We start from the raw sequence: 188,026 nt of genomic DNA, 5'->3' as shown, positions 1-188,026 counted from the left end.
CGTGAGCTGATCAGTAGTTTAAGTCACGAACCCAAGAAGTTCAAAGGCTATGCTCCGATCGCCCGAAGGCGACCATCGCAAAAGCCGTTCTCGCGCCAAGGCGCTCGTGACGTCTTTTGTTGACGTTTTGCTGTTCAGTTTTCAAGGTTCAGTTTGTCGCGCTCATTGGCGACTTTATTAATATATCCTGTTTCAATCTCGCTGTCAATACTATTTCAAAATATTTTTTTCGAGTTGTCTTAAGGACATATATAAATATAAACCGCCACGCGCAATAAATCAAGCCTTTATTTTAAAAAAGTGCATTTTAATTTTTTGGTAGTCGGCAATAAATAGCGTAATGCCCGCCAACACTATACTTCCACCCACTATTTGCGACAGGCTCAAATACTCTCCAAGTATAAAATATGCAAGGATAGCAGCACCTATGGGTTCAAAAAGGATCGCAATTGATATGACATTGGTACTCACCCACTTCAAAGCCCAATTGAAAAGAGTGTGGCCCAGCAAGTTTGGAATCAACGCCAACAATAAGAACCACATCCATTCGGACGCCGGATACGGACCAAATGATTCTCCTTTAAATATGATATAGAAGAATAATGTTATGGTGCTGATTCCGTATACCACGAATGTATAGGTCACTAAAGACAATCTTTTCCGCACGTCTTGACCAAACAATAAGTAAGCAGTTATCAATGCACAAGCAATCAAGGCCAACAAATCTCCAAATAACGCACTTCCGCTCAATTTGAAATCCCCATAGCCAATCAGCACACTGCCAGAAATCGCAATGGCTCCAGCCACCAATGTTTTTAAAGAGAGCTTCTCCTTGAAGAAAAAATATGTACCCGCAAAAGCGAACAACGGCTGCAGCGTAACAAGCACTGTTGAACTGGCCACCGATGTATAATTCAGCGATTCAAACCACAAAATAAAATGAAACGCTAAAAATACGCCAGCTATTGTTGTGAAGGTCCAGTCCCTTTTGCTTAGCTTTTTGATTTCATGGGTATATTTGAGGAAGAAGACCGGACTCATGATCACTATAGAGAACAACATACGATAAAAAGCAGTGACTCCTGAATCCGCAGATGTCATTTTAACAAAAATAGCTGACAATGCCACTGAGAAAACACCTATTATGATCGGGATGTACGGGTGGATAGTCGGTTTCTCCATATAAACACCTCTTCTGCCAATTTAATTTGCCGACAACGCACGTACTAAGTTTGCCACTTTGTCTAGGCAGAATCAATAAAAGAAGAAAAAATGGAGGAGATCTCAATGGAGTTTTTCAGCGCTATGCAAATTTCTTCATTTGAAACTTTCTTTAAACTCGTGATAGCCGCTCTTTTAAGTTTAGTCATCGGGCTAGAAAGGGAATTAAAAAGAAAGCCTGTCGGATTAAAGACAAGTGTCGTCATCTCTACTTTCAGTTGTCTGTTGACCATCATCTCGATTGAATCCGCTTATATAGCCCAAGGCAGCGAGTATGATAACGTGAACATTACAATGGACCCGCTTCGTCTTGCCGCCCAGATTGTATCCGGCATTGGTTTTCTGGGTGCAGGCGTGATTTTGAAGCGCGGCAACGATTCTATCTCAGGGCTGACGACCGCCGCGATGATTTGGGGAGCCGGCGGAATCGGTATAGCAGTGGCGGCAGGCTTCTATATAGAAGCTTTGACTGCTGTGCTGCTTGTCTTGATCGGCATAGAAGCTTTGCCTCCCTTACTTTTCAAGTATGGACCGAAGCGCTTAAATATGGTCGAAGCCAACTTGAAAGTAATCGTATCCGATCGGTCATCAATCCGGCAGGTGTTGGATGAATTAAAGGCTGGAGGGTCACTTATCGAAAGCATATCCATTACGCATTCCGATAAGGAGAGCAATGTCCCCTTCCACCAGCTGACAATCCGTATGTCTTTTTCTCAGGAAAAAGATACAATTGATCTGTATCAGGAAATATCTGATATGGAAAAAGTAAAACAAGTTGAAATTGAACTGATTTAACGAAGGAGGAATTTGGATGAAAGAGTTTTTCGGATTATTGAAACAAGGTAACAAGCCGTCCCTGACAGCCGCAATCATTAATACATTTATCGCCATCATGAAAGGTGTTGCATTCTTCTTTACCGGGAATGTCGCGATGTTCGCCGAGACGATGCACTCCATCGGGGATGCAGCCAACCAATATTTTGTCTTTATCGGTTCGGCGCTTTCAAAGAAAGCACCCACTAAGCGATTCCCGAACGGTTTTGGGCGCCTGTTAAACATCGTCCTTCTCGGCGCTGTACTGATTGTCGGAATCATGGCTTATGAAACAGTTGTCGAAGGCTGGCATCAAATGACAGCGCCTGTAGAAGCGGAAGGTTTTATCATCAGTGTTGTGGTCTTATCTATTGCTATCCTTCTTGAATTTTTCGTTCTATATAAAGCAGGTAAAGAAGTTCTGCATGAAGCAGGCGTCAAAGGAGGAGCTATGGCTCCACTTACCACGAGCTTTGCCCATTTGAATCGTGCCAAGCCTGCAACTAAGTTGGTATTCCTAGAGGACTTAGTGGCAACTTCAGGCGGCGTATTGGCATTAGTTGCGGTATTGATCGCACACTACACAGGATTTCTGCAAATCGAAGGAGCAGCTTCCATCGCGATCGGATTTATGATGCTTTACGTGGTAGCCAAAGTCTTTATGGATAATGCACGTGGAGTTATCGGGGAAACTGATGAGCAGATGGTTAACCACATCGCCCATATCCTAACCGATCATCCTGACGTTCGCGACATTAAAGAATTGGAAGTTGTTAAAGAAGGGGAATTTCTTCATGTGGAAACCAAGATCGAAGTCGATCCACAGTTGACTGTCCCTGAAGCAGATGCGCTGCAGGAACGTCTAGCGGAAATCATCCTCAGCCAGCCGAGTGTTGATGACGTCATTGTCTCACTCGATGCAGATGACGGCGAAACACATTGGACACACCTTAGCAGCCGACCAGAATCTCTTAATAAAAAATAAACAAAGAAAAAAGGCTCAGCGTAAATGCTGAGCCTTTTCTTATAGAGACGCCTGAAGAATTTCTTTAACGTCTTCGTCTTTCAATTTTGCAAAGTTACCGAATTCACCATAGACCATAGCCTTTTCTACCATTACATCAATTTTCGAATCATCGATGTCGTAGTAGTCCAAACGTGTCGGCGCTCCCAGAGAAGTCCAGAACGCTACCAAGCGGTCGATTCCTTCATAGGCAATATCCGTTTCCGATTTGCCAGTTGCATCCACATCAAAGACACGGACTGCCATTTGAGCAAAACGGCCAGGATTCACTTTAACGTTATGGCGCATCCATTGCGGGAAAAGAATCGCCAATCCGCCCGCATGGGGAATATCATAGACAGCTGATACGGCGTGTTCAATATTGTGTGAACCCCAGTCGCCTCTATAACCCATTTCAAGGAATTTATTTAAAGCCATTGTTCCGGCAAACAAGATCGTTTCGCGGTGTTCATAGCTTTGCAAGTCTTCCATTAACTTCGGTGCAGTTTCGATAACCGCTTTCAGTACCCCTTCACACATCCGGTCTTGAACAGGTGTATTGGTGGCGTCATTAAAGTATTGCTCAAAAATATGGGACATCATATCCACAATTCCATATACCGTATGATTTTCCGGTACCGACAATGTGTAAGACGGATCCAAGATCGAGAATTGCGGGAATGACAACGGGCTTCCCCATCCGTATTTTTCTTGTGTTTCTTCATTCGTGATAACCGAACCGGCATTCATTTCAGAACCCGTTGCCGCAATCGTTAAAACTGTACCAAAAGGCAAGGCTTCCTTCGGCTGAGCTTTCCGGGAAACGAAGTCCCAAGCATCTCCGTCATACTTAGCCCCACAGGCAATCAGTTTCGTGCAATCAATAACTGAACCGCCACCGACAGCCAAAATCATCTCAATGCCTTCTTTTTTACAGATTTCAATGCCTTTGCGGGCAGTTGAGATCCGCGGATTCGGCTCTACTCCAGACAACTCGAAAACTTCAAGATCTGCATCTGACAACATTTGAATGACTTCATCGTAAAGGCCGTTTTTCTTGATGCTGCCACCGCCGTATACCAATAACACTTTTTTGCCGAATTTCGGCAATTCTTTTTTAGCCGCTTGAAGCTGGCCTTTACCGAAAATAAGTTTTACCGGGTTGTAAAATGAAAATGCGTTCATCCAATCATCCTCCTCTATTCAGGTTATATTATGTAGTTTCTCAAATAAAAAAGCAAAAGATTGAGACAGAAAAACCGTCAGGATGAGAATCCCGACGGTTTTTCCTATGCATTAAACCCAGCCACGGAAGCGTGAAGCTTCTGCAGTTCTGCGTGCACCTACCATATAAGCGGCTAGACGCATATCAATATTGCGTGTAGTTGCTACATTATAGACATTTTCAAAAGCATCAACCAATTTTTTGTTGAGTTTTTCGTCCACTTCTTCTTGCGTCCAATAATAACCTTGGTTATTTTGCACCCATTCAAAGTAAGATACGGTAACTCCACCAGAACTTGCCAGGACGTCAGGAACCAAAAGGATTCCCCGATCTGTCAGCATTTTCGTAGCTTCAGCTGTAGTTGGGCCGTTTGCGGCTTCGACGACAATGGAAGCTTTGATGTCATTGGCGTTTTCTTCTGTGATTTGATTGGCAATCGCTGCCGGAACCAGGATATCGCAGTCCAATTCAAACAATTCTTTGTTGGTGATGGTATTATCGAATAACGTGGTAACCGTTCCGAAACTATCGCGGCGGTCCAATAGGTAATCGATATCCAAACCATCCGGGTCATGAAGGGCGCCATAAGCGTCGGAAATACCGACCACTTTTGCTCCCGCATCATGAAGGAATTTTGCCAGGAAGCTACCCGCGTTACCGAAACCTTGAATGACAACACGAGCACCTTTCATATCAAGACCCCGTTTTTTTGCAGCTTCGTTAATACAGATAGTCACTCCTTGAGCCGTTGCTTTGTCGCGGCCTTGAGATCCACCAAGAACAATTGGTTTACCCGTAATAAAGCCAGGAGAGTTGAATTCATCGATTTTGCTGTATTCATCGTACATCCACGCCATAATCTGCGAGTTGGTAAACACATCAGGTGCCGGGATGTCTTTGTTAGGTCCTACAATCTGACTGATCGCACGGACATATCCACGACTCAATTTTTCGATTTCGTGCATGGACATTTCGCGCGGGTCACAGATGATTCCACCTTTTGCTCCACCATATGGCAATTCTACAATCCCACATTTTAATGTCATCCACATGGATAAAGCAATGACTTCGTCACGATTTACATCCGGATGAAAACGGACTCCACCTTTTGTCGGTCCTACCGCGTCGCTGTGTTGTGCACGGTAACCCGTAAAGACTTTTGTTTTGCCATCATCCATACGCACCGGAATGCGCACTTCCATAAGCCGCATTGGTTCTTTTAGAAGTTCGTACATCGCATCTTCGTATCCAAGCTTATCCAATGCAGTTTTAATAACATTCTGCGTTGACGTCAACAAGTTCAAGTTTTCAGACATTGTATTAGTTCGCCTCTTTATATTTTAGTAATTACTCAGCATCTAGTGTAACACATGTCAATATTTATGTGCCATCTGAATGCTATTTAGAGAACACTTTTTGAATGCGCTCAATTGCCCAGTCCAACTCTTCTTTTGAAATGATCAACGGAGGAGCAAAACGGATGACCGTATCATGCGTTTCCTTGCATAAAAGGCCCAACTCTTTTAATTGTTCACAGTAAGGTCTTGCAGCTTCAGTCAATTCCATACCGATGAACAATCCACGGCCTCTGACTTCTTTCACTGAAGGGTGGTCGATTTCACGCAATTTCTCCATGAAGTATTCACCCAGCTCTTGGGAGCGCTCAGAAAGTTTCTCATCAAGCAACACTTCCATAGAAGCGACTGAGACAGCACAAGCAAGCGGGTTCCCGCCGAATGTTGAACCGTGTGATCCCGGATTGAATACACCCAAGATGGATTTGTCGGCTACGACACATGAAATCGGGAAGACTCCCCCGCCAAGCGCTTTGCCTAGAATATACATATCAGGATTTACATCTTCCCATTCACAGGCGAACATTTTTCCAGTACGTGCAAGTCCACATTGGATTTCATCAGCGATGAAAAGAACATTGTTTTCGCGGCAAAGTTCTCTTGCTGCTTTCAGGAATCCTTGTGGAGGCATAATGATCCCCGCTTCTCCTTGAATCGGTTCGATCAAGAATGCTGCAGTATTTGGCGTAATGGCATTTTTCAATGCTTCCAAATCTCCAAAAGGAATCAAGTTGATTCCCGGAAGCATCGGGCCAAAGCCTTTGCGGTATTCAGGATCGGATGATAATGAAACAGCGGTCATTGTACGGCCATGGAAGTTTCCGTCGCATGCAATAATCTCTGCCTGGTTATCCGCAACACCTTTAACATCGTATGCCCAACGGCGCGCAGCTTTGAATGCCGTTTCTACAGCTTCAGCACCTGTATTCATCGGCAATGCCATTTCCTTGCCGGAAATATCGCAGATCATTTGGTACCATGGAGCCAATTTGTCATTATGGAAAGCACGCGAAGTCAAGGTAACGCGGTCCGCTTGATCTTTTAGTGCCTGAATGATTTTCGGGTGGCGATGCCCTTGGTTGACAGCCGAATAAGCTGACAGCATATCCATGAACTTGTTGCCTTCTGGATCTTTTACCCAAACACCTTCTGCTTCAGTAATAACGATCGGCAGTGGGTGGTAGTTATTCGCCCCGTACTTTTCTGTCTGTTCAATGATGGCCTGTGTCTGTGTCATGTAAATTCCTCCTTTTTTAAAAAAGGCAGACCTTCGTCTGCCTCCTTAATGAATTATTATACCATTTGTTGTTTGTTAATACATTCAAAAAATGAATCAATACATTTCAGAAGTTGTTTTTGCTTGCATGTGAAGACCAATGTAATCTGGTCCGCCAGCTTTTGAATCAGTACCGGACATATTGAAGCCACCGAACGACTGGTATCCGACGATTGCGCCTGTACAGCCGCGGTTGAAGTAAAGGTTTCCTACATGGAAATCTTCACGGGCTTTTTCAAGATTTTCACGGTTGTTGGTAATTACTCCACCAGTCAAACCATATTCCGTGTTATTGGCGATTTCGATTGCATGGTCAAAATCTTTTGCTTTCATCAAGCCGACAACCGGGCCAAAAATTTCTTCCTGCATAATGCGGGCTTGAGGATCAAGATCAGCAAAGACTGTCGGGTTAACGAAAAAGCCTTTAGAATCATCTCCATCTCCACCAGCGACCAAACGGCCTTCTTCTTTACCGATTTCAATGTAGCTCATGATTTTCTTGTATGAATTGCCGTCGATTACCGGCCCCATGTAGTTTGACTGATCTGTCGGATCTCCGATGGTCAATTCTTTCGTCAACTCAATAACACGTTCTAAAACAGTATCGTATACATCTTCTACGATAACTGCGCGTGATCCGGCTGAACATTTCTGTCCACTGAAGCCGAAAGCGGATTTTACAATCGATTGTGCAGCAAGCTCAAGGTCAGCTTCTTTATCCACAACCATTGTATTTTTTCCACCCATTTCAGCAATCAGGCGTTTCATCCAAACTTGCCCTTCATTCACTTTTGCAGAACGTTCTGCAATGCGCAGGCCGACTTCCTTAGATCCCGTGAATGAGATGAAGCGTGTGTTCGCATGATCCACTAAATAATCTCCGACTTCAGATCCTGGTCCTGGAATATAGTTGACTACACCCGGTGGCATGCCCGCTTCTTCTAGAACTTCAATGAATTTATAAGCAACGACTGGAGTAGTTGAAGCAGGTTTCAATAGAACAGTGTTTCCAGCTACCATTGCTGCAACTGTTGTTCCGGCCATAATCGCGAAAGCGAAGTTCCAAGGAGAAATAACAACACCTACTCCTAAAGGAATATAGTCATAGCGGTTGTCTTCGCCTGGGCGGCTTTCCACTGGCATGCCGTCTTTCAGGCGCAGCATTTGGCGAGCGTAGTATTCCATAAAGTCGATTGCTTCTGCTGTATCTGCATCTGCTTCGTTCCAAGGCTTGCCTGCTTCTTTTGTCAAAAGTGCCGAGAATTCATGTTTGCGGCGACGGACGATTGCAGCTGCTCTCATCAGTACATCAGCGCGGACTTCAGGTTTTACTTTTTTCCACGTTTTAAAAGCTTCGTCAGCTGCTTGCATTGCTTTTTCAGCCAACTCTTTAGATGATTTCGAAACGTTTCCAATTAGTTCTTCTTTATTTGACGGGTTAAATGACACGATTTTATCTTCGGTAGTGATGCGTTCGCCACCAATAATTAACGGATAGTCCTGACCTAGGTAAGCTTCAACTGTCTTCAAGCCTTCCAGGTAGTCTGTACGGTTTTTTTCAATCGAGAAATCTGTGAACGGTTCGTGTTTGTAGGGAATCATGTAAATCCTCCTTGAGTTTTAAGTAAGCGCAAAAAAAATTTGCACTTTTAAACTGCTTCCATATATAATAATGCAAAAGATTGTTGCATAATTCAAGTGTTTTTGTTTAAAAAGTCAAAATAATTTTGGAGTGAGCATTTTGAAGTCCGATCATATCGATTTATCCCCTTTCTATAAGTTTGCCGGAGAACATGTGGCAATAGGGATCCATGCCATAGATACCAAGGGAAAAACCATTCTTTATAATAAAAAGATGCGTGAAATAGAGGGATTTGATTTTGAGGAGCTGGCAGATCGGTCTCTTTTGGAGATGTTCCGTTTCGATCAGCATGAAAGTACATTATTGAAGGTTCTTCAAAGCGGAACACCTGTCTTCAATGTTAAGCAGACCTATTGGAACCGCAAAGGCCAGGAAATTACGACGATCAATGACACGTACCCGGTGTTTGAAGAACGAAAACTGATCGGTGCCATTGAATTGTCGCGTGATGTAACGACGCTTGAAAAAGTGATTTACCAGCCCCTGAAAAAATACGGGGAGCCCATTACTTTCTCAGCGATTACGGCCGTTTCCAAAAGCATGAAAAAAGTCATTGCCACCGCCGAAAAAGCTGCAATGGCGAAATTGCCCGTTCTGCTGGTAGGAGAATCAGGAACCGGCAAAGAATTGATTGCCGAAGCTATCCACTGGGCCCATACTTCCGAAAGGCAGATGTACACCCTCTATTGCCATGGAACAGACGGTACCCTGCTCGATCAATTAGGGGAAGAAATCGAGCAAATGGGAGATGGCACCATTTACTGCGAACGGATTGACTTATTGCCTTTGCCGATGCAGGAGCAACTGCTGAAGATGGCAGAAGAGCGGTCGCGCGGCAATACGTATTTCATCGCCAGTGTCGGCGATGATCCTGTCGAATTGATCGCCTCCCATAAGTTATTGAAAGACCTGTACTATTTCTTTTCTTCCATGACCATCAAATTGGATCCGCTGCGCCACCGAAAAGAAGATATACTTCCGTTCGTCGAAGATTATTTTTCCCGACATCGGATGATGGTCGGTTCAGTCGTACACGGCTTAGACAAGGAAGTAAGTGCCCTATTCCATGCCTATGACTGGCCAGGCAACTTAAAGGAACTGGAATTGCTGCTTGATGAAATTACTTCGTTGCTGACAACACAGGAAGTTGTCACCGCGGACATGCTGCCCCATCACTTTAAGCTGAAGACCGATTTAAAGGGTGCACACCAGCCTGAAGATTTCATTGTCCAGTCCAATACAGAACTGCTGCCTTTAGAGGATTATTTATTTGAAGCGGAAATGTATTACCTGCAGAAGGCGATGGACCTGCATGGAAATAATGTCACAAAAGCGGCGGCTGCACTTGGCATGAGCCGCCAAAATCTACAATACCGATTACGGAAAATCAAAAAAAACGAAGCGCAGACATGATGTCTGCGCTTCGTTTTTTATCGTTTTTCTTATTGCCCAGACTCTAGCGCCCAGCTCCTCGAGTCATAAGTCTGTCAGAGCTTAACGGGCGCTTTTGCTTTTCTTACTGTCCAGAACGTTTGATCCACTCTTGCATTTTGTCTTTCAAAGAGTTGAATCCTTCAGAGTCACTTTCGTTTACATGTGACTGAAGAGATTGTTTTGGTTTTTCAGTCTTTTGAGCTGCTGGTGGCTGCTCTTGAAGTGCGCGGATTGAAAGGCTGATTTTTTTAGATTTCTCATCAACTTCCAATACTTTTACGTCAACTTCTTGTCCTACTGCCAAATACTCACTTACTTCTTTCACGTAACCGTGAGTGATTTCTGAAATGTGGACCAATCCTTGAGTTTGATCGTCTAAAGCTACGAATGCGCCGTATGGCTGGATTCCTGTAACTTTACCTGAAACCGTATCGCCTGTTTGGTATGTTTTTGTCATGTTTACCCGCTCCTAGTCATATCTAATTGTCCTGTACACCTATTGGCATCTGTATATTATAGCACAACTATATGCTGATAGTAAAATCAGTAACTATTTAACTCCGACATACGCCAGCCATCTGCGGTTTTCTTCATGAATAAGACTTCTTCATACAGGTTATCCTGTGCCCCGGCTTCATATTGAATTTCAGCCCTGCCAGTTGGTATTCCGGAATGGGCACCATCAAAAAAGGTCTTGAACGTCAATTGATGGAATTCGGAAAACGGGCGGAAACTGCGCAGCTCCAAAAAAGCCTCGAATCTTTCATCTGGAAGGTCCTTTTCAGCTACAAGCTTTCTCATGGCCGGGATATCTTCGCTTTCAATTGCTTTAAAGAATACGCCTGCCACTTCTCCAGGGTCGGTATCGCTAGGCAGCTGTTTTCCGGAATCCCCTGAAATCATTCCATAAAGCGAGTCGACTGTCCGCTTGAACTGCTGATCTTGCCCCTGCAATTCGTAACTTTCATATCGCTGGTAATCGACTTGCCAAATTCGGTCTTTCTCAGTGACCAGCATCAGTTCCAGGCGTTCATCATACTGCTCCGCTTGTATATGGGGATAAATAAAGATTTTTTCTTTTACCCGCTGCTTGTAGGTGTCTTTGGAAAGTTCTACCCAGGCCACATTTTCCGTCAGCTTCGGAATATTTTGCCACTGCTCCTTAAATGCTGCAAGCGGCGGCTTTAATGGGCTGTCTGCCAAAAGGTGCCATAACGTGTCCCTGTCATTGATTTCATTGGCATAATGGTACATGAACAGCACATCCAGGGGCGGAACACCCGCCAGAATCTGCAGATCGTAGGATGCCCGGAAAGATTCGTACAATGGATTAATGCGGCTGTAATCAAAATCTTGCAGGTCGACAAACTCTTCTTCAAGCTCCAGATCGCCATTCGGCAAACGGCCGGCAAGGCTTCCCGCCTTCTCCATTTCCAGCGCATCCAAAATATCATGGAACTGCAGTTCATCATAATGTGCGGAAGCAGTCCATCCGCTCGCTTCCATTTCATCCAGGATCGGCAGCAGAAGAAAAGCCATGGGATTGGATGAAGCGGCATTGTTCCAAGCGGCTCTATATTCATTCTTCACCTTGCCTTGGTCATCAAAAACAGGCGAATTGTCATTGCCTTTCATCATTTGCCAAAAAACTTGCTGGTAAGCGACTTCCGTTCCGTCAAATAGAGATGTTTCTCCCCACTCATCCAATAATGCCATTTCCATAAAAATCAGTTTCTGTGGAACATTTTCAAGAGGAACCAAAAATCCATTGTCGTTAAAATAAGGTTCTTCACTCCACATCTGCAAATACTGCCCCGCATAGGGATGGCCAATGAATGGCTGTTGCTGCTGCAAATAATTAACGTCCCGAACGGTCCGGAAATGTTCTCGTTCCATATCGACAAAAGGAAAAAGTGCATACTCGGGCAAAGCTTCGACAAGCAACCTCAACTCTTCAGGAAATACATCAGGCTGGGCCCTAAGCTTTTCCGGAGATAGCTCGCCCATAACGGCGGTAGTTTCCAATTCTTCTTGATAATTCAGCAGTATGTTGTCTGCAAAATGCTGCAGTTCGGTCGCTTTTGCTGTGTAATTCCGAAGAAACTCATTCACTTCTTCAGAAGGCAGTGGATGAGAGGCACCTAACGAAAGAGCCATGCCCCGCGGTGTTTCAATCTGCCAAAGGATCTGTTCAACAGCAAGCTGCATAGCCTCGGGGTCGCCTTCTAATGAATCCACCGCTCTGTCACTAAAAACACGCTCCATTTCAGCATCCGCTTGTTTGACATAATCAAGCTTTCCATATTGTTCAGGAGACATCCCCAATCGCTCAGGAGAAGAAGCTTTAACGCTTTCGTATTGTCTTTTCCAGTCTGCCATCATGTCCTCTGTCACTGTTTCGACTTGCTGCCATTCTGTCGTACCGGCGGTTTTTGTCTGTTGGTCGTCCATCATAAAACTGATGCCGATGATAGACGCTATAAACAGTCCTGCACCCCCCAGCAGAACCGCCGTTTTTCTTCTGAACGGCCGAGGAACAACCGTTTTTGCGGAAGCATCATCAGCGAGAGGAACTCCGATTTCAATAGGTTTTTGTAAGCCAGCAGGCTTCGGGGGCTCAAAACGCCGGTAAGATTTCTGGAGCATCTCCAAACGCAGCAGAAGCTGCTGCTTACTATAATGAAAAGTTTGCTCTAAAGTTGCTAACCCCTGTTCCACTGATCGGGTTGCCTGCGATTCCGGCATGCCCATCACCGTGGCGATATCCGTTTTTGTGCAGTTGTGAAAAACAGCCAATACTAAAGGGATTTTCTGGTCCGATTCTAATTTCTGCAGCTCACTGTGCAGTTCATTGTCTTCTGGAAAGCCGAGTATGGCCTGATTGGAATCTGTTTGAAGTGGAGCGGTATATGTTGAATAATGCTTAACCATAATTTTAAAGAGTTGCAATTGCGCCTGTTCTTGCGCCAAGCCACCGATTTCCTCAAACAATAGCTGCAGGCACTGGCGTTGAAAGTCAGGCAGTACTTCTATAGAAACACCTAATTGGTAAGCAAAGCGGCCACTGTCCGGTTGGATAGTCTCTGCCCATTCATAAAAAGCAGCTGAATTTCCTTTTTGGGCCTTCCCGTAAAGATTTTTTTCAGAAGCCATAGCTCCACTCTCCGATTCGTTTGAATAATCAATTTTTTATCGTTTTGATTATTATACGGCCAAAATGCCTCAGCGTTTCAAATACTGCTATTTTTTTTACTGCCTGTCGTGTAAAATGAGTGAATCTATATGAGATAGGAGTGACATGATGAAAAAACGTGATCAATGGAGTTCTAAGCTAGGCTTTGTTCTTGCAGCTGCAGGCAGTGCCATCGGCTTAGGCGCCATTTGGAAATTCCCATACGAAACCGGTGCAAACGGAGGCAGTGTCTTTATCCTGCTGTTCATTATCAGCACCGTGGCAATCGGATTGCCGATTCTTCTTGCAGAATTCGTTATCGGCCGTCGAGGCCAGGCGGATGCTGTCAGCGGATTGAAAAAACAAGCTCCCGGTAAACCATGGTATTTGATCGGATGGTCTGGATTTATCTTTTCGTTTCTTATATTGTCGTTTTACAGTGTTGTGGGAGGATGGGTCCTATCTTATTTGGGACGCTCCATTCTGTTCCAGCTCTCGGATTTAGGAGATGCCGAGTTTGCCAACTTGTTTAATGGCATCATCACTAATCCATGGGAAGTCCTTCTTGCCCAAGCCGCTTTCCTGGGCTTGACCATCTGGATTGTCCAAGGAGGGATTAAAGGCGGAATCGAACGTGCCAGCAAAATCATGATGCCGGCTTTGTTGATTTTCTTCCTGATTCTGATGATCCGGTCACTGACGTTGGACGGCGCCATGGAAGGCGTACGCTTCATGTTTATTCCGGACTGGTCTTTCTTTAATTTCGAGACCGCATTGGTTGCACTTGGACAAGCGTTCTTCTCTTTGAGTGTCGGTGTTGCAGGAATGATCACTTATGCGTCGTACCTGTCCAAGTCGGAAAATCTCACACGCTCTTCTGTCAGCGTCGTCTCGTTGAACATCGTGATTTCCATCATGGCTGGGCTGATCATCTTCCCGGCCGTCTTCGCTTTAGGCTATACGCCAGATCAGGGTCCGGGGTTAGTGTTCATCATTTTGCCAGCGATATTCGACCAATTGTTCATGGGTGAGTTCCTGATGATTATCTTCTTTATCTTGTTGTTGTTCGCTACGTTGACTTCGTCTATTTCTATGCTTGAAATCACGGTATCGATCGGTGTCAAAAACAAATATGACCGCCGCCGCCGAGTCGCGTTGATTTTTGGCTTAATGATTTTCATCGTCGGTATTCCGAGTGCCTTGTCTTTCGGTGTTATGCCGCAGGAAATATTCTTCGGCTTTACGTTCTTTGATTTCATTGATACTTTGACCAGCAGAGTCGGCTTGCCGCTTGGGGCTTTATTTACATCCTTGTTTGCAGGCTATGTTTTGACAAAGCAAGACGCCCACAACGAGCTTTCCCAACAGAAAGTCTGGGTTGATGTATGGCGGGTACTGGTGCGTTATGTCGCACCGATTGCCATCATTGTCGTCTTTATCCAAGGAATCATCGCTATTTTCCAATGAGTGGAAACTGTTCAAAAAAAGCCACAACTTGTTCTATCGAAAAAATTCTGTGCATGATACTATATAAATAGAAGAAAGTTCCATATAGAAGGAGTGGATAAATGTGAAAAACGATTTACACGCCCAATTAAAAGCGCTTCGTGAAGAGCGTAACCTTTCATTAGATGAATTGTCACTAAAAACAAGAATCGGTGTCGCTAAGCTACAAGCCTATGAAAGCGGCGCAGAAGTCCCATCAAACCAAACCATTTTGATCCTTTCAAATGCGTTGGAAGTTCCTGCTTCGAACTTAGTAGACGGATTAGGGTCAAAATAAAGAGAAACTTCAATCAGTGGGGGTTTTCTTCATCCCCCACTGATAAAAAGCAGAACATAGGCTAAACGCGCCGCGTCCTGCGGCAACGCCTATGTAACCGGCATCCTGTCGGCCCGATCCAATCGGACTTTTACGGTCAGTTGATCTCCCGCTTGTAGAAGCGGGAATCTTACTGCCCGTTAAAGCGGGATAAACCATCAACAAAAAAGAGCTTTCGACGAAAATTCGTCGATAGCTCTTTTTTTTGTTAAATAATGTGCTTCGCCTCATACTTAAGGGCAATCAATTTGTAGGAAATGTCCACACAGCGCTCCAGTGGAATCCACTTTTCAAAAGACGTTTTGTAAATACTTTGTATTTCTTTTGCAAGATCTGATGGATGGTCTATAACGCCCAATTGTGTAATAACGTCTGCAATTTGCGTTTCATAACCTTCAGAACCGATGGTGAAAGGATCCCATTCTTCCAGGACCAAAACAGCTTTTCTGTTCATTTCCCTTATTTCCATTAGTTTTTCACCTAACATTTCTCTAGCGTTAAGGGCTATAATAGCACATACTCAAAAAAAGAAAAGCAGAAAATCCCGTTACAAGGATTTTCTGCAGTGAACTACTGTTTTAAAATTTCTATAGATTCGATGGTTACGTCTTCGACAGGTTTTTCCTGTTCCGTTTCAACCGCAGCAATGGCGTCGACCACGTCCATGCCTTCGATTACCTGGCCGAATACGCTGTGTTTGCCGTCAAGCCAAGGTGTTCCTCCTTGTTCCAGGTAAGCTTTCCGAATTTCTTCCGGATAATCGCCAGCCAAATCTCCTTCCGCTACCGGAGGAGCCTGAACAATGAAGAACTGGCTTCCATTAGTCCCGGGTCCGGCATTGGCCATCGACAATGCACCACGGATGTTGTAGAGGTGGTCATGAAATTCATCTTCAAATGGAGCACCGTAGATGCTTTCGCCACCGCCCCCTGTACCGGTCGGATCTCCGGTCTGAAGCATGAAGTCTTCAATGACCCGGTGGAAAGTCACCCCGTCATAATAGCCTTCCTCTGCATGTGTTAAAAAGTTCTCCACGGTTTTTGGTGCAATTTCCGGGAATAGTTTGATTTGCATGGTTCCCATGGAAGTCGTCAGTTCGACTAGTGCTTCGTTGTCTGCCACTTCAGTGGATAACTGCGGATAACCGTCCACTTCAACAGCTGCGGTTTCTGTCGCTTCTGTTGGTTCCTCAGTCTTCGGAGCCGCTTCTTCTGAGCATGCGCCAAGAAATAATGCTAATAAAATTGGCGTTATCATTGTTTTTTTCATCGTTTTCACCCCGCTCTATTTTAGCATAGAAGTTTTTTGAATTCATTGGTAAGTTTCAACACTTTCTTCGTGAAGCGAAATATCATATAATAGGAACAGATGCTCCGTTCAGAAAGAAGGGGTCCATATGGATACTCAAAAAAAGAATTTCTTTATTATCATGTTCACCAATTTCCTGGTTGCCGGCAGCACCACGATGATTATGCCATTCTTATCTCTTTACATCGAATCGCTCGGCAATTTCACGGACGAATACGTCCAGCGCTGGTCGGGCCTGGTATTCGGCGTTACGTTTGTCGCCGCCTTGATCATGTCTCCAATCTGGGGGCGCATTGCTGACAAATACGGCTTTAAGCCGATATTAATCATCAACGGCTTTGGGATTGCCATCAGCATTTTCATGATGGGCACCGCCGACTCCGTTACCGAACTGTTTTTAATCCGTCTGTTCATGGGTGTGGTGACCGGGTTCATCCCTACTTCCCTGGCATTTGTCAGTTCGCAGACTTCTAAAGAAACGGCTGGGAAAACACTCGGAACATTGCAAATGGGCAGTGTTTCCGGGACGCTGTTTGGCCCTGTCCTCGGTGGCTTGATGGCAGATGCATTCGGCTTCCAGTATACGTTCCTCATTACAGCAAGTGTAATTGCCATTGCCGCTTTGTTTGTGGTTTTCGGTCTCCATGAAATCAGACGCGTTAAACAAAAAGGCGCCCATGTCTATGCACCGAAGACCATTGTCAACGGTATTTTAAGCCATCGCCTGATTTTAAATGTCATGATCATTACCGCGTTGATTCAAATCGGGAATTTCAGCATCCAACCGCTATTGTCTCTCTACGTTGCGCATCTGACAGAAGGCAGTGGGCAAGTGGCGTTTCTTGCAGGGATCACGTTCAGTGCAACGGGTGTCGGCAACTTGCTATTTGCGCGGCGCTGGGGCCGTTTGGGTGATTCCATCGGCTATGAGAAAGTTCTCGGATTTCTGCTGTTGTTGGCATTCATTTTTATCATTCCGCAGGCATTCGTCACCGAGCTTTGGCAATTGATCATTTTGCGCCTGCTATTCGGCATTGCAGTCGGCGGAATGATTCCAACGACCACCGCTTTGATGCGCCGGGAAGCACCGATTGAAATCCAGGGCGAAATCATGGGCTATAATACCAGTTTCCGTTTCCTCGGCAATATCATCGGTCCAATGTTCGGGGGCATCGTCAGCGGCTTTATCGGCATCTCTTCCGTCTTTATCGTAACAGGTGTGCTGTTCGTCCTTGCTTTCGGCTTCCTGCGCTATACGTTAGCAAAACCTGAACAGGATTTTGAAGACGTATTGTTGGAACAGGAATTAAAGAATATGTAAGCTCAGCTGGTTTTCATCGGAAAACCGGCTTTTTGCTGCTCTTTTTTTCAAATTCACAAAATTAACATAATCGGGTTTCTTCCTATTACAAAAGCTCAGAGAAAGCCATAGGAATTCAGCTGTGCTAATTGATGAACGGTGCAAATCCACCTGATTTGCGTTATAATTTCTAATTAGAAACTCTTCACGTTTATCCCGCTTTAACGGAAAGCCATGCTCCCACTTTTATGCCAGGAGATATGCTGTCCACAGAAGCCCAATTGGATCAACAAACAATTCTTGAGGGATGAAGCACCCGCTGATTGAAGTTTCTCTTTATGCTGGAAGGAGGATTCATTTGTCATTTGTATTTTTAATCTTTTTACCATTGCTTGCAGCTTTGTTTATTCCGCTGCTATTTAAGAAAGTCGGAAAAATCCATACTGGCTGGTTTGTACTGGTTGTCCCTGTCGCGCTATTCATTTACTATCTCTCATTGCTTCCTACTACCATCGACGGCGGCAATTTAGTTTCTGAATTTCAATGGATCCCTTCGCTTGATATCGCATTCGTTGCATATATCGATGGGTTAAGCCTACTGTTCACTTTGCTGATTACCGGCATTGGGGCGCTAGTGGTGTTGTATTCCATTTTTTATTTGGACAAACACCGTGAACAATTACATAACTTCTACGTTTATTTATTGATGTTCATGACGGCAATGCTCGGCATTGTCCAAAGTGACCATTTAATCACCCTTTACTTGTTCTGGGAATTGACATCGATTTCATCTTTCCTTTTGATCGGTTACTGGTATACTCGCGACCGGTCGAGATTTGGCGCATTGAAATCAATGATGATTACTGTTTTTGGCGGATTGATGATGCTCGGGGGATTTGTGCTATTGAGCATTATGGGCGATACATATTCCATCCGCGAATTAATTCCGCAGGCAGCTGAGTTGGCAACACATGACTTCTTCATCTGTGCACTCGTTTTGGTGCTGTTCGGTGCATTCACGAAGTCTGCACAGTTTCCGTTCTATATCTGGCTTCCGGATGCAATGGAAGCGCCTACTCCAGTCAGTGCATACTTGCACTCAGCGACGATGGTTAAAGCGGGCCTTTACCTGGTGGCTCGCCTGACTCCTATTTTCGCACTATCCGGCACCTGGATGTGGCTGGTCGCCGGAGTCGGCTTGTTTACTATGTTCTGGGGTTCTTTCTTCGCCTTGAAACAAAAAGACCTGAAAGGGATTCTGGCTTTCTCGACCGTTTCCCAGCTGGGCTTGATCATGTCGTTACTGGGAGCTTCTGCTGCCGGCTATCATATCGACAATATAGCGGAAACCACATTCAAGTATGCAGGGTTCGCAGCTATTTTCCATTTGATCAACCATGCGGTCTTTAAAGGCAGCCTGTTCATGATTGCCGGTATCGTTGATCATGAGACCGGTACACGGGATATCCGAAAACTCGGCGGCCTCATGGGCTTAATGCCGATCAGTTTCACCGTCGCCATGATCGGCGCCTTTTCTATGGCAGGACTGCCTCCATTCGGCGGTTTCCTGAGCAAGGAAATGTTCCTGACAGCCATGCTGTCTTTAACTGAATTCGATTTATTCTCCATGGACGTTTGGGGCGTTTTGTTCCCGATTGTGGCATGGCTTGGTTCTGTTTTCACATTCATCTACAGTTTCTATTTTGTGTTTCATACTTTTGCAGGCAAGCACAAGCCGGAGGAATTGCCGAAACCAGCGCACGAAGCGCCGATCGGTATGCTGATTTCACCTATATTCCTTGCTTTACTTGTTATCGTGATTTTCTTTATTCCGAATCGCGTTGGCGACTGGCTTGTGAAACCAGCTGTAATGGCTATCCAGCCATTCTTGTATAACTCACCGTCAGAAGTGGATGTCCATGTATCAGCTTGGCATGGTTTCAATACTGAGCTCTTTATGACACTCGGCATTTTTGCTGTCGGCGGCCTGATGTTCTGGACGCTGCACAAGTGGCAAAAGAGCTACGACCGCTTCCCTGATTCTGTTTCATTGAATGCGTTATATGACAACCTGATGTTTATGAGCGATACCGGAGCGAACCGTTTTTCCAAGCTTTACATGACCGGATTTATCCGCTCTTATTTGGTGTATATGTTCAGCTTTGTTGTCATCATTGTTCTTGGAACGCTGTTCTTGACTGAATCTTTCGCTTTTGATGTGACTAACCTGGCACCAATCGGTTTTTATGAAATCGTTATTCTGCTGGCTTTGGTCGGCTCGACATTAACGATTTTGTTTTCAAAATCAAGGTTGACGGCGATTATCGCTCTCGGTGCAGTCGGCTATTCAGTTGCGCTGTTTTTCGTCATTTTCCGTGCGCCGGATTTGGCGTTGACACAACTGGTGATCGAGACCATTTCCGTTGCCCTGTTCCTGCTGGCTTTCTATCACTTGCCGCAGATCAGCCGCAAAGAAGAGCGCATGCGTTTCCGCCTTGGTAACGCATTGATTGCATTGGGTGTTGGGGTCACTATGACATTGGTCGCGCTGTCCGCTCACTCCCAGAAGTTCTTGCCTTCGATTTCTGAGTTCTACAAGGAAACGGTTTACTCCGAAGCAGGCGGCGGAAACATCGTCAACGTTATTTTAGTTGATTATCGCGGGTTTGATACATTGTTTGAGATTGCAGTGCTGGGCATTGCCGGTATTGGCATCATTACCATGATTAAACTGCGTATGACCAAAAAGGAGGGTCAGCATGAGAACAAATGATGTCATGCTTCAAACGGCTACAAAAGTAGTGACTTTCATCATCCTGATGTTTGCCGTCCATATATTTTTTGCTGGACATTACACACCGGGCGGCGGCTTTGTCGGCGGCTTGTTGACTACTAGTGCAATCGTGCTGCTGATGCTTGCGTTTGATATTGAAACCGTTAAAAAAATACTGCCGCTCAATTATGTGACGATGACAGCGATCGGCTTGCTGTTGGCACTTGCCACTGCTGCCGCCTCCATCATCTTTGATGTTCCATTTTTTACACACGCTTATGATTATTTTGATTTACCGCTTTTCGGTAAAACTTCTCTGCATTCAGCGATGCTGTTCGATGCAGGTGTTTACCTGGTTGTTGTCGGTGTAACGATGACCATTATTCAAACGATTGGAGAGGATGAATAATGGAGATAATAATGTCGGTTGTCATCGGATTTCTCTTTATGGCAGCTGTTTACTTAATGCTTTCAAAAAGCTTGATACGCATCATCATCGGGACTGGGCTATTGAGCCATGGCGCCCATTTGCTGTTATTGACGATGGGTGGCCTTGGAGGAATCTCCCCTCCTGTCGTGGCAGACGGAGTCAGTGTCAGCGATTACGCTGATCCGCTTCCACAGGCATTGATTTTGACAGCAATTGTCATTTCATTTGCTGTTACTTCATTTTTCCTAGTGCTTGCTTACCGGTCTTATCAGGAGCTCGGTACCGACAATATGGATTTGCTGAGAGGAACTGAAGACCATGAGTAATTTACTGCTATTTCCAATCATCATTCCTTTGTTTTTTGCTACTGTCCTGATGATTTTCCCGAAGCGCCTGAAAATTCAGCGATTTCTTGCTGCAACCGGCGCTGCCGCAACGTTGATTGCTGCTTTGGTGCTATTGGCTAAAGTAAATGCAGAGGGTGTCCAAGCTGTGACACTTGGCAGCTGGCCGGCACCGTTCGGCATATCCATGGTATCGGATCCATTGTCCGCTTTACTGGTGGTCACAACTTCGATCATCACCTTATTTGTTGTGTTTTACAGTTTTCCGACAATTGGTGTGAAACGTGAGCAGTCCTTTTATTATCCGGCTGTCCTATTTTTGATGGTCGGTGTCAATGGCGCCTTTACGACAGGCGATATTTTCAACTTGTTCGTATTTGTCGAAGTGCTGCTAATGGCTTCTTATACCTTAATCGTCCATGGTGGAGAAAAACCGCAACTGCGCGAATCCATCAAATATCTGTTGGTGAACATCATTTCATCCGCTTTATTTGTAGCAGCTGTCGCTTTCCTCTATTCTGTTACCGGAACGTTGAACATGGCGGATTTGGCAGTGAAGATTCCACAAATTGAAGAAACCGGGATCCTGACTGTCATAGCTGTCATGTTCCTAGTAGTCTTCGGTTTTAAAGCCGCAATCTTCCCACTGTACTTCTGGCTACCGGGGTCGTATTACTCGCCTCCTGTTCCAATATTGGCTCTGTTTGGCGCTTTGCTGACAAAAGTCGGCGTCTATGCAATCATGCGTACATACACGCTGTTCTTTACCATGAATATCACCTTTACCCATGAATTGCTTGGAATCATTGCAATATTGACCATCCTAGCCGGATGTGTCGGTGCCCTTGCCTATTTTGACGTTAAAAAGATCATCATCTATAACATCATCATTGCTGTCGGTGTGATTCTATTCGGGATTGCGCAATTAAACCAGCCTGGAGTTGATGGCTCCATCTTTTATCTGCTACATGATATGCTGATCAAAGCAGCCTTGTTCTTCTTAGTCGGCATTGTAGCGGTCTTGTTCGGTACGACCGACCTCCGGAAAATGGGTGGATTGATCAAAACCTACCCGTTTCTCGGCTGGACCTATCTGGTTGCAGCATTCGGCCTTGCCGGCATACCTCCGCTTAGCGGATTTCCAGGCAAGCTGCTGATTGTCCAAGGCGGCTTTGAAGGTCCGCAATTCTGGGGCAGCATTGTCATCCTGGCAACTAGCCTGATTGTGCTATTGAGTGCTGTACGCATTTTCATCTATGCATTCTGGGGCGAACCGGTTGAAACCGTTCCTCTAAAGAAATCCGTTTTTAATCAAATGTTTATCCCGACGGTCATCCTCGTTGCCATTACAGTGGTATTTGGGGTCGGTGCGGAACTCTTCATGCCGTTCATTTCAGGCGCGGGTGAAGTGCTGCTGAATCCATCCATCTATATAGATGCGGTATTAAAGGAGTAGGTGACATATGGCTTTGCAAATCTTATTGAATTTCTTCCTGGCCTTTGTCTGGATGTTCATGACCGTTTCCTTTAGCCCTGCAGGATTCGCCATCGGCTTCCTTGTGGGCCTCGGCATCATCATTTTAATGCGCCGGTTCTTTTCCTACCGGCTATATACTTCCCGGGTGTGGGCCGTCATCTTTCTGATCCTGTTGTTTCTTAAAGAACTGCTCATGTCGAGCATCCAGGTACTGCGGATTGTCCTTAAACCCAATATGAACTTAAAACCAGCTATTTTCGAACTGGAAACTGAGTTGAAAGAGGATTGGGAAATCACCCTTTTGTCTGCTTTAATCACATTGACGCCTGGAACACTGGTTGTCGGTATTTCAAACGATCAGAAAAGGCTCTTTATCCACGCACTCGATTTTGAAGACATCGATGATGCTGTCAATTCAATCAAGGATACATTCGAACGTGCCATTCTGGAGGTGAGCCGCCCATGATGATGTTTTACTGGATTTCACTTATCATTGTCAGCATAGGATTTACAGGGTTGCTTTACCGGCTTGTTAAAGGTCCGACAATCGCTGACCGTGTAGTGGCACTGGATGCCATCGGAATTTCACTGGTGTCAATTGTTGCTTTGCTGTCCTTGATAAATGAAACGGAATTCTTCCTGGAAATCATCTTGTTGTTGAGTATTCTGTCCTTTATTGGAACTACTGCCTTCGCGAAATTCCTTGAGAGAGGAGAGATTTTCGATCGAAACGACCATCGTTAATATCCTCATCATTGTATTAATGAGCACAGGAGTCCTTTTCAGCGTAGTTACAGCGTTAGGGCTTATCCGTTTGCCGGATGTCTATACACGCACACACGCCGCCTCCAAGAGCTCTACGCTTGGCGTTCTCTGCGTATTGATGGCCACCTTCATCCATTTTTGGATGATTGAAGGCATCTTCAATACACAGATGGTCATCGCCATTGTCTTCCTCTTTATCACGGCTCCTGTAGGCGGCCATTTGATTGGACGCGCTTCCTATATGTCCGGCATCAAAGTGGCTGAAGAAACGGTCCGTGACGATATGAAAGACGCTTTGAAAGAAGAAAAGAAAGAAATAGACGAAAACAAAAGTATCGAACATTGAAAAGCAGCCTGCAGAAAAAATTCTGCAGGCTGCTTTCTATTTGATTCTTCTTTTATTTTCTAAAGCTTCTGTTGTGTTTCAGTCTTCGTCTGCCATCTTTTCAATTAGCATCGCTAAAGTTCTGACCATTGCACCGGTTCCGCCTTTTGGCCCCAAATCATGTGGGCCGTCTGCATCAGAGGTACCTGCAATATCCAAATGAATCCAAGGAGTATCGCCGGCGAATTCACCGACAAACCCCCCGCCGAAAATCATATGGCCATCGCGGCCAGGCGAATTATTCAAATCGGCCACGTTGCTTTTCCGGATGCGCTTCTTATCGCTTTCTGTTAAAGGCAAACGCCAGACAAACTCGCCACTTTCCATAGAGGCCTCCAGGAAAGTTTCGAAAAATGCTTCGTCATTCGTCAAAGCACCTGTTTTGTCTTTTCCTAACGCTACAATAACGCCGCCTGTCAGCGTCGCTACATCGACAATACGAGTGGCACCAAGTTGCTTCGCATAGCTCACGGAATCTGCCAGCACCAATCGCCCTTCAGCATCGGTGTTAAGGATTTCAATGGTTTTACCACTCATGGATGTAATGACATCATCTGGTTTGAAAGCATTTCCTGAAATCATGTTATCAGTTGAGGCAATAACCGCTATGACATTTTGCTTCGGCTGCAGCTCTCCAATGATCCGCATTGCTCCTAGCACTGCAGCGGCACCGCCCATATCGCCTTTCATGCCGACAATGCCGTCCTTCGGCTTGATCGAATAGCCGCCAGTGTCAAAGGTGATCCCCTTGCCGACAAGCGCCAATGGGTTTTCAAAGCCTTCTGTCGCTTTGTATTTCAAAACGATCAGGCGAGGCTCTTCAATCGATCCTTGGTTAACTGCAAGAATTGCACCCATGCCCAATTCTTCAAGCTCGGCTTTGCCTAATATATCCGTTTCAAAGCCGTAGGTTTCGCCAAGCTCCCGTGCATACTCTCCCATCGCTGTTGCCGTTAAGATGTTCGCCGGCATATTGACAAGGGTCCGGGCTTCATTAACAGACTGGCCGAAAACAGAACCGATGATTGCAGCCGATTCAATATCCTCAGAACCGTCATTGGATAGGAAAGTCAAAGCTTCCAATTTTACTTGTGTTTCATTGGAAGTCGTCTTGTAATCATCAAAACTATAGCCTCCCATGGTAATCGCTTCTGCAGCCAAAAAGGCAACATCTTCTGATGTGACTTTGTCATTCTCAAACGATTCCAGGTAGACTGCTGCATGCTTAATTTTTTTCTTGGCTAATTCTTTGCCTGCCAATCCAAAGCATGAACGCAGGTCTTCTTCCGTCAATTTCTTGCGGTCATTCAACCCAATAAATAAGACGCGTGGAACATCTCCAGACATTGCCGGATAGGTGATCAACGATTTTAAATCGAATGACAGATCATCTTTGACCCAGCCTTCTAATTTGCCATCAAAACGCTTTGCAAATTCATCCCATCCTCTGCTGTTTTCCGGATGTCGGCTTAAGCCGACAATAAGGATTTCGGCACCGCTATTCTGTGAATGCTGCTGTAAGTTGATTTGCATAAAATTCCTCCTTTATCTGTTCTCTTTAAGTGTAGCATTTAATTCGAAATTCGAGTAGTTCGTGTGACGAAGGAATAATCAGCGTTCGCAAATTCCACTTTTCTGATGTACGATAAAACCATAGTCAGACAGAAAGGTTGTGGTCCCACATGGAAATTTTTTCTAACTTGCCTTTAATGATTGCCTTATTCGCAATTCTGTTCGCTCAATTTATAAAAATCCCTATTCAGTACGCTGTAACGCGTGAACTTGATTGGAAGCTGTTTTCTTCAACCGGCGGAATGCCCAGTTCCCATTCAGCTGCAGTAACGTCTTTAACGACGGCAGTGGCTTTCGAGCATGGCGTCTCTTCCACAATATTTGCTGTTTCAACGATGTTCGCAGTCATTACCATGTACGATGCTACCGGCGTTCGGTTTCAGGCAGGCCAGCAAGCTTTGACAATCAACAAAATGCGGCAGGATATCTACCTTTTCATGGATGAAACCAGAAAATGGCCGCAGAAAAAAGAAGAAGAAAAGATTGAAGAACTGAAAACTCTTCTAGGCCACAAACCAAGTGAAGTTTTCATGGGCGCTTTGACAGGTATAGCGATTTCATTCGTTTTCTATGGCATACTGCGCTAACCAATAGAATCATTAAAAAATCGCCGATCCGGATAACCGGAAAGGCGATTTTTTTAAAACATTTGATATCCCATTTTACGAAGGATCTTCATCACAAATCCTGCTGTGATGGCGCCAGCCCAACCGGCTAATAATACGGCAATATCACTGCCAGTCATGGAAGTGATCGTGTCTCCAAGCATTGAAAAAGATTCACCCGGATTCGTAAAGTAATCGAATACGCCTACGTCATCCACCACCAGCAAAATGACAATCGGATAAACGATAGCCATCAGCCAAGTCATGCGCAGCAACATATTCAACAAAAACCCGATCCCAAAAAACATTACATAAAAAAGCAACATAGATATAATCAATTGCACAATCGTAAATGAACTGTTCATGAATTCTAACCTCCGTTATTCCCTTCATCAGTTTACCCGAAAAAACAGAGGCTTTCAATCTAGGAGAACAGAGTTCATCGCTTTGTCACTTATGATAGAAAAGCGGAGGCAGCCGTTCAACTTCGACAGGCATAAGACGCTCTGGCTGTTCAGCATTTTTTCAGCTGCACAGCTGGAGTGGCTTGTGTTCCGAGGTGTTGGCTGCTGGAGCCTAGACACCGAAAAGTGGGGCAACCGAAGTAGCAGTAGGACACCGGCAAAAGCGTGGAGACCCTTATACAGAAATTCTCCATAAAAAAAGAAACGAACGGTGTTAAGTGATCCGTTCGTTTCTTTTTGTTATTTTTTACCGGAACCGGAACAGCAGGAGCAAGTTTCTGAACCGCCCAGCCGCAATTGAAAATATCCTTGTCCAGCACAATAAGGGCATTGGTTGACGTTTTTAGTCTTTTTGAAGATCGTCATTCGAAACACCTCCTTCTGTTCTTGTTTGTAATATTCTGATAATATAGCATGGAATTCAAATAAAGTGCAACTAAAAAGAAAAAAAATAACGCATCTCGCGTTATTTTTGTCTCTTTTGTGTATGAATTTTCATTTTCTGAAAAATAACCTATAATCCGAATATCCGAATACTTTGCCCGGATCTACGTTTTCAATTAACCCCAATCCTTCTTCTAATACGAAAGAAGCCATTTCATGAAGCATAACAGATGCTTCTGCATCATTGGATAAATCAGCAGGCGATTGCCAACCTGCTTCGTAAAGCTCAGACAATTGCGCTTGGATAGGCTGTCCTTCATCGATAGCATCCAGTAAAAAAATCGCCATATTGTCGCTGATTTCTTCCCGAATGACCCCTGAACGAAACCCGATCATTCCAACCAGTCTACAATTGATGCCAGTTTCTTCTTTCACTTCCCTAACTGCCGCTTGATCAATAGTTTCATCGCCTTGTACAAATCCTGCCGGAAGTGACCATTTTCCGTGAAGTCCCCCGTATCTTTTTTTAACGACCAGCCATTGGCCACTGGAATTCACGACCAGCCCTGCGGCCCCAAGCCAGACATTGCCGCGTTTTGAACGTGCCACCAACAATCTCCCCCTTTACTTGAAATTCAGAATGAGCCATTAAGCACTGAATGCCTGTAGTCAATATTTTCGAATCTACAAAAAAAGCTCCCCGCGAAGGGAGCTTGGATCGAATCTTTACAGAACGTTGAATTTACCTTTTTTCATTACCAGCTTTGGTCCACCAATCATGAACAACGCACGGTTATCAATCATTTTCTTCATAAATGAAGCTCTTTTGCCTGTCACTTTTTTGCCGAATACAACACCGATAGCATCATCTTCACCAAGCGAACAAACAGTTCCTTTTAGATCTGGAACGAATTCAACAGTAGTATCACCGCTGATCAAAGCTTTCAAGTTTTTCGCAACATTTTCACCTTGTTGCATAGCGATTTGTGCAGTTGGAGGATATGGACGGTTTGTCTCTTCGTTGATCATCAATGCGCAATCTCCGATGATGAAGACATCGTCGAATCCTGGAGCACGCAAATCTTTGTCAACTTTCACACGAGCACGCATATTTTCGATTGGAGTCGCCTCAATCAAACGGTTTCCGCGAACGCCTGCAGCCCATACAACAGTACCAGCTTTGATGAATTCAAACTCATCGTCGCCTTTTTTGATTTTAACGCCTTCTGGAGTTGCTTCTACAACCGGCGTACCAATTGAGAATTCAATTCCTTTGGACTCTAAATGGCCTACTGCATAATTGACCAATTCCGGATCGAAACCTGGCAATACCATTGGTGCAGCTTCTACACAGACGACACGAACTTTTTCGCGCGGGACATCGTATTCTTTGCACAATTCAGGTACACGGTTAGCCAATTCCCCTAGGAATTCGATTCCAGTGAATCCAGCTCCACCTACAATAATCGTTAGGCGGCTGTCATCTTTAACCGGTTCTGCAGACCATGTAGCGAATTGGAATTCAATGTGCTCACGGATATAACGTGCAGCTTTAACGTTAGCAATTGAAAGTGCATATTTATCAAGGCCTTCGATTCCGAAAGTTTCTCCTTCAAAACCAAGTGCAATAACGATATAGTCGTATGTAAACTCGCCGTTATCTGTAGAAACTTTTTTGCCAACTACATCAATAGCTTCGACAGTAGCTTGGACGAACTTCACTTTCACACCATCGATCACGTCTTTGATATCGTAACGCACCTGCTCTGGAAGCAATGTTCCTGCAGCTGCCTCATGAAGCCATGTGCTTTCATAATGGTATTCGTTTTTGTTGATCAAAGTAATATCTACAGCATCTGTGCCAAACTCTTTTTGCAGGTTTACTACAGTAGTCAATCCACCGTAACCTGCTCCTAATACTAATATTGACGGTCTTTTCAACACAATCGCAACCACCTTCAAGTCATTTTTTCATCGTATATTCACTAAGAGTCCTACTCCTGTTATACCGATAAACACCTATACACTATACTAGACCTTTTACAGCATGATTTCAACTGGTGACTGTAATTTATCGCTGTTTTTCCACAACAAAAAAGCCGGTTTGTGACCGACTTTCAACAGTTTTCCGGTGTACCCGCTTTTTTGGCTGTCCGGAACGAAGTTCCGCAGCCGCATGAAGCGATGGCATTCGGATTTTCAATTGTAAATCCTCCACCCATCAAGGACTGTTTGTAATCAACAACCGTACCTTGGAGAATAGGTGCATCTTCTTTTGCAACCAAAATCGGGATTCCAAATTGCTCATACAGATCATCAGCGTCACTCTGAGTTTTTTCAAACCCCATACCGTATGTCAGTCCGCTGCATCCGCCGCCTTTGACTGCAACACGCAAAAAGGATCCTTCTTCTTCGTTATGGCGCATCATTTCTTTTACTTGAAATGAGGCCGCTTCTGTAATTTCTACTACTTCTGTCAATGAAATCACCTTCCTATATGGGTTATCATAGCAATTGTTTCCATTACTATTCAAGCTGTCCGCCTTGAAACGCTTGAACAAGTCGAAAATCGATAAAAGACTGCCTAGAGAGATTATATAATACAGAAAAAGGGACCCATTAAGGTCCCTTGGCATTAAAATACTTGTTCTACTTCTACGATGCCAGGAACTTCTTCCACTAACGCGCGTTCAATCCCTGCTTTTAATGTAATTGTCGAACTTGGGCAGCTGCCGCATGCACCGAGCAGACGAAGTTTTACGATACCATCTTCTACATCAACAAGTTCGCAGTCTCCCCCGTCACGCAAAAGGAATGGACGTAATTTATCTAAGACTTCCATTACTTGATCTTCAATCAAAGCTTCAGTCATTTATATCGACTCCTTTCATTATAATCATTATAATGTGATTAGAGAGAAAAAGCCACTAATGAATTCATAGGAGGTTCAAAATTATGCAGAAAGAAATATCCATCGAAGTATACGGAACCGAAGTTATTTGTGCCAGCTGTGTTAATGCACCGTCTTCAATCGATACGTACGAATGGCTGGAAGCCGCCATCTCAAGAAAATACAAGGATCAGCCATTTTCAATTACCTACATTGATATTGAGAAACCCATTGAACTCGACCACCAGAAAGATTATGCCCAGCGCATATTGGATGACGAATTCTTTTATCCATTGGTATTGGTTGAAGGGGAAGTTGTCGGGGAAGGCTATGTTCAGTTGAAGCCTGTCTACCGTGAACTTGAAAAACATGGATTTACTGAAGCCAATGAAAAAAGCGCTCAATCATGAGCGCTTTTTTTCATTATCCATTATGCCATTTATACATCCACAATACGCCGGACTTCATTAATCGGGCGATGCGGCCTGTAACTGTGCGATCAGCCAAATAAGCGAAGCCTTGTTTTTTGCCCAAAGAGCCAAGGAATCCTTTAAGTTTGATTTCAGGCATGGTTTCAGGCAATGGTTCACCTTTCCAAGTCGCTTTCAAGATCTTCACAATTTGTTCAGCCTGTTCTTCCGCCAATTGGGCTGAAGGTGCCATTGGCAATGCGGCACAATCCCCGACAACATAGACATGTTCATCATTCGGCAGCTGATGATATTGGTTGATGACGATCCGTCCGCTATTGTCGCTCTCAAGACCAAGGTCACGGACCGGCTTGACTGGTTGGATTCCCGCTGTCCAAACAACAGCATCAACTGGAATCGTCTCTTCATGGTTATAAAGAAGGTTCGGTTCAACTTTTGTGATGTTGGAGTTTGATACTACATCAACGTTGTGGTTCTCGAACCATTTTTTCACAAAGTTACTCAAGCGTTCAGGGAAATCACGCAAGATCCGAGGACTGCGGTCGAACAACTTAATCTTCAAATCGCTTCGGCTTTCACGCAATTCGCTGGCAAGCTCGATTCCGCTGAGCCCCGCTCCAACAACACCGACTACAGCGCCTGATGGAAGACCAAGCAATGCTTGGTAAGTGGCACGGGATTTGCCGATCGTCTGAATGCTGAAAGTGAACTCATCCGCTCCCGGCACGCTATGGTATTTGTCCTCGCAACCGAGTCCGATCACCAAATCGTCATAGGCAACGCGTTCGCCGCTTTCCATGAAAATGCATTTTTCCTGCAGGCCAATTTCCAGGATTTCGCCATTTACCACTGTCAGCCGCTCATGTTCCGGGAAAGGAACACGGACTTCATGGTCTGCTTCTGTTCCAGCAGCCAATGCATAAAACTCGGTCTTCATGCTATGGAATGGTGTCCGGTCAATTAAAATGATTTCTGTATCCTGAGGAAGGTTGGTTGGCAATAAACGAAGCAAAATCCGCATATTGCCGTAACCGCCTCCAAGTAAGACTAGTTTTCGCATAAAAATCTCCTTTAATTTTCGTCTGTCGCATCAATTTCTCAAATATGAGTATAGCTGATTGTGATAACTTTCACAATGCTTTTACTAGAAATCAATTAATTGACTCCAGCTGCGAAAAAAGGTAGGATTTCGTTGTAGTGAGGTGACTTAGAATGAAACCGATTGTAGAATTTTGCATCAGCAATATTGCCAATGGCGCACAAGATTCTTTTGAAAAACTCGAACGGGATCCCAATCTCGACGTTTTGGAATACGGCTGTTTAAGCTATTGCACAAAATGTTCCGAGTCTCTTTATGCCCTGGTTAACGGAGAGATTGTTGAAGCGGACTCTCCAGATGAACTGACGAAAAAAGTCTATGAATTCATAGAGGAGAACCCTTTGTTTTAAGCCGTTGAAAAACGGCTTTTTTGCTGCCTTGAAAGCTGTCAAAGCCAGCGGCATCCATAGCAGGAAGTTCGGGAAAATATAAGACTGCCTTAATTTATATCTCCCAAAATCCAAGATTTTCAATCGCAAAGTTTGGAGGCTGTTCTTTTCTCAGCACTTCCTCCATCCGGCTGACACCGGTATTGACATGGACCGTGTCGATCCCAAAACGAATACCTGCCTGGATATCCGTATCGTAGTTATCGCCGACCATCACCATATCCTGTTTGTCGAAACCGAACTCCAGCTGAATGGCTTCCAGCATATGCATCTCCGGTTTTCCGATATAAACGGGATCTACTCCAGTCGAAGCGGCTACCAAAGTTGTGAATGCCCCATTTCCGGGCAGTAACCCTTTTTCAGAAGGAAAAGCCAAATCCTGATTGGTCGATAAAAAGACTGCCCCATTCCGAATTTGCAGGCAGGCTGTTGCCAGCTTGTCGTACGTAATATTGCGGTCAATCCCCATCAGCACGATTCCCGCCTGATCGCCTACCCGCGTCAAACCTTCCTGGCGCAATGCTTGATCCAAACCATCTGAACCGATCATATAGACTGTATCTCCGGCATACCAGCGTTTGATGTATTTTGCTGCAGCAATCGCAGAGGAAATGATCTGTTCTTTTTTTGCCCGGATTCCGAAGCCAGCCATTTTGTCTTTTAGCTGCTGTTGCGTCATGGATGCATTATTTGTAACAAAAAAAGGCTCTACACCTTTTTCCTGCAGCCGTTCGACAAAACCTGCCGCTTCTTCAACCGCTTCCGATCCACGAAAAATTGTCCCATCCAAATCAAGGCAATAAGCTTGATACGTTTTAATTGCCATCCTTCGTCTCCGGTATAAATGCTGAAACAGGCCCCAGTTCATGAACCAGGTAATGTTCGACTTTCGGGCCAAATGCTTTCAACGATTCCATGTTTTCATCGATTGCATTCGTAATGGCCTGGTGATCAACTTTCATAAATTGCCGCACCAGCATTTTCCGCAATGTAATAACCTGCTTCAGCGGTTGATCCATTTCTTCTGTAATCACTTTTTCGTCCACCAATATATCGATAATATCATCGTAGCTTCCAGGGTCGCGCATGATAAATCCATCAATCATGGAGTTGCCGACATCAATAATCGACTCGATGAGGTTCGCTCCAATCCGTTCCAATGCCAGCTGGTCGCCGAACGAAGTCCACTGTTCTTGGCTTTCGTAATGCTTCAATAAAGAATTCATATACTGAATCGTTTCAGTGATATTGTTGCGGTCAATAAAATACATAAAAAACCCTCCAATAGGCGTTTAAAAATCTTTCATTTCTACTTTAATCATATCATATTGCATGAAAAAACCCCCGGCGGATTATATGTCCGCTTCGGGAGCCTGCTGTTCTGATTCTTCAATCGGCATTACCGCTTTACCGGTTTTCCGGATAACGAAATAGGCGCAGCCAAAATTGCAGTATTCATAGAGATAATCCTGCAGTGTACTGATTTTCGTATCATAGGTTGCTTTGTGGTTAGTGTCTTCGAAAAAGCCCTTTAACCGCAATTGGCCGTAACCCCAATCCCCCAGGATATAATCGTATTTCGAAAGAATTTCGCTATAGCGGGCAGTTAATGCCTCTTCTTTGAAACCTTCCCGGTAATCGATCAGTATTTCATAGTTCAACTGTTCCAGTGTAATCATTTTCCTCACCATCCATTAGCTGTTTATAGCAGCTGCTTGCTCTTCTCCGAGTCGCTGACGCTCTTTAGCAGCTGCATTGACTTGCTCATCCGCATGATAGCTGCTTCGCACCAGAGGGCCTGCCTGGCAATGCGAGAACCCTTTGGCCATCGCAATTTCCCAAAATTCCTTGAATTCCTTCGGCGAATAATATTTCTGTACATTCAAATGTTTTTTTGTGGGCTGTAAGTATTGGCCAATCGTCATGATATCCACATCGTTAGCACGGAGATCGTCCATGACTTCAATGATCTCTTCCTTGGTCTCCCCTAAACCGATCATCAAAGATGATTTTGTTGGAATATCCGGATGCAATTCTTTCGAACGCTTCAGCAATTCCAGTGACCGGTCATATTTGGCTCGTGCTCTGACTCTTGGCGTCAAACGGCGCACAGTTTCTATATTGTGGTTCAAAATATCCGGTTTAGCATCCATCAGCCGTTCCAGATTTTCATAGATTCCACCCATATCAGATGGCAGGACTTCAACAGTTGTAAATGGGTTGGCTCGTTTAATCGCACGTATTGTCTCTGCAAACACAGCAGAGCCGCCATCTTTCAAATCGTCACGTGCGACTGCCGTGATGACCGCATGTTTCAGGTTCATCATTTTTACAGAAGCGGCTACCCGTTCCGGCTCCTGAAGATCCAACTCATTCGGCAACCCGGTTTTCACTGCACAAAAACGGCATGCTCTTGTACAGACGGCACCGAGGATCATGAACGTAGCGGTTCTCCGCGTTCCCCAGCATTCATGGATATTCGGACACCTTGCTTCTTCACAGACTGTGTTCAAGTTATTTTCTCGCATCATTTTCTTCAAATCGGTATAGTTTTCATTGGTATTGAGTTTAATCTTTAACCAATCGGGCTTTCTAAGATGTTCCTGCTTTGTTGACACGCACATCGTCCCCTATCTATCTGATTTATGGATGGAATCCGGTTCTATTCCAAATGTATCATAAAGGCATGTTCCTCACAAGCTCACCTACTGCCATGAAAGCATAAAGAAACCCGGAAACTAGGAGTTTCCGGGCCTTTAAATTAAACGTTATTTGCAGCATCTCTTGCTTTATTCTTTTTGCTGCTTCTAACTGCATGAATGATGCTAGCAGCTAAGCCACCCCAAATGATGACCATCCCAATAATCATGACGACAATCGAACTTACTGTCATATGAAGCTCCCCCTTTTAATTGCGCTCGTCATATTCGCCTTGTTCTTTATGCCATTTACCGATAGAGAAGAGGATTCCAAAGATCAATGCAGCTGCAGCAACAGCCACACCACCTGCTAAGGTGAACATATCGGAATATCCTTCGTAATTTCCGGTTTCCGTTTCAAACTCTTTCAGGATATTCAGTTTCAAAAGTCCAAACATCATATAACCCAGAACGATTGGCGTAATGATTCCTAAGCTGAATTTCCACCAGGCGCCAAGTCGGATATCCGAGATTTCGTTGGCATGGCCTTTGAGAAGATCCGCTTTGCGGAAGACCCAAACAACCAGCACAACTTCCACTAATCCGATTGCTGCAACCCCAAATTGGTTAATGAAGTAATCTGCCAGATCCAGGAAGTACAATCCACCTTGTGTCGCAAACAGAATCGAAATCAAAGCAGCAAGTCCGCCTCCGAATAACACCGCTTTGTTACGGGAAATTCCAAATTTCTCAGAGAATCCAGCGACATAAGTTTCAGTAATTGATATTAATGAAGTCAAACCCGCAAGTGTCAGAGACAAGAAGAACAGAGTCCCGAACAAGCCATTGAATCCTGGAAACTCATTGATGATCTGTGGAAAAACCACAAAAGCAAGACCGACGCCTGCAGTTGCGACATCACCTACAGCGACGCCCTGCTGAGCAGCCATAAATCCAAGAGCTGCAAATATTCCAATCCCTGCTAATAATTCAAAAGCAGAGTTGGCGAATCCTGTGATAAATGCATTATTTGTGATATCTGATTTTTTCGGAAGATAACTTGAGTATGTGATCATGATAGCGAATGCTACTGATAAACTGAAGAAAATATGCCCATAGGCCGCTACCCAAACCGTCGGATTCAGTATGGCATCAAAATCTGGTTGGAAGAAGGCTTCCAATCCTGTCAATGCGCCATCCAATGTGACCGCTCGAATTACAACAGCAAGGAAAATGACCACCAATGTCGGAATGAAAATCCGGTTGGCCAGTTCAATTCCTTTTTTAACACCTGCCAGCAGAATCCCCAATGTAATGATCCACACCAATGCCAATGGAATGAATACACCCCAGACAATTCCGCCGGTCTGTCCCGGTTGAACTGTCAGCTGTAAAAAATCATTGAACAGGAAATCTTGTGTATCCGTACCCCATGCCTGATTGAAAGAAAATATAGTATAGCGCATTGCCCAGGCGATGATTACAGCATAATATACAGATATGATAAAGGACACAAAGACAGCCCACCATCCCATCCATTCCAACTTCTTGCCGCCCATTCTAAAGAATGACAACGGTGCTGACCCGCGATACTTATGGCCAATGGTAAATTCAAGTATAAGAATCGGTATCCCTGCAGTCAACAATGCAAATAGATACGGTATGAAAAATGCACCCCCGCCATTTTCATACGCAACATACGGAAAACGCCATATGTTCCCAAGACCTACTGCAGAGCCGACGGCAGCCATGATAAAGCCGGCACGTGTACCCCATTGCGAACGTTCCATCTCTCTTCCCCCTTTGTTTTCTCCCATTTTATTTACATAAAAATAGGAATTTTGATTATTTTCAGATTATTAGTTAATCTAGAAATAGTATACCGAGAGGCTCCTTTAATGTAAAGATGAAATCAAAATATTTTCTAAAAAAACTATTGCAGCAAAAGTAAAAAGGCAGAGAATAAGCTTCTCTGCCTTCTTTTACTTAAGCATTTTGTTGTTTTTCAATAATAGTTGTCCGTCGTGACCAGACAATGAATAACACTGCCAGCACCAAAGCCACTGTTCCTAATGACAGCAGCAAAGAACCGGTCAAACCTATGACAATATACCCTATTGCAGCAATGACTGCAGCTGTTAATGCATACGGTATCTGCGTTAAGACATGGTCCATGTGATTGCTCCCCGCTCCAGTTGAAGACAAAATCGTCGTATCGGAAATAGGTGAACAATGATCTCCAAACACAGCTCCCGCCAAGACTGCGGATAGCGCCGGCAGCAGCAGCGAAGGTTCCGCTTCAATCATAATGGTTCCAGCAATCGGCAACAGGATGCCGAATGAACCCCATGAAGTTCCTGTTGAGAAAGCCATGATTCCTGCGAGAACAAATAATAAGACTGGCAGAATTGAAGTTGGAATATTGCCATCAGAAACCACACCCGCTAGATAAGCGCCAGTTTCAAGAGAACCGATCAAAGAAGTCAAAGACCAGGCAAAGACTAAAATGAGTACGGCTCCTATCATTGATTTAAGGCCAGCCCAGATGCCTTTTCCAATCCATCCAACAGTAGCTGTTTCGTTCTTTTTCATCTGCAGAACATATAGAATGATCGACGTCAATGCACCCAAAATTCCGCCTGCTAACAGGGAAGCGGGAACATCGGTATTTTCAAAAATCAACCAAATATCGAAAACATGTCCAGCATTCTGATAACCCGTCCAGATCATCGCGCCTACAGTACCGACAATCAACAATAGAATTGGAAGCAATAGGTCTCTTACATGTCCATAAGAATGCGAAGGGAACTCTTCTTTCATTTCACCCGGTATGGTTTTCTTAGGGTCAAAAAGCTGTCCCTTTGTAATTGCCAGCACTTCGTGTTTCTTCATTTCCCCGAAATCCACATCCCGGATAGCTACAAAGAAAACAATCGCCAACGAAGCAACTACATAGAAATTCATCGGTGCCATCCACAGGAAGGCTTCTAAAGCGGAATATTCCACAAAAGTCTGGCCAGCCAAGATCGTAGCAACAATCCCTATGATTGCAGCTCCCCAACTTGAAACTGGCGAGATTACACAAACTGGCGCTGCAGTCGAATCGATGAAATAGGCAAGTTTCGCACGTGAAACTTTGTAGCGGTCGGTGATTGGGCGTGCAACCTGTCCGACAGCCAAAGCATTGAAATAATCATCGATAAAGATGACGATGCCTAAAACCACTGTAAGGACTTTTGCGCCTCTTCTTGACTTGATGCGTGTCGAAGCCCACTCAGCAAAGGCATGGCTGCCGCCGGATAAGCTGACGAACGCGGTGATGATGCCAAGCAATAAAAGAAAAAGAATGATAAAGACATTATAAGCGTTAAAGCCTTCGTCCCAAAAAATGATCGTAAATGATTTGACAAGCTCCTGTAAAGCATCAATTGGTGCAAACCAAGTCAAAATTACGGCTGCCGCGACAATACCTGTCCCCAGTGACAACAGGACACGGCGTGTCAATAACACCATAACGATTGCAATAATCGGCGGCAAAATCGAAAAAATCGTATTCTCCATGAAAACTCCTCCTTATTTTTTGATGGGTGAAAAATGAGACAAAAAAGGCCGACCTCTCCAGTTGGATCAGTCAGCCTTCTACAATTCGTCTGTGCGATACACATCAAACAACCCTGTAGCCCTCCATTTACGCTTCCGCCTAAATGACAGTATCATTCTTGTTCAGAATGATCCCAATCCAATTTCCGGAGACCCCAGAAAATCGATTTCGGCAAAACTTCCTTTCAGATGCGGTCAACGCGGTCAAACTCGCACATCCTACTGATCAGCTCTGCAGCCTCTACCCACCAATATATATTTCTTTGTTAGCATAGCCCAAAATACTGACAAAATCAAATGCCTTTTTAGTCTGAACATTCCTTCTACTTAAGGGCTTTGCTGTGAAAATACTGACTGAAAACATCCCGCAGGAACTCAGGCATGAAATACGTTTTAGGCGCTCTCTTTAAACTCGGGAAAAAATAACCGAATGTCAACATATCCAACGTCACCAGTTTATAGATTTGGTCATGCATCGCCAGCTGTCCATTGATATAAAAATGGTGATCAGTTATCTCCATATTCATATGAAGCATCTTCCCAAAAACCACACCACGGAATCCCATTCCTTTTAATTCAAGCTGTGGCCATTCCGCATTCAGCGATTGCAGGTAGATTTCTTTCAACTCCGCTCCACTCAGTTCGACAAGACACGGATTGATCGGATGTGGCAGCATTTTATGGAAATCATAGCGAGTCAGAGCACCTTTCGGCATATCTTGCATAAAAATTCCAGCATTAAAAAGCGCACAGTCTGCTTCCGTAAATTCGATCAATGCCTGTCCGAATAATAGACCCATCTCGGAGTCTTTAAACCACTCTGCTTTTAAGCTTTTCGTGCTGTGGAAGACCAGTTCCCCCAATTGCAGTTTTCCCTGCTCGACCAGGAATTCATCAAATCCTTCCTCCACTTTTCTTAGTTGGGAAGTCTCGATCAGTTGTGCAGAAGATTTCTCAAACTGCTCCTCTACAGTGACATGGCCGATATAAAAACCAAACTTACCAGCAGCCCCCATCAGCGTATTTCCTTGCCACTTCCCGTCATGAAAAATATGATGGGTATGAGCACCTAAAATAAGGTGGATCTGTGGACAAAGCTCGGCTAATAATTCATCTTCCTTAACACCAAGATGAGACAGGCAGACGATTAGATCCACTTCGTTTTCAATTTCCTTTACTGCTTCTATAATCGATTGTTTTGCATCGGTGATCTTCCAGCCAAGTTTCTGATAAAAGGGGGTGAATTCTGCAGTCGCTCCCACCAGTCCGATGCGTGTGCCATTTTTTGTATGAATAACGTGGAAAGGCTTTGCCCAATCCGGCCGGCGCCCTTGCAAGTCAAATAAATTCGATACCACTACCTCAAAATCCGCTTCAACATATAAATTATTGAGTTCGTCCTTGGACAAGGTGATGCCTTCATTATTGCCGATAGTAACGGCATCGTAATGCACTTCGTTAAGCAAAAGCACATTACCCTGGCCAGCTGTTCCTTCCGTATACGGATGCGAGCGATCAACGTGGTCACCAATATCCAGAATCAAACAAACATCGCCAGCCTCTTCATGCCAGCTTTTCCGCTCAGCGAGAAAAGACTTGATGCGCGGCCAATTCTTGAAATGGCTATGCAAATCATTGGTATGGTAAATATGAATGGTTTCGCTCATGAAAACACCTCTTTAAGAACTAAATATTCCTTCGTAAATCGATCGAAGCCCCAGAACCAGGAGCACTAGACGTAAAATAATGACCAACGTTTCGGAGTTAAGGTGTTTGTTTAGCCGAGCTCCGAGTTTCGCACCAATGTATGCACCTGGGACTACTGCCGCTGTGTAGATCCATGGCACATGCCCCAATGAGATGTGAGTGATGGAATTGATGATGGCTGATAAAAAGACCATGAACATCGATGTTCCGATCGCCACATGAGGCGGAAACAAAAACAATAGAATCATGGCAGGGACAATGATGGATCCTCCACCGATTCCGAAAAGCCCTGAAGCAAACCCCACAAAAAAGGTCAGCAGCAAAGCAAACCAAATAGGGTAACCATATATATATTCTTTCTGCTGCTTATCTATAAAAGTCGTCTGGCGGCCGTTATCAACAAACCAATGGACTTCCTTTAAATGATCTCTAATCAATAAAAGCAAAGAGAGCAGGACCAAAAGAATGCCGAAATAAAGATTGAATGAAGGAAGATCCAGGTTTTTATTGACAAAAGCACCGATTACCGTTCCCGGCGCACTGCCCGCAAAGAAAATGATACCACTTTTGTAATCGACCGTTCCGACTTTCATATAAGCCAAGGTTGAAGACAGACCAGTGAAAATCATCATAATAACGGATAAGCCAACAATTTGTTGAGGAGATAATTCAGGGAAAAAAGCAAAGCCTGTTCCAAGAAATAATAGTGCCGGAACCAGAATGACGCCTCCCCCTAAACCAATCAAAGCGCCTACGATACCGGAAACGATTCCGACAAGCGCCATGACGATAAAAACCATCAAAATTCACCTTCAAACAGATCCATTTGTTTCGGCGAAAGGCCTTCAAATGCCAAACCATTCATTTCCTGAAACTGTTTGGCGTCGCCTGCCGCATGACCTCCCGAATTATTATTGAAGATGACATAAACATTTTCTGTGGTGTCGGATAAAGCCTTTACGGCGCGGCTTATTTCTTCTAATTCTTTTTGATTGTAATCATAGAGATAGCGTACTTCACGCCATTTTTGGCCGTGCCCCGGATTGAGCCAGCCGTGCACATTACGGCCGTGAAGACGCAGCAAGACTTTGTCTTTACGTGTAGACACCGGAACAAGGGGAATGGAACCATCCCCTGCCTGTGGTTCATCACAGACTGAATGGATCAGATGGTTTTCTCGCAGAAACTCCAATGTCTTTTCGCTCATCCCTTCAGCATACCAGGATTGGTGGCGGAACTCGATAGCCATATCAAATTCCTTCAGTCGCTCCGTTATTTCACGAAGCTGGTCGACATTTTCTTTTTGGCAGTCAAACCATGGCGGAAACTGCAACAGCACCATCGCCAGTTTACCGGCTTCTTTCAATGGACGAATGGATTTGCTGAATGCATCAAACATCTCATCGCGCGTTTCAAATGGATTCTCTCCCCGCTGGTGGCCGGTCATGCCCTGATAAGCTTTTACCACAAACTGAAATTGATCAGGAGTTTCCTCAATCCACTTGCGGATATTCCGCTCGGGCTGTACAGCATAGAAAGAGGAATCCAATTCAACGATTGGAAAATGTGCACTGTAATCAATCAATTTTTCTGTTTTCTTTGAGCCTGGGCTATAGACATCCGGATGGTCTCCCCAACCCGTCAAACCTACATAGATCATTGTCCCGCCTCCATTTTTTCGTTATTATTTTATGATAGCATAGAAAAAAACCAGCGTCTTTATAATAGATTTCTGCCGATAGATTAAGCAGAACTGAGGGAATCTATTCTTATTATTCAGTTCCCTGCTTTTGGGTATGCTACACTTTCACAAAAGACTTGGGAGGTTGATCTGATGGAAAAACAGCCTTGGGACTCCAAAGGAATTATAAATAAGTTTGAAGCTCACCGCAACATGGAAATGGCCGCACCAATGGCTGCTTATATGCGCAAACAATTTGCTTTTTTAGGCATTAAAACACCTTTGCGAAAAGCTTTATTGAATCAGCAGTTCCGCGAGTTCCATTTGCCCGAACGCAGGCATTTAACCGAAGAGGTATGGAAACTTTATGAGTTGCCGGAGCGCGAGTACCAATACGCTGCCATTGCTGTGCTTGAAAAAATGAAAACGCAGCTGACTTTGGAGGACCTGCCGTTTTTACAGCAAGTGATTGAAAGCAAATCCTGGTGGGACAGCGTCGACGCCATTGCACCGCGAACTTTGGGGCATGTTATTCAAACAGAACGCGCTGCCGGAACTCTTCATATGCTTAAATGGTCACAAGCAGAAAATATGTGGACAAATCGCGCTGCCATTCTCCATCAATTGAAATATAAGCAAGATACCGATCCTGCAGCACTCAGCCAAATCATTTTGAAGCACGCTGGTTCTTCTGAATTTTTCATTCAAAAAGCCATTGGCTGGGCATTGCGCGAGTATGCTAAAACAGATGCGGAGTGGGTTCGGACTTTCGTTTTCGAGCACTCCCTAATGCCGCTCAGTAAACGTGAAGCGTTGAAAAATATTAAATACTAAAAGCCTTCGTTTCACAGGAAATCCGTTTCTGCTGTGTCTCTTCTCTTTTTAAAAAAATCCCATTGATCATGCAGAAACGCTGTTTTCGTAATGACTGAAAATATCCGAATAAGATAACTAGGCAAAAGGCCTTGCCGCTTCGATGATCGTCTCTCCTCTTTCCATCAACGGGTACTTTGATGCTTTCTGGCCGTTCGCCGGAATTGGCAATCGTTCATATGGATTTTCCATCGTTGTGCCAAAGTTTCTGATAGAACACGAGCTGTAGTGCGATCCGAAAAAGTTGGCAATGGCTTTCGGCAATCCGAAAAAACCCGGCACCAATGCGCCGGGTTTTTTCCTATTCACTATTTTCATCGGTTAAGAAGTTTTATCTTAATGACTTAAAATAATCCGCCTAGCCCTTTTCCGCCAATTACGGATTTAGCCGATTCGAAAAGCTCTTTCTTTTCGTTTTCATCGATTTTCCCGTCTTCATATGCTTGTTTGGCTTGTTCCATGACTTCTTTCGCCTGTCCTAAATCTGCATTGCTTAGTTTTTCTTTCAATGCATCGAATGTTTGACTCATGTCCTACATTCCTCCTTTTAAATTTAAGCTCTTAGTTCCTATACCCATTCTGTAGACCCTAAAACTGAAGAATCCAGCAATCGCCTCTTATTCCCCTGAAAGAAATAAAAATAACCCTTGGCATGAACAATGTCATGCCAAGGGTTTTGGATTAATCTATTAACCGATCGAGCCTTCCATTTCGAACTTGATCAAACGGTTCATTTCAACCGCATATTCCATTGGAAGTTCTTTCGTGAATGGTTCGATAAAGCCCATTACGATCATTTCTGTTGCTTCCTGTTCAGAAACGCCACGGCTCATCAAGTAGAACAATTGCTCTTCAGATACTTTCGAAACTTTCGCTTCGTGCTCCAAAGATACGTTGTCGTTCAGGATTTCATTGTATGGAATAGTATCAGAAGTAGACTGATTATCCATAATCAATGTATCACACTCGATGTTTGAACGAGCGCCATCGGCTTTGCGGCCGAAGTGCACGATTCCGCGATACGAAACTTTACCTCCTTGTTTCGAGATTGACTTCGAAACAATAGAAGAAGATGTATTAGGAGCCAAATGGATCATTTTCGCTCCAGCATCCTGATGTTGTCCTTTGCCGGCGATTGCAATCGACAACGTCATGCCGCGTGCGCCTTCGCCTTTCAAGTAAACAGCTGGGTATTTCATTGTCAATTTCGATCCGATGTTGCCATCGATCCATTCCATTGTACCGTTAGCGTCAACAAATGCACGCTTGGTCACTAGGTTATAGACGTTGTTCGCCCAGTTCTGGATGGTCGTGTAACGGCAATATGCATCTTTCTTCACAATGATTTCAACTACCGCTGAGTGAAGTGAATTCGTTGTGTAGACTGGAGCTGTACAGCCTTCCACGTAATGTACGCTTGCGCCTTCATCGACAATGATCAATGTACGTTCGAATTGACCCATGTTTTCAGAGTTGATACGGAAGTAAGCCTGTAGAGGAGATTCCACTTTGATGCCTTTAGGCACGTAGATGAAAGATCCACCAGACCATACTGCAGTATTCAATGCAGCGAATTTATTGTCAGCTGCCGGGATGACCGACTGCCAGTATTCTTTGAACAGGTCTTCGTTTTCACGAAGAGCGGCACCGGTGTCTTTAAAGACGATCCCCATATCTTCCAATTCAACTTTCATGTTGTGGTAAACCACTTCAGATTCATACTGAGCCGATACACCAGCCAAATATTTTTGCTCTGCTTCTGGAATGCCCAACTTGTCGAATGTGCGTTTGATTTCTTCAGGAACTTCATCCCAAGAAGTCTGGCTTGCTTCAGATGGTTTTACGTAATACGTAATTTCATCAAAGTTCAACGAACCCAGATCTCCACCCCATTGTGGCATCGGCATTGAGTAAAACAATTTCAATGCTTTCAGACGGGATTTCAACATCCATTCCGGTTCTTCTTTGATCTTCGAAATTTCTCTTACAATATCTTCAGTAAGTCCACGTTTGGATCTAAAAACTGAAACATCCTTATCGTGGAACCCATATTTATAATCACCGATTTCCGGCATTTTTTTCGCCATCGTCGTTCCTCCGTTCTGTGTTACGATTTTTCTTCGTTTTGCACGCCTTTTTCCATGGCTTTCCAAGCTAAAGTCGCACATTTAATACGGGCCGGGAACTGAGAGACGCCTTGCAATGCTTCAATATCACCAAGGTCAATCGAATCATCGTACTCTTTGCCAAGCATCATATCAGAAAAGATGCCGGAAAGCCGTAATGCCGTATCAATTTCCTGCCCCTTAACTGCCTGCGTCATCATCGAAGCTGAAGCCATAGAAATCGAACATCCTTCACCGTCAAACTTCGCATCTTTGACGATGCCGTCTTCGACCTGCAAAGTCAGATGGATGCGATCTCCACAGGTCGGATTGTTCATCTCGATATTGACGCTGTTGTTTTCAATTGTGCCCTTATTGCGGGGCGTTTTGTAATGGTCCATAATGACGCGTCGGTATAATTGATCTAAATTAGAAGACATCGTTGAAATACTCCTTTGCTGAACGCAGACCTTCCACTAAGCGGTCAACATCTGACTCGCTATTGTATAAGTAGAAGCTTGCGCGTGCTGTAGCTGTAACTTCCAGCCATTTCATCAAAGGCTGCGCACAGTGATGGCCTGCACGAACCGCAATACCGCTCATGTCAAGGACAGTGGCAACATCATGCGGATGGACATCGTTCAAGTTGAAGGTGACGATGCCTGCCCGATGCTGGGGATCAGCTGGACCGTAGATTTCCAGTCCTTCGATGCCGCCCATTTTATCCATCGCATAAGCAGCCATTTGGTGCTCATGTTTCTCAATTTCATTTAAGCCGATTTCGTTGAGAAAATCAATCGCTGCGCCTAATCCGACAGCACCTGCAATAATAGGTGTACCGCCTTCAAACTTCCAGGGCAGCTCTTTCCAAGTCGAATCGTACAATCCGACAAAATCAATCATTTCTCCACCAAACTCCACCGGTTCCATGTTGTTCAATAATTCTTTTTTGCCATAAAGAACGCCGATCCCTGTAGGGCCGCACATTTTATGGCCGGAAAAAGCAAAGAAATCACAGTCAAGCTGCTGTACATCTATTTTCAGATGCGGTGCTGCTTGAGCGCCATCGACAACCATAACCGCTCCATTTTCATGGGCGATCTGAGCGACTTCTTTGACCGGGTTCATAGTGCCGAGAACATTCGAGACATAGACCATCGAAACAATCTTCGTCCGTTCGGTTACAGCAGCGCGAACCTGCTCCAAGGAAATCGTGCCATCTTTTTCAAGTTCAACATATTTCAAAATGGCTCCACGTTCTTTCGCCAATTGTTGCCACGGAATAATATTGGAATGGTGTTCCATGTAGGTGATGACAATTTCATCGCCTTCATTCACATTGGCTCGGCCGTAGCTTTGCGCAACAAGGTTAATGGCTGTTGTCGTTCCCCGCAGGAAAATGATTTCTTCCGTTGAATTGGCGTTGATGAATTTCCGGACTTTGTCGCGCGCGCCTTCGTACTTTTCAGTTGCACGGTTCCCGAGCGTATGGACGCCCCGATGTACGTTGGCATTGTCGAACTCATAGTAGTTCTTCATGGCTTCGATCACTTGAACCGGCTTCTGTGAAGTGGCTGCGCTGTCCAGATAAACAAGCGGATGCCCATTTATTTCTTGGTTGAGTATCGGAAAATAGCTTTTTATCTCTTGGTTGATCATTAGCGGACTTTCCTTTCGATAACCTCCGTCAATTGCTTTTTAACGCCTTCGATTGGCAATACACGGACAACCGGTGCCAGGAAGCCGTGAATAACAAGACGTTCAGCTTCTTGTTTTGTAATGCCTCGGCTCATCAAATAATACAATTGAAGCGGATCAACACGTCCGACTGATGCAGCGTGTCCTGCAGTTACGTCATCTTCATCGATTAGAAGAATCGGGTTAGCGTCTCCACGTGCTTTTTCACTCAACATCAGCACACGCGATTCCTGTTCGGCATTGGCTTTTGATGCACCGTGTTCGATTTTACCGATCCCGTTGAAAATAGCAGATGCGGCTTCTTTCATCACGCCGTGAGTCAAGATCTGGCCTTCTGAATTTTTGCCCCAATGCCTTACAGTTGTTGTAAAGTTCTGTTTCTGGGACCCTCTTCCAACTACCACTGTTTTTGTATCGCCTGTTGAGTTATCGCCAATCAGGTAAGTTGTATTTTCAGAGATGGTATCGCTGTCGTTCATCATGCCAAGTGCCCATTCAATCGTCGCATCGCGTTTTGCCACTCCGCGGCGGTTGATGTAAGCAGTAAATCCTTCAGCCAATACATCTACTGCGCCGTAAGTGATTTTTGCATTATCTTCCGCAATGACTTCAGAAACGATATTCGCCAATCCGTTCGCGTGCGGAACAGTGGAGATATAGGTTTCAACGTAAGTCACCTGGCTGCTTGTGTCTGCTACCACCAACACGTGGTTGAACAGCGAAGCATCTTCATTGTCATGAATGAATACCACTTGTACAGGTTCTTCAACTATGACGTTTTTAGGAACATAAAGAAATACTCCGCCGTTTAATAAAGCTGCATGAAGTGATGTCAATTTATGTTCTTCAGCTTTTACTGCCTCATTCATAAAGTATTTCCCAACAAGATCTGCATGGTCACGAATCGCTGTGAAGATATCTGTCAAGATAACTCCCTGTGCTTTCAGCTCTTCAGGCAATGCTAAATAGGCTGGTGTATTGTTATGCTGGATATACAAGCTTTTCTGTTTCAAGTCAACAAGAGACTGAACCTCTTCAGGCAGCTCTGTAAGCGATGAGTAAGTTGAACTCTCTGTTGAATGAACCGGAAATTCTGTAAAGTTCCAGGCAGTGATTTTTGTTTTATCAGGTTTTGGCAACGGCAATGTTTCTGCAGCTGCAAGCGCCTGAACACGCAAGTTTGTAAACTCTTCAGGTTCTGATTTAGAAGCCGAGAAGGAACGTACTTCCTGCTCGGTTATTGATAGATTTGTTTCAACCGTCACGTTAGTTGCCCCTTCCAATTAAGCTTGTTGTCCTACAGTCTCATCTTCGATGCCAAGTTCAGCTTTGATCCAGTCATAGCCTTCAGCTTCAAGTTTGTGAGAAAGTTCTTCTCCACCTGATTTGACTACGCGTCCTTGCATCATTACATGGACATGGTCAGGAGTGATGTAGTTCAGCAAACGCTGATAATGAGTGATGATCAAGCAGCCAAAGCTTTCGCTTCTCATTTGGTTAATGCCTTCTGAAACAACTTTCAATGCATCGATATCCAAACCAGAGTCAATCTCATCCAGAATCGCGAATTTCGGTTTGATCATCATCAATTGAAGAATCTCATTGCGTTTCTTTTCCCCGCCTGAGAAGCCTTCGTTCAAGTAACGCTGTGCCATATCTTCCTGCATATCAAGCACTTCCATTTTGCTGTCCAACTCGCGGATGAATTTCATCAATGAAATTTCATCGCCTTCTTCGCGGCGTGCGTTCATTGCTGAACGCATAAAGTCAGCATTAGTCACTCCAGAAATTTCGCTTGGATATTGCATACCTAGGAAAAGGCCAGCGCGTGCGCGTTCGTCAACTTCCATCTCGAGAACGTCTTCGCCGTCCAAAGTGATAGATCCTTGAGTAATTTCATATTTTGGATGCCCCATGATAGCCGATGCTAAAGTAGATTTCCCTGTGCCGTTAGGCCCCATGATTGCATGTATTTCACCTGTATTAATTGTTAAGTCTACACCCTTTAAAATCTCTTTGTCTTCGATTTTAACGTGTAAATCTTTAATGACCAAAGTTGACATGTAAATACCTCCATAAAGTTAATTTTGAATGGCAAAGCATTCTTAATTAGTATCATTCTAATCTTAACCCATATTCACCTTACTGGCAAATCATTAAACTGCTTCAAAAGTTTAAGCAAAACATTTTAGAATACTGTATTTCCTAGTATTTTCTAAAAGCGCTGTATGACAACTGTCATGCTTCTATATTTTCAATAAAAGGTATCTAAATGAGAATCCGTATCAATAAAAAACCAGCATCCGAGGATGCTGGTTCCGTTTTTATATGTTTAGTCTCGATGTACCTGCCGTTCGATTTGGCTGGCTACTTTTTGGCCTAGCTGATAATCCTGTTCACGGCGCTGTTCTACTTCGATGATTTTGTCAGGGTCATTTTGGTACTCGTCAATTCCGAAACCATGTGCGTTTCTGAATGCCTGTTCCATTTTCTCCGTCTTTTCAATTCCTTGCGATTCGATAATGAACCATTCCTTTCAATCTTTTGGGATTTAGGATTACGTTTGTAAGTATACCCCATCAACAACCATATAAACACGGCTATTGTCTAATTAATCTGAAAATAGAACTATTTCCTTATTAATCTACCAATATCAGAAAACCCCAGACAAGTGAATGTCTGGGGTTCAATCTATTTACTGTGAAACTTCATTGTAGACGCTCGAAGGGGCTAAATCCTGCTCCACCAACAATTCATTTAACAAAGCATCCGCTTCACCAAACTTTTTGTCAGCTGCTTCAAAAGAAGCGTCTTTCGCCAATGCTTCGGCTTTCATCTCATAAGATTCCATTATCGCTGTAAATGCTGTTTCGATTTGTTCTTGCTGACCTTCCAATGCTGTTGGAATTTCTAAGGTTTCTACAGCATCTGCCGCATTTTCAGCAGATAGGATAGCTGCATCCTTCATTGTCTGCAGTTCCTCACCCTCTGGCAATGTACCTTCAGCTTGGCCCATTTCAAACAAATTCAAATCGCCGTCAACTGCATTGATCGTATTTGGAATGGCCATATAAAACTTCATCAATTCTTGCTTTACATCTTTGTCCGTTTCAGAAACGCCTGAGTCTGCAGTCGCTTCTTTCGTATCGGATGTTTCATCTGTTCCACATGCCGCCAAAAAAACGGTGGCAGTTAACGCGATTGCTGCAAATTTCTTCATGATGTTTCCCCCTATTGTGTAATATCTCCGTTATAATAGCACAGAAATTACCAATAGAATAGACTAGATGAAATAGCCGCAATCTCCAGAATCGCTTAATTATTGCAAACTTTTCTTGCCATTTGTAAAACGATCTACAATATGTGCCAAAGCGCCGTCACCCGTGACGTTGGCAGCTGTTCCAAAGCTGTCCTGGGCCATGTAAAGGGCGATCATCAACGCCACCATAGTAGGGTCAAATCCAAGCATGACTTCCAGCAATCCGATTGCTGCCATAACAGCGCCTCCCGGAACTCCTGGAGCTGCTATCATCGTAACGCCCAACATTAAAATGAATGGAAAGAAATCGCTGAACACTGGGGTTCCGCCCGTCAACAATAAGACACCGATGGCACAGGACACCAAAGTAATGGTACTGCCTGACAAATGAATCGTCGCAAACAAAGGAACTGTAAAGTCCGCTACCCGTTCATTGGCACCCGATTTGCGTGCCTGGCGAAGCGTCACCGGGATAGTCGCTGCTGAAGACTGCGTTCCTAGAGCTGTAAAATAAGCCGGCATCATGGTTTTTAGTAGGATAAATGGATTTCTTCCTTTCAATGCTCCTGCTGTTGAATACTGCAGCAATAGCATTACCCAATGCAGAATGATGATCATGACAAAGACAATCGCAAACAATGACAGAATTTCAAATACGGCTCCGCCATACGCCATGTTCGCAAAAATACCAAAGATATGAAATGGCAAAAGAGGAATGATGACATAAGAAATTGTCTTTTCAATAATCGCCTGGAATTCATCAAAAAACGAAACCATAACTTTGCTGCCCGTTGACGCCATGCCGATACCGAGCAAGAACGCGAGAATCAGTGCAGACATCACACCAAAGACAGGGGGCATGTCTAATGTAATGAACGTCGCTGCTAATGCCTTTTCCGGATCTTCCATGCCACTTAAAGAACCTTCTTGCATAAAATTAGGCAAGACTGTAACTGCCACAAAAAAAGCTAACACGCCTGCTATGATGGTAGACGCATATGCTGCACCAGTAGCCATCCCCAGTAATTTGCCTGAACCTTTTCCTAATTTCGCAATACCTGGAGCAATGAACCCAAGAATGATCAACGGCACCACAAAGTTTAGGAAATTTCCGAAAAGCGATGTAAAGGTAGCGAAAACCCGCACCATACTTTCCGGTGCAACTAATCCAATAAGGACACCTAAAACGATTGCCACAATGATTCTCGGCAATAAACCAAAATTGAATTTCACGAAATTGTCCTCCTCATATGAACAAATGCTTCTTTTTTATTATTCAAAAGTAGCACAGACTAAGACAAAATGTAAGTTATACATTAATTTACGGAATATTTTTATTATTTCACCAAAAATAAAAAAGCATCCCGAAAGATGCTTTTTAAAATCAATCTACTGGTACGACCGCTCCGCCCCACTCTTCCAGAATGAAATCCTGGATTTCCTGAGATGTCAAAACTTCTACCAATGCTTTTACATTTTCATTCTCTTCATCGCCAGCGCGAACAGCAATAATGTTTACATAAGGCGACTCTGATGATTCAAGTGCAATTGAATCTTCCAACGGGCTAATTCCTGCATCAATGGCATAGTTGGAATTGATCAAGACAGCATCGCCTTCACCGGATTCATACATTTGAACCAGCAGGGCTGCCTCATAGTTCGCGTCAAACTGAAGATTTTTAGGATTTTCAACAACATCGCTTACTTCAGCAGCTGTTTTATCAACGCCTTCAGCCAATTTGATCAAACCTTCAGCTTCAAGCAGTGACAGAATACGCCCATGATCCGCTACCGAGTTGCTCATCAAAATCGTACCGCCTTCTGGAAGTTCATCAAGAGATGCGTAATCCTGTGAGTAGACTCCGATTGGTTCGATGTGGATTCCGCCAGCATTTTCGAATTCATAGCCATGATCCGCTAGCTGTGATTCTAAATACGGAATATGCTGGAAGTAGTTGGCATCAATTTCACCAGACTCCAAGTCTTCGTTAGGGAGGACATAATCCTGATATGTTTCAATTTCCAATTCGATTCCTTGTTCTTCAAGAAGTGGCTGTGCTTGCTCTAGAATTTCAGCATGGGGTACATTGGAAGCACCAACACGCAAAGTCTTAGATTCTTCTTCACCCGCTCCGCCATTTCCGCATCCTGCAAGTACTAAAGCTGTCAACGCTGTTCCTACTACAAATTTCTTCATCTTTATCTCTCCCTTTTGCTGTGTTTTAGTTTATGGAACGGAAAATCCGCAATTACCGTTTATCTGCTTTTGTTGTTACCAAATCACCAATATATTGAATGACGAACACAATGATCAAGATTAGGATCGTCGCCATCAATGTGACGTCTTCACGGCTGCGCTGAAAACCATCCAGGAAAGCCAATGTCCCAAGGCCGCCTGCACCGATGATGCCTGCCATAGCCGTATAGCCGACCAATGCGATGGCTGTTACCGTAATTCCGGAAATCAATGCCGGTTTCGATTCAGGCAGCAGCACTTTCCAAATGATTGTGCCGGTCGTCGCGCCCATAGAGCGTGCTGCTTCGATGACTCCTTTGTCGATTTCCTTTAATGCAATCAACACCATGCGTGCATAAAATGGAGCTGAGCCGATGATCAATGCGGGCAAAGCTGCGTTTGGCCCCCGAATGGAACCCATCAGGAATAACGTAAAAGGAATCAATAAAATAATCAAAATGATAAATGGAATGGAGCGGAATATATTAACGAATGCACCTGTCAGCCAATTGACCACTTTATTTGCCCATAATTGCTTCGGAGCTGTCAAAAATAACAGGATTCCAAGAGCCAAACCGATGATGAATGTAAACAACGTTGATAAAGCTGTCATATAAAGAGTTTCAAGTGTGGCTTCCCACATACTGTCCCAATCTACATTGGGGAATAACGAATCAATCATTGTGCATTACCTCCGTTTGAACATCTTCTGAGTGGAGAAATGCCAAAGCTTCTTCCATTTCACCAGGAGAGCCTTTCAACTGAAGAATCAATGTTCCATAAGCTCCACGTTGCGTATGCGAAATATTGCCTTGGACGATATTGACTTCCACCGAATGGCTGCGAATCAGTTTTGTCAGAATTGGCTGTTCGGTTTGTTCTCCGACAAAAACCAATTTCACCAGTTCGCCTGTCGGATACAACTCACGAAGGTTTTTGATGGTTTCCTGTGAATCTCCACTATCAGTGACCTGGGCCACAAAGCGTTTGGTGATTTCTTCTTTTGGTGATTGGAAAACATTCAGAACATCCCCGAGCTCCACGACACGCCCGCCTTCCATTACAGCAACACGATGACAGATTTTTCGGATGACGTGCATTTCATGAGTAATCAATACGATGGTCAAGCCTAATCGCTTGTTGATATCGACCAATAAATCTAGGATTGCGTCTGTCGTTTCCGGATCAAGTGCAGAAGTTGCTTCATCACATAATAGGACTTCCGGATCGTTCGCCAGCGCACGGGCAATACCGACACGCTGCTTCTGTCCGCCAGACAGTTCCGATGGATAAGCATTTTCGCGGCCCGATAATCCAACCAGCTCAATCAGTTCCTGCACCCGTTTTCCACGCTGCGCTTTTGAGACTCCCGCAATTTCCAAAGGGAATTCGATGTTCTCTTTAACCGTCCTCGACCATAATAAGTTGAAATGCTGGAAAATCATGCTGACTTTTTGGCGCGCTTTCCGCAATTCCCCGCCTTTAATGGACGTAATTACCTTTCCGTTGATTTCCACAGTGCCGGAAGTCGGTTTTTCCAATCCATTCAACAAGCGGATTAATGTACTTTTACCGGCTCCACTATATCCGATAATCCCAAATATTTCTCCATCAGCAATAGATAAATCAACTTGGTCGACAGCCGTAAGAACCGCCTTGCCTGTATCAAATTTTTTCGTCACTTTCTTTAACTCGATCATTCGTTGAACACCCCTGAATCCTAAAAATAAAAAACCCTTCCGCGCATAACTGAGCAGAAGGGCAAACGTATATTATACGGAAACCAATCTCTCATCTTCCAAAGCTTTCGCTTCGTGTGATTTGGCACCATTTCATTTTCATGACGGTTGCCGGGCTTCATAGGGCACTTCCCTCCACCACTCTTAATAAGAGTTCGATATGAAATTAGTAAAACAGAATAGATTTTAATTGGTGGTAAATCTTACGCTTCGCCTATTTCAAATAGAGTCCCGCGCTTTTCTTACCAGAAATTCAATTTACCATGACCGGCTATATTCGTCAACAGATTTCAACTTGCCATATAAATAAGGTACCGATTGGAAAGCGTAAATCTTTTCCTTGAGCTTCCCATTCTCTGTAATCAGCAGGCAAGGAACACTTTCCACTTCATACATTCCTGCAATTTCCTGTACATAGTTCAAGTTCGCTTTGCCAATCGGAAGATCCGGCAATAGTTCTGTGACAACCGACAGCATTTTGGAAGCTACCTGACAAGTCCCGCACATCGGTGTGTATAAGTAATACGCGGTAGTGCGATTGGTATTCTTTTCTTTGATCCATTCTTTATGAGTCCATTCCTGCATCGTCTTCATCCCTCTGTTAATAGCTTATTGACCTGGACATTCGCTGAGATGAGCACATCCATCAGGATCCGGAGCGGCGTTGCTGCGACTTCCTTGTAGCTCCGGTTCACATAAAAATGCCGGGCTTCAGGGAACTCACGCTTGACCAGCTTCCGCAATTTTTCTCCTGAAGAGTCTGCATCCACTAATATAATGATGTCCTGGCCTTCATATGGCAGCAGCAATTCTTCAAGTCTCGTTGGACTTACTGTACCATTTGTGCAAAGAATCGTCACGGGTTCTGCAATGAGCGGTGCAATTCTCGTCTTATCACTGAGCCCTTCCACAACAATCACCTTTCCCATAACACTCACCCCATCGAATATAGAATAAGTTCAAAAGCTGTTTCTATATAAGTTGAAATATACCCCTTTATATTGAGTTATTCCACAAATAAGCTTTTCAAAAACCAGTTGGTGCACGGTTAGTTCAAGAGATTGGACTCGATACCTAGTGAATAGGGGTTCTTCACAACTCTCTCCGTCTTTGGCGCAAATAAAAAAAGCGCCAAATTAAAGGCGCTTTCCGGGAATTATTCGTTGGTCATTTCTTTGTATTGATCAGCATTCATCAGATCACTGATTTCTTCTTCAGAAGGGGCTTCAATAACCACCATCCATGCCTGCTCGTAAGGTGACTCGTTGACGAATTCCGGGCTGTCTTCAAGCTCGGAGTTGACTTCGATCACTTTGCCGCTGATTGGTGCATATAATTCCGAAACTGTTTTAACGGATTCAACGCTGCCGAAAGGCTGGTCTTTTTTCAGTTCATCGCCAACTTGTGGAAGTTCAACAAATACGATATCCCCCAATTCAGCCTGTGCGAAATGAGTAATTCCGATACGCGCATTGCCATCTTCGATCTTAACCCATTCATGTTCTTTAGAATAACGAAGTTCTGCTGGTGTGCTCATCTTGACCCCTCCAAATTATGTAGTTGATTCAATTTCAGTTTGACATAAACATCTGTGAAATACAAGATGATGCCGTTTCTTAAAGCCAGTTATTCTGGTAATCGGCTTCTTTAAAACCTAGTGTCACCTTTTTTCCATCCCAAGCCAACGGACGCTTGATCAACATGCCATCTGAAGCCAAAAGCTCTAATTGCTGTTCTTCGGTCATGGTCGATAATTTGTCTTTCAAGCCAAGCGAACGATAGATTAAACCGCTTGTATTGAAAAACTTCTTCAATTCCACACCGCTAGCCTGATAGATTTCAGCCAATTGTTCTTTTGTCGGCGGGTTTTCTGCGATATGTATTTCATTATATTCCACATTATTTTTGTCCAGCCAGCTTTTCGCTTTCCGGCAAGTTGTGCATTTCGGGTACGCATAATAAGTAATCAAGTTAGAACCTCCCTTTTTTCTAAGCTTACCAAAAAGAAGGCTTTCGGTCGACGCAAAAAAAAACAGGCAAATCCGATAAGTTCGGATCTGCCTGTTACCGTTATCACTTAAACGATGTATTTCTCAACGTCAATCAACTTAACAGCCGCTTCGCGTTTTTTCGCAATGACGTTGTAAGGCGTTGAACGGGTCAATTTACGCAATGCTGAAAGCATCATGCGCTGGTTGTCGCCTTCGATGGCTGCAATCAACGTTTCTTTGGCATCCTTTTCAATCTGGTCGAATGCTTCCTGGCAATAAATCTGCGTATACAGAAGTTTTTGCTTGGCTTTTTCTTCACCTGAAGCAGCAATCGCTTTTTCTGTACGCAACACTACTGATTCCATCGCAAAGACGTTGCTCACGATGTCTGCGATGTTGACAAGCACTTCCTGCTCCGCTTCCAACTTCGTGCCGTATGTCTGAGCCGCTAGGCCTGCAGCAAGCAAAGCAATTTTCTTGGCATTTTTCACCAAGTACTTCTCTTGAGCCAAAGCTTCTGTGCCAACTTCTTCCGGCATCATCATCATCAGTTCTTCCTGAAGCTTCTGTGCATGCTGCAATAATGGCAATTCACCTTTCATTGCTTTGCGCAATAGCGTTCCTGGCACCAATAGACGGTTGATTTCATTTGTTCCTTCAAAAATACGGTTGATGCGTGAATCACGGTAAATGCGTTCAATTTCGTATTCCTGCATAAAGCCGTAGCCTCCGTGCAACTGAACGCCTTCATCTACGATATAATCCAATGTTTCCGTACCGAAGAATTTATTAAGTGAGCATTCTACTGCAAACTCAGCAATCGAATCAGCCACTAATTTGCCATCAGCATGCTGCTCATCCGTAAAGCTGCTCATGCGGTCTTCGAACAATCCAACAGTACGATATACAGAGCTTTCAACTGCGTATAATTTAGATGCCATTGTCGCCAATTTCTCACGCGTCAAGTTGAATGAGGAAATTGGTGTCTTGAATTGCTGCCGCTGGTTCGTGTAAGGGATCGTCAATTCCATTGCGCGCTTAGAAGCCCCGATAGTGCCGACTCCCAATTTGTAGCGGCCGATGTTCAAGATGTTGAACGCAATGATATGTCCGCGCCCAGCTTCGCCCAATAGGTTTTCGACGGGAACTTCAGCGTCCTGCAGAATCAACGTCCGTGTAGAAGACGATTTGATGCCCATTTTCTTTTCTTCCGGTCCAACAGAAACGCCAGGGAATTCGCGCTCTACAATAAATGCAGAGAATTTGTCTCCATCGATTTTTGCATAGACTACGAATACATCCGCAAATCCAGCGTTGGTGATCCATTGCTTTTCACCGTTCAATACGTAATGTGTGCCTGCTTCGTTCAGCTTGGCAACTGTTTTCGCTCCTAATGCATCTGACCCTGAGCTTGGCTCAGTCAAAGCGTAAGCTGCAATCATTTCACCTGTCGCAAGGCGCGGCAAGTAGCTTTGTTTTTGTTCTTCATTACCGAAAAGAACGATTGGCAGTGAACCGATACCGACGTGTGCTCCGTGAGTGATTGAGAAGCCGCCCGCTTTCGACATTTTTTCAGCGATTAAAGCTGATGCGATTTTGTCTAATCCTAAACCGCCATATTGTTCCGGAACATCAGCACCAAGAAGGCCAAGGTCGCCTGCCGTTTTCAACAGACGGACAGAATGCTCAAATTCGTGGTTTTCCAGTTTTTCAACTACTGGCATTACTTCTGTGTTGACGTAATCCTCAGTCGTTTTCGCGATCATTTTTTGTTCTTCTGTGAAATCTTCCGGTGTGAATACCCGTGACAGATCCGCATCTTCAATTAAGAAACTGCCGCCTTTGATCAATGTTTTTGATTGTTCCATTTTGTATTCCTCCTATTTTGTAATTGCTTATTATGTTCTATTTTAAAGAAATCGCTCCAGGCGGACGCTTTCCGCTGGAGTTTCCGCTGATATGCTCCATATCCTTACAAAATATTTATCAAATTCAGTTCTACAGCATTTCAAAGACGCCTGCTGCGCCCATTCCTCCACCGATACACATTGTGACGACACCGAACTGCTTGCCTTGGCGCTTCAATTCACTCATCATACGGATCGTCAGGATCGAGCCCGTCGCCCCCAGTGGATGGCCAAGTGCAATGGCTCCCCCGTTGAAGTTGACTTTGTCGATATCCAATCCAAGCTCCCGAATGACGCCAAGCGATTGGGAAGCGAATGCTTCGTTCAATTCCCATACATCGATGTCATCAATCGTCAATCCAGCCAATTTCAAGGCTTTTGGAATGGCTACAACAGGACCGATGCCCATTACTTCCGGCGGTACGCCGCCAGTTGCAAACGAACGGAATTTCGCAATCGGTTTCAAGCCTAGAGCTTCTGCCTTTTCACGGTCCATCACCAGCAATGCGCCGGCGCCGTCAGAAGTCTGTGAAGAGTTTCCAGCGGTAACCGTGCCACGGGCTGAGAAAGCAGAGCGCAATTTGTTCAAGGTTTGGATGCTGGTGCCATGGCGGACACCTTCATCCATTTCGAACATAGATGTTTTCTCCTGGTATTTATTGTTTTCATCAACATATCGTTTCGTCACTTCGACAGGCACAACTTCTTCATCAAAGTGCCCGGCTGCAATGGCTGCTGCCGCTTTTTCATGGGAACGGACAGAAAATGCATCCTGGTCTTCACGGCTGATGCCGTATTGTGTGGCTACTTGTTCTGCCGTATGCCCCATGCTCATATAGTATTGCGGTGCTGTTTCTGCCAATTTCGCGTTTGGACGGATGACATTGCCCATCATCGGCACCATGCTCATCGATTCTACGCCGCCTGCAATGATTGCTTCAGCTGAACCAACCATGATGCGTTCTGCTGCATAGGCGATCGACTGAAGGCCAGAAGAACAGAAACGGTTGACGGTAACGGCTGAGACCGTATCCGGTAAACCTGCAAGTGCTCCGATATTGCGTGCGATGTTCATGCCTTGCTCTGCTTCCGGCATGGCACATCCCATGATCAAATCATCTATCGGCCCGTCGTACCCGCCAGCCCGCTGTAGCGTTTCTCTAACAACCAATGCGCCGAAATCGTCCGGACGCACCGTGGCTAAAGAACCTTTTGCCGCTTTTCCGACCGGTGTTCGAGCACTGGCCACAATTACTGCTTCACGCATGTGTAGTTCCTCCTTTTATAATCAACGATTAATTACGTAATGGTTTTCCTTTAACCAGCATATGCTGCATGCGCTGCTGGGTTTTCGGTTCTGCTACAAGACTCAAGAACGCTTGGCGCTCAAGATCAAGCAAGTATTGCTCGTCCACTTTTGTGCCATAGGGAACTTTTCCGCCTGACAGTACAAACGCCAGTTTTTTGGCGATTTTTAAATCGTATTCACTGATATAGCCGGAAATGAACATGCCTTCTGCGCCCAATAACAATGTCGCGTAGCCAGGTTCACCGGTTACCGGTACTTTTTCACGCTGCGGTGCCTGATAGCCCGTTTCGTAGAGTGCAAGAGCCGCTTGTTTCGCATCGTAGATCAAATGGTCGCTGTTGACGCTGATGCCGTCCACGAAATTCAAGAAGTTGTTTTCCCGTGCTTCTTCTGCTGACGTGGAGACTTTCGCCATCGCAATCGATTCGAATACTTTGCTGGCGACGTTTTGATAATCTACGGTCACGCCATTTGGCAAACCTTTCAACTGCTTCATATAAAGCTCTTTGTTTCCGCCGCCGCCCGGAATCAGCCCGACGCCTGCCTCCACCAAGCCCATATAGGTCTCCATCGAAGCCTGGATGTGTGCAGCCGGCAATGCCACTTCTGCGCCGCCGCCAAGAGACATGCCGAATGGTGCTGCTACTACCGGTTTATTGCTGTATTTGATTTTCATCATGGCATTTTGGAATGTCTTGATGGTGAAATCAAGTTCAAAAATATTGTCATCCTGTGCTTCCATCAGAATCATGGCGAGGTTCGCGCCTACACAGAAATTCTTGCCCTGATTGCCTATGACTAGCCCTTTGAAGTTTTTCTCCACTTCATCGACTGCGTAATTGATCATTTGCATGATATCCAAGCCAATGGCATTCGAGCGTGAATGAAATTCAAGCAATGCAATCCCGTCGCCTAAGTCAATCAAGCTTGCACCTGAATTTGATTTGATGACGCCGTGCTTTTTCTTGTAGCGTTTCAAGTCAATCACTTTTTCATTCACTGGAACTGGCTGATAGCTTGTGCCGTTGAAGAAATGAAGGTCGTTATTTTCTTCTTTATAGAAGGTTTCGTTTCCGCTGTCGAGCAAGGCCTGCACGAATGCTGGAACCGGATGCCCTTCCTGTTTCATTTTTTCAACTGATTTTTGGACACCGATGGCATCCCAGGTTTCAAACGGACCTTGTTCCCAACCAAAGCCCCATTTCATGGCATTGTCGATCGCAACGATGTCGTCTGCAATTTCCCCGTTCAATTCCGCTGAATAACGCAACGTTGGAGCCAGTATGCTCCAAAGCAGCTCGCCAGTGCGGTCTTCTGCATAAACAAGCGTTTTCATTTTAGCTGAGAGGCCTTTTTGCTGTTTCGCCATTTCCTGTGAAGGCGTTTTCAATTTTCCGGCTGCGCGGTAGTCAAGCGTCTCCGGATCAAGCTCCAGGATTTCTTTGTCTTTTTTCAAGAAAAACCCTTGGCCAGATTTTGCGCCAAGCCAACCGTTCTCTACCATCTTCTTCATAAATACGGGTGCTTCGAACACTTTCTGTTCTTCACCTGAAGTTTGGTCATAGACATTTTTAGCTACGTGCATAAAGGTATCCAGCCCTACAACATCCAATGTACGGAATGTCGCTGATTTCGGACGGCCGATTAATGGCCCCGTTACAGAATCCACTTCCCCGATTGAATAGCCACGTGCCATCATTTCACGCAAAGTGACAAGCAATCCGTATGTCCCAATGCGGTTAGCGATAAAGTTCGGTGTGTCTTTTGCAATTACTACACCCTTGCCTAAAACGTCTTCTCCGAATGTTGTCATAAACTCCACGACTTCAGGAGCTGTAGTTTTCGCAGGAATTACTTCCAACAGTTTCAAATAGCGAGGCGGGTTGAAAAAGTGGGTCCCAAGGAAATGTTTGCCGAAATCTTCCGAACGCCCTTCCACCATCGCATTAATGCTGATGCCTGATGTATTTGAAGAAATGATGGTGCCGTCTTTTCTGACGCCATCAATTTTTTCGTATAATGATTTTTTCACGTCAAGATTTTCAACAATGACTTCAATGATCCAATCGACTTCCTGTAATTTTTCAAGATCGTCTTCCAGATTTCCTGGTGTGATCAATTGAAGATTCTTTTTAGCTGTCAATGGAGCCGGTTTCTGCTTAAGCAGTTTCTGGATAGAACCAGTTGCAATGCGATTGCGTACTGCCTTGTCTTCTAAAGTTAACCCTTTTGCCTGTTCTTCCTTTGATAATTCACGCGGAACAATATCAAGCAATAATACAGGGATTCCTATATTTGCAAGGTGCGCTGCAATTCCTGAACCCATTACACCTGAACCGAGTACAGCCGCTTTTCTAATTTGGTAAGCCACTAGCAAACCCTCCTTGATTTTTTGAATGAACACTCATTCATTTTTTAAGTAAAAAAATAGAACGTTCTCTATGTCTCTTAGTGTAAGTTATATTTCCTTTTTTCGCAATATTTAATCGTTAAAAAATTCCCATAAATTTTCATAAACAGATTCTTTGCGATTTAAGAAAAGCACTGTAAACTTAAAGAGAACCTAGAAGGAGGCAACATGATGAAATCACTTACAACAAACGAACAATTTAACGAAGTCATAAAAGGCAGTGAACCGGTTATCGTGAAATTCCAAGCAGGCTGGTGCCCAGATTGCACGCGCATGGACATGTTCATCGATCCAATCATTGAAGAATTTAACCAGTATCAATGGTTTGACGTCAACCGCGACGAACTTCCAGACCTTGCTGAAAAGTATGATGTCATGGGCATTCCAAGCCTGTTAATTTTCAAAGACGGTGAGAAGACCGCACATCTTCACAGTGCAAACGCTAAATCACCTGAATCGGTTACGGAATTTTTGAATGATCAAAAAGAGTAGGCTCCCGCCTGCTCCTTTTTTTCGCTATAATATAGAACGTATTAATTTTCCATCTACTGATGTAAACTCTATCTATAGTATACAAAGAGGCTGATCAAACTTTTTTTCACATTTACGAATTGATTCAAGCATCTTATAAAAATCCCGGAGGTATTGGAATGGATCCACAACAGGAAATTAAAGAACTAAAAGAACAACTGGTCTATTATGAAAAGCTGATCAAAAACATGTCAGCCCCCATCATCCCATCGATTGTCCCAAAAACTATTTTGGTGCCGATAGCGGGTTTCATTTTTACAGACCGTTTTGATATGATCCGCACAAAAGTCTTGAAGTATGCAGAAAAGCATCGCGAAACAGAACGCGTCATTTTCGATTTCACCGGCGTAACGACGGATGATTTTGCCGAATTCGACTACGACGGGCTGGGCAGTGAATTGAGCCAGTTAAATTCTGCACTTGGACTTATGGGTCTGCGTGCCATTTACGCAGGGTTTAATCCATTATTTGTTCGCGAGATTGTCCATGCCGGCATCCAGGTAGAGCTGGAAGTGTACACAACTTTCAGAGTCGCCTTGGAACAGTTGCTTACGGAAAATAAAAACTAGCCTTTAAGAATATGACAAGCTGTGCAATCAAAATGATTCGGAGGTATTCGCTGTGAAAAAGCTGATCGCTTTTCAAGGACTGTCTCAGCATGATGAATCCGTTTCTGAGAAATACCGTTCTTCTGCATGTGGCCCTGTCACTGCCGCCTCGATTCTTCAACACCATGAAGGGCTAAAAATTGGAGTCGACCAGCTTTACCGCATGCTTGGCTCAACCCCTATCGGACTGTTCACTTGGCGGTTGATTAAGAATTTCCATAAAGTCGGCGGGAAACGTTACGAAGTGAAAAAAATTCGAAGCCTCGATGAGGTCAAGGAAGAATTGTTGGCAGGACGGCCGCTTGCAATGAAGTTCGACCGCTATTTTACATTCCAATGGTTTTCAAAACCGCTTTTCAGCTATCATTGGGTACCGCTGATCGGCTTTAAAGAGGAAGCCGATGATCTGGTTTTGTATATCCACGACAACGGACAAAAAAACCGCCCCAGTAAAATGCGGACGGTTTCTTATCTGGAAAATCGTAAGGTGTTGACTTTTGTAAAGATTATGCCCAGGGATCGGCAGTAACACCCACATCTTTTTCGAGTTGTTTGGCAAGCAACAGCAATTGCTGGTCGCGGCATAATTGAATATGTTCATTGGTGTAGGCAGGAACAGTGAGTTCCTCCAGTGCCACTTCCAACTGGATGTCACATTTGATGACAGCCAGTTTTTTTGATAGCAAAAGCATTTCCTTATGCTCATCGATTTTCTTCTTCTGAGCAGGCTTTAATTCGTCGATGGCTTCAAGCACTCCATCCGTTGAACCGTAGTTCTGGATCAACTGAAGCGCTGTTTTCGGGCCAATGCCTTTGACTCCTGGATAACCGTCGCTCGGATCTCCCATAAACGCTTTGACATCCGCAAATTGTGAAGGCTGAATGCCATACTCTTCGATGAACCTGGCTTCCGTGTAAACATCATAAACATGGTAGCCTTTTTTCATAAAAGCGACAGTGACCGAAGGCGTCAGCAATTGCAGCATGTCTTTATCACCCGTAATGATGGTGAAATCCACTTGATCCTGCCACTGCTTTGTGAACGAACCGATAAAATCATCCGCTTCAATTCCCTTTTCCCCGTAATTCTTCCAGCCAAGCTGTTCGGAAATCGCCTGTGCCAAATCAAACTGGTGAACCATATCTTCAGGAGGCGCCGGACGGTTGGCTTTGTAGCCCTCGAATAAATCCGTGCGGAATGTTTTCGCTCCCATATCCCAGCAAACAGCCATATGCGTCGGCTTCATCATTGTTTTAGCCGCCAGCACGTGGCGAGCAAATCCCTGTACTCCGTTTGTTGCCAATCCGTCAGTGGTGCGGAAATATTGGCCTACTGCTGAGGTTGCGAAAAATGAGCGGAAGAGCAGCGCCATTCCATCCACTAATAATACATGCGGTTTTTCCATAGTTAAAAATCCTCCATCTTGTTGTTTCCTGACTCCCATTATACCTGTTCTCCAATGAAAAAACCGCCGAAGCGGCGGTTTTAACGTTTTCGTTTTATGGCTTTGTATTCAATATTCAATGCTTTGTAGAAAGACGCCATCATCAGCAGCATGATGATCGAGAACGGGAATGCCGCTATGATCAACACCGTTTGCAAGGTATCGAGTCCGCCTGTTGATAACAAAATTACAGCGATTGCTGATTGGGCAATTCCCCATGTCAGTTTTACCGTATTTTGAGGATGCAATGATCCGCCTGTCGTCTGCATTCCCAGTACAAATGTTGCTGAATCGGCAGAAGTGACGAAAAACGTCGTAATCAGGAAAATCGCAATAACCGACAGCAAGACACCTAATGGCAATTCATTAAACACTGCGAACAAAGTTTCCTCCGTCAACAAGCCTGTCAGATCCACTCCACTGCTTTGTACATCAATTGCAGTTGTCCCAAACGCTGAGAACCAAAGGAAACTGATGAAAGTTGGAATCATCAGGACACCTAACAAGAACTGGCGAATTGTCCGGCCTTTGGATACACGTGCAATGAAAATACCGACAAACGGAGCCCAGGAAATCCACCATGCCCAGTAGAAAATCGTCCAGCCATCAATCCAGGCCCGGTTTTCTCCATCTATCGGCGCCGAGCGGAAACTCATCTCAATCAGATTTTGGAAATATGTACCGACCGTATCCGTAAACATATTCATGATCAATAAAGTTGGTCCAAGTATGATGACTGCGATAAGCAATACGACTGCCAACACCATATTTGTATTGGACAGGTATTTAATTCCTTTGCTTAATCCGCTCCATGCAGAAAACATAAACAATACCGTTACAATAGCAATGATGATCAATTGAACAGCAAAGCTGTCTCCTGCTATTCCATCAAATAAGAACGCAAGGCCGCCATTGATTTGAATAGCACCAAAGCCCAGAGTTGTTGCGACACCCACAACTGTTGCAAAAACAGCGATGACGTCTACTAATGTTCCCCATGGACCTTTCATCTTATCTCCAAACAACGGCTTCAAAGTAGCGGAAATCAATCCCGGCTCCCCTTTTCTAAACTGGGCATATGCAAGTGCCAATGCCACTACGGCATATATCGCCCACGCATGAATTCCCCAGTGGAAAAAGCTGAATCTCATTGATTCGCGCATAGCTTCTGCGGTTCCGGGTTCAGCTGTAGCCGAATCGATTGCAAAATGCGACAGCGGCTCTGCGGCTCCCCAGAATACCAGACCAATTCCCATTCCTGCTGAAAACAGCATGGCAATCCATGTTCCGAATGAAAACTCGGGTTTGTCTGTATCTTTGCCCAGTTTAATTTGCCCCATCGGACTGATGAGGAAAAACAAACAGAACAAAACCATGATGGAAACTACCAATAAATAATACCATCCGAACGAAGTTGTCAGGAATGATTCTATATTCCCTGTAACTTCTGCGAAATTATCGGGTGCAATTGCTCCGTAGCCAATGGCCAATAATACGAGCGCAAGTGCAATCCAAAAAACATTGGTTACTTTCTTCATATAGTACCCCCTCCTTAATTTTTATTCCGCTTTAACGGCCAGCAATACTCCTACTGCTCTAAGTAGGAGTCCACTGACCGCCAAAGCACGAATTGAGCAACTTAAAATCAGCGGTGAATGAAGAACCTCCGCTGCCTCAAGTTTCTCATTATCACAAGTTTAAAGCATACGGAAGATTTCTATTCCTGTCAAACCCGCTGTTTTAGTTAGAAAATGATACGGACGATATGTTATATGACTGATAATTGCACCTATTTTCAATACCCTTATCTTCAATCTATAAACCGTTTTCTTATAAATAGGAAATAAAATGAAAGAACTTACATGTAGAATAGGCATAGAAAAACCAGATCCACACGGGATCTGGCTGCTGTTTTATAAGTTAATTGTGACGTCTGCCGATTCGCGGAGTTTAGCGATCAATCCTTGGACAGCTTCACTTTCTTTTTGCATTTTAACCTGTTCTTCAAGTTGCGGCTTCACTTCTTCGAATGCTGGAAGCTCTTCATCACTTCCAGCCTCTTTTTGCTGGGCTTGGGCTTGCTCATAAACTTTCTTGAGCTCTTCTTCAGTCGGCTTTATTTCGCCGGCCTCCTGTGCAACCAATTGATCCACTTTTACTTGTGTTTGTACTTGCTTTCTCACTTCTTCTTCAGAAAGCCCCTGCTCTTCAAGTGCGGCCAAGAACTCTTCAGAAGATGCCAGTCCGTTTTGCTCAGCCAATTCTTTCAACGAGGCATCGGTCTGCTCATCTGTCACTTCGATTTTCTGTTTCTCCGTTTCTTGAACCAACAGCTCTTGTGCAACTAAACTTTCAGCAATTTGCTCTTTCAGCTGAGCCTGGTCTACCTCTTGTCCAGACATTTGGGCCTGCATGGCCATCTGCTGGAATTGGCCTGTATAAGCCGATTCAAATTCTTTTTTATCGATTTCTTCTCCATTTACTTCTGCAACGACATCAGGGATGTCTTTTAAATCAGGTTCCGGCATTTCCGGCTGTTCACCGGTTGCTTCATCTGCTGCTGCAGTTTCTTCTTGTGGCGCTGCTTCCTCGTTTGTTTTCTCTTCAGCATCGCCACCGCAAGCTGCCATTGCCGCCATTGATCCACCAAGTACAATTGTCAATAAAACTTTTTTAATCATTAAAATTCCCCTCTCAAACATCATGTCCGTTAGTGTAGCACATTGAGTCCAGCTGTGAAAACATAAACCATTGCTGAAGACTTGCGCAGATAACTACTGGATAGAAATATGGCGATTTGTTCCCTATTTCATCTCACCTATATTCTTTCAACTTATAAAATCTTTGCGAGTAACAAATATGTTGTTTCTTGCTTCCAGCTCCATCAACCAGCAAATATCATTATGTACTTTTTTCACTTTCTTAAAACCGCATTTCTCATAACATCGAACCGCTCTTGTATTGAAAACTTAAGGATCCAACACAATTAAATCCACGTTTTTCAAATGAAAAAGTGTATTTGTGAATTTTGTAACCATGGTCGTCCCGATTCCTTGGTTAAAGTATTCGGGTACCCCGATAAATTAGTCGATGCCGCATACATTCAACGTTGGAGGATAGCCGAATCCTGCCTGGATTTCTTCAGCCAATTTATAATATTGCATAAATCCGATTGGCATTGTGTCCAACTCCACAATAAACGGGTACACATGAACTTCTCCATTTACTCTCGGTTTATATTTTGCCTTTACCTGATCTAACAAATATGGGGAATCCACCTCTCCGTAGAATTCCAGAACTTCCGGTGTACTTAACCACCGAGCCATAATGTCATAATCGGCATGAACCATTTTGCGAATGGAAACTTTGTGAGAAATCATAAAAAAATCCCTCCAGTGCTTATATAGTCGAGGCAGTGGCTTCACAGTAAAATAAGGTTGGCTTTTGTAAGGAGAGATGGGTTCATCTTCTTCATTCTTGGATCAATAATTGTGAAATGATTTCAGCACTTCCTGGTGAAAACATAAACAGTGAAAAAGCAATACTTGCTGCTCCTATGCAGATTACTGCTGTTCGAATCAGCAAGGAAAATCGACTTTTCGAAAAGATTCCTTTCAACAGCAAATACATTCCGATGCCTAAAATTAAAAAATACCAAAATCCCATTGTGTCACCTCTTTCAAAGCCCTTTTATAAGAGGACGTCATCTATCATTAAAAGTTCGTAAAAACCCATTTCGCTCTGTATTCCCTTGTAAATCAGTGCTAAGGACACTAATAAACCTTCTAATATAAATTGTTGATGGAAGACTCTGCTAGAAATAGAAAGGAGCAGCAACAGAACAACAAAAAAACGCCAAAACCTGTAAGGGTTTTGACGTTTTTTATCTCACTATGGAGACGGCGGGAGTCGAACCCGCGTCCAGAAACTCCGCTACTTGAGCGTCTACGCGTGTAGCTTATTCATTGAGGTTTCATGCACCATTCTGCCAATAAGCAGGCGTCCTGGGCACTAATCTGAAAATCTCTCCCGTTTGCCTCAGATGGCAGCAAACGTTGTATCCCACTAAAGTTGAGCTTTACCCAGCCACATGGGCGATGGATAGATAAAGCAGATCCGAGCTTACGCTGCGAATGCTAGGTTTTGGTTTGTTTTGCCAGTTGTTATAAATACGTTGGTGACGGAGCCGACCCTCCGACGCGCGACCCAAGCCCAGATCATCCCTGTCGAATCCGTAACGTCCCCTTATTAAAAAGAGACACGGAAGATGAATAAACAGCTTCATGTGCTATATCTCTAGTATAAGGCAACATTGGTCTGACATCAAGTCTTAGCGGTTGTGTTCTTTTATGGCACGGTCGATTTGACGTTTTGCGTCTTTCTTCTTCAAATCTTCCCGTTTGTCGTAGTTCTTCTTCCCTTTACCGACGCCAAGCAAAATTTTCGCAAAGCCGTCTTTCAAATACATTTTCAGTGGAATGATTGCAGAACCCTGGATTTTCGAATGTGCCTGCAAGTCAGCGATCTGTTTCTTATGCAACAATAATTTACGTGAACGTGTCGGGTCATGGTTAAACTGGTTGCCCTGCTCGTAAGGGTTGATGTGCATATTTGAAATCCAGGCTTCCCCATTACGGATCCGGACAAACGAATCCTTCAATTGGACTTTGCCGTTTCGTGCAGATTTAATCTCAGTACCCTGCAAGACAATCCCTGCCTCGATCGTTTCTTCGATGAAAAAATCGAAACCGGCTTTCTTGTTTTGGGCAATTACTTTGCCTTCTCCTTTGGCCATGTGGTTTCACCTCAGCTAGATTCAAAAAAGCGGCTCTGAAGCCGCTATTTTATTTTTTCTTGTTGCGTCCTTGTTTTGCGGCGCCTTCATAAAACTTTTTCTTTTTGTTTTTTGGCTTGCGTGTAGGACCGCCGCCTTCTGGCTTCTTGCCGTCGCGTCCCGGTTTTCCGCCACCGTCTTTTTTCGTGGCACGGATTACTTTCGGCTGTTCTCTTCTCGACTGGCGAGTGTTTTGCACCATACCGACAATTTCAAAATCAATGGACGACTCTTCCGGTTTTACGCCGATGACTTTGATTTCAATTTCATCACCAATCCGGAATTGGCGTTTATTTCGTTCGCCGATCATCATCATGCTGCGATCGTCGAAACGGTAATAATCATCTGTCATATTGGAAACGTGAACCAAACCTTCAATGGTGTTCGCGAGTTCGATGAACAAACCGAAATTCGTTACAGAAGAAATGATGCCGGTAAATTGCTCGCCGATTTTATCAGCCATAAACTGTGACTTCTTCAAAGCGTCTGTATCTCGTTCAGCTTCCACTGCGCGGCGTTCGCGTTCCGACGTATGTGTCGCAATATCATCCATATTGGCTTCCCAATAGGCAATTGTTTTTTTCGACAGGTCCTTCTCGATCAAGTAAGTTCGAATTAGGCGGTGTACAACCAAATCAGGGTAACGGCGAATCGGCGACGTGAAATGCGTGTAGAATTCCGTAGACAAACCAAAATGCCCCAGGCTTTCATTCGAGTATTTCGCCTGTTGCATCGAACGAAGCATCATAGTTGAAATGACCGGTTCTTCCGGAGTCCCTGCAATCGACTCAACAATTTCCTGCAAAGCTTTTGGATGAATTTGTGTTCCTGAACCTTTCACCACGATGCCGAAATTCGTAACGAATTCGAAAAAGCGCTGCAGTTTTTCAGGCTTTGGATCTTCGTGGATACGGTAAATAGCGGGCACATTCATGTGATGGAAATGTTCAGCTACTGTTTCATTGGCAGCCAGCATAAACTCTTCAATCAGACGTTCAGCTACTGTGCGTTCACGAACCACAACGTCCACCGGGTAGCCATTTTCATCCACCAGCACTTTGGATTCCTTGAAATCGAAATCGATGGCACCACGGCGCATCCGCTTCGTACGAAGTACTTCAGCAAGTTCTTTCATCAATTCGAACATCGGTACCAATTCGCTGTACTTTTCTTTCAGCTCTTGGTTGTCCTGTTCGAGAATTTCATAGACATCTGTATAAGTCATACGTGCCGAGGTCTTGATGACACTCTGGAAGATTTCATGGGACAGCACTTCGCCCTGATCATTGAAAATCATTTCACAAGACAAAGTCAGACGATCCACCTGCGGATTCAATGAACAAATGCCATTTGACAGACGGTGCGGGATCATCGGAATGACACGATCAGTCAAATAGATGCTTGTTGCACGGTCATAGGCTTCCCGGTCAATAGCCGAGCCTTCCGTCACGTAATGGCTGACGTCAGCGATATGTACGCCTAATTTATACGTGCCATCTTCATACTTCACTACTTGAACGGCATCATCCAAGTCTTTGGCGTCAGCCCCATCAATCGTCACAATCTGTTCGTTGCGCAAATCGGTGCGGTCGTTCAAATCGGCCGGATCAATTTCATCCGGTACATTATTCGCCTGTTCCAGAACATCCGGCGGAAATTCCGTTTCAATGCCGTATTTATGGATAATGGAAAGAATATCGACACCCGGGTCATTTTTATGGCCAAGAATCTGCGTGACCATGCCTGTTGCAGATTTTCTGCCTTCCGGCCAGCCGGTAATCTCAACGACCACTTTGTGGCCATCTACAGCCCCTAATGTATCGTCTTTAGCAATAAAGATGTCCATGTTCATTTTTTTATCATCTGTTACAACAAAACCGAAACCTTTATTGTCCTGGAATGTTCCGACAGCTCTTGTGGTGCCGCGTTCGATGATCCGGATAATCGCGCCTTCGCGACGGTCCCCAGAAGACCCTTCAGATACACGGATCAGCACGGTATCACCATTTATTGCACCATTTGTTTCAGTCGGCGGAATAAAGACATCATCCAATCCTGCTTCTTCAGGAGCGACAAAGCCGAAGCCTTTTGGATGCCCGATGAATTTTCCGCGCATCAGGTTCATGCGTTCCGGCACACCGTAACGGTTTGATCTTGAACGGACAAGTGCACCCGTTTCTTCAAGACGCACCAATGTTTTCACCAATTCCTTAAATTCATCGGCATCTTCAAAACCGAATTGCTCTTCTATTTCCTGTACAGTCAGCGGCTTGTATGCTTCTTCACGCATGAAGACCAGCAATCGCTGTTCCAATGAACGTTCGTTAGTACTCAAATCTAACTCCTCCTTTGTGACGGTTCACACACTCCAATCAAGCGATTCGAGAAATGCAAAAATGTCTTCGTGCAATTGTTTTTTCTCTTTATCAAGCGTAATAACATGGCCCGAATTTTCGTACCACTTGATGTGTTTGTCGGTCGATTCAGCGGTGTCATAAATGACGTTGGCTGAATCCGTATTGATGACATCATCCAGCCTGCCCTGAACAACGAACAGCGGCGCATAAACATGATCCACTTGTTCTTTGACTTCTGCGATCAAGGCACGCAAATCGGCCAGCGATTCCATTGGCCGTTCTTGGAAAGCCTTCATTTCTTTTTCGATATCTTCATCGCTTTTTCCTTCATATTTCTTGTATTCACGCGCATATTTTAAGACACCCTCATACATGAGGTCAGTGGTTTTCATATACATCGGAGCGCACATGGTGACAATTCCCTTGATAGGTTTTGTATACCCTAATTTCAGGCTGAATACGCCGCCCAATGACAGTCCAGCCACCGCAATTTCAGTATATCCCTCTTCCAGCAATGTCTCATATGCTTTTTCCACGTCTTTCCACCAGTCGGCTGGACCGGTGCCCACTAACTCTTCAGGCGCTACACCATGACCTGCATAATGCGGGGCGATGCTTGTGTAGCCTTTGGTCTCCAAAAAACGGCCCAGCATGCGGACGTCTGCGGAATTTCCTGTAAAGCCGTGTAATAGAAGCACTGCCCGAGGGCCTGTTTTAAAGAAAAATGGCTTTGGTTGCGAAATCCGCATTATAATCCCTCCAATTCCAATACTAAAAGAAAACGCCCAACCATGTATGGTCAGGCGATTTAATCATCTACATTAAACTTTCGTTACGGCAACAGCCAGAATAAAGAATAAGGCAGCAAGTACAATCGTAACCCGGTGCAGGACCAAGTCCAAACCACGAGCTTTTTGCTTGCCGAAAAGTTGCTCTGCTCCACCGGAGATGGCTCCTGAAAGACCTGCACTTTTTCCAGATTGCAATAAAACGACAACGATTAATGCGAGCGATACGATGACGAGTAATGTCATTAACAACGTATGCATAAATTCCACCTCCTGAAAAGAACGTTCACAACAAAACTAAGTTTACCAAAAATTGTGACCTGTGACAATAGCAATAGAAAATAGAGGCAAATGCCTCTATTTTCTTTAGCTAATGCATTTACTTTTCTAAAGTTCAAAAACTAGTAGCAGATTGGAAGAAATCGCTTCAGGCGTACGCTTTCCGCAGGCGGTCCGTCAGGCTCCTCAGGCTTTCGCCTTGCGGAGTCTCACCTGGACACGCTATCCCGCAGGAGTCGCCGCCTTGCACTCTTTCTTCAAAGCATCAACTAACAACTCATAGTAAATTAAAAAAGAATCACAGTTACAAATAGGATATGTAGCAAATCAGCGGAGACTCCCGCGATAGCGAAGTGCCGAAATCCACTCGGGCATCCAGCCCGAGTTAGTTCGGCGCAAGCACGCAGGAAAGCGGAGCTTATTTGCGAAATATCCACTGCAACCCATATGATTTAAAAAGCACTTGAACTCATGGGTTATTTTTTCAAGTTGTAAAAAGTTTTTAGACCCAAATATTGACCTGTTTCAAATAACTGATCTTCGATGCGCAACAACTGGTTGTATTTCGCAACACGGTCCGTACGTGATGGAGCACCCGTTTTGATTTGTCCAGCATTTGTTGCTACTGCGATATCTGCAATTGTAACATCTTCAGACTCACCAGAACGGTGGCTGATTACTGCTGTGTAGCCGGCACGTTTCGCCATTTCAATCGCATCGAAAGTTTCTGTCAATGTACCGATTTGGTTAACTTTGATCAGGATTGAGTTGCCGATGCCTTCTTCGATTCCTTGAGCCAATTTTTTCGTGTTGGTAACGAATAGATCGTCTCCAACCAATTGCACTCTGTCACCGATTCGTTCAGTCAATAATTTATGTCCAGCCCAGTCGTTTTCATCCAATCCATCTTCAATCGAAATGATCGGGTATTTATTGCAAAGCTCTTCGTACCAGTCAACCATCTCTGCAGATGTTTTCACTGTGTTATCGCCTGGCAGGTTGTATACGCCTTTTTCTTTGTCATAGATTTCAGAAGAAGCGACATCCATTGCCAATAGTACATCAGTTCCGGGCTTGTAGCCGGCTTTTTCAATTGCTTCCATGATTGTTGTCAATGCTTCTTCGTTTGAACCTAAGTTCGGTGCAAACCCGCCTTCGTCTCCAACAGAAGTGTTATAGCCTTTTTCTTTTAGTACCGCTTTCAAGTTATGGAAGATTTCTGCACCCATTTGAACGGCTTCCCGGAATGATTTCGCTCCAACTGGCATAACCATGAATTCCTGGATGTCCACATTGTTGTCGGCATGTTCGCCGCCGTTCAAGATGTTCATCATCGGTACCGGCAATTGTTTCGCGTTGAAACCGCCCAAGTACTGATAAAGCGGAAGATCTAAATAGTTGGCTGCAGCATGTGCAACAGCTAAAGAAACCCCAAGAATCGCATTGGCGCCTAAGCGCCCTTTGTTTTCTGTGCCGTCCAATTCGATCAATGCTTTGTCGATTGACACTTGGTCAAGGACTGAATATTTTTCTTCCAAAGCTTCAGCAATTTCAGTGTCGACATGCTCAACAGCTTTTAAAACACCTTTGCCAAGGTAGCGGCTCTTATCGCCATCACGCAATTCCACTGCTTCGTGTTCGCCTGTAGAGGCACCTGAAGGTACGATAGCGCGGCCGAATGCGCCGCTTTCTGTGAATACCTCAACTTCGATTGTCGGGTTCCCTCTTGAATCTAAAATCTCACGTGCTTGAATGTTTGTAATAATTGGCAATTAAAACAGCTCCCTTTTAATATAATGGTTTTCCAGTCATTTCGATCGGTTGTTCGATGTCCAGCATTTTTAAAATGGTGGGTGCCAAGTCGGCCAGAATGCCGCCTTCACGTAAAACATATCCGGATTTCGTCAAGATCACCGGTACTTTATTGGTCGTGTGTGCCGTCATCGGCATGCCTTCAATCGTCCGTACTTCGTCAGCGTTGCCATGGTCTGCAGTAATCAATGCCGAACCGCCTTGGGCATGCAAAGCATCAACTATGCGGCCTAAGCATTCGTCGACCACTTCGATGGCACGGATTGTCGGTTCCAGCAAGCCGCTATGGCCAACCATATCCGGATTTGCAAAATTCAGGATGATGGCATCGTGCGCACCAGCCTCGATTTGTTCCACCAGGCGGTCGGTCACTTCGTATGCACTCATTTCAGGCTGCAGGTCATAAGTTGCCACTTTTGGAGACGCCACCAGAATACGGTCCTCTCCAGGAAAGACGCCTTCACGTCCTCCGCTCATAAAGAAAGTCACATGCGGGTATTTTTCGGTTTCTGCAATCCGCAGCTGAGTCAATCCGTTCGCTGAAACCACTTCCCCGATTGTATTTTCCAGGTTCAGTGTTTCAAACGCCACACGAGTCGGCAAGTCCTCACTATAAGAAGTGAACGTGATATAAACCAAGTCTCTCGGGTGCTTCGCACTTAACGGGAACCCGGTAAAATCTTCACGAATAAATGCCGATGTCAATTGGATCGAACGATCCGGGCGGAAGTTGAAGAAAATCAGCGAATCTCCAGAATCGATGGTCGCAACCGGCTTGCCGTCTTCGACAATGGCGAACGGCACGATAAACTCATCTGAAATGTCCTGATCATAGGAATGGGTGATTCCAGCATTTGCCGATGGCGCTGTCTTACCGATTCCGTCAACCAGAACCCGATATGCCAAATCAGCACGTTCCCAGCGTTGATCGCGGTCCATTGCGTAATAGCGCCCACTGATTGATGCAAATTTCCCGACACCAATTTCTTTCATTTGTTGTTCAGCTTGTTCAACATATTTGAGTGCTGTACGAGGCCCTACATCACGGCCGTCTAGGAAACCGTGAACATACACTTCTGTTAGTCCTTGCTGTTTCGCCAGTTTCAATAATGCAAAAAGGTGTTCGTAGTGGCTGTGTACGCCCCCATCGGACAATAAGCCCAAAATGTGCAGGGCTTTCCCGTTGTTTTTAGCATTGCTGACTGCTTCCAGAAAAGCAGCATTTTCATAAAAATCGCCATCGCGAATCGACTTGTTGATGCGCGTCAAATTCTGGTAGACAATCCGCCCAGCCCCAATATTCAAATGGCCTACTTCAGAATTGCCCATTTGGCCATCCGGCAAACCGACAGCTTCTCCAGAAGCCGTCAGCAGTTCATGCGGATAACTTTTCCATAAGCGATCGAAATTCGGTTTGTTCGCTTGCGCTACTGCATTGCCAAAAGTCTCTTCACGGCAGCCGAATCCATCTAAGATGATAAGAGCTGCTGGATGTTCGGTTTTACGCATGTGAACCAGCCTCCAGCAATTTGACGAACGACTCGGTTTCCAGGCTTGCGCCGCCAACCAATGCTCCGTCAATATGCTCCATACCCATCAATTCAACAATATTAGCCGGTTTCACACTTCCGCCATACTGAATGCGCAACTCTTCAGCAGCCTCTTCATTGTACAAAGCTGCTACTTTTTTGCGGACAATTCCACAAACTTCGTTGGCATCTTCAGCTGTAGCTGTTTTGCCTGTGCCAATAGCCCAAATTGGTTCGTAGGCAATGACAAGACGAGAAATTTGCTCTTCAGTCAACCCAGCAATGCCTTTTTCCACTTGTGCTTCGACTACAGATCCTGTTTCGCCATTTTCACGCTGTTCCAAAGTTTCACCGACACAAAGTATCGGAATCAAGCCATGGTTGAAAGCGGCTTTTACTTTTTTGTTGGCAGACTCATCAGTTTCATTGAAATACTGGCGGCGCTCAGAATGGCCGATAATGACGTATTTCACACCGATGTCCGTTAATTGAACTGGGCTGATTTCCCCAGTGAACGCGCCTTCGTCTTCTTCCGACATGGTTTGTGCACCGATTTGAAGTGCACTATCTTGTGAAGAGATGACCAGCTGTGACAAAAATAATGCGGGTGCGCAAATAACTGCATCCACTTTGTCAGAATCCGGAACCAAACCGTTTACTTCTTCAATAAATTGTTTGGCTTCTCCAGCTGTTTTGTACATTTTCCAGTTTCCTGCAATAATTGGTTTTCTCACAAAAGCACTCCCTTTCCAGTCATTCGCCTTACTTGTCGGTCAATGCACTGACGCCCGGCAAGTCCTTGCCTTCCATAAATTCCAGTGAAGCTCCGCCGCCTGTCGAAATGTGGTCCATCTGATCAGCTACGTGGAATTTTTCCACAGCTGCAGCAGAATCCCCACCACCGATGACAGTGTAGCCTGATGTCTCGGCCATAGCTTGAGCTACAGATTTCGTCCCATTTTCAAATGCCGGCATTTCAAATACCCCCATCGGTCCGTTCCAGATGATCAATTTTGAATTCTTGATAACATCTGCATACAACGCCGCTGTTTCAGGTCCGATATCAAGACCCATCCAATCAGCCGGTATTTCTTCGATTTTCACACTTTTCGTGTCTGCATCTTTGGAAAACTCGCTGGCAACTGTTGCATCCACCGGCAAATAAAACTTGACGCCTTTTTGTTTTGCTTTTTCGATAAAGGATTTTGCCAATTCCAATTTGTCTTCTTCCACTAAGGAGTTCCCAATTTCATATCCTTGAGCTTTGATGAAGGTATAGGAAAGCCCTCCGCCAATCAATAGATTGTCCACTTTATCCAGTAGATGATCGATTACACCAATTTTATCTTTTACTTTTGCGCCACCGATGATGGCTGTAAATGGACGATCCGGTTCGGACAACGCTTTGCCCAAAACTTCAAGCTCTTTTTCCAGCAGCAAGCCCGATACGGACGGCAAATGGCTGGCAATGCCTGCTGTTGAAGCATGTGCGCGGTGCGCTGCACCAAATGCATCATTGACGAAGACGTCTGCCAGTGCAGCAAATGCTTTAGCGAGTCCTTCGTCATTCTTTTCTTCACCCGGATGGAACCGGACATTTTCAAGCAGGACGATATCGCCTTCTTGCATAGCTGAAATCTCCTGTTCAACTTTTTCGCCGATTGATTCGTCCAGGCTTTTTACTTCTTTATGTAACAATTCACTTAACCGGACGCCTGTTGCAGCAAGTCTCATATCTTCATTGACTTCACCTTTAGGACGGCCAAGATGGCTGGCCAAAATCACTTTTGCGCCTTGCTCAATCAAGTATTCGATGGTCGGTACAGCTGCACGGATTCTTGTATCATCCGTCACTTTGCCATCTTCCATCGGCACGTTGAAATCGACACGGCAAAATACACGTTTTCCTTTCAAATCCAAATCTTTCATGGTCATTTTCTGCTGCATGAAAATACCTCCTATTTGTATTCAAAAAAATAAGGGGCGGGGTAAGTCCCCGCCCCTTTTACCCTCTTTTATTATAGAGGTTCATTGGTAATTAAGCTATGATTTTGGGATTACAAGCCCTTTTTGTACATGTGCAATGCAAGGTCGATACAACGTCCTGAGTAGCCGGATTCGTTATCGTACCAAGCAAGGACTTTGACCATGTTATCCCCGATGACCATAGTTGAAAGGCCATCAACAGTAGATGATGCAGTGTTGCCATTGTAGTCTCTAGAAACAAGTGGTAATTCGCTGTATTCCAGGAAACCTTTCAATTCGTTTTCAGATGCTTCTTTCAATGCATTGTTGACCTCTTCAACAGTTACATCTTTTTCAAGATGTGCAACCAAGTCGATCAATGAAACGTTTGGTGTCGGAACGCGGATTGCCATCCCATCAATTTTGCCTTCCAATTCAGGCAATACTTTAGCCACTGCAGTAGCTGCACCAGTAGTTGTTGGAATCATGGATTCAGCTGCTGCACGTGCACGGCGGAAATCTTTGTGCGGAGAATCCAATAGGATCTGGTCATTTGTGTATGAATGGATTGTTGTCATCATTGCATGCTTGATGCCGAAACGATCGTTCAACACTTTTGACATTCCAGCAAGGCCGTTTGTTGTACAAGATGCATTCGATACAACATCATGCTCTTCAGGGTTGTACGTTTCATGGTTAACACCCATAACAAGTGTCTTCATGCCGTTTTTGCCTGGTGCTGAAACAATAACTTTTTTCGCGCCGGCTTCGATGTGTTTTGAAGCAGAAGCTGTATCTGTGAAGAATCCAGTAGATTCAACAACGATATCTACGCCAAGCTCTCCCCATGGAAGGTTTGAAGGATCTTTTTCAGAGAATACGCGGATTGTTTTGCCGTTTACGACAATGTTATCGCCTTCTGCTGAAACTTCAGCATCCAATGTTCCGTGGATTGAATCATATTTTAGAAGGTGAGCCAGCATTTTTGCGTCAGTCAAGTCATTTACTGCGACAACTTCCACTTCTTCGTTTGCCATTGCCCCACGAAATACGATGCGTCCAATACGTCCAAATCCGTTAATTGCTAATTTTAAAGTCATTTACTATTCCTCCAATTTTTTAGTCAATTCAAGTATTTTTCGTGCTGCTCCTTCGTCAGTGATCAACACTGTCGGGGTCGGTGCATTGTTGAAATAAGATAAGATTGCCCTTGCCTTGGAACCTCCACCAGCAACTGCCAAAATTGTTGAAGCTTTTTGTACCTGCTCCAATTGAATCCCCGCTGTGCGGATCCGATAAACAATTTTTCCATCTTTATCGAAATAATAGCCAAAAGCCTCACTGACTGCTCCGCCAGACCGTATCTTTTCTACTTCTTCCAAAGAAGAGTGCCGGCGTACCGCCATCTCTTCCGCATTGCCTATGCCATGGACCACTACATCCGTCTGATCATACAAGTCCATCATTTCCTTGATCACTGGCTCTTTCATCATCATTGCAAATGCTTCAGCGCTTAAGTGATCAGGCAAGTAAAGAGTTTTGAACGAACCGCCTGTTTTTTCCGCAAAAGCGGCGGCAATGGTGTTTGCCTGATGCAGGACATCTTCTCCAAGCCCACCGCGGGCTGCGATAAATTGAAGTGTCCGATCCGGCTTGCCGATGGATAATTCTTTCGAAATGGCTGCCATCGTGCTGCCCCCGGTAACGGCTATTTTCTTACAGCGCCCGAATAATGCTTCCAAAAGCCGGGCGGCTTCTTTGCCGATATGGGATTTTACTGCTGGAATTTCATCACTGTCTTGTGGCAAAATCACCACTTTTGAAATTCCTAATATCGACTGCAGCTGAATTTCCATATCAGTCAGCCCGGACAGTTCACGCACGAAAACTTTCAGCTCTTCCAGTACTTCCAATCCTTGCGAAGTAACCGTCATGCCCGCCGTTTTCATTTCAATCAACTGCTGATTGCGCAGCAGATCGGTTTCTTTCCTAATTTCACGCTCTGTAGCTCCGGCAACTTCACTTAACGTTCGCCTGCCGATCGGTTGTTCCAAATTGATGGTCTGTAAAATCTGGTACCGTTTTTTCAGGAGTTCGGACATTTCTGGCATCAGCTTTTGCTGAGCAGCAGATAAAGCATCCATTTGTTCACTCCATTCCAGTTGGACGTTTTTTGTCCCATTAAATAATTTTGTGTCCCACTAAATTCATTCTACCGAATCTTTCTATCAATTGCAAACAAAAAGAAGCGTTAACTTTCTAACGCTTCCAATAAATCTACATAACCGATATTGCCGTACAGCAAAACCTCATTGTCTTTTTCCAAAACCGGAATCATCAGCATGTATTTTTCATGCAATTCATCATCACTTTCGATATCGATTTCTTTGTACGACAATGGAAAGTCTTCATTTACCAATTGAATCATCAACTTAGCTTCATCACAAAGTGGACAATTGGCGCGCGTATACAGGGTAAACATTGGATTCCTTCTTTCTCTAAAAAGCATTAGCTTATACTTTTAGAAGCCTCGCCCGGCACCGCCGCCTCCAGACATGCCGCCTCCGCCTCCACGGAAACCACCGCCGCCGAAACCGCCGCCAAAGTTTCCTGGACCCATGTAAATTGTTCTGCGGCCCATACGCCTGCCACGGCCGCCGCCTTTGCCTCCGCCTCCTCCGGTAATAAGGATGAGAATAGCAGAAACAATCAGGATGGTCATGAATGGCGGAAGTCCTTCCTGCTGCTGTTGGGTAGCCGCTGCCTGCGGTTCTACAGGTTCACCATTCCATTGATATTCAGCGGCAACTTCCTGATACAGGACTTCATACAAATTGATGACGCCTTCACTGTAATTGCCCTGGCTCAAATAAGGAATAGCGTATTCATCCAAAATCCGGCCGACTTTCCCATCCGGCAATGCGCCTTCCAGACCGTAACCGATTTCCACATAAATTTCCCGGTCATTCGGTTCATCCAGTGACAGAACTACCAGAATTCCGTTGTTTTCTTCTTCCGAACCGACGCCATAATGGCGGAACGCCTGATTGGCGTAACTTTCAATCGGTTCACCTTCAAGCGTGGGAATTACCAGTACCATGATCTGGGCACTAGTCGCATCTTCCAGACCACGACCTAATTGGCGCAGCTCCTCTTTTTGCTGTTCTGACAAAATACCGACTTCATCCTGAACGTAAATATCATTCGTCAATTCCGGAAAGTCAGCTGCAACACCTTGCCCGCTGACCATCAGCAGCAGGAAGCATAGGAGCGCTATTCTGCGTCTCATTGTTCATCCTCATCTGTTCCAAAATCGACTTCAGGTGCTTCGGATGCATCCGGATCTGCTTCGAAGTATTCTTTTTCATCAAATCCGAAAATACCAGCAATCATGTTCCCCGGAAAACTTCTGGCTTTACGGTTAAATTCCGAAACGGTTGCATTATAATCTTGGCGGGCTACCGCGATGCGATTTTCCGTACCGGCCAGTTCATCCGACAGCTGCTGGAAATTTTCGCTGGAGCGGATCTCCGGGTAATTTTCCACTACGACAAGCAAGCGGCTCAACGCCCCGCTCAATTCAGCATCTGCTTCCGCCTGTTCACTGACGCCTTCCGCACCGGCCAAGTTCGAACGGGCTTCCGTTACACTGTCGATGACATCCTGTTCTTGATCAGCGAAGCCTTTCACTGTTTCCACCAGGTTCGGGATCAGATCCAACCTGCGCTGCAGCTGGTTTTCAATCTGGGCATACGACTGGTTGACGTCCTCTTCAAGCTGGACAAAACCATTGTAGCTTGGCACAAGAATGGCTGCCACAATGGCAATTAATGCAATTACAATAATAATAGGAATCAACAATTTCCTCAAATGCTCCACCTCTTTAACTAGTATGTACTAGTAATCATTTCCCTTACCACACGACTTTTTAAACGTTTCTTTTTGGAAAAGGCCTGAAAAGAAGGAGTAGACAGATGCCAGCTGCGCCATTCCTTTAGAAGGCAATTTCTCTAAATTGAAAAATAAGACTCGCCCTCTAATCTATTCAGGCAGAATGAACTGGAAAATCCCTAGCATTTCAAATCATTTCATCTGGCCAACTTTCAATTTATCACATCATCATTAGTTAAAATTTCCGTTTTGCACCGCCGCCCCCACCAGAACCTCCTCCACCTCTGCGGGGTCTGCTGCCTCCAGAGCTTTTTCTGGCACTGCCGCTCCGTGATTGGCCTCTCAACCGGCCACTTCTGGATTTTTTGCCATTGCCTCTTCCTGCACCATCTCCAAATAAGGCCACAACAATCCAAATGCCAATGACGATGGCTATAATGACACGATGAAGCGGCCATTTTTCACGGGGCTCATAAGCAGGAACTTGGGATGCTCCAGTCTGGGTAGCGGCAGCTCCAACATTTTGGCTATATTCTGCTGTCACTTCATGATAAAGCGCTGTATAGGTATTCCTAATGCCTTGGTCGAATTGATCTTTATTCAAATACGGCACGGCGTAATCATCCAATATCCGCCCCACCTTAGCATCCGGCAAAACACCTTCAAGACCGTAGCCCGTAGCGATATAGATTTCACGGTCGCCTGTCGAAACTACCATCAGAACACCGTTATTTTCTTCTTCAGAACCAATTTCGTAATGGCGCAGAGCTTCTAAAGCATAGCTTTCAATAGCCTCTCCTTCCAGCGAAGGAATGGCCATCACAGCAATCTGGGCAGTCGTCGCATCTTCTAAGTTTTTACCTAAAAGGCGCAATTCTTCTTCAGCTTCATCGGATAGAACATCAGAAATATCCTGTACATAAATATCATTGGTTAGTTCCGGGAAATCGATTGCGTTGACAGGAACAGCCACCAGGAAAATCCCTAATGCACTCAGAAAGATAATTTTTTTCTTCATTTTTCATTATCCATTCCGAAATTGATGGCCAACACTTCAGAAGCACCTGGATTTTCTTCAAAATACTTTTCTCTATTCAAATCGAATCCACCTTTAATCCATAAGGTTACACTTAGATTGGAAATCACTAATTTCTTCATCCAGCTTCCCTCTTTTCGATACTACGTAATAATATTTCGTTATAATTATGCATGTAAACTTTTTACATATCTTTCGTAGTATAGCTCATTTAACCTCTTAACAGAAGATTCCATCCATAAGCGATTTTTCGCATCTTTGCATATGGCAACCAAAAAAAAGCCCGCATCGCCGATTAAACGGCAAAACGGACTTTCCTGTTTATTGATGCCCTCGGAGGGAATCGAACCCCCATCTCAAGAACCGGAATCTTACGTGTGATCCATTACACTACGAGGGCGTATTCGCTATTAGCGACTTTTCTATTATACAAAACCATTCTGACTTAATCAAGTCCATTTTTTTAATTCGTTAGATTTGACCTTCATTGACCATCATGTGTATGATAATAGTACAGCTGAGAGAACTTTCAGCATTGTTTGCACACCACTTAATCGAGGAGGAACTATTCTATGAACTTAATTCCTACAGTAATCGAACAAACAAGCCGAGGCGAACGTGCTTATGACATTTATTCACGTTTGTTGAAAGACCGTGTTATTATGCTGGGCAGCGGAATTGATGATAATGTTGCGAATTCAATCGTCGCGCAGCTTCTGTTCCTTGAAGCGGAAGATCCGGACAAAGACATTTCCATTTACATCAACAGCCCAGGCGGCAGCATCACAGCCGGTATGGCGATTTACGATACAATGCAGTTTATCCGTCCAGACGTACAGACAATTTGTATCGGTATGGCAGCTTCAATGGGTGCATTCCTATTGGCAGCTGGCACAAAAGGCAAACGCCTTGCATTGCCGAATGCCGAAGTCATGATTCACCAGCCTCTTGGTGGTGCTCAAGGCCAAGCGACTGAAATTGAAATTGCAGCGAAACGCATTCTTCATCTTCGCGAGAAATTGAACCAGATCTTGTCTGAACGCACAGGACAACCAATCGAAGTCATTTCCAAAGATACGGACCGCGATAACTTCATGACAGCAGAACGCGCGCTTGAATATGGCTTGATCGACCAAGTCATCACACGCAGCAAATTGCCTGAAAACCACAAAAAAGATATCTAAAACAAAAACCTCACAGCCCAATGGCTGTGAGGTTTTTATTTGCTCTAATCAGAGGTGATCAAGCTTCCTGCTCGATAATTCCAGAAAGCGACTGAACCGCTTTTTCCTCGTCCAAGCCGTCTGCTGAAATCGTGATGAGTGTGCCTTTGCTGATGGCTAGGCTCATGATTCCCATGATGCTTTTAGCGTTTACTTTTTTATTGTCTTTTTCCAAGTAGATATCCGCTGTGTATCTGTTCGCTTCTTGAACAAATAAAGCAGCCTGTCTTGCTTGAAGACCTGATTTCAATAATACTTTCACCTGTTTTTCAACCATACTTATCCTCCTCTAAAACTTCACTCTCTTATATATGAAAGAACAGCCGGCATTTAGCGGCCGATCATTTCTCCATTTCTCAACGATGCAGCGATTTCATCGATTTTCCGCAGCCGGTGATTGACACCTGACTTACTGACTGTTCCACCAGACACCATTTCACCCAACTCTTTCAAGGTGACGTCTTGATACTCTACCCGAAGTCGGGCAATTTCACGCAATCGTTCAGGCAATTGATCGATTCCAATTGCTTCATCGATAAAACGGATGTTCTCCACTTGACGCAATGCGGCGTCGATGGTTTTGTTCAAGTTGGCCGTCTCACAATTCACGAGACGGTTCACGCTGTTGCGCATGTCCCGAATGATTCGGACATCTTCAAATTTCAATAAAGCGGAATGCGCGCCAGTGATGCTCAGGAAATCCGAGATTTTTTCGGCTTCTTTCAAGTACGTCACAAACCCTTTTTTCCGTTCGATCATTTTGCTGTTCAAATGGAATTCGTTCATTAGATCAACCAAAGAATCTGCATGGTCTTTATAAAGAGAGTAGATTTCCAAATGGTAGGAGGATGTTTCAGGATTGTTGACAGATCCGCCAGCCAAGAAGGCCCCCCGCAAGTAAGAGCGTTTGCAGCAGTTTTTTTCAATCAATGTTTTAACGATTTGGTGCTGGAATTGAAACCCTTCTGTCAATATCTCCAGGTCTTCCAGGATATGCTTGGCACCTTCCCGAATTCTGCAAATATAGATATTGTTCTTTTTTAAACGCATCTTTTTTCTGACGAGCAATTCGACAGGATACGGCTTGTAGAAACGTTTCAATAAGGTATAGATACGGCGGGCAATTGCCGCATTTTCAGTCTGGATATCCAGGCTTAATTGCCGATTGGAAAACGACAATGTGCCGTTCATCCGGATCATAGCGGAAAGTTCTGCCTTTCCACAACAATCATCCACTTCTATCTGTGTCATTTCTTTTTTTGTTTCCGATGCAAAAGACAAAATTCGTTCCCCCTTTCAAAGCACTAGAAGTAAAGCTGCTTTGAATCTTCACTGGCACGGCCCCCAGCATATTCAAATAACCATTCTGCCACTTTCATCGGCTCATGCCGCACTATTTCCCCAAAGATATTGGCGATGTCTTTTCGGTGGACTTCGAGGCCCATCTCTTTCAGCTTCTCTTCGTCATATTCCACCGGCCATGCTTTTTCTTTTTTGTAGCGTTCGGCAACAACCGGCGGCACTTGGACTTTATCTAGCAGAATCGCATCCAAAAATCTTTCGCCGACATGGTCATAAAGTGCCTGTACGTGGTCAGAGGCTGTATATTCATAGGTTTCGCCCGCTTGTGTCATTAAATTACAGATATAAATCTTCTTCGCTTTTGCCGCAAGAACTGCTTTTTTAATATCTTTCACGAGTAGATTCGGCAAAATACTGGTGTACAAAGAACCCGGTCCGACCACGATTACATCGGCGTTTTCAATGGCCGCTATCGCAGCAGGCAGTGCTTTTACATCACGGGGTTCGATGAACACCCGTTTAATCGGCTGCAAATATGCAGGAATCTTGGATTCGCCTTTGATGATCGTGCCGTCTTCCAACTCTGCATTGAGCGTTACAATTTGATTGGCCGCAGGCAAAACGGTGCCATTGACACTCAATACACGGCTCATTTCATGGACGGCATGAGAAAAATCACCGGTAATATCCGTCAAAGCCGCAAGCATCAAATTACCCAAGGAATGGCCATCCAAATCCAAGGAATGTTTGAAGCGGTACTGGAACATTTCCGCTACCAATGGTTCTGTATCCGATAATGCAGCCAGCACATTTCGGATATCTCCTGGTGGCGGGATGTCCAAGTCATTTCGCAAACGCCCTGAACTTCCCCCGTCATCTGCCACAGTAACGATAGCCGTCAAATCCAGCGGATACAGCTTCAATCCCCGCAAAAGTGTGGAAAGGCCAGTGCCACCGCCTAAAATAACAATGCGTTTCCGGTGTTGGTTGCGTTCCATGCACTCAATCCTTTCTTATTTTGACGTCTCTGTGGGTGATGATGACTTTATTGTTCTCAGCGAGAAGTTTTCCGTAGTACTCAGCCAAGGTCACAGAACGGTGCTGTCCGCCTGTACAGCCAAAGGCAATGACCAATTGGGCTTTTCCTTCATTTTTGTATTGCGGAATCATAAACTGCAGAAGATCCGTCAATTTCTCGATTAGCGTCTGTGTTTCCTGCCATTTCAGCACGTAGCTGGAAACCCGTTCATCCAATCCCGACAAAGGATTCAGCTCTTCAATATAGTAAGGATTCGGCAAAAAGCGGACATCGAAGACCAGGTCGGCATCGATCGGCATGCCGTGCTTAAACCCGAAAGACATCACATTCACTGTGAACACATTGCTGGTCTTAGAAGAAAAGTCCGCGATGATTTTCTCCTTCAGCTCACGTGGCGACATATTGGATGTATTGTATTTAAACTGCGCTCTTCCCTGAAGATCACTTAACATGTCACGTTCTTTTTTAATGCCGCCCAAAACCAGTCCGCCTGGCGATAACGGGTGAGATCTTCTGGTTTCTTTGTATCGGCTCACCAATGTTTGGTTTTCCGCATCCAGAAACAGAACTGTGATGGAGACATTCGGTTCCTGCGATAAATGGTCGATCGATTCTACAAGGCTGTCAAAAAAGTCGCCGCCTCGTAAATCCATGACTGCTGCCACACGTTTCATCGATTTCCCTGAATCTCTCATCAACTTGATAAAAGTAGGCAAAAGGGCAGGAGGCAAATTATCAATCGTAAAAAAGCCCAAATCTTCAAAACTTTGGATTGCCACAGTTTTTCCTGCTCCTGACATGCCTGTAATGATGATTAACTCTGTTTCTTCTTGGCGGTTATCCATTTTGGTGGTTCACCTCTTCTATTGATGTTTGGATGGTTTCTTTGATTAACTGGAAGTCCGGTGTGTAATGGAATGTCCCATACTGGATTCCTTGCTGGCTGGCCGCAAATTGCAGGTTGGTCCGGTCGCCTTCTGCCATCGGCAAAAACGCCAGATCCTCAACCGGATGCCATTCCAATAAGCCTTCTCGTGTTTCTTCAAACACTTTTCCGGTCAGTCCACGGGCTGCAAATGTGAAGAGCATCCACTCGTCCACATTTTGTCCATTTTCCTGGATCATCATCGTGTATATGCCTTTTAAATGAGTTCCAACCGGAGTCGCATTCGTTTCTTCTTTAAACTCCCGAACGGCCGCTTCGAAAATCGACTCACCGGGCTCCATCTTTCCGCCAGGTGCCACATACCAGTCACGGCGCGGTTTCTTCAATAATAATACTTGTCCATTTTGGATAACTAATAAATTCGCGATTCGCTGCACATTCGACACTCCGCATCTATTGTAAACTTACTTCATTATACATGTATCCTGGTGTGTCATGCAAAAGAATGCAAAAAAAGAGGCCGTTTACCGGGTTGCCCGGAAAACGGCCTATCCAAATTCTTTATAAAAAGGGGGTCAATTTACTTTCTTAACTATACCTCTTATACATGACAAAGCTGTTACAAACAGATTAAGAAAAAATTAAGCTTGAGTTTTCATTGCCATTTTCTCGATAAGCTCTTCAATAAAATGTTGAGCTGCCTGTGCTGCAATGCTGCCATCTCCTGTTGCCGTAACTACTTGGCGCAAAGTTTTTTCACGAACATCTCCGGCTGCAAAGATTCCTGGAACTTTGGTTTCCATCTTCTCATTGGTCACCACATATCCTTCATCATTTAAAATCCCCAGTTCAGTAAATGGCTTTGTCAAAGGCAACATGCCGATGTAGATGAAGACGCCGTCTGCTTTAAATTCTTTTTCAGTCCCATCATCCGTCGATACCAATGTTATGCCTCCAACTTTGCCGTTTCCATCGTCGTGGATTTCTTTGACCGTGTTGCTCCAGATAAAGTCGATCTTGTCATTGGCGAATGCACGGTCTTGAAGGATTTTTTGGGCACGAAGTTCGTCGCGTCTGTGGACGATGGTTACTTTATCCGCAAAACGAGTCAAATAAACGCCTTCCTCGACTGCTGAATCTCCGCCGCCGACAACCACTAATTCCTTTTGTTTAAAGAAAGCTCCATCACAAACCGCACAATAGCTCACGCCGCGGCCGCCAAGTTCAGTTTCTCCTGGAATGCCCATTTTCTTGTACTCGGCTCCCGTTGTTACGATAATCGCACGTGTTTTGTACTCTTTTGATCCAGCTTTGATGGTTTTGTATTCCTCGCCGTCAATAATTTCGGTAACATCGCCATAAGCGTATTCAGCACCGAATTTCTTCGCATGTTCAAACATTTTTGTAGATAAATCCGGTCCAAGGATATGGTCAAACCCTGGATAGTTTTCAATTTCTTCCGTATTGGCCATTTGGCCACCCGGAATGCCGCGTTCAAGCATCAATGTCGATAGATTCGCACGGGAAGTGTAAACAGCGGCAGTCATGCCTGCTGGTCCTGCTCCAATAATAATTACATCATAGATTGTATTCGTTTCAGTCATAACAATAGACCTCCTATTTCTCAGTAGCTAAATCGTATAAGATTCCGGGAAAACCTTCAACTTTTATGCCTATGCTCCTATTTCGGGAGGTAAGCAATGAGTTCTTTCATGTATTTCGTCAATGTAGCGACCGAAACACTGAACTGGTCAGCCACTTCTTTTTTTGTCAGCTTTTCATTTTTGGATGTACTGACCATATAGTCAACAGCTGCCGCCAATGCTGCCGGATTCTTAAACGCATAGTTGCGCGGGAATGCTTTTTCAACTAACAAGAACCACATTTGAAAAAGGTCTTCCTTCTGCTTCGTGACCATTTCTTGATTTGCGTAGAGGAGCTCTGCAGTTTCCATTGCACGCATGAATGCCCGTTCTTCAGGAACAGACTCTTTGAACGGATGGCCAAGCGCATATCCGAGCACAAACGTTTCCAATGCCGATGGCTGAGTGGATTCCAGCCAATTTGGATGTGAAATAATTTCCTGTTTATGGGACGATTTGCCGAGCAGGAACAACCCTAAGAGCCGCTCACTTTTTTTGGCATGATCCAACTTCTTCGTCAAGTAATCACGGTCATGCTCCAGTGCGTCTGCATGCGGCATCGCGGCATGCTCATTCCATGGCTCATAGCCATCTTTGCCTGGATCCATTTTCTTCAATTGCTCCCATGCTTGGCGGGATGCTTCTTCATGCCCCGAATGGTAGGCAGCATGCGATAACCAGAAATAGAAAGCAGGGTCTCCGTCAAAGCCGCGTTTCTGCAAGCTTTTCAGCCAACGATAAGCTTCCTTGTATTTGCCGACCAGTGCAAACGTCGCTCCCAGTTTGTAGCGATGCTCGAATACGTAAGGCTGGATTTTTTTCAACAGCTCAAGGACATCATCCAACTCCGCATTTTTTTCGTAGTAGTGGAAGACTGCCAAGTTACAGAGGGCGTGGAGATTCCCTGTGTTTCTGCGCAGTACATCATGGAGCAGCGCTTTCGCCATTTCGGCTTCCCCGATATAAAAGTAAGCCAAAGCAAGGTTGTTATAGGCGCCCCAAAAGTCAGCCTTTTCCTCAACAAGCTTTTCCAACAGCTCAATGGCTCCAGTAAAATCGCCTTGCTCCATCATCCGGCGGGCTTTCTCCTGACGGTAATAATATTCGCTGTCCTGCGCTTCCCCGTCATCGTCAAACAGCTGCCAGTCTTCCTGTTCTGCGAAATCCACAATTTCCATGGCTTCGGCTGTATATTTCCCTTGCGTCTCATAGACCAGGTATTTTTTGGCGTATTTTCGCGCATCCCAAAACAAGCCCATATGCGCATGGACTTCTGCAAGAAAGAATAGGATTTCGGGTTCTTTCGGATCCAGTTCATGCGCAGCATGCAGCATATCCATAGCCTGTTCAAACTCCTGCATTTCCATCAGCACAATACCGTATTGCGACAAGATGAGCGGATCTTTCGGGCTCAGCTCTGAAGCACGGCGCAAATATTTATGGGCTTTTGGATAATTTTCACGCTGAAGCTCTTTCAACCCTTTTTTGTAGTAGAATTCTCCTGTCGGTATAAAAGACAGCACGTTTTTATAGTTTGTTTTTTTATTCTCCAAAATATGCCTCCGAAAAAGTAAAAGGAACGATCAGAATCGTCCCTATACTCAAATGTGCTGTAATTATAGCATATTTCCGTGTTATTTACTTGTCGTTTTTACAGCGTGGCGCTCTTTTAGTACGTCAACCACCTGGCTGATTCCTACTTTTTGCTCTTGCAGCAGAACCAATACATGATAGAACAAATCAGCGGTTTCCATCGACAGCTCCTGTGCATCACGATTCTTGGCTGCAATGATTACTTCAGCCGCTTCTTCGCCCACTTTTTTACAGATTTTGTCTACCCCTTCTTCAAACAGATAGGTGGTATAGGCGCCTTCAGGCATTTCTTCTTCACGCGTTTTAATTAACAATGTCAATTGGGCGAACATATCCCCTGGAGATTCATTGCGTTCTCCGTGGATTGTTTCAAAGAAACAGCTGTCTTTGCCTGTATGGCAAGCAGGACCATTGGGAATCACTTCATAGATCAGTGAATCGCCGTCGCAGTCCAAACGCACCGCTGTCACTTGTTGTGTGTTTCCGCTGGTAGCGCCTTTGTTCCACAATTCCTTGCGGCTTCTTGAATAAAGCCACGTTTCATTGGTATCCATGGTTTTTTGGACCGCTTCTTCATTGGCATATGCCAAAGTCAGTACTTCTTTTGTTTCTGCGTTCTGGATAATAACGGGAATCAGCCCGTCTTGGTCATATTGAATCGTTGTCATCGGACATTCACTCCCTCTTTCCGTAGATATTCTTTTACTTCAGCCACGCTGGTTTCTTTGTAATGGAAAATGGATGCAGCCAATGCGGCATCGGCATCCACCGCTTTAAATACTTCGCTGAAATGCTCTTTATTTCCTGCACCGCCGCTCGCAATAACCGGCACTTCGACCGCTTCGCGCACAGCCTGCGTCAATTCCAGGTCAAAACCGTCTTTCGATCCGTCTTTGTCCATGCTCGTCAACAGCAGTTCGCCGGCTCCGAGTTCCACGCTCTTTTTTGCCCATTCAATGGCATTCCATTCGGTTTTATTGCGGCCGCCATGTGTATAGACGTCCCAGCTGTCGCCGTTTTTCTTGGCATCAATGGCGACGACGATGCACTGGGAACCGAAGAAATCAGCACCTTCTTTGATTAACTCCGGACGGTCCAGAGCCGCTGTGTTCAAGGATACTTTGTCAGCACCTGCACGCAGCATACGTTTCATGTCCTCAAGGCTGCGGATGCCGCCGCCTACCGTAAACGGAATGGAAAGCTCGGTCGCAACAATTTTGACTACTTCCACCATAGTTTCTTTCCCCTCATGAGAAGCAGAGATATCAAGAAACACCAGTTCGTCCGCTCCTTGCTTATCGTAGAAACGTGCCAGTTCAACAGGATCTCCTGCGTCACGCAATGAAACGAAGCTGACGCCTTTGACGACGCGCCCTTCTTTGACATCCAGGCACGGAATAATGCGTTTTGTCAGCATGACAAAGCCTCCTCCAATGTAAAACGGTTTTCATATAAGGCTTTTCCGATAATCACACCTGCGATGTTGCTGTCACTAGATGCTTGCTTGACGTTGCGGATATCTTCCAGTGAACCGATGCCGCCGGAGACAATCACTTGTGCGTCTTCAGCTTCAACCAACGCTTGATTGGCTTTGATATTCGGTCCGGCCAGCGTGCCGTCTGTTGCAATATCCGTGTAGATGAAATGCTTAGCGCCTTTTGAAGCGAAATAATTCGCCACTTCCGTCGCAGCCTGTCCGGATGTTTCAATCCAGCCTTCTGTAGCAGCCATGCCATTTTTAGCATCAATGCCGATGACGATGCGGTCAGCACCGAACTCCTCGATGAACGACACTGCAAGTTCCGGGTTGCGGATGGCAAGGCTTCCGATAATGACACGCGCTACCCCATTCGATAAATAATGCTGGATGTCTTCACGTGTCCGGATACCTCCGCCCACCTGCACTTTAGCTCCCAGTTTGGCTGCTTCGATCACGACTTGGTCGTTGATCCGGACGCCGTCTTTGGCTCCGTCCAAATCGACCATATGTATCCACTGTGCGCCTGCTTCTACGAATTTTTTCGCCATATCCACAGGCGAATCGCCGTAGATGGTTTCCTGGGCATAATCCCCCTGGAAAAGACGTACACATTTGCCATCCCGCAAATCGATTGCAGGATAGATTTGAAAGTTAGTCATTTAGGTTCCTCCTGACATTTGCGATCCACTGTTCCAATAAATAATGGCCGAAGTCGCCGGATTTTTCCGGATGAAACTGCATGCCTGTAATCAACCCATTGCCGACCACTCCCGGCACGTCATGGTTCCCGTAACTTGCAGTTGCCCAAATTTCCTGTTCATCTGTATTGACCGCCAAAAAAGAATGGACAAAATAGACATGGGTATCGCTCAAGACTTCATCCAGCCAATAAGGTACACGTGAAAATTCGAGGCGGTTCCAGCCCATATGCGGAATCCGGTAGGTGCCTTTTTCAAAACGGCGGATTTGTCCCGTCAGCAAGCCCAGTCCTTTGGTCGGTTTTACTTCAGAACTGTCTTCATATAATAATTGCATGCCGAGGCAGATTCCAAGTAGCGGAATGTTTTTCTCCGGCAGCGATTGGATGAATGCTGAAAGGCCTTTTTGGTTCAGAAGCTCCATTGCATCCGGAAATGCACCGACTCCCGGCAGCAGAATCCCTTCCGCTTCCAGCAGTACAGCCGGATCATCCGAAACGATCACCGTGCAATCCAGTTTTTTCAAAGCCTGTTCGACGCTGAACAAATTGCCCATGCCGTAATCGATGATGCCGATGATCATGTCAACAGCCCCTTTGTGGACGGAACTCCTTTGACACGCGGGTCAATGCTTGTCGCTTCATCCAGTGCCCGTGCCAATGCCTTGAACACTGCTTCGATGATGTGGTGTGTATTTTTTCCGTAGTGGACGATGACATGGACATTCATACGTGATTCCAGCGCGAATTTCCACAGGAATTCCTGCACCAGCTCCGTATCGAATGTCCCCACTTTTTCATTTGGAAGTTCGCAGCGGAACTCCAGATGCGGCCGGTTGGAACAGTCGATGACCACTTGTGCCAGCGCGTCATCCATCGGCACAAATGCATTGCCGTAACGGCGAATGCCTTTTTTATCGCCAAGAGCTTCTTTAACAGCCTGGCCAAGCACGATTCCGATGTCTTCTGTTGTGTGGTGATCATCGATATGGGTGTCCCCATCCGCTTTAATATCGCCATTGAACAAGCCGTGCTTGATGAACAGGTCCAGCATATGGTCCATGAATGGAACGCCTGTATCGATGGTTGATTTGCCTTCTCCATCCAATGAAAAGTTGATGGCTACTTTGGTTTCATTGGTATTGCGTTTGATTTCAGCTTGTCTCATTGTTCATTCCCCTTTTCCCACGACCGCGATTCGACTGCACGCGCATGGCCTTCCAATCCTTCAAGGCGCGCCAGACGGGCGATTTTATCTTTATTTGTTTGCCAAGCTTGCTCGCTGTAGCGGACAATGCTGGTTCGTTTAATAAAATCATAAACAGATAATGCGCTCGAGAAACGAGCCGTGCTGTTGGTCGGCAATACATGGTTGGTTCCCGCAAAATAATCGCCGATCGGCTCGGATGAATAGCGTCCGATAAAAATGGCACCGGCGTGGTGGATTTTGTCTGCCACCGCTTCTGCATCCTCCGTCATGATTTCCAAGTGTTCAGGAGCCAATTGATTCGCAGCTGCAACCAGCTCTTCCATCGTCTCTCCCAGGTAAATCATGCCATGATCTGCAATCGCAGGGCTGGCGATGGCTTCACGCGGCAAAAGAGCCAGTTGCCGGTCCACTTCTTTGGAAACCGCATCGGCTAAGCTTTCGCTTATCGTCAACAGCACCGCACTGGCCATCGGATCGTGTTCTGCCTGTGACAATAGATCCGCTGCGACTTCATCGGCATAAGCCGTGTCGTCAGCGATTACAGCAATTTCACTCGGCCCTGCAATCATATCGATGGCGACATCGCCGTTGACTTCCCGTTTCGCCAACGCGACAAAGATATTGCCGGGACCGGTAATTTTATCGACGGGGGCAATGGACTGTGTGCCGTAAGCCAATGCCGCAATGGCTTGGGCACCGCCTGACTTATAGACTTCCGAAATTCCCAGGATATAGGCCGCTGCCAACACTCCGTCGGACAAGGTGCCGTCTTTGCCTGGAGGCGAAATCAAAACGATGCGGGAAACGCCCGCTACCTGTGCAGGAATGACGTTCATCAACACGGATGAAGGATAAGCAGCAGTTCCGCCTGGCACATAAAGCCCCGCAGATTCGATGGCGGTGACACGCTGGGCAACATACGAACCGTCCTCGTTGTCCAGCCGGTATCCCTGCTGTTGCTGGCTTTCATGGTAATTGCGGATATTCGCCGCTGCTTCTGTCAGATCCCCCAGCAGTTGGCGGTCAAAACGCGCGACCGCTTGTTCAATTTCTTCTTCTGTTACACGCAAGGATGATAGTTTGGCACCGTCCCATTTTTCAGCGTAACGGAACATCGCCTGATCACCATTTTCCCGAACGTCCTGGATAATATCTTTTACTGCCGCAACCTGCTGGCCGGTTCCTTCTGCAATTGTTCTTCTGATGGAAATTCCTGCTGACAAACGAGTTATTTTCATAAGCTTGCCTGCTTTCTCAAGTTCTCCACAAGTTCGGTAATGCGCTTCTGCTTCAAACGGTAACTGACCGGATTGGCAATTAAACGCGATGTGATGTCGACGATTTTCTCGTATTCGACCAACCCGTTTTCCTTCAAGGTTTTGCCGGTCGAGACGATATCCACAATGCGGTCTGCCAAGCCGATCATCGGCGCCAATTCAATTGAACCGTTCAATTCGATGATTTCGACTTGTTCGCCTTTGCCTCTATAATATTGTGAAGCCACTTTCGGATATTTGGTCGCTACCCGCGGCGTCACTTCATTCATCGGTGTATCGGGCATACCGGCAGTCGCGATATAGCAACGGCTGATGCCAAGATCCAATAATTCATAGACATCCCGGTCATGCTCGAGCATGACGTCTTTCCCGGCAATGCCGATATCCGCGACTCCGTGTTCCACATAGGCAGGAACGTCCATCGGCTTGGAAAGGATAAAGCGGATGTTCTCATTGGGCGCTTCAACAATCAATTTCCGCGAATCGTCGAGTTCTTTCGGCAAATCATAGCCTGCCTTCACCAATAATTCGTATGCTTCTTCAAATATACGGCCTTTGGGCATTGCAATCGTTAATGCATCCATCAATTGGCACCTTCCATTCGTAGGACATCACTGAACAAAGCGCTGAATTCATCTATAGCCAGAACCGCTGGCGCGAATTGCAGCGTAACCCGTACGCCTTCGCCGCGAAGCTTCTGCGCTTTGTCAAACGCCCGTTCTTCATTGGGTTCATCAAAAAGAATCAAGGTATGGTTTTCCTGTTCGGCATCGGCAGAAATGATTTCCAACAGGCGGTCGACACGCAGTCCAAAACCGGTTGCGCCGACCTGAAGCCCGAATTGCTTCATCAAGCCATCATAGCGTCCTCCGTTGCCGAGCGGAAATCCGCTGCCTGCTCCATATACTTCAAACACCAAGCCGGTGTAATAAGTCATGTGGCTGTTAAACGATAAGTCATATGTAACCGCATCGGCCAAACCGCTGCGCTCCAATATGGTCTTCAACTTTTTCATGCCTTCGAATAACGAAGTCTGTTTGGTATTAGCCGGATCGATCCATTGCTGCCATTCTTCGACAGTTGACGTTGACATCAAGCCGATAAACGATTCCAGTCTGGAAGGCTCGATCGGCAACTGTTTAGCCAAACTTTCAAAACCGACGCTGTTCTTGGAAACGAAAGCGCTATGCACTTTCTCAATTTGTTCCTGATCCAATCCGAAGTCTTCAAGGATCAGCTGCAGCAATTGTGTATGGCCAATGACAAAACGGCTGGATTTAATATCCAGGTTCTTTAGGACGTTCCATGCCAGAATGATCACTTCAGCATCCGCATACAAGGAATCATCGCCGATCAGTTCTACGCCCATTTGTTCAAATTCTGCGGGGCGTCCGCCTTCACGCTTCTGGGCACGGAAAACGTTTGAATAATAGCCAAGCCGCACCGGCATTTTTTCTTTCAATAATTTCGAAGCGGCAACCCGTGCAATCGGTGACGTCATGTCCGGACGCAAAACCAAAGTTTCACCTTGGCTGTCCAATAATTTGAATAAGGCATTATCTGCAATGGCAGAAATTTTGCCTATGGTTTCATAGTATTCAAGTGTTGGTGTTTGCAATAGGTCATAGCCTGCTTGCTGGATAATGGCGGTTCCATTCGAACGGAGCTCCGCTTTCTTTTTAGCGATGAATGGAAAATCGTCTCTCATGCCTAATGGTTTTTCAAACATTTGTATAGTCATTCATAAAACTCCCTAATATTGGTTATTTTACTTTAGTTCGCTAATGTGGTGAAGTAATATTATTTTAGCGCATTTTTCCATCCATCGTCAAGGGATAACCTCGAAAAAAATCCTGAAAGCACAAGATGCTTTCAGGATTTTGCTTGGCGCTCCGCCATTTGTTCAGCTGTATAGATGATGTTCATCGGATTGCCCCCGACAAAAGCTCCAGCTGGCACATCTTTATGGACGAGCGTGGCAGCGGAAACAATCGCGCCGTTTCCAATGGTGATGCCGGGCAAAATCGTGGTGTTTGCTCCGATCATGACGCGGTCTCCAATGACTACGTCGCCGAGCCGGTATTCATCTATTAAATATTCATGTGCCAAAATCGTCGTGTTATAGCCGATCACTGAATTATTGCCGACCGTAATCCGCTCCGGAAACATAACATCCGGCATGACCATTAATGCAAAAGAGGAATGTTCACCAATTTTCATTTTAAGAAAAGTCTTGTACATCCAATTTTTCATCGGCAAAAACGGCGTATATCTGGCGGTTTGGATCACCATAAAATTTTTGGCTACCTTCCAGAAAGGAACCGTTTTGTAAATATGCCAAAGCGAGTTGGGGCCATCGACAAAATGCCGTTGTGTATTTCTCATTTCACTGCCTCTTTTGTCAGCTCCAATAAATCACTGATGTGCTGAAGCATATAATCGGGATTGAAACTCGCCAGGTAGTCTTCGCCTTTTGCTGACCAGGCAACGCCAGCCGTCCGGACTCCGGCATTTTTGCCGCCTTCAATATCATGCGAATTATCGCCGATCATCAAAGCTTCGTCATGAGATGCAGCTAATTGTTCCAAAGCCAGATACAGGGGTTCCGGGTCTGGTTTTGGATTGCTGACATGATCCAGGCCAATCAGCACATCGAAAACATCACTGACGCCCATCAGGTTTAGTCCATGACGGATTGTATCGCTTCTTTTGGTCGAGACAATCGCCATTTTCAGCCCTTGTGCTTTCAGCAGTCGCAGTGTTTCCGCCACACCGTCGTATTCTTCCACCAATTCATCGTGCATTGTCCGGTTCAAGGCGCGGTATTGTTCCGTCAACTCTTCCACACGCTCCGGATCAATCGCTGTGAATGTCTGTTTCAGCGACGGACCGATAAAATGCAGCACTTCTTCACGGCCAAAACGGCCAGGATAATGTTCATCCAATACTGCCAGAAAGGTCTGGATAATCAATTCATTGGTATCCAGCAAAGTACCATCAAAATCGAACAATAACGTATTGATTTTTTTCGTCGTCACGTGGAAACCACACCCTTCTCTTTTTCTTCCGCTTTACGCCACATATAGGAAACGAAAATCGTCAAAGCCAGGGCGGTGACGACGCGAATCGCCAGCAGCGGCCATATCGGGATGCCGAGTGGAATAAAAATCAGCGTATCTTCCACGATGGCATGGCAGGCAACCAGGAAGATGAAGACCAAAGTCGCATCTTTTTTGCTGACGCCGTCTTCCTGTACTGCTTGAATCATCACACCCGCTCCCATGGCCAGCCCAAATATCAGTCCGGAAGCAAGTGTCAGGGAAGCGTTTTTTTCTACCCCCAGCAGGCGTGTCAACGGCCCCAGCATAGAGGATATTTTCTGAAGATACTGCTTGTCTTTCAAAATTTGAATCATGAGCATCAAGGGAATGACGATCATTGCCAATTGCAGAACGCCAAACGATGCTTTCTCAAGCCCGATCAGGAAAATCGCCAGCCAGCTTTCTGGCACAGCAGCAGCTTCAGGAGCAAAGCCGTACTGTGCTATTTCGCCGCCGCCTTTCCAAAATAAATTGATCAGGATAGCGGACAGTCCAGCAAGACCGAAACGGACCACCAGCACTACCCACAGTTTGACGCCTACTTTCAGCGCTACGCCCGTCTCAATGAAAATGTTATGTGAGAATGACAGCATGACGGCCAGAATAAACACTTCCTTGACCGTCAGTTCCAATGACAGGATACCGGCGATACCGGCATACAGATTCAGCGCGTTCCCCAGAACCAGCGGAATGGCGGCATCTCCACTTAAACCGAACAAGCCCATAATCGGCGCTACTAAATCAATGATAAAAGGCAGAACCGGTGTATATTGAAGCATGGTGACGAGGAGGGTAATCGGGAAAATGATCTTCCCCAATGACCAAGTCGTCTTCAATCCTGCTTTCAATCCATTTTTCAACGTTGACATCTGATCGCTTCTTTCCAGGTTATTTGTCTTTATAATGCGGCGGATTTTTGATTGTTACTCTGCGGTATATGATAAGCACCACAGCGATAACAACGGCAATAACCGAGACCAATTGTGCGGCACGAAGTTCACCGACCACATAGAGGCTGTCTGTCCGCATTTCTTCGATAAAGAAGCGGCCCACAGAATACCAAATCATATAGAAGAAAAACATTTCGCCACGCACCAAATTCACTTTACGCAGCAACAGCAAAATGATGATGCCCACCAGGCTCCACATGGATTCATACAGGAACGTCGGGTGGTAGTAAGCTCCATCTATGTACATATGGTTGATGATCCAATCCGGAATGAACAGGTTTTCCAGAAACGTCCGTGACACTTCTCCGCCATGCGCTTCCTGGTTGATGAAATTGCCCCATCGGCCAATTGCCTGGCCGATCAGAATACTGGGTGCTAAGATATCCGCTACTTTCAAAAAGGAGGTATTGCGCTTTTTGGTGAACAGATATGCCACAATCACCGATGCAATCAAAGCACCATGGATGGCGATTCCGCCATTCCAGATGGCAATGATTTCACCGGGATTGTCTTTGTAATGTTCCCATTCAAATGCTACATAGTAAATCCGGGCACCGACGATAGCCAACGGCACCGCCCAAATCAATAGATCCGTTAAATATTCAGGGTGCAATCCCCGCTTGACCATTTCACGCTGCCCCACCAGAAAGGCAATGACAATGCCTGTTGCGATGATGACGCCGTACCACCGGACCGAAATCGGACCGAGTGAAAACGCGACCGGGTCTATTGAAGCTAATATTGAAAACATCTTGTGCACCTACCCATTCGCTTAGTTTGTATCTTGAGCAATGACGTCATCCAAACGCTTAGAAAATTCTTCAGCGGCATTGACGCCCATCCGTTTGAGGCGGTAGTTCATCGCTGCCACTTCGATAATGACGGATAAGTTCCGTCCGGGACGAACAGGAATTGTCAGTTTCGTTAAGTGCGTGTCGATGATTTTCATCTTTTCTTCTTCCAGTCCAAGACGGTCATAGGTCTTATCCGGATCCCACAGTTCCAGGTCAATGACCAGGGAAATCCTTTTAAAGGTACGGACAGCGCTCGCTCCAAATAAAGTCATAATATCGATGATGCCGACTCCACGGATTTCGAGAAGGTGTTCAATCAGTTTAGGCGGATGGCCAACCAGAGTATTTTCCCCTTCTTGGTGGATTTCCACGCAATCATCCGCTACCAGGCGATGGCCTTTTTTGACCAACTCAAGCGCCGTCTCACTTTTTCCGACGCCACTTTTTCCTGTCAGCAAGACGCCTACCCCATAAATATCAACCAAGACACCATGAATGGCTGTAGTCGGAGCCAATTGGCTTTCCAGGAAATTCGTCAACAAACTGGAGAAACGTGTGGTCGACATGGTCGTAGTCATCACCGGAACATGCCGATTGCTAGACGCGATAACCAATTCTTCCGGAACCGGAACGCCATGTGACACGATAATAGCCGGCGTATCGTCCGTGCACAGTTTCATCATGCGGTCCAACCGTTCTTTCGGTGTCAGCATGGCAAAAAAAGAAAGCTCGGTTTTGCCGAGCAATTGTACACGGTTTGCTGGATAATGAGTGAAATAGCCGGCCATTTCCAAACCGGGTCTTGAAATATCACTGATGGGTATATGGCGGCCGATGCCTTCTTCTCCGCTGATCAAATCCAGCTCGAACGTTTCCATCACTTGTTTTGTTGTTACTTGTCCCATTTATTACCCCTCATTCCTTATCCACATATTATTTCGAATTTTCATCGAAGTTGTTTTATTCCCATGCGGTTTGCTTTTATTTTAACATGGATAAAACAAATTTGAAGATTTTTGTCCCCTTTCCTCCTTTACCGAGCTATATATACGGCAAAAGGAGGTTTTTCATCGTGAAGATTATGATTGATGCCGGACACGGCCCTGAGACGCCAGGCAAGCGTTCACCGGATGGCAGACTAAGGGAATTCCATTTCAATTCTGCAGTGGCGGAAGAAGTCAAAAAGCGTTTATTTTTAGACGGCCATACTGTTTTTTTCAGCCATCAGGCGAATGTGGATGTTCCTTTGCACGAGCGTGTCAGTCTGGCCAATCGCTTGAAAGTGGATTTGTTCGTTTCTATCCATGCAAATGCCATGGGCCAAACATTCAATTCTGCCAATGGACTCGAAACTTTCACTTACACTCAGCCGCAAACAGCCACCCGCCAATTGGCTCAGATTGTCCAGAACTCACTGGTGTTGGCGACTGGACGAAAAGACCGCGGCGTCAAACAAGCTGATTTCGCTGTGCTGCGGGATACGCACATGCCGGCCATTTTAATGGAATGTGGCTTTATGACCCATAAGCAGGAAGTTGAACTGCTTAAATCAGCCGTATACCGGAAACGATGTGCCCAGGGGATCTGTTTTGGCATTGCCTGTTTTGAAGCAAACCGTTTGCCCTTATCGAAGTGAGTTTGACTTATTGGAACGCGAAAGCCACAGCGGCTTTCGCGTTTTTTGGTATTAGTGGCGATAAATTCTGCTAAACTGAAATTAAAGAGGTGATTTTATGAATAAAACCATTGGTATTCTTGCGCATGTTGATGCCGGCAAGACTACGTTCTCAGAACAATTGCTGTACCACACAAAAAGCATCCGTGAGCGTGGGCGGGTTGATCACCAAAATGCTTTTCTCGATAGCCACGCCATTGAAAAAAACCGTGGCATCACTATTTTTGCTGACCAAGCCCATTTTTCCTTCAACAATTCAACTTACTTTCTGATAGATACACCCGGACATGTCGATTTTTCCCCAGAGATGGAACGTTCGATTCAGGTTATGGATTACGCTATCGTCATCATCAGTGCGGTCGATGGCATTGAAGGGCACACTGAAACCGTCTGGCAGTTGCTGCAAAAATATAAAGTACCGGTCTTTTTCTTTATTAACAAAGCAGATCGTGAAGGTGCAGACCCTGTGGGCGTACTTGATGAAATCCGCTTGAACTTCACCGGTGATGCTTTCGATCTGACAAGCTCTTTTCGTAACGGAACCATGACTGAAGAACTGATAGAATTTATTGCTGAACGGGACGAAGCCTTGTTGACCCGTTATCTGGAATCCGGATACGAAGAGACTCTTTGGCTGGAGGCTTTCCAACAGATGATTGCGGACAAGCGACTCTTTCCAGCTGCCAGCGGTTCTGCTTTGCAGGACACTGGCATCCGTGAATTCCTCATGCAATTGGACCTGTTGACGGTCGGTTCCTATTCCGAAAGCGAGGAATTCGGTGCGTTGATCTACAAAATCCGGCATGATGAAAACGGCAATCGCCTCAGTTTTCTCAAAGCATTCAGTGGAACGCTTCAAGTCCGCGATAAACTGATATATGGGACCAAGCGTCTTGAAGAAAAAGTCACACAAATCCGCCTATACAACGGACAGAAATTCCTGACAGCAGACCAAGTACAGGCAGGAGAACTGTTTGCTGTCTCCGGATTAACCGAAGCGTCCGTTGGCGATTCGGTGGGCGCCCTACAGGAAAAAGCAGAGTTCGGTTTGGTTCCCACCTTGAAATCAACAGTCCTTTTTGATGCCTCCCTTTCTCCTAAAGAAGTGTTAACCAGCTTTCGGATGCTGGATGCCGAAGATCCTTCCCTGTCTGTTTTTTGGGATGAGTATTTTCAACAAATTCAGATTCAAGTGATGGGAACCATTCAATTGGAAGTTCTTGAACAAGTTGTGCTGGAACGATTTGGTTATCGTGTCAGGTTCGGTAATCCAGAAATTCTTTACAAAGAAACCATTGCGTCTTCCGTCAGGGGTTACGGACATTTTGAACCACTGCGGCATTATGCGGAAGTTCATCTGAAGTTGGAACCGGGAGAGCGCGGCAGCGGCTTTCAATTAGACAACACCTGCCATGCGGATGCTTTATCTGTCGGCCACCAAAACCTGGTTCTTCATCATTTGAATGAACGTACACACCACGGTTTATTGACTGGTTCTCCGGTAACCGATGTCAAAGCGACTTTAGTGACCGGCCGCGGACATAACCAGCACACGGCTGGCGGCGATTTTCGGGAAGCCGCATTCCGCGCACTTCGGCAAGGCTTGGAACAGGCACAAAATCGGTTGCTCGAACCGATGTACCATTTCAAAATCAAAGTCAATACTGACCAGATGGGGAAAGTGCTGTCTGACATCCAACAGGCTTATGGCAGCTTTTCAGCGCCTGAAACAACCGGCCCGAAAACGATGATTACCGGCCGTGTTCCCGTTGCTACATTCATGAATTACAGTTCGGAATTCGCAGCATTTACTCACGGCAAAGGAGCGCTCAGCCTGCTGTTCGACGGGTATGATTTCTGTCATAATGAAGATGAAGTGATTGCCCGGATTGGGTATGACAAAAACGCAGATCCCCTCTACACTTCCACTTCCATCTTTTGTGCGAAAGGCCAAGGCTATAAAGTGCCATGGGATGAAGCTGAACAGGCTATGCATTGTCTGTAAGACCACATCCGACAGAAAAGAGGGATGGGCCATGTATGAACCAAAAACAAAAGAAAACGACGCCGACGTCATTGAATTCATCGAAGCGGTCGAAAATCCTAAAAAGCGGCAGGATGCATACAAGCTGCTGGAACTATTTGAACAGGCAAGCGGATTTCCAGCCAGAATGTGGGGATCGAGCATCATCGGCTTTGGTTCTTATCATTACGTGTACAAAACTGGCCATCAAGGAGATGCTCCATTAGTCGGTTTTTCTCCTCGCAAAGCGAAGATTAGCCTCTATTTTGCAACTGGAGACGAGAAACGCGAAACGCTTCTCGAGAAATTAGGCAAGCATACCAGCGGCAAAGCCTGTGTTTATATTAATAAAACAGAGGATATCGATCTCGAAACTCTAAAGCAATTGATTAAACAGTCGATTGATTTTCTGCAGGAACTTTATCCTGATGCACATTAAAAAGTCCGGATGGCCTTTATAGGCCGTCCGGACTTTTTCAATTCTACTTATCTGAGGAAGCTTTGATGCACAATAAAAAAGAACCGGCTTAGAATATCTGAGCCGGTTTCGAGATAATGGTTATTCAATTGTTAAATAGCGGAGCAGGACTGAGCCTGTTTTCGTTTCGCCATAGACCAATAAAGGAGCCGCAGCTGGTTCCGTTCCCTGTTTAGAGAAACGAATGGATTTCTGCATAAACTGTCCTTGTTCATGGGTGCTGTCGATGTCCGACAGCAGTACATCCATTTTGCCCAAGTTCGAAGAAACTTCACCTTTCAGCGGCAAATGCGAAGGGATGTAAAGCTCGACATTGCCAGCCAAAGTTTTTGTTTCCAACTTGCGCGCTTCTTTGCATCTTGTAGTGGCAACAATATTGCCGTTCAACGATTTGGAAACGATTGTTTGAATATCGCCATCGATGTAGATGCGGCCATTCAAGGTTTCGGCTTCCAATACTTTTCCTTTTGTTTCCTGTACATGGATAGCACCATTGGCCGTTTCCAGTTCAGCATCGTCAAACTCCACATGCTTCAAATCGACTTTGCCATTTGCTGTTTTCACTTTGATCAGAGCAGCATCGACGCGTTTCATTGCAAAACCACCATTGAACAAGCGAGCAGTGATGTGCTCGTAAGAAGCTTCCGGCACGTACAATACAACATTCACTTGAGTTGTCTTCAAGTCACTGATGATGCGCAACTTGTGGTCATCAGCTATAAAGACGAACTTATCAAGAAAATCTGCTTTAGCTTGAGCCGGCGATTCTGAGCGATACGCTTTAACGCTGCATTCTGCACGCAGTAATCCGTCCTGCGACGGGAATATTTCCAATTGGCCGTTTGCGATATCCGCAATGATTGTGTTGAGGTCTGTTATTTCTTCGCTAAAGGTGTGAGTGAATTGAACTGCTTCACCAAATGGAGAATCGAATTCCATCGTTTTTAACTTGCCGACAGATGTTTGCATGAAGTCCATCATGCGGCCACCTAAATCGTTGAAGTCGCGGGAAACATTTTTCGAGACATTTTTTGAGACATTTTTCGAAAAGTCTTTCGATACTTTCTTCATAATATCTTCAGGTCTGAAAAATCCGCGTTTCCCTGATTTTTCTCTCTGGTTGTTGCGGCCGTAATCGGGCTCATTTGAAGAACTGCTGCCATCTATAGCGCGCAGCAACTCAACGGCTTCCCGCGCTGAAATTGTACCGTTCTCAACCATGTCCAAAATGCGTTCTTTTTCGCTTTGCATGTATTGTGGCCTCCTCATTGTCTGATTGCAGGCAAGCAGATGCTTACCTGAACAAGCAGATCTTTTCTTCTAAATGATACGTTTGGCAGCTCGAAAAGTTTCACTTAACCACTTTTTTCCTGCGGCTTGCTCCTTTAACCTTAGCATCCATACGCGCCCGATCCCGTTCAAGAATCGGTTTCAAGTACTTGCCGGTATAAGAGTTTTCGACAGCCGCAATCTCTTCCGGTGTGCCTGTCGCTAAGATGGTTCCACCGTTGTCTCCGCCTTCAGGCCCCAAGTCGATGATATGGTCCGCCGTCTTGATGACGTCCAAATTGTGCTCAATCGTCAAAACGGTATCCCCATTATCCACAAGACGCTGCAGAACCAACAGCAAACGTGAAATATCGTCTGCATGTAATCCCGTCGTCGGTTCATCCAGAATATAAAAGGACTTGCCATTCGAACGCTTATGCAGCTCGGATGCCAGCTTGACGCGCTGCGCTTCGCCTCCGGACAAAGTCGTTGCAGGCTGGCCAAGCGTTAAGTAGCCAAGACCAACATCTACGATTGTCTTCAATTTACGGCTGATTTTCGGGATATTCTCGAAAAATACAGCAGCGTCTTCTGCTGTCATGTCCAGGATATCGGAAATATTTTTGTTTTTGTACTTCACTTCCAAAGTTTCCCGGTTGTAGCGTTTGCCATGGCAAATTTCGCACGGCACATAGACATCCGGAAGGAAATGCATTTCTATTTTTATAATACCATCTCCGCGGCAAGCTTCACAGCGACCGCCCTTGACATTAAAGCTGAAACGGCCTTTTTTATAGCCGCGGACTTTAGCTTCGTTGGTCGTAGCGTAGACGTCACGGATGTCATCGAAAACACCGGTATAGGTTGCCGGGTTTGAACGTGGTGTCCGGCCGATTGGAGACTGGTTGATATCAATGACCCGTTCAAGCCCTTCAGTGCCTTCGATTGAATCAAAATGGCCCGGTTTGGCTTTTGCCCGGTTCAGTCGATGGGCGAGTGTTTTGTACAGGATTTCATTGATGAGTGTACTTTTTCCTGAGCCTGATACTCCGGTTACTGCTGTGAATAAACCGAGTGGAATTTCGACATCCACTTTTTTCAAATTGTTTTGATTGGCGCCGCGTATCGTAATTTTACGGTCGTTTGGCACTCTTCTTTCAGCCGGCAATGGAATAAATTTCTTGCCGCTTAAATATTGGCCCGTCAAGGACTTTTTGTTTTTCATGACCTTTTCAGGTGTTCCCGCAGCAATGATCTCGCCACCGTGGACCCCTGCTCCAGGTCCGACATCAATCAGGTAGTCCGCCGCCAGCATGGTATCTTCATCATGCTCGACGACAATTAATGTATTGCCGATGTCCCGCATGCTTTTCAAGGTTTCGATCAGCCGGTCATTATCGCGCTGGTGCAGGCCGATCGATGGTTCATCCAAAATGTATAGAACGCCTGTGAGCCTTGAACCGATTTGCGTCGCTAAGCGGATTCGCTGAGCTTCCCCTCCAGACAAAGTGCCTGATGCCCGGTTCAAGGTCAGGTAATCCAACCCGACATTAATCAAGAATCCAATACGCTCCTGAATTTCCCGAATGATCAATTTGGCGATTTGAGCGTCTTTTTCCGACAGGACCAATCCATCAAAAAATTCATTGGCTTCAATAATCGAAAACTCGGTTACTTTACCGATGTGTACGTCATTGACTTTAACAGCCAAGGTTTCCGGCTTCAAACGGTAGCCTTCACAAACTGTACATGGTTGTTCTCCCATGTATTTCTCCATTTGATCACGGATATAATCTGAGGACGTTTCCCGGTAACGGCGATCGACGTTGGATAGCACGCCTTCAAAATGAATGTGGTTATCCCGGATCTGTCCATAATCGTTTTCATAACGGAAACGGATTTTATCGTTTCCAGAGCCCCGCATAATCACGTTGATATGTTCTTCCGGCAGTTCACTCACAGGAACATCCATGTCAATCTTATAATGCTTGCAAATTGCTTGCAGCAACTGCGGATAATATTGGGAACTGGTCGGCTGCCAAGGCACGATCGCACCTTTATTCAAAGATACGCTCCAATCAGGGATGACCAGTTCGGGGTCAACTTCCAGCTTCATGCCGAGGCCGTCACATTCAGGACAGGCTCCGAAAGGCGAGTTGAATGAAAACATTTTCGGTTCCAATTCACCGATTGAGAATCCACAGATCGGGCAGGCATGATGTTCGCTGAAAAGCAATTCTTCCTCTCCCATAACATCAATCAGTACCCGTCCTTCTCCCAAACGCAAAGCGGATTCCAATGAATCGCTGAGCCGCGGCGCAATGTTCTCTTTCATGACGATGCGGTCGATGACCACTTCAATCGAATGTTTTTTATTTTTATCAAGCGTGATGTCATCATCCAGATCGATCAATTCCCCATTGACACGAACCCGGACATAGCCTTGTTTTTTAACGTCTTCCAGCAGCTTGACATGCGTTCCTTTTCGGCCTGAAACAATCGGTGCCAAAATCTGCATTTTTGTACGATCCGGATAGACAACCAAACGATCGACCATCTCTTCAATTGTTTGAGATGAAATTTCGATGCCATGATTGGGGCAGATCGGTTTGCCGATCCGTGCATACATTAAACGCATGTAATCATATATTTCCGTTACCGTCGCTACTGTGGAACGCGGATTCTTGCTGGTGGTCTTCTGATCGATGGAAATGGCCGGTGACAAGCCTTCGATCAAATCGACATCCGGCTTATCCATCTGTCCTAAGAATTGGCGGGCATAAGAAGACAAAGATTCTACATATCGCCGTTGTCCTTCAGCATAAATCGTATCAAATGCTAATGATGATTTGCCTGAGCCCGAAAGCCCGGTCATGACCACAAGTTTATCGCGCGGAATGACAACGTCTATATTTTTTAAATTGTGCGCACGTGCGCCTTGTATCCGTATTTCCTGATTTTTCAAGTTTCATCATCCTTCCGCTTTCAATTCAAGCACTGTATCACGCAGCTCTGCAGCCCGTTCAAAATCAAGCGCTTTTGCCGCTTCTTTCATTTCTGATTCGAGCAGCGTAATCAGTTTCATGCGATCTTCTTTGTTGAGTTTTTTACCTGATACCGCTTTTGATACATATTCTTCCGACTCTTCCGCAGCGACAGTCGCACGGATGACATCACGGATTTTCTTCTGTATAGTAACTGGCTTAATGCCGTGTTTTTCATTGTATGCAGCTTGAATTGTACGGCGGCGGGTGGTTTCATCCATCGCCTTCTGCATTGAATCCGTCACTCTGTCTGCGTACATAATAACGTGGCCATTGGCATTTCGCGCTGCCCGGCCCATCGTTTGGATAAGAGAGCGCTCCGAGCGAAGGAAACCTTCTTTATCGGCATCCAGAATGGTCACTAAAGAAACTTCAGGGATATCCAATCCTTCACGCAGCAAGTTGATCCCGACGAGCACATCGTAAACGCCCATCCGCAACTCCCTTATGATCTCAATCCGTTCAAGCGTCTTGATCTCAGAATGCAGGTAATTGACTTTGATGCCCGCATCTTTCAAATAGGCCGTTAAATCTTCCGACATTTTTTTGGTCAATGTGGTGACCAGCACACGTTCATTGTTTTCCGCACGCTGCCGAATTTCATACATCAAGTCATCTATCTGCCCTTCGATCGGACGGATTTCGATGGTCGGGTCAAGCAATCCGGTCGGCCGGATAATCTGCTCCACCATTTCGGGTGTATGTTCCATTTCGTAGGGCCCTGGTGTCGCCGACACAAAAACCGCTTGGCTGATATGCTTTTCGAATTCATCAAACGTCAACGGGCGGTTGTCCATCGCTGAAGGCAGACGGAAGCCGTAATCAACCAAAACTTTTTTCCGTGCTTGGTCACCATTAAACATCCCCCGTACTTGTGGCAGCGTTACGTGGCTCTCATCCACAACCAATAGAAAGTCCTCCGGGAAATAATCAATCAATGTGTAAGGCTGTGCGCCTGGTGGACGAAGCGTCAAATGCCGGGAATAGTTTTCAATGCCGGAGCAGAAGCCCATCTCGCGCATCATTTCCAGATCATAGCGCGTCCGCTGTTCAAGGCGCTGCGCTTCCAACAATTTGTCTTCGGCGCGCATTTCCTTCAAGCGTGCTTCCAACTCTTCTTCTATGTTTGCAATCGCTTTGACCATTTTATCTTCACGTGTTACGAAGTGGGATGCCGGAAAAATGGCTACATGATCGCGTTCTCCGATAATTTCACCAGTCAATGCGTCGACTTCACGAATGCGGTCAATTTCATCACCGAAAAACTCGACACGCAAACATCTCTCGTCGCGTGATGCCGGGAAAATCTCAACGACATCTCCACGTACACGGAAAGTTCCGCGAATAAAATTAATATCATTGCGTTCGTATTGAACATCCACTAACTTCCGCAACAACTGGTTGCGTTCGATTTCCATCCCTTTACGCAAAGAAACAACCAACTCACGGTATTCCTTCGGCGAACCAAGGCCGTAGATGCAAGAGACCGATGCAATAACGATGACATCGTCCCGCTCAAATAAAGAACTGGTCGCAGAATGGCGAAGCTTGTCGATTTCGTCATTGATGCTGGCATCTTTTTCAATGAACGTATCCGACTGAGGAACATAAGCTTCCGGTTGATAATAATCGTAATAACTGACAAAATACTCTACTGCGTTATCAGGGAAAAATTCCTTGAACTCGCTGTAGAGCTGACCTGCCAATGTTTTATTGTGGGCCATGACCAGCGTCGGCTTTTTCACCTGCTGGATAACGTTCGACATTGTGTAGGTCTTACCTGTTCCTGTCGCTCCCAGCAAAGTCTGGCAACGTTTGCCGTTGATGATGCCTTGCGTCAATTCAGCAATCGCCTGAGGCTGGTCGCCAGCCGGTTCATAAGGAGCTTGAAGATTAAATTCCTGTTTCATAATAAGACGTCCTTCCGTTATTTCGTTACTTCTACTTTAACATATGCCCTAAAAAACCACTAACAAAAAGCGAACGTATGTTTTTTATGGTGGAATCCGCAAAAATATTGGTCTATCGGTTCAAAGTATCTGTACTCTTCCTTTTAGACATTTCTTATTTTTTAAAAACAAAAAAGGGAAGCCGGTAAAATGCCGGCTTCCCTTTTTCTTGGCTTTTTAAAGAGCCAATTATTCTGTTTCTTCATGCTGCAATGTCTGTAATTGAGCAGTATATATAGTAAATGCTTTTTGATCTTTGTTATCCAGGGCTTCGTCGATTAGGGCCATAAGCTGTGCTTCTTGTTGGGAGCGGTGCACATGTTTCAAGAACAGATCCAAATAGATGTCGTTCAGCAGTTTTTCCGCTTCCGTGATTTTTTTTGTTTGAGCCATCGCTTTCATGAAATCAGCATAAGAATAATAGTTTTCCATTCTTCTTCACCCCGAATGCTTTTCATTAGTATACATGAAGCAAATAGAAAAAATCAAGATTTATTTGAAAATTCCAACCAAATAGAAAATATTTTATTTTCAATCTAATGTGCATTGTGCAATTTCCATTTTTCATTATAATAAGGTATGTAAAGTAAATTTAGGGGGTTATTCTTCATGAGCAAAAAGAATCACAGGCCGCTTTCTTATACAATCTGCGCAAATACGTATGCCCTTTTACCCTATACGGATGGACATCGCACCTGTCTGCGCGTAATCGAAGACCGTAATGAATTTGTGGTTGAAGAAACGGTTTATAAAACAGTGACCACTTCCTGCCGGTTCTACCGTGCCTCTCTTGAAAGCGCCACTCTTTATGCCCAAAAAGCGGTCGGCGTAAAACATAAGCCACCCATCATCATTGGTGAGTATTATGGCAATCCGCTTATTTTCTTCCCGACACACTCTCCAAAGAATAAGGAATGCGTCTGGTTCAATTATGACGCCATTGACCTCATTGAAAGTGACAGCAGCGGCAAAGGCAGCATTATCTACTTAAGCAATGGTGAAACCGTATATTTGGATGTCTCGCCTATCGCTTTGCGAAACCAGCATTCATTTGCCGGATCCCTCCGCCGGTATTTCAAAAAAGCTCAACGAGTCCATAACCATCCGATGGCTTATGTGACAAAACGGACGTTTGCTCCACGTAAAGAACAGCCGCGGGATTGACTGCCTTTCCAAGATTGCACTCTCTTTCAGTAAATACAAAACTCCCTTGCTGCGCAACGCCTCCATATCCCACCTTATGCATATGGACCTTCGCTTTCTCCAGCTTTTTCACAAGACGTATTTCCGCTCCATCCACTAGCTCCAGATCATCAGCGAATTAACTGAAAAGAGTTGCCGCCTGCAGTCACTAAATGTGAAGGCAGGCGGCAACTCTTTATTGTTTCATGCATCTCTAGAAAAAATTTAACTATTATGTTGACCTTATTTGATCGACCGGTACACCCATAAGGAGCCGACGAAAAATACCGACGAAACCCAAAGGTAAGGTTCGTTCCAGAACCAGATTGAAATGGACATCCCCGAAAACGATAGAATGGTGAATATTCCAGCAAACATCCGGGATTGCAGATTTCTGCGGTGCTCCCGTTCCCGGCCGTCCCGATTTTCAAGGTAATGGCGCATCCGTTCAGGCTCTTCCAAATAGTTGATGACTTTCTGCGGCAATACCCGCAACGGACCCGTGGCATTCAACACCCAACGAAGGACATCTTCTTTGCCAAAGAGGCCTTTGCCTTCTTTTTGTGAAGAAGCCCATTCCAGGATTCGTGGACGGGCAAGCGCCAACAGATCCACATTGGGATCCAAAACATGAAGAACGCCGACGAATATCGAGGCCGCTCTGCCAAAAAAGGCAAATTCCGCGGGCAATTGAACCGGTTGGGTCCGAACGATTTCCTGCATGTCGTTGAGCAGGCGTTCCACAACAAAACTGTCCATCTGTGACAGCTCATTGGATTCATAGGCTGTGACGAGCCGTGAAATAGCATCTCCTAGAATTTTACGGTCCGCCTGCGGCAAAAGAAACCGCAGCTCTTCAAGCGAATCCAACACTTGATCGTAATTCTTAAAAATGACGCCTTCCGCCGCTCTTAACACCGCCTGGGAGTCTTTTTGTGTGATGGTGCCGATCATCCCGAAATCGATCAGGACGATTCCGCCATCCGGTTCCAATAGGATATTCCCGCCGTGCGGATCCGCATGGAACTGGCCGCCGTACAATACCTGCTCCAGGAATAAAATAAATAGCCGCTCGGAAATTTCATGGCGATCCAGTTCATTCTTTTCAATAAAGGCTAAATCTGTGATGCGTGCGCCTTCGATCCATTCCATGACCAGTACACGGCGCGTCGTGAATTCATCGAAATACAGCGGGATGCGCACACCTTCCATCGAATCGAAACGATCAGCAAAGGCGCGGCCATTTTGAAGTTCTTTGAGGAAATTCAATTCAGCGCCGATGGTTTCTGTCATTTCCACATACAGTAATTTAAAGTCGATTTGCTTCGCGAATGGCGTGAATTTTTCGGCCATCCAGATAACGATGCGGATGGCTTTGAAGTCCGCACGCAAAATGCGGTCTGTACCCGGCCGTTGGACTTTAACGGCTACTTCCATGCCGTTTTTCAACACCGCTTTATACACTTCCCCAATAGAAGCGGATGCTACTGCTGAATCCGATAATTGATCCAGGTAATTTGTATGAGGCGTATTCCACTCCTGCTCCAATACCGAAACGATGCTTTTCCGTGGTACCGAAGGGACACGGTCAGTCAACCCTTCCAGTTCGGCAAGAAATGTCGGCGGCATGATGTCAGCGCGCGTCGACAAGAATTGGCCAAGTTTGATCATCAAGCCACCCAGTTTTAATGCCAGGTTCTTATACTCTTTCGCTTGCTTGGTTATCATGTCATTCCATCTTTTTTCAACCAGCGGGCTCCAATTTCCACGATTTCTTCTTTGGAAGAACGTCACCTGCAAAAAGATTTTGACTGCCAGCCAGACAATCCGGAAGATGCGGATAAATGTAATTTGATTCATAAGTGCGGTCCCTCCCATGGAATTCATTATAGAGACAGATGGCGAAATAGTCCAAAAAGTGGTATGTTTTTTACGGATGGAATGACACAAGGGGGATGAAAATGGACACAATTCATTATGAACAACGAAACAATTTAGCCTTTATTACATTAAACCGGCCAGAAGCAATGAATGCCTTCAATTATGATATGCTTCTTGAGCTTGGACAGGTGGCCGAAGCAATCCGCATTAACCCGGATATCCGCGTTGTGGTCTTTACTGGCGCTGGCGAAAAGGCATTTAGTGTGGGAGCGGATTTAAAAGAACGCAAAACCATGACCGATGACCTCGTCAAACGCAATATTTTTAAAATCGGTGAAGTGTTTTCAACCATCGAAAATCTGCCCCAGCCCACCATCGCCATGATGAACGGTTTTGCTTTTGGCGGCGGAATGGAACTGGCGCTTGCTTGTGATTTCCGGATTGCTGCAGACGACACCTTGCTCGGATTGACGGAAACCAGCCTGGGAATCATCCCTGGAGCAGGCGGCACGCAACGGCTGCCGCGCCTGATCGGTGAAGCCAAAGCCATGGAACTGATTTTGACTGCCCGCCGCCTGACATCAGCCGAAGCACTCGAATACGGTTTGGTGACACGCCTTGCAACGCGTGAGCAATTGGCTGATGTGGCCGGTGCTTTTGCCGATTCAATTCTCGCCAACGGCCCAATCGCTCTCCAACAAGCAAAATTCGCCATCAAGAATGGCATGAATACCGATTTGCAGACAGGTTTGCAGATTGAGCGCAAAGCCTATGAAATCACGATTCCAACAGAAGACCGAGTCGAAGCCCTGGCTGCTTTCGGCGAAAAACGGAAACCCGTATTTAAAGGGAAGTAAAAAAAACCGGAGCAGCTGATATAGCTGCTCCGGTTCAGACTATAGACAAAGTCTTTCCAAAATGAATAGCAGTGCATACCCCAACCGGTCCGGCCACTTCGCGTTCCGTGGGCTCAGCTTCAGTCTCCTCGTCACTGCGTTCCTGCGGGGTCTTCAGCTTTCGCTGTCCCACAGGAGTCTCCGTGGCCGGCCCGATCGGGGGCGTGTAGCTTCAACCAAAGGAAATGGCCTGCTAGTCAGGATCCTGAAACCATCGTCCCAATAAACTTGGTAACTCCTTCATACAAAGATCCGTAGCGCAAGGCGGCGAAGGGCAAAGATATGCTCCTGCATCGCTTCGCTAGCTTCGTCGCAAACGAGTCAGGCACAGCCCGACTCGCTTCCTGCGGGATAGCGAAGTGCCGAAATCCACTCGGGCGCCAGTCCGAGTTAGTTCGGCGCAAGCCCGCAGGAAAGCGTCCGCCTGGAGTGCAGGATCCAATAGAAAGACAATAAATTGCATATTCACCCTTTGAACGACATAAATATTCTTTTGTCTACAAGCTGAAACGGAGCAGCTGATATAGCTGCTCCGTTTTTCCTGTTTACAAGTATTTTTCCATCCAGCTTGTAATCTGTTCCAGACGTGCAAAGCGAAGATTCGGTTTGCCTGTCCGCGACAGGTTGTGGTCGGCTTCTGGGAAACGGACAAACTCTGTGGTTTTGCCCATACTTTTTAATGTTACATACAATTGTTCCGACTGCTCGATCGGGCAGCGGTAATCATTTTCAGAATGAAGAATCAGCAATGGGGTCTCGACGTTTTTTGCGTATTTCAATGGTGAATGCTTCCATAGCTTATCGACATCCGTCATATCCGCGCCGATTTGCCAATCACTAAAGTAATAGCCGATATCCGAAACACCGAAGAATGAAATCCAGTTGGAAATGGAGCGCTGCGTGACCGCTGCTTTAAAACGTTCTGAATGGCCCACGATCCAATTGGTCATGAAGCCGCCATAGCTGCCGCCGGTGACACCCAAACGTTCCGAATCGACCCAGGCGTTGGATTCCACGATCTGTTCTACCGAATTCATGATGTCCTCATAATCACCGCCACCGTAATCCCCGCGTACTGCGTCTACAAACTCCTGGCTGTAGCCATGGCTGCCGCGCGGATTGACATATAACACGCCGAAACCACGGGCCGCCAGCAATTGCATTTCGTGGACAAACGTATTGGCATACATCGCATGGGGACCGCCGTGAATATTGACGACCAAAGGATACTTCTGGCCTTCCTGATAACCATAAGGCTTCATCAGCCAACCATGGACAGCCCAGTCTTTCGATCCTTTTGTGATGATCGGCTGTGCTTCAACCAATTCCGTCTGTTTGAGGAATTCTTCATTAAATGAAGTTAGTGCCTGGCGTTCGCCAGTCGAAATCGTCAGCAAATACAACTCGCCTGGGCTCACTGGGTTGCTGATGGCTGCCACTGCGAATTCGCCGCTCCGTGAAACATCGTATCCATAAACATGCTCCAAGTCTGGAGACGCCGGGAAAATCATGCCATCAAGAGAAGCAAAGTACAGGCGTACATCACCCATGGTCGAAACTTGAAAATACAAATGATCATCTTTTGTCCATACCACATCCGGTGCAACTGCTCCTTGTTGATGATCAGCTACGACATAATCACCCACCGGTACGTCCAAGCCTTCTGTCAGGGAAATCCGAGTATGCGCCTTTAAATCCGCCACATACACTTCTGTGTGTGTGGCATTTTCAAATTGCCGCATGCTGCCGACAAAAGCCACTTTTGTATCGTCATGAGAGAAAGCAGCGCCGCCAAAGTATCCTTCTTCTTCAATTAATACGGATTCTTCTTTCGTCTCGAGATCCATTAGATAAAGAGGCTGGCGGAATACAAAATCCAAGTTTTCTTCTCGCGTCACGCCATAGATCAATTTTGTTCCGTCATGTGAGACGGTTTCCAGGCTGTAATGATAATTTCCTTCTGTCAGCTGTTCTACTTTTTTCGTATTGAGATCCACTGATCCAATGTGGCGATGGAACTCTTTCGGCAACAGGCCCATTCCATCCATCTTGTATTTCATTTTGTCGACATGGTAGGGCTCAGGCTGTTTCTTTTCTTCTTTTTCTTCCTTGTCGGTGAAGGTTTTTCCTTCTTTGGCCAAGGCATTAAACCAGATCTTTGTTCCGCAAGGCGCCCATTCAAACCCATTGACTCCTTTTTCAAAATCAGTCAATGAGCGTGCTTCTCCTCCAAAGGCTGGCATAACGAACAATTGGTTCTTCTCGTTGCGATCCGATAAGAAAGCCACTGCCGTTCCATCAGCCGACCACCGTGGTGAACTTACGCGTTCTTTGCCATACGTCCATTGGGTTTGTTCTCCCGTTTCCAGGTTGATGTGGTAAAGATGGGCTCTGTATGTATTTTCTTCTTCATCGATTTGTGTATGGATAAACACCGCTCTTGTTCCATCCGGTGAAATCCGGGGATCCGTCACTGATACCAACTTCGTTAAATCCTTAATTTCCATTGCTTTTTTCACCATACTACTTCCTCCTCGGATTCAACTATTTCGTAAATCGTAATACTGCTCCTTAACTATAATAAAAAATGTCAGTTTTTTCAATCAAATCAAAAGAAAACTCTGGAATAATCATCCAGAGTTCTCCAATCATTCATAAGATCTAAACATGTAACAGGTTATTTCTGCATCGCCTGGTCTTTCAACGACCGCCGCAGGATTTTCCCTGTAGTGTTCTTCGGCAATTCTTGCAGAATTTCAAACTGTCTTGGCACCTTGTATTTCGCTAAATGTTCTGCACAGTAAGCTTTTAATTCTTCTACTGTAACAGAAGAATCGGTCAGTACCACATATGCATTGACCTCTTCACCGAAATCCGGGTCCGGCAAGCCGACTACAGCAGCTTCTAAAACCGCTGGATGCGCAAACAGCACTTCTTCGACTTCACGTGGGTAAACGTTATAGCCACCTACGATGATCATGTCTTTCTTGCGGTCAACAATATAGAAGTAGCCTTCTTCATCTACACGGGCCAAATCGCCTGTGTACAACCAGCCTTCACGAATCGCCGAAGCGGTTTCTTCCGGCATTTTGTAATAGCCCTTCATGACGTTCGGTCCACGGACAACCAGTTCGCCGACTTCATTAGCTGCTACTTCTTCACCCAATTCATTGACGACTTTGTTTTCCACATTGATGATGGAAGTACCGATGGAACCGGCTTTCCGCTCACGGTCAATCGGGTTAAAGCAAGTAACCGGTGAGGCTTCCGACAGTCCGTATCCTTCTGAAATGCGGACATTGAATTTTTCTTCAAAACTGTGCAACAAAGCTACCGGCATAGCAGAACCGCCGGAAACGGCCAATCGGACAGATGCAAAATCTGCCGGATCAACATCCGGTAATTGATTCATGAAATTGAACATGGTCGGCACACCAGCAAAAACGCTTGCTTTGTAATTGCTAATCGCATCAAATACTTCTTTTGGATTGAAGCGCGGCACCAGGATAATCGTAGCGCCCTGCAATAAAGGAGCATTCACCACAACCGTCAAGGCAAATACATGGAATACCGGCAATGTAGCGATTACCCGGTCGTCTGCACCAATCTGCAAGTATTCTCCCACATCCCGCGCATTCGAATATAAATTCTCGTGTGTCAGCATAGCGCCTTTTGGTTTACCAGTTGTTCCGGACGTGTACAAAATGACCGCATTATCAAACGCTTCTATTTGCGCAAATTCGATATGTGGCGTTGACTTGCCCAGCAAGGCCGTGAATGAGTGGACCTTCCCTTTTACTTCTTCAGGCAATTGCGCCATTTTTTCCGGTGTAGATGGATCGGTTTCGCAAATAATATAAGATTCAACGGCAGGCAATGCCTTATGTGCTTTTTCAACCAGCGGCAGAAGCAAATCAAGTGCCACAACCACTTTGGCATCGCTATTATTCACTATGTAAGCGATTTCATCCGGACTGTAGATTGGATTGATTGGAACTGCTGTTGCGCCTAAACGCATCGTCGCATACAACGAAATCAGAAAATGTGGTGTGTTGCCCAAAAGAAATGCGACGTGGTCCCCTTTTTCCACGCCTAAACCTTTTAAAGCTCCAGCAAAAACTGCAATCGACTGATCGAATTCGCCGTAACTCGTATCTTTCCCCATAAAGCTGTACGCAATTCTGGAAGAATCCTGTTCAGCAATTTCATGAACACGTGACATTAAATCCATTTCCATCCCTCTTTCGTGTTGAATGAATACTCATTCATATTTTACCCTGTTTTCATTATAAAATAAATCTTCAGACAATACAACAGGCACCGTAAAATTACGGTGCCTGAAGATGAGCTATATAACGCCATCTGATCAAAAAGAAATATAAGATTTGGGCAACGGTAAAGCCGCCAAGCACAATGGCCATCTCGATGAGGATTGACAGCTCGGCAAATTCTTCCCAGACGACTTGCAGCGAGATAAAAGCAAATGCACTGTGCAGCAAAGCAAGGCCCCATGGCAAAAAGAATTGAGGTATCAATTGGCGATTCACGATTTTGCCCAGTTCTTTGTCGGTCATGCCCATGCGGATCAGCAGCTTGTATTGCTTCCGGTCCCGTTCAAGTCCTGTATACAATTTAAAGTAAATAAAGCTGCCTGCTGCCAGCAAGAACACGGCCGCTACCATGACCCCGATGAACAACAGCAAAGCGAATGAAGATTTAAACCAACGGTAATCATCGCCTGGATTTTCAAAAAAGAAATTGACTCCATTAAAATCAGCGTTTTCCACTGCGTTGTTGACGGTTTCCGTTAATCGATTCCCGACATTCACTGTTTCCGTCCAATTCAATACATCGAAAGCATAGTAGGAGAAATCAGACGCACCGGGTTCATATCCCAATAAGGGTTCATCAATTGCTTCATAATCAGCGTCGCTCACGACAATCGTATTGATGTTCAAAGTATGGATCGGGAAGACGACATGTGGATACGTCGACTCAATCGATAAGGCAACATCACTTTCAAACAGCACCGTTTCAACACTGGTTTCCTCCAGCTCTTTTAAGGCATCCAACGAAAATGGAACAAACATGCCTTCTCCCTGCTGCAATTCTGCCGCTTCAAAGCCGAGGCTGGCTGCCAAGCGATTAAACTCAGACAGTGCTAAGATATCGACATCGTTTCCAGTGGCACCGGAAGTTTGCCGTTTGACCGTCAATTCCACCATATCGTAAGCCAATTGTTCATTTTCCAATTGGCGGGTAAGGCGTTCGATATGCTCTGTTTCCTGCTCGTTGCCATTAAATGAAATATAAACGAGCCCCAGTGGATTTGATTCGCGGAAATCTCCTGTATATGACATGAAAGACGCCAGAGTCCCTACTGTCAAAAATGCAACAGTCGAAACGATCGTGACGATAAAGAACATCTGGGCACTGTCTTTCAGTTTGACTGAAGCTTCCGCTAAAGACACCAGCCGCGTCTTTTCCCAATAGACATTTTTTTTGCGCTTGTATAAACGCAATAATGAATGCAGCGTATGGGTGAAAAACAAATACGTGCCGAATGTGGCAAGCGGCGGAACAATGAAAATCATCTGGTATACAGTACGGTCTGAAACATTCGCAGCAAATGTATAGGCTATAGCCAAAAAGACAATGCCCATAACAGAAAGCACGGTTGACGATTTCGATTCTTCTTCCACTTTCCAAAATCCCTGCAGCAAATCCACAACTTGCTTTGTACGGATAAAGCCTACGCTGACGAAAGAGATGATAACGAACAAACTGGCAAACGCGGCAATCGTCAACAGGAAAGGTTCCCAGGAGACATACAGCGGCAAGCTATCAAGATCCATGATTTCACGGCCGACCATGAAAAAGAATTTCGAAAAAGCAAAGCCGAAAGCGATGCCCGTTACGGTTGATACCGTCCCAAGGATCAGCATTTCAAAGAAAATCAATTTATTCAATTGCTTTTTCGTCATTCCTAGATGCATCAAGACCCCGAATTCCTTTGATCTCGCCTGCAAAAAGGCGCTCATGGAATAGAACAGGAAAAACAAAGTGAAAATGTACAGAACGACTTCAGCAATCAGCATTCCGCGGATTGCCAATAGCCGCAGACCTTCTTCTTCAAATGCCGGATGAAAAATGAACATCGAGTAGACGAAGAATACCATGACTGAAAAAACACTGGCTAAAAAGAAAGCCGCATAATTTCTGCGATTGCGGACAACGTTATGGTAAGCGAGTTGCCGAAAGGTCATTCACGGATCCTCCTAGCAAAGACAAGACATTCAAAATCCGCTGATAAAATGTCTGGCGCCGGTCGTCTCCATAGATTTCATTGAAATATTCACCGTCTTTGATGAACAGCACACGGTCACAGTAACTTGCAGCAATGGGATCGTGCGTCACCATGATGATGGTTGTTTCACTGTCATTGGCCACATTGGATAAGATTTCCAATACGTCACGTGAAGATTTTGAGTCCAAGTTCCCGGTCGGCTCATCAGCGAGGATCAATGCCGGCTGATGAATGAGCGCCCGTCCGATTGCAGTACGCTGTGCTTCTCCTCCAGAAATTTCGTTTGGCCGTTTATGAAGGATGGATGTCAGTCCCAATCGTTTGGCAATGACCAGTACACGACGCGCCATTTCATCGATCGGTACATAATCGAGTGTTAACGGCAATACAAGATTTTCCTCAACGGTCAGCATCTGCAGCAAATTGAAGTCCTGAAATACAAACCCCAATTCCCTTCTCCGGAACAAGGCCAACTCATTTTTATCCAATAAATGCGGGTTGATGCCATCAATCAAAATCTCTCCCGAAGTCAACGAGTCAATGGTTGAAATCAAGTTCAACAACGTCGTTTTGCCGCTGCCTGAGGGTCCCATCACTGCCAGGAACTCACCTTTTTCCACTGTGAAGCTCAGCTGGTTGACTGCCCTGTGCGCCACTTTCCCCTCGTATACTTTTGTCACTTCGTCGATTTTTACTACTGTCATCGTTTTCCTCCTGTGTTGCAAGATCTTGGTTGAAGAACAGAACAGAGATGGTCGTCCCTTCTCCTTGAACCGAAGAAATCTCCAATTCATGGCCCAGCTTGCGGCAAACTTCTTTTGCCAGATACAAGCCCATGCCTGTGGATTCTCCAGTCTTCCGTCCGTTTTCTCCGGTGAAAAATGCCTTAGTGATGCGAGGCAAGTCAGATGAAGGAATTCCAATCCCTTCATCCCGTATGGTCAGCAAAGTATTGCCATTTGTACATTCTGCAGCAATAAACACTTTTTTATTGGCTTCAAAGGTGTATTTGACTGCATTCGTCAAAAATTGGCCGATGATGAATTTCATCCATTTCTGGTCGGTCGCAACGATATGCTCTTCTCCAATTGAAATCTCCGGATAGACGCGCTTTGATATGAACAACCGTTTGTTTTCATTGGTGACTTCGCTGACCAACGACCGCAGCGATACTTGTTCAATCTGCATGTCCTGTTCAAATGTATCCAAACGCGCATTCATCAACACTGTATCCAAGCCTGCTTTTAACCGATCCATTTCTTCACGGACGCTGCTCTTATCAAGTTCCTGTTCTTCCTGCAATAGCAGATGCATGACGGATAACGGCGTTTTCATTTGATGCACCCACTGGTTCATGAATTGCAGGTGCCGATTTTGAGTGGCATACAATGTTTGCACTTCGTGCTGATACAGCCGGTACAACTCCTGAAGATAGATTTCTGTCTGAACCTGTTCGGGTGATTTCCCTTCCCGCTGCAAGGCATGCTCCATGCTTTGCGGTTTCGCCAAAATCCGCTGGTAATACTGATACCGTTTGACGAAGCGTGCCGTCAGAAACGTAATCACCAATACGCTGCTGATCACAAAGGAATAAATGGCCGTATCCACGTTGCGGAAACCATCCAACCAATACAGCAGCATGATAAACGCCACAAGCACAATTTGGAAGACAATGAACGCCGCATGTTCTTTCAAAAATAATCGCAGCATCAGGCTTCCTCCTCATGCAACAACAGGCGGTATCCTGCTCCTCTTACCGTTTCGATGACTGATTTAACGCCATAGTCAGCCAACTTTTTCCGGACGCGTGTCATATTGACATTAAGCGTATTTTCATCAACGAATGCCTGATCATCCCATAATTCTTCCAGCAACTGCTCCCGTGATACCACTTTCGGGTAATGAGACAGCAACAGCTCTATTATTGTGCATTCCTTTTTCTGCAGCGGAATGGCTTCCGTTTTGACATGCAGTTCCATACGTTCCATGAACAGCACGATACGGCCGGCCTTGACCGATCGTTCTTCCTGCTTTGGTGCGTATTCACCATAGGCTCTGCGCAGATGGCTTCTTATTTTTGCAAGGACGATTTCGTAATGGAAAGGTTTCGTAATAAAATCGTCTCCACCATTTTCCAAAGCGAAGACTTGGTCCATTTCCCCTGAACGGGCAGAAATGAATAATATCGGACACGTGGTCTGCTGCCTTAATTGGCGGCACCAATAATAACCATCATAAGAAGGCAGATTGATATCGAGTAAAATCAAATGGGGATCAAAAGCTTCGAATTCTTCGATGATTTGATCAAAATCTTTTGCGGTCTCCACTTCGTAATGGTATTTCCGTAAGGTTTCTGCCAACAATTCCGCTATTTTCAAATCATCTTCTACAATGAAGATCCGTTGAACAGCCACAATGATTCCCCCTTTCCTTTTTCTTTCCATTTTAACAAAAGAGCCTGCATAAAAGCAGGCTCCCGGAAATTCTTAATAAATTAATTTCAAAAATTCCTCTGTCGTGATGCCTCCGAGAAGTTTTGGGATATCAATGCCGGCAATTGCTTCATCTAAAGATGCACGTTCGTATTTCGTACCGGTGATAGCTTGTTCAATTTCAGATACGTCGCCGACCCCGAAAAAGTCACCGTAAATATGGGCATCTTGAACAATGCCTTTTTCCACTTGGAGACGAACATCAATGCCGCCAACCGGGAAGCGATGGGAATGCTTAATATTGAACTTAGGCGATTTTCCGTAGTTCCAGTCCCAATTGCCGTAGCGCTCTTTTGATAATTCATGGATTTTCTTCCAATCTTCGTCGGTCAATTCGTAGTAGCGGACATTTTCTTCACCTTCAAATATCGAGTGCAGAATCGCTTTGCGGAATTCGGTCACGGTCATCGGCTCTTTCAAAAACTCGGAAATGTTTGCCACCCGGCTGCGGATCGACTTGATCCCTTTTGATTCAATTTTTTCTTTGCTGACTTTCAATGCTGAGACCACCGCATCAACTTCTGTATCAAACATTAACGTGCCATGGCTGAACATACGGCCTCTTGTAGAAAACTGGGCATTGCCCGATACTTTCCGGCCTTCTGCCATTAAGTCATTGCGTCCCGAAAGTTCAGCATTGACGCCCAGGCTTTGAAGCGCTTTTACCACTGGCTCCGTGAATTTACGGAAATTGCGGAAGCTGTTGCCGTCATCGACCGTAATAAAGCTATAGTTCAAATTGCCAAGATCATGATAGACCGCTCCGCCGCCAGATAAGCGGCGTACGACGTGGATGCCATTTGAATCTACATAATCAGTATTGATTTCTTCAGCTGTGTTTTGATTTTTGCCGATAATAATAGAAGGTTCATTGATATAGAACAGAAGAAACGGATCTTTTTCAACATCCATCGTTTTCAACAAGTATTCTTCAATTGCCAAGTTGATGCGTGGGTCTGTAATGCCTTTATTATCTACGAAATACATAATCTCTCTCCTTTGGCTGCGTTCCTTTTATTAGTTTAACGGATTTTTCAAATAAATTCACGGTTTAGGGTTGACGAATCCAAACTGTTATAATACACTGTTCTAAACACCAACAGTACTATAACAAAAAGGAGATGGAAGTTATGATTGAAAACGTAGTCGAATTTTTCAAGAACTTGCCCCCGAAACAATGCGCATCTTGTGGAGAAAAAATGGAAGAGCAGCATGAATGTTATGGTACTCAATGTGATTCCTGCAACAACTTATAAGATTCAGCAAACATACTTATAAAAAACGAAGCAGCGCTTACTGGCGCTGTTTCTTTTTGTATAGAATCCAAATGGTGAAAAACTGCTTCTATCTGGGTAACTCTTCTTGCTATCATAATATTTGGGGCAGCTACCTGAACATGATATCTTTCTATCTGAACTAATCGCTCCTTTACCTGCACTATCCATATCCTTACCTGCATTTCATCTGTTTCACAAAAGATCAAGCTCGGACTGGAAGCTGTTCGCCGTGCGAACAGCCTGAATAGGTAGAGACACTTCCTGTTACAGTTTGGCTCACATACCAGGATCGATTATTCACCCATTGAGCATTCTAGTTTGCATGACTTTTCGCGAAATTCGTGTAGGAACGCAGAAACTTCATGTAGAGAAGCAACTCGTTCATGTAGAAGCGTCACACCTCCCGGTAGAAACCTGCATAGTTCATGTAGAAACATCAAATTATCCTGTAGAACCACAAAACCACATGTAACCTCACCCAGTCGAAGCGAAGGCGCGTGCATTACCGCTGCCGAGCGTTTCCAAAACTCCACATTACCTAACTACTGCATGCAAATATGGCTCACTATTTATCCCCCACACCCCGGGCTGAGCCGCGTCCAGAAGGGGACGGAGCCATAGGACTGGCAAGCGAAGCGATGCCCGGCTTATGGCGGGAGTCCTCTCCAGAGCGGTCGAAGCTGCTTTTAGAACTTCACTAAAACTATTACCTCTCTAGGTTTCCTGGCTTATTGTGGGAACCCACTCCAAAGCGTCCGAAGCGACTTATAGAACCTCACTAAAATCTATCAATATTACTCTTTCTCTTTTCCACATAAAAAAGGCACCGCCTAAGCGGTGCCTTTTCAATAATGGATCAATGCCCAGAGTGGCCGTCCATTTTGTCCATGCCTTGTGAATCGTCACTGTCATCCGGAACGATGGAATCCGGGTCTGGGTTGCCAACCGTGATTTCCTGTTTCGGCATAACGTGCATGCCTCGTGCTGTTGTATGGGCCTGCATATAATACAGACCTTCCTCATCAAAGCTGGTTTCTGCTTCGTACATGCCGTCTGCCGTATGGTCAGCTGTGATCATCTCACTGTTATCGCGGTCGCCCGACTCCCATACTTCATAAACAACTTCACTTGCATCTTCCACAACTTCGTCTCCTTGGCTCAACGTCACTGACAGCAGAACTTCCTCGGCCGGATCGGCTTGCGGTTCGGTATTGAACTCTACCATCACTTCTTCAATCATCTCACCAGTGCCTGCAGAATCCGCTTCTTCCGATCCGCAGCCAGCCAATAATAAAAATGGCAATCCAAGCCACATCATTTTTTTCATTTTGCAGTTCCCTCCATGCTGAGCGACTCAGCAACAAATCGTTCAAGCAATAGTTTGGCAGCCGCTTTTCCTTGATCGACACAAGCAGGCAATCCGAATCCTTCAAAAGAACCTCCTGCAATCTGCACCATCGGCAAAGCGTCCTGCACTTCATTTTTCGCTGCAGCAATCCGTTCTCCATGACCTACCAGATATTGCGGCATCGCTTCTTTCCAACGCGAGACGATGGTAAATTCAGGCTCTTCCTGTATATCCATCAATTTGTGCAGGTCTTCCAATACGGCTTTAACAATCTCTCCATCAGACAACTCAACGACCGCCTCGTCACCGACACGCCCAATAAATGACCGGTAAAGAGCTTTGCCCGGCGGAATCAACGTCGGCCATTTCAGGTGTGCAGCCGAACAGGCTGTTATGGTGAAATCGCTGTTTCGTGCAACCACAAATCCCGTGCAATCCTTTGGGTTTTTTACGGCCCCTTCTGGAAATGCAATCGATACTGTCGCAATGGATGTGGAAGGCATGTCTTTCAAGCCTTTCAGCAAACCCAAAGGTTCAAAAATCGGCATCAACTTGGCATGCGGCAAAGCGAAAATGACACTATCTGCAATCATCGATGCTTCATTGTTCAAACGCAATTCCACTTGTTTGCCTTTTTGCACCAGCTTTTCAACTTTGATACCTTTTAGAATGGTGCATGTATGCAGCTCTTTTTCCAAGGTTTGCACAAGTGTTTCAATGCCGTTGGAAAATGTTTGAAAGATGCCTGTTTTTTCGGTATCAAATGCGCGGTAATTTGCTACTTGATTTTTCTTCAAGCCACGAATCAAGCTTCGTTGCTGTTCTCCTACTTCCAGCAATTCAGGAAAAGTCGACTTTATGCTCAAACGGTCGATATCTCCGGCAAATACACCTGAAAACAACGGTTCAATCAAGTTTTCGACCAACTCATTGCCAAATCTCCGTCTCAAGAAAGGTCCAAGCGGCTGGTCTTCAGCAGAAGTTGTTGTGGGCAGGAAGAAATCTCCCATAGCCCGAGCTTTGCCGGACCAGGAACTGATGCCTGAAGCAAGAAATGACCCAAAATTCGTCGGGACCCCCATAACAGACCCTGCCGGTATCGAATAAAGTTCATTTTCGACCGCCACTTTAGTGGTGCCAGGAGCACTTTGGATCAATTGGTCTTCAATGGCCAACTCTTTCGCTAATTGCTGGATACTGTTTTTTCGTGAGACAAACGAATCCGGACCACGCTCAATTACAAAACCGTCTTTTTGAAGGGTTTGGATTTTTCCACCAAGGCGATGGGCTGCTTCAATCACTGTAATATCAATCGCCAAACCTTGTTCTATCGCCAGTTTTTGTAAGTAATATGCCGATGACAGACCTGTGATGCCCCCGCCCACGACGATTACTTTATGCGTTTGTTCGGCCACGTTTAATCCTCACTTTCAATTGCTTTATTTTTCCGCCAGTTTTCTCAACACAACGTCAGTCAATCCATCAATGAATAATGGCTGAACGTTTGGCATTTCTGGACGGCGGTAGGTTGCACCAATATCGTCGCAAACAACTTTACATTCATAATCGTTATCGAAAAGAACTTCCAAGTGGTCGGCTACAAAGCCAACCGGTGTGTAAACGAAAGATGTGTATCCTTTTTGTTCAAACAAATCGCGCGTCAAATCCTGAACGTCCGGTCCAATCCAAGGTTCTCCTGTTTGTCCGGCACTCTGCCAACCGATTTCAACGTTTTCAACACCCGTAGCTTGTTGGATCATCTCAGCTGTTTCTTTTAATTGGTCGGGGTAAGGATCTCCGCTTGCGATGATCTTCTCAGGCAATGAATGCGCCGAAACAATCAGGCAAGATTTCGCACGTTCTTCTTCTGACATTTCAGCAAATGCAGCACTGACTTTTTCGCTCCAGTATTGGATGAACTTCGGTTCTTTGTACCAGCTTTCAACTGAAGTCAATGAAATGCCCGCTTTTTCAGCAGCTTCTGCTGCACGGCCATTGTATGATTTAACCGAGAAAGTAGAGAAATGAGGAGCCAAAACGATTGAAACGGCTTCTGTGATGCCATCTTTTCTCATCTCTTCCACACCGTCTTCAACAAACGGCTCGATGTGTTTAAGGCCAAGATATACTTTAAAGTCAATTTCGTCCTGTACTTCATTTAAACGGTCGCACAAGCCTTGTGCTTGATCTTTGGTGATTTTTGCAAGCGGTGAAAGTCCGCCAATCGCTTTGTAGCGGCTGCGCAAATCTTCTAAGCTTTCTTCGCTTGGCTTACGGCCGCGTCGGATATGTGTGTAGTAACGTTCAATATCTTCTTCTGAATAAGGCGTTCCATACGCCATCACTAATAATCCCATTGTCTTCTTCAACATAATCACCTCGAAATGAATTTTATTCTATTTTAAATTACTTTTATAAGCCGCACTGTATTCATGGACAAATGCTGTCAGACGTTTCAATGTATCCGGATTAACTTCCGGGAATACGCCGTGGCCAAGGTTAAAGATATAGCCATCGTTCTGTAAGCCCATATCCAAAATCTTTTTCGCCCGTTCTTCAATTACCGGCCAGTCTGCCAGTAAATAAGACGGATCGAAGTTGCCTTGAAGAGCTTTGGTCAAGCCCATAGAACGCGCTTCGGAAATCGGCAGGCGCCAATCCAAGCCGACTACGTCTACTGGAAGCTCATGCCACTCTTTTGCCAAATGGCTTGCACCGACACCAAAGATCGTCAACGGCACGCCTTCAGTACGCAACTCAGCAAAAATACGGTCCATGACCGGTTTAATGAAGATGCGGTAATCTTCAACGTTTAACGCACCGACCCACGAATCGAAAATTTGAATCGCTTTGGCGCCCGCTTTGACTTGTGCTTTTACATAAGGGATAATGGTATCTGCCAATTTATCCATCAAAGCAAACCACATCGCTGGTTCTGAAACCATCATCGCTTTAGTTTTATTGTAACTCTTCGAAGGTCCGCCTTCGATCATGTAGCTGGCTAATGTGAATGGTGCGCCTGAAAAACCGATCAACGGCACATTCAATTGATCTTTCGTCAGCATGCGGATCGTCTCCAGTACAAAATCAACATCTTGCTCAGGATTGATTTCGCCTAGACGTTCGATATCCGCCATACTGCGGATCGGGTTGTCGATAACGGGACCGATGCCTGATTTAATTTTTACATCCACTCCGATTGCAGGCAATGGCGTAACAATGTCTTTATACAGGATCGCTGCGTCGTTATTATACTGATCTACAGGAAGTTTAGTCACGTATGCACATAGTTCCGGCTGATGCGTGATTTCCTCTAATGAGTATTTCTCCTTGATTTTGCGGTATTCCGGCTGAGAACGTCCAGCCTGTCTCATATACCAAACTGGTGTATGTTCTGTTTTCTCTCCTCGTGCTGCGCGGAGGTATGTGTCGTTAAATGTCATGAATTTTTCATCCCTTCAATCTTCTGCTTTTCTGTTCGTCTACCCATATCCGTCTATACTATAGACGTTCCGCCCTTTATTGTATAGATTGCCGGCGCATTTGTCATAAATTAGACGCTTCTCTTTTCACTTGTTCGTCAAACCTGTTTCATCTAGTTTTCTTAAGGGAAGAATATAAAGAATGTATTATTTATTTCAGGAGGGATTTCAATGAAGCTTTATATGACGACTGGAACATACGATTTCATGAAAAAAATGCGTGACAAGCACCCCGAAGAAACGATGGTCCTTATGCAAGGTGAAAATACAACCTTGATGCTCCACGAAACAGAAGGAAAAACCTTTTTCCAAACACCGCGCCGTTACGAAGTTGTGGACGGCACAGGAGAGTTTAAAGAAAAAGGATTTTTCGTCTTCAATAATGTGCCGGTATCCGATGAAGGCCGTCCTGTTTTTGAGCACCGGTTTAAAAATCGTGCTGGCGCCATCGAAAATGAGCCGGGATACATTGCCTTCCGTGTGTTGAGACCGCTTGATTCAGATACGTACATCGTTCTGACTGAATGGGAGTCACCTGCTTTTTATGAAAAATGGAAAGAATCTCAAGCATTTGCACAAGCTCATTCAGGACAACCCGAAAACAAGGCTGGAACTCAACGCCCCAATATTTTTTCAGGTGTATCATACATCAGTACGTACAAAGCAAAACCTGAAGAAGAATAAATACAGCCTTCATTAATCTGAATGGAAACATACCTGAAAAGGAGGAAATTAATTGGTTTTTGTTATCTTTATTTTAGCAGCGGCACTTACCGTGTTCGCATCCATCAAGCTGTCCCAATACGCCGATGTCATCAGTTCTAAAACGGCGATGGGCGGTATGATGGTCGGTACCTTATTATTGGCGGGGGCTACTTCCCTGCCGGAAGTATCAACCAGTTTCTCAGCAGCAGCAATCGGGAATGCGGATATTGCAGTCGGCAACATGATCGGTTCAAACCTTTTTAATTTGTTCATCCTTGCCGGATTCGACTTTCTTTTGAGAAGACGCCAGATCTTACACCGCGCCTCGCGTGATAACATCTACACGGCCCTTCTTGGGATTCTGTTGACGATTATGGTCATTCTTTCACTTTGGCTGCGTCTGGATATACAAATTTTAGGCGTCGGCTTGGATGCTTTAATTATCGCTATTACGTATATTGCCGGGATGGTGGCCATCAACAAATTGCCTTCTTTGGATCCTGAAGCCGAAGCAATTGTTGAATCGGAAGAAGAGCCTGAAAATCCAAGTGCTTCGCTTTCATCAAAAGCGGCAATTGCCCGCTTTATCGTTGCAGCTCTGGTCATTCTTGCTGCTGGTACCGCCTTATCTATAACCGGCGATCAGATTGCAATCATTACGGGAATCGGCTCCAGCTTTATCGGAAGTTTCCTGATTGCAGCAGCTACTTCATTGCCTGAAGCCATCTCTGTTTTTGTTGCCTTGCGCTTGAGTAATGTCAATATGGCTGTCGGAGCAATTCTTGGAAGCAACATCTTCAACATGATCATTTTGGCTTTGTCTGACCCTGTTTACACGGCGGGCCCCATCATGTTGGATGTTTCCGGTGCGAACATGATCATCGCGGTCGGTGTTCTGATCATGTCTGTTTTAGCGCTATTTTCACTTTACCGGAAGAAAAGTGCTTCTACACTATCTTATGCACTTCCATCGGCAATTATCATCGTTATATACTTTGCAGCATCCTATTTAAACTTTACTTATTAATCAAATCGCCCCAAAGCGCAGCCATCTTCCAAGCGGGAGGTGGCTGCGCTTTTTGGTTTCCATGTATCTGTATCTTCGGCCTGTCCATTTTCACAGTTCTTTCGAACTCCTTTTTCATAATTGACAGATTTTTATGATATGCTTTTAGAAAGAAAGGAGTTTTGACAATGATTGAACAATTATACAGGGATTTAGACGCCGCTTATCCAGAGATGGTGGAAATTCGCCGTCATTTGCATATGAATCCTGAACCTTCTTTTCACGAAACCAAAACAGCCCAGTATATACGCCAGTATTACGAAAAATTAGGTGTGGAAGTCGAGCACGGTGTCGGTGGAAATGGCGTCGTCGCCAGAATTCAAGGCGCCAAACCTGGCAAAACCGTCGCCTTGCGTGCTGATTTCGATGCTTTGCCGATTCAGGACCAGAAAGAAAATGTGCCTTATAAATCAACTGTCGAGGGCGTCATGCATGCCTGCGGACATGATGGCCACACAGCCACTCTGCTGGTGCTTGGAAAAACCTTGCACAATATGCGCAATGAATTGGAAGGCACTTACGTATTGATTCACCAGCATGCAGAAGAACTAGTTCCCGGTGGAGCTAAATCGATGATCGAAGCTGGTGTTTTAGAAGGAGTCGATGTGATTTTCGGCACTCATCTTTGGTCCACCACGCCATTTGGCAGAATCGACTTGCGTGTCGGGCCGATCATGGCCGCTGCAGACAGCTTCGAGCTGAGAGTTCAAGGACGCGGTGGCCATGGCGCCAGCCCCCACGAAACAATCGATGCAGTCGTCATCGGTTCACAAATCGTCTCTAACCTGCAGCCATTGGTGTCCAGACGAGTGGATCCATTGGAATCGGCTGTGCTTTCCGTCGGTTCGTTCGTCGCACAGAACCCTTTCAATATCATCGCGGACCAAGCGGTCTTGTCCGGCACTGTCCGCTCCTTCAAAGAAGATGTCCGAAGCCTGATGGAAACTGAAATGGAGCGCGTCATCGAAGGCACCAGCATGGCCAATAACAGCCGCTATGAATTTAATTTCAAACGTGGCTACCCGCCAGTCGTCAATCATGAAAAAGAGACGCATTATGTAAAAGGCATCGCCCAAACTGTGCCTGGAGTTGAAGAAGTCTATGATTGCCCACCTCAAATGGGCGGAGAAGATTTCGCTTATTACCTGGAGGAGATTCCTGGGACGTTCTTCTTTACCGGCGCCATGCCGGATGGCGATGTGTACCCCCACCATCACCCGAAATTCGATTTCAAAGAAGAAGCCATGCTGCTGGCAGCTAAAACGCTTGGCGCAGCGGCTCTAAATTTTCACAAATGAAAAAACCAAGCCCGTCGGCTCTAGTCAGCTGACGGGCTTGGTTTATTTATTTTTCTGTTTCAATACAGTTGCCGTAATGATGGAAACCAACAGAATGACAGCGAATGTCAATAAAGCGGTAAGCGGCTCTCCCAGCAATAGGAGCGTCACAGCTGCTGCTGCACTTTGCAGAACCTGTACCGCCATGATGAGTTTCCAGGCAGCCTGTTGCCTGCTGAAACGGGTCAGCGGAAACAGATTGTCCATCCGGAAATGCTGTGTATGGGTCAAGCCTTGCCATATCTGAATAACCGTTGCAAATGCCAGTGCTCCGGCAAACAATGCCACACCAATTTGGAATGGAATAAACCATGATGCCAACATAATGATGGCAGTCAAACGAATCCATAAGTAAAATAATTCATCGGATCGGACAAAAGTTCTCCAAACCAAGTAAAGATGCGCATTTTTGGGGCCTGGCTTGATGAGGCGATAAAGCCCATTCAGCCATGTTCTCGGTTTTATTTTTCCTTTTAGATGAGGAACATCGGTAAAGTAATTGGCAAATTGGTAAAAACGCAGCATGCGGTTTTCTTCCAATCCGATAAAATGTTCATAGGCAAAAGGTTTCCCGGCTGCTTTTCCTGCCACCCATTTTCCATACAATATAATGGCGAAAAGGACAACGACCGCGATTATCAATTGCTCTTCTATATAGAAGTAAACAAACAGCCCGACCAGCAAGAGCCGCAACATCCGGTCAAGCCAGACGTTGTCCCCTGCCCCTTGACGGCGGAAAGCAAATTCCGTTTGGACACTCCACCATTTGATCAGCAACAGCAAAATCGGGAAGCCGATCAAATAGGACGAAGGCAAGCCATATAGTGCGTTGACCATCGGCAATGAAACGACAAAGACAATGACCGGCAAATACAATTGGGAAAAGAACGACCATTTTAAAGCAGGCTTCAGAAATTCATCCAGTTTGCTTTCCAAAGGCAGAAAATACACCGAGTCTGCTTCCTTCAACAAAGTTGATGGGGGACTGAAAGCCAGCAATAAACCAAAGATGATGGCCAACACCAAAGCTCCAGGAAATTCCGGTGGGATGTTTTGAATCCATTCACTATAGGCAAATCCAGCAGCGCCTAAAGCAAACAGCAAAACTACAGCAATATGGCCAGTGAAAATATATTTTAAATAATTTTGGACTTCCAATGTGTATTTCTGAAGTCTCCGTGACCAAACATCATGCAAACTCTTCATTTAGCTCATCCTCGGTCATCGCAATGTACAAATCATCCAATGATGCTTCCGGCATATTGAAGGCTTTCCGCAAGTCATCCATTGTGCCACTGGCACGAACCCGTCCATTATGAAGCAGGATGATCCGGTCGCAATAGCGTTCTGCCGTAGACAAAATGTGGGTCGACATCAGCACCGATGCCCCTTTTTTCTTTTGTTTCTCCATCTGGTCCAATAAGGATTTAATGCCGAGTGGATCCAGCCCGACAAACGGCTCATCAATGATATAAAGCGCTGGGTTTACGAGAAAAGCACTCATGATCATCACTTTCTGGCGCATCCCTTTCGAAAAATGGGATGGGAACCATCTCAGGCGCTTTTCCATTCGAAATTCCTTCAATAGTTCAGCAGAACGTTTTTCAAATAATTTCGGGTCCATATTATAAGCCATCGCTGTCAGCTCCAAGTGTTCCCGAAGCGTCAGTTCCTCATACAATACCGGTGTTTCCGGTATATATGAAAATGAAGAACGATAAGCGTCCATGTCTTCTTCAAAAGTTTTGCCGTTCAAGCGGATCTGCCCCGATTTCGGCTGCATCAACCCAATGATATGTTTAATCGTTGTACTCTTTCCTGCACCGTTCAATCCGATGAGTCCAACAAGTTCTCCTTTTTTTATTGAAAATGTCACTTCTTGCAGGACAGGTTTGCGTGTATACCCGCCTGTCAACGCGTCAACTTCCAATATAGCCATATACAACACCTCTTTCTTTCTATTAAACTATTGTACCAAATCCAGCTGTCGAATTCTTTTCTGATATGGCAATTGTGGTAAAATGGGAAAAATGGAAAGGATGATACCAATGACAAATTGTATTTTCTGCAAAATCATTGCAGGCGAAATTCCGAGCGTGAAAATTTACGAAGATGAACATGTTTTTGCTTTTATGGATATCATGCCCTTGTCAAAAGGACATACTTTGCTTATTCCCAAAACACATCGTGAATTTGTCTATGATTTAGCGCCTGAAGAAGCAGCCAATCTATTTTCCGTAGCGCCTAGAATTTCCAAAGCCATCAAAGAAACATTTGAGCCTGAAGGCATGAATCTTTTGAACAATAATGGCGCCAAAGCGGGCCAAAGCGTGTTCCATTTCCATCTGCATTTTATCCCCCGCTATGGTGAAAGTGATGGGTTCGGTGCCAAATGGATGACCAAAGAAAAAGAATTCACATCTGAACGCATCCAGGAACTTGCAGAAAGCGTCAAAGAAAAATTAGCCGCTGATGCTTGATTTTCTAGGGTGAACAGGATAGAATCAGTATAAGTTTTTCGCCGGCGGTCATGAGGACACGTCCGGGAAAAAGAAACTAGCACAGAGCTGAGGAGAGATGAGAAATGAATACGAAGAATTTAGTTTTAATGGCGTTGCTGGTCAGCGTCGGAGCCACTCTTTATGTGGTGATTCCAGGCATTAACGGCGGGATGAAGCCCGATTTCATGTTGACCATGATGTTTGTCGGCATCCTATTATTCCCGAATGTAAAAAATGTGTTTTTATTGGCGGTAACGACGGGTGTTCTATCCGGACTGTTTTCTACATTCCCAGGAGGATTTTTCCCGAATATCATCGATAAATTCATCACGGCATTTGTTTTCCTTGCTTTGGTGATGATCCTGAAGAAATTCGTTTCCAAATTGCCCGTAACCATTGCCCTTTGTTCAGTCGGAACTTTATTGTCCGGAACGATCTTCCTGTCTGCTGCCATTTTTGTAATTGGCGCCAATATCCCATTCAGCCTGTTGGTTGTGACAGTGGTATTGCCTGCAGTAGTGATGAACGGAGTCGCTTTCGCTTTGATTTACCCGATTGTCATCACATTGGTCAAGCGTTCGAAATTTGAAACGGCTGTTTCGCAAGCTGCTTAAACCAAAAGCTTTTCGTCATTATTTTTGGCGAAAAGCTTTTTTTATTGAATAGTCATTCAATTTTATGTTTTAATTAGTTAAAATAAAGGAAAAGAAGCTTATAGGAAGAAAGGGGCGTTTCATACATGAGAGCATCAAGGTTTTTCTTAGGACTCGCTACAGGTTTGGCAGCTGGAGCTGCAACGGCTTTATTCTCTGCACCACAATCAGGGCAGGATTTCCGTACCTCGGTAAAGTCGACATCATCTGAATGGAAAGAATACTTGAACGAACTGAAGGTAAAAGTGAATGGCTTAAAAGAGTCGATCAACCATTTAACAGAAGAAGCAAAATCCCAACTGCCTGAAACAGTTGAAGGATTGAAATCTTCTTTGGAAAATTGGACAGAAAGCACTGCACCAGCTAAAGAGCATCTTCAATTGGAGATCATGGCAATCCAGAATGCTATTGAAGAATTGCAGAATACACTCAGCAAAGATAAAAAAGACAAAGACGACGATGACAAACCGAAAAAAGAAAAAGTCGATGACGATACACAAACTGCGTAAAGCTGGATTTTACGCTCAGTGAAGTTCTTTATCCCTTCTTTACAGAAGAACGGGCTAGAGCAGCTGCCTTCGGGCGGCTATTTTTTTTGCGTTTTATACGTAGAAAAAAGCAATAGATCAAGGGAATTTTTCAAATGTAAATTATTTTACTATTCTTACTTTAATTACGTTTGCTTTACTGCTATAATAAAGAAAATATTTCGGAGGAAAGTTGGTGCCTACATGAACGAGAAGGAATATACCATGAAAGAGGCTATGCTGTTTAGCCAGCGCATCGGACAATTGTCAAAAGCTCTTTGGAAAGCTGTAGAAAAAGACTGGCAGTTATGGATAAAACCTTATGACCTGAATATTAATGAGCACCATATCCTTTGGATCTCCTACCATTTAAAAGGAGCTTCCATCTCTGATGTCGCAAAGTTTGGCGTCATGCATGTTTCGACCGCTTTTAACTTTTCAAAAAAACTGGAAGAACGTGAATTGCTGTCTTTTTCAAAACGGGATACGGACAAACGCAATACATACGTCCAACTGACTGAGAAAGGCGAAAAGCTCATGCAGGAAATGATTGAAAATTATCACGAGACTCCCCATTCTGTAATAGACGGTTCTCTTCAACTGCGCGAACTGTATGGAAAATTCCCCGAGTTCATGGATATTATGGCGGTAATCCGCAACATTTACGGCGATGATTTTATGGAGATTTTTGAAGCTTCCTTTAAAAATATCGAGAACCGGTTTAGTGAAGAAAACCATGTAATTGTGCACCAGGAAAGCCAGCAATAATCAGTGAATTTCCAAAATTAATTTATGGTTGCATTTCCTAAAAAATCATTGTATTGTATGTATCGACTCAAAAATGATTTTAGTAATAGGAGATGCACATATGCACTGCTGGAAAACGATTAATGTAAAAAAACAATATGGATTTGACCGGCTTTTCATGATTTCAGCGCTTTTTGGAATCGCTGTTTTCATGGCCTCCTATATCGGACTGGCAATCGTATACGCTACACCTCTATCCGATCAGTATTTCCTATTATTCATCTTAGCCTTGCTTGCTATTTATCCGCTTCATAAGATTCTGCATTTTCTGCCGCTGATCGGCTGTTATAAGTCATTGAAACTTATTATTCGTAAGCAGATGAAAATCTGTCCGGCTATATTGCTTCATATAAATGAACCTGTTCCGAAAACCCGCTTTCTTCTCTCATTGGCTGCGCCTTTCCTTATCATGAACACAGCCATTGTGACGATGAGTACGTTGATGCCGGCCTATGGCCATTATTTTGCTATGCTGTTGGCCTATCATAGCGGGCTATGTTTAACCGATATCATCTATCTGCGGAATTTGGCACGTTCTCCGAAGTATGCATTAATCGAGGAAACAGACACCGGCTTTGAAATTCTTGTGCCGCCGGTGGTTAGTTGATTCCTGTTTTTTCTTCTCGGATTTGTTATACTAGGTTGTAAAGTCAGAGGGGAGGAAATTCATGATTATCGCATTCATCGTTATGTTCTCCGTATTTTACCTTTTCCAGATAAATCGGATGACATTAGCACTTGTCACTTCACGGGAAATTCCGGAAGAAAATCACCAGAAAATATTCCGTACCATTAATATATTGATTACAATACTATTGGTATCGTTGTATGTAGGCGTAGAATTTACACCTTAAATCCACTTGCCTCCTGGCAAGTGTCTTTTTTTAGGAAATTTACATTTCTTTGAATATTTATAGTAGAATAAATAATGCATCTAGATAGAAAGTTGGGAGCGAAATTCAATGAAAAAGTCCTTTTTAACAGTTACCCTGGCAGCATCCGTATTAGCCTTGGCCGCATGCAGTGATAGCGGAGATGGAGAAGTCATCGTATCTTCTGATGCTGGTGATGTAACAAAAGATGAGCTTTACCAAGAAATGAAAACATCAATCGGTGAACAGGCTGTACAGATTCTGATGATTGAAAAAGTACTTGCCGAAAACTACGAAGTGACCGACAAAGAAGTAGACGCAGAATACAACAGCAATAAAGAAGAATTAGGCGAAAGCTTCGATCAATTCCTTGCACAAAATAACCAAACGGAAGAAAGCTACAAGAAAGTCATCCGCTTGAATTTATTGCAGGAAAAAGCTTTGACTGAAGACGTTGAAGTAACGGACGAAGAAATCCAAGCACAATATGACCGCCAAGGTACAGAGTTGAACGCCCGCCACATTTTAGTGGCTGATGAAGAAACTGCCAACTCACTCAAAAAGGAATTGGATGAAGGCGGCGATTTTGCCGCATTAGCTGAGAAAAACTCAACTGATACAGGATCTGCCGCAAACGGCGGAAACCTTGACTGGTTCGGCCCTGGCGCAATGGTTCCTGAATTCGAGGAAGTTGCATACGGGTTGGAAGTTGACGAAATCAGCGAGCCTGTGGCATCTGAATTCGGATTCCATATCATCCAGGTTCTTGATAAGCGCAAGGTTGAAGACCAGCCTGCTTTTGAAGACCAAAAAGAAGATATCCGTTCTGAACTTGCAATCTCAAAAGCGGATCAAACCACATTGCTTCCAAAAGTCGCTGACTTGATGAAAGAAGCAAACGTTGAAATCAAAGACGAAGACCTGGAAGGCGCTTTGGACGACATCCTGAATCCACAACCCGCTCCAGAAGCTGCACCAGCAGAATAATACATGAATGCAAAACCCCCGCTTCCATTTTGGAAGCGGGGGTTTTCGGTCTTAAGAAACTATATTGTTTTAGCTCTTCATTTATTGTCCAGACTCCGGCAGCCATCTCTTCTAACTAAATTTTCGGTTTGTAGAAGGAACGGTTGTCCAAAGCGAAGACGCGTTCAGAAAACTCGCCTTCCTTGGTTTTTCCAAGAACGCGATCGAGCATCATCATCTTGGCATCAATATTATCGATATAATGCAGAATTTCCGCTTCTTTGATCATCGGTTTTTTCGGGCTGCCCCACTCTTCTTTGCCGTGGTGGGAAAGGATGATGTGTTGCAGCAGCATCACTTCTTCGCCTTCTATTTCCAGCTCTTCAGCCGCTTTTGCCACTTCCGTCACCATGATGGAAATATGGCCGATTAAATTACCTTCAACGGTATACGTCGTTGCAATCGGTCCGGAAAGTTCGATGACTTTGCCGATGTCATGAAGAATGATTCCCGCATACAGTAAATCTTTGTTCAACCCCGGATAAATTTCAATCAAGGCTTTTCCTAATTTCAGCATCGACACTACATGATCTGCTAAACCGGATACGTAATCATGATGATTGCGCGTCGCCGCAGGATATGTCAAAAATTGCTGCTGGTATTTTTTCAGCATAAAACGGGTAATGCGTTGAATCTGCGGGTTCTCCATTTCAAACAGATATTTCATCACTTCTTCCAGTAATTCATCCGTCGATTTTTCCGAAGACGGCATCAGATCTGAAATCGACTGGTTTTCCTCGGGCTTTGCCGGTCGGATGCTTTTGATCCGCAATTGGTTTTTCCCTCGGTAGTTATGGATTTCCCCTCCGACACGGACAATGGTTTCCGCTGCAAAGATTTTTTCCTGTTCATCTTTCGTATCCCATAACTTTGCTTCGATATCTCCGCTCTTATCCTGCAAAACCAATGAAATAAATGGATTGCCAGTAGTAGTGACTCCTTTGACTGATTGCTTAATCAGCAGGAATTCATCAACCGTTTCTCCAACTGCACGCTGTGTAATTCCTTTAGTCATGAATGAACGCTCCTTTCGGTGTTGGCCACCTTGATGATCTGCGCATTAGGCCAAGCCTCCTGCATACCCTCGTGGCAAGTAAAATAAATGAACTGGTGATCCTTTTGCAGCTCTGTCACTAAGTTTATCATTTGCTGCAGCCGACTGCGATCAAAATGGACAAAAGCATCATCCATTATGAGAGGAAACGGATGGCTTTCCTTCATTGATACGGCCAAAGACAGCCTCAAGGCCAGATAAGCCTGTTCTTTAGTTGCCTGGCTGAGTTCAGCAATCCGAAAATAAGTGCCGTCTTTCCGTTCCGCCTCAAAATACCCATCCATGTTCATGGTTAATCCGTGATAAGCGCCAGCAGTCAATTTGTTGAAGTAATGTTGGGCCTGAGTCAGTACTGCAGGCAGCTTCTTTTCTTTCAACTCATTCATCGTTCGGTTAACTGCTTCTATAATCGCTTTATTGATGGACCACTGTTTGGCTAGATCAGCGAATTCCGCTTTTTTCTCTTCAAAAAGCTGAAGCTTTTCTTCATAGGAGCTATCAGACAACAGATTACGGGTCACTTGCTGTTTGCCGGCCTGTTCAGCCAACAACCCATTTCGCTCTGTCTTCAGCGCTGCCAGGTGCTCTTCAAGCCGGCTAACAGCAAGCGGTGCATCATCCGGTTCCCATTCTTTTGGCAAGTCAATTTCACCGATTGTTTTTAATTGCCCTGAAACGAGATCCGCTTCTTTTTCCAGCTGTTGTTTACGCTCCCATGCATCGGCTGCCCCGTAAAAATCAAATGCATCTTTTGCTTGGGCATAATCCAGCAATACCTGCTGCTCGTTTTCAAGTTGTTGCTGAAAAGCAGCCAAACGACTGCTCTCCTGCTGCAATGTGGATTGTTGTTCTTTTATTTTAGCGTATTTCTCCTGCTGCTGTCTTCTCAATGACAGTTCGGAGCGCAGTGAGGGCATCAATTCACTGATTGCTAATTCTTTGCCGCATGCAACTTCCGCTTTCTTGAGCCATCCCTGCTGCTGGTCCTCCAATAAACCGATTTCATGTCCTAGCCGCTGCAAACGCGCATGGCCGGCATGCACGTTACGGAGTTTTTCGAATAGCTCCAGCACCATTGTCCGGCTGGTATCAGGCTGCATACCGATATTCTGCAGCATTTTCTGATAAGCGGCTTTTGCCGGACGTTGAAAATCCCCTATTGAATAAGTTGCAATTTCGTTTTTAATGGCATCCCGCTTTGCCATCAATCCGTCCAGCTGATGATCAAACTCCGCCACTTTTTTTGTGATTGTCTGGTATTCACTTTCTTTTTCCGCATAATTCTTCAAGACTGTCTGATATCTGCCCGACAACTCGCCAGGTTTTGCTGTATTGGAGAAGAGCCATGCCGCAGCTCCAACAGCCGCTAAGCCTGCAACAATCAGCAAAATCATGGATTGCGACATTCCGTAACCTGCGATAATGAGTCCCAACACAATCAGGGCGTAATTGACCACCCGGTTACTTCCGCCATTATTCGTCTGGAATTTTTCAGCTGCCTTAGCTTCTGCCAATTCAGCTGAAATGGCTGGCCATTCTTCAGCAGCCAACCGGTCTTTTCCAGTGGGTTCTCCTGCCAGGAAAGCGGTCAGTTCTTTTTCCGTTTGAGACAACCGGTCTTTTGCGTCCTGCCGATTGCGCAGCCGGAAACGTTCGTCTTCTTCTTCGACGTCCAGCTCTTGCAGGCACTTAAGCAATTGTTCTTCATTGCTTAACGACACATCAATGGCCATTGCCTGCTGCTCCGAAAGTCCGAGCAAAGCCAATGTCTCCTCGCGACTTTCCGACAGCTTTAGCCGCTCTTCACGCTTATCGTTTAGTTGACGGGACAAGTGATGCCAATCCGATTCCCGGTTCAACAGATTTTCCAATTCCACGGCCGGCTCAGCTTCTTCAATCGGCGGCAAGCTGTTTAGTTGCTGCGTTAAGTGGTCCACTGCTGCTTTTGCCTCTGAGAGTTTGTCGATCAGCCGATCCATCTGCCTTTTGCCATCCAAAGGAAATTGCACCTGCCCCAATTTGTTGAGTTGTTCTGTCAACGCATGTTGGTCAGCAATCAAAGGAGCAGCCTGCTGCCATTTACTGATTTTTTTCAATTCCTGTTCCGCTTCCGTTTCTTCTGCTTCAATGGAAGTCAAGCGTACATGAATTTCCTGCAGCCGCTCCAGATAGGGGCTGTATAATTCTGTGCGCTGTTTGTATTCCTTCAGCTGTCCTTCAATGTCCCGAAGCTCTTCAGCCCGCATATTCATTTCGGGATTACGCCCACCTTTTTTGAATAGCAGGGACATTTCCTTTTCAAGTTGGCTTTCCAGACGTGTCACTGCATCGATGCCTGTGGTTCCAGAAGCCAGCAGCGTGCGGCTCAGTTCCGTTTCACTGAGTGCATCAAGCCCCTGCAATTCATGGATGGAAAATGAAAAAATCGCCTCAAAGGAGGAGCGGTCGTAATTGCGCAACAGCTGCTTCAACTCGGCTTCTGCTCCCCGCCGGCCATCCGCAAACCAAACCGTAACATCTCCCGCTGATTTGCCTTTGATCCGTTCAATCACCACTTCCCCATACTGCGGGTCTGTTACATGGAGCTGGCCGCCGTATTTTCCGCCATTTTTCGGTTCATAGCGCAATTGTGCACCTTTGCGTGAAGGGAATCCAAAAAGAATCTGTACAATGAATTGCTGCATTGTGGTTTTTCCGGCTTCATTGGGGCCATAAAACAAGGCCATTTGATCCTGCAGATCGATGGTGCGGTTTTCATGCTTGCCAAAACCATAAATAATCATTTTTTCGATTTTCATGACATCACTCTCCTGCCTGCATGCTGCGCCGGATTTTTTGTTCGGCTGCCAGCTGAAGATCTGCGACGGCTTCATTTGCCAGCGGTTCCAAAAAGCGGCTGCTTTTCGGATGCCTGTATAAATCCTTCAGTACCGTCTTCCATTCTTCGATATCCCATTCTTCCATTGTCTGGATAAGGAGGGCTCCAAGCGGTGAAAGTTCGCCGTTATTTTCTATCTGCTCAAACCCAATCCCTTGAATCCAGACAAAGTGATCGAGTGTCTCCATCGATTCACGGAGCATTTCAAGTAATTCATTTTCCGGAATCTCTGCAATCAGTCCAAAACTCTCGGTATCCAGTTCAGTAAACATCACTTCCACAATTCCTGTCCCAATGGTTGCCCCATAAGCGCTGAGCTCTTTATGGCAGACATCAATCAATTCATTCATATGAAGAAGCCCTTTTGCTGAAATGGCCAACCGATCGAATTGGACGACGGATGTCGGGATGAAATCCAAAGAGGTGTCCGTTTTAGTCAAGGTAACATCATAAAAGCCTTTTGGTCCGGACTCCTTGAGATGGCGCCCTTGAATGTTTCCGGGATAAATGATTGACGGATCCTGATGAAGCTCCTGGCGTTTATGGATATGGCCAAGTGCCCAATAATCATAATGCCTGCTGAGCAACTGCTCTTTCCTGAATGGCGCATACACGGCATGTGACGCATCGCCGTCAAGGCTGCCATGCAGCATACCGATATGAAAACCGGCTGTCCCTCGCGCTTCCGGGTACTGCTCAATCATTGCTTCACTGATATGCCGTTTGCCGTAACTGAAACCGGTAAACACCACCTGCCCTCCTGCAGTTTCCAAAGTATATTGGGAGACTGCATCATCGAAAGCATGGACATTCTCCGGGAGTTCAAAACGTGTCCAATTGCCGCTCAAGTGATCGTGGTTGCCGTAGCTGATAATCACTGGAATCCGCTGTTCCTCCAGCCTTTTCATCCCCTGCTGAAAGCGGGATTGTGCACGGAGGCTGCGGTCTTCACCGTCGTAAATGTCTCCGACAATCAGCACAAAATCCGGCTGCTGTTCAAGGGCATACTGAATCAGCCGATCGAAAGCATCCATCGTGCTGTCTTTCAGCTTGTTCCACTGTTCTTTCTGTAAACCTTTCATGCCGACAAACGGGCTTCCCAAGTGTAAATCTGCCGTGTGGATAAATCGAATGGATTCCATAATTAACCCCTTTTAAAAGACCGAATATTTGTTCCTATTTTACCATGGAATTTCCATAAAAAAAACTGTTTGCAGAAAGTTTCCTGCAAACAGCCCATTTGGTTCGAATTTAAAGTAACGTCTCGTGATTCTTCAGCTGCGTTGAAGGCATATCCTTACTTGCTATTGCCCAAACGGATCGCTTTGCGGATGTCCTTCAGCGATTGCGACGAACCGTACATCAGCACTCCTCCTCGGTAAACACGGGCTCCGAACCAACCCAGAATTCCGATGGTCACCAGCATGATTGCAATCGACAACAGCGGCTCCCATAGCGGCAAGTCCAACATGCCGACACGCAGAAACATCACTAATGGCGCAAAGAATGGAATAAAAGAAGAAATGGTCACATAGCGGGCTTCCGGAATGGAAATCCCTGAAAATGCAATGAGCGATGCGATGATGATCAAAACCATCATCGGCAACATCAACTGCTGCACATCTTCAGTCCGGCTGACCAATGAACCGAGCAAGGCCGCCAGTACAGCATAGAGGAAATAACCCAGCAGGAAAAACAGAATGGCAAACAGGAACGTGCTGATCTTCACTTCCGAAAAGCCCATGACGCTGAAGAAACCTTCTGTCAGGTCCGTACCGGCCGTTTTTATGGCAAAATAACCGGCCAGTCCGAAAATCATCATTTGCAGAATACCCAAGCTGCCGATGCCTGCAATTTTCGCAAACATATGCTTAACTGGCGACACACTGGAAATGAGGATCTCCATAACACGGGATGATTTCTCTGTTGCCACTTCCATGGCAATCATGTTCGGGTAATAAATAACTGCTACATAAATGAGCATAATCAGGACATAAACCAGTCCTCTTGCCTGGCTTAATTCTTCCTGTGATTTGGATGATTCTGAAATGGCTTGCCGTTCAAATTCGACCGGCATAAACAATTGGCCTACCTGATTGTCATCCAATCCGAGTGATTCTGCCGTCAATGCTGTATGTATGGCTTGAACTGCAATTTCAATTTCACTGCCGCTCCCCATTTCGTTGGCAGATTCGGATACATAGCGGGCACTCAATTGCTCATTTTGCGTTAAAACCAAGTAATCATCGATTGTGCCTTCCGCAATGCTTTCCTGTAACTCCTCTTCAGTCAGATAAGTCGGAACAACTTGGATGCCACTGTCCAGTGCTTCCAGCTGAGCCTGCAGGTCCGGCACAAGGCCCGGAGCCTCTTCCAAAACATGCAGAACGTTTTCCTCTGTTTCATCACCATCAAAGACGGCGATAATATTCGATATATTCGCTAAGAGAAAAAAAGCCGCAACGACAACCAGTGTTGTAATGATAAAAGATTTTGTTCTTGCTTTAGTCATGAATGCCTGCTTGAAGATAATCCAGAAACTATGCATGGTGTTTCCCCACCTTTGCAATGAAAATTTCTTCCAAAGAAGGTTCTTCCAACGCAAAATGACGAAGTGTCCCCAACTCCATCGCTTTGGCCAACAAGACCTGTGCCACCTCTTCATCCGTTACTTGAAACAATGCGCCCTCTTTTGTTTTGGTGAAATTTTCGACACCCGGAAGAGCACTCAAGTGGCTGAGGTCGGCATCCACGTTCAAACGGACTTTTTGTTTGCCGAAGGAACGTTTCACTTCTTTAATCGATCCGCCAACCACGACTTTTCCACGATCCAAAATGCTCATGTCGTCGCATAATTCCTCTACGTGATCCATCCTATGGCTGGAAAAGACAATCGTTGCTCCTTGTTTCTGAAAGTCCAGAATGGCTTTTTTCAACATTTCCACATTGACGGGATCGAGTCCTGAAAAAGGTTCATCCAATATCAACAGTGAAGGTTTGTGCAATAGTGATGCAATCAGCTGGATTTTTTGCTGGTTGCCTTTTGATAATTCCTCCACTTTTTTCTGGCCATAATGAGGCACTTCAAAGCGTTCCAGCCAGCCAGCTGTTTCGCGTTTGGCATCTGTTTTTGACATCTTTCGCAGCTGCGCCAGATACACCAATTGATCTTCCACTTTCATTTTTGGATACAGACCGCGTTCTTCAGGCAAATAGCCGATATCTGGACTGCTGGCATATGTAATGGGTTTGCCTTTCCAACGGACTGTCCCTTGCGTGGGGTCCAATAAACCTAGAATCATCCGGAACGTCGTCGTCTTGCCGGCTCCGTTGGCACCGAGGAATCCGTGCATGCCTCCTTCTTCAATGGACAGCGAAAGATTGTCCACTGCGGTGAAATCACCGAACTTCTTTGTTACTTGTTCTACATATAAAGCCATTTCCATTCGCCCCTTCCTTTATATATACTACGAAGCATATGACGAAATGTTTCAAAAATTGCAGGACATTTTCACAGAAACCCTATATACTTAAAATGAATATCCATTCAGAAAGGATTGATTCTTCTTGAGGACTTACAAATTGACTGCATTCGAACAAACAGGCAAGCAGATAATGGACGAAACCTTCACTGCTGAAACTGATGAAGAAGCACGCGATAAAGGAAAAGCCATTTTGGAAGAAAAGGGATTGACCAAGCAAACGCATCGTTTGGCATCACCTGCCGGAAAACTTCTTCTTTTCCATTCATAGGAACCTAAAAAGCATGGCGGAGAAAATTTCCGCCATGCTTTTATATTTCACTTCAACTCCAACAGACAACAAAAAGATCTGTGGGTTTTTCTATATTTTATACACCTTTAAATTCGGGTTTGCGCTTTTCCACGAACGCCTGGATGCCTTCTAGATGATCGGCTGATTTCCGCATAGCTGACTGGGCTTTTGCCTCCATCTCCAGTACCTGTTCCAATTCTTTGACTTTCAATTGATGCAGGATATGCTTGGACGCCAATTTGGCGCTTAGCGGCGACGCAATCGCTTCAGCTGCGTAGCTTTCAGCTTGTTCAAGCCCGCGTCCTTCAGCTGTCACTTCCTCAATCAACCCTTTTGCCAATGCATCATGCGCTTTTAAAGTTTGTCCTGCCCATATAATCTGCTTGGCTTTCGGTACTCCGACACGTTCTTTCATAAAGAAATGGCCGCCGCCATCCGGCACCAGTCCAATGCCGATAAAGTTCATCGCCAATTTGCTGTTTTCTTCCGCGATGACATGGTCGCATGCCAAGGACATGCTGAAACCGAGTCCTGCTGAGGCTCCGTGAATTGCCGCAATTGTAATTTGCGGAAGCGTATAAAGTGCTTTCGCCAATCGGCTGACATCTTTCATGACCAATTCGATATCCATCGGATTTTCCGGATCCATCATTTCTTTGATGTCTCCACCCGCTGAAAACGCTCTGCCTTCGCCCCGGATGATCAGCACTTGCAGTGTGCTGTCCTTCAGCAGCGATTCAAAGCAATCAGCCAGCTCTTTCATCATGGTTCCGTTCATTGCGTTCATGGATTTGGGACGATTCAAAACCAAATGGCCAATCCGTCCCTGCTTTGTCAATTCAATCGTTTCATACATAAAAAAAGACACCCCTTCGTAAAAATGAATTGTCATTCACGTTTACGTATTCGGTGTCTCCTTTAAAAAATCCTCTATTTATTTAAAATTACATGCTTTCGTATAACGCCTGTACCGGTTTGATCAAGACACGGTTCACTTCTTCGATCATTTGGCTCAATCCCATTTCCGCTTCAAGCATAGCCAGGATTTTTTCGTTTTGCTGAGCAGCTTGTGCAGTGCTCTGCGCGTCCATCATTTCTTCTTCTGTGATTTCTTCGCCTTGAGTCTGTTTTTGCTGAAGAGAAATCTGCAAATCGCGGAAGCTTTTGAACAATTCGTTCGCTTCGTTGTCTGCAGTCACTTGTGCTACGGCTTCTTCTAATTTTTTGAACTCATCTGTAGAACGGAACGTGCTTTCCAATTTGTTGATGTCGTCGTAAATGTTTACTGCCATTTTCATCAATCTCCTCTGTAATTAGTTTAGTACCATGACGAAAATCCCTTGGAAGATTCCGATGAATCCTCCCAGAAATGCGCCCAATACGGTAATCATCTTAAATTCTCTCCGTGATATCCCAAGCACCAATTCTTCCAGGCGGCTGAGCGGCAGAGAATCGACTTGCTCTTTCACCATACCTTCCATATCAATCTTCAATATGGTTTCTTCCAATTTATGCTCTGCTTGCTCGAAGACAAAGTCTGTCACAAGTGGAGTAATATTGACACTTGTCCATTCTAACCCTCCTGGCCAAGTCTCTGCAAGTGTTGCGTTTAAACGGCGGGATACCGCCGCTTTTTCACGGACATATTGTTTGACTGCTGCCAATGCCGTATCAAAGTCGAATTCTTTCAGCAGTTCATCGGCTCTCCGGTCCTGGACTTTTTCCCATTCGCTGAATGCTAATGTTCCGACCAATTCAAACGTACGCGGCGAGTTAAGGAATTTGATGATCTCTGGTTGGATGCGGTCAACTAATGGCCTTGACTCGCCAAGAAGCGAATGCAGCATATGCCCGAAGCGCCCGCGCGACTCCAGGAATTCATCCAGCAATGACTTGATGGTCTGTCTGCCATGCGGCGATTCAAAGTAAACCGTCCCTTGATCGATTGCGTACTGTACTCCTTCAAATAACTTTGTTTCCGCTTCCGCTTTCCAATTGTCCGGCATCAATTCACGAATGGTTTTCCCTTCAATGTATGCTTGCAGCGAATCTTTCTGAAGCTCGACCAATTCATCCAATTTGCCTTCAATTTTAACATCCACACCGGTTTGTCCTGCTGCCAACAGCCAATCGTTAAACGATTTTGGCGAATCGAATACGTGTTTATTCAGCTGCCGATTGATCCAGTTTTCTACTTTCACACGCATTTCATCATTGAAAAAACGTTTTTTGAAGGTTTCTGGAGTCAACAAATGCTCAACCACGGTACGGCCCAATTGACGGGATAATTCATCTCTTCGTTTCGGAATCAACCCAGGCGTAAAGGGCATGCGCCATTTTCCAATGTATTTTGCTTCGTAAGGCCAGAATAGCATCTTGATCGCCAAGTGATTTGTCAGGCCACCGATCAGCGCGCCTACAATTGCCATAAAAACTAAAGTCCCTATAATATTCACTTTTGTCACTCATTTCTTTTTCTGCTTTGTGTATTTCCTGGAATCCCCTATAATAGAAAGAGTATAGCAAAGGGGGATCTGCATGCTTCAACATTTTAAATTTAAGCCGATGTTCGAAAATCGTCAACTGCCGGGGTGGGACATTTCCTTTTTCTATAAAAACGAACGGATCACTGGAGAATACCATCCGGATGGCAGCATCGTTTGGCGCTCTAAACCGCCTCAAGATGAAGAAACCATCAAAACAATGATTCACGAGCTGATGCTCTATCATGTATACGATTAAAGCGCTGGAAAGTTCCAGCGCTTTTTTTCGTCCGCTCTTTCAATTATAGGGAACACCGGAAGAATTGAACAGCGAGAGCTTCTCGACAAATAAAAAAGGGAATGCCCCTTTACCCAACTGATTGGGTTTGGGACATTCCTGATTGGATTTTGTACATTTGGAAATAGGTGCCGCCAAGCTTCATCAATTCTTCATGAGAACCCGCTTCGGCAATTTCTCCTTTTTCCAGGACCAATATACGGTCAGCATTTTTAATCGTCGACAAGCGATGCGCAATGATGAATGTCGTTCTCCCTTTTTTAAGGACATCCATGGCATGCTGGATGATTTCTTCCGTTTCTGTATCGATATTGGAAGTTGCTTCATCCAGGATTAAAATCGCGGGATCAAATGCCAAAGCTCTGGCAAAAGAGACCAATTGCCGTTGACCGGAAGAAAGGGTACTGCCTTTTTCCACTACCGGCTCATCGATGCCTTTCGGCAAATGATTCAATACTCGATCGCCTCCGACTGCCGCTAGCGCATCGACCACCATTTCCCTGGTAATCCGTTCATCACCCAGCGTGACATTCGATTCGATTGTTCCACTGAACAGGTACGGATCCTGCAGCACAATCCCCATATGCTCCCTGACTGCTTGTCTCGGCATATCGTTGACATTGGTGCCGTCAATCGTGATGGCACCATCCGATACATCATAGAAACGGAACAGCAGGTTCATAATCGAGCTTTTTCCGGAACCCGTATGGCCGACTAAAGCCACTGTTTCTCCTTGCTTCGCTTCAAATGAAATATCTTTCAGAACATATTCCTGCTCCTTATAAGCAAACCAAACATTTTCAAAACGGACATTGCCTTGATAGCGAGCTACCTTTTTGTCCACTACAGGCTCCCCTTTTTGATCCAGCAGACGGAATACCCGTTCAGCCGCCACCAAAGCCTGCTCTAAGCGGCCGAACTGATTGACGATACCGTTGATTGGATTGAAGAGACGGATAATGTAATCGATAAACGCATATAGGACACCGACCGTCACAACTGCGCTGCCGGACATGGACGCTCCCCCGAAATACCAGACAAACAAAATGAACGTCATGGAGCGGAGCACGCCCACTAAGTTATAGGAAGCCGCTCCTTCAAGCACCAATAATTTCTTCTGGTATTTATAATGTTCATCGTTCAGTTCAGCAAACTCATCCTTCATCTGGCGCTCACGGCGGAACGCCTGAATAATCGTCATGCCTTGAATCGATTCATTGATCATGGCATTCATTTCACTGACTTTTTCCCGTACCACATGATTGTAGCGGGCCGCATATTTTCGGTAGACCAACATCCAGACATACAGCAGCGGAATCAAAACCAGGGTCATCGCAGCCATTTTCCAGTCAAGGTAAAACAAGGCGATGTAAATACCACCCATATACATGAAACTGGTGGCAAATTCAGACAAGACAGTCACAAACAAGTCACGGATGGCTTCTGTGTCATTGGTGATGCGCGATACCACCTTACCCGCCGGCAAATTGTCAAAATAGCGGATCGGCAAGGCTTGTGTATGCTCGTAGACATCATTGCGCATCTTGCGAATAATCCGGTTAGCTCCCTTCTGCAAAAGAATGGATTGCCAATACCGGAAAATCGCCGTAACAATCGCCAATGCGAAAAACAAAGCCAGCAGATAAGCAATCGGTTCAAAGTCCAACGCATCTCCTGAAACGGCTATGTGGTTATCGATAATTTCCTTGGCAATCAGCGGCGCTGCCAAATCGGCAGCTACTGCAATCGCCAGCATCACCAATCCCAAAATCAGCACAGATTTAAAATTTAAAGCATATTGTACTAAACGTCTTCCTGTTCCCATGACTACACCTCCTCGATTTGCTGTCGGAGGTATTGTTCGTTATACCAGCCATTCGTTTCCAGCAAATCACCATGAGTTCCTTCTTCAAGTATCTTGCCATCTTCCAGCACCACAATCCAATCGGCGTGCTGTACTGCAGACAGCCTGTGCGTAGTGATGATCGTAGTTTTACCGGAACGTTCTGCCTGGATATTTTCAATGATGCGTGCTTCCGTTTTCGCATCGACGGCTGACAGCGAATCATCAAGAATCAGGATTTCCGGATTCTTGATCAAAGCACGCGCAATAGAAATCCGTTGTTTCTGTCCTCCGGATAAAGCTACGCCTTTTTCACCGACCAGCGTATCCAGTCCATTCGGCAACAAGGCCAAATCTTTTTCGAAATAGGACAAGCGCAGCGCTTCAATCAATTCTTCTTCACTGGCATCCGATTTTCCGAACAGGATATTTTCCCGGATTGTCCGTGAAAACAAGACATGGTCTTGAGGCACATAACCAATCCAACTGCGCAATTGGTCTTTCGTCAATTTCTTTAATTCAATGCCATTCATCAAAATAGATCCTTGTCCCGTCGGATACTCTCTCATCAATTGTTTGACGAAAGTCGTTTTTCCGCTGCCCGTCTTGCCGACAATGCCGAGTGTTTGGCCACTGTTCATGGACAAATTGATGCCTTGTAGATTGATGGCATTAGACTGTGGATAAGTGAAACTGAAGTCCTTGAAGCCGATTCGTTCCGGCAGCCCTGTTATTACGGGTTCTTTTGGATCCGTTACGTCTTCCGGATATTCCAATGTCTCATTGACACGGTCAAGGGAAGCATTGCCCCGCTGAAGAATATTGATCAGTTCGCCGATTGCAAACATCGGCCAGACAATCATGCCCAAATAGACATTGAAAGCGACCAGATCTCCAAGCGACATGGTTCCTTCCGCCACCAGAAACGCTCCATAACCGAGCCCGATCATATAACTGATAGCAGTCAGCACCTTGGTCACTGGAGCAAACAGCGCATCGATCCGCTCAACAGCCATGTTTTTCTCATAGACATCATCGGTCATCTCAGCAAATTGCTGCTCTGACGCACGTTCTTGGACATATGCCCGAATCACCCGAACGCCTCCGACTGATTCCAAAACACTGTCATTCATATCTCCAAACGCTTCCTGTGCTTCCATATAGCGCACGTGGATCTTTTTGCCCAGCATCTGAACGATAATTGCCAGTATCGGCAAAGGAATCATCGCCAGGAACGTCAATTCCCAAGACACCAGCATCCCCATAGCCACAATGATGGTCGCCATGTATAAAGTCGAGTCCACCAACGTCAAAATACCAAATCCGGCTGTTTCGGAAATCGCCTTCAAGTCATTTGTTGAACGGGCCATTAGATCACCTGTCCGATTTTTCTCGTAAAAAGTCGGTGTCATCTTCAGGAAATGCCCCATTAAACTTGACCGCAATTGGCGTTCAATGACATAGGCTCCGCCAAACAATTGATACTGCCAGACAAAGTTGATGAAGTAAGCCAACACCATCGCCACGGCGAGAACAGCAATATACTGCCACATCAATTCTGCCGTCAGTTGTTCCTGTGCGATCGAATCGATGGCGACCCCAATCAGCCAGGGCGGAATAATTTCTATAATATTTGCAATGAAAAGCAGGCCGATAGCTGTGGTGTATCGCACCCAATTTTCTTTAAAAAACCATCTTAATTTCCATAACACATCAAACATTACTTACGCCTTCTTTCTTTTTCCCGTTGGCTAATCGCCTTCTAACGATTCCTTAATCATGATTTTCCCTTTTTGAATTTGTTTCATCTCCAACATCTCCTCGTATTTTTTTATCCCGCTTTAACGTTCAGTACGACTCCTTCTTCTCCGAGTGGGAGTCTACTGTCCGTAAAAGTCCGATTGGATCAACTAACACTCAGTGGGGAAAAACTTCCACTGAGTGAAGTTTCTCTTTATTTAAACAGTTAAAAAACTGAATAAAACACAAAAAAGCGCACGCCTGGTTTATGGGCGCACGCTCATATAAACAAGACAAGGTAGCAGACCCGTCCTGTTTACTTCTAATTCCGAAATAAATTCAAAGAATAATAACAGAAGGGTCTGGCGATGATATTAAATTGATTGAAGTTGTATTTTTAAACTTTTCCATCGTCATTACCTCCTTTTCTCTTATCCCGCGTTAACGGTCAGTCCGATTTGATCAACTAACACTCAGCAAAAATTCGAAACTGACTGAAGTTTCACTTTATTTGTTAAATCAAGAGTACCAAAGTCTTTTTTGAATTGTCAACATTTTTCGAAAATAAATTTTCCAAAAAATAGCGGATGTTTCATTCTGAGGTCTGAGGGTAATTTAGAACTAAGAGAATAAGGCGAGGTGAAAGGAAATGTATAAAAACATTGCAGTGGCTTATGATGGATCTGACGGAAGCCGGATTGCATTCGATAAAGCTGTTGAATTTGTTAAAGCGTTGCCCGATACCAAACTTTCAGTGATTTATGTCAATGAAGATTATCGTGAGAGTGTCGGTTACATGAGTACAGGCACTGCTTCAGCTCCCGTAATCTCAGCAAATGTCGACAGTAATTATGCTCAGTTCATGCCACCTGAAATTGGCGATGAAGGTTACCGGCCACCAAACGACTACGATAACTCAACAGTGGAATATTCAAAGCACATGCATAACTCTATCCAGCAGCAATTGGATATACACCAAATTAAAGCTTCCGTACTGGCTCTGGAAGGAAATGCAGCTAAAACGATTGCCGCTTTTATCGAAGAGCAGAAGATTGACTTACTGGTCATCGGCAACAGCGGAAAATCGGGATTGCAGAAATTCTTTGTGGGTTCAGTCAGCAAAAAGCTGATCAAAGATTCAGCCAGCTCCATTTTAGTCGTCAAATAAGAAACCCGGTCTGCTGGACTTATATAACCATCAGCAGTACCGGGTCTTTTTAGCATAAAAGTGAAAAACGATCACATTTTCATCACAAATTGAGCAGTTTAACTTTACGATAGATGGGTAAAGATTACTAGTAGCAAAATTCAGTTCGACCAATAGGAAGAAGGGATCACCCATGCCAAGACATACTGTTTATTTTCTATCTTCTCACCAGGACCGTGGATTGATGGCTGAAATCTGGGCTAATCGATTAATGCTTCCTGACTGGGAAATTCGCAGCGCTGCATGGACGCAAAGCCCTCAATCTTCTTTCAATGAAATTCCTCTAGAAGTAATGAAAGAAGTGATATTGGATTTGCCGCCAGTTGAACCACGCAAATATAATTCTGAAGAAGTGAGTGAAGCCGATCTGATCATCGCTTTACATGATGGAGAGCTGGAGCATGGAGATATCCCAACGGATCTACCGAGCCAAAAATTACTGCGATGGGACATTCGCAACCCCGAGCTGCGCAGTAGCGACAGCATTGAACAATGGGCACTTTATCAGGAAATTTGCGACGAAATCGCTGTGAATATAAAAAACATGGAACCTTATTTCCGTGCAGATTACGTATAAAACCTTCACCGGTATATTGGTGAAGGTTTTGTGCGTCTTATAGATATTTTTCGCTAAATTTTATTCCAGAGTTCCGAAGGCGCCGGATCAGCTGAACGTTGCAACAGGAAATCTCACTTTTAGTTCATGGTCCACTAAACGGGCGCTTGTGCTTTTCTAACTATACAAAACCGCTCGGACCGGACTCCCGTCCCCGCCTTTAATCTTCAAGGGCAATGCCGCTAATCGGTAAATCCCTTCTGCTACATCATCGAGTACGATCCCTTCCAAGATAAAGCGCTGATGCCGGTTCATTGCCTGATGCATCGGCAATTCCTTGCTGGTCTCGGGATCGACCGACGGCACATCCACTCCTAAAAGATTGACTCCATTGTCAGCCAGCCATTGGGCAATCGATACATCGAACACTGGCCAGGTTTCTGGAAATACAGTTCTGTTTTTCCAGGAAGCCGTTTTCAACAAGACAGCTGTAACGCCTTCTTCTAGTGGTTTCAAATCAGATGAATTGATTTTTTTTAGTCCACTGACGTCCATGACCTGTGCTTTGCATAAATAAATATCCAATGGCAGTTCATGCGTTTTCAGCCCTTGGTCATCGTAATGAAAAGGTGCATCGATATGAGTGCCGATATGGGTACTGGTCTGCAGTTTTCCAACATTTACAGAGCCGCTTTCCTGCTTAGTCACAGAAAGGTCATAGCTAAACGGCACATCTCCCGGCCATTCCGGCGTTGTGCCACTCAATTCCATCGAAATATCAATAATCTTCTCAGGTTTCATTCAAGCCACCACATTTCGTTCGTTGCTGAAGTTTTTATAAGTTTCATTTTCCATAATGCTCTTCAGCTTTTCTGCTACCTGTTCAACATCACTGAAGGATGTATAAAAAGCAATTGGCGCCAATCGAATAATGTTCGGTGCGCGAAAATCCGGAATGATTTTTGCTTCTTTCAAGGCTTTGCAGATTCTAGCGGCTTCCGGATGGGCAAAAGCGATATGCCCACCTCTGGCATCGTTCTCCATTGGTGTCACATCAACCAGTTCAGGAATCTGTTGGCCAATAAGCTGTCTTAGAAGAGTTGTCAGCTGCAGCGATTTTTGGCGGATTGCTTCAATGCCTGCTTCTTCGAACAGTTCCAGGCTGCCCAGAAGAGGGGCCATACTGAAAATATGCGGTGTGCCGATCTGATAGGCGCCTGCTCCTTCAGCTTTGGAAAATTCATGATCCATATCGAACTGGCGCGTCTTATCAGATCCGAACCAGCCAGCATTTCCTGGCAACAGGTGATGATGCCGTTCATGCAAATAAAGGCCGCCAGTTCCACCCGGTCCGGAGTTCATGTATTTATAATGGCACCAAACAGCAAAATCCACACCAGCGTCATGAAGTTCGTGCGGCATAGCGCCAATTGAGTGCGCTAAATCAAAGCCCACTAGAATGCCTTTTTGATGGGCAGCTTCTGCAATTTCCCGGATCGGCAACAACTGGCCACTTCGGTACAACACAGACGGCAACAGCAATATAGCCACGTCGTCTGTCAGCTGTTCAATAATATCAGCCAGCTCCAGTGTATACCCGTCCCTGCTTCCCACTTTGCGCATTGCTCTCGCCGGATCCAGCCCCCGCAAACGGAGTTGGCTTTCCACCGCGTAAATATCCGACGGAAAATTCAAATCATCCACGACGATTGCAAACCGTTCAAGCGTCGGCTGGAACACTGTCGACAGCATCTGATGGATGTTTGAGGTGATCGATCCCGTCACCATCACTTCATGCGGCTGTGCACCTACTAAAGGCGCAACACGCGCACTCAACGATTCCGCTAACGTAAACCACGGATGCTCCCCTTCGGTCCATCCATCGATACCGAATGTCTTCCAGCTTTCCATCAAGTTCTGCAATGCTGTTTCTGCTCGCTTGGACATCAATCCAAGGGAATTGCCGTCCATGTACATCATTTCTTTCTCCACAAAAAACTCCTGTTTAAAATTCGCCAACGGATCCTGTTGATCCAATCTTTTGCCTGAATTCATTTCCATCCCCCTCTAGCCATTAAATCGCATAAGCGACTGCGCCTAGAACTGCCGTCACCAGTACGACAATCCAAGGAGCCAGTTTAAAATAGACTAACATTGTAAAGGCGATTATCGCAATTGCAAAGTCGACAGGGCCACGGATTCCTGATGTGAAGACAGGATCGTACAAAGCAGCCAGCAAAATTCCGACCACACTTGCATTAACCCCTTTCAGTGCAGCTTGCACACCGGATTTTGTCCGGATAATACTCCAAAACGGCAAAGTTCCCACGATCAGCAAGAATGATGGCAAAAACATGGCAATCACAGCAATGACAACTCCCCATCCCCCATTCATCAATTGCCCCAAGTAACCAGCCAGGGTAAAGAGTGGTCCAGGAACAGCCTGTGCCGCACCATAACCGGCAATAAACGAATCCGGTGTCATCCAATCCGACACTACTTCACGCTCCAGCATCGGCAGTACAACATGTCCGCCGCCGAAAACAATCGAACCGACACGATAGAAGATATCAAAAATTGCAAAGGAAGCAGACTCGATAAACGGGCGGATCAGCGGCAAACCGATCAACAAAGCCGCAAAAATCGACCAAGCCGCAATGCCGGTTTTTTTGCCGAAACTTAATGCCAGCTTCACAGGTTCCGGTGCATCTTCCTTACGGTAAATGGCATATCCCAGGACGCCTGCTAGAACAATCACTCCAATTTGAGCCCAAGTGGTCGGTATTAATAAAATCACAATAGCTGCTCCTACGGCGATTGCAATCCGTTGCCTATCAGGTGCCAGATTTTTGCCCATACCTAAGAGAGCGTGCGCCACTACAGCCACCGCTACAATTTTTAACCCCTGTATCCATCCGCTGTCGAATGAACCATTGGTGACAAGCAGTGCAAACAATACCAATAAAATGACCGAAGGCATTGTAAATCCGAACCACGATAAAAACCCACCGAACATTCCGCCTCGCAGCATTCCGATGGAAATCCCCACCTGAGAACTTGCCGGTCCCGGAAGGAATTGGCAAAGAGCCACTAAGTCTGCGTAGGCCTTGTCATCCAACCACTTTCTTTTCGTGACATACTCATCTCTGAAATAACCAATATGCGCTGCCGGTCCTCCAAAGGACGTCAGCCCCAATTTCGTAGATGCCTTTAAAATTTCTGCATAGTTGTTTTTTTTCTTAGCCATAGTCCTCTCCTTTAAAAAAATTATTCTCACTTCAAGTATAATCTTTTGCTTATATAAGTGAACATTAAATTTATGTAAAGATTATGAACCGACCTGTCATAAAGTCATTTACTATTGACATTGCTGAAAAAGACATTGATACTATTTAAAGACGCTTTGTTAATCTCTATTTCTGCATGCCTGTCGAATCGGGCTTATATTCGGGTCCAGTTCAACATTACCAAAATACAGTCCACAACTTATATGATAGATAAAGATCATGAAGCGGCCCTCCTTTGAGGGTCGTTTCACTTTGTTTCAGAGACTTGGAGGCGGGAAACTTTATGGACCTGTATACAAATTTGCGCAAAGGGGAAAAAGGTGCCTGGATCAGTATCGGTGCGTACGTCTTCCTCAGTGCCATTAAACTAACTTTCGGTTTTTGGGGTTCTTCTGAAGCCCTTAAAGCTGATGGTTTAAACAACTTGACGGATATTATCGCTTCAATCGCGGTCCTCGTTGGTCTGAGGATTTCCCAGAAGCCGCCGGACGAAAACCATCACTATGGACATTTGCGCGCCGAAACCATTGCCTCCTTGTTGGCTTCGTTCATCATGGCGGTTATCGGGCTGCAAGTTCTGATGAATGCGGTCCGTTCGATTTTCGAGCCGGTTGCTGAAGTTCCTTCTTTATTCACCGCCTGGATCGCTTTTTTCTCCGCTATCGTCATGTATGGCGTCTATCGCTATAATTTAAAACTCAGCAGGGAAATCAAGAGCTCGGCGGTCCGTGCCGCAGCCTATGACAACCGTTCAGATGCACTGGTCAGTATCGGTGCCGGAATCGGAATCATCGGTGCAATTTTCGGAGCACCTATCCTTGATATCATTACAGCTTTCATCGTCGGGTTGATCATCATCAAGACCGCACTGGATATCTTCAAAGAGTCTGTCATTACCTTGACGGATGGCTTTGACGAAGATGAAGTGGAGACCTTGTCTGTGCTGGTAAGAAGAGTCCCCGGTGTCATTACACTGCGTGACTTTAAAGGACGCAACCACGGCAATGTCATGTTCATCGATTTGACGGTCAGTGTCGCTCCTAACTTGAATGTAGTGGAAAGCCATTGGATTACTGAAGAAATCGAACGCAAAATCCAAAAGGTGAAACCGCATTGCGTCATTCTCGTCCATATTGAACCGGATTATTCTTTTACGGCCGCTCAGGAAGATGACTTTGACGAATAAATGAAGTAAGATGCTCAAACACAATAAAAGTCCATGGCTTTTCGGAAGCCATGGACTTTTATTGTGTTTCATATACCGTTTTAGCCAATTTCACATCATGGTTAATAAAATCTTCCGCAATGGCATGGCGAATATTGCTTTCAAGCCTTTCTTTCATTTCAACATCAGCCACTTGTACTTCCACTTGGAAATCCAATGCCGAATTCCGGAAATCAATAAACCGAACATCGGCTTTTTTTTCAGGTATCCCTTTCATCAATTCCGCCGCCTTTATTGCGGCATCTTTGAGAATCCTTTCAATTCGTTCTGTATCGCTGCCGTATTCGACACTTACGACAACCCGAGCATATAATTGTGCACTGGAACGATTTTTAACGATTTGTTCGATAAAATACTGATTGGGAACTACCAATGTACCTTCTTTCAATGTCTCGATAACAGTTGATCTGAGTTTAATTTTTGTAATACGTCCAATCTTTTTATCGATTTCCACCATTTCACCGACTTCCATCGGCCTTTCAAACAGAATAATAATGCCTGATACAAAGTTGGCAGCTATATTGCGCACACCGAAGCCGATGCCGATTCCTAGAACACTGAACACGAAACCGAGAGCTGTTAAATCTAAGCCAACTGTCGTGAAACTGATGGCCAATGCCAGGAACATCACCACGTAATACAGAAGCCGATTAATAGTATAGCCCATGCCAATGTCAATATTGAATTGTTCATAAACAAACGGCATGACGTAATGGTTAAATGCTTTTATGAGGCGGCTGGCAAATGTCACAATCATTATAGCCACTATTATGAGCAGAATGGATATCTCCACTCCTTCTGTTTCGTAAAAAGGCAGCGTTAACCATTGTTCTCTGGAAAAATAGAAGAGGAAGAAAAGGATGCCTCCGTAGAGCACAAGCCAATTTAAGACATCTTCAATCACTGGGTAAATACGCTCTTTGAAATCTTTGGAAGGGCTCAGCTTCCTAAAGAGGAATAAAACCAGAGATTTTGCTATGAGTATCAAAGCAAGATAAACGAAGAACATGAAAAATTCCCCGATAGACAAATTCCGTAAGATATCAATTCCTTTAAACAACTAGCTGCTTTGCATCATTTCCCTCCTTTACCGGCTGATGACGGGCGATTCTAATAAGATATTATAAGAATGCCGGCCAGTGGCTTCAGCAAGTTGGTCGACCTTTCGTTGAAGCGCAATATGATCGTATGATTTCAACTGATTTTGATCGATGTTTTCCAGAATATAGCCGTGAACTTCCCATAGTTCTTGGTGATGCTGGCAGGGTGCAAGTTCAGCTGCCACTTTCAATGATTCCATCATGGAGGTCAAAACCGAGATATCTTCTTTTCCATAATGGGATAACTGGTAAAAAGTATTGTACAAGATATTTTTATAAGATGGAAAACGGTACAGCACCCGCTCACTTTTCTTGCCGCCCCCCAAAAGGAATGGACCAGTTTTCAAACAGCCTAATTGCCCTAACAGGCGACCTAGCCGGATGATGATTTCATTGGCAGTGTTGGGATCGTTAATCCCAGGAGAAATAGCACGCAAGGCAACTTCGACTAGTTTTTGAATCGCAAAATCGAAATCCTGTTCAGAAGTCCTGGAAGTCCCGAGCGAATAAAATCTTGCAACAGGAAGCTCCGACTCCTTTACTTTGTAAATATGAAAAATCGGCTTGCCTTCGTATACATAATCTCCAGTTTTGACAAGAATCTCTACTTTCAAGTCATGTTTTTCTGCGTAATCCACCAGCTTGCCAAAAGAAAGGTAGTGAATATAGCCTTCTTTTTCTGCCTGATGGATTTCTTTGATGCCAATCGGATTCCATTCTATTGCTTCTCCGTTTTCGCTTTCTTGCAATTCTCTGATTTTGGAAATAGCTCGTTCTGTATCTCCAATCAACTCATTGACTAATTGACCAACCTGCACATGGGTAGCAATGTAATGAATAAAGTAAGCAAAAGTGGAGAGACAGAAAAAGGCGATAACAATTCCAACAAACGTGGAAATTACGTCAGTACTATATAAATCATCTCTCATAAACAGCAATGATAATGTATTGTAAATGAAGCCACTGAGAAAAATCCCCAAAACTCGCCAGGTAATTTTATCGTGAATGAAATTTTTTAATGTTCGTGGTGAAAATTGTGAAGAATACATAGTCAGAACAACCAGTATTGTTGAAAAAGTAAAGGTGGTCATGGTCAAAAGTGCACCTGATAGACTCCCCATAATAGTCTTAGCCAGATCAACATTCGTCAATAAGATTGAAGGGATATAAGGCTTGAGTCTTTCAATGTATAAAAGATCAATGTAGAAAAACGTAATCGACAGGAGAACTGCCATCAAGATATACAAAGCTGGAGTAAGCCACAGTTTTTCCTTCATCCAAAATGATAGCGACTTCATATTTCCTCCCCTCTCTTGTCACGCCCTTTCTAATCCCCTTTCCCTTGATGGCTTTTGGACAAACAAAAAAGGCTGGATAGCTTCCAGCCCAGCTTATAGATAAAAGAATATTTATGTCGTTCAAAGGGTGAATATGCAATTTATTGTCTTTCTATTGGATCCTGCACTCCAGGCGGACGCTTTCCTGCAGGCTTGCGCCGAACTAACTCGGACTGGCGCCCGAGTGGATTTCGGCACTTCGCTATCCCGCTGGAGTCGCCGCCTTGCGTTTCGGATCTTTGTATGAAGGAGTTACCAAGTTTATTAGGACGATGGTTTCCGGATCCTGACTAGCAGGCTATTTCCTTTGATTGAAGCTACACGCCCCCGATCGGGCCGGCCACGGAGACTCTTTTGGGAGCAGCGCAGCGATGCAGGAGCACGGGTTTTTCCAGTGACGTGGAGGCTGAAGCTGAGCCCACGGAACGCGAAGTGGCGGGACCGGTTGGGGTATGCATTGCTATTCATTTTGGAAAGACTTTGTCTACAGTCTGAGGCTGGATAGCTTCCAGTCTTTTTTCATCTTCATTTGAGCAGCATCGGCAATTCCTTGACGCCGCGGACAATCATGCCCGGCCGCCAATTTAATCTATCGCTGCCTGCAGCCAGTCTCATTTGAGGAAACCGTTTCAACAGACTGGCGATGGCAATTTCCCCTTCCAAGCGCGCTAGAGGTGCTCCAAGACACATATGAATTCCTTTACCAAATGCCAAGTGCGGACTTTTTTCACGCTCGATATTGAATAGCTCAGGATGTTCGAATTGCGCTTCGTCATGATTTGCAGAATTCAACGACACTACCACCAAATCGCCTTTTTTCAGTTGTTTTCCTTGAAACTCAAAATCTTCGCCCGCCCATCGCGACGTACTGAATTCTACAGGCCCATTGAAGCGCAAAGATTCTTCGATGGTTTGAGTAATCAGCTCAGGCTGCTGTTCCAACAGTTGTCGCTGCTCGGGATGTTCCATCAGGGACAGCACTGTATTGCCGATCAAATTCACCGTGGTTTCATGTCCGGCGATGATCAACAACGTCACTACACCATACAGCTCGCGTTCGCTCAACCGGTCACCTTCTTCCTCCGCTTGAATGAGGCTGCTGATCAGATCATCTCCCGGTTGCTCCCGGACTTTCGCAAACCACTGTCCCAGGTATTGGACAAACTCATTCATGTGCTGATAGACAGTAGCTCCCAGTTCTCCACTAGTCCCTTCAATTAGTGAATTGGACCAAAGCCTGAATTTATCACGGTCAGCCGAAGGAACACCCAAAATTTCGCAAATGACAATAATCGGCAAGGGAAAAGCATATTCATCAATCAAGTCGACTTGACCTTTTCCTTCCATATCCGCTAATAGTTCATTCGTTATTTCCTGGATCCTGCCCCGCATACCCGAAATCATTTTAGGCGTAAAAGCTTTCTGGGCAAGTCCGCGCAGCCGTTTGTGATCCGGCGGGTCAGCAAATAGCATGTTTTGTGTAAAGACACTTAACATGTCCATACTGCCCCCATAGATTTTCGACATATCCTTAATAAAACGGGGGTCTTTCAAGACTTTTTCTGCGTCTGCATATCGCGTCACCATCCAGCCGCTCTGGCCATCGGGAAAACGAACCGCGTGCACAGGGTCCTCTTCCCGTAATTTGCTGTAAACCGGATAGGGATTTTGTGTAAATTGTTCCGAAAACAAGCCGTAATTACCGGTACGGTCTGAAGTCATTGCCACTCCTCCTTTTTCCTTTTCTATACCCCTCCTCCATTGGAATCATCTCGTTCAAATTTACCAAATTCTCCTATATGTTATTCCTTCAATTCATAGCACACTTTGCTTTCCACTAAACACGGGTTTGCGTTTTTCCTTAAAAGCAGAGACGCCTTCCAAATGATCTTCTGTCGTAATCATCATTGCTTGCGTGATGCGTTCCTGTTCCAGGATTTCCGCCAATCCCATCGTCGCCGATTGATCTGTAATTTTCTTCATCAGCCCGAAGGCTTTAGCTGGGCCGTTCGCCAATTTTTCAGCAAAGCGGAAGGCCTCTTGCTCCAATTTTTCCAGTGGATGCACATGATTGATGATGCCCCATTGATGAGCAGTTTCAGCAGTGATCGGCTGTGCGTTAAAAAATAATTCCTTGGCGCGGTAAGGGCCGATTAGGCGTGGCAGGAAATACAAACCGCCCCCATCTGAAATCAACCCCACTTGAGAAAAGCTCATAACAAATTTGCTGTCTTCAGCCGCTAAGATGATGTCGCTCGCCAAAGCGATGTTAAAAGCAGCTCCTGCTGCAAAGCCATGGACCGCTGCGATGATCGGCTTTTCCAGTGAACGCATCGCCAATACCACTTCGTTCAATTTTCCGATATGGTCATATGTTTCTTGAGATCCCGCTTGGCCCATCGTCTTCACATCTCCACCTGCAGAAAATGATCTGCCTGCTCCTGACAGGATAATTGCCCGGATGTCCGGATTGCTGGCAGCGCCCAGTATTTCACGATGTAACCCTTCAATCATTTCAGGGCTGAATGCATTCAAACTGTCAGGCCGATTCAGTTGCAGCGACAGTACAGCCCCTTGCAATTTAACGTTTAAGTGTTTGTTTTCCATTTTGTTTCCCCCTCAATCTTATTTGATAACCAATTTCCAATCTTCTAGCCAAGGCACAAGGTCGATCAATCCGCAATCAGCAATAAAATCAATTTCTTCTTCAAATCCACTGCGCATCAGCATTTCTCCCACCCGTGAATCCTTCAAAATTTTTTCTGCCTGGTGAGCATTCGAACGGTAAAAAAGACGCGCTGCTTTTGCCGAATCCGTCAACTCCCAATGGTTTGTTTGGTTCATCAGACAGTCTATAAAATACCCCGCGCCATATAAATCCTCCATGCAAAATTCTCCGCCTGATCCTGAACAGACGGCGACAATCGTTTCTCCACGATGGACTGCAACTATCTTCTTTGCCACTGCCTCCCCATTCAACAAACTAGCGGTGTACACTTTCTTTGCAGCAGCAGATTTTCGTATGGCTACGGTGCCATTTGTGGTCGACAGCAGTACGGTTTTCCCTTTGATTTGCTCCTTCAACTGCAACGGATTTGGATCTAAAAAACCTTCGATGGTCTTGCCGTTGTATTCCCCGACCAAACAAAAACTGTCAGTTTCTCTTCCTTCCGCCTCACGGAGCGCTTCATCGCCATTCAATACCGGCACAACTTCTTTTGCCCCATGCCAGAAACAGGCGGTAATGGTCGAAGTCGCCAGCAGCACATCGAATATCACTGCGGTTTTATCTTCTTGCATTTTGGCATCATCAATCTCTTCTTTTTTCAACAACACATGAAGTTTCGGCACCGATTCACTCCCTTTTCGCTGTCGCCAACGCATGCTGCATCAAACTTTTGACAAATTGGTCAAAATGAGAAAAACGCGAATCCTTTGTTTGTCCTTTTTTATAACGGTAGTAGATTTGCTGGATGATCACAGCCAACTTGAAGTACGCGAACGTTGAATAAAAGTTCATATTTGAAACGTCCCGCCCACTTTTTTCACCGTAGCTGGCGATAAATTCATTGCGGCTATAAAACCCGTCCAATATCGTAACCGGCGGTTTGCCGAGCCCATTTTTCAGCAATTCAGGATCATCTCCCTGAATCCAGTAGCTCATTGCCACCCCTACATCAGCCAGAGGGTCACCAACTGTTGTCATTTCCCAATCAAACAGTCCTGTGATGTCAGAAAAATCTTCCGAAAATAAAGCGTTGTTCAATTTGAAATCATAATGGATGATGGTGGGTTCCCCGGAAACCGGAATGTGTCTCAGCATCCACTCTTTCAACTGCTCGACGCCTTCAATGTCGTCAGTCCGGGCGCGTTCATAACGCCCAATCCATCCTTCCACTTGGCGTTGCATGAAGCCCTCGGGTTTTGCAATGTCTGCCAGTGATGTTTTTTTGTAATCCAGCGCATGAAGTTCAACAAGCAAATCGACCATTTTCTCCGAAATTCTTCGTCCCAACTCTTTTGTCGGTTCGATGCCTTCCGGGAAGTCCGTATCCAATACGATGCCATGCCGCCTTTCCATCACAAAAAAGGGACTGCCGATAATGGATTCATCAGCTGAAAATACAAAGGGCTTTGGCGCTGTTTTAAAAACCGGATGCAGAGCCGACAGGATTTTGTATTCACGCTCCATGTCATGTGCTTTCGGAGCGACCGGCCCTAAAGGCGGTCTTCTGAGAACAGCTTCCCAGCCGCCGATTTGCAAAGCATATGTTAAGTTTGAATGCCCTGTGCCGAACTGCCGGATTTTCAGTTCTCCTGCTGGCAGCTCATCGATATGATGGCGCAGAAATTGTTCGAGCGCCACATCATCCAATTCTTCTCCAGCTCTTACCGGAATCGTCATATGTTCCTGTATCGACATGTCCTTTCACCTCTTCAACTAAATTTCCGTGCTTCCAGAAATAGGCTGGAATCTCGTGTGTTCTTTAGCTATTCCATCGAGTTCTGTTGTTCCCGAAGTGCACGCCTCAAAATCTTCCCGACATTGGTTTTCGGCAATTCATCCCGGAATTCAATGGCGCGCGGTACTTTGTAGGCAGCCATCTTGTCTTTCGCCCAACTTATCAACTGTTCTTCGTTGATGTCTGCCCCTTGTTTTTTTACAATAATCGCTTTGACGCTTTCCCCACGGTACGGATCGGCAATTCCAATGGCCACCGCTTCCTGGACCGCCGGATGTTCATAAAGAACTTCTTCAACATCACGCGGGTAGACATTATAGCCACTTGAAATAATCAGATCTTTTTTGCGGTCGACAATATAGACATAACCGCTTTCATCCATCTTGGCGATATCCCCTGTAAAAAGCCAACCGTTTTTTAATGTACTTGCTGTCTCTTCCGGCATGTTCCAATAGCCTTTCATCACTTGCGGTCCGCGAATGATCAATTCCCCTATCTCTCCGGTCGGCACATCTTCTTCTCCCGTAGCCAAATCGACGATTTTGTACTCCGTAGAAGGAAAACCGATTCCGATGCTTCCTGGCTTTCTCTCGGCAAAAGGAGGATTGCAATGCGTAACCGGTGACGCTTCAGACAACCCATAGCCCTCTAAAATTTTGGCTCCTGTTTTGTGTTCAAATTCCTTCATGGTTTCCAGAGGCATCGGCGCACTGCCGCTATTGCATACATTGATGCTATCGATTCCGTACTCTTTCGCTTTCGGGTGGTTGGTAATGGCAATATACATCGTCGGTACCCCCGGGAATGTCGTTGGCTGCTCGCGCTTGATCGTTTCGAGTACTTCTTCAAGGTCAAAGCGTGGCAATAAAATATTTTTGGAACCGTTCAAAACCGATAAATTCATCGCGGATGTCATGGCAAATACATGGAATAATGGAATGACCGTCAGGCAGCTTTCTTCACCGAATGTCACTTCATCCTTAAAAAACTCCTGCGCCTGCAAGGCGTTGACAGCAATGTTCCGGTGAGTCAGCATAGCACCCTTTGATAACCCGGTCGTCCCGCCTGTGTACTGCAATACGGCTATATCTTCCGCTGGATCAATGACAACTGAATCGACCTTGCCATCTCCTTTTCCGATAAACGATTCAAAATAGCTGGCTTGGTCAAGTTCCTGATTTTTCGTTTCAAAACTGACGACAATGATATTTTTTAAAGCAGTATCTTTTGCGATTGCTTGAATGCGTGGGTATAGAGGCTCGTATACGATGATGGTTTCCGCTCCTGAATCGTTCAATAAATAGCTCAACTCTTTTTCCAAGAGCATCGGGTTTATTTGCGTGACAATGGCGCCAGCTTTTAAAATCCCATAATACGAGATGATGTATTGAGGGCAATTCGGCAGCATGATGGCAACGCGATCATGCTTATGGATTCCAGTTTGCTGAAGTGATGAAGCAAAGAGCGTCGAGAAAAGGTCCAATTCTTTGTAGGAGATTTCTTTCTGATAAAACTTAATTGCGGTATGATCCGGAATTTTCTCCGCTGTTTCCGTAAGCAATTGCGGCATTGTCTTCTCCGAAAACTTCATCTCTGCAGAAATACCTTTTGGATAATGGCTTTTCCAAGTCTGTTCTGTCGTCATTTTTCATCCTCCTCAGTAGTTGAAAACACATTGGACATACCAAAACAATACTAACCAGTTGGTATGTTCAGAATATTACCATTATGTTAGCGTTTTCATTTTCAAAATGCAAGTCTTCATTTATCATTCAATAGAATCTTCAGAAAAATATCTTGACGTTCAAATTCCCTTGCGGTATTGTAGATTTAACTTGAAGAAAGAGGTGAGGCATTATGGCGATTTTATTTTTGAATACACAATTCCAGTCTATAGTGTCTCCTTCTGTGTATCGCTGACGATACGCTTCTTCCATTATGCCCGGAGACCATGGACTGCGAATTGCGCGCATCCGTGGTTTTTTATTTTGCATAAATTAGGAGGAATTATCATTGACGAACATTAACCAGTACGGCTGGAACTCCAGCTGGCAAGAAAAAATAACCGTATCAGGAATCCCTGGCCGCGTTACTTTGGAACATAAGAATTTATACCGTGTCATCACAAATGAAGGAGAATGGCTCTGCTCGTTGTCTGGTAAATACCGTCACCGGCATAACCGCATTGAATTTCCTTGCGTAGGGGATTGGGTCGTGGTCGAGCAGATGCCTGGAGAAGAAAAAGGCATCATTCACCAGGTGCTTCCCCGGACCTCTCAGTTTTCAAGAAAAATGGCAGGGGAAACATCGGATATCCAATTGATCGCCGTCAACATCGATACCGTTTTTCTGACGATGTCACTGAACCATGATTTCAACATCCGTCGGCTGGAACGTTATTTGCTGGCGGCTTGGGATTCGGGCTCCAATCCTATTATCGCCTTGACCAAGAAAGACCAATGTCCGGATATCGAACCTTATCTGCGTCAGGTCGAGAACGTGGCATTTGGCGTTCCGGTTTATGCAGTATCTGCCCTCACAGGCGAAGGAATCGATGAATTGCAGAAGCAGTTGGCCGGTTCCAAAACGGGAGCCTTGCTCGGTTCTTCCGGAGTCGGCAAATCATCTCTGATCAACGCTTTGTCCGGCAGTGAACAAATGATGGTGCAGGACATCCGAGAAGATGACAGCAAAGGGCGCCACACGACGACTCATAGGGAAATGATTCTTTTGCCTGCAGGCGGATTGATGATCGACACGCCTGGTATGCGCGAATTCCAGCTCGGTGATTATTCAGAAGGCGTGGAAGCGGGTTTCAGCGATGTCGAAGAATTGGCGCTCGCTTGCCGTTTCCGTGATTGCGCCCACAATGATGAACCGGGATGCCGCGTCCAGGAAGCTCTCCAAAATGGGGAGCTGGCTGCCGGACGTTACCGAAGCTACTTGAAGCTCAAGCGCGAGCTCGCGCACATGGAACGAAAAAGCGATGCCGCTGCCCAGAAAGCCGAGCGCAGCAAATGGAAACAAGTCACTAAAGACAGCCGGAAACGGCCCGTTAAAAAACGTTAAAAAAGAGTGCGACGGAATTTTCCGTCGCACTCTTTTTAATTTCTTCCCGGTTCTGTCAGCCCATGCTTGACGGCATATAGCGCCGCCTGCGTCCGGTCTTGGACAGCCAGTTTGATGAAAATATTGGAAATATGGGTCTTTACCGTCTTTTCTGTAACGAACAATGCCGACGCAATTTCCCGGTTGCTTTTGCCTTTTGTCAATTCGGCCAATACTTCTTGTTCTCTCGGCGTCAACTGGTTGACGGTATGCGGCGCCGGTTCCGTTGGAGCTTTCATCAGCTCGGAAGACGCTTTCGGATGAAGGGTATTTTCACCGCGCATCAAACTGCGCAATGAAGCCACCAGTTCGTCGGGTTCAATGTCTTTTAACTGATACCCTGCCGCTCCTGCTTCAATCGCCGGCACTACATGATCCTGATCTGAAAAACTGGTCAGCATCAGGACGATGATCTCAGGATACTGTTCTTTAATTTTCCGGGTAGCCTGGATGCCATCCATGACCGGCATCACTAAATCCATCAGGACGATATCCGGCTGAAGGACAGCAGCCATTTCTACTGCTTCTTGACCGTTTACTGCTTCCCCTACCACTTCGATGTCCTTTTGTGTTTTCAAAAAGAACAATAAGCCTCGCCGCACCACATGATGGTCATCGGCTATCAATACTTTCACCATGTTCTTCACTCCTTCATTAATACGGAATCCGGACCAGGATTTCCGTCCCCTTGCCAATTTCACTGGACCAATCGGCTGTTCCACCTTCTGCTTTGGCGCGGTCCCGTATACTTTGGATGCCGATAGATGGCAGATGCACCTCGTGATCGAAGGCGAATCCCCGTCCTTCATCCCTTAAAACCAATAACACATCGGTTGCAGTGACCGATAAATACAATTCCACTTTATTGACGCCGGCGTGTTTTCGCACATTATTCAATGATTCCTGGGCAATTCGGAATAAGGTCTCTTCAATCCGTGAAGGCAATTGGATGACGCCCGTCATTTTTGTTTCAACGGTCAACCCAAGCATTTCGCCATAGCCTTTGATGGCCTCCAACAGCCCACTTTCCAGCCCTTTCGGCCGCAGTTGCCAAATCAACGCCCTCATTTCATTCAACGCTTCCTGCGTCAGGTGTTGGATATCCCGGAATGTCTCCTGAACGGACAGATCTTCCGACATTTCGACGCCTCCACGGGCAGTCAATGTCACCGAAAACAGCAATTGGTTGACCGAATCATGCAAATCACGCGCTAACCGGTTGCGCTCTTTCACGAGTGCCAATTCCTGTTCCTGTTTGGTCAGTCCGATCCGCTTGATGGCCGATCCGATCTGAAAAGCCACCGATTCCAACAACGCCAATTCATCTTTTGAAAAACCGACAGTGTCCGGTGCCGCAATATTCAGCAGTCCAAACTTTTCTTTTCCCGATTGCAGAGGCACTGTCGCATGATGCGTGATGCTGCCTTGCTTTCGTGCTTTGGCTGGCATGGCATTTTCAATACGTTGGCAGGCGATGATATTCGACGCTTTATCCAGATCGCCATCATGGTAACGTTTGACGCACCAGCATCCTCCTTTTTGAAGATGGCGGCAATTATTGTCTTCCAATGGTGCCGGCAGATTTGCCTGCGCCACCAGTTGATGCTTTCCTTTTTCATTAATAAAAAATATCCACGCTGTCTCAAAAGTCGAAGCACTCAATAATTTCCGGATCGCACCATCCAACATACGCGCCATGTCCGTTTCTTCATTGAGCAATTCGGCTATTTCTTTCAATAACGTGATATTGGAGGGTTCACTCATAACCATCATCATCCACCTCATTCATGCTGATTTAACCATACACTTTTCCACACTAATCCTCCCTCGTACTTTTGTACGAGAAAAGCGAAAGCGCCCGTGTAGCTCTGCCGGGCATAAGACAGACCGGCAGTGTGGCGTTCTTTGCCACGCAGTTGGGCTGGCTTATGACCCAAAGAGCTGGGCGCTGGAGTCTGGACACCGAGAAAAGTGGAAGCGCCCGTGTAGCTCTGCGGGCATAAGACAGAAAGGAAAAGCCCCCTTTTCAGGGAGCCCGATCCTCAACGGCTATTGACTTCTTCCAAAAACGATTCCTTCAGCAGTTCCAGCTTTTCGTCGCTTTCCTGCTGGGTTTTGGCGGTGATTCCGAAATAATACTTTACTTTCGGTTCCGTGCCGCTTGGGCGTACACATACCCAGGAACCATCCTCCAGGAAGTACTTGATGACATTCGACTGTGGCAACTCGATTTTTTCATCGGTGCCCAAGTCGACGAAAACTCGGTTCTGTGTTTCATAGTCCTCAATCGACACGACTGGAATCCCTGCCAAAGCCTTAACCGGTTCCGTACGCAAGTTTTCCAACAAGGCTTTGATTTCGCGCGCGCCATCAATGCCTTTTTTGGTGACCGATACCAGCGATTCCCGGTACCAGCCAAAGCGGTTATAAAGTTCAACCAGAACATCGTGAAGGTTTTTTCCTTGTTTCTTATAGAATGCTGCCGCTTCGACAAGCAATAAGACCGACTGCACAGCATCTTTGTCCCGTGCAAAATCACGGATCAAATAGCCGTAACTTTCTTCGTAGCCGAATAAAAACTCAAATTGCGGATTGGCATCATTATGCTTTAATTTTTCGCCGATGAATTTAAAGCCAGTCAGGACATCTTCACAGCCGACGCCATAAGAATCAGCAACCACTCGGCCGAATTCCGATGTAACGATGGTCTTGAAGATGCGCCCGTTTGTCGGCAAAGTGCCTTTTGCCTGTTTCTGGCTAAGCAGATACTCGATCAAAATAGCACCGGTCTGGTTGCCGCTCAATAATTCGTATTGGCTGCCGCTCCAGACTGCAATCCCGACACGGTCTCCATCCGGATCCACAGCAATCAGCAGATCAGCTCCTGATTTTTTGCCGTATTCTTTCGCCAGTTCGAAGGCAGAACCTTCTTCGGGGTTCGGTGATGCGACTGTCGGAAATTCACCATTAGGTTCCATCTGTTCAGTAACATAGGTGATTTGATCATAACCCGCTCGATCGAGCAGGTTTTTGACTGTCGCACCCGAAGCGCCATGAAGCGGTGTGAAAACTGCTTCGATCGGGCTGGCTGAGTGTTCTTGGACCGTCAGTGCATTGGATAAATAAGCTTCATCCAATTTCTCATCAATGCGCACGAGCAGCGATTCTTCATAGCCTTCATTGACGATGGACAGTTCATCTTCCACACGGCTGACGTAGTCGATGACACGGTCTGCATCTTCCAGATTCAATTGGGCACCGTCTTCTGCATATACTTTATAGCCGTTGTATTCCGGCGGATTGTGGCTTGCCGTAATGACGATGCCCATGAAAGCATTCAAATAACGGACACTGAATGATAATTGCGGTGTCGTCCGTGGACCGCTGTATAAATACGTATGAATGCCGTTCGCGGCAAATGTACGCGCTGCTTCTTCCGCAAATTCCGGGGACATGCGGCGGCTGTCATAAGCAATGACCATTCCACGTGACATCGCCAATTCGCCATTTTTTTTTATGTAATCGGCAATTCCCTGTGACGCTTTTCGGACGGTATAGACGTTCATCCGGTTTGTGCCCGGTCCAATTTCCCCGCGCATGCCTCCAGTACCGAAAACCAAATCCTGATAAAAAGCATCTTCCGCGGATTTTTCGTCTTCCATCAGCACAGTCAATGACTGACGTGTTTCTTCATCAAGTGCATCATGCTCCAACCACCGTTTAATGCGTTCTTTCCATGACATATCCATTCCTCCATCCATAATGATCTAGCTTGAATTACTCATCCTCATCTGTTGATATTCTACAAAACAACTGCGCATTCCTGCAGCAGCTCTGCCTGAAGCCTTCTATAAAAAGAATATTCTTTTGTTTACTCTTCAGTTTAGCAAATATTCCAAAGAAAAGCCGCTCCCATTTTTGGAAGCGGCTGTGATCAGTCTTTTTTGTATTCGACACGGTAGACATCATGGCGACGGTCTTTCAGTTGCTTGACTGTCCCGTTCTGGCGTTGGCGGCGCAGAATTTCCAAATCGACATCTCCAATGAGCACCATTTCCAGGTTGGCATTGGTTTCTCCGACAATTCCATCACGCGCAAATTCGAAATCGGATGGAGCGAAAATACCTGATTGGGCATATTGGATGTCCATGTTTTCGGTTTGCGGCAAGTTGCCGACAGTTCCGGAAATGACTGTGTAAATTTGGTTTTCCACAGCACGTGCCTGTGCACAATAACGGACGCGCAAGTATCCTTGGCGGTCTTCCGTACAGAATGGAGTGAAGATGATGTTCGCTCCCATATCTGTCGCAATGCGGGCAAGTTCAGGGAATTCAATATCGTAACAGATCTGGATGGCGATTTTTCCGCAATCTGTATCGAAGACGCGGACAGAATCCCCGGCAGAAATTCCCCACCATTTGCGTTCATTTGGTGTGATGTGGATCTTATACTGTTTGTCGATTGAACCGTCACGGCGGAACAAGTACGCAATGTTGTAGATTTCGTCATCTTCTTCTTTAACGAAATGCGAACCTCCGATGATGTTGACGTTGTAGCGGACAGCAAGATCTGTAAACAATTCAATATACTGAGGCGTGTACTCCGTCAACTTGCGTACGGCCTGGCTTGGCGATGGCTCGTTCAGGAATGACATCAGCTGCGTCGTGAAGATTTCAGGGAATACAACGAAATCCGAATGGGCATCTGAAGCCACGTCCACAAAGTATTCAACCTGGCTGGCCAAGTCATCGAATGATTTAATGGCGCGCATCAAATACTGCACGACACAGATCCGGACCGGCAAGCTGGTTTTGAAATGGCGTTTGGAAATCGGCTTGTAATCAACATTGTTCCATTCCATCAATGTCGCGTATTTGCCTGAAGCCAAATCATCCTGCAGGTAATTCGGGTTGATGCGCATCAATTGGAAGCCGTTCATCAACTGGAAAGTCAAAACCGGATCATAGATTTTATGGCGCGATACTGAATCGACGTATTCACGCGGCGACATTTCATCTGCATGTTTATGGTAATTCGGGATGCGCCCTCCGATGATGATCGACTTCAAGTTCAATTCGCGCGCCAATTCCTTGCGGGCTTCATATAAACGTTGTCCGACTTTCATTCGGCGGTATTCCGGATGCACCATGACTTCAATGCCGTACATATTGTAACCGTCGGGATTGTGGTTGGTGATATAACCAGCGTCCGTTACATCGTCCCAAGTATGGCGATCATCGTATTCATCAAAGTTAATCAACAAACTCGAACATGAGCCAATCACTGTGCCGTCCAATTCAGCGACCATCTGGCCTTGAGGGAAGACCCCCAAATGGCTTCTCAGTTGCTCTTCTTTCCAAGGATCCATTCCAGGAAAGCATAAACGCTGCATTTCCAGGATGGCATCTATATCTGCATAATTCATTTCGCGAATGATCATGCTTTTTTCAAAATGGGATAAATCGAATTGTTCTGCCACAATACAGCTCTCCTTCACAAAAGTTTCAAACTTTATTATATAGGAATGTCGCTCAGGTTGATATTATTTTACTTGTATCACGATAACATTTATAATTCTATGGAAGTATTTATTGAAAAGAGGGAACATCAAATGACGAAACGCCAGGAAAATGTTTTGCTTTCCATGTGGGTTGTGGCACTTATCGCCACAGCGGGTTCTCTTTATTTTTCTGAAATCCGCGGATATGCCCCGTGTGAGCTTTGCTGGATCCAACGCATTTTCATGTATCCGCTGGTTATCGTCATCGGCGTGGCCTATGTACAGAAAAATGTCCGAATTGCTGCCACCACGTTGATTTTCTCCATCGTAGGCGGAGGGATTTCCCTTTACCATTACGGACTCCAGAAGCTCGATTTTCTGGCAGATTCCGCCCCATCCTGCGGTCAGGTGCCGTGTACCGGAGAATACATCAACTTGCTCGGATTTATCACCATTCCGTTTTTGGCGTTGACTGCATTCATCCTGATCGCTGGAATGAGCATTTATTTAGTTAAGTCCCTTAAGGAGGAAAAAGCACAATGAAGAAGTTACTGATCATCGCAGGTATTGTCGTTGTCGTGTTTGCCGGCATCATTTTCTTGACCAACCAGGCAAACAATGAAAAATTGGCGGACAATCCGTACGATACAGAAGATTTGGAACAAGCAACTATTGATCAATTAGACGATGAAAACTACCAGAACATTGTCGTACCGGCTGAGTTGGAAGAGAAAATTGCCAGCGGCGAACCAACCACGGTTTATTTTTTCAGCCCGACTTGCCAATATTGCCAACAGACCACACCGGTGTTGATGCCAGTTGCTGAAGACATGGATGTAGACGTTTTGCAGTATAATCTGTTAGAGTATGAACAGGGCTGGCAGCAATACATGATCGAAGCAACACCAACATTGATCCATTATGACAATGGAGAAGAAGTTTCACGTTGGGTCGGCGCACAGCCGAAAGAGAATATTGAAAAGTTCTTCACCGATGTAGTTAAAAAATAACTGACAAAAGGATCATGTGCCTTGCGCATGATCCTTTTTTATGGAGGAAACCAGATGACTTGGAGTTATGAAATCAAAGACGACGGCATGACTGTCGAAGAATTATTGAGAACCGAATGGGGCCTCGGCAAGAAAGTGGTCCATCAAATGCGCATGGCCAAAAGCGTCAAAAACGAAAAATTCCAGGAAGTGATCTGGAAAGAGCCATTGCCGGCGGGTACCATCCTGCAATTCGATTTGCCCCCTGCCGACTCACCTTATGAGCCGAAACACGATGTAGAGCTTCCGGTTTTATTCGAAGATGACCACTTTATCGTTGCCCGCAAACCGAAAGGCATGGCTACACATCCCAATGAGGTCGGACAAACCGATACATTCATCAATGCCATTCTCGGCCACATCATCCGTAACGGCGGATCGTACGGCGAGCATGTCCACCGCTTGGACCAAGGAACTTCCGGCCTGTTGATGGTCGCAAAGCATCCTGTTGCCAAAAACGTGCTGGACCGCATGCTGGAACAAAAGCAGCTGGTCCGTGATTATGAAGCTGTCGTCAAAGGCAAGGTCCATAATAAATCCGGCACCATCGACTTCCCAATTGGCCGCGACCGCCACCACCCGACGCGCCGCATGGTTTCCCAAACAGGACAAAGTGCTGTGACCCACTACCGCGTCCTCAAGCAAATGGAAGGCAAATCTTTGCTTCACCTGACGCTTGAAACCGGACGCACACACCAAATCCGTACACACCTTTCACATATCGGCCATCCGATTATGGGAGATACACTTTACGAAGGGCCGCCGACACAAGACGGCGCTTACCATCTGCATGCTTTCCGCATGTCCTTCATCCACCCGTTCACCAATGAAAAAGTGGTTGTTGAAGACTCGGCTAGATAACGAAAAAAGCAAGTTCCTTTTCGGGGAACTTGCTTTTTTTATACCTTGATTTTATCGGGATGCGTGCCGGAGCGCCAATCCTGGTTCAGTCCATCAATCATTTTCATCTCTTCTTGTGTTAAAGAGAAGTCGAAAACCTGCGCATTTTCTTTGATGCGTGATGGGGTCACTGATTTCGGAATGACAATCAAATCGCTTTGCAGATGCCAGCGGATGACGATTTGCGCAATCGATTTTCCATGAGTGGCTGCAATTTTAGCCAGCACGGGATCTTCCAGTAATCGACCACGTGCCAGCGGCGACCAGGAAGTGATTGCAATGTCGTTGGCAGCACAATATTCCCGCAGCGGTTCCTGCGTCAGTTGCGGATGCAATTCGATTTGATTAACCATCGGTTTGGTATTGGCAGCAGCCAGGATTTTCTCCAGGTGGTGCTGCTGGTGGTTGGAGACGCCAATTGAACGGATCAGTTTTTCATCGTAAAGGCGCTGGATGGCACGGTACGTATCAACGTATTTCCCTTCGATCGCCCAATGCGTCAAATACAGATCCAGATAGTCAAAGCCTAGACGCTTTAGAGAAGCTTCGAAAGCGCGCAGCGTTTCATCATAGCCCTGCTCGGTATTCCAGACTTTCGACGTGATGAACAGGTCTTCCCGCTTCACGCTGGAATTCCGTACCGCTTCCCCTACCTCCACTTCATTGTCGTAAATGGTTGCCGTATCAATCGCTTTATAGCCTGCATTAATCGCTGTGGTCATAGCTTCCATTGCAGCTTCTTTATCCGTCATTTTATATACCCCTAAACCAAAACGCGGCATTTCCACTCCATTATGTAAGGTTTTTGTTGAATTGATCGTTAAATCCATTTTCATCATCCTTTCTTTCTTTTATTGTACAAATAATATTTGATAAATTCGACTTTAAAGATTTCCCAAAAGACCCTTGCACTCTTCCAATAAAGCGAATAATATATATGTTGTCGTTGAAAATCGTTCGTGTTTTGGAAGGAGCTTTTTGATGTTTCATTTAAAAGAAAACCACACTACTATAAAAACTGAAATCACTGCCGGTATGACGACGTTCTTGACTATGGCCTATATTGTCATTGTCAACCCCGTCATTTTGGGCGCTGCCGGCGTACCGTTTGATCAAGTATTTCTGGCAACCATCATTGCCGCTGCCATTGGTACACTGTGGATGGCGCTAGCCGCCAATTATCCGATTGCTATTGCGCCGGGGATGGGGTTGAACGCTTATTTCACTTCCATGGTACTCGGGTCGAACGGTGCCATTGATTACGTCACCGCATTTGCAGCCGTGTTCGTCGCCGGACTTATTTTTGTTGCATTGTCGTTGACTTCCATGCGCAAAGTCCTGATTGAAGCCATTCCTGAAAACTTAAAACATGCCATCACTGCCGGCATCGGACTTTTTATCGCCTTTATCGGCATGAGACTGAGCGGCCTGATTGTTGCCAATGAAGCCAATCTTGTTGGCTTAGGTGATTTGACTTCGCCGCCAGTAGCGTTGACTCTTCTCGGATTGCTGGTTACAGTCATTTTCATGTCACTGAAAATACATGGCGGCATTTTCTACGGAATGATTGTTACAGGAATTGTCGCATTTTTCACTGGGCAATTAAAATTCGAAGGCGGATTGATGCAGCTTCCTTCATTGCCTGAAGGCATCCTGGTTTGGAATCCAATTGAAGCGTTCCAATTAGTCATTCAATATGGACTTTATGGCGTTGTCTTTTCTTTCCTTCTGGTCACTTTATTTGATACCACCGGCACCATGATCGGTGTAGCCAAACAAGCTGGCTTGATGAAAAACAATAAAATGCCGAGAATGCGGCAGGCATTGCTGGCAGACTCCCTTGCCGCGACTGCGGGTGCCATGGTCGGGACAAGCCCGACTTCCGCTTATGTGGAATCATCTGCAGGTGTTGCAGCGGGTGGGCGTACCGGCTTGACCAGTTTGACCGTCGCCATCCTGTTCATCATGGCTGCATTTTTCGGCCCATTAGTCGGCGCCTTATCGAATGTCGCAGCCATCACAGCCCCTGCATTGATCATTGTCGGAAGCCTGATGATCGGTGCCGTAAAACAGATCGACTGGGAAGAATTCGATGAAGCGTTTCCTGCATTTCTGATTGTCCTAGCCATGCCGCTGACTTCCAGCATCGCAACCGGGATCGCTTTCGGATTCATCACCTACCCGTTGATGAAAGTATTTGTAGGCAAAGGCAAATCGGTTCATCCGATTCTGTATATTTTTGCGGTCCTGTTTGTCATTCAATTGCTGATTGCACCCCATTGACCCAACTAAAAAAACCGCCAACCGGCGGTTTTTTTCTGTTAGATTCGCGCTCTGCTTCCTGACATCGCTGCAGTAATAAGCAATACTGCTGCAGTAATCAAATGGAATACCCAGCCGATTCCTGGAATCCAGGCAATCAAGCTGGTGATGATCCCAAGTATCGATCCGGTTTTCGGTGAATATTCACGGAAACAAAAGAACAAGGTAATGGCGTGAAACACGAACATGACGCCTAACGCTGAGTAGCCTGTACTGATGACGAAACCGCCACCGATTAATGGAATCGCCAGAAACGCTTCAGCCAAACCTGTAATCCAAAGCAAAGCGATAGAAATTTTCATTTTCATTCGTTATCATCCCTTCTTTGGCTTTCTTATCTATACTATACGGATGAACAGAACCAAGGTTTCATTTCTCTGAATGTCTCCATCCTTTTCAGACCGTCAGAAATTATCCACATTTCACTTGATGTGGATATTTCATTTTTCCCGATTGTAAGCTATACTAAACAAAGATGCACATTTCAAGGAGGTCATTATTTATGAACTTAATCCTTATTTTGGGTATTTGTGTTTCGTTCCTAGTAGCTATTTTCACTGCTGGATACGATGACAAGCCTGGAACAAACGAAAGAGAATAGTACAAAAGGACAGCGGAATCCGCTGTCCTTTTTTCTATGCCTTTATTCCAATCCAGGGTAATCCTGTTGGCGCAATGCTTCGTACATGAGTATCGCTGCCGTATTCGATAAATTAAGCGAGCGGATGTTGTCGTTCATCGGGATGCGCAGGCAATGATCCGGGTTCTGCTCGATCAATTCCTTCGGCAAGCCTTTTGTTTCCTGTCCGAAAACGAAGAAATGGTCTTTGCCTCTGTCGGAAAAATCGAATGACGTATGCGGCTGTGCCCCAAACTTTGTAATATAATAGAATTCCCCATCCTGATAGCTGTCAAAAAGTTCCTGCAAGCCGTCGTAATAATGGATATCGACATGCTCCCAATAATCCAGTCCCGCACGTTTCAACATCTTGTCATCTGTCGAGAAACCGAGTGGGCGTATTAAGTGCAGCTTGACTCCCGTCCCTGCGCATGAACGCGCGATATTTCCGGTATTCGCTGGAATCAGCGGTTGGTACAACACAATATGAATAGCCAAATCTGTCACTTATCCTTTCAATTCTTCAGCAAAAAATGCCAATCCTTTTTGAATTTCCTCTTGAACTTCTACGTCGTTCTCTACCACTTCTGCTCTCTTTAAGGCTTGAAGCCCTTCTTCTGTCCCTATTTTGCCGAGTGCCCATGCCGCGGTTCCTCTGATCACCGGCCGCTCGTCGCTTTCCAATAACTTAATCAATGCCGGCACTGCAGACGTTTCCTTGAAATGCGCCAGCGCCAAAATAGCGTTTCGTTGAATCGGTTTTTTGCCCCGCCACGAACCGGATACATAGCCGAACTTATCCTTGAACTCCCGATTGGAAATAGCCAATAAAGGCTCAAGCAAAGGCTTGGCGATTTCCGGATCCGGCTCGAATTCCGCATGGATCCGATTGGCTTTGCCTTTATTTTTCGGACAGACCGTCTGGCACGTGTCGCAGCCATAAAGCCGGTTGCCGATTTTGCCTCGGAATTCATCCGGCAGAAATCCTTTCGTCTGCGTCAAAAAAGAAATGCAGCGCTGGGCGTTCAATTGGCCGCCTTCAACGATGGCTCCTGTCGGGCAAGTGTCGATGCACAAACGGCAATCGCCGCATTGATCTTCCATCGGCTCATCGAAACGGAATGGTATGTTGGTGATCATTTCACCAAGATACACATACGACCCGAATTCAGGCGTGATGATATTGGTGTTCTTGGCACTCCAGCCGATGCCGGCGCGTTCCGCCACTGCCCGATCAGACAGCTCTCCGGTGTCAACCATCGACCGCATCCGTGCTTCCGGATAACGAGTGGCAATAAACGCCTCCAACAGCGTCAGACGCTCCCTGAGCGCCGCATGGTAATCCTTGCCCCAGGACGACCGGGAGAAAATTCCCCGCCGTGCGCCTTTCACTCCTTGCGGTGCATCCGACATCCGTGATGGATAAGCGATGGCGATGGCGATGATGCTGACAGCTTCATTCAGCAATAGTTCAGGCCTCGTGCGCTTTTCCACATCCGATTCTTCAAATCCGGACTGGTAATTCAATTGCTGCTGGCGAATCAATTGATGCTTTAAGCTATAAAAAGGTTCGGCTGAAGCAAAACCGATTTTGTCAATTCCGATCTCCGAGGCATACGCAACAAGCTCTTTTTGAAACTGATTAAGATTCATGTCGTAACCCCTCACTCAATTCTATGATACGATAATGAAAACCACATACGTGAAAGGAAGATTGCAATGAAACTGACAATCGATCCTCAAATAAAAGAAATTCTGAGCGAATTTAAAATTGGCATCATTCATTATAACAATATCACCGTTTCCGAGTCACCTCAAATGTTAAAAGGCCGCCTCCAGCTTTTTCAAGAGCAGCTGTACTTTGATTTGGAGGATAAGGACATCACTGAATTCCCCGGCCTGCTGGAATGGCAATTGATATGGAAAGCATTGGGGGCAGATCCCAGCCGCTACCGCCCAGCTGCAGAAGCGCTTTACCGCCGCATCAAAAAGCAGAATTACTTAGCGACCGTCAACTCTGCCATCGATATGAACAGCTTCCTGTCGCTGCAATACGAAATCCCTCTGGGCCTTTATGATGCCGATAAAATTGAAGGTGATATTCAAATTGCTGTAGGGACCTCCGCTGACCGCTATGAGGGCCTGAATAACCGCGTCAATACTTTGACTGGGATTCTGGTATCCAAAGATTCCAAAAGCGCTTTTGGCAGCCCCTACGTCGATTCTAAACGGACCGCTGTGACTGAACAAACAAAAAACGCAGTACATATCTTCTATCTCCGCCCTTCTATGGAAAGAGATACCGCTCTTCAACTGCTGACTGCCGCATCGAATATGTTCACCGGCATCAATGGCGGTGAAGCCGAGTTTTATGTATTATGACCTAAACTAGAAAAAACCGGCGCTCTTATTCAGAGTTCCGGTCTTTTTTTTCACCTTATTTTTTAGCAACCACTTTCGTGGCTTTTTTGCTGACGTTTCCTGCTTTATCTTTCGCAGTCGCTTCAATTGTCACGCCAGCTTTCTGCGCTTTTATTTTCACAGAGTAAGTGCCTTTCGCATCGGCTTTCGCTGAACCGAGCACCGTATTCCCAGCTTTTATTGTAACTGTAGAGCTTACTTCCGCTTTACCAGTTACTTTCAAATCTTTAATTGTGACTTTGTTGATGGTCGGTAGTGGAGGCGCTACAACATCAACTACTGTTACTGAGGCTGTTGAACTAATATTTCCTGATTGATCCTTGGCATTAACCGTCAAAATGGCTCCGGCTTTTTGTACCGGAATCTTTACTGAAAATGTACCTGAGGCAGTAGCTTTTGTTGTAGCGATAACTTTGCTGTTATTTTTTACTGTGACTGTGGAACTTGCTTCCGCTTTACCGGAAATGACAGCATCATTGTTGTCGACCTTATTGATAGTTGGTTTTGCTGGTGCTGTTTTATCTGCCACTTTGACTGTGACTGTTACAGCAGCACTTTTATTTTTTGCACTGTCTTCAGCTGTTACGACCAACTTCACACCAGCTTTTTGCACTGCTATTTTAGCTGAGAAAGTGCCTGAAGCCGCTGTTTTAGTTGTAGCGATGACTTTGCTGCCATTTTTTACAGTGATTGTAGAATTCGCCTCTGCTTTTCCAGAAATAGCTGTGTCGTTGTCATCGAATGCATTGACAGTCGGTTTAGACGGAGCTACGTTGTCCAGAAACGACGTGGCGATGATATATAAATCTGACGGGCTGTTGCTGTAGTCATCCGCATCCAGCACTGGTACATAATAAGTCCCTGCTTTAGCCTGATAGAATTGAATCTCAAGCTCGTCGTCATAATCACTGCCTAAATACTCCAACTTCCCGGTTTCTCCAAATTCTTTTTCAGCAGCTGCGAACAGCAAATCGATTTCATAACTAGTGGTTCCTCCCCCAACTGCTAATATTCCGTTCGACGGAACTTTTACTTTATAAAAATCCATGTCGTAATAAGGCATCAATTGCCCTACAGTCGCTTTTGAATAAGATAATTGATCTGCAAAATTAAAGCTATCATTCGGCTCCTGCTCCCACAGATAATCGGAAGCGGCTTTATTGACAGCAGAAGCATTTACTTCTGAAAAAGGATAGTTCTGAATCGACAGACCTTTATGCAGTTGCGTTTCAAGTTGCTGAATAACAGAAGATTTTAGTATTCCCTGTTCAATTGGTATCTCTTTTTGAAGATCAGTTAATTTTTTTGCAGCATCTGTGTGACCTGTATTGGCTAACGTTGTTCCGGTTGAAACCGATAAAGCTAATATACCTGAAAAAATCAATGCAAAGCGTGTTTTTTTACCCATAATAATCCCCTTTAAATAATCATTTTTACCTACCATGGAATCATACAACATTTGGAAAAGTTCGCCAAGTCATTTTTTATTATTATTTCAATAAATATTCATTAATTAAAATAAGTTTAATGTCAACACTGAAGTTGGCATTTCCCACAACTCGCATCCTCAATTCCAACCCATAGGCATATTCTTTTTCATTCACCCGCAGATGCAGTAAACTCTTGTTACATTAATGAAAAAAGAGGGATCCACACGTGAAACGAGTGCACAGCGACATTGTCCAGTTTCGAGGAAGCCATTACGATTTCGGCCGGATGCAGGGAGAACTGCTGAAGGAATCGTTGATTCTTTCCAACCGCAAAAAACAACGGCAGGCTTCGAGCCGCCATTTGATTATAGACGAACAACGCGCAAAAAATATATTGCTTACTTTAGCCCCTAGAGTATGGGAAGAAATTACCGGCCTAGCCGATGCACTGGAATGGCCCATGAATGAGGCCATTCGGGAATTCGGCGGCTATTACTTGGAATACACGCGGAGCGGCTGCTCCATCTACACTGAATCTGATTTCATGGTCCGCAATTACGACAGTTCACCGGAAGGCTACGAAGGGCGCTTTGCTTTGTACCAGCCGACTGACGGCGGATTTGCCACCATCGGACCGACTATGCAGATTACTGGCCGCACAGATGGCATGAACGAAAAAGGTTTGGTGATGGGCTATAATTTCATCAACCGCCGAAATTCAGAGGACGGTTTCATCTGCAATATGATCGGCCGTTTGATTTTAGAAAACTGTGCGACCATCGACGACGCCATCGCATTGCTGGAAGAACTTCCGCATCGTCGTTCCTTTAGCTACGTCCTGTTGGACCGCACCGGGAAATCTGTGGTTGTTGAAGCTTCTCCGCGTTCTGTCGTGGTTCGCGAGTCCGCGGTTTCCACGAATCATTTCGAATTGCTGGTGGAGGAAAACCGCTACCAGACAGACGATTCCCGCAGAAGAGAACAAATGATGCTCACCCAGCAAGAAAACCAAATCGATGCCTACAGTGCGTTCCGGCTCTTGAATGATTCGGATAAAGGCGTCTTCTCTAAAAAATACAGCACAGCTTCCGGCACATTGCATACCGCCTCTTATTTCCAACGCAGTCTGGAAGTGGGATTCGCCATTGGCCCGGACCGTTTGCCGCTCATGCTCGATTTCGACAAGTGGCTGCAAGGCGAACGGTTATACGCCAAACGCATCAACGGAAAAATCGATACGCACCTGCCTTTTGCCCATATGGTCGAACTTTAAAAACCAAAGGCGCCAGCATGATAGATGCTGGCGCCTTTTTCTATTTTTCTATACAAATTGTTTATCCACGTGTGCAAAACCGATATCCGTATCCACTGCTCCATGAATTTTTTGGACATTCAGACCATCTCCCTGCAGCCAGCTCCCAAAATCGAAAACTGTCGGTTGCTGATTTCCGCCAAGCGCAAACCAGACACTCTTTTCCTTCGGCAAATAAAGAGAGGTATGAATAGTCCCTGCCCAGCTTTTATACAACTTCGAGAAAACCCCTTTGTCGGTGTCGTTGAACAGACGGAATGCCTGCAGCGCATCTTCTGCCTGGCTTTTCTGATTCTGAATCGCCTCCAGGCGGTCAAATGAATCCTTCAGATAATTACGGTTTTCATGTTGTTGAATTTCAAAGTGATTGGTGCAGACATTACTGATACGTACATCCACTGCACGCGGACTCGCTTCGATGATCCGTGTTTCACCACTCTGATCAGTCACGATATAACTAAATGAACCGCGGTGCGGAATCTCTTTCAGCAGCTCCACCGCCTCTTCAATCGTTGCGCAAGTTTCCAGGATAATGCGGCCGATCAAGTAGCAGACAAATCCATCACCTGGCTTTTTACGGTGGGTAAAGTTATAGCCCATGGCCAATCCTTTTTCATTCATGCCGTCCATACGACCTGTAATTCGTGAAGTGGGTCCAATGATCGCATAGCCCTGGTCATCCGGCTGAAACAGGCTGAAACGTCCTTCATAAGTCTGCGGGTGGAAGTCGTAATTGCGGACCATAAAATCCCTTCCCGTGACAATTGAACAGCCAGACGGCATCGCATCGATCCGGTATCCCCCGAAATCACGCAGTACATCTTCCATCGGCAATTTGAGGCTTTCCTGCAGTCCCGTCAATTCGTCCCAGATTCCGGGGGCGAATCTGTGATAGGCCGCCTTTGTGTCCTCTACATCTATTTCAAACCTCGGCCTTTTCGCTTTCCACTGCTTTCTCCGGTTATCCAATATAATACTGTCTTTTAAAAGCTCACCTTGCCTGACTCCAAAATCATAATGGCTTCCTCTTAATTCCAAAATATCACTATGTATATCTCTCATCAAATTCTCCTTTATTTGCAGAATCACTCGTTATGTTTCAGCATACACATTTCCAGAATGAAACTCAAAAACTCCGCGCTGAAGAAATTTAGGCTAACAAAAGAGCTGTCTTATAGAATGATAAGACAGGTACAGCCACCCCCTTTATTTTCCACCTTCGATATGCACACCTCAACTCAGCAAGATCCAATTTCTTCATTTTTATTGACGAATATGCCCTATTCTTGACTTTCGAGTGTATCTCTTCCATGAACTCTGTTTGTAAGATCATCTGAAATGTTAAGCCCAGCAAATGGATTCAATTCTACAGAACTACTTGCCAGTTAGATAAATCCGCGCTTAGATTGGGCAAAAGAAAAAGACCCTGACAGTGAAGTCAGGGTCTTTTGGGCTAGCGGTATACCGGCGGTCGGGGTCGAACCGACACTCCGGTGAAGGAACGGGATTTTGAGTCCCGCGCGTCTGCCAATTCCGCCACGCCGGCAAGTATTGCTTTAGCGGACAAGATTTATTATAGCACATCTTTTTTCGCTCGCCAATACTTTATTAATATAATAGATAAATTTCTTAAAAAACTTTTAAAGTTTTTCTACATTACAAGATTGAGGAGCAAATAGAACATGGCAGCCAATAATGCTGAAATCGGCATCGTGATCAGCCAGGTGATCAGCATGGTTTTAGCTGTCCCCCACTGAACGCCTTTGACGCGATGCGCTGCGCCTACCCCCATAATAGAAGATGAAATAACATGAGTAGTGCTGACCGGCAAATGGATCAAGGTAGCGCCGAAAATCACTGCTGCCCCCGTCAGATCTGCTGCAACTCCATTGACAGGACGGATTTTCATGATTTTTCCACCGACAGTTTTAATGATTCTCCAGCCACCGATGGAAGTTCCCAATGCCATCGCCAGCGCACAAGTTGCCTGAACCCATAGCTGAACGTCATCCGAAGTTTGGTAGTTATTGACGATCAAGGCCATCGTAATGATCCCCATCGCTTTTTGGGCATCGTTCGTCCCGTGAGAAAACGACTGCAAAGCGGCAGTAGCAATTTGGATCAACCTAAAATTCCGATTGGTTTTCGTTAAGTTATGATTTTTGAAAACTACTTTAAAGATGCTGTACATTAGATAACCTACAACCAACGCAAGAATTGGAGAAAAAATCAAAGCCTGCAGGATAGCCAGAAACCCACTGTAATTCAAAGCGGCAAATCCAGCACCCGCAATAGCTGCCCCAGCAATCGAACCGATTAAAGCGTGCGAGGAGCTGCTTGGAATGCCGTAATACCAAGTTAATAGATTCCATGTGATGGCAGCCAGTAACGCTGCCAATATAACGACAGAGCCATTATCCAGCGCAAATGGATCGACAATGTCTTTTGTGATTGTTTTAGCAACTCCTGTAAAAGCCATTGCGCCCACAAAGTTCATTACAGCAGCCAGTAAAATGGCACGCCTTGGCGTTAATGCCTTTGTGGAGACTGCCGTAGCTATCGAGTTCGCCGTATCATGAAAACCATTGATAAAATCAAATACGACAGCAAAAATGACAATCAAAACCGTTAACAGCAATATCATATCCATCAGTCATTTTGCTCCTTAAGCGTTTTTCATTATAATTGATTCGAATGTATTTGCGACTTGCTGACAATGGTCAGCAATTTCTTCCAGCTCTTCGTAAATGTCTTTGTATTGAATAATCCGGATTGGATCTTTTTCAGTTTGGAAAAGGTTTTTAATCGAACGGCGCAAAACAGCGTCGCATTGTGACTCGTAATCTTTGATTTTTATTGCATGTTCTCTCATTTGAGGCAGCTTTTTAGAAACCATCAGTTCAACAGCTATTTCAATTTCAATAGTGCTCAAACGGATTGCTTCTACAAATTCAAGCATGTACTCATCTGCACTTACGATTGAATACATTTCAAACAAGGCGGCTGTATGTTCTAAGCCGTCCAAAACATCGTCCATGCTCATTGCCAGCGCTAAAATATCTTCACGTTCAATTGGTGTGATGAAAGCATTGTTAAGATCATGTATGACCGTGTGAACAAAAGAATCACCTTTTGTTTCATAATCTTTCATCGTGTTTGCAAAAATGACTACGTCACTGATTTTCTCCAGCTTATAATCTGCAAAATAAGCAGCACTTTCTTTTAAATTCAACGCAATATCACTCAACTGTAATGCAAACTTATCTTTCTTTTTGAACGCCATTTTCTTTGCCCCCACTATTTTTCTAAAATAACTTCTTAGCTAAATTATAATAGCTTATTTCACGAAAAAATAATACTGGCTTTATTAGAATTTACAAAACCGTAATAAAACAGAATTCTCAATTTAAAAGCGGCTGAATAATCGCTGGCATAACAAAAAAACCCTCCAGCTATGATTACTCATAGTTGGAGGATTTCTGGAAAGGGCAGGCAGGCCCTTTCATGATACCGGCGGTCGGGGTCGAACCGACACTCCCGTGAAGGAACGGGATTTTGAGTCCCGCGCGTCTGCCAATTCCGCCACGCCGGCAAATCATTATGGAGGCGGCAACCGGACTCGAACCGGTGATAAGGGTGTTGCAGACCCATGCCTTACCACTTGGCTATGCCGCCAATTATTGGAGCGGAAGACGAGGTTCGAACTCGCGACCTCCACCTTGGCAAGGTGGCGTTCTACCACTGAACTACTTCCGCAATAAAGCTGGGGTACCTGGATTCGAACCAGGGCATGACGGGATCAAAACCCGTTGCCTTACCGCTTGGCTATACCCCATTAATAAAAGATGGGGCGGACGAGGGGAATTGAACCCCCGAGTGCCGGAATCACAATCCGGTGCGTTAACCACTTCGCCACGACCGCCACTTTACTATTTTATAAGTACATTGAATGAAAATGAAAACATGGGGCGGACGAGGGGAATTGAACCCCCGAGTGCCGGAATCACAATCCGGTGCGTTAACCACTTCGCCACGACCGCCATCATATAATTTAAAATTGGCAGGGGCAGTAGGAATCGAACCCACATCGGAGGTTTTGGAGACCTCTGTTCTACCGTTAAACTATGCCCCTAAAAACTGGTGGTGGGGGGCAGATTCGAACTGCCGAACCCGAAGGAGCGGATTTACAGTCCGCCGCGTTTAGCCACTTCGCTACCCCACCTTAAAAATGGTGCCGGAGAAAGGACTTGAACCCTCAACCTACTGATTACAAGTCAGTTGCTCTACCAGTTGAGCTACTCCGGCACGGAGTTGTTTCAT

The 188,026-nt window shown here is 45.2% G+C and carries 186 protein-coding genes, 11 tRNA genes, 1 other RNA gene and 2 riboswitches; of the genes, 49 read left to right on the top strand and 149 right to left on the bottom strand.

Features of this window, described 5'->3' with window-relative positions:
- Positions 1-279: 279 nt before the first annotated feature.
- Positions 280-1,182 (bottom strand): DMT family transporter, encoded by a 903-nt coding sequence (locus tag QMA04_RS14910; protein ID WP_290186705.1) that lies wholly within the window; start codon positions 1,180-1,182, stop codon positions 280-282.
- Between the two features lie 105 nt (positions 1,183-1,287).
- Here QMA04_RS14910 and QMA04_RS14905 point away from each other — a divergent pair, with 105 nt between their 5' ends.
- Positions 1,288-2,016: an MgtC/SapB family protein gene (locus QMA04_RS14905; protein WP_191716476.1), complete on the top strand. Its 729-nt coding sequence runs from the start codon at positions 1,288-1,290 to the stop codon at positions 2,014-2,016.
- Positions 2,017-2,032: 16 nt separating this feature from the next.
- Positions 2,033-3,019, top strand: a complete 987-nt coding sequence (locus QMA04_RS14900) for a cation diffusion facilitator family transporter (protein WP_290186704.1) — start codon at positions 2,033-2,035, stop codon at positions 3,017-3,019.
- Positions 3,020-3,058: 39 nt separating this feature from the next.
- Here the strand turns inward: QMA04_RS14900 and QMA04_RS14895 are convergent, their stop codons facing one another.
- The 4 genes from QMA04_RS14895 to pruA all read right to left on the bottom strand — a co-directional run bounded on the left by QMA04_RS14895 (position 3,059) and on the right by pruA (position 8,495).
- The gene (locus tag QMA04_RS14895) at positions 3,059-4,222 is read right to left on the bottom strand and encodes an iron-containing alcohol dehydrogenase (protein WP_290186703.1); all 1,164 of its coding nucleotides are present in this window, start codon (positions 4,220-4,222) and stop codon (positions 3,059-3,061) included.
- Between the two features lie 111 nt (positions 4,223-4,333).
- Positions 4,334-5,578, bottom strand: coding sequence for a Glu/Leu/Phe/Val family dehydrogenase (locus QMA04_RS14890; RefSeq protein WP_191716479.1), 1,245 nt, complete (start codon positions 5,576-5,578; stop codon positions 4,334-4,336).
- An 82-nt stretch (positions 5,579-5,660) separates the two neighbouring features.
- Entirely contained in the window at positions 5,661-6,854 is a 1,194-nt protein-coding gene (locus QMA04_RS14885; protein ID WP_290186700.1) for an ornithine--oxo-acid transaminase, read from the bottom strand.
- Positions 6,855-6,950: 96 nt separating this feature from the next.
- Positions 6,951-8,495: an L-glutamate gamma-semialdehyde dehydrogenase gene (gene pruA / locus QMA04_RS14880; protein WP_290186698.1), complete on the bottom strand. Its 1,545-nt coding sequence runs from the start codon at positions 8,493-8,495 to the stop codon at positions 6,951-6,953.
- A 139-nt stretch (positions 8,496-8,634) separates the two neighbouring features.
- Here pruA and QMA04_RS14875 point away from each other — a divergent pair, with 139 nt between their 5' ends.
- Positions 8,635-9,948 (top strand): sigma 54-interacting transcriptional regulator, encoded by a 1,314-nt coding sequence (locus QMA04_RS14875; protein ID WP_191716482.1) that lies wholly within the window; start codon positions 8,635-8,637, stop codon positions 9,946-9,948.
- Between the two features lie 103 nt (positions 9,949-10,051).
- On the opposite strand, the gene yugI is transcribed toward QMA04_RS14875, so the two are convergent.
- Together yugI and QMA04_RS14865 are read right to left on the bottom strand one after the other, a co-directional pair.
- On the bottom strand, positions 10,052-10,426 hold the full coding sequence (gene yugI / locus QMA04_RS14870) for a S1 domain-containing post-transcriptional regulator GSP13 (RefSeq protein ID WP_006828542.1): 375 nt from the start codon (positions 10,424-10,426) through the stop codon (positions 10,052-10,054).
- Positions 10,427-10,512: 86 nt separating this feature from the next.
- A complete protein-coding gene (locus QMA04_RS14865) occupies positions 10,513-13,122 on the bottom strand; it encodes a hypothetical protein (RefSeq protein WP_290186696.1) in 2,610 nt (869 codons plus the stop codon).
- A gap of 148 nt (positions 13,123-13,270) precedes the next feature.
- Between QMA04_RS14865 and QMA04_RS14860 the strand changes: the two genes are divergently transcribed.
- Positions 13,271-14,608: a sodium-dependent transporter gene (locus QMA04_RS14860; RefSeq protein WP_191716646.1), complete on the top strand. Its 1,338-nt coding sequence runs from the start codon at positions 13,271-13,273 to the stop codon at positions 14,606-14,608.
- Positions 14,609-14,711: 103 nt separating this feature from the next.
- Positions 14,712-14,924 (top strand): helix-turn-helix domain-containing protein, encoded by a 213-nt coding sequence (locus QMA04_RS14855; RefSeq protein ID WP_203341030.1) that lies wholly within the window; start codon positions 14,712-14,714, stop codon positions 14,922-14,924.
- Positions 14,925-15,171: 247 nt separating this feature from the next.
- Here the strand turns inward: QMA04_RS14855 and QMA04_RS14850 are convergent, their stop codons facing one another.
- Together QMA04_RS14850 and QMA04_RS14845 are read right to left on the bottom strand one after the other, a co-directional pair.
- A complete protein-coding gene (locus QMA04_RS14850; protein WP_290186693.1) occupies positions 15,172-15,432 on the bottom strand; it encodes a DUF1871 family protein in 261 nt (86 codons plus the stop codon).
- Positions 15,433-15,533: 101 nt separating this feature from the next.
- Positions 15,534-16,232 (bottom strand): peptidylprolyl isomerase, encoded by a 699-nt coding sequence (locus QMA04_RS14845; RefSeq protein ID WP_290186691.1) that lies wholly within the window; start codon positions 16,230-16,232, stop codon positions 15,534-15,536.
- Between the two features lie 127 nt (positions 16,233-16,359).
- On the opposite strand from QMA04_RS14845, the gene QMA04_RS14840 reads away from it, so the two are divergent.
- The 8 genes from QMA04_RS14840 (at position 16,360) to mnhG (ending at position 23,706) form a co-directional block, all read left to right on the top strand.
- Positions 16,360-17,592: an MFS transporter gene (locus QMA04_RS14840; RefSeq protein WP_191716488.1), complete on the top strand. Its 1,233-nt coding sequence runs from the start codon at positions 16,360-16,362 to the stop codon at positions 17,590-17,592.
- Positions 17,593-17,929: 337 nt separating this feature from the next.
- Positions 17,930-20,344 carry a Na+/H+ antiporter subunit A gene (locus QMA04_RS14835; protein ID WP_290186689.1) on the top strand — a complete coding sequence of 805 codons (2,415 nt, stop codon included), beginning with the start codon at positions 17,930-17,932 and terminating at the stop codon, positions 20,342-20,344.
- Positions 20,331-20,753 carry a Na(+)/H(+) antiporter subunit B gene (locus QMA04_RS14830; RefSeq protein ID WP_191716490.1) on the top strand — a complete coding sequence of 141 codons (423 nt, stop codon included), beginning with the start codon at positions 20,331-20,333 and terminating at the stop codon, positions 20,751-20,753. The genes QMA04_RS14835 and QMA04_RS14830 overlap by 14 nt, the downstream gene beginning before the upstream one ends.
- Positions 20,753-21,100, top strand: coding sequence for a Na(+)/H(+) antiporter subunit C (locus tag QMA04_RS14825; protein ID WP_191716491.1), 348 nt, complete (start codon positions 20,753-20,755; stop codon positions 21,098-21,100). Before QMA04_RS14830 ends, QMA04_RS14825 begins: the two co-directional genes overlap by 1 nt.
- Positions 21,093-22,574, top strand: coding sequence for a Na+/H+ antiporter subunit D (locus tag QMA04_RS14820; protein ID WP_290186687.1), 1,482 nt, complete (start codon positions 21,093-21,095; stop codon positions 22,572-22,574). The genes QMA04_RS14825 and QMA04_RS14820 overlap by 8 nt, the downstream gene beginning before the upstream one ends.
- A gap of 7 nt (positions 22,575-22,581) precedes the next feature.
- Positions 22,582-23,061, top strand: a complete 480-nt coding sequence (locus QMA04_RS14815; RefSeq protein WP_191716493.1) for a Na+/H+ antiporter subunit E — start codon at positions 22,582-22,584, stop codon at positions 23,059-23,061.
- On the top strand, positions 23,058-23,339 hold the full coding sequence (locus tag QMA04_RS14810; RefSeq protein WP_191716494.1) for a Na(+)/H(+) antiporter subunit F1: 282 nt from the start codon (positions 23,058-23,060) through the stop codon (positions 23,337-23,339). The genes QMA04_RS14815 and QMA04_RS14810 overlap by 4 nt, the downstream gene beginning before the upstream one ends.
- A complete protein-coding gene (gene mnhG, locus QMA04_RS14805; RefSeq protein WP_225218616.1) occupies positions 23,299-23,706 on the top strand; it encodes a monovalent cation/H(+) antiporter subunit G in 408 nt (135 codons plus the stop codon). Before QMA04_RS14810 ends, mnhG begins: the two co-directional genes overlap by 41 nt.
- Before the next feature lie 78 nt (positions 23,707-23,784).
- Here mnhG and QMA04_RS14800 read toward each other — a convergent pair whose 3' ends face one another.
- Positions 23,785-25,278 carry a leucyl aminopeptidase gene (locus QMA04_RS14800; protein WP_290186684.1) on the bottom strand — a complete coding sequence of 498 codons (1,494 nt, stop codon included), beginning with the start codon at positions 25,276-25,278 and terminating at the stop codon, positions 23,785-23,787.
- A 149-nt stretch (positions 25,279-25,427) separates the two neighbouring features.
- Between QMA04_RS14800 and QMA04_RS14795 the strand changes: the two genes are divergently transcribed.
- The gene (locus QMA04_RS14795) at positions 25,428-25,904 is read left to right on the top strand and encodes a divergent PAP2 family protein (protein ID WP_191716496.1); all 477 of its coding nucleotides are present in this window, start codon (positions 25,428-25,430) and stop codon (positions 25,902-25,904) included.
- 53 nt (positions 25,905-25,957) lie between these two features.
- On the opposite strand, the gene QMA04_RS14790 is transcribed toward QMA04_RS14795, so the two are convergent.
- The 6 genes from QMA04_RS14790 to QMA04_RS14765 all read right to left on the bottom strand — a co-directional run bounded on the left by QMA04_RS14790 (position 25,958) and on the right by QMA04_RS14765 (position 29,642).
- A complete protein-coding gene (locus tag QMA04_RS14790; protein WP_191716497.1) occupies positions 25,958-26,287 on the bottom strand; it encodes a YuiB family protein in 330 nt (109 codons plus the stop codon).
- A gap of 339 nt (positions 26,288-26,626) precedes the next feature.
- Positions 26,627-26,752, bottom strand: a complete 126-nt coding sequence (locus QMA04_RS14785) for a YuiA family protein (RefSeq protein WP_191716498.1) — start codon at positions 26,750-26,752, stop codon at positions 26,627-26,629.
- A gap of 129 nt (positions 26,753-26,881) precedes the next feature.
- A complete protein-coding gene (locus QMA04_RS14780; protein ID WP_191716499.1) occupies positions 26,882-27,379 on the bottom strand; it encodes an NUDIX domain-containing protein in 498 nt (165 codons plus the stop codon).
- A 117-nt stretch (positions 27,380-27,496) separates the two neighbouring features.
- Complete coding sequence (locus QMA04_RS14775) at positions 27,497-28,711, bottom strand: NAD(P)/FAD-dependent oxidoreductase (protein ID WP_191716648.1); 1,215 nt, start codon at positions 28,709-28,711, stop codon at positions 27,497-27,499.
- 176 nt (positions 28,712-28,887) lie between these two features.
- Entirely contained in the window at positions 28,888-29,250 is a 363-nt protein-coding gene (locus QMA04_RS14770) for a HesB/IscA family protein (RefSeq protein WP_191716500.1), read from the bottom strand.
- Between the two features lie 155 nt (positions 29,251-29,405).
- On the bottom strand, positions 29,406-29,642 hold the full coding sequence (locus tag QMA04_RS14765) for a NifU family protein (RefSeq protein ID WP_142828952.1): 237 nt from the start codon (positions 29,640-29,642) through the stop codon (positions 29,406-29,408).
- A gap of 83 nt (positions 29,643-29,725) precedes the next feature.
- Here QMA04_RS14765 and QMA04_RS14760 point away from each other — a divergent pair, with 83 nt between their 5' ends.
- On the top strand, positions 29,726-30,070 hold the full coding sequence (locus QMA04_RS14760) for a YuzD family protein (protein ID WP_290186678.1): 345 nt from the start codon (positions 29,726-29,728) through the stop codon (positions 30,068-30,070).
- Positions 30,071-30,083: 13 nt separating this feature from the next.
- Here the strand turns inward: QMA04_RS14760 and QMA04_RS14755 are convergent, their stop codons facing one another.
- A complete protein-coding gene (locus tag QMA04_RS14755) occupies positions 30,084-31,151 on the bottom strand; it encodes an NAD(P)/FAD-dependent oxidoreductase (RefSeq protein WP_203341020.1) in 1,068 nt (355 codons plus the stop codon).
- 152 nt (positions 31,152-31,303) lie between these two features.
- On the opposite strand from QMA04_RS14755, the gene QMA04_RS14750 reads away from it, so the two are divergent.
- Positions 31,304-31,540: a YuzB family protein gene (locus QMA04_RS14750; protein WP_058385862.1), complete on the top strand. Its 237-nt coding sequence runs from the start codon at positions 31,304-31,306 to the stop codon at positions 31,538-31,540.
- A gap of 94 nt (positions 31,541-31,634) precedes the next feature.
- On the opposite strand, the gene QMA04_RS14745 is transcribed toward QMA04_RS14750, so the two are convergent.
- From QMA04_RS14745 to QMA04_RS14700, 10 genes are all read right to left on the bottom strand, one after another.
- On the bottom strand, positions 31,635-32,405 hold the full coding sequence (locus tag QMA04_RS14745) for a TIGR01457 family HAD-type hydrolase (RefSeq protein ID WP_191716503.1): 771 nt from the start codon (positions 32,403-32,405) through the stop codon (positions 31,635-31,637).
- A complete protein-coding gene (locus QMA04_RS14740) occupies positions 32,395-32,850 on the bottom strand; it encodes a DUF86 domain-containing protein (RefSeq protein WP_290186673.1) in 456 nt (151 codons plus the stop codon). The genes QMA04_RS14745 and QMA04_RS14740 overlap by 11 nt, the downstream gene beginning before the upstream one ends.
- Positions 32,851-32,931: 81 nt before the next feature.
- On the bottom strand, positions 32,932-33,258 hold the full coding sequence (locus tag QMA04_RS14735) for a YutD family protein (protein WP_290186671.1): 327 nt from the start codon (positions 33,256-33,258) through the stop codon (positions 32,932-32,934).
- Positions 33,259-33,273: 15 nt separating this feature from the next.
- Positions 33,274-34,197, bottom strand: coding sequence for a lipoyl synthase (gene lipA / locus QMA04_RS14730; RefSeq protein ID WP_191716506.1), 924 nt, complete (start codon positions 34,195-34,197; stop codon positions 33,274-33,276).
- Positions 34,198-34,340: 143 nt separating this feature from the next.
- The gene (locus tag QMA04_RS14725) at positions 34,341-34,472 is read right to left on the bottom strand and encodes a methionine/alanine import family NSS transporter small subunit (protein ID WP_191716507.1); all 132 of its coding nucleotides are present in this window, start codon (positions 34,470-34,472) and stop codon (positions 34,341-34,343) included.
- Between the two features lie 15 nt (positions 34,473-34,487).
- Positions 34,488-36,008, bottom strand: a complete 1,521-nt coding sequence (locus QMA04_RS14720) for a sodium-dependent transporter (protein ID WP_191716508.1) — start codon at positions 36,006-36,008, stop codon at positions 34,488-34,490.
- A 196-nt stretch (positions 36,009-36,204) separates the two neighbouring features.
- The gene (locus tag QMA04_RS14715) at positions 36,205-37,779 is read right to left on the bottom strand and encodes a Na+/H+ antiporter NhaC family protein (protein WP_290186668.1); all 1,575 of its coding nucleotides are present in this window, start codon (positions 37,777-37,779) and stop codon (positions 36,205-36,207) included.
- A 108-nt stretch (positions 37,780-37,887) separates the two neighbouring features.
- Positions 37,888-38,070, bottom strand: a riboswitch (Lysine riboswitch).
- Positions 38,071-38,141: 71 nt separating this feature from the next.
- Positions 38,142-39,485, bottom strand: a complete 1,344-nt coding sequence (locus QMA04_RS14710) for a bifunctional metallophosphatase/5'-nucleotidase (RefSeq protein ID WP_290186666.1) — start codon at positions 39,483-39,485, stop codon at positions 38,142-38,144.
- Positions 39,486-39,497: 12 nt separating this feature from the next.
- Positions 39,498-40,325 (bottom strand): sulfite exporter TauE/SafE family protein, encoded by an 828-nt coding sequence (locus QMA04_RS14705; protein ID WP_191716511.1) that lies wholly within the window; start codon positions 40,323-40,325, stop codon positions 39,498-39,500.
- Positions 40,325-41,185: a DUF72 domain-containing protein gene (locus tag QMA04_RS14700; protein WP_290186664.1), complete on the bottom strand. Its 861-nt coding sequence runs from the start codon at positions 41,183-41,185 to the stop codon at positions 40,325-40,327. The genes QMA04_RS14705 and QMA04_RS14700 overlap by 1 nt, the downstream gene beginning before the upstream one ends.
- A 174-nt stretch (positions 41,186-41,359) precedes the next feature.
- Between QMA04_RS14700 and QMA04_RS14695 the strand changes: the two genes are divergently transcribed.
- The gene (locus QMA04_RS14695; RefSeq protein WP_290186662.1) at positions 41,360-42,040 is read left to right on the top strand and encodes a DNA alkylation repair protein; all 681 of its coding nucleotides are present in this window, start codon (positions 41,360-41,362) and stop codon (positions 42,038-42,040) included.
- A 117-nt stretch (positions 42,041-42,157) separates the two neighbouring features.
- Here the strand turns inward: QMA04_RS14695 and QMA04_RS14690 are convergent, their stop codons facing one another.
- From QMA04_RS14690 to QMA04_RS14595, 20 genes are all read right to left on the bottom strand, one after another.
- Positions 42,158-42,388, bottom strand: a complete 231-nt coding sequence (locus QMA04_RS14690) for a hypothetical protein (RefSeq protein WP_290186660.1) — start codon at positions 42,386-42,388, stop codon at positions 42,158-42,160.
- A 35-nt stretch (positions 42,389-42,423) separates the two neighbouring features.
- Positions 42,424-42,609, bottom strand: coding sequence for a hypothetical protein (locus tag QMA04_RS14685; RefSeq protein WP_191716514.1), 186 nt, complete (start codon positions 42,607-42,609; stop codon positions 42,424-42,426).
- A gap of 159 nt (positions 42,610-42,768) precedes the next feature.
- A complete protein-coding gene (sufB, locus tag QMA04_RS14680; protein WP_191716515.1) occupies positions 42,769-44,166 on the bottom strand; it encodes a Fe-S cluster assembly protein SufB in 1,398 nt (465 codons plus the stop codon).
- Between the two features lie 20 nt (positions 44,167-44,186).
- On the bottom strand, positions 44,187-44,624 hold the full coding sequence (gene sufU / locus QMA04_RS14675) for a Fe-S cluster assembly sulfur transfer protein SufU (protein ID WP_191716516.1): 438 nt from the start codon (positions 44,622-44,624) through the stop codon (positions 44,187-44,189).
- A complete protein-coding gene (locus QMA04_RS14670; RefSeq protein WP_191716517.1) occupies positions 44,614-45,843 on the bottom strand; it encodes a cysteine desulfurase in 1,230 nt (409 codons plus the stop codon). The genes sufU and QMA04_RS14670 overlap by 11 nt, the downstream gene beginning before the upstream one ends.
- A complete protein-coding gene (gene sufD, locus QMA04_RS14665) occupies positions 45,843-47,147 on the bottom strand; it encodes a Fe-S cluster assembly protein SufD (protein ID WP_191716518.1) in 1,305 nt (434 codons plus the stop codon). Before sufD ends, QMA04_RS14670 begins: the two co-directional genes overlap by 1 nt.
- 18 nt (positions 47,148-47,165) lie before the next feature.
- Positions 47,166-47,951 carry a Fe-S cluster assembly ATPase SufC gene (gene sufC / locus QMA04_RS14660; protein ID WP_290186712.1) on the bottom strand — a complete coding sequence of 262 codons (786 nt, stop codon included), beginning with the start codon at positions 47,949-47,951 and terminating at the stop codon, positions 47,166-47,168.
- Positions 47,952-48,214: 263 nt separating this feature from the next.
- Positions 48,215-48,370: a YuzK family famiily protein gene (locus tag QMA04_RS14655; RefSeq protein ID WP_191716520.1), complete on the bottom strand. Its 156-nt coding sequence runs from the start codon at positions 48,368-48,370 to the stop codon at positions 48,215-48,217.
- A 207-nt stretch (positions 48,371-48,577) separates the two neighbouring features.
- Positions 48,578-49,102: a hypothetical protein gene (locus QMA04_RS14650; RefSeq protein ID WP_191716521.1), complete on the bottom strand. Its 525-nt coding sequence runs from the start codon at positions 49,100-49,102 to the stop codon at positions 48,578-48,580.
- A gap of 99 nt (positions 49,103-49,201) precedes the next feature.
- Positions 49,202-50,374 (bottom strand): dicarboxylate/amino acid:cation symporter, encoded by a 1,173-nt coding sequence (locus QMA04_RS14645; protein WP_191716522.1) that lies wholly within the window; start codon positions 50,372-50,374, stop codon positions 49,202-49,204.
- Positions 50,375-50,525: 151 nt separating this feature from the next.
- A complete protein-coding gene (locus QMA04_RS14640) occupies positions 50,526-51,338 on the bottom strand; it encodes a MetQ/NlpA family ABC transporter substrate-binding protein (protein WP_290186654.1) in 813 nt (270 codons plus the stop codon).
- Between the two features lie 52 nt (positions 51,339-51,390).
- The gene (locus tag QMA04_RS14635) at positions 51,391-52,059 is read right to left on the bottom strand and encodes a methionine ABC transporter permease (protein WP_191716524.1); all 669 of its coding nucleotides are present in this window, start codon (positions 52,057-52,059) and stop codon (positions 51,391-51,393) included.
- On the bottom strand, positions 52,052-53,077 hold the full coding sequence (locus tag QMA04_RS14630; RefSeq protein ID WP_191716525.1) for a methionine ABC transporter ATP-binding protein: 1,026 nt from the start codon (positions 53,075-53,077) through the stop codon (positions 52,052-52,054). The genes QMA04_RS14635 and QMA04_RS14630 overlap by 8 nt, the downstream gene beginning before the upstream one ends.
- Positions 53,078-53,165: 88 nt before the next feature.
- Positions 53,166-53,270: riboswitch (SAM riboswitch) on the bottom strand.
- A gap of 104 nt (positions 53,271-53,374) precedes the next feature.
- Positions 53,375-53,701, bottom strand: a complete 327-nt coding sequence (locus QMA04_RS14625) for a thioredoxin family protein (protein WP_191716526.1) — start codon at positions 53,699-53,701, stop codon at positions 53,375-53,377.
- Between the two features lie 5 nt (positions 53,702-53,706).
- A complete protein-coding gene (locus QMA04_RS14620) occupies positions 53,707-54,045 on the bottom strand; it encodes a ribonuclease M5 (RefSeq protein ID WP_191716527.1) in 339 nt (112 codons plus the stop codon).
- 227 nt (positions 54,046-54,272) lie between these two features.
- Entirely contained in the window at positions 54,273-54,653 is a 381-nt protein-coding gene (gene gcvH, locus QMA04_RS14615; protein WP_191716528.1) for a glycine cleavage system protein GcvH, read from the bottom strand.
- 79 nt (positions 54,654-54,732) lie between these two features.
- Positions 54,733-55,086, bottom strand: a complete 354-nt coding sequence (locus QMA04_RS14610; protein WP_191716529.1) for an arsenate reductase family protein — start codon at positions 55,084-55,086, stop codon at positions 54,733-54,735.
- Positions 55,087-55,193: 107 nt separating this feature from the next.
- Positions 55,194-56,975 carry an acyl-CoA dehydrogenase family protein gene (locus tag QMA04_RS14605; protein ID WP_191716530.1) on the bottom strand — a complete coding sequence of 594 codons (1,782 nt, stop codon included), beginning with the start codon at positions 56,973-56,975 and terminating at the stop codon, positions 55,194-55,196.
- Positions 56,976-57,105: 130 nt separating this feature from the next.
- Entirely contained in the window at positions 57,106-58,281 is a 1,176-nt protein-coding gene (locus QMA04_RS14600) for an acetyl-CoA C-acetyltransferase (RefSeq protein WP_191716531.1), read from the bottom strand.
- 28 nt (positions 58,282-58,309) lie between these two features.
- The gene (locus QMA04_RS14595) at positions 58,310-60,694 is read right to left on the bottom strand and encodes a 3-hydroxyacyl-CoA dehydrogenase/enoyl-CoA hydratase family protein (RefSeq protein ID WP_290186648.1); all 2,385 of its coding nucleotides are present in this window, start codon (positions 60,692-60,694) and stop codon (positions 58,310-58,312) included.
- 210 nt (positions 60,695-60,904) lie between these two features.
- Between QMA04_RS14595 and QMA04_RS14590 the strand changes: the two genes are divergently transcribed.
- The 3 genes from QMA04_RS14590 (at position 60,905) to QMA04_RS14580 (ending at position 62,401) form a co-directional block, all read left to right on the top strand.
- Positions 60,905-61,225 (top strand): thioredoxin family protein, encoded by a 321-nt coding sequence (locus tag QMA04_RS14590; RefSeq protein ID WP_290186710.1) that lies wholly within the window; start codon positions 60,905-60,907, stop codon positions 61,223-61,225.
- A gap of 158 nt (positions 61,226-61,383) precedes the next feature.
- Complete coding sequence (locus QMA04_RS14585) at positions 61,384-61,833, top strand: STAS domain-containing protein (RefSeq protein ID WP_290186646.1); 450 nt, start codon at positions 61,384-61,386, stop codon at positions 61,831-61,833.
- A gap of 52 nt (positions 61,834-61,885) precedes the next feature.
- Positions 61,886-62,401: a C39 family peptidase gene (locus QMA04_RS14580; protein ID WP_191716534.1), complete on the top strand. Its 516-nt coding sequence runs from the start codon at positions 61,886-61,888 to the stop codon at positions 62,399-62,401.
- On the opposite strand, the gene QMA04_RS14575 is transcribed toward QMA04_RS14580, so the two are convergent.
- From QMA04_RS14575 to QMA04_RS14470, 22 genes are all read right to left on the bottom strand, one after another.
- Positions 62,379-63,278, bottom strand: coding sequence for a 5'-3' exonuclease (locus QMA04_RS14575; RefSeq protein ID WP_290186644.1), 900 nt, complete (start codon positions 63,276-63,278; stop codon positions 62,379-62,381). The two genes, QMA04_RS14580 and QMA04_RS14575, sit on opposite strands and share 23 nt — an antisense overlap.
- Before the next feature lie 80 nt (positions 63,279-63,358).
- Entirely contained in the window at positions 63,359-64,855 is a 1,497-nt protein-coding gene (locus QMA04_RS14570; protein ID WP_290186642.1) for a glycine betaine uptake BCCT transporter, read from the bottom strand.
- Positions 64,856-65,230: 375 nt separating this feature from the next.
- Positions 65,231-65,998 (bottom strand): SurA N-terminal domain-containing protein, encoded by a 768-nt coding sequence (locus QMA04_RS14565; protein ID WP_290186640.1) that lies wholly within the window; start codon positions 65,996-65,998, stop codon positions 65,231-65,233.
- A gap of 402 nt (positions 65,999-66,400) precedes the next feature.
- Positions 66,401-66,697, bottom strand: a complete 297-nt coding sequence (locus QMA04_RS14560) for a GNAT family N-acetyltransferase (protein ID WP_290186638.1) — start codon at positions 66,695-66,697, stop codon at positions 66,401-66,403.
- A 91-nt stretch (positions 66,698-66,788) separates the two neighbouring features.
- Positions 66,789-66,983 (bottom strand): hypothetical protein, encoded by a 195-nt coding sequence (locus QMA04_RS14555; RefSeq protein WP_191716538.1) that lies wholly within the window; start codon positions 66,981-66,983, stop codon positions 66,789-66,791.
- A gap of 225 nt (positions 66,984-67,208) precedes the next feature.
- Positions 67,209-67,562: a transfer-messenger RNA gene (gene ssrA / locus QMA04_RS14550) on the bottom strand.
- Positions 67,563-67,647: 85 nt separating this feature from the next.
- Positions 67,648-68,112: an SsrA-binding protein SmpB gene (gene smpB / locus QMA04_RS14545; protein ID WP_290186635.1), complete on the bottom strand. Its 465-nt coding sequence runs from the start codon at positions 68,110-68,112 to the stop codon at positions 67,648-67,650.
- A 49-nt stretch (positions 68,113-68,161) separates the two neighbouring features.
- A complete protein-coding gene (rnr, locus tag QMA04_RS14540; RefSeq protein WP_290186633.1) occupies positions 68,162-70,486 on the bottom strand; it encodes a ribonuclease R in 2,325 nt (774 codons plus the stop codon).
- 24 nt (positions 70,487-70,510) lie between these two features.
- Complete coding sequence (locus QMA04_RS14535) at positions 70,511-71,257, bottom strand: alpha/beta hydrolase (protein ID WP_191716541.1); 747 nt, start codon at positions 71,255-71,257, stop codon at positions 70,511-70,513.
- 72 nt (positions 71,258-71,329) lie between these two features.
- Positions 71,330-71,557: a preprotein translocase subunit SecG gene (secG, locus tag QMA04_RS14530; protein WP_049694326.1), complete on the bottom strand. Its 228-nt coding sequence runs from the start codon at positions 71,555-71,557 to the stop codon at positions 71,330-71,332.
- Between the two features lie 494 nt (positions 71,558-72,051).
- Positions 72,052-73,347, bottom strand: a complete 1,296-nt coding sequence (eno, locus tag QMA04_RS14525; RefSeq protein WP_191716542.1) for a phosphopyruvate hydratase — start codon at positions 73,345-73,347, stop codon at positions 72,052-72,054.
- 16 nt (positions 73,348-73,363) lie between these two features.
- Complete coding sequence (gene gpmI, locus QMA04_RS14520; RefSeq protein ID WP_191716543.1) at positions 73,364-74,896, bottom strand: 2,3-bisphosphoglycerate-independent phosphoglycerate mutase; 1,533 nt, start codon at positions 74,894-74,896, stop codon at positions 73,364-73,366.
- Entirely contained in the window at positions 74,889-75,650 is a 762-nt protein-coding gene (tpiA, locus tag QMA04_RS14515) for a triose-phosphate isomerase (protein ID WP_290186629.1), read from the bottom strand. Before tpiA ends, gpmI begins: the two co-directional genes overlap by 8 nt.
- A 28-nt stretch (positions 75,651-75,678) precedes the next feature.
- Positions 75,679-76,863 (bottom strand): phosphoglycerate kinase, encoded by a 1,185-nt coding sequence (locus QMA04_RS14510; protein WP_191716545.1) that lies wholly within the window; start codon positions 76,861-76,863, stop codon positions 75,679-75,681.
- Positions 76,864-76,973: 110 nt separating this feature from the next.
- Positions 76,974-77,981 carry a type I glyceraldehyde-3-phosphate dehydrogenase gene (gene gap / locus QMA04_RS14505; RefSeq protein WP_191716546.1) on the bottom strand — a complete coding sequence of 336 codons (1,008 nt, stop codon included), beginning with the start codon at positions 77,979-77,981 and terminating at the stop codon, positions 76,974-76,976.
- Between the two features lie 3 nt (positions 77,982-77,984).
- On the bottom strand, positions 77,985-79,025 hold the full coding sequence (locus QMA04_RS14500; protein WP_191716547.1) for a sugar-binding transcriptional regulator: 1,041 nt from the start codon (positions 79,023-79,025) through the stop codon (positions 77,985-77,987).
- 107 nt (positions 79,026-79,132) lie between these two features.
- Complete coding sequence (locus QMA04_RS14495; protein ID WP_203340996.1) at positions 79,133-79,363, bottom strand: glutaredoxin family protein; 231 nt, start codon at positions 79,361-79,363, stop codon at positions 79,133-79,135.
- Between the two features lie 39 nt (positions 79,364-79,402).
- Complete coding sequence (locus tag QMA04_RS14490) at positions 79,403-80,170, bottom strand: TPM domain-containing protein (RefSeq protein WP_191716549.1); 768 nt, start codon at positions 80,168-80,170, stop codon at positions 79,403-79,405.
- Positions 80,167-80,751 (bottom strand): LemA family protein, encoded by a 585-nt coding sequence (locus tag QMA04_RS14485; RefSeq protein WP_191716550.1) that lies wholly within the window; start codon positions 80,749-80,751, stop codon positions 80,167-80,169. The genes QMA04_RS14490 and QMA04_RS14485 overlap by 4 nt, the downstream gene beginning before the upstream one ends.
- 256 nt (positions 80,752-81,007) lie before the next feature.
- Positions 81,008-81,790 (bottom strand): TPM domain-containing protein, encoded by a 783-nt coding sequence (locus QMA04_RS14480; RefSeq protein ID WP_290186623.1) that lies wholly within the window; start codon positions 81,788-81,790, stop codon positions 81,008-81,010.
- On the bottom strand, positions 81,787-81,930 hold the full coding sequence (locus QMA04_RS14475) for a hypothetical protein (protein ID WP_290186621.1): 144 nt from the start codon (positions 81,928-81,930) through the stop codon (positions 81,787-81,789). Before QMA04_RS14475 ends, QMA04_RS14480 begins: the two co-directional genes overlap by 4 nt.
- A gap of 206 nt (positions 81,931-82,136) precedes the next feature.
- Positions 82,137-82,208, bottom strand: a tRNA-Arg gene (locus tag QMA04_RS14470).
- 172 nt (positions 82,209-82,380) lie between these two features.
- Between QMA04_RS14470 and clpP the strand changes: the two genes are divergently transcribed.
- Positions 82,381-82,992, top strand: coding sequence for an ATP-dependent Clp endopeptidase proteolytic subunit ClpP (clpP, locus tag QMA04_RS14465; RefSeq protein ID WP_191716553.1), 612 nt, complete (start codon positions 82,381-82,383; stop codon positions 82,990-82,992).
- Between the two features lie 58 nt (positions 82,993-83,050).
- On the opposite strand, the gene QMA04_RS14460 is transcribed toward clpP, so the two are convergent.
- From QMA04_RS14460 to hprK, 20 genes are all read right to left on the bottom strand, one after another.
- Entirely contained in the window at positions 83,051-83,308 is a 258-nt protein-coding gene (locus QMA04_RS14460) for an HPr family phosphocarrier protein (protein WP_191716554.1), read from the bottom strand.
- Positions 83,309-83,361: 53 nt separating this feature from the next.
- Positions 83,362-84,312, bottom strand: coding sequence for a DNA-binding protein WhiA (gene whiA / locus QMA04_RS14455; RefSeq protein WP_191716555.1), 951 nt, complete (start codon positions 84,310-84,312; stop codon positions 83,362-83,364).
- A 23-nt stretch (positions 84,313-84,335) separates the two neighbouring features.
- Entirely contained in the window at positions 84,336-85,331 is a 996-nt protein-coding gene (locus tag QMA04_RS14450) for a gluconeogenesis factor YvcK family protein (RefSeq protein WP_191716556.1), read from the bottom strand.
- Positions 85,332-85,335: 4 nt separating this feature from the next.
- Positions 85,336-86,217 (bottom strand): RNase adapter RapZ, encoded by an 882-nt coding sequence (gene rapZ / locus QMA04_RS14445; protein WP_191716557.1) that lies wholly within the window; start codon positions 86,215-86,217, stop codon positions 85,336-85,338.
- Complete coding sequence (locus QMA04_RS14440) at positions 86,210-86,695, bottom strand: NUDIX domain-containing protein (RefSeq protein WP_191716558.1); 486 nt, start codon at positions 86,693-86,695, stop codon at positions 86,210-86,212. The genes rapZ and QMA04_RS14440 overlap by 8 nt, the downstream gene beginning before the upstream one ends.
- A gap of 204 nt (positions 86,696-86,899) precedes the next feature.
- Positions 86,900-87,862, bottom strand: coding sequence for a thioredoxin-disulfide reductase (gene trxB, locus QMA04_RS14435; RefSeq protein WP_290186618.1), 963 nt, complete (start codon positions 87,860-87,862; stop codon positions 86,900-86,902).
- Between the two features lie 77 nt (positions 87,863-87,939).
- The gene (locus QMA04_RS14430; protein ID WP_191716560.1) at positions 87,940-89,454 is read right to left on the bottom strand and encodes a tetratricopeptide repeat protein; all 1,515 of its coding nucleotides are present in this window, start codon (positions 89,452-89,454) and stop codon (positions 87,940-87,942) included.
- A gap of 81 nt (positions 89,455-89,535) precedes the next feature.
- Positions 89,536-90,162 carry a bifunctional phosphoribosyl-AMP cyclohydrolase/phosphoribosyl-ATP diphosphatase HisIE gene (gene hisIE, locus QMA04_RS14425; RefSeq protein ID WP_290186617.1) on the bottom strand — a complete coding sequence of 209 codons (627 nt, stop codon included), beginning with the start codon at positions 90,160-90,162 and terminating at the stop codon, positions 89,536-89,538.
- Entirely contained in the window at positions 90,159-90,911 is a 753-nt protein-coding gene (gene hisF, locus QMA04_RS14420) for an imidazole glycerol phosphate synthase subunit HisF (RefSeq protein WP_203340988.1), read from the bottom strand. Before hisF ends, hisIE begins: the two co-directional genes overlap by 4 nt.
- Positions 90,905-91,633, bottom strand: coding sequence for a 1-(5-phosphoribosyl)-5-[(5-phosphoribosylamino)methylideneamino]imidazole-4-carboxamide isomerase (hisA, locus tag QMA04_RS14415; protein ID WP_290186615.1), 729 nt, complete (start codon positions 91,631-91,633; stop codon positions 90,905-90,907). The genes hisF and hisA overlap by 7 nt, the downstream gene beginning before the upstream one ends.
- Positions 91,626-92,255: an imidazole glycerol phosphate synthase subunit HisH gene (gene hisH / locus QMA04_RS14410; protein WP_191716564.1), complete on the bottom strand. Its 630-nt coding sequence runs from the start codon at positions 92,253-92,255 to the stop codon at positions 91,626-91,628. The genes hisA and hisH overlap by 8 nt, the downstream gene beginning before the upstream one ends.
- Entirely contained in the window at positions 92,252-92,839 is a 588-nt protein-coding gene (gene hisB, locus QMA04_RS14405; protein ID WP_191716565.1) for an imidazoleglycerol-phosphate dehydratase HisB, read from the bottom strand. The genes hisH and hisB overlap by 4 nt, the downstream gene beginning before the upstream one ends.
- A complete protein-coding gene (hisD, locus tag QMA04_RS14400; protein ID WP_290186611.1) occupies positions 92,836-94,119 on the bottom strand; it encodes a histidinol dehydrogenase in 1,284 nt (427 codons plus the stop codon). The genes hisB and hisD overlap by 4 nt, the downstream gene beginning before the upstream one ends.
- A complete protein-coding gene (hisG, locus tag QMA04_RS14395) occupies positions 94,116-94,742 on the bottom strand; it encodes an ATP phosphoribosyltransferase (protein WP_191716567.1) in 627 nt (208 codons plus the stop codon). The genes hisD and hisG overlap by 4 nt, the downstream gene beginning before the upstream one ends.
- Entirely contained in the window at positions 94,742-95,899 is a 1,158-nt protein-coding gene (hisZ, locus tag QMA04_RS14390) for an ATP phosphoribosyltransferase regulatory subunit (RefSeq protein ID WP_203340984.1), read from the bottom strand. Before hisZ ends, hisG begins: the two co-directional genes overlap by 1 nt.
- A gap of 131 nt (positions 95,900-96,030) precedes the next feature.
- Positions 96,031-96,543, bottom strand: coding sequence for an acyltransferase (locus tag QMA04_RS14385; protein ID WP_290186608.1), 513 nt, complete (start codon positions 96,541-96,543; stop codon positions 96,031-96,033).
- The gene (gene ppaX, locus QMA04_RS14380; protein ID WP_290186607.1) at positions 96,540-97,196 is read right to left on the bottom strand and encodes a pyrophosphatase PpaX; all 657 of its coding nucleotides are present in this window, start codon (positions 97,194-97,196) and stop codon (positions 96,540-96,542) included. Before ppaX ends, QMA04_RS14385 begins: the two co-directional genes overlap by 4 nt.
- On the bottom strand, positions 97,193-98,128 hold the full coding sequence (locus QMA04_RS14375; protein ID WP_191716571.1) for a nucleoside recognition domain-containing protein: 936 nt from the start codon (positions 98,126-98,128) through the stop codon (positions 97,193-97,195). Before QMA04_RS14375 ends, ppaX begins: the two co-directional genes overlap by 4 nt.
- Before the next feature lie 19 nt (positions 98,129-98,147).
- Positions 98,148-98,960, bottom strand: coding sequence for a prolipoprotein diacylglyceryl transferase (lgt, locus tag QMA04_RS14370; RefSeq protein WP_290186605.1), 813 nt, complete (start codon positions 98,958-98,960; stop codon positions 98,148-98,150).
- A 21-nt stretch (positions 98,961-98,981) separates the two neighbouring features.
- Complete coding sequence (gene hprK, locus QMA04_RS14365) at positions 98,982-99,908, bottom strand: HPr(Ser) kinase/phosphatase (protein ID WP_191716573.1); 927 nt, start codon at positions 99,906-99,908, stop codon at positions 98,982-98,984.
- A gap of 176 nt (positions 99,909-100,084) precedes the next feature.
- Here hprK and QMA04_RS14360 point away from each other — a divergent pair, with 176 nt between their 5' ends.
- From QMA04_RS14360 to QMA04_RS14350, 3 genes are all read left to right on the top strand, one after another.
- On the top strand, positions 100,085-100,639 hold the full coding sequence (locus QMA04_RS14360; protein WP_290186708.1) for an N-acetylmuramoyl-L-alanine amidase family protein: 555 nt from the start codon (positions 100,085-100,087) through the stop codon (positions 100,637-100,639).
- Between the two features lie 97 nt (positions 100,640-100,736).
- A complete protein-coding gene (locus QMA04_RS14355) occupies positions 100,737-102,683 on the top strand; it encodes an elongation factor G (protein WP_290186602.1) in 1,947 nt (648 codons plus the stop codon).
- Positions 102,684-102,714: 31 nt separating this feature from the next.
- Complete coding sequence (locus tag QMA04_RS14350; protein ID WP_290186600.1) at positions 102,715-103,140, top strand: DUF1801 domain-containing protein; 426 nt, start codon at positions 102,715-102,717, stop codon at positions 103,138-103,140.
- 120 nt (positions 103,141-103,260) lie between these two features.
- Here the strand turns inward: QMA04_RS14350 and QMA04_RS14345 are convergent, their stop codons facing one another.
- The 4 genes from QMA04_RS14345 to QMA04_RS14330 all read right to left on the bottom strand — a co-directional run bounded on the left by QMA04_RS14345 (position 103,261) and on the right by QMA04_RS14330 (position 109,873).
- Entirely contained in the window at positions 103,261-104,430 is a 1,170-nt protein-coding gene (locus tag QMA04_RS14345; RefSeq protein WP_191716577.1) for a DUF4097 family beta strand repeat-containing protein, read from the bottom strand.
- Between the two features lie 100 nt (positions 104,431-104,530).
- Positions 104,531-107,413: an excinuclease ABC subunit UvrA gene (gene uvrA / locus QMA04_RS14340; RefSeq protein ID WP_290186597.1), complete on the bottom strand. Its 2,883-nt coding sequence runs from the start codon at positions 107,411-107,413 to the stop codon at positions 104,531-104,533.
- A 6-nt stretch (positions 107,414-107,419) separates the two neighbouring features.
- Entirely contained in the window at positions 107,420-109,402 is a 1,983-nt protein-coding gene (uvrB, locus tag QMA04_RS14335; RefSeq protein WP_203340976.1) for an excinuclease ABC subunit UvrB, read from the bottom strand.
- Between the two features lie 228 nt (positions 109,403-109,630).
- On the bottom strand, positions 109,631-109,873 hold the full coding sequence (locus QMA04_RS14330; RefSeq protein WP_191716580.1) for an IDEAL domain-containing protein: 243 nt from the start codon (positions 109,871-109,873) through the stop codon (positions 109,631-109,633).
- A gap of 177 nt (positions 109,874-110,050) precedes the next feature.
- Between QMA04_RS14330 and QMA04_RS14325 the strand changes: the two genes are divergently transcribed.
- Positions 110,051-110,605 (top strand): competence protein ComK, encoded by a 555-nt coding sequence (locus tag QMA04_RS14325; RefSeq protein ID WP_191716581.1) that lies wholly within the window; start codon positions 110,051-110,053, stop codon positions 110,603-110,605.
- Between the two features lie 261 nt (positions 110,606-110,866).
- On the opposite strand, the gene QMA04_RS14320 is transcribed toward QMA04_RS14325, so the two are convergent.
- Positions 110,867-112,483, bottom strand: a complete 1,617-nt coding sequence (locus QMA04_RS14320; protein ID WP_191716582.1) for an ABC1 kinase family protein — start codon at positions 112,481-112,483, stop codon at positions 110,867-110,869.
- Positions 112,484-112,584: 101 nt separating this feature from the next.
- On the opposite strand from QMA04_RS14320, the gene QMA04_RS14315 reads away from it, so the two are divergent.
- Entirely contained in the window at positions 112,585-113,361 is a 777-nt protein-coding gene (locus QMA04_RS14315) for an enoyl-CoA hydratase-related protein (RefSeq protein WP_191716583.1), read from the top strand.
- 584 nt (positions 113,362-113,945) lie between these two features.
- Here the strand turns inward: QMA04_RS14315 and QMA04_RS14310 are convergent.
- The 7 genes from QMA04_RS14310 to lplA form a co-directional block, all read right to left on the bottom strand.
- Positions 113,946-115,922: a S9 family peptidase gene (locus QMA04_RS14310; RefSeq protein ID WP_290186591.1), complete on the bottom strand. Its 1,977-nt coding sequence runs from the start codon at positions 115,920-115,922 to the stop codon at positions 113,946-113,948.
- A gap of 155 nt (positions 115,923-116,077) precedes the next feature.
- Positions 116,078-117,631 carry a fatty acid--CoA ligase family protein gene (locus tag QMA04_RS14305; protein WP_290186589.1) on the bottom strand — a complete coding sequence of 518 codons (1,554 nt, stop codon included), beginning with the start codon at positions 117,629-117,631 and terminating at the stop codon, positions 116,078-116,080.
- Positions 117,632-117,728: 97 nt separating this feature from the next.
- Complete coding sequence (locus QMA04_RS14300; RefSeq protein ID WP_290186587.1) at positions 117,729-119,666, bottom strand: ABC transporter permease; 1,938 nt, start codon at positions 119,664-119,666, stop codon at positions 117,729-117,731.
- On the bottom strand, positions 119,638-120,411 hold the full coding sequence (locus QMA04_RS14295; RefSeq protein WP_290186585.1) for an ABC transporter ATP-binding protein: 774 nt from the start codon (positions 120,409-120,411) through the stop codon (positions 119,638-119,640). The genes QMA04_RS14300 and QMA04_RS14295 overlap by 29 nt, the downstream gene beginning before the upstream one ends.
- A complete protein-coding gene (locus QMA04_RS14290) occupies positions 120,314-121,417 on the bottom strand; it encodes a sensor histidine kinase (protein WP_290186583.1) in 1,104 nt (367 codons plus the stop codon). Before QMA04_RS14290 ends, QMA04_RS14295 begins: the two co-directional genes overlap by 98 nt.
- Positions 121,417-122,121 (bottom strand): response regulator transcription factor, encoded by a 705-nt coding sequence (locus QMA04_RS14285; RefSeq protein WP_191716589.1) that lies wholly within the window; start codon positions 122,119-122,121, stop codon positions 121,417-121,419. Before QMA04_RS14285 ends, QMA04_RS14290 begins: the two co-directional genes overlap by 1 nt.
- 72 nt (positions 122,122-122,193) lie before the next feature.
- Complete coding sequence (lplA, locus tag QMA04_RS14280; protein WP_290186581.1) at positions 122,194-123,186, bottom strand: lipoate--protein ligase; 993 nt, start codon at positions 123,184-123,186, stop codon at positions 122,194-122,196.
- 143 nt (positions 123,187-123,329) lie between these two features.
- Here lplA and yhfH point away from each other — a divergent pair, with 143 nt between their 5' ends.
- Positions 123,330-123,455 carry a protein YhfH gene (gene yhfH, locus QMA04_RS14275; protein WP_008430608.1) on the top strand — a complete coding sequence of 42 codons (126 nt, stop codon included), beginning with the start codon at positions 123,330-123,332 and terminating at the stop codon, positions 123,453-123,455.
- 877 nt (positions 123,456-124,332) lie between these two features.
- On the opposite strand, the gene QMA04_RS14270 is transcribed toward yhfH, so the two are convergent.
- The 4 genes from QMA04_RS14270 to hemE are packed head-to-tail and all read right to left on the bottom strand — an operon-like array spanning position 124,333 to position 128,267.
- Positions 124,333-124,803, bottom strand: a complete 471-nt coding sequence (locus QMA04_RS14270; RefSeq protein ID WP_290186578.1) for a FixH family protein — start codon at positions 124,801-124,803, stop codon at positions 124,333-124,335.
- Positions 124,800-126,239 (bottom strand): protoporphyrinogen oxidase, encoded by a 1,440-nt coding sequence (gene hemY, locus QMA04_RS14265; RefSeq protein ID WP_290186576.1) that lies wholly within the window; start codon positions 126,237-126,239, stop codon positions 124,800-124,802. The genes QMA04_RS14270 and hemY overlap by 4 nt, the downstream gene beginning before the upstream one ends.
- Before the next feature lie 24 nt (positions 126,240-126,263).
- A complete protein-coding gene (gene hemH / locus QMA04_RS14260; protein WP_191716593.1) occupies positions 126,264-127,196 on the bottom strand; it encodes a ferrochelatase in 933 nt (310 codons plus the stop codon).
- A gap of 24 nt (positions 127,197-127,220) precedes the next feature.
- A complete protein-coding gene (hemE, locus tag QMA04_RS14255; RefSeq protein WP_191716594.1) occupies positions 127,221-128,267 on the bottom strand; it encodes a uroporphyrinogen decarboxylase in 1,047 nt (348 codons plus the stop codon).
- Positions 128,268-128,477: 210 nt separating this feature from the next.
- On the opposite strand from hemE, the gene QMA04_RS14250 reads away from it, so the two are divergent.
- From QMA04_RS14250 to QMA04_RS14240, 3 genes are all read left to right on the top strand, one after another.
- The gene (locus QMA04_RS14250) at positions 128,478-128,990 is read left to right on the top strand and encodes an antibiotic biosynthesis monooxygenase family protein (protein WP_290186572.1); all 513 of its coding nucleotides are present in this window, start codon (positions 128,478-128,480) and stop codon (positions 128,988-128,990) included.
- 52 nt (positions 128,991-129,042) lie between these two features.
- Positions 129,043-130,038 carry a sodium:calcium antiporter gene (locus tag QMA04_RS14245; RefSeq protein WP_203340965.1) on the top strand — a complete coding sequence of 332 codons (996 nt, stop codon included), beginning with the start codon at positions 129,043-129,045 and terminating at the stop codon, positions 130,036-130,038.
- 167 nt (positions 130,039-130,205) lie between these two features.
- A complete protein-coding gene (locus QMA04_RS14240) occupies positions 130,206-131,375 on the top strand; it encodes an amidohydrolase (protein WP_290186569.1) in 1,170 nt (389 codons plus the stop codon).
- A 42-nt stretch (positions 131,376-131,417) separates the two neighbouring features.
- Here the strand turns inward: QMA04_RS14240 and QMA04_RS14235 are convergent, their stop codons facing one another.
- Together QMA04_RS14235 and QMA04_RS14230 are read right to left on the bottom strand one after the other, a co-directional pair.
- Positions 131,418-132,620, bottom strand: a complete 1,203-nt coding sequence (locus QMA04_RS14235; protein WP_290186567.1) for an ABC transporter permease — start codon at positions 132,618-132,620, stop codon at positions 131,418-131,420.
- Complete coding sequence (locus QMA04_RS14230) at positions 132,604-133,353, bottom strand: ABC transporter ATP-binding protein (protein WP_191716599.1); 750 nt, start codon at positions 133,351-133,353, stop codon at positions 132,604-132,606. Before QMA04_RS14230 ends, QMA04_RS14235 begins: the two co-directional genes overlap by 17 nt.
- A 109-nt stretch (positions 133,354-133,462) precedes the next feature.
- Here QMA04_RS14230 and QMA04_RS14225 point away from each other — a divergent pair, with 109 nt between their 5' ends.
- The 7 genes from QMA04_RS14225 (at position 133,463) to QMA04_RS14195 (ending at position 137,761) form a co-directional block, all read left to right on the top strand.
- The gene (locus QMA04_RS14225) at positions 133,463-133,894 is read left to right on the top strand and encodes an HIT family protein (protein WP_290186565.1); all 432 of its coding nucleotides are present in this window, start codon (positions 133,463-133,465) and stop codon (positions 133,892-133,894) included.
- 104 nt (positions 133,895-133,998) lie between these two features.
- On the top strand, positions 133,999-134,529 hold the full coding sequence (locus QMA04_RS14220; protein ID WP_191716601.1) for a tryptophan transporter: 531 nt from the start codon (positions 133,999-134,001) through the stop codon (positions 134,527-134,529).
- Positions 134,530-134,654: 125 nt separating this feature from the next.
- Positions 134,655-135,077 carry a YtxH domain-containing protein gene (locus tag QMA04_RS14215; protein WP_203340962.1) on the top strand — a complete coding sequence of 141 codons (423 nt, stop codon included), beginning with the start codon at positions 134,655-134,657 and terminating at the stop codon, positions 135,075-135,077.
- 222 nt (positions 135,078-135,299) lie between these two features.
- Positions 135,300-135,863 carry an HTH-type transcriptional regulator Hpr gene (locus QMA04_RS14210; RefSeq protein ID WP_191716603.1) on the top strand — a complete coding sequence of 188 codons (564 nt, stop codon included), beginning with the start codon at positions 135,300-135,302 and terminating at the stop codon, positions 135,861-135,863.
- A 100-nt stretch (positions 135,864-135,963) separates the two neighbouring features.
- Positions 135,964-136,509: a DUF3267 domain-containing protein gene (locus tag QMA04_RS14205; protein ID WP_203340961.1), complete on the top strand. Its 546-nt coding sequence runs from the start codon at positions 135,964-135,966 to the stop codon at positions 136,507-136,509.
- A gap of 61 nt (positions 136,510-136,570) precedes the next feature.
- Positions 136,571-136,756, top strand: coding sequence for a hypothetical protein (locus tag QMA04_RS14200; protein ID WP_006828367.1), 186 nt, complete (start codon positions 136,571-136,573; stop codon positions 136,754-136,756).
- 108 nt (positions 136,757-136,864) lie between these two features.
- A complete protein-coding gene (locus tag QMA04_RS14195; protein ID WP_191716605.1) occupies positions 136,865-137,761 on the top strand; it encodes a peptidylprolyl isomerase in 897 nt (298 codons plus the stop codon).
- A gap of 115 nt (positions 137,762-137,876) precedes the next feature.
- Here QMA04_RS14195 and yhaM read toward each other — a convergent pair whose 3' ends face one another.
- The 5 genes from yhaM to QMA04_RS14170 form a co-directional block, all read right to left on the bottom strand.
- A complete protein-coding gene (gene yhaM / locus QMA04_RS14190) occupies positions 137,877-138,815 on the bottom strand; it encodes a 3'-5' exoribonuclease YhaM (RefSeq protein WP_191716606.1) in 939 nt (312 codons plus the stop codon).
- On the bottom strand, positions 138,812-141,652 hold the full coding sequence (locus tag QMA04_RS14185) for an ATP-binding protein (RefSeq protein WP_290186556.1): 2,841 nt from the start codon (positions 141,650-141,652) through the stop codon (positions 138,812-138,814). The genes yhaM and QMA04_RS14185 overlap by 4 nt, the downstream gene beginning before the upstream one ends.
- 4 nt (positions 141,653-141,656) lie before the next feature.
- Entirely contained in the window at positions 141,657-142,874 is a 1,218-nt protein-coding gene (locus QMA04_RS14180; RefSeq protein WP_290186554.1) for a metallophosphoesterase family protein, read from the bottom strand.
- A 155-nt stretch (positions 142,875-143,029) separates the two neighbouring features.
- Positions 143,030-144,280 carry an ABC transporter permease gene (locus QMA04_RS14175; protein WP_191716609.1) on the bottom strand — a complete coding sequence of 417 codons (1,251 nt, stop codon included), beginning with the start codon at positions 144,278-144,280 and terminating at the stop codon, positions 143,030-143,032.
- A complete protein-coding gene (locus QMA04_RS14170; RefSeq protein ID WP_191716610.1) occupies positions 144,273-145,172 on the bottom strand; it encodes an ABC transporter ATP-binding protein in 900 nt (299 codons plus the stop codon). The genes QMA04_RS14175 and QMA04_RS14170 overlap by 8 nt, the downstream gene beginning before the upstream one ends.
- Before the next feature lie 127 nt (positions 145,173-145,299).
- Here QMA04_RS14170 and QMA04_RS14165 point away from each other — a divergent pair, with 127 nt between their 5' ends.
- Positions 145,300-145,485, top strand: a complete 186-nt coding sequence (locus tag QMA04_RS14165; protein WP_191716611.1) for a YhzD family protein — start codon at positions 145,300-145,302, stop codon at positions 145,483-145,485.
- A 97-nt stretch (positions 145,486-145,582) separates the two neighbouring features.
- On the opposite strand, the gene QMA04_RS14160 is transcribed toward QMA04_RS14165, so the two are convergent.
- From QMA04_RS14160 to QMA04_RS14150, 3 genes are all read right to left on the bottom strand, one after another.
- Positions 145,583-146,362: an enoyl-CoA hydratase gene (locus tag QMA04_RS14160; protein ID WP_290186553.1), complete on the bottom strand. Its 780-nt coding sequence runs from the start codon at positions 146,360-146,362 to the stop codon at positions 145,583-145,585.
- Positions 146,363-146,450: 88 nt separating this feature from the next.
- Positions 146,451-146,798, bottom strand: a complete 348-nt coding sequence (locus tag QMA04_RS14155; protein WP_290186551.1) for a YlbF family regulator — start codon at positions 146,796-146,798, stop codon at positions 146,451-146,453.
- Positions 146,799-146,819: 21 nt separating this feature from the next.
- Entirely contained in the window at positions 146,820-147,935 is a 1,116-nt protein-coding gene (locus QMA04_RS14150; RefSeq protein WP_290186549.1) for a DUF445 domain-containing protein, read from the bottom strand.
- Between the two features lie 109 nt (positions 147,936-148,044).
- Here QMA04_RS14150 and QMA04_RS14145 point away from each other — a divergent pair, with 109 nt between their 5' ends.
- On the top strand, positions 148,045-148,248 hold the full coding sequence (locus QMA04_RS14145) for a YheE family protein (RefSeq protein WP_146559143.1): 204 nt from the start codon (positions 148,045-148,047) through the stop codon (positions 148,246-148,248).
- A 109-nt stretch (positions 148,249-148,357) separates the two neighbouring features.
- Here the strand turns inward: QMA04_RS14145 and QMA04_RS14140 are convergent, their stop codons facing one another.
- Together QMA04_RS14140 and QMA04_RS14135 are read right to left on the bottom strand one after the other, a co-directional pair.
- Positions 148,358-150,112, bottom strand: coding sequence for an ABC transporter ATP-binding protein (locus QMA04_RS14140; RefSeq protein ID WP_290186545.1), 1,755 nt, complete (start codon positions 150,110-150,112; stop codon positions 148,358-148,360).
- Positions 150,113-150,114: 2 nt separating this feature from the next.
- On the bottom strand, positions 150,115-151,851 hold the full coding sequence (locus QMA04_RS14135) for an ABC transporter ATP-binding protein (protein WP_290186543.1): 1,737 nt from the start codon (positions 151,849-151,851) through the stop codon (positions 150,115-150,117).
- Between the two features lie 668 nt (positions 151,852-152,519).
- Between QMA04_RS14135 and QMA04_RS14130 the strand changes: the two genes are divergently transcribed.
- The gene (locus QMA04_RS14130; RefSeq protein WP_191716617.1) at positions 152,520-153,038 is read left to right on the top strand and encodes a universal stress protein; all 519 of its coding nucleotides are present in this window, start codon (positions 152,520-152,522) and stop codon (positions 153,036-153,038) included.
- A gap of 172 nt (positions 153,039-153,210) precedes the next feature.
- Positions 153,211-153,654: an arsenate-mycothiol transferase ArsC gene (locus tag QMA04_RS14125; protein ID WP_191716618.1), complete on the top strand. Its 444-nt coding sequence runs from the start codon at positions 153,211-153,213 to the stop codon at positions 153,652-153,654.
- A 156-nt stretch (positions 153,655-153,810) separates the two neighbouring features.
- Here the strand turns inward: QMA04_RS14125 and kynB are convergent, their stop codons facing one another.
- The 3 genes from kynB to chrA are packed head-to-tail and all read right to left on the bottom strand — an operon-like array spanning position 153,811 to position 156,880.
- A complete protein-coding gene (gene kynB, locus QMA04_RS14120) occupies positions 153,811-154,434 on the bottom strand; it encodes an arylformamidase (RefSeq protein WP_290186541.1) in 624 nt (207 codons plus the stop codon).
- Positions 154,435-155,688 carry a kynureninase gene (gene kynU / locus QMA04_RS14115; protein WP_290186539.1) on the bottom strand — a complete coding sequence of 418 codons (1,254 nt, stop codon included), beginning with the start codon at positions 155,686-155,688 and terminating at the stop codon, positions 154,435-154,437.
- Positions 155,689-155,707: 19 nt separating this feature from the next.
- On the bottom strand, positions 155,708-156,880 hold the full coding sequence (gene chrA / locus QMA04_RS14110; RefSeq protein ID WP_290186537.1) for a chromate efflux transporter: 1,173 nt from the start codon (positions 156,878-156,880) through the stop codon (positions 155,708-155,710).
- A 323-nt stretch (positions 156,881-157,203) separates the two neighbouring features.
- On the opposite strand from chrA, the gene QMA04_RS14105 reads away from it, so the two are divergent.
- The gene (locus QMA04_RS14105) at positions 157,204-158,106 is read left to right on the top strand and encodes a cation diffusion facilitator family transporter (RefSeq protein WP_290186535.1); all 903 of its coding nucleotides are present in this window, start codon (positions 157,204-157,206) and stop codon (positions 158,104-158,106) included.
- 58 nt (positions 158,107-158,164) lie between these two features.
- Here the strand turns inward: QMA04_RS14105 and QMA04_RS14100 are convergent, their stop codons facing one another.
- From QMA04_RS14100 to QMA04_RS14070, 7 genes are all read right to left on the bottom strand, one after another.
- Positions 158,165-159,049 carry a mechanosensitive ion channel family protein gene (locus QMA04_RS14100; RefSeq protein ID WP_290186533.1) on the bottom strand — a complete coding sequence of 295 codons (885 nt, stop codon included), beginning with the start codon at positions 159,047-159,049 and terminating at the stop codon, positions 158,165-158,167.
- 183 nt (positions 159,050-159,232) lie between these two features.
- Entirely contained in the window at positions 159,233-160,543 is a 1,311-nt protein-coding gene (locus tag QMA04_RS14095) for a DUF2254 domain-containing protein (RefSeq protein WP_290186530.1), read from the bottom strand.
- 564 nt (positions 160,544-161,107) lie between these two features.
- Complete coding sequence (locus QMA04_RS14090) at positions 161,108-162,304, bottom strand: cytochrome P450 family protein (protein WP_290186528.1); 1,197 nt, start codon at positions 162,302-162,304, stop codon at positions 161,108-161,110.
- Positions 162,305-162,397: 93 nt separating this feature from the next.
- Positions 162,398-163,189, bottom strand: coding sequence for an enoyl-CoA hydratase/isomerase family protein (locus QMA04_RS14085; protein ID WP_203340947.1), 792 nt, complete (start codon positions 163,187-163,189; stop codon positions 162,398-162,400).
- Between the two features lie 18 nt (positions 163,190-163,207).
- Positions 163,208-163,933 carry a 2-phosphosulfolactate phosphatase gene (locus tag QMA04_RS14080; RefSeq protein WP_290186525.1) on the bottom strand — a complete coding sequence of 242 codons (726 nt, stop codon included), beginning with the start codon at positions 163,931-163,933 and terminating at the stop codon, positions 163,208-163,210.
- 4 nt (positions 163,934-163,937) lie between these two features.
- Positions 163,938-165,005, bottom strand: coding sequence for a phosphotransferase family protein (locus tag QMA04_RS14075; RefSeq protein ID WP_290186523.1), 1,068 nt, complete (start codon positions 165,003-165,005; stop codon positions 163,938-163,940).
- Positions 165,006-165,073: 68 nt separating this feature from the next.
- Positions 165,074-166,690 (bottom strand): long-chain-fatty-acid--CoA ligase, encoded by a 1,617-nt coding sequence (locus tag QMA04_RS14070; protein WP_290186521.1) that lies wholly within the window; start codon positions 166,688-166,690, stop codon positions 165,074-165,076.
- A 368-nt stretch (positions 166,691-167,058) separates the two neighbouring features.
- Between QMA04_RS14070 and rsgA the strand changes: the two genes are divergently transcribed.
- A complete protein-coding gene (gene rsgA / locus QMA04_RS14065) occupies positions 167,059-168,114 on the top strand; it encodes a ribosome small subunit-dependent GTPase A (protein WP_290186519.1) in 1,056 nt (351 codons plus the stop codon).
- Positions 168,115-168,149: 35 nt separating this feature from the next.
- On the opposite strand, the gene QMA04_RS14060 is transcribed toward rsgA, so the two are convergent.
- The 4 genes from QMA04_RS14060 to QMA04_RS14045 all read right to left on the bottom strand — a co-directional run bounded on the left by QMA04_RS14060 (position 168,150) and on the right by QMA04_RS14045 (position 173,632).
- Entirely contained in the window at positions 168,150-168,791 is a 642-nt protein-coding gene (locus QMA04_RS14060) for a response regulator (protein ID WP_191716630.1), read from the bottom strand.
- 16 nt (positions 168,792-168,807) lie between these two features.
- Entirely contained in the window at positions 168,808-169,923 is a 1,116-nt protein-coding gene (locus QMA04_RS14055; RefSeq protein WP_191716651.1) for a GAF domain-containing sensor histidine kinase, read from the bottom strand.
- A gap of 272 nt (positions 169,924-170,195) precedes the next feature.
- Positions 170,196-171,896 carry a phospho-sugar mutase gene (locus QMA04_RS14050; protein WP_290186516.1) on the bottom strand — a complete coding sequence of 567 codons (1,701 nt, stop codon included), beginning with the start codon at positions 171,894-171,896 and terminating at the stop codon, positions 170,196-170,198.
- 191 nt (positions 171,897-172,087) lie between these two features.
- Positions 172,088-173,632: a carbon-nitrogen hydrolase family protein gene (locus QMA04_RS14045; RefSeq protein ID WP_191716632.1), complete on the bottom strand. Its 1,545-nt coding sequence runs from the start codon at positions 173,630-173,632 to the stop codon at positions 172,088-172,090.
- Between the two features lie 132 nt (positions 173,633-173,764).
- Here QMA04_RS14045 and QMA04_RS14040 point away from each other — a divergent pair, with 132 nt between their 5' ends.
- The 3 genes from QMA04_RS14040 to QMA04_RS14030 are packed head-to-tail and all read left to right on the top strand — an operon-like array spanning position 173,765 to position 175,563.
- Positions 173,765-174,196 (top strand): disulfide oxidoreductase, encoded by a 432-nt coding sequence (locus QMA04_RS14040; protein ID WP_191716633.1) that lies wholly within the window; start codon positions 173,765-173,767, stop codon positions 174,194-174,196.
- Entirely contained in the window at positions 174,193-174,663 is a 471-nt protein-coding gene (locus tag QMA04_RS14035) for a thioredoxin family protein (protein ID WP_203340940.1), read from the top strand. The genes QMA04_RS14040 and QMA04_RS14035 overlap by 4 nt, the downstream gene beginning before the upstream one ends.
- Before the next feature lie 54 nt (positions 174,664-174,717).
- Positions 174,718-175,563, top strand: a complete 846-nt coding sequence (locus QMA04_RS14030; protein ID WP_290186513.1) for an RluA family pseudouridine synthase — start codon at positions 174,718-174,720, stop codon at positions 175,561-175,563.
- A 38-nt stretch (positions 175,564-175,601) separates the two neighbouring features.
- On the opposite strand, the gene QMA04_RS14025 is transcribed toward QMA04_RS14030, so the two are convergent.
- The gene (locus QMA04_RS14025) at positions 175,602-176,432 is read right to left on the bottom strand and encodes an aldo/keto reductase (protein ID WP_290186511.1); all 831 of its coding nucleotides are present in this window, start codon (positions 176,430-176,432) and stop codon (positions 175,602-175,604) included.
- A 151-nt stretch (positions 176,433-176,583) separates the two neighbouring features.
- On the opposite strand from QMA04_RS14025, the gene QMA04_RS14020 reads away from it, so the two are divergent.
- Positions 176,584-177,885 (top strand): NCS2 family permease, encoded by a 1,302-nt coding sequence (locus QMA04_RS14020; protein ID WP_290186510.1) that lies wholly within the window; start codon positions 176,584-176,586, stop codon positions 177,883-177,885.
- Positions 177,886-177,923: 38 nt separating this feature from the next.
- Here QMA04_RS14020 and QMA04_RS14015 read toward each other — a convergent pair whose 3' ends face one another.
- The 3 genes from QMA04_RS14015 to queG all read right to left on the bottom strand — a co-directional run bounded on the left by QMA04_RS14015 (position 177,924) and on the right by queG (position 180,196).
- Positions 177,924-178,232: a hypothetical protein gene (locus QMA04_RS14015; protein WP_290186508.1), complete on the bottom strand. Its 309-nt coding sequence runs from the start codon at positions 178,230-178,232 to the stop codon at positions 177,924-177,926.
- 335 nt (positions 178,233-178,567) lie between these two features.
- On the bottom strand, positions 178,568-179,041 hold the full coding sequence (gene trmL / locus QMA04_RS14010; protein WP_191716638.1) for a tRNA (uridine(34)/cytosine(34)/5-carboxymethylaminomethyluridine(34)-2'-O)-methyltransferase TrmL: 474 nt from the start codon (positions 179,039-179,041) through the stop codon (positions 178,568-178,570).
- A 9-nt stretch (positions 179,042-179,050) separates the two neighbouring features.
- Positions 179,051-180,196, bottom strand: a complete 1,146-nt coding sequence (queG, locus tag QMA04_RS14005) for a tRNA epoxyqueuosine(34) reductase QueG (protein ID WP_290186505.1) — start codon at positions 180,194-180,196, stop codon at positions 179,051-179,053.
- Positions 180,197-180,262: 66 nt separating this feature from the next.
- On the opposite strand from queG, the gene QMA04_RS14000 reads away from it, so the two are divergent.
- Positions 180,263-180,925, top strand: coding sequence for a B3/B4 domain-containing protein (locus QMA04_RS14000; RefSeq protein WP_191716640.1), 663 nt, complete (start codon positions 180,263-180,265; stop codon positions 180,923-180,925).
- A gap of 55 nt (positions 180,926-180,980) precedes the next feature.
- Here the strand turns inward: QMA04_RS14000 and QMA04_RS13995 are convergent, their stop codons facing one another.
- Positions 180,981-182,372, bottom strand: a complete 1,392-nt coding sequence (locus tag QMA04_RS13995) for an Ig-like domain-containing protein (RefSeq protein WP_191716641.1) — start codon at positions 182,370-182,372, stop codon at positions 180,981-180,983.
- A 248-nt stretch (positions 182,373-182,620) separates the two neighbouring features.
- Between QMA04_RS13995 and QMA04_RS13990 the strand changes: the two genes are divergently transcribed.
- On the top strand, positions 182,621-183,667 hold the full coding sequence (locus QMA04_RS13990; RefSeq protein WP_290186503.1) for a C45 family autoproteolytic acyltransferase/hydrolase: 1,047 nt from the start codon (positions 182,621-182,623) through the stop codon (positions 183,665-183,667).
- Between the two features lie 48 nt (positions 183,668-183,715).
- On the opposite strand, the gene QMA04_RS13985 is transcribed toward QMA04_RS13990, so the two are convergent.
- From QMA04_RS13985 to QMA04_RS13925, 13 genes are all read right to left on the bottom strand, one after another.
- The gene (locus QMA04_RS13985) at positions 183,716-184,768 is read right to left on the bottom strand and encodes a C45 family autoproteolytic acyltransferase/hydrolase (protein WP_290186501.1); all 1,053 of its coding nucleotides are present in this window, start codon (positions 184,766-184,768) and stop codon (positions 183,716-183,718) included.
- Between the two features lie 400 nt (positions 184,769-185,168).
- Positions 185,169-185,252: transfer RNA gene (locus QMA04_RS13980), tRNA-Leu, on the bottom strand.
- A 105-nt stretch (positions 185,253-185,357) separates the two neighbouring features.
- A complete protein-coding gene (locus tag QMA04_RS13975; protein WP_191716644.1) occupies positions 185,358-186,356 on the bottom strand; it encodes an inorganic phosphate transporter in 999 nt (332 codons plus the stop codon).
- Between the two features lie 15 nt (positions 186,357-186,371).
- Positions 186,372-186,989, bottom strand: coding sequence for a DUF47 domain-containing protein (locus QMA04_RS13970; protein ID WP_290186499.1), 618 nt, complete (start codon positions 186,987-186,989; stop codon positions 186,372-186,374).
- A gap of 225 nt (positions 186,990-187,214) precedes the next feature.
- Positions 187,215-187,298, bottom strand: a tRNA-Leu gene (locus QMA04_RS13965).
- 9 nt (positions 187,299-187,307) lie between these two features.
- A tRNA-Cys gene (locus QMA04_RS13960) sits at positions 187,308-187,381 on the bottom strand.
- Positions 187,382-187,387: 6 nt separating this feature from the next.
- A tRNA-Gly gene (locus QMA04_RS13955) sits at positions 187,388-187,462 on the bottom strand.
- A 7-nt stretch (positions 187,463-187,469) separates the two neighbouring features.
- Positions 187,470-187,541, bottom strand: a tRNA-Gln gene (locus tag QMA04_RS13950).
- An 11-nt stretch (positions 187,542-187,552) separates the two neighbouring features.
- A tRNA-His gene (locus tag QMA04_RS13945) sits at positions 187,553-187,628 on the bottom strand.
- A 42-nt stretch (positions 187,629-187,670) separates the two neighbouring features.
- Positions 187,671-187,746: transfer RNA gene (locus tag QMA04_RS13940), tRNA-His, on the bottom strand.
- A gap of 18 nt (positions 187,747-187,764) precedes the next feature.
- Positions 187,765-187,838: transfer RNA gene (locus tag QMA04_RS13935), tRNA-Trp, on the bottom strand.
- Positions 187,839-187,844: 6 nt separating this feature from the next.
- Positions 187,845-187,928 (bottom strand) — tRNA-Tyr (locus QMA04_RS13930).
- Positions 187,929-187,935: 7 nt separating this feature from the next.
- Positions 187,936-188,011, bottom strand: a tRNA-Thr gene (locus QMA04_RS13925).
- Between the last annotated feature and the right edge of the window lie 15 nt (positions 188,012-188,026).

The organism is Planococcus sp. APC 3900 (genome assembly GCF_030407735.1).
Classification (GTDB): domain Bacteria; phylum Bacillota; class Bacilli; order Bacillales_A; family Planococcaceae; genus Planococcus; species Planococcus notacanthi.
Note: the sequence above shows the minus strand (reverse complement) of the source record. Positions and strands in the feature narration are given on the sequence as shown.

Bases quoted from the DNA above. Each gene is read 5' to 3' on its own strand.
- QMA04_RS14910 (WP_290186705.1), bottom strand. From the start codon at position 1,182: ATGGAGAAACCGACTATCCACCCGTACATCCCGATCATAATAGGTGTT.
- QMA04_RS14905 (WP_191716476.1), top strand. From the start codon at position 1,288: ATGGAGTTTTTCAGCGCTATGCAAATTTCTTCATTTGAAACTTTCTTT.
- QMA04_RS14900 (WP_290186704.1), top strand. From the start codon at position 2,033: ATGAAAGAGTTTTTCGGATTATTGAAACAAGGTAACAAGCCGTCCCTG.
- QMA04_RS14895 (WP_290186703.1), bottom strand. From the start codon at position 4,222: ATGAACGCATTTTCATTTTACAACCCGGTAAAACTTATTTTCGGTAAA.
- QMA04_RS14890 (WP_191716479.1), bottom strand. From the start codon at position 5,578: ATGTCTGAAAACTTGAACTTGTTGACGTCAACGCAGAATGTTATTAAA.
- QMA04_RS14885 (WP_290186700.1), bottom strand. From the start codon at position 6,854: ATGACACAGACACAGGCCATCATTGAACAGACAGAAAAGTACGGGGCG.
- pruA (WP_290186698.1), bottom strand. From the start codon at position 8,495: ATGATTCCCTACAAACACGAACCGTTCACAGATTTCTCGATTGAAAAA.
- yugI (WP_006828542.1), bottom strand. From the start codon at position 10,426: ATGACAAAAACATACCAAACAGGCGATACGGTTTCAGGTAAAGTTACA.
- QMA04_RS14865 (WP_290186696.1), bottom strand. From the start codon at position 13,122: ATGGCTTCTGAAAAAAATCTTTACGGGAAGGCCCAAAAAGGAAATTCA.
- QMA04_RS14860 (WP_191716646.1), top strand. From the start codon at position 13,271: ATGAAAAAACGTGATCAATGGAGTTCTAAGCTAGGCTTTGTTCTTGCA.
- QMA04_RS14850 (WP_290186693.1), bottom strand. From the start codon at position 15,432: ATGGAAATAAGGGAAATGAACAGAAAAGCTGTTTTGGTCCTGGAAGAA.
- QMA04_RS14845 (WP_290186691.1), bottom strand. From the start codon at position 16,232: ATGAAAAAAACAATGATAACGCCAATTTTATTAGCATTATTTCTTGGC.
- QMA04_RS14840 (WP_191716488.1), top strand. From the start codon at position 16,360: ATGGATACTCAAAAAAAGAATTTCTTTATTATCATGTTCACCAATTTC.
- QMA04_RS14830 (WP_191716490.1), top strand. From the start codon at position 20,331: ATGAGAACAAATGATGTCATGCTTCAAACGGCTACAAAAGTAGTGACT.
- QMA04_RS14825 (WP_191716491.1), top strand. From the start codon at position 20,753: ATGGAGATAATAATGTCGGTTGTCATCGGATTTCTCTTTATGGCAGCT.
- QMA04_RS14820 (WP_290186687.1), top strand. From the start codon at position 21,093: ATGAGTAATTTACTGCTATTTCCAATCATCATTCCTTTGTTTTTTGCT.
- QMA04_RS14815 (WP_191716493.1), top strand. From the start codon at position 22,582: ATGGCTTTGCAAATCTTATTGAATTTCTTCCTGGCCTTTGTCTGGATG.
- QMA04_RS14810 (WP_191716494.1), top strand. From the start codon at position 23,058: ATGATGATGTTTTACTGGATTTCACTTATCATTGTCAGCATAGGATTT.
- QMA04_RS14800 (WP_290186684.1), bottom strand. From the start codon at position 25,278: ATGCAAATCAACTTACAGCAGCATTCACAGAATAGCGGTGCCGAAATC.
- QMA04_RS14795 (WP_191716496.1), top strand. From the start codon at position 25,428: ATGGAAATTTTTTCTAACTTGCCTTTAATGATTGCCTTATTCGCAATT.
- QMA04_RS14790 (WP_191716497.1), bottom strand. From the start codon at position 26,287: ATGAACAGTTCATTTACGATTGTGCAATTGATTATATCTATGTTGCTT.
- QMA04_RS14785 (WP_191716498.1), bottom strand. From the start codon at position 26,752: ATGACGATCTTCAAAAAGACTAAAAACGTCAACCAATGCCCTTATTGT.
- QMA04_RS14765 (WP_142828952.1), bottom strand. From the start codon at position 29,642: ATGACTGAAGCTTTGATTGAAGATCAAGTAATGGAAGTCTTAGATAAA.
- QMA04_RS14760 (WP_290186678.1), top strand. From the start codon at position 29,726: ATGCAGAAAGAAATATCCATCGAAGTATACGGAACCGAAGTTATTTGT.
- QMA04_RS14755 (WP_203341020.1), bottom strand. From the start codon at position 31,151: ATGCGAAAACTAGTCTTACTTGGAGGCGGTTACGGCAATATGCGGATT.
- QMA04_RS14750 (WP_058385862.1), top strand. From the start codon at position 31,304: ATGAAACCGATTGTAGAATTTTGCATCAGCAATATTGCCAATGGCGCA.
- QMA04_RS14745 (WP_191716503.1), bottom strand. From the start codon at position 32,405: ATGGCAATTAAAACGTATCAAGCTTATTGCCTTGATTTGGATGGGACA.
- QMA04_RS14740 (WP_290186673.1), bottom strand. From the start codon at position 32,850: ATGTATTTTATTGACCGCAACAATATCACTGAAACGATTCAGTATATG.
- QMA04_RS14735 (WP_290186671.1), bottom strand. From the start codon at position 33,258: ATGATTACACTGGAACAGTTGAACTATGAAATACTGATCGATTACCGG.
- QMA04_RS14725 (WP_191716507.1), bottom strand. From the start codon at position 34,472: ATGACAGTAAGTTCGATTGTCGTCATGATTATTGGGATGGTCATCATT.
- QMA04_RS14720 (WP_191716508.1), bottom strand. From the start codon at position 36,008: ATGGAACGTTCGCAATGGGGTACACGTGCCGGCTTTATCATGGCTGCC.
- QMA04_RS14715 (WP_290186668.1), bottom strand. From the start codon at position 37,779: ATGGAGAATACGATTTTTTCGATTTTGCCGCCGATTATTGCAATCGTT.
- QMA04_RS14710 (WP_290186666.1), bottom strand. From the start codon at position 39,485: ATGAGCGAAACCATTCATATTTACCATACCAATGATTTGCATAGCCAT.
- QMA04_RS14705 (WP_191716511.1), bottom strand. From the start codon at position 40,325: ATGGTTTTTATCGTCATGGCGCTTGTCGGAATCGTTTCCGGTATCGTA.
- QMA04_RS14700 (WP_290186664.1), bottom strand. From the start codon at position 41,185: ATGATCTATGTAGGTTTGACGGGTTGGGGAGACCATCCGGATGTCTAT.
- QMA04_RS14695 (WP_290186662.1), top strand. From the start codon at position 41,360: ATGGAAAAACAGCCTTGGGACTCCAAAGGAATTATAAATAAGTTTGAA.
- QMA04_RS14685 (WP_191716514.1), bottom strand. From the start codon at position 42,609: ATGAGTCAAACATTCGATGCATTGAAAGAAAAACTAAGCAATGCAGAT.
- sufB (WP_191716515.1), bottom strand. From the start codon at position 44,166: ATGGCGAAAAAAATGCCGGAAATCGGTGATTATAAATATGGGTTCCAC.
- sufU (WP_191716516.1), bottom strand. From the start codon at position 44,624: ATGTCTTCTAATTTAGATCAATTATACCGACGCGTCATTATGGACCAT.
- QMA04_RS14670 (WP_191716517.1), bottom strand. From the start codon at position 45,843: ATGATCAACCAAGAGATAAAAAGCTATTTTCCGATACTCAACCAAGAA.
- QMA04_RS14655 (WP_191716520.1), bottom strand. From the start codon at position 48,370: ATGGAACAGGCATTCAGAAACGCACATGGTTTCGGAATTGACGAGTAC.
- QMA04_RS14650 (WP_191716521.1), bottom strand. From the start codon at position 49,102: ATGAAGAAATTTGCAGCAATCGCGTTAACTGCCACCGTTTTTTTGGCG.
- QMA04_RS14640 (WP_290186654.1), bottom strand. From the start codon at position 51,338: ATGAAGAAATTTGTAGTAGGAACAGCGTTGACAGCTTTAGTACTTGCA.
- QMA04_RS14635 (WP_191716524.1), bottom strand. From the start codon at position 52,059: ATGATTGATTCGTTATTCCCCAATGTAGATTGGGACAGTATGTGGGAA.
- QMA04_RS14630 (WP_191716525.1), bottom strand. From the start codon at position 53,077: ATGATCGAGTTAAAGAAAGTGACGAAAAAATTTGATACAGGCAAGGCG.
- QMA04_RS14625 (WP_191716526.1), bottom strand. From the start codon at position 53,701: ATGCAGGAATGGACTCATAAAGAATGGATCAAAGAAAAGAATACCAAT.
- QMA04_RS14620 (WP_191716527.1), bottom strand. From the start codon at position 54,045: ATGGGAAAGGTGATTGTTGTGGAAGGGCTCAGTGATAAGACGAGAATT.
- gcvH (WP_191716528.1), bottom strand. From the start codon at position 54,653: ATGAGCACACCAGCAGAACTTCGTTATTCTAAAGAACATGAATGGGTT.
- QMA04_RS14605 (WP_191716530.1), bottom strand. From the start codon at position 56,975: ATGGAACAATCAAAAACATTGATCAAAGGCGGCAGTTTCTTAATTGAA.
- QMA04_RS14600 (WP_191716531.1), bottom strand. From the start codon at position 58,281: ATGCGTGAAGCAGTAATTGTGGCCAGTGCTCGAACACCGGTCGGAAAA.
- QMA04_RS14590 (WP_290186710.1), top strand. From the start codon at position 60,905: ATGAAATCACTTACAACAAACGAACAATTTAACGAAGTCATAAAAGGC.
- QMA04_RS14585 (WP_290186646.1), top strand. From the start codon at position 61,384: ATGGATCCACAACAGGAAATTAAAGAACTAAAAGAACAACTGGTCTAT.
- QMA04_RS14575 (WP_290186644.1), bottom strand. From the start codon at position 63,278: ATGGAAAAACCGCATGTATTATTAGTGGATGGAATGGCGCTGCTCTTC.
- QMA04_RS14570 (WP_290186642.1), bottom strand. From the start codon at position 64,855: ATGAAGAAAGTAACCAATGTTTTTTGGATTGCACTTGCGCTCGTATTA.
- QMA04_RS14565 (WP_290186640.1), bottom strand. From the start codon at position 65,998: ATGATTAAAAAAGTTTTATTGACAATTGTACTTGGTGGATCAATGGCG.
- QMA04_RS14560 (WP_290186638.1), bottom strand. From the start codon at position 66,697: ATGATTTCTCACAAAGTTTCCATTCGCAAAATGGTTCATGCCGATTAT.
- QMA04_RS14555 (WP_191716538.1), bottom strand. From the start codon at position 66,983: ATGGGATTTTGGTATTTTTTAATTTTAGGCATCGGAATGTATTTGCTG.
- smpB (WP_290186635.1), bottom strand. From the start codon at position 68,112: ATGGCCAAAGGAGAAGGCAAAGTAATTGCCCAAAACAAGAAAGCCGGT.
- QMA04_RS14535 (WP_191716541.1), bottom strand. From the start codon at position 71,257: ATGCGGATTTCGCAACCAAAGCCATTTTTCTTTAAAACAGGCCCTCGG.
- secG (WP_049694326.1), bottom strand. From the start codon at position 71,557: ATGCATACGTTGTTAATGACATTACTCGTCATCGTATCGCTCGCATTA.
- gpmI (WP_191716543.1), bottom strand. From the start codon at position 74,896: ATGCGTAAAACCGAACATCCAGCAGCTCTTATCATCTTAGATGGATTC.
- QMA04_RS14510 (WP_191716545.1), bottom strand. From the start codon at position 76,863: ATGCAGCAGAAAATGACCATGAAAGATTTGGATTTGAAAGGAAAACGT.
- gap (WP_191716546.1), bottom strand. From the start codon at position 77,981: ATGACTTTAAAATTAGCAATTAACGGATTTGGACGTATTGGACGCATC.
- QMA04_RS14500 (WP_191716547.1), bottom strand. From the start codon at position 79,025: ATGGATGCTTTATCTGCTGCTCAGCAAAAGCTGATGCCAGAAATGTCC.
- QMA04_RS14495 (WP_203340996.1), bottom strand. From the start codon at position 79,363: ATGTTTACCCTGTATACGCGCGCCAATTGTCCACTTTGTGATGAAGCT.
- QMA04_RS14490 (WP_191716549.1), bottom strand. From the start codon at position 80,170: ATGAGACGCAGAATAGCGCTCCTATGCTTCCTGCTGCTGATGGTCAGC.
- QMA04_RS14480 (WP_290186623.1), bottom strand. From the start codon at position 81,790: ATGAAGAAAAAAATTATCTTTCTGAGTGCATTAGGGATTTTCCTGGTG.
- QMA04_RS14475 (WP_290186621.1), bottom strand. From the start codon at position 81,930: ATGAAGAAATTAGTGATTTCCAATCTAAGTGTAACCTTATGGATTAAA.
- clpP (WP_191716553.1), top strand. From the start codon at position 82,381: ATGAACTTAATTCCTACAGTAATCGAACAAACAAGCCGAGGCGAACGT.
- QMA04_RS14460 (WP_191716554.1), bottom strand. From the start codon at position 83,308: ATGGTTGAAAAACAGGTGAAAGTATTATTGAAATCAGGTCTTCAAGCA.
- QMA04_RS14450 (WP_191716556.1), bottom strand. From the start codon at position 85,331: ATGGAACGCAACCAACACCGGAAACGCATTGTTATTTTAGGCGGTGGC.
- rapZ (WP_191716557.1), bottom strand. From the start codon at position 86,217: ATGGATAACCGCCAAGAAGAAACAGAGTTAATCATCATTACAGGCATG.
- trxB (WP_290186618.1), bottom strand. From the start codon at position 87,862: ATGACTGAAACGAATACAATCTATGATGTAATTATTATTGGAGCAGGA.
- hisIE (WP_290186617.1), bottom strand. From the start codon at position 90,162: ATGACAACGATTCAATATGACCAAGACGGGCTGATTCCCGTTATTATC.
- hisF (WP_203340988.1), bottom strand. From the start codon at position 90,911: ATGCTGACAAAACGCATTATTCCGTGCCTGGATGTCAAAGAAGGGCGC.
- hisA (WP_290186615.1), bottom strand. From the start codon at position 91,633: ATGACTAACTTTCAAATCTATCCTGCAATCGATTTGCGGGATGGCAAA.
- hisH (WP_191716564.1), bottom strand. From the start codon at position 92,255: ATGATCATCGGCATCATCGATTACGGCATGGGCAATTTGTTCAGCGTC.
- hisB (WP_191716565.1), bottom strand. From the start codon at position 92,839: ATGAGACAAGCTGAAATCAAACGCAATACCAATGAAACCAAAGTAGCC.
- hisD (WP_290186611.1), bottom strand. From the start codon at position 94,119: ATGAAAATAACTCGTTTGTCAGCAGGAATTTCCATCAGAAGAACAATT.
- hisG (WP_191716567.1), bottom strand. From the start codon at position 94,742: ATGGATGCATTAACGATTGCAATGCCCAAAGGCCGTATATTTGAAGAA.
- hisZ (WP_203340984.1), bottom strand. From the start codon at position 95,899: ATGACTATACAAATGTTTGAAAAACCATTAGGCATGAGAGACGATTTT.
- QMA04_RS14385 (WP_290186608.1), bottom strand. From the start codon at position 96,543: ATGAGAAATACACAACGGCATTTTGTCGATGGCCCCAACTCGCTTTGG.
- QMA04_RS14375 (WP_191716571.1), bottom strand. From the start codon at position 98,128: ATGTCAACGTTGAAAAATGGATTGAAAGCAGGATTGAAGACGACTTGG.
- lgt (WP_290186605.1), bottom strand. From the start codon at position 98,960: ATGTTTTCAATATTAGCTTCAATAGACCCGGTCGCGTTTTCACTCGGT.
- hprK (WP_191716573.1), bottom strand. From the start codon at position 99,908: ATGGGACAAGTAACAACAAAACAAGTGATGGAAACGTTCGAGCTGGAT.
- QMA04_RS14360 (WP_290186708.1), top strand. From the start codon at position 100,085: ATGATTGATGCCGGACACGGCCCTGAGACGCCAGGCAAGCGTTCACCG.
- QMA04_RS14355 (WP_290186602.1), top strand. From the start codon at position 100,737: ATGAATAAAACCATTGGTATTCTTGCGCATGTTGATGCCGGCAAGACT.
- QMA04_RS14350 (WP_290186600.1), top strand. From the start codon at position 102,715: ATGTATGAACCAAAAACAAAAGAAAACGACGCCGACGTCATTGAATTC.
- QMA04_RS14345 (WP_191716577.1), bottom strand. From the start codon at position 104,430: ATGCAAAGCGAAAAAGAACGCATTTTGGACATGGTTGAGAACGGTACA.
- uvrB (WP_203340976.1), bottom strand. From the start codon at position 109,402: ATGAAACAGGAATTTAATCTTCAAGCTCCTTATGAACCGGCTGGCGAC.
- QMA04_RS14330 (WP_191716580.1), bottom strand. From the start codon at position 109,873: ATGGAAAACTATTATTCTTATGCTGATTTCATGAAAGCGATGGCTCAA.
- QMA04_RS14325 (WP_191716581.1), top strand. From the start codon at position 110,051: ATGAGCAAAAAGAATCACAGGCCGCTTTCTTATACAATCTGCGCAAAT.
- QMA04_RS14320 (WP_191716582.1), bottom strand. From the start codon at position 112,483: ATGAATCAAATTACATTTATCCGCATCTTCCGGATTGTCTGGCTGGCA.
- QMA04_RS14315 (WP_191716583.1), top strand. From the start codon at position 112,585: ATGGACACAATTCATTATGAACAACGAAACAATTTAGCCTTTATTACA.
- QMA04_RS14310 (WP_290186591.1), bottom strand. From the start codon at position 115,922: ATGGTGAAAAAAGCAATGGAAATTAAGGATTTAACGAAGTTGGTATCA.
- QMA04_RS14305 (WP_290186589.1), bottom strand. From the start codon at position 117,631: ATGGATTTAATGTCACGTGTTCATGAAATTGCTGAACAGGATTCTTCC.
- QMA04_RS14300 (WP_290186587.1), bottom strand. From the start codon at position 119,666: ATGACCTTTCGGCAACTCGCTTACCATAACGTTGTCCGCAATCGCAGA.
- QMA04_RS14295 (WP_290186585.1), bottom strand. From the start codon at position 120,411: ATGACAGTAGTAAAAATCGACGAAGTGACAAAAGTATACGAGGGGAAA.
- QMA04_RS14290 (WP_290186583.1), bottom strand. From the start codon at position 121,417: ATGCTGCGATTATTTTTGAAAGAACATGCGGCGTTCATTGTCTTCCAA.
- lplA (WP_290186581.1), bottom strand. From the start codon at position 123,186: ATGTATTTCGTAGATAATAAAGGCATTACAGACCCACGCATCAACTTG.
- yhfH (WP_008430608.1), top strand. From the start codon at position 123,330: ATGATTGAAAACGTAGTCGAATTTTTCAAGAACTTGCCCCCGAAACAA.
- QMA04_RS14270 (WP_290186578.1), bottom strand. From the start codon at position 124,803: ATGAAAAAAATGATGTGGCTTGGATTGCCATTTTTATTATTGGCTGGC.
- hemH (WP_191716593.1), bottom strand. From the start codon at position 127,196: ATGTTGAAGAAGACAATGGGATTATTAGTGATGGCGTATGGAACGCCT.
- hemE (WP_191716594.1), bottom strand. From the start codon at position 128,267: ATGACATTTAACGACACATACCTCCGCGCAGCACGAGGAGAGAAAACA.
- QMA04_RS14250 (WP_290186572.1), top strand. From the start codon at position 128,478: ATGAAGCTTTATATGACGACTGGAACATACGATTTCATGAAAAAAATG.
- QMA04_RS14240 (WP_290186569.1), top strand. From the start codon at position 130,206: ATGATTGAACAATTATACAGGGATTTAGACGCCGCTTATCCAGAGATG.
- QMA04_RS14235 (WP_290186567.1), bottom strand. From the start codon at position 132,620: ATGAAGAGTTTGCATGATGTTTGGTCACGGAGACTTCAGAAATACACA.
- QMA04_RS14230 (WP_191716599.1), bottom strand. From the start codon at position 133,353: ATGGCTATATTGGAAGTTGACGCGTTGACAGGCGGGTATACACGCAAA.
- QMA04_RS14225 (WP_290186565.1), top strand. From the start codon at position 133,463: ATGACAAATTGTATTTTCTGCAAAATCATTGCAGGCGAAATTCCGAGC.
- QMA04_RS14220 (WP_191716601.1), top strand. From the start codon at position 133,999: ATGAATACGAAGAATTTAGTTTTAATGGCGTTGCTGGTCAGCGTCGGA.
- QMA04_RS14215 (WP_203340962.1), top strand. From the start codon at position 134,655: ATGAGAGCATCAAGGTTTTTCTTAGGACTCGCTACAGGTTTGGCAGCT.
- QMA04_RS14210 (WP_191716603.1), top strand. From the start codon at position 135,300: ATGAACGAGAAGGAATATACCATGAAAGAGGCTATGCTGTTTAGCCAG.
- QMA04_RS14205 (WP_203340961.1), top strand. From the start codon at position 135,964: ATGCACTGCTGGAAAACGATTAATGTAAAAAAACAATATGGATTTGAC.
- QMA04_RS14200 (WP_006828367.1), top strand. From the start codon at position 136,571: ATGATTATCGCATTCATCGTTATGTTCTCCGTATTTTACCTTTTCCAG.
- QMA04_RS14195 (WP_191716605.1), top strand. From the start codon at position 136,865: ATGAAAAAGTCCTTTTTAACAGTTACCCTGGCAGCATCCGTATTAGCC.
- yhaM (WP_191716606.1), bottom strand. From the start codon at position 138,815: ATGACTAAAGGAATTACACAGCGTGCAGTTGGAGAAACGGTTGATGAA.
- QMA04_RS14185 (WP_290186556.1), bottom strand. From the start codon at position 141,652: ATGAAAATCGAAAAAATGATTATTTATGGTTTTGGCAAGCATGAAAAC.
- QMA04_RS14180 (WP_290186554.1), bottom strand. From the start codon at position 142,874: ATGGAATCCATTCGATTTATCCACACGGCAGATTTACACTTGGGAAGC.
- QMA04_RS14175 (WP_191716609.1), bottom strand. From the start codon at position 144,280: ATGCATAGTTTCTGGATTATCTTCAAGCAGGCATTCATGACTAAAGCA.
- QMA04_RS14170 (WP_191716610.1), bottom strand. From the start codon at position 145,172: ATGGCTTTATATGTAGAACAAGTAACAAAGAAGTTCGGTGATTTCACC.
- QMA04_RS14160 (WP_290186553.1), bottom strand. From the start codon at position 146,362: ATGTATGAAACGATTGAATTGACAAAGCAGGGACGGATTGGCCATTTG.
- QMA04_RS14155 (WP_290186551.1), bottom strand. From the start codon at position 146,798: ATGGCAGTAAACATTTACGACGACATCAACAAATTGGAAAGCACGTTC.
- QMA04_RS14150 (WP_290186549.1), bottom strand. From the start codon at position 147,935: ATGGCAATTGTAGGCGCGCTGATCGGTGGCCTGACAAATCACTTGGCG.
- QMA04_RS14145 (WP_146559143.1), top strand. From the start codon at position 148,045: ATGCTTCAACATTTTAAATTTAAGCCGATGTTCGAAAATCGTCAACTG.
- QMA04_RS14140 (WP_290186545.1), bottom strand. From the start codon at position 150,112: ATGGGAACAGGAAGACGTTTAGTACAATATGCTTTAAATTTTAAATCT.
- QMA04_RS14135 (WP_290186543.1), bottom strand. From the start codon at position 151,851: ATGTTTGATGTGTTATGGAAATTAAGATGGTTTTTTAAAGAAAATTGG.
- QMA04_RS14130 (WP_191716617.1), top strand. From the start codon at position 152,520: ATGTATAAAAACATTGCAGTGGCTTATGATGGATCTGACGGAAGCCGG.
- QMA04_RS14125 (WP_191716618.1), top strand. From the start codon at position 153,211: ATGCCAAGACATACTGTTTATTTTCTATCTTCTCACCAGGACCGTGGA.
- kynB (WP_290186541.1), bottom strand. From the start codon at position 154,434: ATGAAACCTGAGAAGATTATTGATATTTCGATGGAATTGAGTGGCACA.
- kynU (WP_290186539.1), bottom strand. From the start codon at position 155,688: ATGAATTCAGGCAAAAGATTGGATCAACAGGATCCGTTGGCGAATTTT.
- chrA (WP_290186537.1), bottom strand. From the start codon at position 156,880: ATGGCTAAGAAAAAAAACAACTATGCAGAAATTTTAAAGGCATCTACG.
- QMA04_RS14105 (WP_290186535.1), top strand. From the start codon at position 157,204: ATGGACCTGTATACAAATTTGCGCAAAGGGGAAAAAGGTGCCTGGATC.
- QMA04_RS14095 (WP_290186530.1), bottom strand. From the start codon at position 160,543: ATGAAGTCGCTATCATTTTGGATGAAGGAAAAACTGTGGCTTACTCCA.
- QMA04_RS14090 (WP_290186528.1), bottom strand. From the start codon at position 162,304: ATGACTTCAGACCGTACCGGTAATTACGGCTTGTTTTCGGAACAATTT.
- QMA04_RS14085 (WP_203340947.1), bottom strand. From the start codon at position 163,189: ATGGAAAACAAACACTTAAACGTTAAATTGCAAGGGGCTGTACTGTCG.
- QMA04_RS14075 (WP_290186523.1), bottom strand. From the start codon at position 165,005: ATGTCGATACAGGAACATATGACGATTCCGGTAAGAGCTGGAGAAGAA.
- QMA04_RS14070 (WP_290186521.1), bottom strand. From the start codon at position 166,690: ATGACGACAGAACAGACTTGGAAAAGCCATTATCCAAAAGGTATTTCT.
- QMA04_RS14060 (WP_191716630.1), bottom strand. From the start codon at position 168,791: ATGGTGAAAGTATTGATAGCCGATGACCATCATGTGGTGCGGCGAGGC.
- QMA04_RS14055 (WP_191716651.1), bottom strand. From the start codon at position 169,923: ATGGTTATGAGTGAACCCTCCAATATCACGTTATTGAAAGAAATAGCC.
- QMA04_RS14050 (WP_290186516.1), bottom strand. From the start codon at position 171,896: ATGTCATGGAAAGAACGCATTAAACGGTGGTTGGAGCATGATGCACTT.
- QMA04_RS14040 (WP_191716633.1), top strand. From the start codon at position 173,765: ATGACGAAACGCCAGGAAAATGTTTTGCTTTCCATGTGGGTTGTGGCA.
- QMA04_RS14035 (WP_203340940.1), top strand. From the start codon at position 174,193: ATGAAGAAGTTACTGATCATCGCAGGTATTGTCGTTGTCGTGTTTGCC.
- QMA04_RS14030 (WP_290186513.1), top strand. From the start codon at position 174,718: ATGACTTGGAGTTATGAAATCAAAGACGACGGCATGACTGTCGAAGAA.
- QMA04_RS14025 (WP_290186511.1), bottom strand. From the start codon at position 176,432: ATGGATTTAACGATCAATTCAACAAAAACCTTACATAATGGAGTGGAA.
- QMA04_RS14020 (WP_290186510.1), top strand. From the start codon at position 176,584: ATGTTTCATTTAAAAGAAAACCACACTACTATAAAAACTGAAATCACT.
- QMA04_RS14015 (WP_290186508.1), bottom strand. From the start codon at position 178,232: ATGAAAATGAAAATTTCTATCGCTTTGCTTTGGATTACAGGTTTGGCT.
- queG (WP_290186505.1), bottom strand. From the start codon at position 180,196: ATGAATCTTAATCAGTTTCAAAAAGAGCTTGTTGCGTATGCCTCGGAG.
- QMA04_RS14000 (WP_191716640.1), top strand. From the start codon at position 180,263: ATGAAACTGACAATCGATCCTCAAATAAAAGAAATTCTGAGCGAATTT.
- QMA04_RS13995 (WP_191716641.1), bottom strand. From the start codon at position 182,372: ATGGGTAAAAAAACACGCTTTGCATTGATTTTTTCAGGTATATTAGCT.
- QMA04_RS13985 (WP_290186501.1), bottom strand. From the start codon at position 184,768: ATGAGAGATATACATAGTGATATTTTGGAATTAAGAGGAAGCCATTAT.
- QMA04_RS13975 (WP_191716644.1), bottom strand. From the start codon at position 186,356: ATGGATATGATATTGCTGTTAACGGTTTTGATTGTCATTTTTGCTGTC.
- QMA04_RS13970 (WP_290186499.1), bottom strand. From the start codon at position 186,989: ATGGCGTTCAAAAAGAAAGATAAGTTTGCATTACAGTTGAGTGATATT.